General features: G+C 73.2%; 122 protein-coding genes, 1 tRNA gene and 6 pseudogenes (1 of these 129 only partly in view). 70 read left to right on the forward strand and 59 right to left on the reverse strand.

The window, feature by feature from the left end:
• The 8 genes from ACFYOU_RS24390 to ACFYOU_RS24425 form a co-directional block, all read right to left on the reverse strand.
• Nucleotides 1-272, reverse strand: partial view of a substrate-binding domain-containing protein gene (locus tag ACFYOU_RS24390; RefSeq protein ID WP_391308462.1) — the 5' portion only. 700 nt of this gene lie to the left of the window's left edge; only the first 272 of its 972 coding nucleotides appear in the window; its start codon is at nucleotides 270-272; its stop codon lies beyond the left edge, outside the window.
• A gap of 36 nt (nucleotides 273-308) precedes the next feature.
• Entirely contained in the window at nucleotides 309-1,283 is a 975-nt protein-coding gene (locus ACFYOU_RS24395; protein WP_391308464.1) for an ABC transporter permease, read from the reverse strand.
• Nucleotides 1,280-2,794: an ATP-binding cassette domain-containing protein gene (locus ACFYOU_RS24400; protein ID WP_391308465.1), complete on the reverse strand. Its 1,515-nt coding sequence runs from the start codon at nucleotides 2,792-2,794 to the stop codon at nucleotides 1,280-1,282. Before ACFYOU_RS24400 ends, ACFYOU_RS24395 begins: the two co-directional genes overlap by 4 nt.
• Before the next feature lies 1 nt (nucleotide 2,795).
• On the reverse strand, nucleotides 2,796-3,050 hold the full coding sequence (locus ACFYOU_RS24405) for a hypothetical protein (protein WP_391308468.1): 255 nt from the start codon (nucleotides 3,048-3,050) through the stop codon (nucleotides 2,796-2,798).
• Complete coding sequence (locus tag ACFYOU_RS24410) at nucleotides 3,047-3,871, reverse strand: hypothetical protein (RefSeq protein WP_391308470.1); 825 nt, start codon at nucleotides 3,869-3,871, stop codon at nucleotides 3,047-3,049. The genes ACFYOU_RS24405 and ACFYOU_RS24410 overlap by 4 nt, the downstream gene beginning before the upstream one ends.
• A complete protein-coding gene (locus tag ACFYOU_RS24415; protein WP_391308472.1) occupies nucleotides 3,871-6,084 on the reverse strand; it encodes a hydantoinase B/oxoprolinase family protein in 2,214 nt (737 codons plus the stop codon). Before ACFYOU_RS24415 ends, ACFYOU_RS24410 begins: the two co-directional genes overlap by 1 nt.
• The gene (locus tag ACFYOU_RS24420; protein ID WP_391308474.1) at nucleotides 6,081-8,174 is read right to left on the reverse strand and encodes a hydantoinase/oxoprolinase family protein; all 2,094 of its coding nucleotides are present in this window, start codon (nucleotides 8,172-8,174) and stop codon (nucleotides 6,081-6,083) included. Before ACFYOU_RS24420 ends, ACFYOU_RS24415 begins: the two co-directional genes overlap by 4 nt.
• A gap of 421 nt (nucleotides 8,175-8,595) precedes the next feature.
• Entirely contained in the window at nucleotides 8,596-9,291 is a 696-nt protein-coding gene (locus ACFYOU_RS24425) for a substrate-binding domain-containing protein (RefSeq protein ID WP_391308476.1), read from the reverse strand.
• A gap of 74 nt (nucleotides 9,292-9,365) precedes the next feature.
• On the opposite strand from ACFYOU_RS24425, the gene ACFYOU_RS24430 reads away from it, so the two are divergent.
• The 6 genes from ACFYOU_RS24430 to ACFYOU_RS24455 all read left to right on the forward strand — a co-directional run bounded on the left by ACFYOU_RS24430 (nucleotide 9,366) and on the right by ACFYOU_RS24455 (nucleotide 15,339).
• Nucleotides 9,366-10,133 carry an IclR family transcriptional regulator C-terminal domain-containing protein gene (locus tag ACFYOU_RS24430; protein ID WP_391308478.1) on the forward strand — a complete coding sequence of 256 codons (768 nt, stop codon included), beginning with the start codon at nucleotides 9,366-9,368 and terminating at the stop codon, nucleotides 10,131-10,133.
• A gap of 206 nt (nucleotides 10,134-10,339) precedes the next feature.
• Nucleotides 10,340-11,365, forward strand: a complete 1,026-nt coding sequence (locus tag ACFYOU_RS24435; protein WP_391308657.1) for an amidohydrolase family protein — start codon at nucleotides 10,340-10,342, stop codon at nucleotides 11,363-11,365.
• Between the two features lie 19 nt (nucleotides 11,366-11,384).
• Nucleotides 11,385-12,074, forward strand: a complete 690-nt coding sequence (gene ligK / locus ACFYOU_RS24440) for a 4-carboxy-4-hydroxy-2-oxoadipate aldolase/oxaloacetate decarboxylase (protein ID WP_391308480.1) — start codon at nucleotides 11,385-11,387, stop codon at nucleotides 12,072-12,074.
• 1 nt (nucleotide 12,075) lies between these two features.
• Complete coding sequence (locus tag ACFYOU_RS24445) at nucleotides 12,076-12,993, forward strand: amidohydrolase family protein (RefSeq protein WP_391308481.1); 918 nt, start codon at nucleotides 12,076-12,078, stop codon at nucleotides 12,991-12,993.
• A gap of 26 nt (nucleotides 12,994-13,019) precedes the next feature.
• Entirely contained in the window at nucleotides 13,020-14,327 is a 1,308-nt protein-coding gene (gene ligA, locus ACFYOU_RS24450; protein WP_391308483.1) for a protocatechuate 4,5-dioxygenase subunit alpha, read from the forward strand.
• A 1-nt stretch (nucleotide 14,328) separates the two neighbouring features.
• The gene (locus ACFYOU_RS24455; protein WP_391308485.1) at nucleotides 14,329-15,339 is read left to right on the forward strand and encodes a Gfo/Idh/MocA family oxidoreductase; all 1,011 of its coding nucleotides are present in this window, start codon (nucleotides 14,329-14,331) and stop codon (nucleotides 15,337-15,339) included.
• Here the strand turns inward: ACFYOU_RS24455 and ACFYOU_RS24460 are convergent.
• The 3 genes from ACFYOU_RS24460 to ACFYOU_RS24470 all read right to left on the reverse strand — a co-directional run bounded on the left by ACFYOU_RS24460 (nucleotide 15,320) and on the right by ACFYOU_RS24470 (nucleotide 19,351).
• A complete protein-coding gene (locus ACFYOU_RS24460) occupies nucleotides 15,320-16,657 on the reverse strand; it encodes an aldehyde dehydrogenase family protein (RefSeq protein WP_391308487.1) in 1,338 nt (445 codons plus the stop codon). The two genes, ACFYOU_RS24455 and ACFYOU_RS24460, sit on opposite strands and share 20 nt — an antisense overlap.
• A gap of 91 nt (nucleotides 16,658-16,748) precedes the next feature.
• A complete protein-coding gene (locus tag ACFYOU_RS24465) occupies nucleotides 16,749-17,849 on the reverse strand; it encodes an alcohol dehydrogenase catalytic domain-containing protein (RefSeq protein ID WP_391308489.1) in 1,101 nt (366 codons plus the stop codon).
• Nucleotides 17,849-19,351: an amino acid permease gene (locus tag ACFYOU_RS24470; protein WP_391308491.1), complete on the reverse strand. Its 1,503-nt coding sequence runs from the start codon at nucleotides 19,349-19,351 to the stop codon at nucleotides 17,849-17,851. Before ACFYOU_RS24470 ends, ACFYOU_RS24465 begins: the two co-directional genes overlap by 1 nt.
• Nucleotides 19,352-19,587: 236 nt before the next feature.
• Between ACFYOU_RS24470 and ACFYOU_RS24475 the strand changes: the two genes are divergently transcribed.
• On the forward strand, nucleotides 19,588-20,238 hold the full coding sequence (locus ACFYOU_RS24475; protein ID WP_391308493.1) for a TetR family transcriptional regulator C-terminal domain-containing protein: 651 nt from the start codon (nucleotides 19,588-19,590) through the stop codon (nucleotides 20,236-20,238).
• A 409-nt stretch (nucleotides 20,239-20,647) separates the two neighbouring features.
• Here the strand turns inward: ACFYOU_RS24475 and ACFYOU_RS24480 are convergent, their stop codons facing one another.
• Nucleotides 20,648-22,750 (reverse strand): SMI1/KNR4 family protein, encoded by a 2,103-nt coding sequence (locus ACFYOU_RS24480; protein WP_391308494.1) that lies wholly within the window; start codon nucleotides 22,748-22,750, stop codon nucleotides 20,648-20,650.
• Nucleotides 22,751-22,756: 6 nt separating this feature from the next.
• On the opposite strand from ACFYOU_RS24480, the pseudogene ACFYOU_RS24485 reads away from it, so the two are divergent.
• Nucleotides 22,757-22,942: pseudogene (locus ACFYOU_RS24485) on the forward strand (hypothetical protein); the annotation flags it as partial.
• Between the two features lie 414 nt (nucleotides 22,943-23,356).
• Here the strand turns inward: ACFYOU_RS24485 and ACFYOU_RS24490 are convergent.
• Entirely contained in the window at nucleotides 23,357-24,820 is a 1,464-nt protein-coding gene (locus ACFYOU_RS24490; RefSeq protein ID WP_391308496.1) for an MFS transporter, read from the reverse strand.
• The gene (locus tag ACFYOU_RS24495) at nucleotides 24,817-25,980 is read right to left on the reverse strand and encodes an FAD-dependent monooxygenase (RefSeq protein WP_391308498.1); all 1,164 of its coding nucleotides are present in this window, start codon (nucleotides 25,978-25,980) and stop codon (nucleotides 24,817-24,819) included. Before ACFYOU_RS24495 ends, ACFYOU_RS24490 begins: the two co-directional genes overlap by 4 nt.
• Nucleotides 25,981-26,137: 157 nt before the next feature.
• On the opposite strand from ACFYOU_RS24495, the gene ACFYOU_RS24500 reads away from it, so the two are divergent.
• The 7 genes from ACFYOU_RS24500 to ACFYOU_RS24530 all read left to right on the forward strand — a co-directional run bounded on the left by ACFYOU_RS24500 (nucleotide 26,138) and on the right by ACFYOU_RS24530 (nucleotide 30,363).
• Nucleotides 26,138-26,770, forward strand: a complete 633-nt coding sequence (locus ACFYOU_RS24500) for a TetR/AcrR family transcriptional regulator C-terminal ligand-binding domain-containing protein (RefSeq protein WP_391308500.1) — start codon at nucleotides 26,138-26,140, stop codon at nucleotides 26,768-26,770.
• Between the two features lie 351 nt (nucleotides 26,771-27,121).
• Nucleotides 27,122-27,343 (forward strand): DUF6479 family protein, encoded by a 222-nt coding sequence (locus ACFYOU_RS24505; protein ID WP_391308502.1) that lies wholly within the window; start codon nucleotides 27,122-27,124, stop codon nucleotides 27,341-27,343.
• A gap of 437 nt (nucleotides 27,344-27,780) precedes the next feature.
• Nucleotides 27,781-28,035 carry a DUF5133 domain-containing protein gene (locus ACFYOU_RS24510; RefSeq protein ID WP_391308504.1) on the forward strand — a complete coding sequence of 85 codons (255 nt, stop codon included), beginning with the start codon at nucleotides 27,781-27,783 and terminating at the stop codon, nucleotides 28,033-28,035.
• A gap of 146 nt (nucleotides 28,036-28,181) precedes the next feature.
• Entirely contained in the window at nucleotides 28,182-28,703 is a 522-nt protein-coding gene (locus ACFYOU_RS24515; protein ID WP_391308506.1) for a DUF6328 family protein, read from the forward strand.
• 907 nt (nucleotides 28,704-29,610) lie between these two features.
• Nucleotides 29,611-29,844 carry a hypothetical protein gene (locus ACFYOU_RS24520; RefSeq protein ID WP_391308508.1) on the forward strand — a complete coding sequence of 78 codons (234 nt, stop codon included), beginning with the start codon at nucleotides 29,611-29,613 and terminating at the stop codon, nucleotides 29,842-29,844.
• On the forward strand, nucleotides 29,841-30,083 hold the full coding sequence (locus ACFYOU_RS24525; protein WP_391308509.1) for a DUF6411 family protein: 243 nt from the start codon (nucleotides 29,841-29,843) through the stop codon (nucleotides 30,081-30,083). The genes ACFYOU_RS24520 and ACFYOU_RS24525 overlap by 4 nt, the downstream gene beginning before the upstream one ends.
• A 61-nt stretch (nucleotides 30,084-30,144) precedes the next feature.
• Nucleotides 30,145-30,363, forward strand: a complete 219-nt coding sequence (locus ACFYOU_RS24530; protein WP_391308511.1) for a hypothetical protein — start codon at nucleotides 30,145-30,147, stop codon at nucleotides 30,361-30,363.
• Nucleotides 30,364-30,713: 350 nt separating this feature from the next.
• Here ACFYOU_RS24530 and ACFYOU_RS24535 read toward each other — a convergent pair whose 3' ends face one another.
• Nucleotides 30,714-31,592: an alpha/beta fold hydrolase gene (locus ACFYOU_RS24535; RefSeq protein ID WP_391308513.1), complete on the reverse strand. Its 879-nt coding sequence runs from the start codon at nucleotides 31,590-31,592 to the stop codon at nucleotides 30,714-30,716.
• 112 nt (nucleotides 31,593-31,704) lie between these two features.
• Between ACFYOU_RS24535 and ACFYOU_RS24540 the strand changes: the two genes are divergently transcribed.
• Nucleotides 31,705-33,642: a BTAD domain-containing putative transcriptional regulator gene (locus ACFYOU_RS24540; RefSeq protein ID WP_391308515.1), complete on the forward strand. Its 1,938-nt coding sequence runs from the start codon at nucleotides 31,705-31,707 to the stop codon at nucleotides 33,640-33,642.
• Between the two features lie 216 nt (nucleotides 33,643-33,858).
• Here ACFYOU_RS24540 and ACFYOU_RS24545 read toward each other — a convergent pair.
• Nucleotides 33,859-34,326: pseudogene (locus tag ACFYOU_RS24545) on the reverse strand (transposase); the annotation flags it as partial.
• A gap of 91 nt (nucleotides 34,327-34,417) precedes the next feature.
• A pseudogene (locus ACFYOU_RS24550) lies at nucleotides 34,418-34,618 on the reverse strand (IS5/IS1182 family transposase); the annotation flags it as partial.
• 518 nt (nucleotides 34,619-35,136) lie between these two features.
• Between ACFYOU_RS24550 and ACFYOU_RS24555 the strand changes: the two are divergent.
• Nucleotides 35,137-36,390 (forward strand): helix-turn-helix domain-containing protein, encoded by a 1,254-nt coding sequence (locus ACFYOU_RS24555; RefSeq protein WP_391308517.1) that lies wholly within the window; start codon nucleotides 35,137-35,139, stop codon nucleotides 36,388-36,390.
• A gap of 2 nt (nucleotides 36,391-36,392) precedes the next feature.
• Here ACFYOU_RS24555 and ACFYOU_RS24560 read toward each other — a convergent pair whose 3' ends face one another.
• A complete protein-coding gene (locus ACFYOU_RS24560) occupies nucleotides 36,393-36,575 on the reverse strand; it encodes a hypothetical protein (protein WP_391308519.1) in 183 nt (60 codons plus the stop codon).
• A 230-nt stretch (nucleotides 36,576-36,805) separates the two neighbouring features.
• Between ACFYOU_RS24560 and ACFYOU_RS24565 the strand changes: the two genes are divergently transcribed.
• From ACFYOU_RS24565 to ACFYOU_RS24630, 14 genes are all read left to right on the forward strand, one after another.
• A complete protein-coding gene (locus ACFYOU_RS24565; protein WP_391308521.1) occupies nucleotides 36,806-37,237 on the forward strand; it encodes a VOC family protein in 432 nt (143 codons plus the stop codon).
• Nucleotides 37,234-39,339 carry a PfkB family carbohydrate kinase gene (locus ACFYOU_RS24570; protein ID WP_391308522.1) on the forward strand — a complete coding sequence of 702 codons (2,106 nt, stop codon included), beginning with the start codon at nucleotides 37,234-37,236 and terminating at the stop codon, nucleotides 39,337-39,339. The genes ACFYOU_RS24565 and ACFYOU_RS24570 overlap by 4 nt, the downstream gene beginning before the upstream one ends.
• 5 nt (nucleotides 39,340-39,344) lie before the next feature.
• On the forward strand, nucleotides 39,345-40,343 hold the full coding sequence (locus ACFYOU_RS24575; protein WP_391308525.1) for an NAD-dependent epimerase/dehydratase family protein: 999 nt from the start codon (nucleotides 39,345-39,347) through the stop codon (nucleotides 40,341-40,343).
• A gap of 2 nt (nucleotides 40,344-40,345) precedes the next feature.
• Nucleotides 40,346-40,909, forward strand: a complete 564-nt coding sequence (locus tag ACFYOU_RS24580) for a GNAT family N-acetyltransferase (RefSeq protein WP_391308658.1) — start codon at nucleotides 40,346-40,348, stop codon at nucleotides 40,907-40,909.
• A gap of 27 nt (nucleotides 40,910-40,936) precedes the next feature.
• On the forward strand, nucleotides 40,937-41,947 hold the full coding sequence (locus tag ACFYOU_RS24585) for a glycosyltransferase family 9 protein (RefSeq protein WP_391308527.1): 1,011 nt from the start codon (nucleotides 40,937-40,939) through the stop codon (nucleotides 41,945-41,947).
• On the forward strand, nucleotides 41,944-42,990 hold the full coding sequence (locus ACFYOU_RS24590; RefSeq protein ID WP_391308529.1) for a GNAT family N-acetyltransferase: 1,047 nt from the start codon (nucleotides 41,944-41,946) through the stop codon (nucleotides 42,988-42,990). Before ACFYOU_RS24585 ends, ACFYOU_RS24590 begins: the two co-directional genes overlap by 4 nt.
• Before the next feature lie 67 nt (nucleotides 42,991-43,057).
• On the forward strand, nucleotides 43,058-44,305 hold the full coding sequence (locus ACFYOU_RS24595; RefSeq protein WP_391308531.1) for a DegT/DnrJ/EryC1/StrS family aminotransferase: 1,248 nt from the start codon (nucleotides 43,058-43,060) through the stop codon (nucleotides 44,303-44,305).
• A gap of 244 nt (nucleotides 44,306-44,549) precedes the next feature.
• The gene (locus tag ACFYOU_RS24600) at nucleotides 44,550-45,398 is read left to right on the forward strand and encodes a GNAT family N-acetyltransferase (protein WP_391308533.1); all 849 of its coding nucleotides are present in this window, start codon (nucleotides 44,550-44,552) and stop codon (nucleotides 45,396-45,398) included.
• 103 nt (nucleotides 45,399-45,501) lie between these two features.
• Complete coding sequence (locus ACFYOU_RS24605) at nucleotides 45,502-46,929, forward strand: FAD-dependent oxidoreductase (RefSeq protein WP_391308661.1); 1,428 nt, start codon at nucleotides 45,502-45,504, stop codon at nucleotides 46,927-46,929.
• A gap of 38 nt (nucleotides 46,930-46,967) precedes the next feature.
• Complete coding sequence (locus ACFYOU_RS24610) at nucleotides 46,968-47,843, forward strand: TIM barrel protein (protein ID WP_391308535.1); 876 nt, start codon at nucleotides 46,968-46,970, stop codon at nucleotides 47,841-47,843.
• A 113-nt stretch (nucleotides 47,844-47,956) separates the two neighbouring features.
• A complete protein-coding gene (locus tag ACFYOU_RS24615; RefSeq protein ID WP_391308536.1) occupies nucleotides 47,957-49,201 on the forward strand; it encodes an MFS transporter in 1,245 nt (414 codons plus the stop codon).
• Nucleotides 49,198-49,827: an HAD-IIIA family hydrolase gene (locus ACFYOU_RS24620; protein ID WP_391308538.1), complete on the forward strand. Its 630-nt coding sequence runs from the start codon at nucleotides 49,198-49,200 to the stop codon at nucleotides 49,825-49,827. Before ACFYOU_RS24615 ends, ACFYOU_RS24620 begins: the two co-directional genes overlap by 4 nt.
• Nucleotides 49,814-51,388, forward strand: coding sequence for a GMC oxidoreductase (locus ACFYOU_RS24625; RefSeq protein WP_391308540.1), 1,575 nt, complete (start codon nucleotides 49,814-49,816; stop codon nucleotides 51,386-51,388). The genes ACFYOU_RS24620 and ACFYOU_RS24625 overlap by 14 nt, the downstream gene beginning before the upstream one ends.
• Complete coding sequence (locus ACFYOU_RS24630; RefSeq protein WP_391308662.1) at nucleotides 51,388-52,122, forward strand: SDR family oxidoreductase; 735 nt, start codon at nucleotides 51,388-51,390, stop codon at nucleotides 52,120-52,122. Before ACFYOU_RS24625 ends, ACFYOU_RS24630 begins: the two co-directional genes overlap by 1 nt.
• A gap of 103 nt (nucleotides 52,123-52,225) precedes the next feature.
• Here the strand turns inward: ACFYOU_RS24630 and ACFYOU_RS24635 are convergent, their stop codons facing one another.
• Nucleotides 52,226-52,741, reverse strand: a complete 516-nt coding sequence (locus ACFYOU_RS24635; protein ID WP_391308542.1) for a transposase — start codon at nucleotides 52,739-52,741, stop codon at nucleotides 52,226-52,228.
• Nucleotides 52,738-53,361 (reverse strand): IS701 family transposase, encoded by a 624-nt coding sequence (locus ACFYOU_RS24640; protein ID WP_391308544.1) that lies wholly within the window; start codon nucleotides 53,359-53,361, stop codon nucleotides 52,738-52,740. The genes ACFYOU_RS24635 and ACFYOU_RS24640 overlap by 4 nt, the downstream gene beginning before the upstream one ends.
• Before the next feature lie 193 nt (nucleotides 53,362-53,554).
• Between ACFYOU_RS24640 and ACFYOU_RS24645 the strand changes: the two are divergent.
• From ACFYOU_RS24645 to ACFYOU_RS24665, 5 genes and pseudogenes are all read left to right on the forward strand, one after another.
• Nucleotides 53,555-53,866: pseudogene (locus ACFYOU_RS24645) on the forward strand (YbaK/EbsC family protein); the annotation flags it as partial.
• 99 nt (nucleotides 53,867-53,965) lie between these two features.
• Complete coding sequence (locus ACFYOU_RS24650) at nucleotides 53,966-54,268, forward strand: hypothetical protein (RefSeq protein ID WP_385752873.1); 303 nt, start codon at nucleotides 53,966-53,968, stop codon at nucleotides 54,266-54,268.
• A complete protein-coding gene (locus ACFYOU_RS24655) occupies nucleotides 54,238-54,402 on the forward strand; it encodes a GNAT family N-acetyltransferase (protein ID WP_391308545.1) in 165 nt (54 codons plus the stop codon). Before ACFYOU_RS24650 ends, ACFYOU_RS24655 begins: the two co-directional genes overlap by 31 nt.
• A gap of 263 nt (nucleotides 54,403-54,665) precedes the next feature.
• Nucleotides 54,666-55,784, forward strand: a complete 1,119-nt coding sequence (locus ACFYOU_RS24660; RefSeq protein WP_391308547.1) for a LuxR C-terminal-related transcriptional regulator — start codon at nucleotides 54,666-54,668, stop codon at nucleotides 55,782-55,784.
• Between the two features lie 437 nt (nucleotides 55,785-56,221).
• Nucleotides 56,222-57,337 (forward strand): annotated as a pseudogene (locus ACFYOU_RS24665) (IS110 family transposase).
• 441 nt (nucleotides 57,338-57,778) lie between these two features.
• Here ACFYOU_RS24665 and ACFYOU_RS24670 read toward each other — a convergent pair.
• Entirely contained in the window at nucleotides 57,779-58,318 is a 540-nt protein-coding gene (locus ACFYOU_RS24670; protein ID WP_391308548.1) for a hypothetical protein, read from the reverse strand.
• Between the two features lie 243 nt (nucleotides 58,319-58,561).
• Here ACFYOU_RS24670 and ACFYOU_RS24675 point away from each other — a divergent pair, with 243 nt between their 5' ends.
• A complete protein-coding gene (locus ACFYOU_RS24675) occupies nucleotides 58,562-60,664 on the forward strand; it encodes a BTAD domain-containing putative transcriptional regulator (protein WP_391308550.1) in 2,103 nt (700 codons plus the stop codon).
• Nucleotides 60,665-60,711: 47 nt separating this feature from the next.
• On the opposite strand, the gene ACFYOU_RS24680 is transcribed toward ACFYOU_RS24675, so the two are convergent.
• Both ACFYOU_RS24680 and ACFYOU_RS24685 read right to left on the reverse strand, forming a co-directional pair.
• A complete protein-coding gene (locus tag ACFYOU_RS24680; protein ID WP_391308552.1) occupies nucleotides 60,712-60,879 on the reverse strand; it encodes a hypothetical protein in 168 nt (55 codons plus the stop codon).
• A gap of 197 nt (nucleotides 60,880-61,076) precedes the next feature.
• A tRNA-Pro gene (locus ACFYOU_RS24685) sits at nucleotides 61,077-61,150 on the reverse strand.
• 127 nt (nucleotides 61,151-61,277) lie between these two features.
• Between ACFYOU_RS24685 and ACFYOU_RS24690 the strand changes: the two genes are divergently transcribed.
• The 5 genes from ACFYOU_RS24690 to ACFYOU_RS24710 all read left to right on the forward strand — a co-directional run bounded on the left by ACFYOU_RS24690 (nucleotide 61,278) and on the right by ACFYOU_RS24710 (nucleotide 65,882).
• On the forward strand, nucleotides 61,278-61,796 hold the full coding sequence (locus ACFYOU_RS24690; protein WP_391308554.1) for a DUF309 domain-containing protein: 519 nt from the start codon (nucleotides 61,278-61,280) through the stop codon (nucleotides 61,794-61,796).
• 55 nt (nucleotides 61,797-61,851) lie between these two features.
• Nucleotides 61,852-62,646, forward strand: coding sequence for a precorrin-6A synthase (deacetylating) (cobF, locus tag ACFYOU_RS24695; RefSeq protein ID WP_391308556.1), 795 nt, complete (start codon nucleotides 61,852-61,854; stop codon nucleotides 62,644-62,646).
• 96 nt (nucleotides 62,647-62,742) lie between these two features.
• Nucleotides 62,743-64,812 carry a DHA2 family efflux MFS transporter permease subunit gene (locus ACFYOU_RS24700; RefSeq protein ID WP_391308557.1) on the forward strand — a complete coding sequence of 690 codons (2,070 nt, stop codon included), beginning with the start codon at nucleotides 62,743-62,745 and terminating at the stop codon, nucleotides 64,810-64,812.
• A 175-nt stretch (nucleotides 64,813-64,987) separates the two neighbouring features.
• Complete coding sequence (locus ACFYOU_RS24705) at nucleotides 64,988-65,269, forward strand: heavy-metal-associated domain-containing protein (protein WP_389771801.1); 282 nt, start codon at nucleotides 64,988-64,990, stop codon at nucleotides 65,267-65,269.
• A 136-nt stretch (nucleotides 65,270-65,405) separates the two neighbouring features.
• Nucleotides 65,406-65,882, forward strand: a complete 477-nt coding sequence (locus ACFYOU_RS24710; RefSeq protein WP_385490405.1) for an Lrp/AsnC family transcriptional regulator — start codon at nucleotides 65,406-65,408, stop codon at nucleotides 65,880-65,882.
• 36 nt (nucleotides 65,883-65,918) lie between these two features.
• Here ACFYOU_RS24710 and ACFYOU_RS24715 read toward each other — a convergent pair whose 3' ends face one another.
• A complete protein-coding gene (locus ACFYOU_RS24715) occupies nucleotides 65,919-66,404 on the reverse strand; it encodes an Lrp/AsnC family transcriptional regulator (protein ID WP_385490402.1) in 486 nt (161 codons plus the stop codon).
• A 254-nt stretch (nucleotides 66,405-66,658) separates the two neighbouring features.
• Between ACFYOU_RS24715 and ACFYOU_RS24720 the strand changes: the two genes are divergently transcribed.
• The 7 genes from ACFYOU_RS24720 (at nucleotide 66,659) to ACFYOU_RS24750 (ending at nucleotide 72,902) form a co-directional block, all read left to right on the forward strand.
• Complete coding sequence (locus ACFYOU_RS24720) at nucleotides 66,659-67,531, forward strand: ABC transporter permease subunit (RefSeq protein ID WP_391308560.1); 873 nt, start codon at nucleotides 66,659-66,661, stop codon at nucleotides 67,529-67,531.
• Complete coding sequence (locus tag ACFYOU_RS24725; RefSeq protein WP_389771806.1) at nucleotides 67,528-68,325, forward strand: ABC transporter permease; 798 nt, start codon at nucleotides 67,528-67,530, stop codon at nucleotides 68,323-68,325. Before ACFYOU_RS24720 ends, ACFYOU_RS24725 begins: the two co-directional genes overlap by 4 nt.
• Before the next feature lie 77 nt (nucleotides 68,326-68,402).
• Nucleotides 68,403-69,479, forward strand: a complete 1,077-nt coding sequence (locus ACFYOU_RS24730) for an extracellular solute-binding protein (RefSeq protein WP_391308562.1) — start codon at nucleotides 68,403-68,405, stop codon at nucleotides 69,477-69,479.
• Nucleotide 69,480: 1 nt separating this feature from the next.
• Entirely contained in the window at nucleotides 69,481-70,593 is a 1,113-nt protein-coding gene (locus ACFYOU_RS24735; RefSeq protein ID WP_389771811.1) for an ABC transporter ATP-binding protein, read from the forward strand.
• A gap of 55 nt (nucleotides 70,594-70,648) precedes the next feature.
• Complete coding sequence (locus ACFYOU_RS24740; protein WP_385490389.1) at nucleotides 70,649-71,449, forward strand: carbon-nitrogen hydrolase family protein; 801 nt, start codon at nucleotides 70,649-70,651, stop codon at nucleotides 71,447-71,449.
• An 8-nt stretch (nucleotides 71,450-71,457) separates the two neighbouring features.
• The gene (locus ACFYOU_RS24745; protein ID WP_389771813.1) at nucleotides 71,458-72,123 is read left to right on the forward strand and encodes an RraA family protein; all 666 of its coding nucleotides are present in this window, start codon (nucleotides 71,458-71,460) and stop codon (nucleotides 72,121-72,123) included.
• 59 nt (nucleotides 72,124-72,182) lie between these two features.
• On the forward strand, nucleotides 72,183-72,902 hold the full coding sequence (locus tag ACFYOU_RS24750) for a 3-keto-5-aminohexanoate cleavage protein (RefSeq protein ID WP_387010750.1): 720 nt from the start codon (nucleotides 72,183-72,185) through the stop codon (nucleotides 72,900-72,902).
• Between the two features lie 70 nt (nucleotides 72,903-72,972).
• Here ACFYOU_RS24750 and ACFYOU_RS24755 read toward each other — a convergent pair whose 3' ends face one another.
• Complete coding sequence (locus tag ACFYOU_RS24755) at nucleotides 72,973-74,463, reverse strand: S41 family peptidase (protein WP_391308565.1); 1,491 nt, start codon at nucleotides 74,461-74,463, stop codon at nucleotides 72,973-72,975.
• 321 nt (nucleotides 74,464-74,784) lie between these two features.
• Here ACFYOU_RS24755 and ACFYOU_RS24760 point away from each other — a divergent pair, with 321 nt between their 5' ends.
• Together ACFYOU_RS24760 and ACFYOU_RS24765 are read left to right on the forward strand one after the other, a co-directional pair.
• Complete coding sequence (locus ACFYOU_RS24760; protein WP_391308567.1) at nucleotides 74,785-76,182, forward strand: cellulose binding domain-containing protein; 1,398 nt, start codon at nucleotides 74,785-74,787, stop codon at nucleotides 76,180-76,182.
• A gap of 132 nt (nucleotides 76,183-76,314) precedes the next feature.
• Entirely contained in the window at nucleotides 76,315-77,685 is a 1,371-nt protein-coding gene (locus tag ACFYOU_RS24765) for a chloride channel protein (protein ID WP_391308569.1), read from the forward strand.
• 37 nt (nucleotides 77,686-77,722) lie between these two features.
• Here the strand turns inward: ACFYOU_RS24765 and ACFYOU_RS24770 are convergent, their stop codons facing one another.
• A complete protein-coding gene (locus tag ACFYOU_RS24770; RefSeq protein WP_391308663.1) occupies nucleotides 77,723-79,096 on the reverse strand; it encodes a DUF2252 family protein in 1,374 nt (457 codons plus the stop codon).
• A 491-nt stretch (nucleotides 79,097-79,587) separates the two neighbouring features.
• On the opposite strand from ACFYOU_RS24770, the gene ACFYOU_RS24775 reads away from it, so the two are divergent.
• The 3 genes from ACFYOU_RS24775 (at nucleotide 79,588) to ACFYOU_RS24785 (ending at nucleotide 81,338) form a co-directional block, all read left to right on the forward strand.
• Entirely contained in the window at nucleotides 79,588-79,824 is a 237-nt protein-coding gene (locus tag ACFYOU_RS24775) for a hypothetical protein (protein ID WP_391308570.1), read from the forward strand.
• Nucleotides 79,817-80,911: a response regulator gene (locus ACFYOU_RS24780; protein ID WP_391308572.1), complete on the forward strand. Its 1,095-nt coding sequence runs from the start codon at nucleotides 79,817-79,819 to the stop codon at nucleotides 80,909-80,911. The genes ACFYOU_RS24775 and ACFYOU_RS24780 overlap by 8 nt, the downstream gene beginning before the upstream one ends.
• A 229-nt stretch (nucleotides 80,912-81,140) precedes the next feature.
• Nucleotides 81,141-81,338, forward strand: coding sequence for a hypothetical protein (locus ACFYOU_RS24785; protein ID WP_391308574.1), 198 nt, complete (start codon nucleotides 81,141-81,143; stop codon nucleotides 81,336-81,338).
• A gap of 12 nt (nucleotides 81,339-81,350) precedes the next feature.
• On the opposite strand, the gene ACFYOU_RS24790 is transcribed toward ACFYOU_RS24785, so the two are convergent.
• From ACFYOU_RS24790 to ACFYOU_RS24810, 5 genes are all read right to left on the reverse strand, one after another.
• Nucleotides 81,351-82,844, reverse strand: coding sequence for a tRNA-dependent cyclodipeptide synthase (locus ACFYOU_RS24790; RefSeq protein ID WP_391308576.1), 1,494 nt, complete (start codon nucleotides 82,842-82,844; stop codon nucleotides 81,351-81,353).
• 39 nt (nucleotides 82,845-82,883) lie between these two features.
• Nucleotides 82,884-83,222 carry a DUF6092 family protein gene (locus ACFYOU_RS24795; RefSeq protein WP_389771834.1) on the reverse strand — a complete coding sequence of 113 codons (339 nt, stop codon included), beginning with the start codon at nucleotides 83,220-83,222 and terminating at the stop codon, nucleotides 82,884-82,886.
• Nucleotides 83,185-83,736, reverse strand: coding sequence for a nitroreductase family protein (locus ACFYOU_RS24800; protein ID WP_391308578.1), 552 nt, complete (start codon nucleotides 83,734-83,736; stop codon nucleotides 83,185-83,187). The genes ACFYOU_RS24795 and ACFYOU_RS24800 overlap by 38 nt, the downstream gene beginning before the upstream one ends.
• 254 nt (nucleotides 83,737-83,990) lie before the next feature.
• A complete protein-coding gene (locus tag ACFYOU_RS24805; RefSeq protein ID WP_389771839.1) occupies nucleotides 83,991-84,647 on the reverse strand; it encodes a response regulator in 657 nt (218 codons plus the stop codon).
• Complete coding sequence (locus tag ACFYOU_RS24810) at nucleotides 84,644-85,828, reverse strand: histidine kinase (protein WP_391308665.1); 1,185 nt, start codon at nucleotides 85,826-85,828, stop codon at nucleotides 84,644-84,646. The genes ACFYOU_RS24805 and ACFYOU_RS24810 overlap by 4 nt, the downstream gene beginning before the upstream one ends.
• A 112-nt stretch (nucleotides 85,829-85,940) precedes the next feature.
• Here ACFYOU_RS24810 and ACFYOU_RS24815 point away from each other — a divergent pair, with 112 nt between their 5' ends.
• On the forward strand, nucleotides 85,941-86,702 hold the full coding sequence (locus ACFYOU_RS24815) for an ATP-binding cassette domain-containing protein (protein ID WP_391308581.1): 762 nt from the start codon (nucleotides 85,941-85,943) through the stop codon (nucleotides 86,700-86,702).
• A complete protein-coding gene (locus ACFYOU_RS24820) occupies nucleotides 86,699-89,113 on the forward strand; it encodes an FtsX-like permease family protein (RefSeq protein ID WP_391308583.1) in 2,415 nt (804 codons plus the stop codon). Before ACFYOU_RS24815 ends, ACFYOU_RS24820 begins: the two co-directional genes overlap by 4 nt.
• Nucleotides 89,114-89,188: 75 nt before the next feature.
• Here the strand turns inward: ACFYOU_RS24820 and ACFYOU_RS24825 are convergent, their stop codons facing one another.
• Together ACFYOU_RS24825 and ACFYOU_RS24830 are read right to left on the reverse strand one after the other, a co-directional pair.
• Nucleotides 89,189-89,668 (reverse strand): HIT family protein, encoded by a 480-nt coding sequence (locus ACFYOU_RS24825; protein ID WP_391308585.1) that lies wholly within the window; start codon nucleotides 89,666-89,668, stop codon nucleotides 89,189-89,191.
• A gap of 141 nt (nucleotides 89,669-89,809) precedes the next feature.
• Nucleotides 89,810-90,082 (reverse strand): hypothetical protein, encoded by a 273-nt coding sequence (locus ACFYOU_RS24830; RefSeq protein ID WP_385490335.1) that lies wholly within the window; start codon nucleotides 90,080-90,082, stop codon nucleotides 89,810-89,812.
• 342 nt (nucleotides 90,083-90,424) lie between these two features.
• Between ACFYOU_RS24830 and ACFYOU_RS24835 the strand changes: the two genes are divergently transcribed.
• Nucleotides 90,425-90,964, forward strand: a complete 540-nt coding sequence (locus tag ACFYOU_RS24835) for a DUF1707 domain-containing protein (RefSeq protein ID WP_391308587.1) — start codon at nucleotides 90,425-90,427, stop codon at nucleotides 90,962-90,964.
• 92 nt (nucleotides 90,965-91,056) lie between these two features.
• Here the strand turns inward: ACFYOU_RS24835 and ACFYOU_RS24840 are convergent, their stop codons facing one another.
• The 6 genes from ACFYOU_RS24840 to ACFYOU_RS24865 all read right to left on the reverse strand — a co-directional run bounded on the left by ACFYOU_RS24840 (nucleotide 91,057) and on the right by ACFYOU_RS24865 (nucleotide 97,693).
• On the reverse strand, nucleotides 91,057-92,232 hold the full coding sequence (locus ACFYOU_RS24840; RefSeq protein WP_391308589.1) for an acyltransferase family protein: 1,176 nt from the start codon (nucleotides 92,230-92,232) through the stop codon (nucleotides 91,057-91,059).
• Complete coding sequence (locus ACFYOU_RS24845; RefSeq protein ID WP_391308591.1) at nucleotides 92,225-93,244, reverse strand: alpha/beta hydrolase; 1,020 nt, start codon at nucleotides 93,242-93,244, stop codon at nucleotides 92,225-92,227. Before ACFYOU_RS24845 ends, ACFYOU_RS24840 begins: the two co-directional genes overlap by 8 nt.
• 371 nt (nucleotides 93,245-93,615) lie before the next feature.
• Entirely contained in the window at nucleotides 93,616-94,683 is a 1,068-nt protein-coding gene (locus ACFYOU_RS24850) for an ABC transporter substrate-binding protein (protein WP_391308593.1), read from the reverse strand.
• Between the two features lie 73 nt (nucleotides 94,684-94,756).
• On the reverse strand, nucleotides 94,757-95,593 hold the full coding sequence (locus tag ACFYOU_RS24855) for an ATP-binding cassette domain-containing protein (protein ID WP_391308595.1): 837 nt from the start codon (nucleotides 95,591-95,593) through the stop codon (nucleotides 94,757-94,759).
• Nucleotides 95,594-95,596: 3 nt separating this feature from the next.
• Nucleotides 95,597-96,685: an iron chelate uptake ABC transporter family permease subunit gene (locus tag ACFYOU_RS24860; protein ID WP_391308597.1), complete on the reverse strand. Its 1,089-nt coding sequence runs from the start codon at nucleotides 96,683-96,685 to the stop codon at nucleotides 95,597-95,599.
• Between the two features lie 3 nt (nucleotides 96,686-96,688).
• On the reverse strand, nucleotides 96,689-97,693 hold the full coding sequence (locus ACFYOU_RS24865) for an iron chelate uptake ABC transporter family permease subunit (RefSeq protein ID WP_391308599.1): 1,005 nt from the start codon (nucleotides 97,691-97,693) through the stop codon (nucleotides 96,689-96,691).
• Between the two features lie 495 nt (nucleotides 97,694-98,188).
• Here ACFYOU_RS24865 and ACFYOU_RS24870 point away from each other — a divergent pair, with 495 nt between their 5' ends.
• Nucleotides 98,189-106,045, forward strand: coding sequence for an amino acid adenylation domain-containing protein (locus ACFYOU_RS24870; RefSeq protein ID WP_391308601.1), 7,857 nt, complete (start codon nucleotides 98,189-98,191; stop codon nucleotides 106,043-106,045).
• Nucleotides 106,042-113,127 (forward strand): amino acid adenylation domain-containing protein, encoded by a 7,086-nt coding sequence (locus ACFYOU_RS24875; protein WP_391308603.1) that lies wholly within the window; start codon nucleotides 106,042-106,044, stop codon nucleotides 113,125-113,127. The genes ACFYOU_RS24870 and ACFYOU_RS24875 overlap by 4 nt, the downstream gene beginning before the upstream one ends.
• A 36-nt stretch (nucleotides 113,128-113,163) precedes the next feature.
• Here ACFYOU_RS24875 and ACFYOU_RS24880 read toward each other — a convergent pair whose 3' ends face one another.
• Nucleotides 113,164-114,810 (reverse strand): AMP-binding protein, encoded by a 1,647-nt coding sequence (locus tag ACFYOU_RS24880; RefSeq protein ID WP_391308605.1) that lies wholly within the window; start codon nucleotides 114,808-114,810, stop codon nucleotides 113,164-113,166.
• 293 nt (nucleotides 114,811-115,103) lie between these two features.
• Here ACFYOU_RS24880 and ACFYOU_RS24885 point away from each other — a divergent pair, with 293 nt between their 5' ends.
• Together ACFYOU_RS24885 and ACFYOU_RS24890 are read left to right on the forward strand one after the other, a co-directional pair.
• A complete protein-coding gene (locus tag ACFYOU_RS24885; protein ID WP_391308607.1) occupies nucleotides 115,104-118,631 on the forward strand; it encodes an amino acid adenylation domain-containing protein in 3,528 nt (1,175 codons plus the stop codon).
• Entirely contained in the window at nucleotides 118,624-120,933 is a 2,310-nt protein-coding gene (locus ACFYOU_RS24890; protein ID WP_391308608.1) for a salicylate synthase, read from the forward strand. The genes ACFYOU_RS24885 and ACFYOU_RS24890 overlap by 8 nt, the downstream gene beginning before the upstream one ends.
• Nucleotides 120,934-121,065: 132 nt before the next feature.
• On the opposite strand, the gene ACFYOU_RS24895 is transcribed toward ACFYOU_RS24890, so the two are convergent.
• On the reverse strand, nucleotides 121,066-122,649 hold the full coding sequence (locus ACFYOU_RS24895; RefSeq protein WP_391308610.1) for an MFS transporter: 1,584 nt from the start codon (nucleotides 122,647-122,649) through the stop codon (nucleotides 121,066-121,068).
• Nucleotides 122,650-122,782: 133 nt separating this feature from the next.
• Nucleotides 122,783-123,382: an NAD(P)H-dependent oxidoreductase gene (locus ACFYOU_RS24900; protein WP_391308612.1), complete on the reverse strand. Its 600-nt coding sequence runs from the start codon at nucleotides 123,380-123,382 to the stop codon at nucleotides 122,783-122,785.
• A 151-nt stretch (nucleotides 123,383-123,533) separates the two neighbouring features.
• Here ACFYOU_RS24900 and ACFYOU_RS24905 point away from each other — a divergent pair, with 151 nt between their 5' ends.
• Together ACFYOU_RS24905 and ACFYOU_RS24910 are read left to right on the forward strand one after the other, a co-directional pair.
• Complete coding sequence (locus tag ACFYOU_RS24905) at nucleotides 123,534-126,827, forward strand: BTAD domain-containing putative transcriptional regulator (RefSeq protein WP_391308614.1); 3,294 nt, start codon at nucleotides 123,534-123,536, stop codon at nucleotides 126,825-126,827.
• A gap of 217 nt (nucleotides 126,828-127,044) precedes the next feature.
• Complete coding sequence (locus ACFYOU_RS24910; protein ID WP_391308616.1) at nucleotides 127,045-129,297, forward strand: LLM class flavin-dependent oxidoreductase; 2,253 nt, start codon at nucleotides 127,045-127,047, stop codon at nucleotides 129,295-129,297.
• 26 nt (nucleotides 129,298-129,323) lie between these two features.
• On the opposite strand, the gene ACFYOU_RS24915 is transcribed toward ACFYOU_RS24910, so the two are convergent.
• From ACFYOU_RS24915 to ACFYOU_RS24925, 3 genes are all read right to left on the reverse strand, one after another.
• Nucleotides 129,324-129,980 carry a hypothetical protein gene (locus tag ACFYOU_RS24915; RefSeq protein WP_391308617.1) on the reverse strand — a complete coding sequence of 219 codons (657 nt, stop codon included), beginning with the start codon at nucleotides 129,978-129,980 and terminating at the stop codon, nucleotides 129,324-129,326.
• Nucleotides 129,977-130,891, reverse strand: a complete 915-nt coding sequence (locus ACFYOU_RS24920; RefSeq protein ID WP_391308619.1) for an ATP-binding cassette domain-containing protein — start codon at nucleotides 130,889-130,891, stop codon at nucleotides 129,977-129,979. Before ACFYOU_RS24920 ends, ACFYOU_RS24915 begins: the two co-directional genes overlap by 4 nt.
• 140 nt (nucleotides 130,892-131,031) lie before the next feature.
• Entirely contained in the window at nucleotides 131,032-131,760 is a 729-nt protein-coding gene (locus tag ACFYOU_RS24925) for an RNase H family protein (RefSeq protein ID WP_391308621.1), read from the reverse strand.
• A gap of 95 nt (nucleotides 131,761-131,855) precedes the next feature.
• On the opposite strand from ACFYOU_RS24925, the gene ACFYOU_RS24930 reads away from it, so the two are divergent.
• Both ACFYOU_RS24930 and ACFYOU_RS24935 read left to right on the forward strand, forming a co-directional pair.
• On the forward strand, nucleotides 131,856-132,335 hold the full coding sequence (locus ACFYOU_RS24930; RefSeq protein ID WP_391308623.1) for an Rrf2 family transcriptional regulator: 480 nt from the start codon (nucleotides 131,856-131,858) through the stop codon (nucleotides 132,333-132,335).
• Between the two features lie 96 nt (nucleotides 132,336-132,431).
• Nucleotides 132,432-133,652, forward strand: a complete 1,221-nt coding sequence (locus tag ACFYOU_RS24935; RefSeq protein WP_391308625.1) for an MFS transporter — start codon at nucleotides 132,432-132,434, stop codon at nucleotides 133,650-133,652.
• 19 nt (nucleotides 133,653-133,671) lie between these two features.
• Here the strand turns inward: ACFYOU_RS24935 and ACFYOU_RS24940 are convergent, their stop codons facing one another.
• Both ACFYOU_RS24940 and ACFYOU_RS24945 read right to left on the reverse strand, forming a co-directional pair.
• On the reverse strand, nucleotides 133,672-134,358 hold the full coding sequence (locus ACFYOU_RS24940) for an HAD-IA family hydrolase (RefSeq protein WP_391308627.1): 687 nt from the start codon (nucleotides 134,356-134,358) through the stop codon (nucleotides 133,672-133,674).
• Nucleotides 134,359-134,786: 428 nt separating this feature from the next.
• Nucleotides 134,787-135,749: a zinc-binding dehydrogenase gene (locus ACFYOU_RS24945; protein WP_391308630.1), complete on the reverse strand. Its 963-nt coding sequence runs from the start codon at nucleotides 135,747-135,749 to the stop codon at nucleotides 134,787-134,789.
• Nucleotides 135,750-136,101: 352 nt separating this feature from the next.
• On the opposite strand from ACFYOU_RS24945, the gene ACFYOU_RS24950 reads away from it, so the two are divergent.
• Nucleotides 136,102-136,545: an Rrf2 family transcriptional regulator gene (locus ACFYOU_RS24950; RefSeq protein WP_391308631.1), complete on the forward strand. Its 444-nt coding sequence runs from the start codon at nucleotides 136,102-136,104 to the stop codon at nucleotides 136,543-136,545.
• A gap of 92 nt (nucleotides 136,546-136,637) precedes the next feature.
• Entirely contained in the window at nucleotides 136,638-137,837 is a 1,200-nt protein-coding gene (locus tag ACFYOU_RS24955; RefSeq protein WP_391308633.1) for a globin domain-containing protein, read from the forward strand.
• Between the two features lie 35 nt (nucleotides 137,838-137,872).
• Here ACFYOU_RS24955 and ACFYOU_RS24960 read toward each other — a convergent pair whose 3' ends face one another.
• A complete protein-coding gene (locus tag ACFYOU_RS24960; protein ID WP_391308635.1) occupies nucleotides 137,873-138,973 on the reverse strand; it encodes a hypothetical protein in 1,101 nt (366 codons plus the stop codon).
• Between the two features lie 643 nt (nucleotides 138,974-139,616).
• On the opposite strand from ACFYOU_RS24960, the gene ACFYOU_RS24965 reads away from it, so the two are divergent.
• The gene (locus ACFYOU_RS24965) at nucleotides 139,617-141,470 is read left to right on the forward strand and encodes a BTAD domain-containing putative transcriptional regulator (protein ID WP_391308637.1); all 1,854 of its coding nucleotides are present in this window, start codon (nucleotides 139,617-139,619) and stop codon (nucleotides 141,468-141,470) included.
• 81 nt (nucleotides 141,471-141,551) lie between these two features.
• Here the strand turns inward: ACFYOU_RS24965 and ACFYOU_RS24970 are convergent, their stop codons facing one another.
• Entirely contained in the window at nucleotides 141,552-143,072 is a 1,521-nt protein-coding gene (locus ACFYOU_RS24970) for an AMP-binding protein (protein WP_391308638.1), read from the reverse strand.
• 6 nt (nucleotides 143,073-143,078) lie between these two features.
• Nucleotides 143,079-144,620 carry an AMP-binding protein gene (locus ACFYOU_RS24975; RefSeq protein ID WP_391308640.1) on the reverse strand — a complete coding sequence of 514 codons (1,542 nt, stop codon included), beginning with the start codon at nucleotides 144,618-144,620 and terminating at the stop codon, nucleotides 143,079-143,081.
• 328 nt (nucleotides 144,621-144,948) lie between these two features.
• On the opposite strand from ACFYOU_RS24975, the gene hemA reads away from it, so the two are divergent.
• Together hemA and ACFYOU_RS24985 are read left to right on the forward strand one after the other, a co-directional pair.
• Entirely contained in the window at nucleotides 144,949-146,187 is a 1,239-nt protein-coding gene (hemA, locus tag ACFYOU_RS24980; protein WP_391308667.1) for a 5-aminolevulinate synthase, read from the forward strand.
• Nucleotides 146,188-146,231: 44 nt separating this feature from the next.
• Nucleotides 146,232-146,909, forward strand: coding sequence for a class I SAM-dependent methyltransferase (locus ACFYOU_RS24985; RefSeq protein WP_391308642.1), 678 nt, complete (start codon nucleotides 146,232-146,234; stop codon nucleotides 146,907-146,909).
• A gap of 56 nt (nucleotides 146,910-146,965) precedes the next feature.
• Here ACFYOU_RS24985 and ACFYOU_RS24990 read toward each other — a convergent pair whose 3' ends face one another.
• The 9 genes and pseudogenes from ACFYOU_RS24990 to ACFYOU_RS25030 form a co-directional block, all read right to left on the reverse strand.
• Complete coding sequence (locus ACFYOU_RS24990; protein WP_391308644.1) at nucleotides 146,966-148,069, reverse strand: HAD-IIIC family phosphatase; 1,104 nt, start codon at nucleotides 148,067-148,069, stop codon at nucleotides 146,966-146,968.
• Nucleotides 148,066-149,190, reverse strand: coding sequence for an acyl-CoA dehydrogenase family protein (locus tag ACFYOU_RS24995; protein WP_391308646.1), 1,125 nt, complete (start codon nucleotides 149,188-149,190; stop codon nucleotides 148,066-148,068). The genes ACFYOU_RS24990 and ACFYOU_RS24995 overlap by 4 nt, the downstream gene beginning before the upstream one ends.
• On the reverse strand, nucleotides 149,183-149,479 hold the full coding sequence (locus ACFYOU_RS25000) for an acyl carrier protein (RefSeq protein WP_386999414.1): 297 nt from the start codon (nucleotides 149,477-149,479) through the stop codon (nucleotides 149,183-149,185). Before ACFYOU_RS25000 ends, ACFYOU_RS24995 begins: the two co-directional genes overlap by 8 nt.
• Before the next feature lie 35 nt (nucleotides 149,480-149,514).
• Nucleotides 149,515-150,372: a 3-hydroxyacyl-CoA dehydrogenase NAD-binding domain-containing protein gene (locus ACFYOU_RS25005; protein ID WP_391308648.1), complete on the reverse strand. Its 858-nt coding sequence runs from the start codon at nucleotides 150,370-150,372 to the stop codon at nucleotides 149,515-149,517.
• A 61-nt stretch (nucleotides 150,373-150,433) separates the two neighbouring features.
• Nucleotides 150,434-156,616: pseudogene (locus tag ACFYOU_RS25010) on the reverse strand (type I polyketide synthase); the annotation flags it as partial.
• 34 nt (nucleotides 156,617-156,650) lie between these two features.
• On the reverse strand, nucleotides 156,651-166,796 hold the full coding sequence (locus ACFYOU_RS25015; protein WP_391308650.1) for a type I polyketide synthase: 10,146 nt from the start codon (nucleotides 166,794-166,796) through the stop codon (nucleotides 156,651-156,653).
• A 55-nt stretch (nucleotides 166,797-166,851) separates the two neighbouring features.
• Nucleotides 166,852-178,521: an SDR family NAD(P)-dependent oxidoreductase gene (locus tag ACFYOU_RS25020; RefSeq protein WP_391308652.1), complete on the reverse strand. Its 11,670-nt coding sequence runs from the start codon at nucleotides 178,519-178,521 to the stop codon at nucleotides 166,852-166,854.
• Nucleotides 178,522-178,570: 49 nt separating this feature from the next.
• On the reverse strand, nucleotides 178,571-193,369 hold the full coding sequence (locus ACFYOU_RS25025) for a type I polyketide synthase (RefSeq protein ID WP_391308654.1): 14,799 nt from the start codon (nucleotides 193,367-193,369) through the stop codon (nucleotides 178,571-178,573).
• Between the two features lie 13 nt (nucleotides 193,370-193,382).
• Nucleotides 193,383-206,589, reverse strand: a 13,207-nt coding sequence (locus tag ACFYOU_RS25030) for a type I polyketide synthase (RefSeq protein ID WP_391308655.1), incomplete at its 5' end; no start/stop codon positions are given.

Consider the following 206,589-nt stretch of genomic DNA (forward strand, 5'->3'; position numbering starts at 1 on the left):
ATGTTGGAGAGCTCCTTCGCCGGGTCCATCGCGGAGTTGGCGGTGAGCAGTTCCACCTTGTCCTCGGCGCGCGCCTGCATCGATCTGAGCAGACAGGTGTGGAACTCGATGTTGTTTCCGTTGACGAAGCCGATCGTGAGCTTCTTGCTCCGGTCGACGGGAGCGGTGTCCGTGCGCTGGCCCTTGTCCACGGAACAGGCACTGACCAGGAGTCCGAGGGCTGCGCTGAGGGCCAGTGGTGCGGTGAGGCGTCGGGTGGTGGTGCGGCTCATGACGTTTCCTTTCACCGGAGGGAGAACGCGGGGGGCTCAGGTGCGGCGACCGCGCTGGTGGTTCACGATCGCGGCGATCATCAGGACGGTGCCGACGGCGATGTCCTGGTAGACGGGGTCGATCTGGAGGAGATTGAGCGAGTTGGCGACCAGGCCGAGCAGCAGGACGCCCAGGACCGTACCGACGAGGGTTCCGCTGCCGCCGTGCAGGGAGGTGCCGCCGATGACGACGGCGGCGACCACGGTGAGTTCCAGCGGCAGGCCGCCCGTGCCGGGGCTGGCCGCGCCGAGCCGGGCGACGAGCATGACGCCGCCGAGCGCGGCGAGGAAGCCGCCGAGCGCGTACAGGAGCAGCTTGCTGCGTACGACCGGGATGCCGGAGAGCCGTGCGGCGCTCTCGTTGCCGCCGATGGCGAAGGCGTTGCGGCCGAACGCGGACCACCGCATGAGCAGCCCCACTGCCAGGCACACCAGGACGGCCAGGACGACCAGCGAGGGGATCGCGCCGAAGAGCTCACCGAAGCCGAGGACGGCGAGGTGGTCGCCGATGCTGACGCTCATGCCGTCGAGCAGCAGCAGTGCCACGCCGGTGAGGATGGTGGAGGAGGCCAGGGTCGCCACGAACGGGGCGACGGAGAACACCGTGACGACACCCCCGTTGACCAGGCCGATGGCGGTGCCCAGTGCGAGGGCGACCAGGACCGCGGCCCACTCGTTCATGCCGCCCTGGATGAGCTTGGCGACGACGGCGTGGGAGACGGCCGCGATCGCCCCGAGGGAGAAGTCGATGCCGCCCGCGGTCATCAGGAGGGTCAGCCCGGCCGCCAGTACGGCGACGACCGCGACCTGTTGCGAGACGTTGACCAGGTTGGGCGTGGTCAGGAAGACCTCGCTGTTGAGCGAGGTGAACAGCCCGATCAGCAGCAGGACGCTGAGCAGGCCGACGTGTCGGGCGACACCGGGCGGCAGGCTCGGTCCGGTCCGGTCGCGGAAGGCGGATGCGGCGGTCATGAGACGTGTCCTCCTACGGTGAGCGAGACGAGGTCGTCCCGGGACCACTCGTCCCGGTTCAGTCGGGCCACGGCGCGCCCGCCGCGGACGACGACCACGCGGTCGGCCAGTCGGCTGACCTCGTCGACGTCGGCAGAGGTCAGGAGGACGGCGGCGCCGCGGTCGGCGAGCGCGTCGACCAACTGGTGGATGTCGGCCTTGGCCGCCACGTCCACGCCGCTGGTGGGTTCCTCCAGCAGGCACACGGTCGGCTCGGTGTCGAGCCACTTCGCCAGCAGCACCTTCTGCTGGTTGCCGCCGGACAGGGAGTCGACGGCGGGGTCGGCCGACAGGGTGACGACCCCGTAGCGTCGGCGGGTGTCGGTGGCCTTGCGGTGCAGTGCCGCCCAGCGCACCAGCCAGGGCCGGCTCATGCCCCGGTCGGCCAGCGCCAGGTTCTCGTCGACGCTGAGGCCGGGGACCAGTCCGTGCAGCAGCCGGTCCCCGGTGACGCAGCGCAGCCCCGCCGACAGCGATGCGCGGACGCTCCCGGTCCGTATCCGGGTCCCGCCCACGTCGACGGTTCCTGCCGAGGGCTGCCGCACCCCGCTGAGCAGCGGGAAGAGTTCGCGCTGGGCGTCCCCGGCGGGGCCGAGCACGGCCACGATCTCGCCGGCCCGGATCGTGAGGTCGAAGTCCCGCAGCCGGTCCCCGCCGAGTTTGTCCAGTTCGAGGGCGGGCGGTCCGAAGTCCCTCTTCCGGGCGGCCGGTTCGGCGACCAGCCGGTCGCCCACCATGGCCCGGACCAGGGCGGCGAGGTCCACCTGCGCGATCGCCTCGGTCAGCGCGGTCCGGCCGTCCCGCATCACCGTGATCCGGTCGGCCAGCGCCAGGACCTCGTCCAGGTGGTGGGAGATGTAGACGACGGCCGTGCCGCGGGACCTCAGTCGACGGACCAGGTCGTGGATGCGGGCGGCGTCCGCGCCGCCGAGGGCGGCGGTCGGTTCGTCCAGGATGAGGACGTTCCCGCCGACGTGCACTTCCCGTGCGATCTCGACGAGCGTCTGCTGCGCGGGGGTGAGGTCTCCGACGGTGGCCCGCACGGGCACCTCGACGCCCAGGTCGTCCAGGGCCCCGGCCGCCTCCGCCCGTACCTCGGCCCAGTCCACCCGGCCCTTGGTGCGGGGGAGCCTGCCGAGCAGCAGGTTCTCCGCCACCGTCAGCTCGTGCACCAGGGTGCGCCGCTGGTGCACGATGCTCACGCCGAGGGCACGCGCCCGCCGGGGGGTGAGCGAAGGGCTGCTCTCGCCGCCCACCAGGATCTCGCCGCTGTCGGGGGACAGCGCCCCGCAGACGACCTCGACCAGCGTCGACTTGCCGGCGCCGTTCATGCCGGCGAGGGCGTGCACCTCGCCGGGGCGCAGGGTGAAGTCCACTTCCCGCAGGGCGTGCGCCCCGCCGAAGGACTTGCTGACCTTGCGCAGTTCGAGCGCGGGCCCGGTGGTGGCCGTTCCTTTGGGTACGGTCGTCATCTCAGGCCCCCGTCCGTTGTGCGGGGTACATCGCGTGGTGGGCGATGCCCAGGACGACCATGAGGTTGCGCAGGGCCACCGGGTTCATCCCGTGGGCGAGCAGCCAGGTGGCATCGGTGTGGCACACCGCCCGCTTCTCGTCCTCGCTCAGGTGGTAGGCGTGGAGCACCGGCTGCGGGGCTTCGCGGAACCGGTCCAACAGGCCGGGGACGTGCTCCAGTTCGCGGGCGAGCCGGTTGAGTCCGACGATGCTCACGGCGCCTCCTCGACGTCGAACGCGCAGATGCCGATGCCGACGGTCCAGGAGGGCACGGGCTCGTAGGCGAGGACCCGGGCAGCGCCGCCGGCGGCGGCCGCGGCGATCAGCCAGGTCCGGACCTCCAGGGCTCCGTTGCCCGCCTCGTCCTGGATCTGCTCGTCGCTCCAGGAGGCCGCTTCGTCCGCCCGCCCCTCGGTGAGGAGGGCGAGGAGGTCGCGGTCGAAGTCCTCGTTGATCTCGCCGAACCGGGGCAGGCCCACCCAGTGGGAGAGCCCGCCGGTGCCGAGGACACCGATCCGGGCGTCCTTGGGCAGGTCCCCGGCCGCCGCTGCGATCGCCCTCCCCAACTCCAGGCAGCGTGCCAGTGCCGGCAGCGGCTCCGTGTTGCAGTTGACGAAGAGCGGGACGACGCCGGCGGCGGCGGCCGAGGGGAGTTTGGTCAGCGGCACCATGAAGCTGTGGTCCAGGTCCATGGTGTGGGAGCGGGACACCTCGAAGCCCCGCTCGGTGAGGCCCTTGAGGAGGTACTCGGCAACCACGGGCCTGCCGGGCACCGTTCCGCCGGGGTTGCCGAACTCGGCCCAGCCCCGGTGTTCTTCGGCGAGCCCGATGCAGAACGCCGGGTAGTTCTCCAGGCCGAACGTCTCGTAGTGGTCGGTGGCGACGACGACGACCGCGTCGAGCTCCGCCTCGGCGATCTCGCGGTCGAGCCGCTGCCACGCGGCGTGCAGCACCGAGGAGCGTTCGGGGTCGGCGTCCGGGTTCTTCACGATCGCGCCGACGTGTGAGGTGGCGGCGGCCAGGACGACGCGCCCCATCAACGCTCGCCTCCCGCGGCTGCGGTGAGCCGGACGTCATCGGGGTGCGGGGCGCCTCGCCGCACGACATCGGTGGAGTGCAGCAGCCCGCAGCCGGGGCAGGCGTACTGCCGCAGCTCCAGGTCCTCGTCCAGCCGGGTGGCGTGGCTCAACGCGTGGATGTCGCTGGTGGCCCGGAACGCCGCGTACGGTCGCCAGGCCCCGTCGGCCGGGGCGAGCACCCGGGAGCAGGCGCAGGCGGTGAAGCGGCTGCCGGCGATCTCCACGACGCTCAGGACGTCGCCGAGGGGGTGCATCCGGGTGACGGGCCCGTCCGGGACCCGTGGCTGAGGACGCGTGACGGGCCAGGACGTGCGCTCCGCACGGATCCGCTCGCGCTGCCGGGCGGTCGCCTCCGGGTCCACCCGGCCGTCCTCGCCGAGCACCGCCCGGTAGATCCGCCGCGCGGCACCGGGGGTGACCGCCCCGAAGTCGAGGTCCGCCTGTATCTCCTCGGCGGGGCGGTCGAGCGGATCGCCCCAGCCGCCGCCCGCCTGGGGAACGGTGGCGAGGACGTCGTGGTCGTCCAGGTGGTAGAGGCCCTGTCGGCCGCGCATGTCGGGTCGGGTGCCGGACAGTTCGTCGACCTCGGGGATGCGGCCCGTGGCGAACCGGTCGGCCAGATCGCTGTCGTGCAGGACGGTCCGGGTGTTCTGCGCACCGGGGTATCCGCCGAAGATCCCGGTCGAGTTGGGCACCGTCCAGCCGTGTGCCGAGTTCAGCGCGGTGACGTCCCTGCCGCCGCGGACGGTGTAGACGGCTCCCATGCTCATGCCGCCGCGGCGGCGACCGGCTCCGCCGGAGTCGGCGACCAGACCGCGCCACACGTACAGCAGCGGGGAGTCCATCTCCACCGCTTCGATGTTGGAGATCCGCTGCCGTTCGATGTTGTGCTGGCCCTGGGTCCAGGCGCCGTCGCGGTGGGCGTAGGCGCCGCCGCCGGTGGCAAGACAGTCCATGATCACGTACGTCTGGCGGGCTCCGTTCTCGCCCGTTCCGGTGAGCACGAACTTGTCGGGTCCGCCGGCCGGGACGGCCTGGGCCTCGGAGAGCAGTTCGTCGGAACAGGCGGCGAGCTTGGACAGGCATTCGACGGCGGTCATCTCGACGAGCCAGCCGGCCTCCAGCGCGCCGCCGCTGACGGCGGCCGGGCGGGAGGCGTTGCAGATGAGGCCCTCGGGGCAGATGACGTCGACGGGCCTGAACAGTCCCTCGTTCCACGGTGCGTCGAACGCCAGGGTCGGCAGCAGGGCCGCGGCGATGCCGGCCATCATGCCGGAGCGGGCGCAGTTGACGTAGCCCTTGGCCTGGGGCGACGAGGCGGAGAAGTCGAACTCCAGGGTCTCGCCCCGTTTGGTGAGCACGAGGTCGACTTCGTAGACGGCGTCCTCGGTGGACCGGGCCAGGCCGCCGTCGTTGTCCAGGAAGGCGCGGGAGTGCACCCGGGCGTCCGGCAGTTTGGCCAGCCGGTTGCGCAGCCGCCGTTCGGAGAGGGTGATGAGGTTGCCCATCACCGTGCGGACGGTGTCGGCGCCGTACTTGTCGGCGAGCGCGGTCATGGCGCGGACGGCCGTGTTGTTGGCGCCGATCAGGGCCCGTAGGTCGAGGTTGACGGTGGGCGCCATGCGGGTGTGGGCGAGGATCAGGTTCCACACGTCGGTGCGCACCCGTCCGCCGTCGACCAGTTTGGTCGGCGGCATCTGGAGGCCTTCCTGGTACGAGTCGGTCGCGTCGACGCAGAAGCTGCCGGGGGTCATGCCGCCGACGTCGACCATGTGGCACATGGCGCCGGTCCAGGCGAGGAGTTCGCCGTCGTGGAAGATCGGCGCGATGAGTCCGACGTCCTGGGCGTGGACCGTGCCCTTCCAGGGGTCGTTGACGATGAACATGTCGCCGGGGTTGATGCCGGGGTCCTCGGTGCAGTCCCCGATGACGGAGCGGGTGATGGCGGCCATGGACGAGGAGTGGGAGAGGATGGTGCGGCCCATCGCCGCCACGGAGCCGTCGGGGAGGTAGAGGCCGACGTTGTAGTCGCTGGCCTCGACGACGTGCGTGGAGCCGGAGATGGCGGCGAGCGTCGCGCCCTGCTCGTCGGTGATGGCCAGCAGTCGATGGCGGATGACCTCGAAGGTGACGGGGTCGATGGGCGTGGTGGGCGTGTCGGTGGCGGTCACGCGTCCCCCTTGCAGTCGATGACGAGGTTGCTGTGGCGGTCGACGGTGAGCGACTGCGAGGGGCCGATCACCACGGTGGTGCCGGCGAACTCCAGGATCGCCGGGCCCCGCAGGGCCGCTCCCGCTCCCAGGTCCTCGCCGCGGTAGACACCGGTGGGAACGCGTCCGGCGCCGGGGAAGTGGACGTCGCGCTCGCAGATCCTGGCCGCCTCGGCGTCCGGGGTGCCGGGGTAGTCGCCCTCGGTGACCCCGGTGACGCTGACCCGGCCTTCGACGCGCAGGGTGTGGAGCTCGACACCGGCGCCCAGCAGGGCGGTTCCGGCGCCGTAGATGCGTTCGTAGACGGTCCGGAACTCGTCGATCAGGTCCCGCAGGACCTCCGTGGTGACCTCGCCCTCGGGCACCGCGACGGGCAGTTCGTGGGACTGCCGGCGGAACTTCAGGTAGGCGATGCGGCTGAGCCGGGTGCGCGGGTCCCCGTCGAGGTCCTCGCGGCAGCGGGCGGCCAGCTCGTCGAGGGTCAGGCCGATGCGTTCCGCGTCCAGGTGGACGGCGGGGTCCGGAGCACCGGGCGGGGTGCGGTGGACCTCGGTGGTCTGCACGGCTCGATAGCGGTCGGAGGTGACCGTACCGTAGGCGGAGTGGACGGTGGAGGTGGGTGGCACGACGAGCGTCGCGATGCCGGCCGCCTCGGTGTACGCGTAGGCGTGGGTCGGCCCGGCGCCGCCGTACGCGTAGACGACGAAGTCACGCGGGTCGTGTCCCTGCTCGACGGTGACCTTGCGTAGCAGGTCGGCCATCTGGTTGTCGGCGACGCGCTTGATGCCGGCCGCGGCCTCCTCCACGGTGAGGCCGAGCGGGTCGGCGACGTGCTCGCGGATGGCCTTCTCCGCCAGTGACCGGTCGAGCGGCATCCGGCCGCCGAGGAAGCGGGCGGGGTCGATGACGCCGAGGACCACATCGGCGTCGGTGACCGTGGGGCGGTCGCCGCCCCGGGCGTAGCAGGCGGGTCCCGGCACCGATCCGGCGCTCTGAGGGCCGACGACGAGGACACCGGACTCGTCGACTCCCGCGATGGAGCCGCCGCCCGCGCCGATCGCCGTCACCTTGATGCGGGGCAGGGCCAGATGGAGGTCGCCGACCTCGCTGACGCGTTCGACGATCGGCTCCCCGTCGATGATCAGGCCGACGTCGAAGCTGGTCCCGCCCATGTCGGAGGTGATCACGTGGGGGTGGCCCAGTCGGCGCGCGAGGGCGGTCGACGCCAGCACCCCGCCGGCCGGGCCGGAGGTGAGCATCGACGCGGAGCGCCGTGCGGCGTCCTCGGCGCGCATGACGCCGCCACCGGAGTCCATGATCGAGAAGTCTCCGGTGAACCCGGAACCCCGCAGCCGCTCCTCCAGATTGGCGACGTAGTCGCGGATCACCGGACCGAGGTAGCTGTTGACGACGGTGGTCGCCGAGCGTTCGTACTCCCCGATGACGGGGGCGACCTCGTGCGACAGCGTCAGATACGCCTCGGGCCACTCCTCCCGCACGATCCGGGCGACCGCTGCTTCGTGCTCCCCGTTGACGAAGGACCACAGGAGCGACACCGCGAGTGCCTCGACGCCGTCGTCGCGCAGCCGGCGCAGCGTCGCCCGGACCTCCTGCTCGTCGAGCGCGACGACCTCCGCGCCCGAGGAGTCGATGCGCTCCGTGACGGCGGCGAGACGCGACCGGGGGACGATCTGTCCGGGGTTGCGGCGGCGGCTGTAGTGGCCGGTCGCGGCCCCCATGCCCACCCACGAGGTCATCGAACGCTGGATCAGCATCGTGTCGGTGAACCCGCGTGTGGTGAGCAGGGCCGTCGGGGCGCCCTTGCGCTCGATCAGGGCGTTCGTCGCGGCCGTGGTGCCGTGGGCGAAGTAGACGATGTCCGCGCAGAAGGACGGCAGGTCCCTGCCGTAGGACTCGGCGGCCAGCCGCAGGGCGGCGATGACCCCTTCCGAGCGGTCGTGCGGAGTGGTCGGTGACTTGTAGAGCCGTGGCGCGCGGCCGTCCTGGAGGACCACGAGGTCGGTGAAGGTCCCACCGACGTCCGTGCCCACGAAGAATCCTGTCGCAGCACCCTTGTTTCTTTGCACGCTGTCCTCACAAGAAAGGGAGAAATGACGCGAGAACTACCGAAGGTCGGGCAAGCAACCGAGTCCGACATTTACGCTGCATCCCGGGATCACTGTGAGGTGATGGCCGCATCGGATCAACGCTTCGGTCCGCATGGCGAAACGCCGCAGGTAGAACCTTGATCAACATGCGGGGTGTGAGGCAGGACACGCACTATTCGGCCACTGTGCAACGCTCGCGCGACCGTTGATCACGGCATCGACGCGGGGCGCCCGCTCGTCGGAGCCGGTCCGGTCGGCCCTCGGCCCGGCGCGGGCGGCGCCGGCGGATCCGCTGCGGGGAGCACGTCCGGGCTCCGAGGAGGAGCGGGCCGAGCCGCACCCGCCGGCCGCGGGGTACGGACGGCTACGGGGTGGCCGGCCGCATGCCCCTGGCGCGGGCGGTCCTCGAAGCCGTGTCGGAGCCCAGGAGGCCGAGGACTTCTCGGGCCGGGCCGGGCCGGGCCGAGGCGGCCAGCACTCCCCCGCTGAAGGTCGAACTGATCGCGGTGTCCTCCGGCAGCGGACCGATGACGACGACGTTCGGCAGGTCCATCAGTTCGCTGTGCTGCTGGAACGCCAGATCGGCTCGACCGGACGACAGCAGGGTGCCCGCAGGCACCCCCGGCGGCGCTTGGACCAGCCGTTCACGGAGCGCTCCCGCGAGGCCCAACCGGGCGATCAGATCGACCAGGGCCGTACCGCTGGGGCCCGTGGAGTAGGCGATCCGCTCCGCTCCCAGCAGAGCGGCCCGCAGATCCGCCACCGATCCGAGTGCCGGGACCCCGGTCCCCTCGGGCACGGCGGCGACCACCTGGGAGACCCACAGCGGACGCACCGTGTGCCGGAGCAGGTGCCCCTCCGCCGCCAACTCGGCGAGCGCTCCGTCGGCGAGCACGAGCAGGTCCGCCCGGGCTCCTGCGCGCACCCGTCGCGCCGTCTCGACGCCGCCGGCGGCGTCGAAGCGGACCGGGATGCCGTGCACGCGACGGATGTGTTCGGACAGTTCCGTCACCACCGGCCGCGTCGCCATCGAGGACAGACCGGAGATCTCTCGGTTCACGTCGCCTCCTTGCCGTCGGCAGATCGTACGGCGCGTGATCGAGCGGCTCAACGCCGGTCTGCGAGACTTCCCGGGTGAGCACAGCCCGGAGCACCGCGGCCGGAAAGGTCCTCCGGGTCCTCGCCGCCTTCGATCGTGAGCGCCCGTCGCAGACGCTGTCCCAGATCGCCCAACGCACGGGCTTGGCCCTGAGCACCGCGCACCGGGTGGTCGCGGAGCTCGCGGAGTGGGGAGCCCTGGAGCGCGGGGAGGACGGATCGTGGCACATCGGGTTGAGGCTCTGGGAGGTCACCTCCGGATGTCCCCGCACCCAGATCCTGCGCGATGCGGCCCTGCCGTTCATGCAGGACCTCTACGAGGCGACTCACGAGAACGTCCAGCTCGCGGTACGCGAGGGCACTGAGCTCGTGTTCGTCGAACGGATCGCCGGACACCGGTCCGTGCAACTCCTGACGATGGTCGGCAGCCGGTTCCCCGTCGCCTCCACGGGAATGGGCCGGGTGCTGCTGGCGCACGCGCCACCGGACATCCAGGAGGACGTCCTACGGTCGCCGCTGCGGGCCTGGACCCCGCACACCGTGACCGATCCGAAGACGCTGCGCGCGCAGTTGGACCGCATCCGCCGTGAGCAGGTCTTCGTCAGCGACCGGCAGCTCTCGCCGGACACGGTCGCGGTGGCGGCCCCCGTGCGGATCGGCCGCGCCGGGCCGGTCAGCGCCGCTCTGGGAATCGTCGTCGCGGCGGGGAGCACCAGCCGTGCGGGCGGGCTGCGCGGACCGCTCCGGGAAGCCGTCCACGGGATCTCCGACGCACTGGGACGACGCGCCCGCACGACGCCCTGACCTCCGGGCGGGCTTCCGCCTGACGGAAACGCCGACGACCGGCTGCGGTCCCGGGTGCCAGCCTTCGGGGTGTTCGGAACGTTCGCATTCGCTCGGGAGACGTCATGGCCGACGCCGTCGTCGACGCCGCTTCCCCCCTTCCGGTCCCGGTCACCGGGACGGGTCCGCGGGACGGCACCCGAGCGTGGGGCATCAGGGGTGAGCACATGGTCATCGACTGTCACGGTCATTTCACCACCGCGCCGCCGCAATTGGCCCAGTGGCGGGAGAGGCAGGTGGCAGCGGCCGGTACCCCGCAGGACACGCCCGACCCCGACGAACTGGTCATCACCGACGACGAACTGCGCCGGGCCATCGAGGGCAACCAGCTCCGGCTCATGGACGAACGCGGCATCGACCTGACGGTGTTCTCCCCGCGGGCCAGCTTCATGGCCCATCACATCGGCGGCTTCGAGGTCTCCTCGACGTGGGCACGGCTCTGCAACGACCTGGTGCACCGGGTCAGCACGCTCTACCCCGACCGCTTCGCCATGGGCGCGATGCTGCCGCAGTCGCCGGGCGTCGACCCCGCGACCTGCCTGCCCGAGTTGCGCCGTACGGTCGAGGAACTCGGCGCGGTGGCGATCAACCTCAACCCCGATCCGTCGGGCGGCAGGTGGACCGCGCCCCCGCTGACGGACCGCAGTTGGTACCCGGTCTACGAGGCGATGGCCGCGTACGACGTTCCCGCCGTGATCCACGTCAGCACGTCGTGCAATCCCGTCTTCCACACCACCGGTGCCCACTACCTCAACGCCGACACCACGGCGTTCATGCAACTGCTCCAGGGCCGGTTGTTCGACGACTTCCCCACCCTGCGGATGGTGATCCCGCACGGCGGCGGCGCGGTGCCCTACCACTGGGGCCGGTTCCGCGGCCTGGCGATGGCACTGGGCAGGCCGGACCCCGAGACGCTGCTCGACAACGTCTCCTTCGACACCTGCGTCTACCACCAGCCCGGGATCGACCTGCTCACCGCCGTCGTCCCCAGCCGGTCCGTCCTGTTCGCCAGCGAGATGATCGGCGCGGTCCGCGGCGTCGACCCGCGCACCGGTCACCACTTCGACGACACCCGGCGGTACGTCGAGGCCACCCCGAACCTCTCCGACGCGGAACGCACCGCCGTCTACGGCGGCAACGCGCTGCGCGTGTTCCCCCGGCTCGCCGCCCACCCCGCGGTGACGGGCCACTGAGATCCCAGGAGGAGAACGCATGGAGCACACCCGCACGGGCGTCGTCCGCACCTCGATCCCCCGCGCCGACCCCGAGGCCGTCGCCGCGCTGTCGGCGTTCGACGTCGCGACGATCCACGAGGCCATGGGCCGGACGGGGCTGATGCGCCCCTACCTGCGCCCCGTCTACCCGAGGGCACGTCTGTGCGGCACCGCGGTGACCGTGCTGCTGCAACCCGGCGACAACTGGATGCTCCACGTCGCCGCCGAGCAGCTACGGGACGGGGACGTCGTGGTCGCGGCCTGCACCACCGAGAGCGAGGACGGCTTCTTCGGCGAACTGCTCGCCACCTCGTTCCGCGCCCGGGGGTGCACCGGCCTGATCATCGACGGCGGTGTGCGCGACACGGCCGACCTGGAGGAGATGGACTTCCCGGTCTTCGCCAGGGCGATCAACGCCAAGGGCACGGTCAAGGCGACGCTCGGCTCGGTCAACGTGCCCGTGGTCTGCGCCAACGCCCTGGTCAGACCCGGCGACGTCGTCGTGGCCGACCGGGACGGAGTCGTGGTGGTACCGCACGAGCGGGCCGCCGAAGTCGCCCAGACCTCGGCCAGGCGCACCACCGACGAGGAGGGCAAACGCGTGCGGTTCCGCGCGGGCGAACTCGGCCTGGACATGTACGGCATGCGCGGCCCCCTGGCCGAGCTCGGACTGCGGTACGAGGACTGAGATGACCGCCTTCGAGAAGTCCCCCGGCTGGCTGGACTGGTACGCCGGTCCGAGCCGGCCACGGTTCCGGATGCCCGACGGCGCCGTCGACGCGCACTGCCACGTCTTCGGCCCGGGCGCCGAGTTCCCCTTCGCCCCCGAGCGGAAGTACACCCCCTGCGACGCGTCCAAGGAGCAGCTCTTCGCGCTCCGCGACCACCTGGGCTTCGCCCGCAACGTCCTGGTCCAGGCGACCTGTCACGGAGCCGACAACCGTGCCCTGACCGACGCCCTGCGGGCCGCGGGGAACCTGGCCCGGGGCGTCGCGACGGTGCGGCCGGGGATCTCGGACGCACAACTGCGGGAGTTGCACGAGGCCGGGGTCCGCGGCGTGCGGTTCACCTTCGTCGAACGGCTCGTCGACGTGGCGCCCCGACAGGAGCTGTGGGACGTCGTCGAACGGATCGCCCCGTACGGCTGGCACGTCGTCGTCTACTTCGAAGCGGCCGACCTCGCCGACCTACGCGCCTTCCTCCTCTCGATCCCGGTGCCCCTGGTCGTCGACCACATGGGCAGACCCGACGTCACCAAGGACCCGCACGGCCCGGAGTTCGAGGCGTTCGTGGACTTCATGCGGGCGAGGCCCGACATCTGGTGCAAGGTGACCTGCCCGGAACGGCTGTCGCGGAGCGGTCCGCCGGCCCTCGACGGGGAGCGGGCGGCCTACCGCGACGTCGTTCCCTTCGCCCTCCGCATGGTCGAGGAGTTCGAGGACCGGGTGTTGTGGGGCACCGACTGGCCGCACCCGAACCTCACCGACCACATGCCGGACGACGGCCTGCTCGTCGACCTCGTCCCGCGGATCGCCCGGACCGCGGAGCTACGGCGCAAGCTGCTCGTCGACAACCCGATGCGCCTGTACTGGCCGGAAGTCGACTGACCCGACACCACGATTGGAGGCCCGCCATGGCACTGGACAAGACCTACCGGCTGGTCCCGGGGACCACCGTCTTCGACGCCGAACAGTCCGCCAAGGGCTACCACCTCAACCAGTTCTGCATGTCGCTGGTGACGGCGGAGAACCGTACCCTCTACCTCGCCGACGAGCGGGCCTACCTGAACGCGTGGCCACTGCGGGAGGAACAGAAGCGGGCGCTGCTCGACCGCGACCTCAACGCCGCGATGCGCGAGGGCGGCAACATCTACTTCCTCGCCAAGTGGGGCGCGACGCTGGGGTTGTCGTTCCAGCAGATGGCGGGCTCCATGACCGGCATGACCGAGCAGGAGTACCGCGCCATGATGGTCGGCGGCGGCAGGTCCGTCGAGGGCAACCGGATCGACCACGCCGTCCTCGACGCTGCGTACGCCGACCCGGCACCCCCGGACGTGCACGCCACCATCACCGGGGCGGTCTTCACCTCGCACGTGCCGGCGATCGGCGCGGCGATGGACCACGACAAGACCGACGAGCCCTACTGGCGTCCGGTCTTCGAGGGCTACGAGTTCTCCCGCCGGTGGCAGGAAGAGAACCTCCCCGACGTGGTCTTCCTGGTCTACAACGACCACGCCACCGCATTCGACCAGTCGCTGACCCCGACCTTCGTGCTCGGTACCGGCGCCTCCTACCCCACCGCCGACGAGGGCTACGGCCCCCGACCGGTCCCCGGTATCACGGGGGACCCCGACCTGGCCGCGCACATCGCGCACTCCCTCATCAGCGACGACTTCGACCTCACCCTCGTCAACGAGATGCCCGTCGACCACGGTCTCACCGTCCCCCTGTCGCTCATGTTCGGAGACGTCGAGGAGTGGCCGTGCAAGGTGATCCCGTTCCACGTCAACGTCGTCCAGTACCCGGTGCCCTCAGGTTCCCGGTGCTTCGCACTCGGTCGGTCCCTGCGCAGGGCGATCGAGTCCTACGTCGGGCCGCTGAAGGTCCAGGTGTGGGGCACCGGCGGCATGAGCCACCAGTTGCAGGGCCCCCGCGCCGGCCTCATCAACCGTGAGTGGGACAACGCCTTCCTCGACCGACTGGTCGAGGACCCGGTGGGCCTGTCCCGGGTGGCGCACCTGGAGTACGTCGAGGAGGCGGGCTCGGAGGGCATCGAACTCGTCATGTGGTTGATCGCCCGCGGGGCGATGAGCGACGTCGACGGCGGCGGAGAGGTCGAGGTCACGCACCGCTTCTACCACGTGCCCGCGTCCAACACCGCCGTCGGCCACCTGATCCTGGAGAACCACCCGCGGGTCGAGGGGCCCGCCGCGAAGGAGTGACATGAGCGACGACCAGACCGTCCGGATCGCCCTCGCCGGGGGCGGCGCCTTCGGCGCCAAACACGCAGCCGCACTGAACCGGATCGACGGCGTCGAGGTGACCGCCGTCGTGAGCAGCACCCTGGAGAGCGCCCGGAGGTTCGCCGCCGAGCAGGGTGTCGGCCGCGGCGTCGCGACCCTGGAGGAGGCGCTCGCGATGGACGACGTCGACGCCGTCATCCTCGCCACGCCGACGCCGCTGCACGCCGCGCAGACGCTCGCCTGCCTCGAAGCGGGCAAGCACGTCCAAGTCGAGATCCCGCTGGCAGCCTCGCTCGCGGACGCCGAGGAGTGCCTGGCGGCCCAGCAGCGCAGCGGGCTCGTCGCCATGGTGGGACACACTCGGCGCTTCAACCCCAGCCACCAGTGGGTACGGCGGCGGGTGCAGGCCGGGGAGTACCGCCTCCAGCAGTTGGACGTGCAGACCTACTTCTTCCGCCGCACGAACCTCAACGCCCTCGGTCAGCCCCGTTCCTGGACCGACCACCTGCTGTGGCACCACGCCGCGCACACCGTGGACCTGTTCGCCTACCAGGCCGGTTCTCCGATCGTGCAGGCCCACGCGGTCCAGGGCCCGATCCACCCGGCGCTCGGCATCGCGATGGACATGTCGATCCAGCTGCGTGCCGAGAACGGCGCCCTCTGCACCCTGTCGCTGTCCTTCAACAACGACGGGCCGCTCGGCACCTCCTTCCGCTACATCGGCGACACCGGCACCTATCTCGCACGGTACGACGACCTGTTCACCGGCCGGGACGAGCAGATCGACGTGCGCGGGGTCGACGTCTCGACGGACGGCATCGAACTGCAGGACCGCGAGTTCGTCGCCGCCGTCCGCGAGGGCCGCGAACCGAACGCCTCCATCGCCCAGGTGTTGCCCTGCTACCGGACACTGGCCGACCTGGAGGAGCAACTCGACGCCTTCGCCGACCCGGGAGGGGGTGTCCACCCGGTCAGTCGACGGTGCGGATGAGCTTCTTGTTGACGAACTCCTCGATCCCGGGCCGTCCGAGTTCGCGTCCGAATCCGGAGCGCTTGACGCCGCCGAAGGGGAGCTCGGCGCCCTCGGCACCGACGCCGTTGACGAAGACCATGCCGGCCTCGATCCGGTCGGCGACCCGCTCGGCCTGTGCCGGGTCGGTGGTGAAGAGGTAGGAGCCGAGACCGTAGGGGGTGTCGTTGGCGATGCGCACGGCGTCCTCCTCGTCGGCTGCGGCGAAGACCATCGCCACCGGGCCGAACAGCTCCTCCCGGGCCGCCGGGTGTTCGGTGGTGAGGCCGGTCAGGACCCCGGCCGGGAAGTGGGCGCCGCGGCGCGTGCCGGTGCTGTGCAGGGTGGCTCCCTGGGCCACCGCCGCGTCGACCTGGCGTCCCAGGTTCTCGGCCGCGGCGACCGACGACAGGGGCGCACCGGTCTCGCTGGCGAGCAGCCGGGCGGTGAACCGTTCGACGAACACGTCGTGGAGGTGGTCGAGGACCACGAACCGCTTGGCGGCGTTGCACGCCTGCCCGGTGTTGTCGAGGCGGGCGGCGACGGCGGAGTCGACGACCGCGTCGAGGTCGTCGGTGGACAGGACGATGAAGGGGTCGGAGCCGCCGAGTTCGAGGACGACCTTCTTGAGGTGCCGCCCGGCGATCTCCGCGACGGCCGAACCCGCCCGTTCGGATCCGGTGAGGGAGACTCCCTGGACCCGGGGGTCGGCGATGACGTCCGCGACCTGCTCGTTGGTGGCGTACACGTTGACGTAGGCGCCGGGCGGGAAGCCGGCCTCGGCGAACAGTCCCTCCAGCAGTGCTGCGGTGGCCGGGCACTGCGGCGCGTGCTTGAGCACGATGGTGTTGCCGAGCGCCAGGTTCGGGGCGGCGAAGCGGGCGACCTGGTAGGCCGGGAAGTTCCACGGCATGATGCCGAGGAGCACGCCCACCGGGCTGCGCCGGACGACCGCGGTACCGGGGCCGGAGATCACGTCGAGCGGTTCGTCGGCGAGGAACTCCTCGGCGTGGTCGGCGTAGTAGTGGTAGATGTCGGTGCAGAAGTCGATCTCGCCCTCCGCCTCCGCGAGCGGCTTGCCCATCTCCTGGACGATGCTCTCGGCCAGCTCGGTGCGGCGCTCGGCGTGCAGGTCGCCGAGGCGTCGCAGCAGTGCCGCGCGCTCGGCCACGGAGCTGGTGCGTCCCCAGACGGTGGCCGTGTGGGCGGCGTCGACGGCCGCTGTCACGTCGGCGTCCGTGGCGGTCGGGTAGGTAGCGGTGGTCTCACCCGTGGTCGGGTCGGTGACGGCGTACATCATGCCTCCTGGATCTCGTCGGGGACGGCTGCGGATCCCGTCGCCCCTGCGGGTGCGCAGGCGGTCGTCGGGCGGGGCCGGGCGAAGGGGGGTTTCACGGTTCGAGGATCGTTCGGACGCCGGTGTTCGACCGGAGGTCGTCGAAGGCCGCCGACGCTTCGTGGAGCGGTCGGGTGCGGCCGACGAGGTCGTCCAGGGGCAGCTGACCTGCCAGGTAGAGGCGGGCCAGCTTCGGGATGTCGATCTCCCCGATGCTGGAGCCGTAGTTGCAACCGAGGATGCGCTTGCCCTGGTCAGCCAGGTCGAAGGGGTCGAACGCGGCCGTGGCGCCGGTCGCCGCCATGCCCACCAGGACCGCGGCTCCGCCCGAGGTGAGCATGGCCGGGAGCGTGCCGATGACCCGGGGGTTGCCGATCGCCTCGAAGGCGTAGTCCACCCCGCCGAACTCCTGCTGGCACCAGGCCGCGACATCGGTCTCGGCACCGTCGAGGGTGTGGGTGGCGCCGAACCGCCTTGCCGTGGCGAGGCGTTCGGCCGAGAGGTCGACAGCGATGACCGGGTCGGCTCCGATCAGGCGCAGACCCATCACGACGGAGAGTCCGACGCCGCCCGTGCCGATGACCACCGCGGACTCGCCGGGGCGGACGCCCGCGGTGTTCACGACGGCACCGACACCGGTGGTGACGGAGCAGCCGAGGAGCGCGCCGATGCTGAAGGGCAGCTCGTCGGGAACCTTCACCGCGGCGACCTCCGGTACGACCAGCCGCTCGGTGAAGGCGCCGAGTCCGAGGTAGGGCCACACCGGCTCGCCCCGCTCGTCCGAGAACGCGGTGGTGCCGTCGGGGAGCATGTTGGACACGGCCTTGGTGCCGGTGCACAGCCACGCCGTTCCGGCGACGCACCTGCGGCAGCGGCGGCACGGCGCGAACCAGGACAGGACGATGTGGTCACCGGCCTCCAGGGAAGTGACGCCGGCGCCGACCGCGGTCACCACACCGGCCGCCTCGTGCCCGAGGACGAGTGGACGGTCACTGGGCCAGTCGCCCGTGATGACGTGCAGGTCGGAGTGGCACACGCCGGCTGCGCGTACCTCGATCTCGACCTCGCCGGGCCCGGCGGACCGGACGGACACGTCACGGGAGCGCAGCCCCTCGGCGGGATCGAAGACGATGGCGGGGGAGGATTTCGACGGCATCAGGACGCCTGCACTTCTTCCGGGGTCGGGGTGGTGGGGTGGGAGGTCGCGGTGGTGGGGAGCTTGGTGTGGGGCTTGGCGATCACGACGTAGAGCAGCCCGGCGACGAAGAGGACGGAGAAGACCAGGATCACGGCCCAGACCTGGACCCAGCTGCCGTCGGCCGGGGCGAGCTCGACGCGGGGCCAGGCGATGTTGACGGCTTCGAAGAGCAGCCACACGACGGCGAGCCCGTTGATCACCAGGCCGGCCCGTCCCAGCCTGAACCGGCCCGCGGCGGGGTTCCAGCGGCCCGTCAGTCGGGCGACGAGCGCTACGACCGCGACGGTGAGGAAGATGAAGTAGAAGCCGCCGGAGCCGAAGGCGATCAGCGTCGCGGCGGCGTTGCCGTTCAGCCCGAGGAGCAGCCCGAGGCTGGCGAGTGCGGCCGTCGCGATCAGTGAGACGTACGGGATCTGGCGCGGTCCGACGGTGGCGAGCTTCGCGGAGAAGGGCAGCTGGCGGTCCCGGGCGAAGGAGAAGACCGCCCGGCCGATGTACGTCTGGATCGAGATGGCGCAGGCGATGAACGCGATCAGGACGAGCAGGACGAAGGGCTTCTCGCTCCACCCGCCGAGCCCCTCGGTGACGGCGGTGTAGACCGGGTCCGCGAGGGCGCCGGAGACCGCGTCCTCGGGGCTGCGCAGCGCGAGGGTCACGGCGAGCCCGGTCAGCAGGACCGTGAGCGCGACGAAGAGGTAGGCGCGCAGGAGTGCCCTGGGGACGCTGCGGCGCGGCTGCTCGGTCTCCTCGGCGACCTGGGTGGTCGCGTCGAAGCCGAGGAACGCCCAGCCGGCGACCGCCAGGGCGGTCAGGAAGCCGGCCAGGGTGGAGCCGCCGGAGGCCGACTGCGCTCCGAGCGTCTCGAAGAGGATGCCGAAGCCGTTGTTGTGCACGAAGAGCAGCAGGAACACACTCACCGCGATCGAGGCGACGCCCTCGGCGATGATGCCGGCGTTGAGGAAGTGCTTCACCGGGTTGACGCCGAGGAGGTTGATCCCGAGGGCCACTGCGACGAAGACCACGCCCAGGAGGACGTGGGTGGCGGCCGAGGGCGTGCCGTCGGCGAAGAACATGTGCAGCCAGCCCGCCCCCAGGTAGGCCACGGTGGTCAGGGAGGCCACGGCGGAGGCCAGGTAGATCCAGCCGACCAGCCAGCCCAGTCGCGGCCCGCCCAGCCTGCGCACCCACTGGTAGACGCCACCCGTGATCGGGAACTGGGACGAGAGCTCGGCGTAGACCAGGGCGACCAGCAACTGGCCGAGGAAGGCGACCACGACCGCCCAGATCCAGACGGGGCCGGCGAAGACGAATCCCAGTTGGACGACGGCGTAGACCCCGACGACGGGCGAGATGGTCGCGAATCCGATCGCGAACACGGCCCATGCGGACAGGGTCCGTTTCAGCTCTTGCTGGTAACCGTACTCGGCGAGTTCGCCGGCATCGGTGCGGGTGTCGTGCACGTTGGTCTCCTGTACAGGTGCTGTGCGCCGCGCTCTGCGCGCGTGGGCCGTGCCCGTGCCGCGAGATCGAGGGTCGGCAGCGGGGCGTCCCGGGTCCCGGCGTGAGGGCGAGCGGGGTCCGCGTCCCTGACGTCGCCGGCGGGACGTGCCGTACCGAGCTGCGGTCTCCGCAGCTCCCTCGTTATTGGTCACCTGGCCAATTGCCGATTGGTCACTCACTCAATAGCATTCGCTCCATGACGTCAAGGGATTCCGGCACCCGAACCCGCAAGGCACCCACCGAGCGCCGTCAGGAGATCGTCCGCGCAGCTGCGCTGGTCGGGCTGACCGAAGGGCTGGAGTGCATCACGCTGCGGCGGATCGCCGATGAGCTGGGGGTGCAGCCCGGACTGGTCAGCCACTACTTCCGGGCCGCCGACATCCTGGTGGCGGAGGCGTTCACCAGCGCGACCGGGGCCGAACTGGACGGTCTCCTCCCCCAGACACCCGAGGGACCGGGGCACGAGACCCCGCTGAGCACGCTGCGGCGCTTCTTCGCCCTGATCGCCGGCACCGAGTTCGACAACGTCAGCAAGCTCTGGCTGAACGCCCGGCACCTGGCCCGCTACCGCCCGGTGCTCCGCGACCACGTGGTCGAACAGGAGCTGCTCTGGTGCCGCCGCCTCGAACAGCTCATCGCGGCGGGGATGGCGGCGCAGCTCTTCCGCTGTGCGGACCCGTGGGCGGCCGCCGTGCGCGTCCTCGTCGCGATCGACGGGACCAGCGCCTACGTCAACACCAGCGCCGGCTCCCGTACCGACCCGATCGCCCACCTGGCCCGCACCGTCGCGGAGACGGAACTCGGACTGCCGCCCGACGCCCTCGCCCATCCTCGCTCACCGGGCTGATTCCGCGTCAGTTCCGTTCGTGGAGCGTGCCCTGACGCGGGACACCGCGCAGGGGGGACGGTCCCGGGACCCGTGTCCCGGAGCCGGGACAACTTCGGCATCGTGACACGGCACGGCGGCGGAATCTCCTACGACGCCGAGGCCGCGCCCGAGGTCCTGCGCGCGTACGTCCGGTGGACCGAGGCCGCAGCAGATGGACTCGTCGGTCGCACTCATCCCCATGCCAGACGACGAGGAGGTGCCCGAGCCGCTGTGGGGACGGCTCGTCTACCACGGCGGATCGCCTACACCGGCAGTCAGACGGCCGGCCCGGCCCTCTTCGAGGTGTTGCGGGAGATGCCGTACGCGGAGAGCGCGTCCATCCCCATGGGCGAGGACGCCCGGCACGGGGTAGACGGAATGGGCTGGCTCACGCGTTTTCACCGGGGTTTGCTCGGCTGTGAGAGGTGAAGGAAGTGAGGGTGAGGTACGACTCGCCGGGGCCCGGCGGACGGATCCACGAACGGGTGACGAAGCTGTGCAGTGGGCCTTCTGTCAGGGCGGTGCGTGGGAGGGTCAGTCCCAGGGCCCGTTCCAGGACTCCTAGCGCGGTCCGTGTCCCCGGCAGTCCCCGGGTCGGGGTGTTCAGGTCGTGCGTGTCCTTCCCCTGGTCCTCGTCGCCCCGCCACTGTCCGGTCGTTGCCGGGAAGCCATCGAGCACCAGCCACGGCGGTGTCGTCCCGGTCCAGTGGGGCTCGATGTCTCCGGCCGTCACCGAGAACGTGCACACCTCCTCTCCGTCGACGCCGACGGAGAGGAGGAAACGAGACCGGGTCTGATCGAAGGTGTCGATGTTGTGCCAGAGGACCACCGCTCTGGTCCCCTCCGACGCGGCAGCGGCCGGGGAGACGAAGCGCTCCTGGTCGAAGCCCGTGGGGGCGCCGTCGAAGGCGAAGCTCCATCCGGGGGCGGCCTGCCCGATCCAGGCCAGGGCGCGGTCGTCGTACGACGTACTGCCGAGCGCCAGGCCCAGCCGGTGGTCGGCGTCCCACCTGCTGAGGGGTGGATACAACCCGTCCTGCCCGGGCGTCACGTCCCGCTGTTGCCGGCCGGCGGGGCCGGGGCCGCCCCCGCCGGGGTCCTTCAGACGGGCTGGTAGTCCCGCCGGATCGGGGTCCGCGACGAACACGACCCGATAGCCCTCGTGGAACTGGCCTGGCACCTCGTCCTCCAGCCAGGACAGACCCACCGGATCATCCCCCAGCACGTCCCCGACGGGCCCGGGGACTGCGTCGGGCGGTTCCCGCTCCTCTCGCGCGAACTCGCCCCGGGGCAGGGCCAGCAACAGCCGTCCGCGCTCCTGGGTGATCACCGGCCCCAGTACCGGATCCGCGAGCAGTCCCAGCGGCGCCACATGGTCGGGGCCCAGCGGTCGCCAGTGAGGCAGCGCGGCCCGCAGCAGCCGCCACGCTTCGTTCCACCGGCCCCAGCGGGCCAACGCCCGCGCCTCGTCGGCCGCCTCCCCGAGCGGCCCGTCCGCCGTGAAACGGTACGTTCCCTCCCGCGCCGCCCGCAGCGCCTTCTCAGCCCTCTCCAGCGCCTCGGGCGTCGTGCAGCGGGCCAGCAGCGCCCACCGCGGGCCGGTGTTGCCGTCGTGCCGCTCGGTGGTGGCGAAGCCCGCCGCGGCCACCGGCAGCAGATCAGCCGCGTACACCGGGTCCACCGCGAGGGCGTCGACAGAGAACGCCTGGACCCTTGCCGAGAGCAGACACTCCAACTGCCCCCGCAGCAGCCCGGCCCTCGGCCTGCCGTACGTCTCGGCACCCCGCAACAGGGTCAGGGCCTCCTCGTACTCCCCACTCAGCGCCGCCCGCCGGGCCCTCTCCACCACGACGTCCTGCGCCCGGGTGGTGTCGTTGGCGAACAGCGGCCCTTCGCCGTCCACGGCCTTGGACGCGGCCGAACGGTGGAAGCACCGGTAGCGGTACAGCATGTACTCCCGGAACGACGGAAAACGCTCGGGCGGCATGCCCCGCCAGGACGCCCACTCGTACACCGCCCACTCACCGTCCGCGTCCCGGTCCAGCGGGTCGATCAGGACCATCGTCGCGTCCGTCTCCGCGTCAAGGTGCAGCGCCCGGTGCCACATCCCGGCCTCCAACAGCTCCTGCGGCGACGCGTCCTCGTCCAGGTGCTCCCCGAAGATCTCGGCGAGCCCATAGGCATTTCGGTGCGGATGGAAGCCCTGGGTCCCGGCCAGCCGGTAGACGGGGTGGTCCGCCGGCCGCCAGCCGTCGCTGATCCGCAGGAACGTTTCGAGCGACGGCGGCAGCCGATAGCCGATCCGCTCCTCCAGGGCGGCGATGCCCGCGTCCGACGCACCCGAGTAGCCGAGCCACCGCGCCACGACCAGCTCCCGATCCGACTCGTCCCGCCCATCAGGCCGGGCGTCCGCCCACTCCGTGCTCCAGCGGGTCAGGAACTCCCTCCAGTCGAAGGGGATCACGGTCGCCGTCTCGTCCATCGGGGTCATACGGCGATGGTGGCACCCACCGCTGACAGCCGGTCCGGTCGCCCTTCTCGCTGCGGATACAGACGCACGCACGGCGTTCGACGGCCAGGCCTGTGCAGGTGGGCGTCAGAGCTCGGGACCGTACTGGGCGCGGACCAAGCGGCGCGTGTCCGCGGGGCGCTGGTGGTCTTCGCCGACCGGATCCACGCCGCGCGTCATGTCCGCACGACGCACAGCACGAGCATCGGCGCCTTCACCTCCCCGGCGTCGGCCCTATCCACGGCCTCGTCGACCTGGAAGGTGTCCCCGTGGTCGAGGTGGTGGAACGCCTGCACACGCCCATCTCCGTGGAGACCAGCACCGGTGCGTCGCCCGTGGCGGCGACCGCCTGCCAGGGCTCGGTCGGCTCCATCTGTTCGACTTTCTCCGGAGCGGGCTCGGGGGAATCCGGCTCCGGCGGGGCTGCCGCACGGACGGACCCGTTGCCTCCCCTGGCACCACTGCGAGCGCGTGCCGAGTTACCGTCGCCACGGCCAGGCGGTGTCCGTCCCGGAGGGCTGTCCCGATCCGCAGCCGCTCGGATGATCTGCTCATCCGCACCGTCCTGCCGGATCGGGCAGATGTCTGCTACACACGCGCGACGTGGTCGGGGGCCGGGCCCTCCGCTGGTCCTGAGGGCGGTTCCCCGAGCCGGGCGGGGCTTCGCAGGAGCGCGATCACCGGGACGGCGGCGAGCGCGAACAGTGCCGCGGCCATGAGGATGTAGAGGTGGACTCCGGCCGCCGTGCTCACCGGGGCGCCGTCGGCGAGGACGCCGGGGGCCCGGGTGGCCTTGAGGACTTCGCCTCCGGCGACGTTGAAGACGACCGATCCGAGGGCGAGGACGACCGATACCAGGCCGGAGACCGTGCCCTGCCGCTCGGGCGGGGTGAGACCGGTCGCCAGGTTGTAGCCGGACGCGGCGATCGCGCCGGCGGCCGTGCCGAGCGCGGTGCCGCAGCCGATCGCCGGGAGGAGGGACGAGACCCCGGCCGGCATCGCGAGGGTAGCGACCGCCCCGAGGGCGATACCACCGAGGAGGGGCGGCGCGGGGCCGAACCGCGTCGCGAGCCGGCCGGCGAGCGTGCCGCCGACGAGGATGCCGAACGAGGGGGCGGCGAGCAGGACGGCGACCGCCCCGCCGTCGCCGAGCCCGTAGCCGAGAGCGAGGTCCGGCGGCACCTGGGCGACGAGGCCCGTCAGCTGCAGCATGCTCCGGAACGAACCCGCGGCCAGCAACAGGGCCAGCAGCGTCAGCACGATCGGGCGGCTGAGGGCCCGGATGTCGACGATCGGCTCCTCGGTCCTCAGGGCGAGGGACACCCAGCCGGCCAGCGCCGCGACACCCGTCCCCAACAGGATGGCCATGCCGCCGGACAGCCACCCGGAGTCCCCGCCGAGGGTGGCGTACGCGAGGACCGCGCCGAGGCCGCCGCCGAGCAGGAGCGCCCCGCGTACGTCGATCCGCCCGCCGCCCCGGACCGGCGTCCTCGGAACGAGGGCGTGGACGCAGAGCGCGGCCACCGCGGCGAACAGGGCCCCCACGACGAACACGCTCCGGTAGCCCAGCAGATCGATGACCGGCTGTATCAGGAACGGTTCCAGCACTCCGACGAGCGCCGAGCCGGAGGTCACCAGTCCGACCGCGGCCATCGCCACGCGCGGGGCGCAGAGCCGGAGCGTGAGGGCCACCGTGATGAAGACCGTGGCCAGGGCGGCGCCCTGGAGGAAACGCCCCGCCAGGAAGATCCCGATGTTGGGCGCGGTGAGGCAGACCAGCGCGCCCGCGCAGGTCAGCAGGAGCGTGACGACGAGCATCCGGCGCTCGCCGAAGACGTCGCAGCTCTTCGCGAGCAACGGCGACCAGATGGCCCCCGCCAGCATCGCGCTCGCGTTCAGCCACGCTGCCTGGTCGGTGTCGAAGTGGTCGAGCATCTGAGGCAGGACCATGAGGGGAGAGGTGATGGCGAGGTCGGCCAGGACGGTGGCGAGGATCAGAACGGCGACCCGGAGGGCGAGCCGCCCGCTCCACCGGTGCTCCACGTCGGTCACGGCGCACTCCTCGTGACCGGGGGCCGGCTGCCCGCCGCGCGCAGCGCCGCGTCACGGGCGGCGAGATCGGCCCGGGTGGCCGGCAGCAGACGGTCGCGGCCGGCTTCGGCGCTCGTCTGGGCGAAGGCGACGTAGGGGCGCTGCCTCGCCTCGTACCGTGCGAACGCGGTGGTGTGGTCGTCGCCGTTCCTTTCGAGTTCCTCCGCGAGGAAACGGGCGCCGGTGAGCGCGAGTGACGTGCCCCGGCCGGAGAGGAAGGCCGGACAGTACCCCGCGTCCCCGACGAGCACGGCCCGACCGCGGTGCCAGGACGGTAGCCGGATCTGACTCGCGGAGTCGAAGTAGAGGGTGGGGGCGGCCCGGACCGCGTCGAGCAGCAGGGGGATCCGCCACGACGTGACGCCCGCGAAGGCGTCGAGGAGGATCCGCTTCTGGGCGTCCGGGTCGCGGTGGTCGTAGTCGAGGGGTCCAGAACGGAACTGGAAGACCGCGACGGTCCTGTCCTTGTACCGGAAGACGCCCGCGAGCCGGCCGGGAACGTTGTGGATCGTGTTGACGCCGTCGGACCAGGTGTCGCCGGGAAGGTCGACGAGGGCGAAGTAGACGCCCAGATGCCGGAGGTAATCCTTCTCGGGCCCGAACACCAGCGCGCGTACCGCGGAGTGCTGGCCGTCGGCGCCGACCACGAGGTCGTACCGTCCGGTGCGGCCGGAGTCGAAACACACGCGGACACCGTCGTGGCCGCCACCGCCGTCGCTGACGTCGTCGTCGGTGAGTGACCGGACCGCGTCGGCGAAGCGGATCGTCACGGTGTCCGGGAGTGCCTCGGCGAGGATGCGGACGAGGTCCTCGCGCAGGATCTCGACATGGGCGTCCTCGTCGGCCCCGCTCGTGGCCGCCACCGGTACCCGGCCCACCGGTTCGCCGTCCCCGTCGACGAAGTGGCTGGACTCGGACATCCGGAGCCGTTGCTCCCGGAGCCTCGCCAGCAGCCCCATCCGGTCCACGGCCCCGATCGCGTCGCCGCGGATGTCAACGGGTGTCCCTTCGAGCCGTAAGCGGTGGGCGTGTTCGACAACGGTGACGTCGTGGCCGCGGGCGCCGAGTTCGCGGGCGGCGGCGAGCCCGGCGATGCCGGCTCCGGAAATGAGGATGTGCATGGTGTGCGCGCTCCAGGTTTCAGGGTCGGGTGTCGCCGAGCACTGCGGCGATCTTAAAGAGACAGGTTGTCGCTTTAATCGGACCCTAGTCGCGATCGGGTTGCACCGCAACGGCCGACCTGACGACAATCGGCGTCCGAACCGAGAGGAAGAGGAGGTGGACGCGGGAATGGCCGACGGCATCGCGAACGGCCCGCAGGCACGTCGCCCCGGTGGCCGCAACGCCCGGGTGCGTGAACGGATCCTCGGCGCGACGGCCGAATTGGTCGCACGCGACGGCATCGCGGGCTTCCGCTACGACGAGGTCGCCGAACTGGCCGGCGTTCACCGGACCAGCGTCTACCGCAACTGGCCCGACCGTGAGGAACTGGTCGCCGAGGCCCTGATCCAGTACGCCGAGGACCTCGCGACCATCGCCGACACCGGCGACCTCCGCCATGACCTGGTCGACTATCTGATGGCCATCGCGGGGGGACTGGGCACCCCCTTCGGCCGGGCGCTCGAACTGGCCCTCCAGCCCACCCACGAGAACCCCGCGGTCCGCGAGACGGTGGCGAGGATCCTCGAACAGCGCGGAGCCGCGACGCGCCGGCGCGTGGACCTGGCCGTTGGCCGGGGCGAACTGCCGCCGGTCGACAGCGTCTTCCTCGGCGAGATGCTCTCCGGCCCGGTCCACCTCGTGGTGAACCGCGGTCTGCGCCCGTTCACGCGCGCGGATGCGGAACGCATCGTCGACGTGGTCCTCGCAGGTATCCGGGCCTCGCGACCGGCGCCGCCACCACCCGCCTGAGCGCCGGCGGACCGGCCCGCCCCGGCAGTGGCCACCACGGAGCCGGACGCCGTCTCCTGCACGGTCGCCGGTCCGCGTACGGCTCAAGTCCTGGCAGCAGCCTGCCGATTGGCCCAGGTTCAGCAGATATCGGCCCGGTTGCGGATGCTTGCCCGTCGGATGCGGGCACGGTCGGGTGTGCGATCCGCTGGAAGTCCGATGCGTGCGGACTCCGCGCGCCGCTTCCCCGGTGAGCAGGCCACGAGAAGTGGCCGGAGCCGGAGCTCTTGGGTCCGCCCGTACGGGCGGACCCGGCCGACCATTGGACGGGGCACCCGGTCTGCATGCCGGGTTCCCGGGTACCCGCGACGCATGACCACATCGCACGGACTTGTTCTGGCCGAGGGCGGCGGCGCGCTCGCCGTCGGGGCCCTGCTGCTGGTCGGCGTGGCCGTCACGGCCCTGCTGGTCCTCATCGTCCAGGGGGGCATCCGTAAACGCCGCCGCCAGCCGCCCCCGCCCCGCCCCTCCGAACAGCCCCGCCACCCGGACGAAGGGCGCCCGGGGCCCGCGCGGGCGGATGACGGTTCGTGACGGGCAGCCCGGCGTCCCCGCCACGGTACGGTCCGGCGGACTCCGCGTCCGCTCCGTCGCGGGCCGGAGGCCGAAGGGGCGAGGGGCGTCACCGGGCGGGCACGGAACCGTGCACGGCCCGCAGCGCGCTGGGCTTGCGCCCGTGGCTCGCCGGGACCGCGCTCGTCCTTTCCACGACCGGATGCGCGGTCTGCGCCGCCTGGGCCGTCACGACAGACCCCGGCCGCCCCGGCTACCCACTGATGGTGGGGGTCTCGATCGCTCTCGGTCTGCTGACCCTCTGTGCCCTCGTCGACATCGCCGTCATCACACGCCGCCACTCCCGCGTGGAACCGCTGACACAGGCCCCTGCGGAAGCGCGGGGTGTGGACGGGGGCGGTCCGGCAGACGCTCCCGGGCGGGGAATCCCCCGCAACCGATGTGACGGAGGTCCGCTCATGCTCATGGCCCATCCCGCGGTGCTGTCGAAGCTCGTCACGGAGCACGAGACCCTGCGCACCCTCGACGCCGGCCACGGCGACCCCGCCGCGCGACGCAGGCTGGACGACGTCGCCTCCACCCTGCGCGTGGCCACCGGCACCCGCGACCCGGACAGGGCCCTGGTTGCAGCCCGCCACAAGCTGCCCGGCGCCCGCCCTCACGACGACGCCCTCCTGACCGCACCCCACGCCGCCGCATCACGCGTACCGTGACGGCGGCCCCGGCCGGACCCGAGCGCCCGGTGACGGAAACCGCGCGCTCGGCACAGAAGAACCAGAACGGGCACCCGCCGCACCCGGACAGCAAGAGCCCGGTGGACGGCACGGATCCGTCCGGACACGAGACACCAGGAGGGGCCGTGGGACGAGACGGTGCGGGCAGACGGGGCCGTGAGGAGTCGCTGGAGGAACGCGCGGACCGGCAGTGGACGGAGCTCCTCCAGGAAGTGCGGGTGGCTCAGACCGGGGTGCAGATCCTCTTCGGCTTCCTGCTGACAGTGGTCTTCCAGCCCCGCTTCGCGGACCTGCCCGAGATCGACCGCGCCCTCTACCTCGCCACCGTGTTCCTCGGCGCCGCGGCGACCGGGGCGCTCATAGCACCGGTCGCGCTGCACCGGATGCTGACCGGCCGCAGGGTCAAACCCCAGACCGTGCAGTGGGCCTCCCGCCTCACCGTCACCGGCTTGGTCCTGCTGCTCTGCACGATGACCGCGGCCCTGCTGCTCATCCTCCGGGTCGTCCTCCACAACGCCCTGGCGCTCTGGCTGGTCACCCCCCTGGTGCTCTGGTTCCTCCTGTGCTGGTTCGCCCTCCCTCTGTGGGCACGACTCCGCTCCGAACCTGGCAGCACGGACAGGGACATCCGTCCGGACCAAGCATGAACCCGCGGACCGGCACCCCCTCAACCTGAGCGAACGAATCAGGATCTCAGCGTCCACTACTGGCCCCGCGCATGACACACGGGGAATCAGTTCACCTGCCCGTGGGGGCGGCCGATCGGCCGCCCCCACGGGCACGTTCCAAGGGCCCTCGCTCGCGGAGGGCCCGGACGCAGTGTGAGGTCGCGGAGCGGCCCAACGGGTTCCCGCCGGCAGAAGTCGAGGAAGCCGTCCGGGTCGGGCCCGAGGGTGAAGCGCCCCTCGGAGCGCAGGGCGAGGGTGGCGGCGGCCTGGGCGACGGAAAGCCGGCGGCGCCGAAGCCGTCCCCGTCCGCCGCGCGGGAGCCCTGCCGGGCCCACTCCTGGACACGCTCCTCGGTCGGGGCGCCGCGCACGCCCTGGACGGCGCAGCGCACCGGGACCGCAAGGCGCTCTTCCTGGCCGTGCCGTCCACGACGGGGCCGGCATGCCGCTGCGTGAGGACGCGGAGGAGGAAACGGCCCGGAACCTGCTCGCCGTGGTGGACGGCTTCGCCGCCGTCGGGCCGCGCCACCTGCGGGCTCGCTGGTCCGTGGTGCAGGCGGTAGCCGCGCACCGCGACGCTGGCGGCGAGCAGTTCCACCCGCACACCGGCGCGGTCGAGTTGCTGAACATCGTCCGGTCCACGGACGCGGTGGCCTGGTTCCTCACCTTCGCCGCGCACGCCCCGAACCGCTGGCCGCAGCACCGTGCCGCACGTGCGGTGGGTGGCGAGGGGGTGAGCCGCGTCTTCGTCCAGGAGGTCCGCCGCTTCTGGCCTCCTCCAGCGCGCCCGCCTCACCGCCCCGGAGGGGGAGAGTGGGAGGCACTCGGCCGCTCGGGCGGAACACCCGCCCCAGGGGGCGCTACCTCGCCCTCGCCGCGTTCCGCCGGTGGTCGGGGCGCAGTTCACCTCGGCGCCCTCGCTCCCGCCGGCCAGGACCACGCTCATCAAGGCCGCCGCCGCGGAGGCAGCAGGTGCCCTGCCCGCGGCGGTCTTCGTCGTCGCCTCCGCGCTGAGCGGCGGCGGGGCGCTCCAGGCGAGCCGACAGCCCGGCGGGTGGCGTACCGCCGGCGTGACGGGGAAGCCGGTCCATCACGACCGAACCGAAGGAGCCGAACCGTGATCATCGTCGCCGTCATCGCCCTGTGCCTGGTCCTGGCCGTTCTCGCCTTCCTCCTACCTCGTCTGTCACGGCACCCCGAGCGCGGCACCCTGCGCTCTCTGGGCCTCGGGGCGCGCGCCGGCGGCAAGGCACCCGGAATCCTCGGCAGGATGTTCAGCAAGCCCTTCAGCACCAGCGCCCGTGCGGTGAGCCGCAGCGGCTCGGCTGGTCGCCGGGCCCGCAACCGGCTCCCCTTCTGAGCCGCCCCGCCCGCCACAGCGGCCCCCGGGGCCCCTGCCCGCGACCTTCGAGGAGACGACCGTGCAACAGCACCGCTTCACCGGGACCGACAAGGTCCGTAGGAGTTTCACCTGGGCAGTCGTCGTCTCGGTGCCGACGGTGATCCTCCTGCTCTTCCTCGTCTTCGTCCAGAACCTCGCCGGGGCATGGGTCGGGCTGGCGATACTCGCGGCCCTGTGGCTGCTCGCCCTGTGGCGCTTCACCGGTGTGGGGACACGTGGGCTCCCTCCCCGGCACTGACCGCCCGGCACACACCGGCCGGAAGCACCGGACCCGGCCCGCACGACGGCAGCCGCGCACACCACCGCCGCTCCACACGAGAGGCCAGCCACTTCCTACCCTTCACCAGCAGTGTCTGCGTCCTCGTCTGCTGCCGCCAACTCACCTCATGCGGGGACGTCTTGGTCAGGGGAAGGTGCGAGCCAGTACTCCAGCAGGATTTGCTGTGCGAGCTGCGGAATGTCGTAATCGCGTCTGGCGCAGCCCTCCCGGTCCTGACGTGGTTGACAGGTGCCGTTCCGTCGGCGTGGCCGAAGGAGATGCCCACGCACAGTTGCCCTTCGTCGACTCGGCGAGTCGGGAGCTGGGGCTCAGCGGGCCAGCAGGCCCCGGATCGCGGCCGCGATCTCGTCGGGTGCCTCTTCGGCCATGAAGTGCCCGGCGCGGGTCAGCCGGTGGTCCAGGTCCGGCGCCCACGCCTTCCACACCCCGGCAGCGTCGTAGCCGAGCTGCGCGCCCCAGTCCTGTTGGACGACCGTCACGGGCATGGCCAGCTGCGACCCGGCGTCCAGGTCCGCTTGGTCGTGCATGACGTCGATGCCCGCCGAGGCCCGGTAGTCCGCGACGATCGACGTCACGGCCGCGGCGCTCGCGCGCAGGTACTCGGCACGTACGTCCTCGGGCATGGTGGTCGGGTCGTTGGCCCAGGCGTCGAGGAACGAGCCGAAGAACGCGTCCGCGCTGGCTGCGATCATCGTCTCCGGCAGGCCCGGCGGCTGCGCCATCAGGAAGAGGTGGTAGCCGATCGCCGCCGGGGCGCCGTGCAGGACGTTCCACATGTCGAGCGTCGGCACGATGTCGAGGATGCCCAGGTGCGTGATGGTCTCCGGGTGGTCCAACCCCGCCCGGAAGGCGACCAGGGCGCCTCGGTCGTGGCCGACGAGGGCAAAGCGCTCGTGACCGAGCGCCGCCGCCAGGGTCACGACGTCGGCGGCCATGGTGCGCTTGGCATACACATCGGGGTCGGCGGCCGCCGGCTTGTCGCTGGCGCCGTAACCCCGCAGGTCAGGACAGATCACCGTGTGCTCGTCGGCGAGCCGCTCGGCGACGTGTCGCCACATCAGGTGGGTCTGGGGAAAACCGTGCAACAGCACGACCGGGCTGCCGCTGCCGCCGACGGCTGTGGCCAGTTCCACACCGTCCGCGCCGGGCAGGCGGATGTGATCGAAGCCGGGAATGGTGAGGGTCATGAGGGACCACCCTTTCGGGTCGGGGACTTGACCGGATCAGCTTGGGCGAAGGCGATCAGCAGCCGATCAGTACGGTTGGGCGCAGCCGGCCCCTGGCACGGAGTATGGGGGCATGCGAATCGACGTGCTCGGCGTGGTTCGGGCCCTCCACGACGACGGCAGCCCTGTTGACCTGGGCGGACCCCGCCATCGTGAGGTACTCGCCCGGCTCGTCGCCGCCGAGGGGCGGATGGTCACCACCGACACCCTCGTCAATGACCTGTGGACCGATCCGCCTGCCCGCGCGGTTGGCGCTTTGCGTACGTTCGTCGCCGCGCTGCGCCGTGCCCTCGAACCCGACCGCCCGCCCCGCAGTCCGCCGCGCGTCATCGTCACCGAAGGTCCCGGCTACGCGCTTCGCTCGCCGCGCGAGGACGTGGACGTCCATCGGTTCCAGGACACGCTGGCCCGAGCCCGCCGCGACCCCGCCGCGGTGACCGACCTCGGCGCGGCACTCGCGGCCTGGCGTGGCCCCGCCTACGCCGATGTGACCGGCTCCGCATGGGCGCAGCGCGAGCGGACCCGGCTGGAGGAATTGAGGTTGGAGGGGGTGGAACTGCGCGCCCGCATCCTCCTCGACTGCGGGGAAGGGGCCGATCTCGTCGCCGAACTGGGTGCCCATGTCGCCGAACACCCGTGGCGCGAGCCGGCCTGGGAGCTGCTTGCCCGCGCGCTGTACCGCGCGGGCCGCCAGGCCGACGCGTTGGCCACCCTCCGCCGTGCCCGCGCGATGCTCGTTGACCAACTCGGGCTCGACCCCGGTTCCGACCTCCAGCGCCTGGAGACGGACATCCTCAACGGGTCCGTGCCCTCCGAAGGAGCACGTGCCGCGTGGACCGGCCCTGGTGTCCGGCTCGGCCCGCGCACCACGGTGGATCTGGCCCGCACCCTCGCGCTGGCGGGCGGCGATGCCCTCGTCCGCTCGCGGCGCGACCGCCTCGCCGCCGTCCAGGCGGCGGAACGCACGGGAGACCTCTCCCTGACCGCCCGGATCATCGGCGCCTACGACGTGCCCGCCCTCTGGAGCCGGGCCGACGACCCCGAGCAGTCCCGCGCCGTCGTCGCGGCTGCCGAGCGCACGCTCACCGGGCTGGGCCCCGACGGCCCCGCCGACCTGCGCGCCCGCCTGCTGGCCACGGTCGCCGTCGAGAGCCGCAGCGCCGATCTGTCCGGGACCGAGCTGAAGCACGCGCAGCAGGCGGCGCGTCAGGCCGAGGCACTGGCACGGGACCTGGCCGATCCCGCCCTGCTGGCCTTCGCCCTCAACGGGATGTTCCTGCAGTCCTTCGGCAGCCCCGGGCTCGCGGCGGCACGGGACAGGATCGGCGTCGAGATCCTCGATCTGGCCACTCGGCACGAGCTGCCGAACTTCGCCGTGCTCGGCCGACTCGTCCGCCTGCAATCCGCCTCGGCCCTCGGCGACCTCGACGCCGCGACCTCGCACGCCCATGCGGCCGAGCAGCTCGCCGCCACCACCGAGGCGCCCCTCGTCTCCGTGCTCACCGGGTGGTTCAGGGCCCGGGCCACGGCCGCCCGCAGCGCCGAACCCGGCGGACCGAGCGCCGCCACGGCAGCAGCGCACTACCGCGCTGCCGAGGACACCCTCCGGACGGCCGGAATGCCGGGGCTGCACCGCGGCCTGTTCCCGCTCGCCCTACTGGGACTGCGCCTGCTGCACGACCGGCCCGCGCCCACCGACCCGCACCTCGACTGGGGCCCGTACCGACTCTGGGCGCGACCCCTCGTGCTGCTCGCCCAGGACCGAGTCGAGGAGGCCCGTACCGCCCTCGCCGCGGTGCCCGAACCACCGCGTGACCACGTGCAGGAAGCCATGTGGTGCCTGACCGCCCGCGCCGCCGTACGCCTCGGCGAGCGGGGAATCGCCGGGCACGCTGCGGCTGCCCTGCGTGATGCCTGTGCAGAACACGCCGGCGCCGCCAGCGGAATGCTGACCCTGGGCCCGGTGGCGCGGTACCTGGCAGAGGCGGAGGGATGCGCCGGAGCGGGGTAGGCGACCGCAGTCCGCGAGTTCCTTCTGCCGGATCTCCTCCAGCAGGTCCCACGACCGGCGGGGGCCGCCCTGGTGGACGGTTGGCAAGTCCCGGCGGCCGGGTGCCGCGGCGCGGGCCCAGGAACCGTCCGGGTGCAGCATGCAAGCGGTCCGGTCGGCGCCCTTGAGCTGCCCGAACTTGGCGCGGATGCTCTCGGGTGCGGTGACGAGGATGTGAGTGATTTGGTTGAGGGCGGCGGTGCGGGCCTTGACGGCGGAGCGGGCGGCGTTGTGCAAAGCGCGTATGCCGGTGACGGTGTCGTCCTTGGGTGCGCTGGAGGCCCGTCCGGACAGTCCGGCGCAGGCGGCGGCGTAGGCGTCGATGGGGTCGGACTTGCCGATGCGGCGGCGTTCAGCCCGGTCGGGCCGGTTGACCTCCACGACGTCCAGGCCCGCTGAGCGGGCGGCGCGGGTGAAGCCTGCCCCGTCGGAGGCGGTGCCGTCCACGCCGATCGCCCTCACTTGGCCGTGGGCGTTCACGAAGGCCAGGGCCGCGGCGTATCCGGCGGCGGTGGTAGCGAACTCGGCGTCCGCGAGGTGGCCTCCGTTGTCGCTGATGACCGCGACGTGAATGGTGTCGGCATGGGAGTCGACCCCGCCGACCACATCCTGGTCCGTGGTGCCGTCCGCGACTGCTGATGCCATGCTGATGCCGCCTTCCAGCCCGAAGGTGGGCGCCGGCCGGGTGGCGCAGACAGGACATTTTCATGAACGAAACGCCCAGCGAGAGGGTGTCTCACGTGGTGCGTTTCGCGAGCTTCTTGTAGCAGGTCAGGGTGGCGGCGAGACCGAGGAAGGCAAGGACGTGCGAGCCCTTTCGTTCGTATCGGACCGTGAGGCGGCGGCAGCCGAAGAGCCAGGCGATCGACCGCTCGGTCTTCCAGCGGTGCCGGCCGAGGCGTTCGCCGGACTCGATTCCGGGCCGTGCGATGCGCGCGACAAGCCCGCGCTCGCGCAGCCAGGCCAGGTGTTCCGATCGGCGGTGGCGAGCCCGACCCGGGCGGCTCACTGCGAAGCAACGGAACCCCGGCTGTGTTCTGGTCGTCATCACGGGTGTCGGTCTTCTCCAGCAGCTGGGCCCGGCAGCCGCATAACAAGGAACCTCTGATGAAGCATGTACTGCCAGGTGGGCTCGATGCCTCTCGCATCGGCTTGGGTTCCCTGGCCCCGACGGGAGTCTCCACGATGAACGGGGCTTCGATGGCATCGGGTTGAACAGCTTCATTCCATATGCGCAGGCCCTCGAAGACACCGGCGAGCCATCAATTACGGGCGCGTCGGCCGATGGCTTCGTGGTGCCGAGATTCGGTCTCGTTTTGCATTCCGAATCTCGTTTCGTATCCCGGTGGCAGTTAGGCGTGTTCGAGAACTCCGAGCGCGAGCCGGGACGACCCCGAGATCCGGCCGTGTGGGGAACTCTATGTTCTATCGTAGACCCAAGAAAGGAATGTGCGCATGGCAGACACATTTGCCAGCGATGATGCGGCCGTTGACGACGGTCTTGCAAAGATCGTCACAGGCATGCTGGAGCGGGTCGACGACCTCGGCGACTCCCTGGCCGAGCTGATCGATTCGGCAGCTGGCGAGCATCGCCTTCCGTTGGAGGATCTGCACGCTTCCTGCCGCGCCGAATTGCGCAATGTGCTGCGAGCGTTAGCCGGTGAGGCTCCGCTGTACACCACCATCGGCGCCAGTACCGGGCGCAGGCTCGCCCAGAAGGACATGCCGGAGGCCGTCGTGGTGACCGGCTACCGCATGGGCTTCCGTCATATCTGGGAACTGCTGATAGCCGAGGCCGAGGCCACCGGCCTGGTGGACGACAAGGGCCTGGTCGCGGCGGCGTCCTCGATCTGGCGCTTCCAGGACATCATGATCGAGTCCGCGGTGTCCGGCTACCGCGCGGCCGCTACCGCGCGGATACGGACAGCCGCGCAGGAGCATTCGGCTTTGCTGGACGCCCTGCTGACCAATCGAAGCCTTGATCTCGGCATGTTGCAGGCGACCTTGGATGTGCTGCGCATGCCGCGGTACGGATGGTTCGCGGTACTGGTGGCGGAGCTGCCTTCGGCCGGCCCTCCCGCCCTCGCGCGGACCGAGGAGGCGCTGCGGCGGTCCGGGTTCCACTCGGTCTGGCACCTTCAGGCGGACGCCCAGGTCGGCATCATCCAGCTCGGCCGGCCCGGGCAGCTTGAGGAACTCGCCGAACTACTGGAGGGCGCCGTGACCCGCCGGGCCGGCCTCAGCCCGGTCTACGAGGACCTGTACCTCACCGGTGCTCACCGGTGGTGCGCCAGGGCCGCGATGCAGAGCAGGGGCGCGGGCGGACGTTCGGTGACCGTGTTCGACGACCACCTGGTGGCGGTCGCCGCAGCGGCGGTACCCGAGATCGGCCAGCGTCTGGCCGGCCACGTCTTCGGCCCTCTGGACGAGCTGCCGCAGGCGGAGCGCAAGGTGTTGATAGACGCGCTGGAGACCTGGATCGACTGCGGCGGCTCCGTCGAGGAAACCGCCAAACGCATGTACTGCCACCCCAATACCGTGCGCCTGCGCCTGCGCCGCATCCGCAAGCACACCGGCCGTTCCCCCGCCGATCCGAAGGACGTCGCCGAACTCTGCCTCGCGCTCTACGCACTCAGGCAGAAGCCCGCGGCGGCCGACCCCGCCCACCGGGGGACGGCGCTCGCGGCCTCCCGGCAGAGAGGTCGCTGACCTCATACCGAGATGCCGTGAGCGACCGCGGCGAGCGGCTTCCGGCGCGTCGCGGTGCGACGGGCCGAGCCCTTGAGCGCGCGGCCGTCGACGACGGTGGCGCGACCGTCGGACCCGGAGGGCGACAGCGCCCGGTCGGGTTCGGTGGCGGCACCCTGCCGGTCGGCCAAGCGGGCGCCGACCATCCGAATGCGGCGCCTGGATCGTCTTCGACGATGGACCCGGACGACGTTGTGAAAAGCACACCGGTGGCGGAGCAGGACAGTGCCTCTTCACATTGACCGAAAAGACCGCAGCGACGAACCTTGTATTCAAGTCACCGCGCACCGGATCAGCCGGCTCCCGACCTTTCCCCAAAAGCAGATGCGGCCGTACCACGTAGCGGAAACGATGTCACTTCGCAAGGAGAATCAGTTTGGGCAGCGAATCGCAGGGCCGTGTGCGCGCAGCTACCTCGGCCACTGCCTTAGACCACATCAGGCTGGATGTAGTAGACATTGACATCGCCGAACGGTTTTATGTCGACGCACTCGGGCTCACCGGCGTCGTGCGCTACGACCTGACCGACCGGGTCATTTCACAGATGGCGCCGGACGGCAGGCCAGCAGGTGTAGAACTCTGGCAGGAACGAGATCTTGCGCCGAACCCGCACCCTACTCAGCACATCGCGTTTCGCGTCGCCGATGTTCCGGTGTTGGTAGAACATATTCGCGCACTCGGATACCGGGTCATCACCGAGCCATATCGAATCCATCAAGAGACGGTGGCATTCGTGGCCGACCCCGATGGTCACACTATTGAACTCAACGACTTCCTAGGACGCCCGATAGGAGGAGAATCGGTATGACGGCCGGGGTTACGACCACTACGGATTACCTGAACCGGCTCATTTCTTCCCTGCGAGGGCTCGATGTGTCCCGGGTCTCGGACTGGGGATCACGGCTGGCCGAACTGGCCGGCAACGGTCAGCGTCTGCTGGTGGCCGGCAACGGCGGGTCCGCGGCGCAGGCCCAGCACCTGACAGCCGAGTTGGTGGGCCGGTTCCAGACGGAACGCCCGCCGATGTCCGCGTTGGCGCTGCATGCCGAGACATCCTCAGTCACCGCGATCAGCAACGACTACGGCTACGAGCAGGTCTTCGCCCGGCAAGTCCGGGCACACGCGCGGCCGGGCGACATCGTGCTGCTCATGTCCGGCTCCGGCCGCAGTGCCAACCTGCTGCGTGCCGCGGAGGCCGCACGCGAGGTCGGCGCGGTGACGTGGGCGCTGACGGGACCCGCGCCCAATCCACTGGTCACGCTGGTGGACGAAGCGGTGACCGTGACGGCGCAGGCGACATCCACGGCGCAGGAATGCCACCTCGTGGTGATCCACCTGATGTGCGCGGCCATGGACGACGCCATCGCCGCCAAGGGCTCCACCGCCGCAGACGCCGTGGGTTCCCACCCGTCCGCGCCGCTCTCTTCGTTGGCCGCCTCCTCGCCATCGGAGCCGGTCGGGGAGGGCCGACCGGCTGCGGCACCCGGAGTCCGCACGAACCTGGTGGTGGTCGGCGATGCGTTCCTCGACCGCGACCACACCGGCCGGGTGGAGCGGGTCGCCTCCGATGAACCGGCCCTGGTCGTGAGCGGTGGCACCACGCGCATGCGCCCCGGCGGTGCCGCACTGGCGGCCGTCATGAGCGCGAGACAGGGCCACGCGGTCACCCTCGTCACCGCGTTGGGAGAGGACGCGGTGGGCGACCAACTGCGCACGCTGCTGGACGAAGCGCGAGTCGAGGTGGTCGATCTCGGGCTGGACGGCCCGACTGCGGTGAAGACGCGGATACGCGCCGCCGCGCGCACCCTGATGATGCTGGACGAGCACGATGTCTGCCCGCCGATCGGGCGGGAGAGCGACACAGCGTTGCCCGCGGCACGGCGCGTACTGACGGCTGCCGACGGCGTCCTGGTGTCCGACTACGGTCGAGGCGTCACCGCGCACACCGGCCTGCGTGACCTCCTCGCTGAGGCCGCTCGGCGCTCTCCGCTGGTCTGGGATCCGCATCCGCGCGGCGCGGTTCCGGTCGCCCATACCGCCGTCGTGACGCCGAACAGCCGGGAAGCCCGAGTCATCGCCTCCCGACCGGGCAGCGGCGCGTTGTCGGACGACGTCGAGGCGGCACGCGCGGTAGGGCGCGTGTGGGGGCCGGTCCAGGTGGTGCTCACCCGGCAGGAGCACGGGGCCGTCCTGCTCTCCGACGCGGATCTGCCGCCGCTGGTCGTGCCCGCGAAGGCTGCCGCGGGAGGGAAGGCCGACGCCTGCGGTGCCGGCGACTTCTTCGCCGGTCACCTCGCCGCCATGCTGGCCTGCGGTCAGTTGCCCAGCGAGGCGGTGGCATCGGCGGTGCGGGCGGCGTCGGAGTACGTCGCGGCGGGTGGCCCCAGGTCCTTGGCCCACCGGCCCGACAACGGCTCACCGACGACCGGGCCCTCGGGGGCCGGGCGCGCGGCGGCAGTGCGCGGGGCCGTCGAGCTCGCCGAGGCGGTCCGGGCCAGGGGCGGCACCGTGGTTGCCGCGGGCGGGTGCTTCGACCTCTTGCACGTCGGGCACGTCCGGCTGCTCGAACAGGCGCGCCAACTGGGTGACTGCCTGATCGTCTGTCTGAACAGCGACGACTCGATGTCCCGGCTGAAGGGCCCGTCGCGCCCCGTCGTACCGGCGGCGCAGCGCGCTCTCGTGCTCGAAGCACTCGCTTCCGTGGACAGCGTGCTGGTGTTCGACGAGGACACGCCCGACGAGGCCATACGCGCGCTGCGACCCTCGATCTGGGTCAAGGGCGGCGACTACTCGGGGATAGGGATTCCCGAGAGCAAGCTGGTCGGTTCGCTGGGCGGACGAACCGTGGTCGTACCGTTCGTCGCCGGCTGGTCGACGTCGTCGCTGATCGAGTCGGCGCGGACCCGGTGACCGGCATGAGTCAGCGGAGCGTGCTGGTCACGGGAGCTGCCGGGTTCATCGGCCGACACGTGGCGCGGGCCTGTCTGGAAGCCGGATACCAGGTCACCGCGGTAGACCTCGCCACGCCGCCCTGCGACCTCCGCCGGGACACCACCTTCCACACCGGTTCGTTCGACGACCCCGCGATTCTTCAGGCGGTGGCCGCAGGCCAGTTCACCGCGGTGGTGCACCTCGGCGCGATCAGCAGCACCGTCGAGGAGGACTGGCAGGCGCTGGAGCGAACGAACGTCACCGGACCCGCGGCACTGGCGGAGCGCTGCGAGCGAAGCGGCACGCGGTTCGTCTACGCGTCCTCGTTCAGCGTCTACGGTGGGATCACCGGTCGGCGGGCACTGCCGGAGACCGCACTGGGCTCCCCCGCGTGCTCCGGCCCGCTGAACGCCTACGCCCAGTCGAAGACCTTGTTCGACACGCACATGACCACGCGGTCCGGCATCCGCGGAGGACCGGGATGGGCGGGCCTGCGGTTCACCAACGTCTTCGGCGCCGGGGAACTGCACAAGGAGTCGATGGCCTCCATCATCGGCCAGCTCCTCCTCGCCACCGCGCGGCAGGAACCGCTCACGGTCTTCGCGGACACGTTGGAGGCGTGCCGGGACTACGTTCCCGTCGCCACGGTCGCGCAGACGTGCGTCCTGATGGCTGATCCCGCGGCGCCCTCCGGCATCTACAACCTCGGATCGGGCCATGCGGTCAGCTTCGCCGAGTTGCTCCACTGGTGTTCGGACTTCGCGGAGACACCACTGAACGTGCGGTTGGTCCCGAACCCCCACATCGGCCGGTATCAGTACTGGACCTGCGCCGACATGTCCGCTCTGGACAGAGCGCTCCCGGCACGGCCCCGTCCGGGTCTGGACGACCTGCGCAACGCCGCCCATGAGTTGTACCTGCATTTCGAGAACACAGGAAGACACGCTGAAAGCGCGGTCGCCGCGAGCATGGAGATCAAGTGAGTATGGACACGGTCGTGGTGGGCAGGGATCAACTGGATCTACTCATCCCCCTGATCGTCGAGCATCAGCGCGCCTGCGGAAGAGAGGTCGACCTCGCCATCACCCGCGCCTTCTTCGAGGGTGTCGTCGGAAATGATGCGAGTTTCCAGATCATCGCGATCGAAGAGGGCGCCGCTGTGGGATGCGTGATGGTAGATCCCATTCCGAACCTCCAGTTCGCGGACAACGTGGCGTACGTGCACGACGTGTACGTAACCGAGCCCCTCCGTGGTTTCCGAGGCATTGGAGCGATTCTGGTGGCCGCGGCGTTCGTGGAGGCGATGCGGCGGGGCTACGAGTACGCCGAAGGCGAGACCGAACCCGATAACACTCCCGCGCGGAAACTCTACGCCCGCTTGGCGAAGAAGATGGGAGTCGGCTGCAAGGACGTGGGCTCGGTGCGCTACCTCCTGGATCTTCGCCCCGGCATCGAGCGCGCGCGGAACGAGCCCGAGTACCTGGACCGGCTCGCCAGCCCCCGGCTCCTGAGCCGCTTGAGTGCCCCGCCGGAAGCCGACGGACACTGACCAAGAAGGGCGCAAATGCCTACTGCAATGGTCTTCATCAACGAAGGCGTGGGCAACGGGATCATCACGGCGCCACTCCTGGCGGCGCTGGAGCGAAGCCACCCGGGGCAGCGCTACTTTATGGCACCGAATATCGCACTTGAGGCGGAATGGGTGCGCTCGGCGTTCGGTATGCAGGGTTCTTCCGGGACGTTCCCGGCACTGTGGCGACGGTTCTCACCGATTGATCGGGAGGAACTGTGGAATTTCATCGACCGCAATGACGTAGACCTAGTCGTCAATCTCAGGATGGAGTTCGCCGAAAAGGACGGAAACTACTTCGATTTCCGTTCCGAGGCGACGAAAAGGGGGGTCGAGTGCTGGGACCTGCATGAATTGGGCGGGCCTCAGCGGCTGCCCTTCGGTGAACAGGCCGCCCGTCTTCTGCGCGCACACGGTGTCCCCGTCGACCTGAACCGCTCGGCCTGGCTCGCCGACCGGCGGCAGGCACGTCCAGGACTGGCGGGTTGCTATGTCGGTGCCAGTGCCGCGGTCAAGCGCTGGCCGACGGAGGACTGGTCGACTCTGATCGCGCAGCTGGGCGACCAGGGGCTAGAGGTCGAGATCGCGGTCGGCCTGGCAGCGGACGAACAGGTGCTGGCACATCGGCTGTCGTCGGAGCCGGATGTCACCAAGACCGTCCATCTGCACTCGCTGGAAGCCCTCCGCGACTGGATCGCCGGGCTGGACGTGCTGGTCAGCAACGACACGCTGGCAGTGCACCTGGCGGCCGCACTGGGGTGCCCGGTGGTCACGCTGTACCTGGCGACCGACGGCGACATCTGGTCACCGGCAGCACCGCCTGACGTCTCGCGGATCGTGCAGAGCACCCTCGCGCTGTCGTGTTCCCACATGAAGCCGAACGGCACCTGCCGGCTCTACTACACCGGGTGCCCGGCCCCGTGCGCGGCCGGTGTGACCCCGGCTGACGTGCTGATCGAACTGAACCAATTGGAATGGAGCAGGCGGCGATTCAGCCGCCAGGAGGTGGTCGAATGACCCGGCGACGCGCTATCGCAGTACTCGGTGGCCGGCCCGGCAACGCGGGAGCCGATGTCCTCCTGCTCGCGGAGATGATCGGCGAAGAGCTCGCCAAGCGCGGCTACGGCGTGGTGAGCGGCGGAGAGGGCGGCGTGGCAGCCGCGACCAACAAGGGCTGCCAGGCGGTCGGCGGCGACACACTCGCGTTGCTGAAGTGGAACCGTCTGTCCGACGCCGAGGACGGGACCACCTGGGCCCTGCCCACGTCCATGGACCTGGCCCGGAGCAACATCCTCAACTGGTGCGGCGACGGCATGATCGCGTTCGAGGGCCGTTACGGCACGCTCACCGAGATTGGTCTCGCCCTGGACACGGGACGCCCGCTGCTGGTCCTGGGCGACCACCCGTTCCTCACCCCCGAGGCGTTCGAGGCGCCCACCTGTCGCGTCGTGCCGAATCCGCGCCCGGAGGACGCCGCCGAACTGGTCGACCTGCTCGAAAAGCTGATCGAGGCAAGCGAGCAGGCATCCGTGCGGCCCGGTGCCGCCGTCGTCGAGGACGACCAGCTCGACGAGAGCGGCATCGGGTTGCGACGCGCGATACCGGGAGACCTCGAACTGTTCCGCCGGACCTTCGGCGACGCCGACGTCCTGGCGTGGCGGGCGTTGGAACCGACCGACGGGGTGCTCAGCCGATTCCAGCACGAGCGCTGCCTCGTGGTGCTGGAGCGGAATCGCCCCGTCGGCTTCCTGGAGTACCGCACGGCGACCGATCCGGACGTCGAACGCATCGAAATCGAGGCGGTGGTGGTGTCCGACCCGGCCGACCGGGGCCGGTCGATCGGGACCCGGGCACTCAAGTTGTTCGCCGGATCGGTCTTCGCGGCCGGTCGGCACCGGGTCACCGCGGCGCCCAACGCCGACAACGGGGCCGCTGTGCGATGCCTGGAGAAGGCGGGTTTCCAGCAGGTCGGCCAGATGCGGTCCTACGAACGCCACCACGGTGCATGGCGGGACGCGCTGCTGATGGATCTGCTCCCGAGTGACCTGGCAGACAGGTAGTCCAGGCCCCGGGGACCGCAGTCGGGCACGCATCACAGGACAGCACCAGACGAGATTGAGGAACACCATGGCCGGACCAGGACTTTCCCGCATCGGCCCCGAAGAAGAGGCCGAGCTGTTGGACGTCGTACGCGAGCGAGAGCTCAGCCGGTACCGCTTCGACGACCACGACGGCTCCGCGCTGCCATCGAAGGTTTCGCGTTTCGAGCAGGAGTTCCGCGCCTTGACCGGCGCGCGCCACTGCCTGGGCATGAACAGCTGCACCAGCGCGCTGTACGCCGGGCTGCTCGCCGCGGGCGTCGGTCCGGGTGACGAGGTGATCGTGCCGGGCTACACCTTCATCGCCTCTATCGCCGCGGTCGTGCATACGGGAGCCGAGCCGGTACTCGCCGAGATCGACGAATCCCTGCTGCTCGATCCGGCGGACGTGGCCACGAGAATCACGTCGCGCACGAAGGCGGTGCTCGCCGTGCACATGCTCGGAGCGCCGTGCGACCTCGACGCCCTGGATGCCCTCACACGTGAGCACGGACTGCTGCTCGTGGAGGACTGCGCACAGGCCGGTGGCGGCACCTACCGCGGTCGGCACCTCGGGACGTTCGGCCGATTCGGCGCGTTCAGCCTCAATGTCTTCAAGACCTTCACAGCGGGGGACGGCGGTGTGCTGCTCACCGAGGACGACGAGCTGTACGAGACCGCGTTCGCCCTGCACGATCACGGCGCCGCGCCGCTGCGGCTGGGCGTCACCGACGGGCCGCCGCTGTTCGGTCTGAATCTCCGGATGCACGAGCTGACCGGCGCGTTCGCGCTCGCTCAGGTGCGCAAGGTGCCGGACATCCTGCGGACGCTGCGTGCCAACCGGGACAAGTTCGTGCACGCGATCGGCGACCTACCCGGGGTGACGCCCCGCCCTCTGCACGACCGGGAGGGCGATTGCGCCACGGTGCAGGCGTACACGTTCACCTCCGCGGCCCTGGCCGAGGAGGTGGCAACGCGCCTGGGCACGATCACCCTGAGCCGGTCGGGCAAACACCACTACGCCAACATGTCCCAGTTGCAGCCTGACCCACTGGTCGCGACGGCGCCCGGCACCCGCCGACCGGACCGCGCCGTCACACGGCGCTGCTATCCGCTGGGCAGCCTGCCGCGCACGGACGACCTACTCAACCGCACCATTGCGTTGAGCGTCGGGGTGGTCGACTCCTACCTCGGCAGCGGAGTGGGCATCGACGCGACCGCCGACGACGAGGCGATCGGGGCAGCGGCGCGGCTGTTCAGGTCCACCGTCGAGGACGCGGCCAAGGCAGTGTCATGAGGGGGGAACGGGAGGCTGGCGCCGCACGCGAAGCGGCCGTGACGGCCTTGCCGCCGACCTCAGCCCCGCACGCGTCGCCCTGGAAGGAAAGCACCGGGTGAGCACGGTTGGGTTCGCATACGGTGCTCAGGCGGCAACGGAGTTCCTGGACGCGCACCGGCTCTCGGCGCGTACGCCGTTCCAGACGTGCGGCTGGTGGCGAGCGTGGATACGTGAGGCGGCGGAGAGCGAAGGCGCGACCCCGGTGCTGGTACACACGATGCGTCCCGACCGGCCCACCTTGGTGGTCGGACTGCAGTTGCACCAGGACGGGAGCACCGCGCTCCTGCGCCCCTTGTCCTGGCCGTGGGCCGACTACCACGAGGTCGCGGAGGCGGGTGACACGTCGCACCTCGGCGCCGAGCCCGACATCGGGGAGGTGGCCGAGGCCATCGACCGGTGCCAGCGGGAGTTCGGTGCCCGGCTGGAACTGTGCAACCTGATCGCTGACGGACCGCTGCTGCGCGCCGTGTCCGAACTAGGCGCCGTGCTCCAGCCGTCGGACACGGTCTTCCGACTCGACCTCACCGATCCCGACGTCGTCCGACGCGTCAGCGAGCGGCGCGGCATACAGCGCAAGCGCCGCCGGATCGAGCGACTCGGCAAGCTCCGGCTGACCTGCGCGGACAGCCCGGAGCGGGTCGCCGCCCGCCTGCCGGCCTTCATCGACCTGCATGCGCGGCAGTGGCGTGATCGGCCTGACGTAGTGGCGCCGTTCGACGGCGACGTGGTCGACAGGACCTACGGAGCCGTCGCCGCCGAGCCGTCCAGCGCCGCGCGATTGCACGAGTTGTGGCTGGACGAGACCCTACTCGCCGGATGGTTCGGCTTCTGGCGCGACCGCACGTACTACACCTACCGCGCGGCCTACGACGCCGGCCACGCTCGCGACTCGCCCGGGCACCTGCTGACAGCCGCGATGGTCTCCGCGCTCGCGGCCCAAGGGGCGGACACCTTCGACCTGACGCGCGGCGACTACGCGTACAAGCGCGAACTGCCCAGCAGCCGCGCGCTCACCATGTCGGCGAGCCTGGAGCGGCCATGCAGGGTGTGACCCGTTGCGGTCGCCCCGGGCATCAGGGAACAGCCTCTCCGCCATGACGAAAACACATCAGACGACACACAACCGTGGGGTGCCAGTGGGACCGTTGGTCGACGTGGAGACACTCGTGGTCGGGGCGGGAATGGCCGGCCTCGCGACGGCGGCAGAGCTCGGCCGCCGAGGCCGGGATTCGGTGGCCGTGCTGGAGGCCGGCCCTGATCGAGGCCGCACCCATATCCAGACCGAGTATTCCTCGGCAGAAGCCCTCCGACTCTGGTTGCGCCCGGACACCGACCCCGACTTCAGCCGTCCGTATGAGACCGTCGGCGGGGCCTTCCGGGACTTGGCCGGCCTGCGTCGCCGGGTCGGTGGCCGCTCGCTCTACTGGGGTGGCGTACTGCTGCCCATCGAGGGCTGGGCCCTCTCCGAGAAGTGGCCGCAGGCGATCGCCACCGAACTGACGCAGACCTGGGACGGCGGGCCGTCGCTGTACCAGCGGGTCATCGACGACGTGGTCGATTGGGGTGCCAAGCCTCCCGGAGGACTCAGGCTGACCCTTGGTGAACTGGAGTTCGACCGCACGCCGCACGCCACCCGTGAGGAACCCGCCGGCGGGTGGAGCGCGTTCAGCCCGCTGGCATGGTGGGGGGAGGGCGACGACGGCGACCCGAGGGTGCGCCGGGTGCCGATCCTCGCCGGCCATGAGGTTCTGGGGGTCCGTGTCGAACACGGCAGGGCGATCGGCGTGCAGGTACGCACCGAGGATGGCGAGCTGCGCGACCTGCGCGCGAAGCGGGTGGTCCTGGCGGCCGGCACGGTGGTGAACAGCCGGCTGGCGATCCAGGCCCTGGCGGACTCGGGGACCGGCGCACCGCGTGAACTGCCGGGACTCGTGGACAAGATCTCACAGGGGTTCACGGTCGCCTTCACCGATGCCGAACGGCTTCCCGATACCGTCCGGGCGGCTGCTCGTGAGGGCCGCATCCACCATCGCATCGGTACCGCCAGTACCCGGGCCAACCAGTTCGTGCGATTCAGCGAGAGCGCGGACGGCACGGTCACCTTGGACAGCTGGACCATGGGCGAGCAGCGCCGCGGCCCGCACGGCCGGGTGCGGTGCGGCGGCAGCGGCGCATGGCCCTGGTCGACGACGGTGCACGCGGGACTCGACGCGGCCGACGAGGAGGTGCGCGCCAGCCAGCAGCACCTGCTCGACGAAGTGTGGGCGGAAGTGGCGAGCCCGCTCGGAGTTCCGGCCGACCCCCTTGTGTTCTCTCCGCGGCACGGTTCGCCGGACCTCGCCGACCGGCTGACAGCGATCCGTACCGCGACGCCACGTACCTACAGCTTCCCGATCGGTTCCGAGCAACACGAGGCCGGCACCTTGGCCCTCGGCGAGGTCCTCGACGAGGAACAGCAGTTCACCGCCGTACCGGGTCTGTACGCGTGCGGTCCGTCGGTGATGCCACGCACCGGAGCGGCGAACCCGTCGATGACGACGCTCGCGCTGAGCAAGCGGTTGGGAGCGGTCCTCGCCCGGTGACGGGCAGCAGCAGGCACCAAGGAGGCAGGGAGTCCCCGATGCAACGAATGTCGATCGCGGTGTCCGGCACCGAATTCACGGAAGCCGACGGCGTGGACGGCCTGATAGGAATGGCCGGGGCCGCTCAGTGCGACGCGGTGGAGTTCTGGTATCCGAAGAACGCCCTGCGGGACGGTGCCGACGCCGCGTTCCGCAAGCTGGATCGTGCCGGGCTGCGGATAGCCTGCATATCGACCCCCAGCCAGCTCTACGGTGCCGGCGAGGCGGACTCCGTCCCGCTTCTCCACGAGGCGATCACGTTGGCGGCACGGACCGGAAGCAACCGGGTGAACACCTACTTCGGTCACGCGCCGGTGGTCGATGACGAGAGGGCGATCGCGGCGTACGCCGACGCGCTGGCACCGGTCCTCGACCATGCCGCGGCCGAAGAAGTGGTCGTCGTGCTGGAGAACGAGTTCGACGCGTTCGGATGGGACCCGGCCGCCTCCGACATCAGTAGACGGCCGGCCACGTTGGCGGCGCTGTTCACCCGGGTCGACTCGCCATGTTTCGGCTTGAACTTCGATGCCGCGAATTTCCTCTGCGCGGGGGTCTCCCCGGCCCGCGACGCGCTGTCCGCGCTGCTGCCGTGGGTGCGCTACGCCCACGTGAAGGACGCACGCCCGGCGGCGGCGGAAAACCCGCCCGATGGCTGGACCCGGTACACCGACCACGGCAGGGCCTACGACACGGCGCCTCTGGGCGCCGGGGAGGTGGACTGGCCGACGATCGTCGACAGCCTGGCGACCGCGGGCTACGACGGGTACCTCGCGCTCGAACCGCACTGCGCGCGGTCGATTCTCCTGGCCGAGACGGCCAGGGCCGCCGACCACCTGCGCGACCTGATCAGGGTTCACACCCCGTCCCACCAGTGATCCGCAGGCGTCTTCGCAGGCCGTCCCGCAGGAACAGGAAGAGCCCGGGCCGACGAGGAGTACATCTCTGTGCAGTGCCATGCCCTGCCCACCCCCGACCCGACGGAGGAACCATGACCTCTACGGCTGCCGAGCCGTCGCTGTGGCGCAACCGCGACTTCGTCACGCTCTGGAGCGGCCAGGTCGTTTCCACCCTCGGCGCCCGGATCAGCTCAACAGCGATGCCGCTGCTCGTCCTGGCCACGACAGGAGAGCCCGCCGACGCGGGCTTGGTCGGAGCCGCTGGGACCCTGCCCTTCCTCATCGCCTACCTCCCGGCCGGACCGCTGGTGGACCGGTACAGCCGTCATCGGATTCTGCTGACGAGCGAGATCCTGGCCTGCCTCGCCCTGGCCACTGTTCCGGTCACCCTCTGGCTGGGACTGCTGACGATCACCCAGCTCATTGTGGTCGCGTTCGTCCAGGGGCTGTGCTTCGTGTTCTTCAGCCTGGCGGAGACGGCCGCTCTTCCCAGAATCGTCCCGGCCGTCCAACTGCCTGCGGCCGTGGCCCAGAACGAGGCCCGCAACCGCGGTGCCGCCCTGGCCGGCGGACCGATCGGCGGCCTGCTCTTCGGAATCGACCGCGCCCTGCCCTTCCTGGCCGATGCGATCTCCTACGCCGCCGCCTCCATCGCGCTGCTGTTCCTCCGCAGGGATCTACAGAACAAGACGACCGCGCCGACCGAGCCGCTGCGGCAGGCGACCATGGCAGGACTGCGCTGGATCTGGCGCCACCCGCTCATCCGCACCGCGACCCTGCTGATCACCGCCACCAACCTGGTCTTCCAGGCACTCGTCCTGACCATCGTCGTCCTCGCCCAACGCCACGGTGCCACCTCCGGCACCATCGGAACCATGCTCGGCATCTACGCCGGCGGCGGACTCGTCGGCGCACTGGTCGCTGGCCGGGCTCATCGCTCCTTCACGCCCAGAATGGTCATCATCGGAGTCAACTGGATCTGGGCCGCCCTCTTACCGCTCTTCCTTCTCACCACCAACCCCCTGCTCATCGGGGTGATAGGCGCGGCCACCGCCTTCATCAGCCCCTTGTGGAATGTCGTGATCATCAGCTACAGCGCGCTCCTGGTCCCCAACGAGCTCCTGGGCCGGGTCACCAGCGCGGCAATGACCCTCGCTTGGGGGGCCATGCCCATCGGCTCCCTCGGCGCCGGGCTGCTGCTGACCACGGCGGGCCCCACCGGTGCCGTCCTCGCCCTCACCGCCGTCATGCTCGTCACAGCGGTCTGCGCGACCATCAGCCCGTCCGTCCGCAGCGCCCCGCCGCTGACCCCGCACAAGGGGCAGGTGGCAACATGACCGCCCCCGCGCGCACCCGTGCCCTTCGGAGGCCGGCGGTGTTCCTCGACCGCGACGGCACTCTCACCGAACCCCGCCACTACCCGTCCCGCCCCGAGGACCTGATACTCCAGACGGGCATCGGGCCACCGCTACGCGTCCTCCAGCAGGCCGGTTTCGCCTTGATCGTGGTCACCAACCAGAGCGGACTGGCCCGCGGCCTGGTCGACGAGGCCGCCATCGCACCGATGCACCACCGGCTGCGGGAACTCCTGGCGCACCACCAGGTTCGGCTGGACGGGATCTACCTCTGCCCGCACCACCGAAGCGGTACCGTGCCGCGGTTCTCCCTCGCCTGCCCGTGTCGCAAGCCCGCCCCGGGAATGCTCCACCAGGCCGCCCGCGACCTCGACCGCGACCTGTCCTCCTCGTGGATGGTCGGCGACTCCGCGTGTGACATCGAGGCCGGCCGCCGCGCCGGAACCCGCACTGCTCTCGTCGGTCCGAAGCCCCTCACCGGTATCGCACCGACCCTGCACCGACCCACGACCGCCGAGGCGCTCACCGCCATCGCGGCCTGGGCAAGCTCCGCAGACCGCATACCTGACCCGACGAACTCCATGGAGAACCACCGTGCCGACAACTGACCTCTCGCCCCGCCCCGCCGCATGGCAATGGCCTGCTGCGGCTCCGGACGCCGAAGACCCGCACTTCCGGATAGTGATCGTCGGAGGGGGGCTCGCGGGGCTCGAAGTAGCCTGGCGACTGGCCGCTCTCGGTGTCGACGACGTCCTGGTCGTCGAAGGCGGACCCGCGCGGGATCTGCTGCACATCAACTCCGCGCACCGGCCCGATCAAGCGCTGCGTACCTTCCTCGACCCCGTCGTCGACCCGCACTTCCAGCGTTGCTGGACATCGGAATCCGCCCCGCACTACGCCGTTACCACCGGCCTGCGCAAGCGCCTCGGTGGACGTTCGCTGTACTGGTACGGCGCGTCGCTGCCGGTGGAGAACTGGGCGCTGGCCGACTGGCCGGAGCAGGTCGTGGCGGACCTGCGCGGCTCGTGGCTGGGCGGCGTACCGCTCTACGAGCGGGTCGCCGCGGAACTCGGCGTAGATCCGGCCCCGCTCAACTCGCAGCAACCGGCTCTGGAACTCGGAGGATTCCGTCTCGTCCGCACCCCGCAGGCCGAAACCCGGTTCGGCGACGACGGCCGCTGGTACGCCTACTCCCCGCTGGACCATTGGCGGCACCCGGTGACGGGCGCCGCGCTGGAGGCCCCGCGCGGCATCCGGTTCCTGTGCGACACCGACGTCCTCGCGGTCGACGTCAAAGACGGTCGAGCCTGCGGCGTCCTCGTCCGGGAAGCCGGCCCGAACGCCGAGGCCCGCCGGATTTCCGCGGACTCGGTGATCCTTGCCGCCGGGACCATCGAGAGCAGCAGGCTAGCCATCCAGGCGCTGTGCGCGGTCGACCCCGGCCGCCCGCCCCGGCTGGACGGGCTGACCGACCACATCGTCCAGGGCTTCTTCCTGCGCGTGCGCGATGACCGGGCATCCCGCGGGCTGCCGGACATCGCCTCCGGCTCGTATGTGACCGCGTGCGAGGACGGCCACCGGTCGAACCTGTTCATCACGGTCGTACGGCCCGAACCCGGCATCCTTCAATTCGACGTGCGGCTCACCGGGGAGCAGGTGCCCGGGAGCGGTAGCCATGTGACGTGCGAGCCGACCCCCGGGTTCCCGTGGCGCACCGCTGTGACAGCCGAGCTGGCCCCGGTCGACCGGGACGTGGTCGCCCGCCAGCGACGGGTGCTGGACGAGGTGTGGCTCCAGCTGGCCGCCGAGTTCGGCCTCACCCCCGCGCCCCTGGCCTTCGACGACTTCGACCGCCCGCTGCGCACCAACGCGTTCGTGCTGCCGGAGTCGATCGGCACGGAGGCGTCCGAAGGGCCTTTCACCTGGTCAAGCCTGTTGGGCACCGAGGACCACGAGGGTTGCACGTTGCCGCTGGGCGACGTACTCGACGACCGCCATATGTTCGCCGCCGTCCCCGGCCTCTACGCCTGCGGCCCGGCGACCTTTCCCCGCATGGGTGCTGCCAACCCCTCGCTCACCACCCTGGCTCTGGCGCGGCGGCTGGCCCACGTCCTGGCCGCCGATCACGGCCCGCAGCCGCACCGGGTGGCAGCGGAGGCGGACGCGTGATGTTCGCGGACAAGCGCATCCTGGTCACCGGAGCGTCGAAGGACATCGGCCGGGGCATCGCGCTCGATCTGGCCAGGCGCGGAGCAAGCGTCGTCGGCACATACCACACCGGCGCGGACGACGCGGAAGAACTCCGCGCCCTCGGCGTCGGGGAGATGGTCCACCTCAACCACCTCGACCGGGAGGAATCAGCGGCCACGCTCGGCCGGCTGGCCGCCACCGGTCCCTTCCACGGGCTCGTGAACAACGCCGGCGTCATCGAGTTCACGCCGTGGGCATCCAGTCTGGACTCGTGGGACAGCGTGCTGGACGTCAACCTGCGGGGCCCCCTGGCCACCGCGATCGCGCTGTCCCCGACCATGCCGCCCGGCAGTTCGATCATCAACATCTCCAGCACGGCGGGGAGCGTGGGCTCATTCGATTCACTCGCCTACGCGGCGAGCAAGGCCGCGCTCACCAACCTCACGAAGAGCCTCGCCAATGTGCTCGGGCCGTCCGGAATCCGGGTCAACGCCGTATCACCCTGCCATATCGACGGCGACGCACCCGCGGAATCAGCCGGATTGACTCCGCTGGGGCGCAATGGGTTTCCGGATGACATCGCCTCGGTCGTGGCGTTTCTGCTCACCGATGGCGCTCGCTTCGTCACCGGTACGGAAATCACCGTGGACGGTGGGTACACCGCCGCGGACGCCCTCGCAAAACGCGCGTACGAAGCGGGGCCAGGGTCATAGGTGGTGTCGTAGGGCTGCCATGGAGTGGGTTGTCGGCAGGTGGGGCAGGTGCCGGTCCAGGTGGCGATGAGGTGTTGGAGGATTGCCAGGGTCTGGTAGAGGGTCAGGCCCTGGCAGGGGCTTTTGGGTGGGTGCGTTCTTCGGTGAGGAAGAGGTGGGCGGCGGTCACGAGGGTGACGTGCCGGTGCCAGCCGGTGAACGAGCGGCCCTCGAAGTGGTCCAGCCCGAGAGCGGCTTTGAGTTCGCGGTAGTCGTGCTCGATTCGCCAGCGTGACTTCGCGAGCCGGATCAGATCCTTCGCGGGGATGGTCTCCGGCAGGTTTGAGATCCAGTACTTGACCGGCTCTGTTTCACCATCGGGCCACTGGGCGATCAGCCAGGTGAGGGGGATCGTGCCGTCGGCGGCGGGCTTGGGACGCCGTCCTGCGAGGCGGACGCGCAGGAGTACGAAGTGCGAGCTCATCGCCGCCCTGGAGCCCTTGCGCCAGGTCACCGCCCGACCCTGGTGGCGGCCTGCGGCGATGATGTGGTCGCGTAAGGAAACGGGGCGGGTGCGGTAGCGGGGCAGGGGCGGGGGGCCGAGCCCGCTGTAGACGGGCTGATACGGCTCGGCAGTCACGCCATGGGGGTCATCTCACCCTTGGCCTGCAGGACATGGGCAAGGCCGCGGGCTTCCAGGCCGTGCCGGAAGTCCGCGTTCGCGCCGTGTCCGGTGTCGGCGACGAGTACTGCCGGCCGTAGCCCGGTGGCGGCCAGTTCATCCAGCATCTCCAGCGCGAGCCGCCACTTCGGGCGGTGACCCTCACCCGCCGGGATGCGGCACACAGCCCGGCGGGCCGCAGCGTCCGGATCGTCCCACACAGCAGGCAGGAACAGCCGCCACGACAACGGACACGAGGCCGTGTCCGAGGCGGCATGAACACTGACCCCGATCTGGCAGTTGCCGACTTTCCCCAGAGTGCCCGAGTACTGCCGGGCCACCCCCGGCGAGGAGATCCCGTCTTTGGGGAAGCCGGTGTCGTCCACCACCCATACCTGCGGACGCCCCACGCGGACCGCCCTCCACGCCAGGTGGGCCCGCACGTCCTGGACAGGCCAGGGCGAGGAGGTCATGAACTGCTGCAACTGTTGATGATCAACACCAAGGCGTCCGGCCATGGGCTGCATCGACTTCCGCCGTCCGTCCAGCAGCAGACCCCGCAGATACAGCAGGCCCTTCGCCCGCTGATCCCGTCGCACCAATCGCGGGTTGAGATTCCAACCGCGGGTAGGTCCAGGTCGAGCGGCGTGGCCGACTTCCGCTCCGCTAAAGGCGATCAACTCCCTTACTCTGCACGGTAGTCTCGGCGGGGTGAATGGTCTCGCACCCATTGGTCCACCGGAGATCCTCGCTTCGCTCGGGGTGTCCTTCCGATTGCACGAGCACTCTGACGTGACCAGCCCGGTGGAGGTCTGCGCCGCGTTGGGCGTTCCGCTGGGGCGGACGGTCAAGACTTTGGCATTCGCCACTCCCGAGGACCGTCTCCTGCTGGCGGCGTTGCCCGGCCATGCACGGCTGCGGTATGGCGCCCTCGCCCGCGCAGCCGGGGTCCGCCGAGGCGACCTCTCTCCTGCCGATGCCCGGCGGCTGGCGCGGGCGGGGATGCAGCCGGGCGGGGTGTGTCCTGTGTCCGCGGACCGGGCTGCGGTGGTGGTGTTCGACGGATCGGTCAGCAGACTGGGGCGTGTGCACTGCGGCAGCGGTCGGGCCGACGCAGATAGAAATCGAGGCGGCAGAGCTCATGGCAGCCGTCCCGGGGGCCGCTACGGCGTCGAGCGCCGATCTCTCGGCAGACGAGCCAGCATGACGACCATCCGTGACGCCACGCCCTCGGACGCCGATGACATCTACCGTCTGCTGAGCGGGTTCGTGACGAGCTATCGGCCCGACCGAGTGGTCTTCGACGGCGCCACGTTCCCCCAGATCATCGAGGCCGCCTCGGATGGCAACGCTGAGTTCCTGGTCGCCGAGCAGGACTCGTGCGTGGTCGGGTACCTGCTCGCGGTGCGCATGCCCCCACCCTGTTCGCCGGCGGAACGATCCTCGAACTGCTCGAACTCACCCTGGCCCAGCCGATGCGGGGCCGTGGTACGGGTTCCGCGCTGATCCGGGCCGCACAGGCAAAGGCCCGAAAGGCGAAGGACGTCGAAGTGACCGTGCCGACCCACAGAGCGGCCGACCTCTATCGTGCTCTTGGGTTCCACGAGACCGCTGTTCATCTCAAATGGTCCAGTACATGATCGGGAATCTGTCGACCAATCGGCCAGGAAGCGATCGCCGAGCGGGCTTTCGCCGCAGCCACTCAGAGTGGAGGAGGCCGACGACCGGACGATCGGCCATGAGGTGGAGCCCGTCAGCAACTCCTTTGGGCGTAGCCAAGGGTGATGACCGATCAAGCAACTTGTGTGGCAGCCAGCGTCAGGACCGACCTTCTATGCCGGTGGCAACCGGCGACATCCCAGGAATCCGGGGGGCACGCCAACCTCAGCCCTATGGTTAGGAGATGACCTCATTCCGTGACAGGGGACGCCGGATGCTGGGAGAGATCGACGATCTGGCGGCAGCGAAGTTACCTCTGGAACAGTTCTTCCGGCAGCTCCTCACCGTCCTCAGGCCCGCTCTCGGGTGTGAAGCGGGCTGTCTGCACGGGGCCGATCCGGTCACCGGCTTCCTGACCTCCACCGTTGCCGAGGGCCTGCAGCCGACCCCCTTCGAGCACGCCATCTGGTTGGAGATGTGGTCCGAAGACACCACTCGGTTCGTCGACATCCGGGCCGCCGGCCGCATCGTGGAGACCGTCCACCGCGCCACCGGTGGCCGCCCTGAACACAGCGTGCGCTACAGGGAGTTGCTTGCCGAATACGGGCACGGCGACGAGCTGCGGATGAACTTCGATGTCGGCGGCGGGTTATGGGGAGCCGCCGCAATGATGCGCGAGGCCGGATCGGCGCCCTTCGGCGTGAACGAGCAGAGACTGGCCGAACGGGCCGCCCGGGCTGTGGCCGCCGCCCTGCGCGACTATGCGCGGCCCACCGCAGGCATCCCTCACGGGCAGAACCTCCGAGCGGACCCGCAGCACGGACCGTACTGGATGGGGGTCGCCGTCATCGGCCCCACCGGTCGGCTCACCTCCGCGGACTCCGGGGCCCGGCAACTGTTCGAGGAGCTCTCCGAGACGCAGTACCGCCCCGCCGGAGTACCGACCGCACTGGTCTACCTCTCCGAGCGAGCCCGCGCCCACGCGACCTCCGGGAAGGCGGGCTCCCACGCCTGGACCCGGCTGCGCCGCCCCAACGGTCAGTGGCTCTCCGTCCACGCCTCGCTGCTCGACGAGTGCCCGCGGGGCAGCGTCGCCCTGGTCGCCCAGCCCGCGAGCCCGGTCGAGGTCATCCCGCTGTCCCTGCTGGCACACCGGTTCTCCCCCCGCGAGCAGGAGGTGGTCCTTCAGGCAGTACGGGGTTTGAGCACCAGGGACATAGCACAGCGGCTCTTCCTAAGCCCAGCCACCGTCCAGGACCACCTGAAGTCGGCCTTCACCAAGACCGGCGTACGCAGCCGCCGCGAACTCGTCGCACTCCTCGCGGCCCCGTACAACGCCGGACTCGGCCGTCCCCCGGCCTGACGCCCCGCCCGACCATCCCGCCCCAGCTCTACCCACCCCACCCCGAGACCCGGCACGAGCCGCGACAGAACGAAAGCCCCAGGCCGTTGAACTGGGGCTGTGCCGAGGAACGGTCCGCAACAGGTTGTCTCCGTACCACAGGGAAGAGGTCGTCGAGCCCTCCCCCGTTACCTTTTTCGTGGCCCGGCAATGGGGCGCCTGGCTTCCGGGCCCGGTATGGCTGTGTGCCCCCTGTCGAAGTGGATGACCTCGGGGGTGTTGCCGCCGGGCTTCGGGGCACCGCTTGACCGCTGATGAGGAGCCTGACGACCGCCTGGCCCGGCGCAACGCCGGACCTTTTCAACGGGTGCGGATGTCTGCTTGACGTGGTTGCCGGCGTGTGGTGCCGCGGGGACGGCCAGGAGTTGAGCAGAGCGAGAGGCGAGAGGCACGCGCACATGGTCGACACCACCGCGATGGATCTCTTCATTGGCCTGGACCTGGTCAAGGAGTTCCACCACGCCCATGGCCGCACCGGGGATGGCGGAACTGTGCACGACAAACGGCTGCCGAACACCGAGCGGAAACTGCTGGGACTGTTCAACAAGCTGGTGGAGATGTTCGGCACTGTGCTGGTGGTCGTGGACCAGGTCGCCAACATCGGCGCTCTGCCGCTGACGGTGGCCCGTGCGGCGGGCTGCCGGGTCGCCTGCCTGCCTGGACTGTTGATGCGGCGGGCCGCCGACCAATACCCGGGCGAGGCCAAGACCGATGCCCGCGACGCCTTCGTGATCGCCGAGACGGCCCGCACGATGCCGCACACCCTGCGTGCGATCGACCTGGATGACGAGACGCTGGCCGCGCTGACCATGCTCACCGGCTACGACAACGACCTCGCAGGGGAGGTCAACCGCACCACCAACCGGCTGCGCGGCCTGCTCTCCCAGATCCGCCCCTCCCCGGAACGGGTTCTGGGCAAGCGCCTGGCCTACCACCCTACATCCAGGCACTCTTGACCCGGCACAGCTCGCCCGCGAAGATCAGGAGCTGGGGCGGGTCAGGGCCGAGGCCCTGCTCAGGGCGCACGGCTGGCGCAAGGCCCATCACCTCACCAGCGAGATCTTCGAGGCGCTGGACGAGCAGGAGATCGCCGCCCTGCGGAGACCCTCCCTCTCTTCCGCCTCCTGACGTCGCCGCCCGGTATGGGCGTCAGGACTTCCGCCGCCGTGATCGTGGCGATCGGAGACGGCACCACCTTCCCCACCGCCGGACACCCGGCCTCCTGCTCCGGGCTGGCTCCGGCCATCAAGTCCTCGGGCACCTCGATCCGCGGTGAGCACGCACCCCACCGGGACAACCGACTCCTCAAACGGGCCCTGTTCCAAGCCGCGTTCGCCGCGATCGGCTGCAAGAGCGACCCGTCTTCCCGGATCTACTACGACCGCCAGCGCGCCCGCGGCAAGACCCAGACCCAGGCCGTGCTCCGCCGCGACCGGCAACGGGTCAACGTCATCCACGCGATGATCCGCACCGGCAGTTGCCACGAACCCCGCGCCCTCGCCCGCGCGGCCTGACAACCCGCCCGCTCTGCCTGCTCCAGCGCACCGCACCCGACCCGCCGGGAACCCCAACGAATCCACCCCACCAGGGCTGACGAAGCAGATGGGCCCCCCGCAAACCTGGGATGTCACCGGTCGCCGCCGAATGGGAAAGTCTGTCCCGGTGCACCACCCCTGCAACGGGGTCCGCCGCCCCGCACCCATGACAGTTCCCCGGCAGAGGAGTTCCCGCCCCATGCCACGTGTCCCTCACCCCGGAGTCCCCGCCGACCGGTCAGACCCCCGCCCGGCCTCCCGCACCGCCGAGTGGCCCGGCCACCCGAGGGTGACCGGGCCACTCGTACGGGAGCCCTCGCGCCGTGCCCCAAGGGCTCCGGACCGAAACCGGAATCGACGGCGGTACGGCCGGGCGGACTACTCACTGCCCGCCCGGCCGGTCACGCTACTGTGCCGCCGTCAGTTCCAGGGGTTGGCCTGCTGGTCGTTGATGGCGGTCCAGAAGCGGGCATTGGGGGCGATGTTGCCGTATGCCCAGAAGCTCCACCCTCCGACGTTCTCCAGGTCCGCACCGTAGCGGCCGTCGTGGAACTCGGCCTGGCGCCAGCCGATACCGAAGGCCGCCGAGCAGACGCTGTTGGCCGCGGCCTGGCTGTTCAGCCGGGAGCCCTTCACCGACGGGCTGAGCGCGACGGTGCCGCCGGCCCAACCGTTGTAGAAGCCCAGGCTGATGCCCTCCGGCGCCGGGCTGCCGTCCACGTTGATGCAGAGGACCGGCAGCGAGACGGACGGAAGGGTGTCGCCGTTGTACGGGTCGCTCGACGTCAGGTGCGCCGGACCGCCGACCCGGACGGTCCCGTCGGGGCCTGTGCCCAGCGTCTGCCAGGTCATCCCCTTGTGGGTCGCCGGCCCGGCGGCCTGCGCGGTACCCACCGAGAGGGGAACCAGGGCCAGGCCAAGGGCGACGGCCAGGGCTGCGGTCCGCTTCACACGCTTCATCCGACTGCTCCTTGAGTGTGAGGAAACCGGCCCTTGCGGGGCCAGTGGAAGAAGACTCCCAAGCACCTGCACGAAGCTGACACGATTCCGTCACCGAGTGGTCACGGGGCTTCGAAAGCACTGAGTCGACTCGACGTCGGCCAACCACGAGAGGGACAGATGGAGTTCAGGATTCTGGGGCCACTGGAAGTGTGGACTGACGACGGAAGGCGGGCCCGGACGGAAGGGGCCAAGCAGGAGCGTATGCTCGCCGTCCTGCTGCTGAACGCCGGCGCCGTCGTCCCTGTGGCCCGACTGGTCGACGCGGTCTGGGACGACGAACCGCCGGCCACGGCGCACCGCCAGGTACGGAACCTGGCAGGGCTGCTGCGGCGCAAGCTCGCCACAGCCCAGGACGGGCCGCCGGCGCTGCTCACCGACGGACCCGGCTACCGGATCGCACCGGACGGTCACCAGGTGGACGCCCGGACCTTCGCCCACCGGGTGTCGGTGGCGCGCCAACTGGCCGAGCACGGTGAACCCGTCGCCGCAGTACAGGAGTTCCGCTCTGCGCTGAGCCTGTGGCGCGGCCCGGTGCTGGACGGGCTGTCCGGCAGCCTGCTGGCCGCCGGTTCGGTGGCACTGAACGAGCTTCGACTCACCGCCTGGGAGAACTGCCTCGACCTGGAGGCCGAACTGGGCCGGCACCGCCAGATCGTCCCGGAACTGACCGCACTGGTCGCCGAACACCCACTCCGGGACCGCTTCGTGTCACAGCTCGTCCGGGCCCTGCACCGGGCGGGTCGACAGGCCGACGCGCTCGCCGCATACGGCCGGTTCGCCCGACGGCTGGCCGACGAACTGGGCCTCGACCCCGGCCCTGAACTCCAGCTCCTGCAAAGGGAGTTATTGAAGGGCGACCACGTCCCGGCCGCCCCCTCGACCCGCCCCCGGCAGCAGGCCCCCAGGCCCGCCCAACTGCCGCCCGCACTGGCCACCTTCGTCGGACGGAGAGCGGAACTCGGTGCCCTCGACGGCGGCCTCGCCGGCCCGGCCGTCGCCGCCGGCATCGACGTGGTGACCGGCGGCGCCGGGACGGGCAAGACCGTCCTCGCCGTTCACTGGGCCCACCAGGTCCGCGAGCATTTCCCTGACGGCCAGCTCTACGTCAACCTGCGCGGGTACGCCTTCGGCCCGCCGCTGGCCCCGTACGAGGCGCTGGCCCGCTTCCTGCGGGCCCTCGACACCGACCCCGAGCGGATACCTGGCACCATCGACGAGAGCGCCGCCCTGTACCGGTCGCTGCTCGCCGACCGCAGGGTTCTGGTACTGCTCGACAATGCCCACAGCGCCGAGCAGGTCCGGCCACTACTGCCCGGCTCCGCGGGCTCGCTGGCCCTGGTGACCAGTCGGGACGGGCTGGCCGGGCTCACCGCCTGCGACGGCGCCCGGCGGCTGGTGCTCGATGTACTCCCCCAGCCCGATGCCGTGGAACTGCTCGCCCGGATCACCGGAGCCGACCGCACCCGCGCCGAACCCCGCGCCGCCGCCGAACTCGCCGCCGCCTGTGGCCACCTGCCGCTCGCCCTCGGCATCGCCGCGGGCCGCCTAGCGGAACGACCCCACCGCACCCTGGCGGAACACGCAGCCGAACTGCACGACTCAGAAAATCGCCTGACGGCTTTTCAGATTGACGGCGACGCCACCTCCGCCCTCCGGGTGGCCTTCGACCTCTCCTACCGCGCCCTGCAACCCGCCCCCCAGCGGCTCTTCCGACTACTCGGCCTGGCCCCCGACAGCTGCATCAGCACGACCGCGGCCGCCGCGCTCTCCGGCTCGGCCACCGCCGGGACCAGGCCGGTACTCGAACATCTCGCCGCCGCCCACCTGGTCAACCCCGCCGGACCGGACCGCTACCGCCTGCACGACCTGCTGCGCTGCTACGCCGCCGAACGTGCCACCGCCGAAACCGGCCCCGACGAACGCGCCGCCGCCCGGGAACGCCTCTGTTCCTGGTACCTGCACCACGCGGAGGCGGCGGCACGCCTGCTCACCCCGCAGCGCCAGCGCCTGCCGCTCACCGTCGTGGGCCCCTGGTACGAGCCGGCGAATTTCACCACTCCGGCCGAGGCGCGGCGGTGGTGCGAGATCGAGCACCCCAACCTGCTGGAGATCGTCCGGTACGCCGCCGAGCACGGCCTCGACGGCCACGCCGGGCAGCTGCCCGTGGTGCTCCGGAGCCACTTCCAGGCTGGCCCGTACCCGGCGGACCGAGTGGAGGCGGACCGGTCGGCGTCGCGACGGCACGACGGACCGGCGACCGCAGCGGCGAGGGCCACACCCGCAACAACCTGGCCACCACCCTGAGCGTGCAGGGCCGGTACGAACCCGCACTAGGGGTTGTCGTCAAAGTGTCAGGCCCACATCAGGAGCGATGCGAGGGTGACGGCTGCTTGGTAGGGCTGGGCGGTCTTGTCGTACCTGGTGGCTATGCCGCGCCACTGCTTGAGGCGGTTGAAGCACCGTTCAACGACGTTGCGGTGCTTGTAGGTCTCACGGTCGAAGGCCAGCGTTACCTCCACCCCGACATGTCCCAGATCACCTGCGCCGGGACAGCCCTCACCGCCCACCTCAACCCCGTCCGCGCACCCCTCGGCCTGGCCGTCCAGCCCGTCCCCGGAAGACGCCGCTGGACCGCGTGGTCCCCAACGTCCCCGAGACATACGAAAAGGCGGCACCGGATTCCTCCGATACCGCCTACGACCTGCACACGTGCAAGTCGGGACGACAGGATTTGAACCTGCGACCCCTTGACCCCCAGTCAAGTGCGCTACCAAGCTGCGCCACGTCCCGTTGCGCTCCTCGCGGTGTTCCGCGTGATCACGCAGAAAGAACTTTACCCCACCTGAGCGGGTGCCCGGTGCCAGGGCGGCCCGGTGGTGGCGGAGCGGTTCGCCGGGCCGCGCGGGACAATCGGCGGATGACTCAGGACGCGGGGCGACGGGACGATCGACGGGACCGGGACGAGGCGGGCCGGGCGCGCAGCAGTCGCCCGCGGGACGGGCTCGGGCGACCCCTGCCGTACGGGGCAGCCGGGGTCGCCCGACAGCCGGAAGGGGTGGTGCGGACGCCCGGGGAGACCGTGGCCGAGGCGCAGCGGCTGCTCGGGCGGGGGATGCCGTTCCATGCGCACGAGGTGTTCGAGGACGCGTGGAAGAGCGGCCCCGAGGAGGAGCGCGCACTGTGGCGGGGGCTCGCCCAACTGGCCGTGGGGCTGACGCACGGCGCGCGGGGGAACGCGAAGGGCGGGGCCCTGCTGCTGCGGCGCGGGGCGTCGGTGATCGAGCAGTGGTCGGCGGGGCCTGACGGGTTCCGCACGCACGGGCTCGACCTCGTGGGGTTGGCCCGCTGGGCGTACCGGCTGGCGGAGCGGCTGGAGGCGGATCCGGCTCCGGTGGACGCCGCCGCGCACGCGCCCCGGCTCACCGGTTCCGGCTGAGCGGCCGGCGGGGGCCGGCCTGTGGGGGACCGTCCCGGTGCGGCACACTCGGAGGGTGCGACACATCCACGTCATCGGCATCGGTGCGGGCGACCCCGAGCACCTCACCCTCCAGGCGGTCAAGGCGGTGCGGGGCACCGACGTGTTCTTCCTGCTGGACAAGGGCGCGACCACGGCCGACCTGTTGCGCTTGCGTCGGGACGTCCTCGACGCCCATCTGCCGGACCCCTCGGCGCACCGGGTGGTGTCGGTGCGGGACCCGGAGCGGGACCGGCGGGCGGACGGGGCCGCGTATCCGGCCGCCGTGGACGACTGGCGGGCGCGTCGGGCGGAGGTCTGTGCGGAGCTGATCCGCGGGGAGCTGGGCGAGGACGGGGTGGGCGGGTTCCTGGTGTGGGGCGACCCGGCCCTGTACGACAGCACCCTCGCGGTGCTCGACGAGGTGCTCGCGCGGGGTGCGGTGGAGTTCACGTACGACGTCGTACCCGGGGTGAGCAGCGTTTCGGCGTTGGTGGCGCGGCACCGCACGGGGTTGACCCGGGTGGGTCGGCCGGTGCAGATCACCACGGGGCGGCTGCTGGCCGGGGGGTTCCCCGAGGGGGTGGACGACGTGGTGGTGATGTTGGACGGGCAGCAGGCGTTCCGGCAGCTGTACGCCTCGGCCGAGGCGGAGGGCCTGGACGTGTACTGGGGTGCCTACCTCGGGACGCCGGACGAGGTCCTGGTGTCCGGGCCGCTCGCCCGGGTGGGCCCGGAGATCGAGCGGGTGCGGGCCGAGGCCCGGGAGCGCAAGGGCTGGATCATGGACACGTACCTGTTGCGGCGACGCCCGGGGTCGACCGGGGCGTAGCCGGTCCGGCGGGCACCGGAGCGGCCGGGTGCCGCTCGTCACCGGGACGGATGGCCCCGGGTGCGCCCGGGGACGCGGGGTGTGACGCTGCTGTGCGTGACCACCACCGACGACCCGGCCGCGCCCGTCCGGCCCGCGGCCGTGTCCGCGCCGGTCCTGGACCAGCGGAGCAGGAACGTCGTGTTCGTGACGATCCTGCTGGGGGTGCTCCTGGCGGCGCTCGACCAGACGATCGTGGGGACGGCGCTGCCGACGATCGTGTCGGAGCTCGGGGGCGCCGACCACATGTCGTGGGTGGTGACCTCGTACCTGTTGGCGGAGACCGTGGCGACGGTGCTCGTCGGCAAGTTCGGTGACCTGTTCGGGCGCAAGGTCGTCTTCCAGGTGTCGGCGGTCGTCTTCATCACGGGTTCGTTCCTGTGCGGGCTGGCGACGAACATGACGCTGCTGATCCTGTGGCGGGGGGTGCAGGGCATCGGCGCGGGCGGGCTGATGGTCACGTCGATGGCGCTGATCGCGGATGTGATCCCGTTGCGGGAGCGGGGCAAGTACCAGGGTGCGATCGGCGGCGTGTTCGGGGTGGCGACGGTCATCGGGCCGTTGATCGGGGGGTTGTTCACGGACCATCTGACGTGGCGGTGGGCGTTCTACGTCAATGTGCCGATCGCGATCGTCGTGGTGATCGCGGCGGCCCGGACGATCCCGGTGGTGCGGTCGGCGTCCCGGCCGGTGATCGACTACCTGGGGATCGCACTGGTCGCGGTCGGAGCCAGCGCGTTGATCCTGGCGACGAGTTGGGGCTGGAACGAGTACGCCTGGGGCTCCGGGGTGATCATGGGGCTCTTCGTGGGCGGGGTGGTGGCGCTCGGGGGGTTCTGCTGGGTGGAGTCGCGGGCCGCCGAGCCGATGTTGCCGATGCGGCTGTTCCGCGATCCGGTGTTCACGGTCTGTTCGGTGCTGAGTTTCATCGTGGGGTTCGCGATGCTCGGCGCGATGACGTTCCTGCCGACGTACCTCCAGTACGTGGACGGGGACTCCGCGACGGTGTCGGGGGTGCGGACGCTGCCCATGGTGATCGGGCTGCTCATCGCGTCGGTCTTCAGCGGCAACGTGGTGAGCCGGACGGGGAGTTACCGGATCTTCCCGATCGTGGGTTCGCTGGTGATGGCGGTGGGTCTGTACCTGCTGTCGCTGATGGGGAGCGGAACGAGCACGTGGCTGGCGTCGCTGTACATGTTCGTCCTCGGCACGGGGATCGGCCTGTCGATGCAGGTGCTGACGATCGCGGTGCAGAACACCGTGGACTACGCGGATCTGGGGACGGCGACCTCCGGGGTGACGTTCTTCCGTACGTTGGGCAGTGCGTTCGGCACGGCGGTCTTCGGCACGATCTACACCAACGCGCTGCGGCCGAACCTCGCGGACGGGGTGGCGGAGGCGGCCCGCACGGGCGCCGTGGACGCGGCGACGGCGGGGCGGGCCGCGCTGAGTCCGGAGGGGCTGCACCGACTGCCCGCGGACGCGTCGGCGCCGATCGTGCACGCGTACCAGGAGTCGCTGCAAACGGTGTTCCTGTGGACGGTCCCCGTGGCGCTGCTCGGCTTCCTGGTGGCGCTGTTCCTGCGTGAGGTGCCCTTGCGGGACAGTGCCCGGATGGGGTCGTCGGACCTGGGCGAGGGCTTCGCGCAGCCGTCGTCGGGGGACTCCCAGCGGCTGTTGGAGGTGGCGGTCGCGAACGTGCTGCGGACGGCGGGGCCCGATACCGCGCGGCGGATCGTCGTCGAGTCGGACACCCGGCTCGATCCGGCGGGCGCGTGGGCGGTGATGGAGGTCGAGATGCTCCACCGGCTCGTCGGGCACGCCAGCCTCGGGCTGATCGCGGCCCGTCGGCACATGCCGCCCGAGGTGTTGGTGCCGGTCTTCGAGCGGATGGTCGAGGAGGGGTTCCTGACCCGGTCCGGGTCGTTGTTCTCGCAGACGGCGGCCGGGGAGCGGGAGGCCGCGGCGATCACGCGGGCGTGGGCGCAGTGGCTCGACGAACGGTTGGAGCGGGACGGTGACCGGCCGCCGGACGCCGCGCTGCGGGCCGCGGTGGACAGCATTTCCAAGCGGCTGCTGACGGAGGACATGTCCGGGGTGCCGTTGGCGCGCGCGGCGTCGGGGTAGGCGGGCCCGCGCACCTCGGGCGCGTTCGGCCGCGGTATCGATGCACCGCTTGCCGATGGATACCGGGTGGGGGTATAAAGATCAGGACGGGAGATACCCCCTAGGGGTTTCTCGGGGGGCGTTGACCTCCTTCCGTCCGCACCCCGTCCGCACCTGCTTTCCCGGAGGAACCACCATGTCGTCCTGCTGCTCCACCGACGGCTCCTGCTCGACCGGCGAGACCATCGAGATCACCGCCGACAGCCGCACCACCGCCTACCAGGTGTCCGGCATGACCTGCGGCAGCTGCGAGTCCTCGGTCTCGAAGGCGGTCGGCGCCCTCGACGGCGTCCTGGCCGTGGCGGTCGACGTCCGGGCGGGCGTGGTCACGGTGACCACCGGCGCCGAGCCGGACGACGCCCTGGTCTCCCGCGCGGTCGAGGAGGCCGGGTACGCGGTCACCGGCCGGGCCGCCTGAAACGGGGCCGCGGGTCCCGGCCGGCGGTCGGCCGGGACCCGCACCGCCCCCGTCACCCCCGAGGAGGGTGCCGGAGCGCGGTATGACCAGCTATGGCAAGAGCTGCCTCAAGTGACGGGTATGTCATGGTGGAGGCGTGCTCGACGACATAGACCGCAGGATCGTGCAGACGCTGACCCGTGACGGCCGGACCCCCTACACCGGTCTCGCACGGGATCTCGGCGTGTCCGAGACGACGATCCGCCAGCGGGTGGCGCGGCTCCAGGAGAGCGGCGTCCTACGGATCGTGGCCCTGTGCAATCCGTTGACCCTGGGCCACCAGTCGGTGCGCCTGATGATCCGGGTCCGGGACCTCACCCCGCGCGCGGTGGCGAAGACGCTGTCCGGGATGCCGATGATCAACCGGGTGGCGCTGTGTGCGGGCAGCCAGGACATCTTCCTGGACGGCACCTGTCGCGACCAGGCCCAGCTCGTCCAACTGCTAGACGACATCCGCATGCTGCCCGGCGTGTCCCGGGTGCAGGTGTTGCTGCTGCTGGAACTGTTCAAGGACTACTCGTGGAGCGGGCTGGCCAGCGCGGTGGGGCAGGGAGTCACCGCCGACCAGGACTGAAGCGGCCACGTCCGCACGGGACGGCTGCACCCCGGGTCAGCCGGGGATGATGCGCTCCCCGGGCTGCACCGGCACCTCCCGGAAGCCGGCCCACAGGTACGAGTCCTTGATGACCTCCAGCACGGTCAGCGCCTCCGCGTGGGCGACGCCGTTCACCCGGCGCACCCGTTCGGTCAGCAGCTCCGCGAGGTGCTCCAGATCGCGACAGCGGACGTCCACGATCAGGTCGTAGGGCCCCACGCAGGACGCCACGTAGCGCACCTCCGGCATCCGTGAGAGTTCACGGGCCACCAGCGCCACCGGGATGTGGTGGACGCGCACCGCGAGGTGCACCTCCATCTCCCCCATGCGCACCGGGTCGACCATGCCGACCACCTGGAGCACGCCCTTGCGCTGGAGCCGCTGGTAGCGGGCGCGCACGGACGCCTCGGAGAGGCCGATGGTCCGTCCGACCTCGGCGAACGAGCGTCGGCCGTCCACCCTCAGCTGATCGATGATCTGCCGGTCCAGGTCATCGATCATGAGGCGCCTCCAGCCATAGGTGGTTCACGCATCAATTATCCCCCGGACGTCAAGGGTCGCCCGTCGCCGCTTCCCTCCACTACGAGATCCGCGGAAATAACCGCCACTTTCCACGGGATTCGTTCCTCCTTCATCTTTTCGGCCAGTGGCCAATCATCGACGCTGTTCTCCAACACGAACCCGCCCCGGACCTAGGAGAACCGCGACATGCACTCGACCCCTCCGCCCGACCGGACCGGCCGTCGGACGTCCCGGTGACGGCGACCGCCCCCCGGCCCGCGGGCCGGACCGCCGTGACCACCGCGCTGCTGGCCCCGGCCGGCATCACGGTGATCGGCCTGGTGCTGGTGCCGCTGTTCCTCGTGGTGCGCAACAGCTTCGCCTCGGCCGACGCGTACGGCGGGGTGACGGGCGGATTCACCCTCGCCAACTACCAGGACCTGATGGAGCCGATCTACCTCAAGGTCTTCGGCTACAGCCTCGGCATGGCGGCCCTCAACACGGCCGTCTGTCTGGTCCTCGGCTACGTGGTCTCGTACTACCTCGCCAGCCGGCCCCCGCAGCGCCAGATGCTCCTCCTGCTGCTGATCATCGTGCCGTTCTGGACCGACTTCCTGGTCCGGACGTTCGCCTGGATCAACCTGCTGAGCCCCGGCGGGCCGGTCAACAGCCTCACCGACGCCATCGGCTTCACCGACGGGCCCACCCAGTGGATACCCAGCCAGGGGGCGTCCTTCATCGGGCTGGTGTACGCGTTCCTGCCCACCGCGATCTTCCCGATCTACGCCTCGTTGCGCGGGGTCGACAACTCCCTGGGCGAGGCCGCACGGGACCTCGGCTGCGGCTGGTGGCGGGTGCACACCCGGGTCCTGCTCCCGATCGCCCGTCCCGGCATGCTCGCGGCGGCACTGCTCACCTTCATCCCGACCCTGGGCGTGTTCGTCATCCCCGTCCTGCTCGGCGGCGGACGCGACCAACTCGTCGGCAACCTGATCGTGACCCTGTACACCGAGTTCCGCAATCAGCCGATGGGCGCCGCGGCCTCCGTGGTCCTGCTGGTGCTGATGGTGGCCTCGATGGCGGTCTTCGGACTCGCCGCCCGGCGGCTGAGGAGGAAGACCGCATGAAACACGCCCTCGACACCGTGACCGCCTGGCTCGCCCGGGGCGTCATCGCCTTCCTCTACATCCCCATCGTCGTCGTGGTCGTGCTGTCGTTCAACGACTCCGAGGTCACCTACAAGTGGGCCGGGTTCTCCACCCGTTGGTACGGAACTCTCGCCGACAACACCGAACTGCTGGCCGCCCTGCGGGTCAGCGCGGAGGTCGCCCTGATCTCCGCGACCCTGGCCACGCTGTGCGGGCTGCTGTCCGCCATGGGCATGGCCCGGCTCGCGACCCGGTGGAAGGCCGTGTTCTCGGGCGGGCTGTTCCTCCCGCTGATCATTCCGGAGATCGTGCTGGGCGTGGCCCTGCTGTCCGTCTTCGGCGCGATGAGCGCGACCCTCGGGATGACGACCCTCGTCCTGGGCCACCTGGTGGTGACCCTGCCCTACGCCGCCCTGATCGTGCTCGGCGCGTACAACGCGCTCGACCCCTCCCTCAACGAGGCCGCGACCGACCTGGGCTGCGGGCCCTGGCAGGCGTTCCGGCGGGTGACCCTGCCGCTGCTGCGGCAACCGCTGCTCGCCGCCTGGCTGCTCTGCTTCACCATCTCCTTCGGCAACATCGTCATGTCGACGTTCACCAACGGCATCGGCTCCACCACCCTCCCGCTGCGCGTGTACTCGATGCTCAAGGGCGGGCTCACCCCCGAGATCAACGCGCTCGGCACCCTGCTCGTGCTCTTCACCCTCCTGATCATCCTGGGCGTGGGCCTGCGCCAGATGCGTCAGGTGCTGCTCGGCGGCAAGCGCGGCTAGGCCCCCTCCCCGGCCCGCTCGCCGTCCCCTCCCTCCTCCCCCGGCCTTCCCACACCGGCTCCGCGAAAGGCACCCTCATGCGCAAGAAGAGCGTCTCCAGAACCCTGTTGGCCGCTTCCGTCGCCACCGTCACGGCCCTCGTCGTCACCGGTTGCTCCGACTCCGGCTCCGATGCCGGTTCGGGCGGCGGAAAGAAGCTCAACATCTACGCCTGGGCCGGGGAGATCCCCGAGTCGGTGGTGAAGAAGTTCGAGCAGGAGACCGGCATCGAGGTCACCCTCGACACCTTCGACAGCAACGAGACCATGACCGCCAAGCTGAGCTCCGGTTCGGCGGGGTACGACCTGGTCGAGCCCAGCCAGTACACGGTCCAGCAGCTCGTCGGCCAGAAGCTGATCCAGCCCCTCGACCACTCCCGCGTCAAGGGCCTGGACAACCTCGCGGACAAGTTCCGGGACCCGACCTACGACCCGGGCAACAAGTACAGCATCCCGTGGATCTGGGGCACCACGGGCTTCGCCTACAACGACAAGTGCATCGACTCGGCGACCAGTTGGAAGACCCTGTTCGACAAGGAGCACCGCGGCAAGGTCTACATGCTGGACAACATGCTGGCGGCCTACATCGCCGGCCTCCAGGTGACCGGCTCGCGCGCCACCAGCACCGACGAGGGCGAGATCGCCGCCGCGACCAAGGCGCTGGAGGACCAGAAGGACATCCTCGCGGGCTACAACTCCACCAACTACCCGCAGTTGCTCTCCTCCGGCCAGGCGTGCGCCGCGCAGGCGTGGAGCGGGACCGCGATGGCGAAGGTCGTCGCGGCCAACGAGAACGTGCACTACGTCATCCCGGAGGAGGGCGGCTCGATCTGGACCGACGGCCTGTCCATCCCGAAGGGCGCCAAGAACACCGACGCGGCGTACGAGTTCATCAACTTCACCCTGCGCCCCGAGATCGCCGCGATGGCCACCGACGACGGCGGCAGCGCCAGCACCAACGCCAAGGCCCGGGACCTCATCAAGGACAAGAAGGCCCTGGACAACCCGGCGATCTACGCGTCCGACGAGTCGATCAAGAACGCGGACTTCCTGCTCGACCCGGGGACCGCGATGAAGCACTTCCAGCAGGGCTGGACCAAGGTGAAGGCGTCCTGACATGACAACGACCGCCATCGAGCCGACCGGCCGCACCGGGACCGACGTACCCGCCGTCCGCCTCACCGGGGTCGGCAAGTCCTTCGGCGGCACCCCGGCCGTCCAGGACGTCACCCTCGACATCCGGAGCAACGAGTTCTTCTCGATCCTCGGGCCGTCGGGCTGCGGCAAGACCACCCTGATGCGGATGATCACCGGGTTCGAGACGCCGACCGAAGGCACCGTGGAACTGGGCGGGGTCCCCGCCACGGGCGTCCCGCCGCACAAACGGGACCTCAACATGCTCTTCCAGAGCTACGCCCTGTTCCCGCACCTCAGCGTCCACGACAACATCGCCTTCGAGCTGAAGGTGCGCAAGTCGCGGCCCAAGGCGGAGATCGGCTCGGCCGTCCGGGAAGCCCTCGCCCTGGTCCGCCTGGAGGGGTACGGGGAGCGGTCCATCGCACAGCTCTCCGGCGGTCAGCGCCAGCGCGTCGCCATCGCGCGGGCCCTGATCGGTCGGCCCTCGCTGCTCCTGCTCGACGAGCCCCTCGGCGCCCTCGACCAGAAGCTGCGGGCCGAGATGCAGTTGGAGCTGAAGAAGATCCAACGCGAGGTCGGCGTCACCTTCGTCACGGTCACCCACGACCAGGAGGAAGCGCTCACCATGTCCGACCGCATCGCGATCATGGACGGGGGGCGGGTCCTCCAGGTGGACACTCCGGAGGCGATCTACGAGCGGCCCGCGACCCGCTTCGTGGCCGACTTCATCGGCACCTCCAACCTCCTCACCGGAACCCTGGGCGGTCAGCGGCTCGGGGTGGCGCAACTCGGCAACCTCACCGTCCCGGACGGCCACGGACTGGCCGACGGCACCGAGGCGCACCTCGCGGTCCGCCCGGAGAACGTCCGGCTCGCCCCGGCGGGCACCGCACCGGACGGCGGCGAGGTCACCGTGGACGGCGCCCTCCAGCAGGTGGTGTACCTCGGCAACGCCACCCGCTACCACCTCACGCTGGCCGACGGCTCCGACTTCGTCGCCGAGGCGCGGGGGGCGGACGCCAGCGGGCTCGCCCTCGGTGATCCGGTGACCGCCGGTTGGGCGGTCCGGCACTCCCGGGTGCTGGCCGAGTGACCCGCCGACCGCGCCCCGCAACCGCACCGTCCCCGCGCACCAAGGAGATACGGCCGTGAAGGTCGCAGCAGCCCAGTTCGCCCCGACCGCCGACGCGGCGGCCAATCTCGCGGTCATCGAGGAGATGACCCGGGAGGCCGCCGCGGCCGGTGCCCAACTCGTCGTCTTCCCCGAGGAGTCGATGGTCCCCTCGGACGCCGACGAGAACGGTGACGTCCCCTTGCGGGAGCTCGCCGAGCAGCACTGGCCCGCCTTCCTGGAAGGGATCACCCGCATCGCCGCGACGTACGGCACCGCGGTGATCGCCGCCGGCTACGAGGACAGCGGCGAAGCCCTCCCCTACAACACCATCGCCGCCGTGGACGCGAGCGGCGAAGTCCTCGGTCTCTACCGCAAGATGCACCTGTACGACGCCTTCAACTACCGCGAGTCGCAGAAGGTCCAGCGCGGTGACACCGGGCCGGTCGTCGTCCGCATCGGCGACTTCAACGTGGGCCTGGTGAACTGCTACGACGTCCGCTTCCCGGAGTTCACCCGGTCGCTGGTGGAGATGGGCGCCGACCTGCTGTCGGTCTCGGCCGCCTGGGTCAAGGGCCCGCTCAAGGAGGACCACTGGACGACGCTGCTGCGCACCCGGGCGATCGAGAACACCTGCTGGGTGATCGCGTCCTCGCTGACCACGCCCGACTGCATCGGCATGAGCATGGCCGTCGACCCGCTCGGAGTGGTCCGCGCCGCCCTCGGCGAGGAGGAACGGTCGATGCTGGTCGTGGACGCCGACAAGGACCGCATCGACCGGGCCCGCACGATCCTCCCCGTGCTCCGCAACCGCCGCATCATCATCGGACCGAGGTGACCCGTCCCATGCCGCTCGACCTTCGTGACCTGCCCGCCGCCCCCGACGCGGACCTGCTCGCCAAACTGCGCCGGGTCGACTTCCCGACCCTCGGCCACTACCTGGAGGAGGGCTTCTGCGCCCCGGAACTCCAGCGCATGGCCGGGACGGAACGGATCGTCGGCCGGGCCGTCACCGTACGGATCACCGCGACCGACTCGACGATGCTGCACCACGCGGCCGGACTGGTGGAACCCGGAGACGTGGTCGTCGTCGACTGCGGCGGTGACCGTCGGCACGCCCCGCTCGGTGAGGTGGTCGTCAACGCCCTCGCCTCCCGACGCGCGGCCGGCGCCGTGGTGGACGGACTCTGCACCGACATCGACGCCCTGCGCGCGCTCGGACTCCCCGTGTACGCGTACGGCCGCACTCCGCTGACCACCAAGCTGCACGGCATCGCCGACGGCTCGCTGTGCGCCCCCGTCACCTGCGGCGGCGTCCCCGTGCAGGCGGGTGACCTCGTCCTCGGTGATGCCAACGGGGTGATCATCGCCCCCGCGGAGCGGCTCGCCGCCGTGATCGACGAGGCGTTGGCCGATGACGCCGAGGAGCCCGAGCTGGTGGCGCAGCTGTGGGCGGGCGAGCCCCTGGGTTCGCTCACCGGAGCCACCGACACCCTTCAGCGGCTGCGCTGACCCACCGCGTTCGCGGGCCCCGCACCGCACCCACCCCCATACCCCCCGAAAGGACCATCGTGTTGCTGAAAGCCGCCGTCAACGGCGGGCGCTCCCAGGCCGAGCAGCCCACCGTCCCCGTCACCGCAGCGGAGATCGCCGCCGACACCGTCGCGGTGCTCGCGGCCGGAGCGGACGTCGTCCACTTCCACGTCCGCACCCCGGACGGGGGACAGACCATCCGCCCGGACGCCCTGGCCGAGGTCCTGTCCGCGATCCGTGGCGCCGCCCCGGACGCGGTGGTCGGGACGACGACGGGTCTGTGGACCTGCTCGGGCCCCGTGGAGCGCTACGACCTGGTCAAGGCGTGGGAGGTCCTGCCGGACTTCGCTTCCGTCGCGTTCAGCGAGGAGGGTGCGGCCGAGACGGCCCGGCTGGTCCTGGACCGGGGCATGGTCCTGGAGAGCGCGGTGTGGACGAGGGACGACGTGCCGCGGCTGCTCGACTCGCCGACCCTGCACGACAACGTGCGCATCCTGATCGAACCCGTCGAGGAGGACCCCGTGCGGGCGGTCGCCGAAGCCCGGGCCATGGCCGCGCAGGTGCGGGCGGCCGGGGTGCGCTGCCCGATCCTCTACCACGGTGACGGCCCCACGGTCTGGCCCCTGGTGCGGGCGGCGATCGAGGACGGCCACGAGACCCGGGTGGGCTTCGAGGACGGCACCGACCTGCCCGACGGGTCGCCCGCCCCCGACAACGCCGCCCTGGTGCGCGCGGCCCGCGCCCTGGCCGCTTCCTGATCTCCCGCGGTCCCGGGGCCCGGCCCGGTCCCGTTCCCCCCACGGGAACGGGACCGGGCCGGGTGCCGTCTCAGGGTCGGCCGAGGATCTCCTTGGCCCGGTCGAAGGCCGTGTCGCGGTCGGCGGCGAACTCCTCGTCGGTGAAGACCGGCGTCGTGATGTCCGCGGGGATGCCCGGGCCCTCGAAGCACCGGCCGCGCGGATCGGTGTACCGCTCGTTGGAGAGCGTGAACCGCCAGCCGTTCGGCAACTCCCGCCCCAGCGTGTCCGAGAAGACTCCCTGGGTGTTCTCGCCGATGAGGGTGGTGGGCGTGGGGCGCTCCTGGAGGGCGTGGGTGAAGGTCTCCCCCGCGCTGACCGTCGCTCCGCTGATGAGCAGCGCCACGGGCCCGTCGTAGCGGGGCGTCCCCGGGGCGGACGGCTGCACCCGCGCGGTCCGTCGACGGGTGAAGCGGGTCTCGTCCCGGGGGTCGTTGCGGGCCTGCTTGGTGAACGCAGTGTAGGAGTGGTTGGTGAGGCGGGAGGCGATGGCCAGGCCGAGGGGGTCGTACCCGCCGGCGTTGACCCGGACGTCGACGATCAAGCCGCGCCACCTCCCGGGTCCGGCGGTGCGCGCCCGGGTGACGATCCGGTCGAGCACCCGCTCCAGCTCGGCGGCGTCGTCGTCGTACCGACCGCGGTTGTCGACGTAGCCGGCGAACCGGTTGATGCGCAGGTAGCCGAGGTCGCCGGGCAGGTCGGCGTACCCGATCGCGCCTTGCGCATGGGACTCCAGGGGCCGCCCCCCGAGGTCGCGGCGCTCGATGAACTGTCTGGTCTTCGTCTCGTACGCTTCGTCCGGTCCGACGGTGCCCGGCCGGATGAGGTCGACGCCGCGCTGGAAGTCCGGGGAGTTCGCTACCAGTGCGACGTGCGCGTCGTGGAGCGGTGCGATCATCTCCGCCAGGGTGTCGAAGAGTTCCGCGGGGCGGGTGCGCGCGGTGATCCGGGGGCGGTAGGTGGCGCGTGCCCGGTTCCAGTCGACGCCGCGGCTCCCGAAGAAGGCGTACTGCTCCGCGAAGGTCTGCCAGAACACGTCGAAGTCGGCCAACGGCCCGGTGGCCCCGGGGCGTCCGCAGTTCGGGGGCAGCGCGGCGATGCGGCGCAGGTCGCGGTCGGCCGCGGTGCCGTGGGCCAGGAGGGTCGCCCGGTTCCTCGACTGCGGGCGGACGGTGAACGCCATGTCGTCGGCCTCGAAGCGGACGGCTCCGTCGGGGCCGACGGCACCCTGCTGGGGCGCGTTCAGGGCAGGTCGGCAGCTGATGGCCGTGGTGTCCCAGGTCCGCAGCACTCCGTCCTGGACACGGGCGACCATGCCGTAGCCGTCCATCCGCCACAGGCCGTCCGCCGAGTGGCCGCCGCCCGCGCCCCGCGGTCGAGGTGCGGCCACCGCGGTGGCGCCGAACGTCCCGGACAGGGCGAGGGCGGCCCCCGCCGCCATGAGCACGGACCGCCGGCCGGGCCGCGCGGTTCGGCGTCCGTCGTCCTGGCCGCCGTCGACCGGCGTCGTCACTGGTGTCACTTGGTGCACGATGTTTCCCCAATTCGTCGTCAACGCGTCGTCATCATGGCTCTCCGAGCAGGGCGTGCGCGTCATCCCCCGGACGGCTGTGGGGTCAACCGGCAGGGTGATGGGGAGGGTTGTCCGCCCCTAGGGGAGTCCCGGAGACGAGCGCCCCTTCGGGTGGGGGACAGCGGGGTGCGAATCGGGACGGGCCAGGCATGCCCATCTCGCCCTGTGTGCAGGGCAGTTGAAACGCGTCAGCGTTTCCGTACGATCACTCGGATGCCGCCCGGCCCCAGGGGCGGCCGTCCGTCTCAACCGTTCAGGAGAGGCAGCGTCATGAGAAGACCCCCACACACCCGCTTGCGTTCCGTCGCGGCCGGCGCGCTCGCCACGGCCCTGGCCGCCGTCGGGCTCGCCGCACTTCCCACCGCCGCCCAGGCCGCCACCGGCGGACTCACCGTGCAGTACCGGACCAGTTCGTCCGGCGCGAGCGCCTCGCAGACGGCGCCCTGGTTCAAGGTGCGCAACACGGGCACGGCGGCCGTGCCGCTCAGTGAGGTCAAGCTCCGGTACTACTTCAAGGCCGACTCGGCGACGACCGCCTACCGGTTCGCCTGCGACTGGGCGGTGAAGGGCTGCTCGAACGTCACCGGCTCGTTCGGCACCCTCGCCAACCCCACGGCCACCGCCGACCGTTACCTGGAGGTCGGCTTCACCGCCGGTGCCGGTTCCCTGGCCGCGGGCGCGGACACCGGTGACCTCCAGCTACGGTTCCACCGGACCGACTGGCAGCAGCTGGTCCAGAGCGACGACCACTCCTTCGGCGCCGGACAGAGCGCCTACGCCGACTGGCCGAAGGTCACCGCGCGGGTGTCCGGCACCACCGTGTGGGGCACCGAACCGGGCGGCTCCACCGAACCTCCGCCCGGTCAGGCCCTGTTCGACGACTTCGCCTACACCTCGGGCAGCGATCCCAAGCTCGGCGCCAACGGCTGGCAGTTGCGTTCCTGGGGCGGTGGACCGGGCGTGTACGGCGCGACCTGGTCCCCGAAGAACGTCACGTTCTCCCAGGAGGCCGGGTCCTCCCTGATGACCCTGAAGGCGGGCACCGCCGGCACGGCGGCCAGCACCGAGCACGCCGAGATCTCCACAACGTCGATGAAGTTCAAGAACGGCACCTACGCGGCCCGCGTCAAGTTCACTGACGCGCCGGTGCAGGGCCCGGACGGCGACCACGTCGTGCAGACGTTCTTCGCCATCAACGACCTGAAGTCCCCGATGGCCGACGACTACGCCGAGTACGACTTCGAGTACCTGCCCAACGGCGGCTGGGGCGAGACGTCGAACGCGTTCTTCGCCACCTCCTGGGAGACCTACCACCCGACCACCGGGCAGCTCGTCAACACGCACACGGTGGCCCGCAGCAGCCACGACGGCTGGCACGACCTGGTCTTCACCATCGACGGCAACGACATCCGGTACTACCTCGACGGCCGGCTGTTCGGCACCCACGGGGCCGGATTCCTGCCCGAACGGGCGATGCTGATCAGCTTCAACCAGTGGTTCACCGACCTGGCCGGACAGACGAGCACCGCACCCCGCAGCTACGAGCAGCAGGTCGACTACGTGCTGCACGTCAAGGACCAGGTGCTGACCCCGGCGCAGGTGGCGTCCAAGGTCGACGCCTACCGCGCGACGGGCACGGCCTTCTCGGACACGGTCACCGCGGGCTGACCCCTACGCCGTCACGGCCGTGCCGCGTCCGGGCGCGGCACGGTCCTCCGGTCCCCCGGTGCCGCCCGTACGGCTCTGTGGAGGTGCCGCGCGCCGGGGCGTGTCGGAGTCTGGACCGGGAGCGTGGTGCGCGTGCCCGCGCCCGAGGAGGCGAGGTCCCGGATGGCCCAGGCGGCGGAGCCAGGACCGGCGCGCCCGGTCGGCGAGGTGCTGCGGGACCCGGGGTACCTGCGGTTGCTGCTGCTCGCGACGGTGCTGGGGGTACCGCTGTCGCTGGTGGCGTTCGGTTTCCTCGCCCTGGAGCACGCCGCGCAGAACGGCCTCTGGGAGCATCTGCCGCACCACCTCGGCTACGCGGTCGCCCCCTGGTGGTGGCCGCTGCCCCTGCTGGCCGTCGGGGGGCTGCTGGTGGCGTGGGTCGTCACCCGACTGCCGGGCGCCGGTGGGCACGTGCCGGCCCGGGGGTTGAACGCCTCGGCGACGGAGCCGTCCGCCCTGCCCGGGGTGGTACTGGCCGGGCTGGCCTCCCTGGCCTTCGGCGCGGTACTGGGACCCGAGGCGCCGCTGATGGCGATCGGCAGCGGCCTGGCCCTGCTGGCCGTCCACTCGGCGCGCCGCGCCGGATCGCCGCAGTTGGTCGCCGTCCTGGGGGCGGCCGGCTCGGCGACCACCATCTCCACCGTGTTCGGCAGCCCCCTGGTCGCCGCGGTGCTGATCATCGAGGCGGCCGGGCTCGGTGGCCCCGGACTCCTCGCCCTGATCCTCCCCAGTCTGCTCGCCAGCGGGGTGGGCGCCCTGGTCCTCACCGGGTTCGGGCGGTGGACGGGACTCGACACGGGGGGACTGGCCCTGCCGTCGGTGCCGCCCGACGATCCCTTGGAGGCGGGGGACTTCCTGTGGGGGGTGCCGCTCGCGGTGGTGATCGCGGTCGTGGTGCGGGGCGCGGTCGCCCTGGGCGGTCGGGTCGCCGACTGGACGGCCAAGCACCCCGGGCCGCGGACCGCGCTGTGTGCGGTGGTGGTCGGGGCGGCGCTCGCCGCCTACGGGCTGTGCACCGGCCGCTCGCCCGAGGAGGCCGCCCTCTCGGGTCAGGCGACCCTGGCGGAGTTGGCGGCCGACCCGGGTGCCTGGCCGATCTCCGTGCTGCTCTGGCTGCTGCTGTTCAAGGGGCTGGCGTGGTCGGTCTCCCTGGGCGCGCTGCGCGGCGGCCCGATCTTCCCGGCGTTGCTCGTCGGACCGGTCCTCGCGTTGGTCTTCGCGGGCCTGCCCGGCTTCGGGGTGACGACCGCGCTGGCGGTGGGCATCGTCTCGGCCGCGGCGGCGGTGACCCGACTGCCCGTGACGGCATCGGTGCTGGCCACCCTGTTGCTCGGCCGGGACGCGCCCGAGCAGATGGCGGTCGTCCTGGTCTGTGCGGTGGTCGCCTTCGCCACCGGGGAGTTGCTGCGCTCACGCCGTCGCCACGGAACGTCGGCGGACGCGGCACCCTCGCCGCGCGGGTAGGCGCGGCGCCCGGGGTGGACTCCTCGGGCGCGTCGGATCAGGCGGCCTGGGCGGGGAGCCGTCCGGACTTCACCGCGGCGACCAGGGCGGCGTGATCGCGTTCGTTCTGGTCGGCGTACTGCTCGGCGAAGTCGGCGACGGCCCGGTCGAAGACGTCCCCGCGCCCCAGATAGGCGGCGATGGCGATCCGGTCCCCCGACCTGGCGTGGGCCCGGGCGAGGTTGGCTCCGCAGAGCTCGCCGAAGAGCGCCATGCCGCGCGGCACCATCAGCTGCGGCTCCATGATGCCCTTCCAGTCGCGCAGTTGGCGCACGTAGAAGTCCCGCAGTTCCCCGTCGGGTGCACGGACCCGCTCCCAGCCGAGGAAGATGTCACTGGCCGCCTGCATGAGGCGCTGGCCGGCGACCACCCGTTCGCCCTGGGTGTGGAACTCGCTGTCGCCGGCGTAGGGGGCGAGCACGGAACGGTCGGCCTCCTTGGCCTGGAGGAACAGGGGGTCACCGCTGTCCCGCCCGATCAGCAGGACGATCCAGCAGCGGGTGCCGACGCTGCCGACGCCGACCACCTTGCGCGCCACGTCCACCACGGTGAACTGGCTCAGCAGTCGGCGGCGGTCCGTCGGCAGGCTCTCCCCGTAGCGGGCGATGAGGTCGTCGATCATCGTGGCGAGTTCGCTGCGCTCCCGGTCCGGGAGCAGGTCGGCGGCCGGCATGACGACGGGGGGCGCGGGGACGATCCGTCGTTCGCCGTCCACCAGACGGGTGAGCTTGTCGAACGCCTGGAGGCTGTCCCGGGTGCGGGCCTTGGCCAGGGTGCGCGACAGCATCTTGCGGCCCCGTCGCTGCAACCGTCCCGAGGCCAGGAGTTCCAGTTCCTCGGCGTCGGCGATCGTGTACCAGACGGCGAGGTTCGACATCCCGGCGAACAGCCGCATCCGCTCGCGGTACGAACGCACGGTGGCGCGGACGATCGCCCGGCGCTCCGCCGTCGTGAACCCGTTCTCCCGGCCGGCGATGACGAAGCTGGCGGCGAGGCGTTTGACGTCCCACTCCCACGGGCCGGGCAGCGTCTCGTCGAAGTCATTGATGTCGAAGATGAGTTTGCGCTCCGGCGAGCCCAACAGGCGGAAGTTCAACAGGTGCGCGTCGCCGCAGAGTTGGGCGTGCAGTCCGGTGGTCGGGGTGGTGTCGAGATCGGCGGCCATGATGGCCGCGGCACCGCGGTAGAAACGGAACGGGGACTCCGCCATGCGGGCGTAGCGGATGGGCACGAGGTCGGGCACCCGGGTGGCCGACTGTGCTTCGACGACCCGCAGCGGGTCCACGGACGTGCGGGTGAACTCCGCGTGGCTGGAGCGCGGGGCCGTGGACCGCGCTGCCCTGCCCCGGGCCGCCCGCTGGTCGGGCCGCAGCCACGGTCGGTCACCGGACGCGTTCGGTCTGGTCCCCTCGTTGCCCTTCCTTCCGCTGCTGCCGCTCCTCCCCTCGCTCCTGCTGTTCCCCTGGTTACTGCTGTTCCCTCGGGTTCCGCTGTTCCCGGGCATCACAACACTCCTCACCGGACGCCCCTGGCTGGCGACGGACTCGGTACCGGGGCGTGCGGGGGTCGGTCCCGTCCCTTCCACCATCCCACTCCCCCGCCCCGCCGGCATCACCCGCGCGACGGGGCCGGGTGTTGCGGACTCCGCAACACCCCGGCAACACCCCGCAAGCGGGTCCCGCACGGCGCGGAACAGGGGCGCGCACGGTGCACGCGGGGGTGCGGGGCCGACCGGCGTTGCCGATCCGGAGGTTACCGTGCGCAACGGGCCGCACACCCTCCATGCTGTGCCTCGTCCCGCGGCTCCGTCGGGCACAACGGCTGTCGCCCCGGCGGGGGCGACGGCCCGAGGAGGAGGTCACCATGGACCGATCGCTGCTCACGGTGAGGACGGCGCTGGTCCTGCTGCTCGCCGTGCTGGCCGGTACGGCGGTGGGGGTGCTCAGCGTGCTCGCCGGGGAGGGTACGGCGCGGGCGGTGCTCAGCGCGCTGGCCGCGGCGGGACTCTCGCTGCCGCTGGCGCACCGGATGATCGCACCCGAGCCGAGCGGGGGGCGTTGCCCGGGGGAACCCGCGGGGAGGAGGGACGGGCATGGCTGAGCTGCGTCCGCTGGCCGCGGACCTCTCCCGGGAGTCCCGGGCGCTGGCCCAGGCGCTGCGGGAACTGTTCGACGGGCTGGACGTGTCGGTGCGACGGTACGCGGCCCGGCGCAAACGGGACCCGGGGACCTTCTCGCGTTATCTGAGCGGGACCCGGGTGCCGCCCTGGGAGGTGGTGACGGACCTCTTCACCGACCTGGCGGAACACCGGGGCCGGGCCGCCACCCCACGGGCGATGGAGCTCCTGCGCGCGCTGCACCGGGCCGCGGTCGCCACCGGCTCCTCGCCCCGTCACGCGGTCGAGGTGCTGGAACGGCAACTGGCGGACGCCGACCGTGACGCCCGCCGTTCCACCGCGCGGGGCGACGTCCTGGGTGATGCGCTGCTCGACCGGATGCACCAGATCGCCGATCTGGAGGTCCGGCTGAACCAGTTGGAAGCCGAGTGGGGCAACGAGCGGGAACGGGCGAACGCCCTGGAGGCGGCCTGCCCGGACGTCTCCGAATTGCTGCGGGAGCGTGACGCCCTCCAGAGCGAGGTGGCACGACTGGCCGCGGACCTGCGGGCGGCCCGGGAGCGGCACGAGGAGGCCGAGAAGCGGTGCGCCCTGCTCGAACGCCAACTGGAGGCGGTCGAACGGGTGCAGCGGGGCGCTGCGCTGTCCGCCGCGCCTCCGGGCACCCGGTGCCTGCCGAAGGTCCTCGTCGTGGACGACCAGGCGGACAACCTGCTGGCCATGACCGCGGTGCTGTCCACGCTGGACCAGGAGTTGGTGGCCGTGTCCTCCGGGCGGGAGGCCCTGAAGGCCCTGCTCAACGACGATGACTTCGCCGTCATCATCATGGACGTCCAGATGCCCGACATGGACGGGTACGAGACCGCCGCGCACATCAAGCGGCGGCCCCGGACCCGGGACGTGCCGATCATCTTCCTCACCGCCATGGGCGTCGATGCCGAGCACTCGGCCCGGGGCTACGCGGCCGGCGCCGTCGACTACCTCGGCAAGCCCTTCGACCCGTGGGCGCTGCGGGCCAAGGTGGCGGTCTTCACCGGCATCCATCTGGAACGTCGGGCCGGCGGCCGGTGAGCGCCGGCCCGGATGCGGCCCCCCTTCCGGGCGGACGCCCACCGGCCTTCGTCGACGGGCCTGCGGCCGGGGCACGCTGGCGGCGCACGGGCCGACCGGGACGCCTGGTCCGAGCCGTCCGCGAGGCGTTCGTCGCGTACGGGAGTTCCGGTGGCGGTGCGTTCTCGCTGCCGCGGGCCGGTGGTCTCGGCAGGGGCAGGAGGGCCGCCCTCGCATCGAGCGGCGTCTCGTGGTCAGCCGGGTGTGGGGGACCGGAGCGCTGTGCGCGGTGCTGTCGCCGTGCGGGCTGGTGGTCGCGGTGGCGAACTCCAGCACCGCGGCGGACCCGGCACCGGCGCTGCTGGCCTTCTTCGAGGGCGGACGGTGGCCCGGCGCCCCGTGCGCGCCGGGCGTCCGGGTGCCTCGCAGTCGCCGGGCCCGCCCCTGACGCGGCAGCCGGTCAGGCGTCTACGCGGGCCGTCCCGACCTCGCGCTCCCCCGCGTCCGGGGAACCGACCGGCACGGCGCGGGCGCTGACCAGGAGGTTGACGGGTTCCTCGATCCCCGGGGGCAGACCGTCCAGGGGCTCCCACACCACCTCGCCGAAGCCACTCGCCTGCAACGCCCACTCGATCGCCTCACAGCTCCAGTAGCGCGCGGGCAGCGTGGTGGGCGGAGTGGTGGGGATGGTCAGCGGAGACGGGTCCCCGTCGCGGGCGTTCTGCGGCCGGTGGACGACGAGACCGTTCATCTGCGCGGTGTCGGCGGGCAGCCGCGGATTGCCGACGAAGGCGACGAACCGCCCGCCGGGGACGAGGTTGGCCCGGATCCGTTCCAACATCCGGGCCAGGGTCGGCCGGCTGTCGGCGTAGTGCAGCACCGCGACTGCGACCACCGCGTCGAAGGCGCCGAGCACCGGCATGTCCACGGCGTCGTGCACCTCGTAGCGCACCCCCAGCGGATCGCGTTCTTCGAGCCGTCGCGCCACGTCCACCATCCTGGCGGACAGGTCCACCCCGAGCACCCGTTCGGCGCCCCGACGCCGCAACAAACGGCTGTAGGTGCCGGATCCGCATCCGACGTCCAGGACCGTGGCACCGTCCACCGGACCCAGCGCCCGGGTCAGTGACGGCACCTCGATGAGGCTGCGGTACGTACTGAACACGCGCTCCACGTCGGTGTAGTCGCTCGCGATCTCGTCGTACTGCTCGGTGAGTGTCAACTCGGGTCTCCTTGGAAGGAAGGACGGCGGCCGGGGACGGTCCGCGGACCGCTGCGGTGCGGGACGCACCACGAGGAACCCCTGGCGGGGGTTGCGGCTGAGGGCGCCGAGCCCTACGAACATCTCCTGGGCCACCGGCATCAACTTGTGGTAGCAGGTGACCGACGAGGGAACGTCGAGGATGGCGGGCGTGTCCAACAGGAACGGCAGTTCCGCACGCAGGTAGGCGAGGCCCGCCTGCATCTGGGCGGCCACCGGGACGGGTTCCGTGGGGCCGGGCACGTGCGACACCAGCAGATCGCGGACCTGCGCCTGCGCCGAGCCCATGAGGGAGCCCTCCACCCCGAGGTCCGGTTCGATGCGGCGCAGCACCGTCTCGTACTGCGGCAGGCCCTCGTACGCGGACAGGGGATGCACCCGGATCCGGCCGTGCTCGGCGCCCGAGGTCATCTCCAGGGCCCGCCGGATCCTCCGCCGCACGTCCTTGAGCATGCCCTTGGTCCGCCTGCGGGCCTGCGCGGGGGGCAGCCCCGTCGCCACCAGCATGGCGTCGATGTGCGTGTCGATGTACAGGACGTCCACCAGGCTGAAGTGCTGTTCCGCCCAGACCAGCAGGGCCCCCAGCCGCTCCTGGCTGAAGTAGCTGTTCCCGGTGCTGACCCCGATCAGCGCGTGGTCTCCGCGCTCCAGGACCCTCTGGCAGGTACGGGTGAGGGGCATTACCTCGAACATCGTCTTGTCGTCTCTCCTCGGCCGGCCGCCCTTTCCGCCTCAGCTGGCGACGGCGGGGGCCGTGCGCTGGATCAGATCGGAGTCCCTGAGCAGCACGGTGAACCGTCCGCACACGTCGTCGAGGAAGGCGGGCAGGTCCCTCGGAGTCATGGGCCCGCACATGAAGTCCTCCAACTGCTGCTGTACGGACGCCAGTTCCTCGTGGGCTACGCCGCGGTCCCGCAGCATCACCAGCACCCTGCGGGCCGCGTCGATGCAGCGGAAGGGGCCGTACTGCTGCGGCTCGTCCAGGAGCCCGCGTCCGCTGCTCAGCAGATAGGCCGCCAACAGGAGGAGTTCTTCATCGACGGGCCAGGGTGTGGTTTCCCCAGAACTCATAGCTGACTACCTCGACTCGGTTTCGGCGTGGTGGTGATGCGAGCGGCCTCTTCGGGTACCCGACCGGCACCATGAGGAGGGGCTCCAGGTGTTCGGGCAGCCCCAACAGGGTGCGGGCGGCGTGCCGGCGGAAGCTCGCGGCGGGGCAGCCGCCCAGGCCGAGGGCGTGTGCGGCGAGCAGCAGGTTCTGCACGGCCATGGCGACGCACAGCAGTCCCTCGTCCCAGAACTCCCCGTCGTCCTTGACCGCTCGTGACCGGTCGAAGCAGGCCACGACGACGAGGGGCGGCGGCTCGATGATCCCCGGCGAGAAGGCCCTCAACAGCCTCAGGGTGCGCGGGTCCCGGACCGCGACGAAGGCCCACGCCTGCTTGTTCCCGCCAGTGGGGGCGGCCAGTATCGCGTCCAGGAGGCGGTCCAGTGCGTCGTCGTCGACGGGCTGGGCGGTGTACTGCCGCACCGCGCTGCGGGTCCGCAGCACCTGGACGAGGTCTGATGAGTTCCGCGTGGACAACCGCTTCCTCCCTGGACTCCGCTGACCGGGCACGCGGGAACGACCCGTTCCGGGGAGCGCGCCGAGGAGTTGAGTGGGGCGCCGTGGGGGGACGGCGTCCGGAGCAAGACTGTGGCACGCACGGGGAGCTCTGTGATCGGCCGCTGGTGATGTTCACCCGGGCGGGGGGCTAAGTCCTCTTTTCCGCACGGACCGCCCGCGCGGACCGCCTGCACGGAGCGCCCCGCGCGGACCCGCTGCGGGGGTGCGGCCTCTCACCCGGTGCCGCGCACATAGGCGAGGACCGCTCTGACCCTGCGGTGGTCGTCGGGGGCGGGCGGCAGGTCGAGCTTGAGGAAGATGTTCGCGATGTGCTTCGCCACGGCCGCCTCCGTCACGACGAGCGCCCTGGCCACCGCCGCGTTGGAGCGGCCCTCAGCGATCAGTGCGAGCACTTCCCGTTCGCGCCGGGTCAACCGGCCCAGCGGGTCGCGGCGGCGGGCCAGGAGTTGCCGGACGACCTCGGGATCGACGACGGTACCGCCGGCGGCGACCCTGGTGACCGCGTCCATGAACTCCTCGACGTCACCGATCCGGTCCTTGAGCAGGTAGCCGGTACCGGCACCGGCACGGGACCCGAGGAGTTCATCGGCGAAGGTCTGTTCGACGTACTGGCTGAGCACGAGCGCGGCGAGGGAGGGGCGCAGTCGGTGCAGGGTGCGTACCGCGCGCAGGCCCTCGTCGGTGTGGTCGGGGGGCATGCGGACGTCGGCGATCACCACGTCCGGCCGGTGCTCGGTGGCGGCGGCGACCAGGGACGGCCCGTCCCCGACGGCGGCCGCCACGGTGTGCCCGAAGCGTTCGAGGAGCCCGACGAGCCCTTCGCGCAGCAGCACCGCGTCCTCGGCGATCACGATCGTCAACCGGCTCATGCGCGGGCCTCCACCGGGATCTCGACGCGGACGAGGGTCGGTCCGCCGGTCGGGCTGGACAGCAGCATGCGTCCGTCGACGGCGGCCACCCGGTCCGCCAGTCCGACCAGTCCGGTGCCGCCGTCCGGCCGCGCACCGCCCCGACCGTCGTCGGACACCTCCATCACGAGTGCGCCGCGGGTGAGGCTCCCGGTCACCCGGCAACGCTGCGCCCCGCTGTGCCGGGCGACGTTGGTGAGCGCTTCGGAGACCGCGTAGTAGGCGGCGACCTCCACCGCGGTGGGCAGCCGCTGCGCCAGGTCGACGTCGAGGTCGACGGGGACGGGCGAGCGGCCCGCCACGTCCCGTACGGCGAACGGCAGTCCGCGCTCGCCGAGCACGTGCGGATGGACCCCGCGGATCACCTCCCGCAGTTCCTCCAGCGCCTCCTTGGCCATCCGGTGCGCCGCGGCGACCTCCCCGGCCGCCCGCGAGCCGGGCGGTAGGTCGAGTCCGGCGAGGCCGAGCTGCACGGTCAGCGCCACCAGTCGTTGTTGGGCGCCGTCGTGGAGGTCCCGTTCGATGCGGCGCCGCTCCGACTCGTAGGAGTGCGCCAGTCGGGCGCGGGAGCGGCGGACCTCCTGCAACTCCCCTTCGCGGGGCGTCAGTACGGCGCGTGCGACGGCGGCCCGCGCTCCCGCCCAGACGGTGACCGGGTAGGCGGCCACCGGCAGCAGCAGCGCACCGGCGACCGGGCCGGCGACCGCGGCCCACGGCGGGGCGGTGGGCTGGAGGGGCGCGGTGAGCAGCACCCCGGGGATGCCCGCCGCCACCAGGAGCAGCGCGAGGTCGGCCCATCCCACGGCGAGCACCGACACGGCTCCGTACCCGGTGGCGCGCCAGGGGTCCCGCGCCGGCGCGCCGTCCGGCGGTCGGTGGGCGTCGACGGTGACGATCCGCAGGCGCCAGCGCTCCAGCGGCCCGGACACGGCGGCCACGAAGGCGAGGACGGCGAGGGCCCCCGTCGCCGCCGCGACCGCTCCGATCCGCGACCAGGCGGCGGCCAGGCCGCCGACCGCGGTCCACGCGGCCACCCCGAGCAGTCCGCCCGGCAGGAGGTAGCCGAGGGACCGCCAGGGCCAGGAGGTCAGGAGGAAGCGCAGGGGCTGTCGGGTCAGCGCCTCCAGCGCGGTTCGTGGCATCACCCGTCGACGGTATCCAGGGGGGACGGGCGGGCGCAGTAGTGCCAGGTGGAGTGTGCGGACTAGTCCGGCTGCCCGTGTGCTTCGACCGGTGCGCGGCTTGACTCGACGCATGCTCACCACCGTTCCTCCATCGACGACGGCGCACCCCGTCGAACTGCGCGCGCTCACCCGGCACTTCGGTAGCGGGGAGGGCGCGGTGGCCGCGCTCGACTCGGTTGACCTGGCGTTCGCCCGGGGCACCCTGACCGCGGTCATGGGGCCCTCCGGCTCCGGCAAGTCGACGCTGCTGCACTGTGCGGCGGGCCTCGAACGACCCACTTCCGGGCGGGTCGTCCTCGACGGCACCGACCTCGCCGGGCTGGACGAGACGGGTCTGACCCTGTTGCGCCGCGACCGGATCGGCTTCGTCTTCCAGTCGTTCAACCTGGTGTCCGCGCTCACCGCGGAGCAGAACGTCGCCCTGCCCCTACGGCTGGCGGGACGTCGTCCCGATCCGGCCGTGATCGCCGCGGCACTCGACGAGGTGGGTCTGGCCCGGCGCGCCCGGCACCGGCCGAGTGGACTGTCCGGGGGCCAGCAGCAGCGGGTCGCCATCGCCCGGGCGCTGATCGGTGACCCGGCGGTGGTCTTCGCCGACGAGCCCACGGGCGCCCTCGACACCAGGACCTCCTGGCACGTCCTCACCCTGCTCCGTCGGCTGGTGGAGGAACGCAGCCAGACGATCGTCATGGTCACCCACGACCCGGTGGCCGCGTCCTTCGCCGACCGGGTGGTCTTCCTGGCGGACGGCAGGATCTCCGAGGAGCTGACCGCGCGCACGAGCGCCACGGTCATCGCGACCCGGACGGCGACGCTGGAGGCGGGCGCATGACGTTCCTGCTGGCCTCGCTGCGCGAACGGTGGACCGTGTTCGTCGGGGCGTTCGTGGCGCTCTGCCTGGGCGCTGCGATCTTCACGATGAGCGCCCTGGTCCTGTTGTCGGGCGGTGCCGGGGTGCCCGAGCGGTACGCGGCGGCCCCGGTCGTCGTCCACAGCGGCGCTGCGGACCCGGCGACCTTCCTGGAGGCGGCGCCGTTCGCACCGGCGGACACCGAGCGGCTGACCCGGCGGTTGGCCGCGCTCCCCGGGGTGCGGGCCGCGGTGCCCGACCGTTCCTTCGCCGCGCAGGCGCTCGACGGTGGGCGCCCGGTCGGTGAGCAGCGCCCGGGTGACCGGCTGGGCCACGGTTGGTCGAGCGCGGCCCTCGCCCCGTACCGGCTCGTGTCGGGCCGGGCTCCGCGGCAGGCCGACGAGGTGGTGGTGGACCGGTCGCTGGGGTTCGCGACCGGGCGGCGGATCACCCTGCTGACCGCGTCGGGACCCGGTGCGTTCAGGGTGTCCGGCACGGTCGCGGGGCCCGGCTACTACGTCACCGACGCCCGCGCCGCGGAACTGGCGGGCGGGGTGCGGGTCATCGGTCTGCGACTCCACGACCCGCATCCCGACCCCAGGACGGTGGCGGCGGTGGCTTCGGCGGCCGGGCGGGCGGTCGGCGGCACGGGGCGGGTGCTCCACGGGGCGGAACGGGAGGCCCTCGCCGCCGGTGCGGACGAGGAGGTCCGTTGGATCGGTGGGCAGGTCGTCACCGCGATGACAGCGCTGTCCGCGTTTGTCACGGTCTTCGTCGTGTCCTCGGCCTTCGCCTTCACCGTCGCCCGTCGGCGGCGCGAGTTCGGTCTGCTGCGCACGGTGGGCGCTTCGCCCCGACAGGTGCGACGCGCGGTGTACGGGGAGGGCCTGGCCATCGGCGCGGTGGCCTCCGGCGCAGGTGTCCTCATCGGTGCCCTGGGGGCGCCGGGCTTCGGTGCGGTGCTGGTCGACACGGGTTTCCAGCCGCGTGGCTTCGCCGTCGAAGGGCGGCCGTGGGTGGCGGCGCTGTCCTTCGTCGTGGGGGTCGCCGTGGCGTTCGCCGGTGTGTGGGCGGCTTCGCGCAGGGCCTCCCGCATCGGGCCGATGGAGGCGCTGCGCGAGGCGGCCGTGGACGACCGGCCGTTGCCGCCGGCGCGGCGGGCGGTCGGGCTGCTGTGCGTCGCGCTCGGGGTCGGCGCGGCGATCGCCAGTGCGGCGGTGGACCCCGGGGACATGATCGCGACGGCGCTGTTGACGGCCGCGGGGCTGATCACCGGAGTGGCGCTGCTGATGCCGGCGTTGGTTCCGCCGCTCGCCCGGCTGGCCACCCGTCCGCTGGCACGCCGACGGGGCGCCACGGGGATGCTGGTGCGTGCCTGGCTCCTCACGGCGGTGCGCCGGACCGCGTCGACGGTCGCACCGGTCCTCGCGACGGTCGCGTTCACGGTGCTGATCACGGCCAACACGGAGACGACGGCGCAGGCGTACGAACGTCGGGAGGCGGCCGCGGTGCGTGCCGAGGGCACCGTCGTTCCTGACGGAACGCCGGGGCTCACCGATGCGGAGGTCCGGCGGATCGAGGGATCGGCGATCCTCCCCACGTTGCTCCACGGCGGCCCCGCGCGATCGCCACTGAAGGCGATCGGCGTCGAACCGGGGCCGTACGCCGCGGTCCACGGCCCGGTCGGGACCGTCCACGGCGACCTGGCCGCGGTGTCGCAACCCGGCACGATGGCCGTCTCCCGGTCGGGGCTCGCCGCGCTGGGGGCCCGTGCGGGCGGTGGGGTGCCGGTCACCTTCGAGGACGGGTCCACCGAGTCGCTGCGGATCGTCGCGGTGGTGGAGGACCGTCACCTGCCGTACGGTGCGCTGCTGTCGCGGGCGCTGGTACGGGAGCACGACCCGTCCGCGCTGACCTCGGCCGTGCACCGCACCGGTGCGCCGCGGGCGGTGTCCGGCGGCCGGGAGATCTCCGTCGAGGAGTACGCGGGGCTGGCGGATGCGGAGGAGGACCGGTTGATCCGGGTGTTCACGGTGTTGTTGGTCGCCGTGTCCGCGGGGTACACCGGGATCGCCGTGGCGAGCACGTCGCTGATGTCCACCGCCGACCGCGCGGGCGACCTGCGGGTGTTGCGACGGTCCGGCGCGACCTCGCGCCAACTGTGCGGCGCCCTGGCCGTGGAGAGCGTGCTGGTGGTGCTGATCGGCACGGTGACGGGGGTGTTGGCGGCCCTGCCCTCGCTCCTGGGCATCCGGGCGGGGCTGAGCGGCACCCTCGGCGTTGCGGTGCCGCTCATCGTCCCCTGGGCGCCGGTGGGCGCCGCGGTGGGGGTGACGCTGTTCCTCGCACTGGCGGCGACGCTGCTCCCGGCCCGCCGGGTGATGCGTGGCTGACGGCGCCCGGGGCGTTCCGGTGTGCGGGGCGTTCCGGGGTGCGGGGTCGCGGTCCGGTGCGGCGCGGCACGGCGGTCAGTTCGTGGCGCGCGTCCGGTCGAGTGCGCTGCTGATGGCCTCGCGCACGCGGTCGTGCCGGGCGGCGAGTTGATGGCGCGGGTCGGCCCACCGGGCGCGCGGGTAGCTCCACACGGGGACGGTCACGTGCTCCTCGGGCTCCCATGCGTACCTCGGCCAGACGTGGGCGTGGAGGAAGGGGTCCTTGTTCCCCAGGATCTCCAGGTTGACCCGGCGGAACCCGGGGTCGAGGCTGCGGCACGCCCGCTCGACGGCCTCGCCCAGTTGGTCCATCGCGGAGAGGAACGCCAGCCGTGCGGGCCGCGGTAGGTCGGACAGTCGCTCCGCTCCGGGCACTTCGGTCAGGAGGACGCAGTATCCGGGGAGGAACTGCACGTCCCCGATGACCGCGAAGCCTCCGTCGAGGCGACGGAGCACGGTCGGGTTCTCCCCTCGGAGCGCGGCACCGACCCGGTCCCCACGCCAGTCTTCGCTCATGGCCCCAACCTACCTCCGCGGTCGGGGCCGACACCCCGGGCCGGTCGGGAGGGCACCAACCTCCCACCCGGCCCGGGGGCCGGTTGGTTGATCCGCGCGGTGCGCACCGCGCGGATCAACCAACCGGTGACGGCGTACGGGTCACTTCTTGCCGAACAGGCCGCCCTGGAACGTGGCCCAGTCGTACATCTGGTGCACCGCCTGACCCAGGATCGGGATGCTGATGTGCTCGAAGACGTCCTCCACCAGGTCTATGTCACCGGTGTTGTTGATCAGCGGGGCGTTGATGTTGATCAGGCCGCCCGAGCGGGGGGCCTGCTGGTCCTGGGCGTGGGCGGTGCCGCTCGTCAGAACGAGGGAGACACCGGCCGCCACGGTCGCCACAAAAGCCGCACAGCGAACACGACGGTTCATTCGCACTCCGATCTAGGGATCTCATTACTGTGGGAGTTCAGCCCAGGTCTCAACTGCCTTATGCACAAGAGGAGTTGAGAAGGATTCACCTGTGGGGGGCTGAGGTGAACGTCAGCCTGCCACCAGGTCAAGGAGAAGTAAAGTACCTGGCAGTAACAAAAATGATCATGTTTGGCCCGCCCGTTCAGCGGGCCTCGCCGTCCCCCGCAGCGCGGACGCACGCCCACGGACCCGCCTCCCGGGCGCTTCACCGACCAAGTTCCGCACCGCATGCTCGACTTGGCCCCTTGCGGCCGGGAGTACGGCCCGGAACACGGCCGGGCACGGGACTAGAGTGAGCGGGTGACCTCATCGCCGGAAGATCCGTCGCTCCCGATCAGCGAAGACGCACGCGAATCGGCCCTGCGGCGCCTCCAGGAGGGGTACGCCCAAGGCCACGTCCCGCACGAGGAGATGGACGGACGCCTCCACCAGGTCCTCACCGCCACCACGCACGGCGAGATCGTGTCGGCGCTGGACTCGCTCCCGGCGGAGGTGAACACCACCGCCACGATCTCCGCCGCAAGCGGGCGGATCCGGCGACGCGGCGCCTGGCGGGTGCCCCGGACCCTCAAGGTCGAGTCGGCGTTCGGCACGGTGCGGCTGGACCTGTCCCGGGCGCTCATCGAGCATCCGGTGGTCGACATCGAGCTGCAACTCGGCACCGGCGGGGCCAGGATCACCGTGCCCCGTGACGCCGTCGTGGACGTCGACGACCTGCGCACCGGCTGGAAGCCACTGCGCTACGCGGCCCGACGGCAACCCCGTCCCGGCGGGCCGAAGATCCGGATCTCGGGGGCCGTGGGCTACGGACGGCTGAAGATCCGTCACGCCCGACGCTGAGGTCCGGGGTGGGCAGCAAGGCAGGGAGTACCCGGTGAAGGTCTCGGGTGGTTCACGGGGGGGGCTTCGGCGCGAGGGAGTGAGCCGTGAGGTCAGGCGCGTCGCGTCAGTCGAGTCGGGGCGGGGTCGCCGCCCCGGGTCATCGTGCGCTCCCGTCGACCGCTGCCGCGGCGCGGGCCGTGCTCGTACGTGCGGAACGCGGCCCAACAGATCCAGAGCGCGAGGGTGAACACCGGGAGCCACACCACCCGGGCGAGCACCCAACCGGTGTCATCGGGCACGGTGTGCAGACCGGGTAGCGGCACCCCGCTGAACAGCCCCAGGGTGGTCACGGTGATCATTGCCGTCTGGTGCCAGAGGAACAGGGTCATCGCCGAGAGGTTCACCAGCGCCACGACCGCCCAGACCGCGGGCCGGACGAGGAGCCGCCGCAGCGGGCCCAGCAGGAGGAGGGCGGCGCCGCACTGGGCGAGGCCGAAGGTGACCACCGCCAGGGTGGGCGGGTCCAGGTTGGAGACGGGCTGCCCGGGCACTCCCACCATCGACGCGGGGTAGCCGCCCCAGCGGACGAGCGCGGCGGTGACCGCAGCCCCGCCGAGCAGCAGTGTCCAGCCGATCGGCCGCATGTGCCGTCCGCCCTGGGCCCAGGTGGCGCCGAGGCAGTAGGGGACCAGCCACGCCGCCAGTACGTTGGTCGAGCCGAGCCACTCGGGCCCGTTCAGGCCCAAGCGGATCAGGTCGATGTGCAGCACCACCGTGAGCGGCCACAGCGGGTGCAGTCTCACCACCAGGGGCGTCGCCGCCGTCAGGGCCGCGAAGACGAGCAGGAACCAGAGGGGGGACAGCACGCGTTTGCCCAGGGTGTACAGCGTCGTCCCGTCCACGCCCGAGGCGAGCATCACGATCACGGCGAGCGTCCACACGACCAGCACCACGGCGACCGGGCGGAAGAGTCGCAGCAGCCGGATGCCGAGCCAACTCCCGTACGTCGTGCCCCTCGACCGGGCAGCGAGGTAGCTCTTGGTGCCCACCTGTCCGCCCACCAGGAAGAAGACCGCGAGTGTCTGGAACGCCCAGGAGACCGGAGTGAACCGGGGCAGGTGCCCGAGCGGGCTGTCACCGCGCAGGACCCCGCTGTCGACGACCAGCGCGGTCACCAGCCAGTGGCCGAGCACCACGCCGAGGATGGCCAGGGCCCGTAAGGCGTCCACGGCACGGTCGCGATCGGCGGGGGTGGCCGCGTCGATGCGGCGGATCAGTTCACGCACGACGGTTCCCCCCGGAACGTTCGGCCGCGCCCCTGCCCGGGCCGGCGCCCGTGTCCGTGTCCGCGCTCGTGTCCGTGTCCGTGTGCGTCGCTTCGCCGGCGACGATCCGGGCGATGTTGCGCAGGGGCAGCGAGCCGGGCTTCAAGTACTCGCTGTGTTGGCCGTGACCCGCGCTGAAGGTCCGGGCACCGAACTCCGGGGAGACGGGGTCGGCGCCGAATCCGAAGGTGACGAAGGGGAGTCTCAGGCGCCGGTGCGGGATGTCCACGGTCCAGTCGCCGCTGCTCCGGCCCGCCCATACGGTGGCTTCGGTACGGAGCGCGGCTGCGCTGTCGTAGCCGGTTCCCGGGCTGCCGTAGAGCACGATGTCCGCGATCCGCACCCGGGAGGCGGCGCCGGCACAGACCACGGTGCCGTAGGAGTGGCACACCAGGGACGTACGCGCGGCGGGCTTCACCCGCGTCAGCTCCGCTACCAGAGCGCGTAGGTCGGGCACGGCCCGCGCGGCCCGTCGGGCCGTGGCCACCGACAGGCTCACCGCCTCCGGGGTCCGGTAGCCGAGCCAGGCCACGACTGCGGACCGGTCGCCCAAGCTGCGGCGCAGCGCGCCGGCGTCGTTCCGCAGTCGCCCGTAGTGGTCGACGCTGGTGCCCGCGCCGGGCACCAGCACGGCTATCCGGTCGGCCCGGGCGAGGTCGCCCATCACCTCGACGGCCCGGCCGCCGTTGCGGCCGTCGAAGGAGAGGAGTTGTCGGGCGGGGGCCGCCAGTGTGCGCAGGGCCTCGGCTCGTTGGGTGTCGCCGTGCTCCTCGGCCGTTCGCGCGGCGGCCACCAGGTCCTTGCGGGTCCCGGCGTAGCGTTCGGCCAGGGCCTCGGGGGTCGCCGCGCGGAGCGGGCCGTGGACGGTCGGTGCGGGGGCCGGCACGTCCGCCGGGCGGGCCGCGCCGGATATCGGGACGGCCACCGACGCGGTGACCAGCGCAGCGAGCGCGACGCGGCGCAACCGGCTCAAGCTGAGGCGGCTCGTGCGAGGACCGCTCGTGCGGGAGTGAGTGGCGAGGGAGTGAGTGGCGAGGGAGTGAGTGGCGAGGGGGTGAGTGGCAAGGGGGCGGCTGGTGCGGGGGCGGCTCGTGCGGGAGCGGGAGGGCATGGCAGATGGGCTTCCTATCGAACCGGGGATCCGTGGTGCGGTGGCTCTGTGAAGCTACGGACCGCCCGTCGTCGTCCGCGTCCCGCCGGGGGGTGACCTTCCAACTAGCTCTGGAGTACTACCCGTAGGGGGTCGGCGACCGCCCCGTCCGTCGCTGGCCGTGGGCTCGGAGGAGGACAACACGAACGCCCCCGGGAGCGTCGGTTCGCTTCCGGGGGCGTTCGGCAGGGAGGTCAGACCACGTTGACGCGTGCCTCGGACACGGCGGCGGCCAGGTCGTCGAGCACCTTGGTGAAGCGCTGGTACGTGAAGGGCGTCTCGGTCTGCCAGTCGATGACCTGCCCGGCCTTCACCGCGCGGCTGGCCCGCCATGTCGGGTACGCGTCCATCTGCCGGTGGGTCAGGCCGCCTTCGGGGCGGGCGTCCTCCAGGAGGAGGTCGGCTTGGTAGCGGCCCGCCTGCTCCCAGCTGAGTGCTTCGAAGCCGGCCTCGGGCTTCTTCGGCTTGACGACGTCGAGACCGAGCTGTTGGAAGTACTTGACGTCGCCGTGGAAGGCGGGGTCGGCGACGAAGAAGTTGGCCTTGGTCCCGGACACGACCGCGACGGAGAGGCCCTTCTTCGCCTCGGCCGCCTTGGTGACCGCCGCGGCGGCGGTCTCGAACTGCGCCTTCGCCTTCTTGATCTCAGCGCTGTCGGGGTCGGCGCCCAGGGCCGCCGCCAGCTCGCCGAAGCGCTTGACCGCGTCCGGCACGGCCACGCCCATCAGTTGGATGACCGCGATCGGCGCGATCTCCTCGACCTTCTTGATGACGTCCTCGGGGATGTACCAGACCGTCGGGCCGTAGGCGATGGTGACGATCAGCTCCGGCTTGAGGGATATCAGCTTCTCCATCTGGAACTCGCCGAAGGCCGTGCCGACCGAGGTGGTCTCGGCGAGGTCCACGTTCCCGATCTGCGGGCTGGGCTTGCCGTCGGCGGCCTTCTGCGGGCCGAAGATGCCGACCGGGCGCACGCCGAAGTCCCAGAGCGCGGCGGCGGGATGGGACTGGGCGACGACGCGTTCCGGGCGCCGGGGTAGTTCGATCTTCTTGCCCCGGTCGTCCGTGAAGCTCCACGGGCCGCTCCCCTTCGCACCGTCGGAGCCGGAACCACCGCTGCTCCGGGCGTCCTTCGGGTCGTCCGCACCGCAGGCCGCCAGCAGCGGCGCGGTGGCGACCAGTGCGCTGAGGGCGAGGAACCGGCGGCGGTCCGGCCGGACGTCCGTGAACGGGGAGTGGGCACGGGAGTGGTGGCGGGGCATGGGTGTGTCCTTCCGGGCTGCGGTCACCCGCAGGGTGGTGTCTGAGGGTGCACGGGTGGTGGCGGGGCGAGGGTCAGCGGTTCGTGGCCGTCGCCCTGCGGTCGGGGGCGACGGCGTGGTGCCGGCCGAACGGGATGATGTGCGGGCCGCCGCCGGCCGGGTCCTCGATGACGGTGCAACTGAGTCCGAAGACCTCGGCGATCAGGTGTTGGCTGACCACGGCGGCGGGAGCGCCTTCCGCGACGATCCGTCCCTCCTTCAGGGCGATGACGTGATCGGCGTAGCGGCAGGCGTGGTTGAGGTCGTGCAGCACCAGGACGATGGTGCGGCCCTGGTCGCGGTTGAGGTCGACGGCCAGGTCCAGGATGTCGATCTGGTGGGCGAGGTCGAGGTGGTTGGTGGGTTCGTCGAGGAGCAGGACGGGGGTGTCCTGGGCCAGGGCCATGGCGATCCACGCGCGCTGGCGCTGCCCTCCGGACAGCTCGTCCACGCTGCGTTCCGCCTGTTCGGTGAGTCCGGTGGCGGACAGGGCCGCGTACACGGCCCGTTCGTCCTCGGGTGACCATTGGCGCCACCAGGACTGGTGCGGGCTGCGTCCGCGCTTCACCAGGTCCAGTACGGTGATGCCCTCCGGGGCGACCGGTGACTGCGGCAACATGCCGAGCCGGCGGGCGAGTTCCTTGCCGCGCAGGGAGTGGATGAGCTGACCGTCCAGGTAGACGGCGCCCCGTCGGGGTGCGAGCAGCCGGGACAGCCCCTTCAGCAACGTCGACTTGCCGCAGGCGTTCGCGCCGATCACGGCGGTGATCCGACCCGCGGGTATCGCCACGTCGAGGTCGTCGACCACGCTGCGGCCTTCGTACGCGAGGGTGAGGCCCTCCGCTGTCAGCCCCTTCGGTCGTGGGTCCACGGGTCAGCCTCCCGATCCGGTGCGGTTGGACCTGCTGAGCAGCCAGAGCAGGCAGGGGGCGCCGAGCACGCCGGTCACCACGCCCACCGGCAGTTCGGTGCCCGGCAGGATGTGTCGTCCCACCACGTCCCCGGCGAGCACCACGAGGGAGCCGACCAGGGCCGACGGGAGTAGCGAGGGGCCCGGGGGGCCCGTGAGCCGTAGCGCGATCTGGGGGGCGATCAGGGCGACGAACGCGACCGGACCGGCCGCCGCCGTGGCGAACGAGGCCAGCGCGGCTCCGACGACGAGCAGGGCGATGCGTGCGGTCTGCACCGGCAGGCCGAGGGACCGGGCGGTCTCGTCGCCGAGTTGCAGGCCGCTGAGCCAGGGCGCCAGCAGCAGGACGCAGGGCAGCAGCACCGCCAGGGCGAGGGCCAGTGGACGCACGTGCTCCCAGTCGCGGGCGTTGAGGCTGCCGGTGAGCCACATCAGGGCTTGCTGGGCCTGGTAGACGCCCGCCTTCAGCAGGAGGTAGCTGGTCGCGCTGGTGCACAGGGCGGCGACGCCGATGCCGACGAGCACGATGCGGTAGCCCGTGGTGCCGGACTTCCAGGCGAGTGCGTAGATCAGTGCCGCGGCGGCGAGGCCCCCGGTCAGCGCGAACGTCGGCAGTGCGATCCCGCTGCCGACGCCGAGCAGCATTCCGGCGGTGGCGGCCGTTCCGGCGCCCGCGGAGATCCCGATGACGTCGGGACTGGCCAGCGGGTTGCGGGTGAGGTTCTGGAAGACGGCGCCGGCGAGCCCGAAGGCGGCTCCGCACAGCAGCCCGACCAGCGCCCGGGGCAGTCGGAGCCCTTGAATCACCAGTTCGGTCGCGGGGTCGGCGTCACCGAAGAGGCTGCGCACCACGTCGGCGAGCGGCAGGTCCAGTTCGCCGAGGGCGAGGGAGACGACGAAGGCCAGGGCGACCGCAGCGACGAGCAGGAGGCTGACGAGGGTGCCGCGCGGGCGGATGATCCAGGAGGCGCGGGTCCGGGGCACCCGCAGGACCAGGCCGCCGGCGGGCCGGGCGGCCTCCTCGACGGGAGGGGCGGTGGGAGTGGTGGTCATGGTTCAGGACTCCCGCAGCCGGCGGCGGCGCACCGACAGGATGAAGAACGGGGCGCCCACGGCCGTCACCACGATGCCGACGTGGAGTTCGTCGGGGCGGGCGATGAGACGGCCCACGAGGTCGGCGGCGAGGAGCAGGGCGGGCCCGAGCAGCGCCGAGTAGGCGACGATCCAACGGTGGTCGGGGCCGGTGAGCAGACGGGCGATCTGCGGGATCACCAGGCCGACGAAGGCGATCGGTCCGCAGAGCGCGACCGCGCTGGCGGTGAGGAGCGTGATGGCGGCGGCCCCGCGGACGCGGACCAGGCCCACGTTCTGGCCGAGGGAGGTCGCGACGCCGTCGCCGAGGGCGAGCTTGTTGAGGGCGGGCGCGGTGAGGGCGGCGAGCAGGAGGCCCGCTCCGAGGAAGGGCAGCAGGTCGACGAGGAGCCCCGCGGGTTGGCCGATGAGCGAGCCGACGGCCCAGAACCGGAAGTCGCCGAGGGCAGCCGCGTCGAACAACAGCACGGCGTTGACCAGGGATTGGAGCAGCGCGGAGACGGCTGCGCCGGCGAGGGCGAGTTTGGCGGGGGTGGCACCGCCGCGGCCGGCGCCGCCGAGGGCGTAGACGAGGACCGTCGCGAGGAGGGCTCCGGCGAACGCGAACCAGAGGTAGCCGTGGACGGCCGTGATGCCGAGCAGTCCGGTGGTCACGACGACGCCGAGGGAGGCGCCGGCGGTCACTCCGAGCAGTCCGGGGTCGGCGAGCGGGTTGCGGGTGAGCCCCTGCATCAGTGCGCCCGCCGTGCCGAGGGCGGCTCCGACGACGAGGCCGAACAGGGTGCGCGGTACGCGCATGTCGTGGACGATGCCCGACTCTTCGGAGCCGTCGGGGTGGAGCAGGAGGTCGAGGACGCGGTCCGCGGCGATCCACTTGGTGCCGAGGGCGAGGGAGGCGAGGCAGAGCAGCAGCAGGAGGAGCAGGCAGAGGGGGACGGCCGCGTAGTGCGGGAGGGGCCTCAGGGTCAACCGGGACCACCGCGACGACCGGAGGGACCGGGCGGAAGGGGGCCGGAGCGAAGCCTTCTCCGGTGAGGGAACGGGCGCCGCGGTCGAACTCGGCGAATCGTGATGCACGGGAAAAGGATAGCCATACCTAAGTGCCCGCCAACAAGCTTCGGTTGGGCCCGTTGCGTCTCCGTTACCGCTCCCCCTCCGGGCATCCGACTCACCTGGACGTGCCATTAACTACCCGGAGATGGAGTGGTGTTGGGCGAACGGGGGAAGTGGGGCGACGGAGCGCCGCCGAGCGCGCCGGAGTCACTATAGCAAGATAAGGCTATCCTAAGTTAGTGTGCGGCTCACCAGTCGGACCTTGAGGGGACGTGAGCCTTCTTGTCGGGTGCGGACATCGGTGCGGACATCGGTGCGGGCGACGGATCGGCACAGCGGCGGAGGGAGTTGTTACGCCGGCAACTGGCCGCCCGCGGCCTGGCGGGGCAACGGGGCGGGACCGGTTCACCCGTGACTCCCCCGCACCGCGCCGAAGGACCGGCGCCGCTCTCCCCACCGCAACGTCGGATGTGGCTGCTGCACCAGCTCGACCCCGTGAGCACCGCCTACCACGTGTGTGTGGCGGTGCGCCTGTCCGGCAACCTCGCCGCACCCCGGTTCGCGGACGCCCTGCGCACCGCCGCCGAACGCCATCACGTGCTGCGCACGGTCTACCGGGTGGACGGCGACGGGGTGCCGTTCCAGGTGTTCCTCCCGCACAGCGTCGTGCCGGTGACCCTGACCGATCTGACGGACGTGCCCGCCGACCGGCGGGAGGCCGCGGTGGACGCCGCCGCCTCCCGGCTCGCCGACCGCCCCTTCGACCTGACGGAGGACGCCCCGGTCCGGTTCGAGCTGCTGCAACTCTCTCCTCGGGAACACGTGTTGGTGCTCGTCGCCCATCACATCGCCTGGGACGACGGCAGTTGGCAGGTCCTGCTGCATGAGCTGGCCGCCGTCCACCGGGGCGCCGAACTCTCCGGACCGACCGTCCAGTACGCCGACCTCGCGCACGCCGAGACCCGTCGGACGCCCTGGACGGACGCCGATCTGGACCACTGGCGCACCACTCTCGCCGACCCGCCCGGGCCGCTTCCGCTGCCGACCGACTTCCCCCGCTCCCCCACCCGGGCCGCCGAGGGCGGGCGGCTGGTCCGCACCCTGCCCGCCGAGCTGCGGGAGCGTCTGCACGCCGGGTGCCGGGCCGAAGGCGTCAGTCCCTTCATGGCCCTGCTCGCCGTGTTCCACACCCTGTTGCACCGGTTCAGCGGCGCACCGGACGTCCTGGTGGGCTCTCCCGCGGTACTGCGGTCCGCGCCCGGCGCCGCGGGGCTCGTCGGCAACTTCGGCAACACCCTGGTGCTCCGCTCGACGGCCGGCCCCGACACCACCTTCCGGGCGCTGCTCGGGCAGGTCCGCGAGCGGTGCCTCGGCGCGTACGCCCATCAGACCGTCCCCTTCGACACCCTGGTGGAGGAGTTGCGCCCCGAGCGCACCCCGGGGCACCACGTGCTGTTCGACGTGATGTTCTCGCTGCGCAGTGATGTGTGGGAGGGCTTCGACCTGCCCGGCGTCCGGCTCGCCGACCGGCCGGTGGCGGGCGGCGCCGCCGCCTTCGACCTCGCCGTTTCCGCGGTGCTGGACGCCGCCGGCACCCTCACCCTGGACACCACCTACCGCCGGGACCTGTACGCGCCGGACACCGTGGCCGGGCTGCTCGACCGGTTCACCCGGCTGCTGGACGCGGCGCTCGACGCGCCGGACACGCCGCTCGGTGACCTCGCGCCGATCGGCGGGGAGGAGCAGCGGCGCCTGCTCGCCGACTGGACCGGCGAGGCCCCGACGGCACCGCGCGCCACCCTGCCGGAGCTGTTCGCCCAGCGGGTCCGCGAAGCCCCCGACGCCCCGGCGCTCAGCTGGGAGGACGGTGACCCCGACGGGACGGTGCACCGACTCAGCTACGCCGAGCTGGACGCCCGGTCCGAGGCGTTGGCCGGGGAGCTGGCAGCGCTGGGCGCGGCGCCCGAACGGGTGGTCGCCGTGGCACTGCCGCGCTCGGGCGAGTTCCTGGTGGCGGCGCTCGCGGTCCTGAAGGCGGGTGCCGCGTACCTACCGGTCGATCCGGAGTACCCGGCGGACCGGATCGCCCTGATGCTGGCCGACGCCCGCCCGCACCTGGTGGTCACCGACACCCGGTCCGCGGCCCGGCTCGCCGGGGACAGCACCCCACGGCTCCTCGTCGACGACGGCGCCCGTGCCACGCTCGGCGCCCGTGCGCCGCTGCTCCCCGCGGACCCCGAACACGCCGCCTACCTCATCTACACCTCGGGATCGACGGGCCGGCCCAAGGGCGTGGTGGTCACCCACAGCGGATCGTCCGCACTGGTGTCGACCATGTCCGGGGAGTTGGGCGCCGGCCCCGGCTCCCGGGTGCTCCAGTTCGCCTCGTTCAGTTTCGACACCTCGGTGTGGGAGTGGACGATGGCCCTGCTGACCGGTGGCGCGCTCGCCGTCGTCCCCGCGGAGCAGCGGCTCGGACCGCCGCTCGCCGCGTTCTGCGACCGGCACGCGATCACCCATCTGACCCTGCCTCCGGGAGTGTTGGCCACCCTGCCCGACGAACACGCGCTCCCCGACGGCGTCACCCTGGTCGTCGCCGGTGAGGCGTGTCCCGCCGCGCTGGTGCGTCGCTGGGCGGGCACCACCCGGATGTTCAACTCGTACGGGCCGACCGAGACCACCGTCGACGCCACCCTGTGGGCCTGCCGTCCGGACCGTGACGGCGCCCTCGTACCGATCGGCGGGCCGGTGCACCACACGGCGCTGCGGTTGTTGGACGACCGCCTGCACCTGGTGCCGCCGGGCTCGCCCGGCGAGTTGTACGTGACGGGCGAGGGGCTGGCCCGCGGATACCTGGACCGCAGCGGACTCACCGCGGGGCGGTTCGTCGCCGACCCCTTCGGGCCGCCCGGCGGGCGGATGTACCGCACCGGCGATCTGGCGCGCTGGACCGCCGACGGAGTCTTCGAGTACCTGGGGCGGGTCGACCACCAGGTGAAGATCCGTGGTTTCCGCGTCGAGCCCGGCGAGGTCGAACACCTGTTACGGCGCGCCGGAGGCATCGCCCAGGCCGCCGTCATCGCACGGGAGGACACCCCGGGCGATCCACGGCTGGTGGCCTACGTGGTGCCTGCCGAGGGGGCCGCCGCGCCCGATCCCGAGCTGCTGCGCGGGGAGTTGGCGGGACGACTGCCCGACCACCTGGTGCCCGCCGCGGTCGTCGTCCTCGGGCGGCTGCCCCTGACCGGCAACGGGAAGCTGGACCGGCGGGCGTTGCCGGCCCCCGTGTACGCCCGGGCCACCGGTCGGGCACCCGCGACCGCGGCGGAGACCCGGCTGTGTGCGCTGTTCGCCGCGGTGATGGACGTTGCGGAGGTCGGGCCCGACGACGACTTCTTCCTGCTCGGTGGGCACTCCATGCTGGCGGCACGACTGCTCACCCGGATCGAGAACGCCTTCGGGGTGCGTCCGCCCCTGCGCGCGCTCTTCGATGCGCGCACCCCCGCCGGCTTGGCCCGGCTCCTCGATGCGGAGGCGGCGGCGACCGGTGCCGGTACCCGGCCCGCCCTCCGGGCCTCGGCGGGTCCGGCGGCTTCGCCTGGCTCGCGGGAGGACGCGGCCGCACCGCTGTCGTTCTCCCAGCAACGGCTGTGGCTGCTGCATCAGTTGGAGGAGCCGGGCGCGGCCTACAACATCCCGACGGCGCTGCGGATCAGTGGGCCGCTGGACCGGGAAGCCCTGGCCGCCGCCGTGGTCGACGTCGGCACCCGGCACGCCACCCTGCGCACCGTCTTCCACGGCCGGGACGGGACCGCGGCGCCGGTGGTCCTGCCGCCGGAGCAGGGGCCCCGCCTTGAGGTGCGTGCGGTGACGCCCGAGCGGACGGCGCAGGCTCTGACCGAGGCCGCCGCGCACGTGTTCGCGCTCGCGCAGGAACCGCCGCTGCGCGTCACCCTGTTCGCGACCGGGCCGGAGGAACACGTACTGCTCCTGCTGCTGCACCACATCGCGGGTGACGGGCAGTCCCTGCCGGTGCTCGTGGACGACCTCGCCCGCGCCTACCGCGCACGGCGGGTCGGCGAGGCACCGGAGTGGGAGCCGCTGCCGGTGAGCTATGCGGGCTTCGCCCGGTGGCAGCGGGAGTTGCTCGGCGAGGTGACGGACCCGAAGAGCGTGACGTCCCGTCAGGCTGACTTCTGGAGGCGGGAACTGGCGGGTGCACCTGCCGAGTTGCGGCTGCCGACGGACCGGCCCCGCCCCCCGGAGTCCTCCTATCGGGGCGGTACGGTCCGCTTCGCCGTGGACGGGGAGTTGACCCGCCGGGTCCGGAGCCTCGCCACCGACCTCGGTGTCACCCCCTTCATGGTCTACCAGGCGTCGGTGGCCGCGCTGCTCAGCCGGCTCGGCGCCGGGGAGGACGTCCCGCTCGGGACGCCGGTCGCCGGGCGTTCGGCCGAGGAGCTGGACGGCCTGGTCGGCTTCTTCGTGAACACCCTCGTACTGCGTACCGACGTCCGTGGCGACCCGTCGTTCGCGACCCTGCTGCACCGCGTCCGGGAGACCGCCGTCGCGGCGTTCGAGCACCAGGACCTCCCGTTCGAGCGGCTGGTCGAGATCGTCAACCCGCCCCGTTCCACCGCCCGGCACCCGCTGTTCCAGGTGATGGTGGTGCACCAGTCGGGCACCGCGTCCGCACTGCCCGTGCCGGGACTGCGCAGCCGGCCCGAGGTGGTGTCGGCCGGGACCACCACCTTCGATCTGAGTCTGACCTTCATCGAGGGCTTCGACCCGGACGGCGACCCGGACGCGGTCGCGGGATTCGCGCAGTACAGCGCGGACCTGTTCGACCCGGACACCGTGGAGCGGCTGACCGGCCGGCTGCTGCGGCTGCTGGCCGCCGCGGTGGACCGGCGGGACCTGCCGCTCTCCCACCACGACCTGGTGACCGGAGCGGAGCGCGCGGTGCTGCTGGCGCAGCCCGAGCCCGCGCCGGTGGTGCCGCTGTTGCACGAGGTGTTCGCCGAACGGGTCCGGTACGCCCCCGGTGCGACGGCCCTCGTCCTCGGCGGTCGGGGCGGCGCCGGCGAACGGCTCACCTACGCCCAGCTCGACGCCCGGGCGGAGCGGTTCGCGCAGTGGGCCGCAGCAGGGGGCGCCGCCCCCGGCCGCGTCGTCGCGCTCGCGCTGCCGCGCCACGCGATGGTCCCCGCGCTGTTGGGGGTGCTGCGCACGGGTGCGGCCTTCCTGCCCCTCGACCCCGGGTACCCGGCGGACCGGCTCGCGGGCATGCTGGCGGACGCGGCCCCGGTCTGCCTCCTCACCACCCGCGCCCTGGCCCCGTCGCTGCCGGTGTGCCCCGAGGTGCCCGTGGTGCCGGTGGACGCCGGAGCGCCCGAGGGTGCGCCGGGACCAGTGGTCGGGGCGGGGCCGGACGACGCCGCGTACGTGCTCTTCACCTCGGGTTCGACGGGGCGCCCCAAGGGCGTGGTGGTCACCCACGCCAACCTCGCCCACCTGTACGCCGCGCACACCTCCACCCGCTTCCCGCCCGAGGTGGACGCGGTCGGGGGGAGGCGGCTGCGGGCCGGGCACATCGCCTCCTTCGCCTTCGACGCCTCGCTCGACCCGGTGGTCCTGTTGGTGGGCGGCCACGAGCTCCACGTCCTGGACGAGGACACGTACCCGGACGCCGAAGCGGTCGCCGCGTACGTGGCCGCGGAACGCATCGACTACCTGGGGCTCACCCCCGTCCAACTCCAACAACTCGTCACCCACGGGCTGCTGGACGAGGGGCGGCACCGGCCCGCGCTGCTCGGGCCGGGCGGGGACGCCCTGCCCGAGGCCCTGTGGCGCAGGCTCGCGGCGCATCCCACGACCACCGCGTACAACCTCTACGGTCCGACGGAGTGCACCGTGGACTCGGTGGTCGCCGAGGTCACGGGGGACGGCCCGCCCCGCATCGGGCGCCCGGTCCGGGGCGCGACCGCCTACGTGCTGGACGGCCGGCTGCGCACGGTGCCGCCGGGGGTGCCCGGGGAGTTGTACCTGGCGGGCGCGGGTCTGGCCCGCGGCTACCTGGGGCGGCCCGGGTTGACGGCCGAGAGGTTCACGGCCGACCCGTACGGACGGCCCGGCACCCGGATGTACCGCACCGGGGACCTGGCGCGCTGGACCACCGACGGGGAGTTGGAGTGCCTGGGCCGCACCGACCACCAGGTGAAGATCCACGGCTTCCGCATCGAGCTCGGCGAGATCGAGGCCGTCCTCGGACGGCATGCGGGTGTCGCGGAGGTCGCCGTGGTCGCCCGGGACGACGTGCCCGGATCGCGCCGGCTGGTCGCCTACGTGGTGCCCGCGGCCGGTCGGTCGGCGGACCCGGACGGTTGGCGGGCGCACGCCGCTTCGTTGCTGCCCGATCACATGGTGCCCGTGCTGTGGGTTCCGATGGAGCGGCTGCCGCAGTCCGCGAACCTCAAGCTGGACCGGGCGGCGCTGCCCGTGCCGGTGCTGCCCGAAGGAGTCGGCCGGGCGCCCGCCAACGCGGCGGAACGCCTGTTCAGCGACCTGTTCGCCGCGCTGCTCGGCCGGCCGGAGGTGGACGCGGACGGCAACTTCTTCGCGCTGGGGGGTGACAGCATCATCGCCCTGCAACTGGTCTCCCGGGCCCGGGCCGCGGGGTGGACGGTCGGGGCCCGGGAGGTGTTCCGGCACCAGACCCCGGCCGCCCTGGCCGCGGTGGCCGTCCCCCTGGCGGACCGCGCCGAGACGCACGGGCGGGCGGACGACGGGCTCGGGCGGATCGCGGAGACGCCGATCGTCGCCCGGCTGCGGGAGCTGGCCACGGCGTCGAACGCGCCCCGGCCCGGGAGCGTCGGACCGCTGGTGGACGACTACAGCCAGGGCATGACGCTGACGACGCCGCCCGGGGTGGACCGCGCCGTGCTGGTGGCCGTGCTCCAGGCCGTGCTGGATCGTCACCCCGCGCTCCGGGCCCGTCTCGTGGTGGCGGACGACGGCAGCTGGGAGCTGGCCGTGCCCGCGCCCGGCACCCCGCGCGCGACGGACCTCCTCCGGCTCGCACGGGGTGATCACCAGCAGGAGTCGGCGGCGGCCGGTGCGCGACTGCGGCCCGCGGACGGGGTCATGGTGCAGGCGGTCTGGTGGCCGCCCACGAGCAGCGGGTCGTCCGGACAACTCGCCCTGTCCATTCACCACTTGGTGGTCGACGGGGTGTCCTGGCGCGTACTGTGCGACGATCTCGCCACCGCTTGGAGGGGCGAGGAGCTGGCCCCCGAGGGCACCTCCCTACGGGCGTGGAGCGGGGTGCTGCGCGCCTACGCCCGGCGCCCGACCACCGTCGACCGGACGGAGCAGTGGGCCGCCGCGGTCAGCGGAGCGACCCGACTGACCGAGGTGGCGCTGGACCCCGTACGGGACACGGCGGCGACGACGGCCCGCCACACGGTGACGGTGGGCCCCGAGGACACCGAAGCGCTGCTGACCCGGGTGCCGGCGGCCTTCCACGCGAACACCGAGGACGTCCTGCTCACCGCCCTGGCCCTGGCCGTCGCCGAACGGCGGCGCACCACCGGGACGACCGGAGGACGGGCGGTGAGCGTCGACCTCGAAGGACACGGCCGTGAAGCCGTCGCGGACACCGACGCCGACTTGTCCCGAACGGTGGGCTGGTTCACCACCGTGCACCCGGTGCTGCTCGACCCCGGGGTCGTGGACCTCGCCGACGCCCGGTCCGGCGGCCCGGCGGCCGGACAGGCCCTCAAGACCGTCAAGGAACAGGTGCGGTCCCCCGCCGACGGGGGCCTCGGCCACGGTGCGCTGCGCCACCTCAACCCGGACACGGCCGCCACCCTCGCGGCGCTGCCCACCCCCGACATCGCCTTCAACTACCTGGGGAGGTTCGGCGGTTCCGGCGAGCGGGCCGAACCGTGGCAGCCGGTCACCGGCGCGCACGCCCTGTTCCACCGGGTGCCCCCGACGCTCGCGCTGGGTCATGCCCTGGAGATCGACGCGCATGTCACCACGGGCCCCGAGGGGCCCCGGTTGACTGCCACCTGGTCGTACGCGGCCGAGGTCCTGGACCCGGACGGGGTGGCGGAGCTCGCGGCGGGCTGGCTCGCCCATCTGAGGGGGATCACGGCCCATGCCGCCTCCGCCGACGCAGGTGGGTGGACGCCCTCCGACCTCTCCCTCATCGCCCTCACCCAGGACGAGATCGACGACTTCGAAGCCGACTGGAGGCATGCGTGACGGCCCGATCCGAGTTGGCGGACATCCTCCCGCTGACGCCCTTGCAAGAGGGCCTGCTGTTCCGGGCGGAGTTCGACGACCACAGCCGCGGGGTGTACGTGGGCAGACTCAGTCTGACCCTGCGCGGCCCGGTGGACGAGCCGGCGCTGCGGTCGGCCGCCCAAGCGCTGCTGGACCGCTGGCCGGGGCTGCGCGCGGCGTTCCGTCGCAACCGGCGGGGCAGGGCCGCAGCGCTGATCCCGTCCCGGGTGGCCGTCGACTGGGCGTACGACGACCTGCGCCCGCTGTCGGCCCCGGAGCGGGAGCGCCAAGCGGCCCTGCTGACGGAGGCCGATGCCGCACGGGGCTTCGACCTGGGTCGGCCGCCCCTCGTGCGGTTCCGGCTGCTCACCCTGGCGGATGCGTCGCACCGGCTGGTGGTCACCAATCACCACATCGTGCTGGACGGCTGGTCGCAGCCCCTGCTGGTGCGGGAGCTGTTCGCGCTGTACGCACCGGGTGCGGGCCGGGCGCCGGCACCGGCCGCGTCCCCCCGCGCCCACCTCGACTGGCTGGCGTCCCAGGACCGGCCCGCGGCGGTCGCCGCCTGGCGGGAAGCCCTGCGCGGGGTGGAAGGCCCGACCCTGATCGCCCCCGACTCCACCGATGCGGTCGGGGTCCGTCCGGGGCGGATCGTCGTGGAACTCGGCGAGGAGCTGACCGGGTCGGTCACCGCCCTGGCCCGGTCGCGGGGACTGACCCTGGGGACCGTCGTGCAGGGCGCGTGGGGTCTGGCGCTCGCGCGGACCCTGGGGCGCACGGACGTGGTGTTCGGCGGTGTGGTGTCCGGGCGGCCCGCCGACCTGCCCGGCGTGGAGTCGATGATCGGCGTGTTCGTCAACACGGTGCCGGTGCGCACCTGTTGGGATGCGGTCGAGACCTACGCGGCGGCGCTGGCCCGGTTCCAGGAGGAGCAGTCGGCGCTGGTGGCGCACCAGCACCTGGGGCTCACCGAGATCCAGGGGGCCACGGGCGGGCGGGAGCTGTTCGACACCCTCGCCGTGGTGGAGAACTACCCCCTCGACCCCGCTTCCCTCGCCGAGCTCGCCCCGGGACTGCGCCTGCTGGAGGCGGACGGCCAGGAGGACGTGCACTATCCGCTGGCCCTGACCGCGCTGCCGGGCCGCCGGCTGCGGCTGAGCCTCGGCTACCGCGCCGACGCCGTCACCCGGACCCGGGTGCAGTCGATCGCCGAGCGGTTGCGCCGCGCGTTCGAGGCGTTCGTGACCACCCCCGACCTTCCGCTCGGCCGGATCGACCTGCTGCGACCGGACGAGGTGGCGCGGGCGACGGTCACCGGCGGCGAGCACGCGGTGCCGGACGCCACCCTGGCCGACCTCCTCACCGCCCAGGCGGCCCGTAGCCCGGAGGCCACCGCGGTGATCGCCCCGGACGGCACGCTCAGCTACGCGGAGTTGGACACCCGGGCCCGGGCGCTGGCCGCCCGGCTCGTGCGGCACGGGGCCGGACCCGGCACGGTGGTGGCGGTGGCGCTCCCCCGGTCCGCCGAACTGGTGGTCACGCTCCATGCGGTGGTGCGGGCCGGCGCCGCCTACCTGCCGTTGGACCCCGACTACCCGGCGGACCGGATCGCCTTCATGCTCGCCGACGCGCACCCGGTGGCCCTGGTCACCGACGGCTCCGGCGCGCCTCCGGCGGCGGGCGGCAGCACCCCCGTACTGGTGGCGGACGACCCTGCGGCGGACACCGCCGACGACGACTCCGACGGCCCCGCCCCGGTACGGGCGGCCGGTCCGGGCGACCCGGCGTACGTGATCTACACCTCCGGGTCCACCGGTCGCCCCAAGGGCGTGGTCGTGCCGCACTCGGCGATCGTGAACCGCCTGACGTGGGCCCAGGCGGAGTACCGGCTCACCCCCGACGACCGGGTCCTCCAGAAGACCCCGTCCAGCTTCGACGTGTCCGTGTGGGAGTTCTTCTGGCCGCTGATCACCGGGGCGGCCGTGGTGGTGGCCCGTCCGCAGGGCCATCAGGACCCGCGGTACCTGGCCCGGCTGATCCGGGAGCACGGGGTCACCACCGCGCACTTCGTGCCGTCGATGTTGCGGGCGTTCACCGCCGAAGCGGAGGCCGCCGACTGCACGGGACTGGTGCGGGTGCTGTGCAGCGGCGAGGCCCTGGCCCCGGACCTGGTCCACGGCTTCCACGAGGTGTACGGCGGCACGGTCGAACTGCACAACCTGTACGGGCCCACCGAAGCCGCCGTGGACGTCACCGCCTGGCCCTGCCCGAAGACCGGCGCCGGCCCCGCCGCGGGCGTGCCGATCGGCCGTCCGGTGTGGAACACCTCCGTCCGCGTGCTGGACGCGGCGCTGCGCCCGGTCCCGGACGGGGTCCCCGGGGAGCTGTACCTCGCCGGCCGCCAGTTGGCGTACGGGTACCTCGGCCGCACCGGGCTGACGGCGGGGCGCTTCACCGCGGACCCCTACGGGCCGCCCGGTACCCGGATGTACCGCACCGGGGACCTGGCGCGGCGGAGCCCCGACGGGGTGATCGAGTACCTGGGCCGCACGGACGACCAGGTGAAGGTGCGCGGCTTCCGGGTGGAGCCCGGGGAGGTCGAGGCGGCGTTGACCGCGCACCCCTCGGTGCGGGAGGCCGTGGTGGTGGCCCGCACCGACCTGGGCGCGGACGGAGCGGCCGTCCTCGTCGGCTACGTCACCGGAGCCCCGGGGCACGCTCCGGAGTCCGCCGTCCTGAGGCGGGCGCTGTCCGCCTCGCTGCCCGAGCACCTGGTGCCGACGGCGCTGGTGGTGCTGGACGCCCTGCCGCTGACGCCCAGCGGCAAGCTCGACCGCCGTGCCCTGCCCGCGCCGTTGCCGGGGACGGTCCCGGGTGCCGGGCGGCGGCCCCGCAACCCGACCGAGGAGATCCTGTGCGACCTGTTCGCCGAGGTCCTCGGCGTACCCGAGGTCGGCATCGACGACGACTTCTTCGACCTCGGAGGGCATTCGCTGCTCGCCACCGGGCTCGCCAGCCGGGTGCGCTCCACCCTGGGTGCGGACCTACCGCTGCGCACCGTGTTCGACGCGCCCACCGTGGCGTCGCTGGCCCCGACCCTGGGGTCCGCCAGCAGCAGGCCACCCCTGCGGGCCGCGGTGCGACCCGATCCGTTGCCGTTGTCCTTCGCCCAGGCCCGGATGTGGTTCCAGTACCGTCTGGAGGGCCCGAACCCGGCGTACAACATGGCCTTCGCGGCACGGTTCACGGGCGCTCTCGACCGGGCGGCGCTGCACGGTGCGCTCGGTGACGTGAGCGACCGGCACGAGGCGTTGCGCACCGTCCTGGCCGAGGACGCCGGGGTGCCCCACCAGGTGGTCCTGGACGCCGGGGCGGCCCGCCCCGACCTCCACGTCACCCCGACCGACCCGGCGGGGCTGGCGGCCCTGCTGTCGGCGGCCCTCGCCCGCCCGTTCCGGATCGACGCCGAAGTGCCCTTCCGCGCACAGCTGTTCGCCGTCGGGCCGGACGACCACGTGCTGCTCCTGGTGCTGCACCACGTGGCGGCCGACGGCTGGTCGGCGCTCCCGCTGCTCCAGGACCTGGCCGCGGCGTACACCGCGCGCGGCCGGGGCGACGTGCCGGACTTCGCCCCGCTGCCCGTGGGTTACGCGGACCACGCGCTGTGGCAACGGGCCGTGCTCGGGGCGGAGTCGGACCCGGAGAGCCTGTTGAGCCGGCAGTCCGACTTCTGGCGCAAGGCGCTGGAGGGGTCGCCCGAGGAACTGCCGCTGCCCACCGACCGTCCGCGGCCCGCCGCGCCGAGCCTGCGCGGTGCGACCGTGGTGGCCGAGGTCCCGGCCGCCCTGCACCGGCGGCTGCGCGCCCTGGCCCGCCGGTGTGACGCCAGCGTGTTCATGGTGCTGCACGCCGCGCTGGGCGCCTTGCTGACGCGGTTGGGCGCGGGCACCGACATCCCCCTCGGGACGCCGATCGCCGGACGCGGCGACGACGCCGTGGACCAGGTGGTGGGGTTCTTCGCCAACACCCTGGTGCTGCGCACCGATACGTCCGGCGATCCGGGCTTCCGGGAGTTGGTGGCCCGGGTGCGGGAGGTCGACCTCGCCGCGTACGCGCACCAGGACGTGCCCTTCGAACGTCTGGTGGAACTGCTCAACCCGGCCCGGTCGATGGCCCGCCATCCCCTGTTCCAGGTGATGCTCAGCCATCAGGCCCGGCCGGCCATGGACCTGACCTTCGGTGAACTGGGTGTGGTGCAGCAGCCGTTGGAGTCGGGCACCGCTAAGTTCGACCTGGCCTTCGAGGTGGTGGAGGAGTACGGCCGCGAGGGCATGCGGCTGGGCGTCGAGTACAGCACCGACCTGTTCGACGCCGGGACCGTCAACAATGTGGTCACCCGGTTCCTGCGGGTGTTGGAGGCGGTCACGGACGCCCCGGACCGTTCCCTCGGGTCCCTGGACCTGTTGTCCGTCGAGGAGCGCCGCCGGGTGCTCGTCGACTGGCAGGGCGACGTCGTCGCCGGGCCTGCGACGACCCTGGTCGCGCTCTTCGCACGTCAGGTGTCGCGCACGCCCGACGCGACGGCCCTGGTGTGCGGCGCGACCGCGTACACCTTCGCCGAGTTGGACCGGCGCACCGCGCGGCTCGCCCGACTGTTGCGGGGGCGGGGCGTCGGCCCGGAGGTCACCGTGGCCCTCCTGCTCCCCCGGACGGCCGACACCATGGTCGCCCTGCTCGCGGTGATGCGGGCGGGCGGCGCCTACGTGCCGATCGACCCCGCCTACCCGAGCGGCCGGATCGCGCACGTCCTCGCCGACGCACGCCCCCGGCTGCTGATCACCACGAGCGGGTCGAGCCGCCGGGACGCCGTGCCGACCACCGGGGAGCGCCCGGTCGAACTGCTGTTGGACGCGCCGGAGGTCCAGGAGGCCCTGGCGGACGACGGCCCGGTGCCGGACGGCGGTGCGCTCCCGCCCCCCTCGCCCGGCCACCCCGCCTACGTCATCTACACCTCGGGGTCGACGGGGGTGCCCAAGGGCGTGGTGGTGGAGCACCGCAGCATCGCCAACCTGTTCGCCAGTCACCGCGCGTTGTTGTACCGGCCGACCGTCGCCGCGGCCGGGGGGCGCTCGCTGCGCGTGGCGCACGCCTGGTCGTTCGCGTTCGACGCCTCCTGGCAGCCGCAGTTGTGGATGCTGGACGGACACGCGCTGCACCTGGTCACCGAGGAGACGGTGCGCGACCCCGAGGCGCTGGTGGAGTTCATCGCCGCGCAGGGGATCGACTTCATCGAGGTCACCCCCTCGCACGCGATGCAGTTGGTCGGGGCGGGCCTGGTGCGCGACGGGCGCTGTGCGCTGTTGGCGCTGGGCGTCGGCGGGGAGGCCGTGCCGTCGCCGCTGTGGCACGACCTCAGGTCGCTCGCCGGGACCTCGGGCTTCAACCTGTACGGGCCCACCGAGTGCACGGTCGACGCCTTGGCGGCGCGGGTGGCGGACAGCGAACGTCCCTTGGTGGGACGGCCGACCGCCAACACCGCGGCCCGGGTGCTCGACGGCCGGCTCCAGCCGGTGCCCGCCGGGGTGATCGGTGAGCTGTACCTGTCGGGGGCCGGTCTGGCCCGCGGGTACCTCGGTCGGACGGCGCTCACGGCGGAGCGGTTCGTGGCCGATCCGTTCGGCGGGCCGGGCACCCGGATGTACCGCACCGGGGACCTGGCGCGGTGGATGCCGGACGGGACGGTCGACTACCTGGGCCGCAGCGACGACCAGGTCAAGATCCGCGGCTTCCGCATCGAACTCGGAGAGGTCACCGCCGCGTTGGCCGCCGATCCGACGGTGCTCCAGGCGGCGGTGGACGTCCGGGAGGACGGCCCGCGCGGCCGTCACGTCGTCGGATACGCGGTACCGGCCGCCGGGGCGGTGTTCGATCCCGCGGCGCTGCGGACCCGGCTCCTCAAGCTGCTCCCGGACTACATGGTGCCCTCGGCGTACGTGGAGTTGCCCGCGCTCCCGCTCACGGAGCACGGCAAGGTCGACCGGCGGGCGTTGCCGGCGCCGCCATTGCCCGTACCGCGGGAGGGGCGGGGTCCGCGGGACGCGGTCGAGGCACGGGTGTGCGCGGCCTTCGCGGAGGTCCTGGAACTGCCGGAGGTGGGGATCGAGGACGACTTCTTCGACCTGGGCGGGCATTCGATGCTGCTGGTGCGGCTGCGGGACCGGCTCCAGCGGGTCACCGGGCGTCAGGTGGCCGTCGCCGACCTGTTCCGGCATCCGACGCCGATGTCCCTGGCCGGTCTGCTGCGCGGCGCGGACGGCCCCGGCGCGGGCCTGGACGTCGTGTGCACCCTGCGGGCGGCCCCCGGTGCGGAGTCCGCCGACCGTCCGGCTCCGCTGTGGTGCCCGGCGCCCGCGACCGGGCTGGGCTGGCGGTACGCCGCGCTGCTGGGACGGGTTCCGGAGGCGGTGGCGGTGCACGCGCTCCAGGCGCCCGACCTCACGGGCGGCGGGCCGACCCGGTCCCTGACGGAGTTGGTGGACGTGTACCTGGCCGCCCTGACCCGGGTGCAACCGCGCGGCCCGTACCGGCTGCTCGGTTGGTCCCTGGGCGGTGTGCTGGCCCAGGCGCTCGCCTGTCGCCTCCAACGGCGCGGGGAGCGGGTCGACCTGCTCGCGGTGCTGGACGGCTATCCCGGGGCGGACGGTCCCGCACCGGGGCCCGCCGGGGCGGACGGGCCTGCACCCGGGCCCGCCGGGTCGGCGGCCGAGGCGGTGGCCGCGGCCGTGGCGGGACTGGGGCTCCCCGAGGAGACGGTGCGGGCGATGGCCGCCAACCTCGCCGCCGCCGCGGCGCAGTCGGCGGCGTTCGCACCGGACCGGTTCCGGGGCACGCTCCTGCACTTCCGCGCCTCGTCGGGTCGCCGGGGCGAGGAGTGGGCCGTCCACACGGACGGCGCGGTCGAGGTGCACACCGTCGCCGAGGACCACGACGGGGTGCTCGATCCGGCGGCGCTGCGGAAGGTGATGGAGGTGCTGGACGCACGCACCGGGGGGTGGCGGTAGTCGGCGGGCGGGGCTCGGCGGGCCCCGCCCACCGGTTCAGCCGCGGTCGGCCGCGGCCAGCCGGGTGCGCAGGGCCCGTTTGTCGATCTTCCCGATGGCCGTCAGCGGGAGGTCCGTGACGACGTCGACGCGGTCGGGCAGTTTGTAGGCGGCCAGGCCGCGTTCCATCAGGAACGCACGCAGCCCCTGCACGGTCGGCCCTCGCGGGCCGGCCGGGACGACCACCGCGCAGATCCGTTCCCCTCCTCCGCTGGGGTCGGGGAGGCCGACCGCCGCGCAGCGCCGCACGTCGGGGTGGGCGGCCATGTGGCCCTCCACCTCCTCGGCGGACACGCTCTCGCCGTTGCGGTCGATGGTGTCCTTGACCCGGCCCTCGACGATCAGGTGCCCGGAGGGGAGTTGCCGGACCAGGTCGCCGGAGGCGTAGTAGCCGTCGTGGGTGAACGCGGTGGCGTTGACCTCGGGGGCCCGGTAGTAGCCGCGCAGGGTGTACGGGCCGCGGACGAGGAGTTCACCGACCTCGCCGGGGGCGACCGGGCGGCCCGTGGGGTCCACGATGCGCAGTTCGTCGTCCTCGCTGAGCGGCCTGCCCTGGGAGCGGGCCACCAGGTCGGGGGTGTCCGCGGAGCGGGTGTAGTTGAGCAGCCCCTCGGCCATGCCGAAGACCTGTTGCACGGCGCAGCCCAGGGCGTCGGGGACGGATCGGGCGAGGTCGGCGGAGAGTTTGGAGCCTCCGGCCTGGAGGACGCGCAGGCTGGAGAGGTCCGCGGGGTCCCATTCCGCGGCGTCGATCCACAGCGGGATCAGCGGCGGCACCAGTGCGGTGTGGGTGACCCGTTCGGACGCGATGAGGGGGAAGGCGTCCCCCGGGTCGGGGGAGGGCGCGAGCACCACACGGCCGCCGACCGCGAGGGTGCCGAGCATGCCGGGGCAGGCCAGCGGGAAGTTGTGGGCGATCGGCAGGCAGGCCAAGTACACCGTTTCGGCGTCGAGTTCGCAGGCTTCGGCGCTCGCCCGGGCGTTGTAGCCGTAGTCGTTGTGGGTGCGCGGGATCAGTTTGGGCACCCCGGTCGTGCCACCGGACACCAGGAGCAGGGCGAGGTCCGTGGGGTCCGGTTCGGGGAGTTCGCGCGGTGCGGCGTCCACCTCGGCGAGGGCGTGGAACGGGCCGGGCTCCCCGTCCACCAGGACGTACCGCAGCGCGGAGGCCTGCGCCTGGACGTCCGCGGCGAGTTGACGGTAGTCGAAACCGCCGTGTTCGTCGGCGATGACGTACGCCACGGCGCCGGACAGTCGGGCCAGCTGACCGATCTCGGTGCTGCGGTGTGCGGGCAGGGTCAGTGCGGGGACGGCACCGAGGCGTAGCAGGGCGAAGAGGAGCACCGGGAACGCGCCGCTGTTGGGCAGTTGGACCAGCACCCGGTCGCCGGGCCGGATGCCGAGTTCCGCGAGGCCCGCCGCCATCCGGTCCGCGCGTCGGTCGAGTTGACGGTACGTCAGCCGGGTGGTCCCGGCGGTGATCGCGGTGCGGTCGGCGTACCGCGTCGACCAGTCGCGCAGCAGGGCGCCGAGGGTCCGTCCGTCCCAGTGGCCGGCCGCGGTGTAGCGGGCCGCGAGTCCTTCGGGCCAGGGGGTCAGCCCCGAGGGACGGGGGGTGGGGGTCGGGGGGGTGTGTGACGTCACGTGGGCTCGACTCTCCTGGTCCGGGGGGCGGTTCACGCTCCGCTCGGGCGCCTGGTCGACAGAGCGTGCGTGCCCCGGGCGCACTGGGCGGCATCCACAAACTGGCACGGTTAGGTTAACCTAACCACCGTCGTTGCACACCTCCCGTTGCCGAGGGTCCCCGGGACGGCCGTCCGGGCCGTTTCGCGTGTCGCTCGGCTCCGGGCCCGTGGATTGGTGCACCCGAAGGCCCTTCGGCCCCCTGCCGACGCCCGCAACTCCCCTCACACGACGTGTTAGGAAGATGCCGCTCCATGCTGTCCATCGACGACCTCCGCGATGTGGTCACCGACCTGCTCGGCGGCGATGCCGAGCCGCCCGGTGACCACGACAGCCTCATTGAACTCGGCCTGGACTCACTGAAGCTGATGGGAGTGGCGAACCGACTGCGCCGCTCGGGCATCGACGTGGGATTCGCCGATCTGGCACGCCGGCCGACGCTCGCGGAGTGGAAGGTCCTGCTGGCCGGGGCGCCGGGCACGGCCCCGCCCACCGAGCCGCCGCAACCCACCGGGGGTCCGGCCCCGGGACCGGTCCCGTCCGCTGCCGGGGCGGCCGCCGGTACGGAGCCGTTCCCGCTGGCTCTGATGCAGCACGCCTACTGGGTGGGGCGGGGCGGCTCCCAGGCCCTGGGTGCGGTGGCCGCCCACCTCTACACCGAGTTCGACGGGACCGGTGTCGACCCCGACCGGCTCGGGGTCGCCGTGGCCGCCCTGATCGACCGCCACCCGATGCTGCGCGCCCGCGTCCTCGACGACGGCCGGCAGGTGATCGGACCCCGGGCGCACGACGGCCGGCTCCCGGTCCTCGACCTGAGCGGGGCCGCCCCCGAGGAGGCGCAGCAGGAGGCCGACCGGCTCCGGGACCGTCTCTCCCACCAGATGCTGGACGTCGCCGCGGGGCGGATGATCGACGTCCGGGTGACGCTGCTGCCCGGTGGCCGCACCCGGGTCCACGTGGACGTCGACATGCTCGCCGCCGACGCCCGCAGCTACCGTGTGCTGCTCGCCGATCTGGTGCACCTCTACGAGCACCCCGACGCCCCGTTGCCGGATCTGGGCTACGACTACGCCCGGTACCTCGCCGAGCGCCGCGCCGAACCGCCCCGCGAGCGGGACGTCCACTGGTGGCGTGACCGGTTGGGCACCCTGCCCGGCGCCCCCGGGTTACCCGCCCGTCCCGGGTCGGGGAGCGGGAGCGGCGGCCGGGTGACCCGCTTGCACCACTGGCTCGACCCCGACCGGCGCACGGCGCTCACCGCGCGGGCCCGGGCGCACGCGGTGACCCCCGCGGTCGCCGTCGCCACCGCCTTCGCCGAGGTGATCGGCGCCTGGAGCGGTGAGCCCCGCTTCCTGCTGAACGTCCCCCTGTTCGACCGACGGCCGCTGCACCCCGATGTGGACCTGCTCGTCGGCGACTTCACCGGCTCGGTCCTGCTCGACGTCGACCTCACCGAGCCGCGCACCTTCACCGACCGGGCCAGGGACACCCAGGAGCGGATGCACGCGGCGGCGGCCCACTCCTCGTACTCCGGCATCGAGGTCCTGCGTGACCTCTCCCGGGACCGGGGCGCGCAGGTCCTCGCCCCGGTCGTGTTCACCAGCGCCCTCGATCTCGGCGAGCTCTTCGGTGACGAGGTCGAACGCTGCCTCGGCGAGCCGGTGTGGATCGTCTCCCAGGGCCCTCAGGTGCTCCTCGACGCCCAGGTCACCGAGGTGCACGACGGTCTGCTCGTCAACTGGGACGTGCGCTCCGACGCCCTTCCCGAAGGCAGTGCCGAGGCGATGTTCACGGCTTTCACCGCCTTGGTCGACCGGATCGCGGACGGCACCGCCTGGGACGTTCCGGTGGGTCCGCTGATCGCCCCCGAGCGCCTCGCCGTCCGCGCCGAGGCCAACCGCACCGACGGCCCGCTGCCCCGACACCCCCTGCACCACGCCTTCTTCGCCCGGGCCCGGGTCACGCCCGACGCCCCGGCCGTGCTGTCCGGCGACGCCCCCGCCCTCGGCTACGGCCGACTCGCCGAGTCGGCGCTCCGGGTGGCCGGGGCGCTGCGTGAGCACGGGGTGCGCCGCGGTGACGCCGTCGCCGTCAGCCTGCCCAAGGGCCCGGACCAGGTGGTGGCGGTGCTCGGGGTCCACGCGGCGGGGGCGCACTACGTGCCGGTCGGCGTGGAGCAGCCGCCCGTCCGGGCCGCGGCGATCCGCGACGGGGCGGGCGCGGCCCTCGTCATCGCCGGCACCGGCGGCCCCGGGGCGCTGGCGCTCGACGAGGCCGCCCGGTGGCCCCGCCCGCTGCCCGAGCCGGTGTACGCGGCACCGGACGAGATCGCGTACGTGCTGTTCACCTCCGGTTCCACCGGTCGGCCGAAGGGGGTCGAGGTCTCCCACCGGGCCGCCGCCAACACCCTCGCGGACCTCGTCGAACGGCTGGGGCTCGGGCCCGCGGACCGCACGCTGGCGCTGTCCGCACTCGACTTCGACCTCTCCGTCTTCGACGTCTTCGCCCCGCTGTCGGTCGGTGGCGCCGTCGTCACCGTGGACGAACGGTCCCGCAAGGACGCCGCCCGCTGGGCCGACCTGGTGCGCGGGCACGGCGTCACCGTGCTGAACTGCGTGCCGGGGCTGCTGGACATGCTGCTGACCGCCGCCGAACGCACCCCGCTCGGCGGCTCGTTGCGGGCGGTGCTCCTCGGCGGTGACTGGGTGGGGGTGGACCTACCGGTCCGGCTGCACGACCGGGTGCCCGGCTGTCGTTTCCTCGGGCTCGGCGGCACCACCGAGACCGCCGTCCACTCGACCGTCCAGGAGGTGACCGGCGGGGAGGTGCCGGCCCACTGGACCAGCGTTCCGTACGGCAGACCGCTGCGGAACGTCCGTTGCCGGGTCGTCGACGTCCAGGGTCGGGACCGTCCCGACTGGGTGGCGGGCGAGCTGTGGATCGGCGGCGCCGGGGTCGCCGACGGCTACCGGGGCGATCCGGAGCGGACCGCGGACCGGTTCCGGGACCGGGACGGCGTGCGCTGGTACCGCACCGGTGACCGGGCCCGCTACTGGCCGGACGGGACCCTGGAGTTCCTCGGCCGGGCGGACGACCAGGTGAAGGTCCGCGGTTTCCGCATCGAACTGGGCGAGGTCGAGGCGGCGTTGGCGTCCCACCCCGCGGTGCGCCGGGTCGTCGCCCTGGTGCTGCGGGACGGTCCCGCCCCCCGGTTGTGCGCGGTCGTGGCGACCGGCACCGCAGCGACCACCGTCGCCGAACTGCGGGACATGGCCGCGCAACGGCTGCCCGCCCCCATGCTGCCGGACGTCCTCGCCGTCGTCGCCGAACTGCCGCTGACGGCGAACGGCAAGGTGGACCGGCGGGCGCTGCGGGCGCTCGTGGCCGCCGAGCGGACGGCCGGCGGCGGGGGCGAGGCCGCCAGGACCGCCCTGGAGGAGGTCATCGCCCGGGTCTGGAGCCGGGTGCTCGACACGGGGACGCCCGGGCGGGACGAGGACTTCTTCTCGCTCGGCGGCGACTCCGTCCTCGCCACCCGCGTCGTCGCGCTGCTGCGGGAGTCCCTGGACACCGAGGACGTCACGGTGCACGACGTGCTGTCCTCCCTGACCGTCGCGCGGCTCGCCGGTGCGCTGGCCGCCCGGGACACCGACGGGGGGCGGTGGGAGCTCGTCGCGGAACTCTTCCTGGAGATCGAGTCCCTGTCCGAGGAGGAGCTCGACGCCCGGTTGGCCTCGACGGCGGGGCACGACGGCGGCCCCGCGGAGTCCGATCGTGGCTGAGCGACCGAGGGGCACGTGGGCCCCGGACCCCGAGGCCTGGTTCCGTCGCTACGTCCCCCGGCCGAAGGCCGCGGCCCGAGTGGTGTGCTTCGGCCCGGCGGGCGGGGCGCCGGCGTTCTACCGGGACTGGGCCCGGGCCGCGCCGGCGGAGGTCGAAGTGCTGTCGGCGGTGCTACCGGGACGCGAGAGCCGGGTGGCGGAGCCCCCGTTGACGTCGATGACGGCGCTCGCGGACACCGCGACGGCCGCGCTCGTGCCCTGGCTGGACCGACCGACCGTCCTGTTCGGGCACAGCATGGGTGCCTCCCTCGCCTTCGAGGTGACCCGCCGGCTGGAGGCCCGCCCCGGACCCCGACCGACGGCGCTGGTGGTGTCGGCCCGGCCCAGCCCCCGCCGGCTCCGGGAGTTCCCGTCGCCGGTGGCCGACTACGACGACAAAGCCATCGTCGCGTACCTGCGCGAACGCGGCGGCACCCCCGACGAACTCCTCGACGACCCCGGTGTCCGGGAGCTGATCCTGCCGCCGTGCCGGGCCGACTTCCAGGTGCTCGGAGGGTACGCGCCCGATCTGGACCGGCCCCGGATCGACACCCCGCTCCGGGTGCTCCTCGGGGCGCTCGACCGGGGGGTGCCGGTGAGCGACGGGGCCCGATGGGAAGAGGTCGCCGCCCGGTTCCGCGGCACCCGGGTGTTCGCCGGCGGCCACTTCTACCTCCTCGACGACCCGCCGCGGGTGCTCGACCACGTCCTGCGGGCCCTGCGCAGCGAAACGGCCGCGGCCCGCGGCCCGGGGTCCGCTCCCCCGCCCGGCGCACCCCGCACAACGACCCGTCCCACCGGACCGACCGACTCCGGGAAAGGAAGTGAGGCCGTGCGGACCCAGGCCCGTGCCCACCACGAACGTCGCATCGCGCTGACCGGCGAGCCGCTGAACACCGCGGCGGCACTGTCGGCGACGTCCCACGAGGACCACGTCCTGTACGAGGACCGGGGCGCCGTCGGGTGGGCGGAAGGCGCGCACGCCCGGGTCACCGTGCACCCCGACCGGACGGTCCTCGCCCTCCCCGGCCCCGGTCGGGACGCCGGCGCCGGGGGCACGTCGAGGGTGTTCCCCACCGACGGCGGGGTGCTCCGGACGCTCGACCGGGCGTTGGCCGCCGTCCCCGTGCGCACCTGGCGGGCCTACGGTTGGGCCGCGTTCGAACTGAGCTATCCGCTGCACGGACTGCCGCCCGTCCCCGGGGACGCACCCCTGGCGCACCTGGTGGTACCGGCCCGGGAGGTACGCCTCGACGCGGGCACGGCGCTGCTGCGCTGCCTCGACCCGGACGAGCTCGACGGCCTGGAGCGGCGCGTCCGTTCGGCCGCTGCCCTCGGCGGCGCGGTGGGCGGCAGCGCACGGGTGGCGGTGGACATCGAGCAGCACGGCGCCGACGCGTACCGGGCGTCCGTGGCCGCGGCGGTGCGGGAGATCCGCGCCGGGCACCTCACCAAGGTGATCCTGTCCCGGAGCGTGCCGGTCACCGCGCCGGTCGATCTGCCCGCCACCTACGTGGAGGGGCGTCGGGGCAACGATCCGGCGCGCTCCTTCCTGCTGCGGCTCGGGGGCTGGGAGGCGGCGGGGTTCAGTCCCGAGATCGTCACCCGGGTCACGGGGGACGACCGGGTGGTCACCGCCCAGCCGCTGGCCGGGACCCGCGCCCTGGAGGGCGATCCCGCGGCGGACCACGACCGTCGGGCCGAGCTGTACCGCGATGCGAAGGAGGTGTTCGAACACGCGATGTCGGTCCGGTTGGCGGCCGAGGAGCTCCACCGGGTCTGCGACCCGCAGAGCGTCACCGTCGACGACTTCATGTCGGTGAAGGAACGGGGCAGCGTCCAGCACCTCGCCTCCCGTCTCTCCGGCACCCTGGCGCCCGGGCGCACCGCGTGGGACGCCGTGGGTGCGCTCTTCCCCTCCGTCACCGCGTCCGGCATCCCCAAGGCCGAGGGGTGCGCCCTGATCCGGCGCAGCGAGCACGGGCCCCGCGGTCTGTACAGCGGCGCGGTGCTGACGGTGGACGCCGACGGGACCATCGATGCGGCGCTGGTGCTGCGGAGCGTGTACCGCCACGAGGGGCGGACCTGGCTGCGGGCGGGGGCGGGCGTCGTCGCGGACTCCACGCCGGAGCGGGAGTTGGAGGAGACCCGGGAGAAGCTGCGGAGCGTGTCGGGGTTCCTGGTCCCGGCCGCGGACGCCCCGCCGGACGGTGCCCGCGGGGCCCGTGACCTGGACGAGCAGTCCGCGGCGCTGACCGGCTGAGCACCGGCGCCGGGCGCCCCCGTGGTGCGGGGCGCCCGGGGCGCGGACTCCTTCGACCGTGGCCGGGGCTGCCCGTGGTGGACGTCGGCGGGCGCCAGCGGTCCGTGGCGACCGCGGGCGCTCCCGACGCGGTCAGTGGTGTTGGGCCACCGGCTGCGGGGCCTCGGAGCCGTCGGCGGACGGGGGTTGCGCGGCGGCCGCTCCCGCCCGGCGCAGCACGGTCAGCGCGATTCCCGCGGTCGCCGCGGCGAGCACCGCGCACACCACGGCAACGGTGTTGAGCCCCGCCGTATACGCCTCCCCCGCGGCGGACAGCACCTGTTCGCCCAGCGCCGGGGGCAGTGTCTCGGCTGCCGCCACCGCCCCCTCGATGCTGCTGCCCACGGCCTCGGCGGCATCCTCCGGTAGACCTTCGGGGACGGTGATCCGGCCCTGGTAGACCGCCCCGCCGAGGCTGCCGAGCCCCGCCAGGCCGAAGGAGACCCCGAACTCCCCGCTCGTCTCCGACATCGAGGCGGCGGACCCCGCCCGCTCCGGCGGCGCGGAGCCGACCACGAGGTTGTTGCCCAGGGCGCCGATGGGGCCGGTGCCCATGAAGGCGATGACGAAGCCGGAGAGGAGCAGCGGGAGTCCGGTGACCGGATCGACGAAGACGAGCAGGGCGTAGCCGACGGCCGTGACGACGAGGCCGGTCCCGATGATGACTCCGATCGGGAGCCGCTTGGCGAGTGTGGGGGCGAGCATCGCGGTGACCACGGAGACCAGTGCGGAGGGCACCATCCACAGTCCGGCTTCGAACGGGGAGAGCCCTTCGACCATCTGGAGGTACCCGGTGATGAACAGGTAGCTGCCCCCCATGGTGATCATGGCCAGCATCAGGATGAGGAGCGAGGCCGTGAAGGCGCCCTGCCGGAACAGGCTCAGGTCCAACAGCGGTGCGGACAGTTTGTGTTGGCGTGCGACGAACAGGAAGCCGATGGCGACCCCGACCGCGATGGCGAGCGGCGGGAGCAGCCCCCACCCCTCGCGGGCGATCTCCTTGAGGCCGTAGATGACGGGGAGGATGGCGCCGAGCGAGAGGAGCACGCTGGGCAGGTCGATCCGACCGGCGTCGGGGTTGCGGTACTCCGGCAGCACGAACGGCGCCGTGACGAGCAGCAGCACCATCACCGGCACGCCGAGCACGAAGACGGAGCCCCACCAGAAGTACTCCAGCATGATCCCGCCGATCACGGGACCGAGCGCGGTGCCGCCCATGAAGCAGCAGGCCCAGACGGCGATGGCCCGGCCGCGCTGGAGCGGGTCGCGGAAGAGGGTGCCGATCAGGGCCAGGGTGGACGGCATCAGGGTGGCGGCGGCGATGCCGAGCAGGGCGCGGGTGACGATCAGCATTTCGGCGCTGGTGGAGAACGCGGCCAGCAGCGAGGCCACGCCGACCACGACGGCCCCGCCGGTGAGCAGTTTGCGGCGGCCGATGCGGTCGCCGAGGGTGCCCATCGTCACCAGGAACCCGGCGATCATGAACCCGTAGATGTCCATGATCCACAGCGTTTGATTGGCGCTGGGTTCCAGGGACTCCGCGAGGTGCGGGAGCGCCAGGAACAGCACGCTCTGGTCGAGGGAGATCAGCAGGGTGGGCAGCGCCAGGACGGCGAGGCCGGCCCATTGTCGTGGCCCGGCCTTCTCCGGGACCTGCGTGGGGACGGTGGAGGGCATGGTCTTCCTTTCCGGGCGCGGTCCGTCGCACGACGGCCGGCCGTCAGGGGTGTGAGGTGGTCCCGGTGCCGCCGGGAGGCGGCCGGGTGGGGCGCGCGGGCAGGCGCGGGCCGTCCCGAGGACGGCAGGTGGGTCAGCCGGGGAACGGCCGTCGCTCGCGGGCCTCCCGCAGGGCCCGGCCCCACCAGGTGAGTTGGTCCAGCAGCGCCTCGGCGGCGGCCACCGTGTCGGGGTCCCCGGGGCGCCCCTGCCCGTCGAAGCGGTCGTCCGGACCCATGAGGGCGACCGTGTCGCGGACGGTGGCGGCGTGCAGCGCGGAGAAGATCTCCCTCAGGTGCGACACGGCGCGCAGCCCGCCCGACGGCCCGCCGTAGCTGACGAAGCCGACGGGCTTGGCACGCCATTCGTCGACGTACCAGTCGATCGCGTTCTTGAGGGGCGCCGGGATGCTGCCGTTGTGTTCCGGCGTCACGACCACGAAGGCGTCCGCGCCGGCCAGCCAGGGGGCGAGGTCGCGGACCGCGGGCGGGGGCGGGGCGCCGGTCCGGTCCGGGTGGACGTCGGGGAGCCACACCTCGGCGAGGTCGATCACGTCGACCTCCAGCCCTTCGCGGGCCGCGGCCAGCGCCGCGATCCAGCGGGCGGGGGTGGGGCCGAAGCGGTGGGCGCGCACGCTGCCGATGACGACGGTCAGGCGCAGAGCGCGTTCGGTGGTGTCGGACGGGTCGGTCATGTCGGTTGCCTCGCTCTCTTCGCGTCCTGGCACCGACCGTGCCGGTCGCCCCTCTCGGTCCGCTCCCGATCCGCTCTCGGTGCCGGCCGGGCCGCTCCCGGGCCGCTCTCGGGGGCGGAGTGCGGCCCTGAGCATGGGTTAGCGTGAGGTCATGCGTTTCGGGGTGCTCGGTCCACTGGCCGTGTGGACATCGGACGGGCGACCGGTACAGGTCCCCGAACTCAAGGTCCGCGCGCTACTGGCGTGTCTGCTGACCCACCGCGACGGCCCGGTGTCCGCCGACCGGTTGATCGACGACCTGTGGGGGGACCGGCCACCGCGCCGTCCCGCGGCGGCGCTCCAGAACAAGGTGTGGCAGTTGCGTCGGGCGCTGGAGGGCGCCGAGCCCGGTGGCCGGGACCTGGTCGTCTCGCTCCCGGCCGGCTACCGACTGCACACCGGTGCGCCTTCCCCCAACGACACGAACGGCACCGACGGCACCGACAGCACCCGGTGTCCGGACCCCGTGCACACCGTGGACGCGGACCAGTTCGACGCCCTGACGGACTCCGCCCGGGCCACCGGGGACCCGGCCGCCCGGGCCGCCCTGTGGGCCGAGGCGCTCGCGCTGTGGCGGGGCCCCGCCTACGGGGACTTCGCGGACGAGGAGTTCGCCCGAGGCGCCGCCGCCCGACTCACCGAGCAGCGGCTGACCGCCCTGGAGGAACAGGCCGAGACCCGGCTCGTTCTGGGGGAACACACCCTGGTCGCAGATGAGTTGGGCGATCTGACGGAACGACATCCGCTACGGGAGCGGCTGCGCTGCGCACATGTGCGGGCGCTGTACCTGGCCGGCCGGCAGAGCGCCGCGCTCGCCAGCTACACGGAGTTGCGGGAGCGGCTGGCCGACGAGTTGGGGGTCGACCCGAGTCCTCCGCTGGTCGCGCTGCACCGGGCGATCCTCAGCCAGGACCCGTCGTTGACCGCGGCGCCCGCACCGGTCACCACCGCGGCCAGGCCACCGGCCCGGCTCCCCGGCGGACTGACCGAGCTGGTCGGTCGGGACGCGGCGGTACGGGAACTCGACGGGGTCCTCGCCGCCCACCGGTTGGTCACGCTCACCGGGCCCGGCGGGGTCGGCAAGACCCGGCTGGCCTGGGCGGCGGCGGCCCGCTCGGCCGCTGCGGACCCGGGTGGGGTGCGGCTGGCCGACCTCGCCGCCCTGCCGCCCGCGCACGGAGCGGACGACACCCGGGCACTGGAGTTGGTGGCCGATGTCGCGGGGGTCCGCGACGACGTCGCCACGCCGGGCGACCGGCCGCGGTCCCTGGCCGATCGGGTGGCCCACGCCTTGGGCGACCGGCCTTCCCTGCTGGTCCTCGACAACTGCGAGCACGTCGTCGAACCCGTCGCCGACCTGGTGGGCCGGCTGCTGACGGCGCTGCCCGGACTCCGGGTCCTGGCGACCAGCCAACTCCCTTTGGGGGTGCCCGGGGAGCGCCTCCAGGAGGTGCCGCCGCTGGCCGAGCCGGACGCGGTGGCCCTCTTCGCGGCCCGTGCGGCGGCCGTCGCCCCGTTCGTGCTCGACGCCACCACCCGGGGGGAGGTCGCCGCGATCTGTCGGCGGCTGGACGGGATACCGCTCGCCGTGGAGATGGCCGCCACCCGGGTGCGGGTGCTGGGCTTGAGCGAGCTCGCGGCCCGGCTGGACGACCGCTTCCGGCTGTTGGCCTCCGGGGTGCGCGGCGCCCCGCCGCGCCAACGGACCCTGCGGGCGGTCATCGACTGGAGCTGGGAGCTGCTCGGCGAGCGGGAGCGCACCGTCCTCACCCGCCTCGCCGTGCACGCCGACGGCTGCGACCTGTCCGCCGCGGAAGCGGTCTGCCCGGCCGGCGGCGTGGACCGTCACGATGTGCTCGACCTGCTGACCCGGTTGGTGGACGGGTCGCTGGTCGTGGTGCGCGACGGCACCGACGGGCCCCGCTACCGGCTGTTGGAGTCGGTGGCGGCGTACTGCCTCGACCGGCTCCGGACGGCGGGCGAGCTGGCCGGGCTCCAGGAGCGGCACCGCGACCACTACACCCGCCTGGCCGAGCGCGCCGCACCCCATCTGCGGGGCCACGGCCAGCGGGAGTGGCTGCGCCGCCTGGACACCGAGAACGCGAACCTGCGGGCGGCGCTGGACGGCGCGGTACGGGACGGCGACGGCGAGCGCGCGCTGCGGCTGGTGAACGCCCTGGGCTGGTACTGGTACCTGCGGGGCCGTCACCGGGAGGCCGAGCGCGCCCTGACCCGGGCCCTCGCCGTGCCCTACCCGGTCGACGGACGCCCCGACGGGCGTCCCGGGGAGCGGGCCGCGCGCATCGCCCGGGCGAGCGCGCTGCTGGGCGGGGTGCGCCTCGCGCTGGGCGGCACGGCCGACCCGGCGGCCGAGTACCGGACGGCCCTGGCGCGGTACGAGGACGTGGACGACCCCGCGGGGTTGGCGTGGTCGCGCTGGTTCCTCGGTCTGAACCTGTACGGCATCACCGACGCAACGCCGAGCGAGGACCTGATCACCGGGGCGCTGGACGAGTTCCGTGCGATGGGCGACCGGTGGGGCACGGCGGCGGCGCTCGCGAGCCAGGCGTGCCAGGCGAAGTTGCGGGGCCGCTTCGGCGTGTTGCGCGGTCTCGGCGAACAGAGCCTGCGGGTCTTCACGGAGTTGGGGGACGCCTGGGGGCAGGTGCAGTCCCTGGTCCCGCTCCAGACCCTCGCGGAGGTGACCGGCGACTACGCGAGCGCCGGCCGGTTGCACCGGGAGGCCCTGCGCCTGGCGGAGGACCTGGGGCTGTGGCGGGAGGTGTCCTTCCAGCTCTCCGGGCTCGGGCGGATCGCGCTGCTCACCGCCGACCTGCCGTTGGCGGCCGAGTACCACCGGCGGGCACGGCGGCTGGCCGTGGAGCAGTCGGACGGGATGAGCGAGCAGTACGCGGAGACGGGGCTCGCGATGGGGGCGCGCCGCGCCGGCGACCTCGACGCCGCGGAGGCGGGCTTCGACCGGGTCCTCGTCCTGCACCGACGGCTCGGCTACGAGCCCGCACGGCCCCCGCTGATCCTGGCGGAACTGGGCTTCGTCGCGGAGGCGCGGGGGGACCGGGACACGGCCCTGCGGCTCCATGCGGAGGGCCTGGCCACCGCCCGGGGCTCGGGTGATCCGCGGGCGCTGGCGCTGGGCCTGGAGGGGCTGGCCGCCGCGCGTTCGCTGTTCGGGGACGCCGAGGAGGCCGCTCGGCTGCTGGGCGCCGCCGACGCGGCCCGCTGCGCCGTGGGCGCGCCCCTGCCGGACGGCGAGCGGGGCGACGTGGACCGGGTCAGCGCCCGGGTGCGGCAGGTCCTGGGGGCGGACGGCTTCGCCGCCGCGTTCGCACGGGGCCGCTCGCTGGACCCCGACAGCGCCGTGGGCGACCTCGTACCGCTGCCCTGAGGGCACGCGGACGTCCGCCCGGGGTCGGCGTCCGGCCGTCGGCCCGGGGTCGGGCCCGTGCTCGTCCGGCCGGGGTAGGTGGTGGGGCGTGGCGGCCGGGTGGCCGGAGCGGCCGGGCATAACTCGACGACCCCATTCGTTGACCATTCAACGACATCGTTAGGGTGGACGCACCCGCCGTCGACGGCGCACCCACACCTCCAGGGGAGGCAGCACCATGGCCGACTATGGGCACGAACTGGAGTTCGGCTCGTTCCTCACCCCCGGCACCCGTGACCCCGGGGGCGTGGTGGACCTCGCCGTCCTCTCCGAGGAGGTCGGCCTCGACCTCGTCACCTTCCAGGACCACCCCTACAACCCGGGGCTGCTCGACACCTGGACGCTGCTGAGCTGGGTGGCCGCACGCACCCGGCGCATCCGGGTGGGGAGCAACGTCACCGGTGTGCCGCTGCGCAACCCCGCCGTCCTCGCCCGCACGGCGACCAGCCTGGACCTGCTCTCCGGGGGCCGGCTGGGCCTCGGGCTGGGGGCGGGCGCCTTCTGGGAGGCCATCAGCGCCATGGGCGTGCCCGCCCTGACGCCCGGACAACGCGTCACGGCGCTCGGCGAGGCGATCGACATCATCCGGGGGATCTGGGACGCCGACGAACGCGGTCCCCTGCGCGTGGCGGGAGAGTTCCACTCGGTGGACGGCGCCAAGCGCGGCCCCGCCCCGGCCCACGACATACCGATCTGGCTGGGTGCCTACAAGCCGCGGCTGCTGCGGATGGTCGGCGCCAAGGCCGACGGGTGGCTGCCCAGTCTGAGCTACCTCGGCTCGCCGACCGTGTCCGAGAGCAACGCCCTCATCGACGAGGGGGCCGAGCGCGTCGGCCGCGACCCCCGGGAGATCCGCCGGCTGCTCAACGTCACCGGTGCCTTCGGCCCCTCCACGGGACAGCTCCAGGGTCCGCCCGAGCAGTGGGTGGAGGAACTGCTGCCGTTCGTCCTGGACGACGGCTTCAGCACCTTCGTCCTCGGCTCCGACGACCCGCGCGCCCTCTCCGTCTTCGGCCGGGAGGTGGCCCCGGCCCTGCGCGAGGCGGTCGCCGCCGAACGGGCCTCCACCGGCACGGCCGTCACCGGACGGATCCGGCCGGCCGCGGCCCTGGCGCTGCGGCACGAGGGCATCGACTACGACGCGGTGCCCGATTCCCTCGCCGAACGCGCCGTGGAACCCGGGGACCGCGCCTACGAGGACGTGCGGTCGACGTACCTGTGGCGGGGTGCGCCGGGGCTCGTCCTACGGCCCTCCACCGCCGACCAGGTGGCCGACGCGGTCCGCTACGCCCGGATCCGGTCCGTACCCCTCTCCGTCCGCAGCGGCGGCCACGGCATCAGCTCGCGGTCCACCAACGACGGCGGGATCGTGATCGGTCTCGGCGCCCTCGACCAGGTGACCCTGCTGGACCGCGAACGCCGTCTGGTCCGGGTCGGAGCCGGCGCGCGCTGGGGCGAGGTCGCGGCGAAGCTCGCCCCGCACGGTCTGGCGATCAGCTCCGGCGACTCCGGTGGGGTGGGCGCGGGCGGGCTCGCCACGACCGGCGGGATCGGCTTCCTCGCCCGCTCGTACGGCCTGACCATCGACCACGTCAAGGCCGTGGAGGTGGTCCTCGCGGACGGTCGACGGGTGACCGCCGACGCCGCGCACGAGCCCGATCTGTTCTGGGCGCTGCGGGGCGCAGGGGCGAACATGGGCGTCGTCACCTCGTTCGACATCGAGGCGACGGAACTCGCCGACGTCGTGCTCGCCGTCTTCACCCATGACGCGTCCGACCTGGCGGGCTTCCTGGGTGCCTGGGGCGCACGGGTCGAGGCGAGCCCCCGGGAGCTGACCCCGTTCCTCACCGTCGTCCGGCAGCGCGGACAGGTGATCGGCCAGACGTACGCCCTGTGGGCGGGCGACGACACCGAGGCGGCGGTCGCAGCGCTGGAGCCCTTCCTCGGCATCGCTCCGGTGCTCCAGCAACAGGCCCGGCTCGTACCGTACTCGGGGGTCGTCGCCCCCGGACGCAACGTGCACCGCGGCGAGGGCGGTTACCGCATGCGCTCCGCGCTCGTCGACCACCTCGACGAAGGCGTCACCCGGACCGTGGCCGGGATGTTCGAGGACGGCGGGACGGGCTACTTCCAGATCCGCTCCGTGGGCGGCGCCGTCAACGACACGCCCGCCGACGCGACCGCCTACGCCCACCGCAGCCAGAACTTCGCCCTCTCCGCGATGCTGCGCGGATCTCCGGGCGGCCCCGCGGACGACGCCTGGGACGCGCTGGGCGCCACCGGACTGTATCTGAGCTTCGAAACCCATGAGCACGCCACCGCCCTGACCCGGGCCTACCCGCCGGCGACGCTCGACCGACTCCGGCGGATCAAGCACGCCTACGATCCGGACAACGTGTTCCACGCCAACTTCCCGGTCCTGCCGACCTGACCCCCTGCACGGGCCGACCGAGGCGCTCAGTCGCGACGCGCGGCGAGGTGGTGGGTCACCGTGCCCGCGAGCGCCAGCAGGACGGCCGCCAGTGCGAGCATGCCGCACGCCACAGGGAGGAGCGCCGCGGAGTCGGCGGAGTCGGCCATCCGTCGGAAGAGGTGGTTGACGGGAGGCAGTCCGGGGGTGAACAGCGCCGTCAGCACCAGGGTGAGGGCGGCGACGAGCCCGTACCCGGGGCGCCGGAACACCGACCGGGAACAGAGCAGTCCGATGGCGGTCCCGGTGAGCGCGCAGGCGAGTTGGGCGACCGCGCCGAGCAGCAGGTCGACCGGGCGGACCTGGTACGCGCCCACCCAGAGCGGGAAGAAGAGGCCGAGCACCAGCAGGGGGAGACAGCCGAGCAGGACGGTGGCCGTCGAACCGGCCAGCACCTTCCAGGACCGCCCGGCGCTGACCGTGACGATGGCGCGTTGGGAAGGACCGTCGAGGCCGAGCAGGGCGACCGTCAGCCAGGTCGAGGCGATGAACAGCGCACCGGCGGAGGAGGCGTACGCCGGTGGCAGCGGTCCGCTGCCGCTGACGGTGAGCACCCCGAGCAGGCCGGTGAAGAGCAGCAGCGGCGGCAGATAGCGCTGGGAGTGCAGCGCGACGGCCAGGCCGTAGCGGATCAGTGCGATCACCTGGGGCCACCTCCGGGGCCGGGTCGGGTGGGCGTCCGCGTTCCCTCATGGGCCACGGCCACCACGGACCATCCGCTGCCCAGCGCCGTGAGCAGCAGGGTGTCGCAGTGGGCGGGGTCCACGCGCAGGACGGTGTCGGGGCCGCGCGTGGTGTGGGAGAGGGCGCCGACCGCCGTCCAGTCGAGCGGTCGCGCCGGCCGTCCGCCGGTGCGGGGGGTGAGCACCACCTCGGTGGCGGGGCCCACCTGTGCGAGGGGGCCGGTCCCGACGGCGGGGCGCCCCGTGCTCGCCTCCGCAACGGTCTCCAGCGCCGTCACCCGTCCCTGCCGTACGGCGTACGTGGTGGTCGCGCCGGCCCGGTTGACGGCCTCCCGGTGGTCGGTGAACACCACGGCGCCGCCGGCCTCGGCGACCTCCGTGATGACCTCCGCGAGCACGTCGTGCGCGGCGGCGTCGAGACCGGACCACGGTTCGTCGAGGATCAGGAGTTGCGGTGGGACGAGCAGGGCTTGGGCGAGGGCGACCTTCTGCGCGTTGCCCTTGGACAGGGTCTGTAACTGCGCGCCCGCGCCGCCGACCAACGACAGCCGTTCCAGCAGCAGTCGGCCGCGTGCGGCGGCGGCGTCGGTGGACAGTCCGCGGACCCGACCGAGGTGCACCAGGTAGGCGAGCGCGGAGAGCCGTCCCGGTGGGCCGAACCGGTCGGGCACGTAGCCGACACCGAGCGGTCTCGCGGTGATCCGGCCCCGTGTCGGACGCGAGAGACCGGCCAGCAGGCGCAACAGGGTCGACTTCCCCGAACCGTTGTCGCCGGTGAAGGCCACGATCTCGGCGGCGCGGATCGTGAGGTGCACGTCCTGGAGGATCCATTCCCCGCGGCCGTGCCGCTTGCTCACGGCTTCCAGTCTCATGCCGGCCCCCTGCCGCCGGGCCGGTCGTCGGCGCGCGGTGAACTCACCGACGGACAGGTCCGGTTGGTGCCGCAACTCGCGTTGTCGAAGGAGTGCACAGGACCCACCGTACGGTGTGGCTCACCTCCCGCGGGTCCCCGTCACGCTCCCGTCGCCCGGTCCGCGGCGGTGCGTTCCGTACGGCAGTCCGGGTGGCCCCAGCCGGTGCCGACCTTGGTGATCTTGGCGCCGGCGGCGTAGGCCGTGCCGCAGGGACACCGTCCGGCGAACTTCGCGCTGATGAGCCGGGGTTGGCCGTCGGTGCGCCCCGGCCGCGCGGCGCTCTTGGGGCGACGGTCGGACGGCCGCTTGGTCCGCGTCTCGGTGGCGCGCTGGGGCGCGGGGACCGGCGGTTCGTGATGGCCGAGGGCCGTACCGGCGGGGGCCTGGGCCGTGGCCGCATCGCTGGCGGCCTGGTCGGCGATCGCGTTCAACGGGTCGCCGCCCGCCTGGTGGGCGGGGACGTGGACCAGTTCCACGTCCCGGCCGGCCAACAGCCCTTCGATGTGTTCGATGAGGTCCCGATTGGCCACCGGGCTACCGCTCGCGGTCTTCCATCCCTTGCGCTTCCACCCCGGAAGCCACTGGGTGACGGCCTTCATCGCGTACTGCGAGTCCATGCGCACTTCGAGCGGCGTGCCGGCGGGGACGGCTTCGAGGAGACGCGCCAGGGCGGTCAGCTCGGCGACGTTGTTGGTGGCGGCGCCCAGCGGCCCGGCCTCCCAGCGCTGGGGGCGCCCCTGCGGGTCCGCCGTGACCCAGGCCCAGGCGGCGGGCCCCGGGTTGCCCCTCGATGAGCCGTCACAGGCGGCGATGATGCGGTCAGACATGCCCCGATCATGCCACCCCGCTGTGCACCGGCCGACCCGACGAGCCCCGCCGGACCCGGCGGCGCGCCGAAACCCGGACGTGTATCGTCCTGGTCATGCGCATGGGCGAGGGAGTGGAGTGGGGGCTGCACTGCTGCCTCACGCTGGCCTGGCTGGAAGACGAGGCACCGGTGCCGACGGCACGGCTGGCGGCCTGGTTCGACCTGCCGCCCGCCTACCTCACCAAGCGCCTCCAGACGCTGGTGCGGTCCGGGATCCTGAACTCCACCCCCGGCGCCCGGGGCGGCTTCCGGCTGGGCCGACGGCCGGAACAGATCACGTTGATGGACGTGGTCGCCGCCATCGAAGGTCCGGACGACGCCTTCCGCTGCACCGAGATCCGTCAGCGCGGCGCCGGCCTCGACACACCGGCACAGGAGTTCCGACGCCCCTGCGGGATCGCCACCGCGATGCGTAGGGCCGAACTCGCCTGGCGTCGGGAACTCGCCGGGCAGACGGTGGCCGACCTGATGGCCGCGGCGCCCGCCACGGCCGCGGACCGCACCCGACGCCACTACGCACGCACCACCGGCTGAGCACACCCCCCAGCGGCCCGACGCCGCACCCGCCGACGCGGACACCGCACACACGGACACCGGCACCGCACGCACGAACGCAGAAGGAGAATCAGGATGTCAAACGTCTCGATTCTGATCGGACGGTCGAAGCGGACCGCCCCGGACACGACACCCCGGAGCGGGCTGCCGTCCACCCTCGTCCTCGCGCTGGGCGCCTTCGCCGTCGGGACGGACGCCTTCATCGTGGCCGGCTTCCTCCCTTCCATGGCCGAGGACCTCCGGATGTCCTCGGCGACGGCGGGTCAGTCGATCACCGTCTTCGCGGTCGCCTACGCCGTCCTGTCCCCGGTGCTGGCCACGGCCCTCGCACGGCTGCCGCGCCGGACCGTGCTGATCGGCGCGCTGTCCGTGCTCGGCGTCGCCAACCTCGGCTCGGCGCTCGCCATCGACCCGGCCACCCTGCTCGGCAGCCGCGTCCTGGCCGCAGCCGGTGCGGCCGCCTACACCCCCACCGCGGGCGCGGTCAGCGCCGCCCTCGTCCGCCCCGAACTCCGCGGTCGCGCACTGGCCGTGGTGATCGGCGGGCTGACGGCCGCCACCGCGCTCGGCGTCCCGCTCGGCAGCGCCGCCAGCCAGTGGTTCGGTTGGCGCACCGCACTCGGCCTGGTCGCCGCGCTCTGCCTGCTCGTCGCCGCGGTGCTGCGCCTGGTCATGCCGTGGCTGCCGGGCAACGCCCGGGTGCCGCTGCGCACCCGCCTCGCCGTCCTGCGACGACCCGCCGTCCTCGGCGTGCTGCCGCTCACCGTGCTCGGCATGGGAGCCAGTTACACGGCGTACGCCTACAGCGTGCCCGTGCTGGAGGCGGTCGACGTGCGCGGGGACGGCGTCCTGTGGATGCTCTTCCTGTACGGCCTGGGTGCCGTCATCGGCAATCTGGCCGCCGGTCACGCCACCGACACCCGGGGCTCCACCACGGTACTGACGGTGGGGTACGCCGTCATGGCGCTCGCCCTCGGGTCACTGGGCGGGCTCGCGGCGATGGGCGCGGACGCCACTGCCCTGGTCGGTCTGCTGGTCTTCCTCTGGGGTGCGAGCAGTTGGTGCCAGACACCCGCGCAACAGCACCGACTGATCGGGCTCGCCCCGCAGGAGGCCCCGCTGGTGGTCTCGCTCAACTCGTCCTCGATCTATCTGGGCATCGGTCTCGGCACCGCGCTCGGCGGCGCCGCCCTCGGAGCCGGCGCGGCGACGGTGTACGCCCTGGGGGCGGTCATCGCCGCGGCGGCGCTGGTCTTCCTGTGGTGCACTGCGCGGGCGGCCTCGAACGACGCCTGACCCCGGGGGCGGGCCCCGGTCAGTCGGTGGCGTCGGGGAGGGTCCCCCGCATCCAGCTGACCAGTTCCCGGGCGTCGAGGGTGTCGACCCACCAGTTGGCCGGGTGCTCCTGCCACCCCGGCTGCCTGCCGACGCCGACCACCCTCAGTCCGGCGCGGCGTGCCGCTTCGATGCCGGTGAGGGAGTCCTCGAAGGCCAGGGTGTCCCCGGGGGGCGTGCCGCAGAGGTCCGCGGCGCGCGAGTACAGGTCGGGTTCGGGTTTGGGACGCAGTTCCTCGTCCGGGACGACGAGGTGGTCGAAGTGGTCGAGGAGGCCGGCCCTGCCGAGGCTGGCCTCCACCACGGCGGCCGGGCAGTTGCTCGCGACCGCCAGGGGCAGTCGACCCGAGACCAAGCGCACCAGGTCCTCGGCACCGGGCATGGTGGTCGGGGTCGAGTCGGCGAGTTCCGTGAAGTGGGACAGCAGGGCCTGCGTCAACGCGTCGGCCAGTTCCGGGGTCCCGGTTTCCTCGGCCATGAGGCTCCCGCATTCCGTGTAGTGCACCCCGGCCGCTCTCTCGGCGAAACCGGGTGGTGCCTTCAGTCCGAATTCGGAGAAGGACCGCATGCGTGCGGCCTGCCAGTGGGATTCCGTGTCCACCAGCGTGCCGTCACAGTCGAAGACCAGTGCTGCGGGAATCGAAGGGAAGGTTCCAGGAACAGTCATGCGAATTGCCCTTTCTCGAAGAACGTACGACCGCAGGGGTCGCCGCTTCGACGGCAAACACAGGAATGCCCTGGCCAGGACCGCGAGGGCCGCCACCCGACGCCCTCGCAGCCACGAACGCTACGGTGCGGAATTGATGCGAGGCAAGGCGCTCGCACCGCCACCAGCACCCTGGAAACACAAGAGGAAATGATTCTTCTGTTAAAGAATCCAGTCACACATTCATATGATGCAACGTCAGGGGTGGTGCAACACAAGGAGGTTAGGGATTGACAAGATCACATAAGATGTCCGCTCACACCACACCGGTCACCACCGCCCCCCCTGGAACGCATTTCACCCGATGGTGGGCGCGGCGCACTCTGCCACCACGCCCACCGCCCCGGCGGGCCGCGAGTCGGACCACCAGGGCCCCGAACGGCACCGGATCACCGCACGAGGAGCACCAACTTGCCGGCCGTCCGTCCGGTCTCCCCCCGTGCGTGCGCCTCGGCGGCATCGGCCAGCGGGTACGTCCCGGCGACGGTGGCGCGCAACCGGTCGGCCCGGACGAGATCGGCGATCGCGTTCATTCCGGCGTGGTCGGACTCGACGATCATCACCTCCCCGCGCACCCCGAACCGGTCCGCCTCCGCGGCGAGTTCCCGCTTCTCGTAGGGCAGCAGGGAGACGAGCACGCCGCCCCGGCGGAGGGTCCGGAGCGAGCGGGCACGGTAGTCACCCCCGACGGCGTCCAGGACGACGTCCACCGCGCTGACGACGTCGGCGAAGTCGACCTCCCGGTAGTCGATCACCTCGTCGCAGCCCAGCCCGCGCAGGAACCCGTGTTTGTCCCCACCGGCCGTGCCGATCACGTACGCCCCCCTGGCCTTGGCGATCTGCACGGCCAGATGACCGACCCCGCCGGCCGCCGCATGGACCAGGACGCGGTGTCCCGGGCCCACCCGAGCGGTGTCGACGAGCGCCTGCCACGCCGTCAACGCGGCCAACGGCAGGGCTGCCGCCTGTACGTGGTCGATCCGGGACGGCTTGGACGCGAAGGCGCGGGCCGGCGCGGCGACGTACTCGGCGTGGGCCCCCGCACCGTAGGGGTAGGGCAACATCCCGAAGACCTCGTCCCCGGGCCCGAACAGGGTGACCCCGGTCCCGACCGTCTCGACCACCCCGGAGACGTCCCAGCCGAGGACGAACGGCGGTTCGCCGAGGAACGCCTCCCGCACCCGGTGTTTCCAGTCGGTCGGGTTGAGCCCGGCCGCGTGCACCCGGACGAGGAGTTCGTTCGGCCCCGGTTCCGGGACCTCCCGGCGCACCTCCCTCAGCACCTCGGGCCCGCCGAAGGCCTCCTGGCTGATCGCACGCATGGTCGCGACGGCGTCTGGGGCTGCACTCATGGTCGGACTACTCCTTCGACAGGGCGGAACACGGAGCCGATCGGGCCGACGCCGCCGAGGACGTGCTCCCGACCGGCCGTACGGGAGACCCGGACCGGCCGTGCCGGAGGCACCGTCGAGCCGCGGCGGCGGGGGTGCGCACCCCCGGCGCACGGCAACGATCTTCAGTCGGTTCGGGCGCGGCGAGCAGTGTCCGCCGCACCTAGGTCCGCCACCACCACGCTCCGTCGCACGGGTCGTCCGCCCGGGCGTCGACAGCGACCACCGGGGGCGGAACGCCGGCACCGCCGGGTCGGCACCGAACGACCCACCCAAATAAGACTCCAGAATGCATATTTGATACGGTCCGCGCATGCGGCTGACCAAGTTCACCGACCTGGCCCTGCGCGCCGTGATGAGCCTCGCCGCCACGAGGGACGCCGAACCGCTCACCACGCGCGAGGTCGCCCACGCCATGGACGTGCCGTACACGCACATGGCCAAGGCCATCGCACGACTGCAACACCTGGGCGTGATCGAGGCCCGACGGGGTCGGGGCGGCGGGCTCGCCCTCACGGAGGCCGGACGGCACACCTCGGTCGGCCGCTTGGTGCGCGACCTGGAGGGCGAGGAGGAGGTGGTCGCCTGCGAGGGCGACTCCCCCTGCCCGCTGCGCGGGGCCTGCCGACTCCGCGGGGCGCTGCGCACCGCCCAGGAAGCGTTCTACTCGGCACTGGATCCGCTGACCGTCAACGATCTCGCCGCCTCGCCCACCGGCCCCGTACTGGTCGGGCTGATCGGACGCCGACCCACCTGACCCGCCGCCCACCCACCTGACCCACCCACCCTTCGGGCGGGGCCTTCCCCGCTCTCTTAAATATGCAGATCATCTACCACTTAGGAGTCCCCGTGCTGTCCACACGATCCGTCCCCGTCGTTCGTGCCACCCTGCCGACCGTGGGCGCGGCCATCGAACAGATCACCGATCTGTTCTACCGACGCCTCTTCGAGGAGTGTCCCGAGCTGCTGCGGAACCTCTTCAACCGCGGCAACCAGGCGAACGGCTCCCAGCAGCAGGCCCTCGCCGGGTCGATCGCCGCCTTCGCCGGCATGCTGCTCGAACGGCCCGACGACCGACCGGACGCACTGCTCCTGCGGATCGCGCACAAACACGCCTCGCTGGGCGTCGCCCCCGACCAGTACCAGCTGGTCCACCGCCACCTACTCGCGGCGATAGCCGACGTGCTGGGCGAGGACACCGTCACCCCCGAGGTCGCCGCCGCCTGGGACGAGGTGTACTGGCTCATGGCCAACGCCCTGATCGCCGTCGAAGCCCGCCTCTACCGCGACGCCGGAGCGACCGGCCCCGACACCTGGCGGCCGATGGTGGTCGCCGAGCGCCGCACCGAGACCCCGGACACCGTCTCGCTGACCCTGCGCCCCGCTGACGGCCGCCCCCTCGCAACGTTCCGCCCCGGTCAGTACCTGAGCGTTCGGGTCCAACTACCCGACGGCGCACGGCAAATCCGCCAGTACAGCCTCTCCAGCGCGCCGGGACGTCCCCTGTGGCGCATCACCGTCAAGCGGGCGGCGGCCGACGGGACGCCGGACGGCGAGGTGTCCCACTGGCTCCATGCACACGCCCGACCCGGCGTCGTCCTCACCGTGTCCGCACCGTTCGGCGATCTGGTGCTGCCGCCGGGCGACGGGCCCCTCCTCCTGGCCTCCGCCGGAATCGGGTGTACGCCGATGCTGTCCATGCTCGACCACCTGGCCCGGACCGAGCCGTCCCGCCGGGTGACGGTCGTGCACGCCGACCGCACCCCGGCCGCCCACGCCCATCGCGACGAACTGCACGCCCTGGTCGGGCGTCTGCCCCGGGCGACGCTGCGCCTGTGGTACGAGGACCCGGGCGACGCCGAGCCGGGTGCGCTGCCCGGCCGGGTCGACGTCAGCGCACTGGACCTGCCCGCCGGGGTGACGGCGTACCTGTGCGGGCCGCTCCCCTTCCTGCGGGCCGTCCGCGACGGCCTGCTGCACCGGGGCACGCCCGCCCGGTCGATCCACTACGAGGTGTTCGGCCCGGACCTGTGGCTCGGACAGAAGTGACACCGGCCCCTACGGAACACCGGACCACCGCGCGGTCACCCGGAGCGCGCCAGCCAGGCCGCCAGGGCCTCCCGCGTCCCCGGCAGACCGTACGCGGACGTCAACCAGGGGCCCAGCTCTCCACAGGACCAGGCGAGGTCGGCACCGGGCAGCGCTCCGAGCACCGCACGCTGCCACGGGGTCAACGCCCCGGGAGCCACCGTGGCGACATCACCGAGCGCGTCGACCACCAACCCCGAGGCGACCGCGGCGAGTACGTCCGGTGCGCCGTCCGTCCCGACCAATCGGCGGGCGACGACGTCCCGGGTCGATTCCTCGCGCTCCCGCGGTAGTTGCCCCAGCGTCGCCGCGAGCAGCCCGGCGACGTGGTTGTCGTGGAAGCGGGTGCGCCAGACCCTCTCGTACCCCTCCGGATCGACGTTCGCGGCGGCCAGTTCGGCGACCATCACGGCGACGGCCGCGGGCGGTTGGTCGGGAGCGGTGGTGCGGCAGAGGGCGACGGCCGCGGCCCAGCGGTCGGGGTCGGTCCGATCGCCCAGGAGCCGTTCGAGCATCGCCGGGTCGGAGCCGGTACCCGCCGCCCCGGCGAGCGCACCGAGGGCGATGAGTGCGGTGGTGCGCTCCCGGCCCGGCAGCCGGCGGGCGCACAGCCTGCGCAGTCCGGGGAGGGAGCGCGCGGCCAACTCGGGCAACCAGGCCAGTAGTTCGGCCGCCGCGCCGGCGGTCGACGGGTCGACGGCGTCCAGGTGCGGCAGCACGGCCCGCGCCCCCGCGACGACCGCACGGCGGGCGGAGTCGTCACCCGGCGGACCGTCGGCCGGTGGGGTGGCCCCGTCCTCGGACGGTGGCTCCACCAGCCGGGTGAGGTAGCCGAGGGTGCGTTCGCGGTCGGGGGTGCCGCCCTCGGCGAGCAGCCCCAGGAGGAAGGGCACGGCGTGCGCCGCCGCCGGGTAGACGGTTCCCTGGTGGTACAGGTGGGTCCCCAGCCACTGCCAGGCCCGGTGCCGACGGTCCGTGTCGGTGGAGGTGAGCGCCCGCAGCCGGACCGGGACCTCCGTCGCCGGGCCGCCCATGCACGCCAACTCGGCCCAGGCCACCCGGTCCAGCTCCGCCAGGGAGAGAACTCCCCCGGTCATCGCCCGCCCCCCGTCGTTGCGCACCGCCGGACCCCGCACCTCGGCGGCGAACGACGGCAGAACGTACCACTTCCCGCTCCGCGCCCGCCTGGGCGCTCCCCCACCCGTAGCCACCCCGAAGGGCTCGGGGCCGGGTGCTGCCGGGGCGACGACCGCGGCCCGGCGCCCGGGTATCCGGCGCGCCGGTTGGTGCGGCCGGAGGGGAACGGGGAACTCTTCGCACAGCTACGTGTCCGCACCATGGATGAAGTCCGGCCATCTCCCAGAAGAAGAACGGAGAACGTCAAACGCGTGAAACCAATTCGAACAACTTCCGCACACCCTCCTCGAAGGGGAACCCATGGTGCCCACGCATCATCTTGGGGATCAACGGCACCTCGCCCACCACCGCGCAACCACTGGGAGCGCTAAGCTGCTCACCGGGAGTGAACACGATCGACCCACCTACCCGTTGGCCCCCTTGCAGCGCACAACGACCGCGTGCCCCAGCAATGTTCGCCACACGTTCCGATTCGCCCGAACGACGACGTCCCCACCCGTAGGCGTGCGCCACCCCGCTCGTGATTGCCAGATGCAGCCGATGCCCCGTCGGTCCACCGTTCCCGGGCACTGATCCGACATCTTGGCCGAAGAAGGAAGCGATTTGATCGATTTCAGGATTCTTGGTCCGCTTGTCGTCGAAGTCGGCCAGCGTGAGTTGACGGTTTCCGCGCCACGGCAGAGAGTCATCCTCGCCGCCCTGTTGCTGAGTGCCAAGCAGATCGTCTCGGTGGATCGCCTCCAGGACTTCGTCTGGGACGGCACACCGCCGCCGAGCGGACCGGCCGTGGTCCGCACCTACGTGATGCGGCTGCGGCAGGCACTCGGTCCGAAGGCCGGGGCACGGATCATCACCCGCACCCCGGGATACCTGATCGAGGTGGACGAGGAGGAGACCGACCTCGGCCGGTTCAACAACCGTCGGGACAAGGCCGGCGTACTCGCCGCGGCGGGGGACCTCGAAGGGGCCTCGGCGGAGCTGACGGAGGCGCTGTCGGCGTGGCGGGAACCGCTGCACGACATAGATTCGACGACCTTACGCGACATCGAGGTGCGGCACCTCGAAGAGCGGTACTTCCAGACCCTGAGCTGGCGGCTGGATCTGGACCTGCAACTGGGCCGGCACGCGAGCCTCGTCCCGGAGCTCTGGCGGTTGACCCGCGAACACCCCCTGCGGGAGGCACTGGTGGCCCGGCTGATGCTGGCGCTGTTCCGCTCCGGCCGGCAGTGCGACGCGCTGAACGTCTTCCAGCAGACCAGGGCGCTGCTGGTCGAACAGCTGGCCACCGAACCGGGCGCCGAGCTCCAGGAGATGCAGGCACGGATCCTCGCCGCGGAGGGTGCGCCCCCCTCCGATCCGGTGCCCGCCGCGGCCCGCCCGTCGGCCAGGATCACGTCGTCCCGACCGCAGCCGGCCCAGCTCCCGGCCGCCCTACCCGATTTCGTGGCGCGTCGACCGCCCGTGGACGACGGACCGGGCGGGGGCGACCCGTTCGACCCGCTGGCCGGGGACCCGACGCTCGGCCCGGCCGCGACGACGGTGATCAGTGGCGGCGGCGGGATCGGCAAGACCGCCCTCGCCGTGCACACCGCGCACGCGTACCGCGGGGAGTTCGCCCACGGCCAGCTCTACGCCTCCCTGGGCGGCAGCGGAGGGCAACCGGCCCATCCTTCGAGCGTGCTGGCCCGGTTCCTGCGGGATCTGGGGGTGCCGCACGGCGCGGTCCCCCAGGACGAAGCCGAACTGGTGGCCATGTACCGCTCCGTCGTGGCCGACCGCAAGCTGCTGATCGTGCTCGACGACGCCGCGAACACCGCCCAGGTGCGCCCCCTCATCCCCGGCGGCGCGCGCAGCAGGGTGATCATCACCAGTCGGGACCGGCTGGCCGGGCTGGAGGGTGCGCGGACCGTCGTGCTGCGCCGCATGGACAAGGAGAGCTCCCTACAGCTGCTCGGCGCGGTGGTCGGCCGGGCGCGCGTCGAGTCGGAACGCGTGGCGGCCCAGCAGATCGTCCGGATCAGCGGCGGCCTGCCGCTGGCCCTGCGGATCATCGGCATCCGGTTGCGCCAGCAGCCGTACCGGCCGCTCGCCGACATGGCCGCCCGGCTGGCGGCGCCCGAACGGCTGCTCGACGAGCTGAGCGTCGGGGACCTGGTGGTGCGCGACTGCTTCGCCCGTAGTTACGCCGCCCTCAGCACCCCGGTGGCGTGCGGGGTCGGCCCGGACCGGGTGCTGCGGACCCTGGGGACCCCCGACACGTCGACCTTCACGGCCGCCTCGGTCGCCGAGCGGCTCGACTGCTCCCGCCTCGACGCCGAGGACGCGTTGGACCGCCTCGTCGACGCCGACCTGCTGGAGCAGGACGGCTTCGGACGGTACTTCCTGTGTGACGTGGTCCGGGCCTACGCCAGGGAGATGGACCGGGCGACGTACGGGACCGCACCGCAAGCCGGGTGACACCCCCGGGCACGGTCCCCGGCCCGGGGCGGCGGGTTGCGGTCGAGCTGCCGCCCGGCCCCGGGGACCACGCCCCGGGTGTCACGGGCGGCGGGCCCCCGGGGTCGCGAAACGGGCCGTCAGCTCCCGCTTGAGGACCTTCCCGCTGGGCCCCAACGGCATCGCGTCGGTGAGCACGGCCAGCCGCGGGTACTTGTGGGCCGCCATGCGCTCACGGCACCAGGCCACGATCTGGCCGGGCAGCGCCGCGTCGGCGGTGCCCGGCCGGGGCACCACGACCGCGCAGACCTCCTCGCCGAGGGTGTCGTGCGGCACGCCGATCACGGCGACCTGCGCCACCGCGGGGTGTCGGGCCAGGGTCTCTTCGAGTTCGCGCGGGTAGACGTTGTACCCGCCGCGGATCACCAGGTCCTTCTTGCGGTCGACGATGCGCAGGTACCCGTCGGCGTCCAGGACGCCCAGGTCGGCCGAGCGGAACCAGCCGTCGACCAGGGCCTCGGCGGTGGCCTCCGGACGGTTCAGGTAGCCGGCCATCACGTTGTGGCCGCGGATGACGACCTCCCCGACCTCGCCGGCGGGGAGCAGTTCGATGCGGTCGTCGACGTCGGAGCGCGCGATCGCGACGTCGACGCCCCAGATCGGCTTGCCGACCGTGCCGGGGCGTCGCGGCCACGCCTGCTGGTTGTACGCGACCACGGGCGAGGTCTCGGTCAGGCCGTACCCCTCGTAGATCGGGCAGCCGAACCGCGCCTCGAACTCCTCCAGCACCGCGACGGGGAGCGCGGCGCCGCCGGAGTAGGCCCGGTCCAACCGGGGCGGACGGGAGGTGTGTGCGGTGGCGGCGAGCAGCGCGAGGTACATCGTCGGTACGCCCATGAGCACCGTGCAGCCGTGCGCCGCCATCAGGTCCAGTGCCCACGGACCGTCGAAGCGTTCCATCAGCACCACGGTCGCACCGGCCCGGAACGCGGTGTTCATGCCGCAGATCTGTCCGAAGGTGTGGAACAGCGGCAGGCAGCCCAACAGCACGTCGTCCGCGTCCATCGCGAACGGTGATTCCCTGCCGAGCTCGACGTTGAGGAACACGCTGAGGTGGGTGAGCATGGCGCCCTTGGGGCGGCCGGTGGTGCCGGAGGTGTAGAGGATCAGCGCGATGTCGTCGGGGGCGCGCGGGACGAGGGTGTCGACGGGGTCGGTCCCGGCGTCGAGGTCGCCGTCGGTGAGGACGGGCGTGGCCGTCCGGGCCGCGGCGGCGCCGCCGTGACCGCGGCGCGCGTCATCGGTGCAGATCAGCACGCGGGCTTCGGAGTCCGCCAGCACGTAAGCGATCTCGTCGGTGCGCAGGGTCGTCGGGATCGGGACGAGCGTCGCCCCGAGGGCGAGCGCCCCGAAGTACGCCATCGGGAAGCAGGGCGCGTTGGGGAGCAGCAGGGCCACCCGGTCGCCGGGGCCGACGCCCTGCCGGCGGAGCACGGCGGCGTGGTGTCGGGCACCGGCCCAGAGCTGGGCGTAGGTGAGGGTGGCGTCGGTCGTCACGAGGGCCGGGTGCTCGGGCCTGCGCAGGGCGGATTCGGCGAGGACGGCGGCCAGGGAGAGGGTCATGGCGGTTCAGCCACGCGTTTCCGCGGCCAGCCGTGCCTTGTCGGGCTTGCCGACCGCGGTCAACGGCAGCGTGGGGCGCAGGTGGATGCGCTCGGGGACGTGCGGGGCGGAGAGTTCCGCGCCGATCCTGGCCTTCAGCTCCTCCTCGGTGACGGGGGTGTGGGCGTCCCGGAGGGCGACCGCCGCGTGCAGGTGCTCGATCCGGTCGCCGTCCACCACCGCGAAGACCGCGGCCTGGGCGATGCCCGGGTGGGCGAGGAGGACCCGTTCCACATTGGCCGGGTAGACCTTGATGCCGCCGGTCTTCACCGTTTCGGAGCGTCGGCCGCGGATGGTGAGGTAGCCGCGGGCGTCGAGGGAGCCCAGGTCGCCGGTGTGGAGCCAGCCGTCGCGCAGGGTCCGGGCGGTGAGCTCCGGGTCGCCGACGTAACGGGTCATCGCGAACGGCGACCGGACGAGGATCTCCCCGGTCTCGCCGGTGGGCAGGTCCCGGGTGTCCTGTTCGTCGCGGATGCGCAGCTGGGTGAAGAGCGGGCGTCCGGCGGTGGTCAGCAGCGCCGGGTCGGAGTGTTCGAACGGGGTCAGCAGGGTGATGGCGGCGGCTTCGCTGGTGCCGTATATCTGCATGAGCACCGGCCCGAACCGTTTCGCCGCGCGGGCCAGGCGCTCCGGTGAGGAGGGGGCTCCGGTGTAGCTGAGGACGGTGATGCTGGACAGGTCGGCGCGGTCGACGTCGGGGTGGTCGAGCAGGAGGTACAGCTGCGGCGGCGACACCAGCAGGCGGGTGATCCGGTGGTGCGGGACGGCGGCGAGCACCTTGTCGGCGTCGAAGCCGTCGTGCAGGACCACCGTGCCGCCGGAGGCGAGCGTGTCGTCGGCGGCCTGTCCGCTGGAGTGGCTCATCGGCAGGGTGGCGAGGTAGACGGCGGGCCACGCCTGTTGGAGGCCGCCGGTGATGAATCCCCTGCGGGTGCCGAAGCTGACCACGATGCCCTTCGGTTTGCCCGTGGTGCCGCTGGTGTAGGTGACGACGGCGTCGGCGGACGGGGCGACGACCACGGCCGAGGCGTCGAACGCCGGATCGCCCGCGGTGAGGTCGGTGACGTCCGGGCCGAGGTCGCCGAGTGCCACCATGTCGACCGGGGTGAGTACGCCGTCGCGCACCTCACGGGCCCGTTCCAGGTTGTTCGCGTCGACGGCCAGCACCGTCACCCGGGTCTCCTCCACGATCCGGCGGGCCGCGTCGAGGCCGATCCGGTCGCCGGGGTCGACCGCGTTGGTGGTGTGCAGGTGCACCACCGTGGCTCCGACGAGGTTCGCGGCGTACCGCAGGATCAGGGTGGCCGGGGTGTTCGTCACGGTGAGCACGCCGACCACGAGGTCGGGTCGGCCGCCGGTACACCGGTGCAGCACCGCGGCGGCGGCCCGGACGGCGCCGGTGAACTGCCGTGCAGTGAGCGTCACATCGCGCCAGGTGAGGACGGGTTTGCCGGGTTCGGCGTCGAGGACCCCCAGGATCTCACCGACGTACGTATCGTTCGCGGGCATGGTGAATTCGTCCCCTCCCATGGCGGAATCCCGCAGAGCATACCGTGTCGACAATGTGAAGAGAATGAATCCACAAGGCTGCGACACATGTATCGCGAACAATTCAAGGAAGTCATCGAGACGCCATCGGGATGATATTCGACGCCGCGAGAATTGCCACCCGGAACGCTCCTTCCCAGCGACATGAGTACGTTTTACGTTCCCGCGCACGGGGCTGCCGCGAGCATGACGGAATTGAGCCGTGCACACACCGCACCACGCTCCGCCGCCCACGGCCGCGGAACGCTGCCGCCTCATCGTCATGAATTCCAGAGAACGGGTCGACGTCATGTCTCATTACCTCGACGCCCTGCAAAAGCTGCACACGGCCCTGGACTCCGCCGGGCCGAAACGCGATTTCCTGGAGGTCGACCGGATCGCCGGGCGTTTCCCGGCGGCCGTGAGCAGCCGCCCGCGGCAGCCCTCCGACATCAGTGTGTGGTGCAGCAATGACTACCTGGGTATGGGGCAGCACCCCGCCGTACTGACCGCGATGCGCGACACGTTGGGCGCATCGGGGGCCGGAGCGGGCGGCTCGCGGAACATCGGCGGGACGAACGGGCAACACGTCCTGTTGGAGCGGGAACTCGCGGAGCTCCACGCGAAGGACGAGGCACTGCTGTTCACCTCCGGTTACACCGCCAATGAGGGCGCGTTGTCCGTGTTGGCGGGGCAGATCGAGGGCTGTCTGGTCTTCTCCGACGAGAAGAACCACGCCTCGATCATCGACGGTCTGCGGCACAGCGGCGCCGAGAAGCGGATCTTCCGGCACAACGACGCCGCGCACCTCGAAGAGTTGGTGTCCGCGGCCGATCCGGACCGGCCCAAGATGATCGTCACGGAGTCCGTGTACTCCATGGACGGTGATGTGGCGCCACTCGCCGAGATCGCCGCCATCGCGAAGCGCCACGGTGCGATGACGTTCCTGGACGAGGTGCACGCGGTCGGCATGTACGGTCCGCAGGGTGCCGGGATAGCGGCCGGCCTCGGCCTCGCCGACCGGTTCACCGTCATCATGGGGACGCTCGCCAAGGGCTTCGGTACGACGGGCGGTTACATCGCCGGTCCTGCGGACCTCATCGACGTCGTCCGCAGGCTCTCCCGCTCCTTCATCTTCACCACGGCCCTCCCGCCCGCGGTGGTCGCGGGCAGCCTCGCCGCGGTGCGTCATCTGCGCGCCTCGGACGAGGAACGCGGCCGGTTGAGCGAGAACGCGACGCTGCTGCACCGGTTGTTGAAGCAGCGCCGCATACCGTTCCTGTCCGACGAGTCGCACATCGTCTCCGTCCTGGTCGGCGATGACGCGACCAGCCGGCGCATCTCCGACCTGCTGCTGGAGCGGCACGGCATCTACGTCCAGGCCATCAACGCGCCCAGCGTCCGCGAGGGCAGTGAGATCCTGCGCATCGCGCCCGGCGCGGTGCACTCCACCGACGAGGTCCGGGCCTTCGTCGAGGCGCTCGACGCCATCTGGCAGGAGTTGGACCAGCGGCGCTCCGGCCTGGCCGCCGTCTCCGCCGCCTCGTGACGGGCCCCGCGCCTGCGCGCGCCGATCGACAACGAAGGACCATCGTGGCTGATCAGATCGCCGTCACCCCGCGCCTCGCCGCGTACGTGCGTGAGGTCTCCGTACGTGAGGACCCGCTGCTGCGCGAGCTCCGCGAGGAGACCGCCGGTCTCCCCGGCGGGGTGGCCATGCAGGTGCCCCCCGAGGAGGGGCAGTTGCTGTCCCTGTTGGCCCGGCTGGTGAACGCCCGCTCCGTTCTGGAGATCGGGACGTTCACCGGGTACAGCACGCTCTGTCTGGCCCGGGCGCTGCCCGCCGACGGCCGGGTGGTGACCTGTGACATCACCGACCGTTGGCCCTCCATCGGGGCCCCCTACTGGGAGCGGGCCGGTGTCGCGGACCGGATCGACCTGCGCATCGGTGACGCGCGGGAGACATTGGCGAAACTACGGGCCGAGGACGGACCGGACGGACCCGGCGCCTTCGACCTCGTGTTCGTCGACGCGGACAAGACGGGGTACCCGGAGTACTACGAGCTCTGTCTGACGCTGGTGCGTCCGGGCGGGCTGATCGTCGTGGACAACACCCTCTTCTTCGGTCGGGTCGTCGATCCGTCGGCGCAGGACCCCGACACCGAGGCCGTCCGCGAGCTCAACGCCCGGCTGCACGGCGACGAGCGGGTGGACGTCAGCATGCTCGCCGTGGCCGACGGCATCACCCTGGTGCGCCGCCGGCCCGAGTGAGCCGAGCACGAGGTGGCCGCCGCACCGTTCCCGGTGCGGCGGCCTTTGACGTTCCGTCAGCGGGCGGCCGGGGCGGCGCTGTCGGCAACCAGCTCCGGGGCGTCGAGCCGGACGGTCGTCGAGCCGGCCCATGCGGTCGGCACCAGGTGCAGCCGTTGCACGGCCTCGACCGCCGGCGGGGCGAGCGCCTCGCGGCAGGCGCACTCCGTGTCGTCGAAGCCGGCGAAGCGGTACGCCACCTCCATCATCCGGTTGCGGTCGGTGGGCCGGAAGTCCGCGAGGAAGTGCACCCCCGCCCGGGCCGCCTGGCCCGCGAGCCAGGCGAGCAGGGTGGAGCCGGCGCCGAAGGAGACCACCCGGCAGGAGGTGGCGAGCAGACGCAGGTGCCACACCTGCGGATGCTTCTCCACCAGGATGACGCCGACCGCCCCGTGCGGGCCGAACCGGTCGGTGAGCGAGGCCACCAGCACCTCGTGGTCGGGGTCCGCCAGCAGCCCGCGGAGCGTCCCGTCCGCGTAGTGCACCCCGGTCGCGTTCATCTGGCTGGTGCGCAGCGTGAGTTCCTCCACGCGGGAGAGTTCGTCCTCGGTCGCCCGGTCGATCCGCATGACCAGTTCCAGCGAGCGCAGGAAGTCCTCGTCGGGCCCCGAGTAGTCGGCCCGTTCGGCGTCGCGCCGGAAGCCCGCCTGGTACATGTCCCGTCGCCGCCGGGAGTCGACCGTACTGAACGGCGGTCTGAACTCGGGCAGTTCGGTCAGCTTCAGGGCCATGTCGGCCGGATAGGTGCGCACCTGCGGGAGGTGGAACTCGACCTCGGCCCGCTCGGTGTGCTGGTCGTCGATGAACGCGACGGTGCCGGGCGCGAAGTTGAGCTGCTCGGCGATCCGGCGGATCGCGTCCGACTTGTTGCCCCACCCTATCTCCGGCAGCACGAAGTACTCCGCGACGCCCAGGGCTTCGAGCCGCGGCCAGGCCAGGTCGTGGTCGTTGCGGCTGCTGACCGACTGGAGGATGCCCCGGGCGTCCAACTCGACGATCACCGCCCGGATCTCGTCGGTGAGCCGTACCTCGCCGTCCTCCAGCAGCGTCCCCTGCCAGAGCGTGTTGTCGAGGTCCCACACCAGGCACTTGACGACGGTCGGTGTCGTCTGCTCGCTCAACGTCCCCCCTCCCGGGCTCCGGACAGCACGTGGTCGGCCAGCAGCAGCCGGCTCATCTCGTTGCTGCCCTCGATGATCTCCATGCACTTGGCGTCGCGGTAGGCGCGCGCCACGACGTGTCCGTCCCGGGTGCCGGCCGAGGCCAGCACCTGTACCGCCAGGGCCGCGCCGTGCGCCGCGTTCGTCGCGCTGGTGTGCTTGGCCAGCACGGTGGCGACGACCTGGTCCGGCGAACTCTCGTCCCAGCAGCGACTGGCGTGCTCGCAGGCCCGGCTGGCCGCCTGCTCGGCGACGAGCAGGTCGGCCAGGTGCCCGGCCACCAGTTGGTGGCCGCCGAGCGGCTGACCGAACTGTTCGCGGGTCCGGGCGTGCGAGCCGGCCGCGGCCAGACAGGCGCGCAGGATGCCGACGCAGCCCCAGGCGACGGACATCCGCCCGTACGCGAGTGCCGTGGTCACCAGCAGCGGCAGGAACTGGCCGCCGCCGCCGAGCAGGTTCTCCGCCGGCAGCCGCACCCCGGTCAGGCGCACGTCCGCGTGTCCGGCGGCGCGGCACCCCAGGGGGGCGGCGATGCGTTCCACCGTGACGCCGGGCGCATCGGTGGGCACGACGACCGCGCCCGCCCCGCCGTCGTCGAGCAGGCCGAACACCACCACGAAGTCGGCGTAGGCCGCCCCCGTCGTCCAGGTCTTGCGGCCGTCGACCACGACGGTGTCGCCGTCGCGCACGATGCGGGTGTCGATGGCCGACAGGTCGCTGCCCGCCTGCGGCTCGCTGAACGCCACCGCGGCCAGTTCCCCGCCGGTGAGCCGGCCCAGCAGGGCGGTGCGCTGAGGCGCATCGCCCAGCCGGGTGATCGTCCAGGCGGCCATGCCCTGGGAGGTCATGATGCTGCGCAGCGAGGAGCAGAGGCTGCCGACGTGCGCGGTGAACTCGCCGTCCCGGGCGCTGCTCCAGCCCAGTCCGCCGTCCTCGGCGGGCACGACCGGGCAGAGCAAGCCGCCGGCGCCGAGCTTGCGGAGCATTTCCCGGGGCAACTCCCCCGTGCGGTCCCACTCCTCGGCCTGGTCCCCGACGAGGCCGGTGACCTGGGCCCGTGCCGCGTCCAGCGCGTCACTCACCGCCGGTCCCCGCTTCCGTGCCGCGCAGGCGGTGCACCAGCGCCACCATGGTGTCGACCGTGCGGAAGTTGTCCAGGCGCAGGTCCGCGCCGCGGATCGAGATGTCGTACGTCTTCTCCAGGTGCAGGACCAGTTGCATGGCGAACAGGGAGGACAGCCCGCCCGTGGCGAACAGGTCCACGTCCGGCTCCCAGCTCCGCTTGGTCTGCGCCGTCAGGAAGCCGAGGACCTCCTTGCGCACCGCGCCGCCGTCCGTGCTCTGGTCGGGTGCGTTGTCGGTGGTGTCCATCGGGGTGTCTCCTCGCATCGGGTGGTGGTGCGTGTTCAGTGGGTGTAGGTGTAGAAGCCGCGGCCCGACTTGCGGCCGTGGTGCCCCTGGCGGACCTTCTCCAGGAGCAGGTCGCAGGGGCGGCAGCCCTCGTCGCCGGTGCGCTCGAAGAGCACCTGGAGCGAGTCGACGAGGTTGTCGATGCCGATCAGGTCGGCGGTGCGCAGCGGGCCGGTGCGGTGGCCCAGGCAGTTCTCCATGAGCGTGTCGACGGCTTCGACGCCCGCGGTCCCCTCCTGCACGATCCGCGCCGCGTCGTTGATCATCGGGTGGAGCACCCGGCTGGTGACGAAGCCCGGCGCGTCCTTGACGACGATCGGCTCCTGGCCCAGGGCCGCGAGCGCGGCCGTCAGCGCCTCCATGGTGGCCTCGGCGGTGCGCACGCCGCGGATCACCTCCACCGTCCTGATCAGGTACGGCGGGTTCATGAAGTGGGTGCCCACCACCTCGCCGGGCCGCCGGGCGACGCCCGCGAGTTCGTCGATGGGGATCGACGAGGTGTTGGAAACCAGCGGGGTGCCGGGGCGGGTCAGTGCGGACAGCTCGGCGAGGACCTTCGTCTTGACGCCGAGGTCCTCGGTGGTGGCCTCGATGACGAGGGTCGCGTCGGCGGCGCCGGCGAGGGTCGTCGCGGTGGTGAGCGGGCCGGTCGCCGTGTCGGCGGCGAGCCGACCCATCAGCTGCGCCATCCGCAGTTCACCGGCGATCTGGTCCCGGGCGCGCTCCAGCACCGGTTCGTCGACGTCGACGAGCAGCACGGGCAGGCCGCGGAGCAGGGCCAGTGTGGTGATGCCGACGCCCATGACGCCCGCGCCGACCACGGCGAGGCGGTGCTCGTCGGTTTCTGTGTCCATGAGGGGACGGGGTCCTTCCGTTGAGGAGTGCTCAGGAGAGCGGTGGTCAGGAGAGGGGTGCTCAGGAGAGGAGGGCGGCGAGCCAGTCGGAGACGGTCGCGGCGGTCGTGTCCGCGTGCTGTTCCATCATCGAGAAGTGGTCGCCGGGCACGTCGAGGGTGGTGTGGGCGCCCGGCCAGCTCGACCGCCAGTCACCGACGGTGGGCGCCGACTCGCCGAGCGGCGCGGAGGCACGCACCAGCAGGACGGGGGCGGCCACCTCCGGGGGCGTGTAGTCGTCGAGGATGCGGAAGTACTTGCCCATCGCGGTGAGTCGGGTGCCGTCCATCGGCACCGCCTGGTCCTCGCGGTCGAACATGCCGCTCAGCAGCACGTCGTTGAACTGCGTCATGGCCTTGTTGCTGGACAGGTACGTGTCGAGCAGGACCACCGCGGCCGGCTGCACCCCGCGGGCTTCGAGTTCGGCGGCGACGCCGTGGGCGACGGTGCCGCCGGAGGAGGAGCCCAGGAGGACCAGCCGGCGGTCGCGGCCGAGGCGTTCGATGATCTCCTCCGCCTGGTAGGCCAGCATCGGCGCCATGGACGACGGGAGTCGTTGGCCGGGCAGGAACCCGGGGGCGGACAGGGTGCTGGAGCCGTAGGTGCCCCGGAACCGGTTGACGAACCGGGCGTACTGGTGGCCGCCGCCGAGGGCGACGACGGAGCCGAAGCACACCAACTCGGGCGCCTCGTCGTGGGTGTTGATCCGCAGCAGTGACGGGGGTTCCTCGGTGGAGCGCAGCTCGGCGGGGGTGTGGAACTCCGGGCGCAGCGCGGAGGTGTTCTTGAGCAGGTCGATCGCCTCGTCGGACTTGCCGCGCCGGCACAGCTGCCGGAACAGAGTGCTGACGGGGTCGTCGTCGGAGCGGGCGGCGACCGGTGCCGGGGGCGGTGCGGGGGTGCCCGGCCCGGTGGCGGGCGCGGGCTGTGCGGCCGCCGCCGCGGTGGCCCATTCGGTGCGGACCAGTTCGGCGAGCTTGGCGGGGGTGCCGCTGGAGAACACCACGGTCGGCAAGAGGTTCAGGCCGGTGGCCGCGGCGAGCCGGTGGCGCAGTTCCAGCGCGGTCAGCGAGTCGAACCCGACGGAGAGGAAGGCGTCCTCGGCGTCGAGTCCGGCGCTCTCGGCGTCGGCGTGGCCGAGCACCTGGGCGGAGTGGACCCGTACCGCTTCCAGCAGGAGGTCGTACTGCTCGTCGGGGTTCGCGGCGAGCAGCCGGTCCCGCAGCTGGGGGTCCGCGGCGGGGCGTTCCGGGCCGGTGGTGCGGACCAGGGCGCGCAGCAGGTGCGGCACCGGGCCGTCGCGGAAGGCGCTGACGTCCAGGGCGACGGGTGCGAGCACCGGGTCGGGCGCGGTGAGCGCCGCGTCGAACAGGTCGGTGCCCGCCGTGGCGGACAGGGCGTGCACCCCGCTGCGGCCCATGCGGTGCAGATCGGCGTCCGACAGGTCGGCGGTGAGGCCGCTGCGCTGTTCCCACAGGCCCCAGGCGAGTGACTTGGCGGGGAGTCCGGCGCGGTGGCGCAGGGTCACGATCGCGTCGGCGGCGACGTTCGCGGCGCTGTAAGCGGCTTGTCCCGGGCCGCCGAACAGGCCGGCCACCGAGGTGTACACCACGAACGCGCGCAGCGGCAGTGCGGCGGTCGCTTCGTGCAGGTTCCAGGTGCCGTCGACCTTGGGCGCGAGGACGCCCGCGAGGCGTTCGGCCGTGAGGTCGGCGAGCAGCCCGTCGTCGATGACTCCGGCGGTGTGCACGACGGCGGTCACCGGGTGTGCCGCCGGGACCGCGGCCAGGGCCCGGTCGAGGGCGGTCCGATCGGTGACGTCGCAGGTCGCGGCGGTGACCAGGGCCCCGGACCCGGCCAGTTCGGCGATCAGTTCGTCCACGCCGGGTGCGGCCGGGCCGCGCCGGCTCAGCAGCAGCAGACGGCGTACGCCGTGCCGGGCGACGAGGTGCCGGGCCAGGATGCCGCCGAGTTCGCCGCCGCCGGTCAGCACCACGGTTCCGGTGCCGTCGAAGACGTCGGTCGCCGGGTCGCCGGCCGGGGTGCGGCGCAGCCGGGGCAGGTGCAGCCGGCCGGCCCGCAGCGCCACTTCGGGCTCGCCGCTGGCCAGCACCGCGGACAGCGCATCGGCCGTGGTGCGCGGGTCGTCGGTGTCCAGCAGCACGATCCGGCCCGGGTGTTCCTGCTGGGCGGAGCGCACCAGTCCGTGGACGGCCGCGCCGGCTACGTCGAGGGGTTCGTCCGCCAGGTCGACCGCGCCGCGGGTGAGCACCACCAGGGGCGGGCAGCCGGCCGGGGGGCGTTCCAGCCAGGTGTTCAGCTGTTCCAGGACGGTGGTGGTGGCGGTGTGCACGGCTTCGGGGCCGGCCGGTCCGTCGGGCGGGCAGAGCAGCAGCACGGCGTCGAGGCCGGTGGGGTCGTCGGTCGGACCGGTGCCGGCTCCGGTGGGCACCAGCCGCTCGTCCGGCGGGCCGAGCAGGGACCAGCGCACGATCGGGCCGGCGGCGGCGGTGGTCGACGCGGTCCACTCCACCCGGTGGAGGGCGTCGGTGACGGGGCTCAGCACGTCGAACGAGGTGGTGCGCATGGCGAGGGTGGCGATGGTCGCGACCGGGCGGCCGTCCCCGTCACTCACGTGCAGCGCGACGTCCTCGGGGCCGGTGGGGCTGAGGGTGACGCGCAGGGTCTGCCCCGCGCGGGCCCCGGACCACAGCCGCACCTGTTGCCAAGAGAACGGCAGGGGCACGCCGGTGGCGCCGGGTTGTTGTTCCGCGTCGCGGCCCACGCCGGCCTGGCGCAGGCTGACGGTCTGGAGGCAGGCGTCCAGCAGCGCCGGGTGCAGCGGGAAGTCGCCGGCGGCTCCGTCCGGCAGCGTCACCTCGGCGAAGACCTCGTCCCCGCGGGACCAGGCGGCGCGCAGGCCGCGGAAGGCGGGGCCGTACTCGATGCCCCGGTCCTGGAGGATGCGGTACAGCGCGCCGATGCGCATCTGTTCGGCGCCGGGCGGTGGCCAGGCGGCGGCGGTGGGCATCGGGGGCAGCGCCCCGGAGGGCGCCAGCAGGCCGCTGCCGTGGTTCGTCCACTCGACGGCGGTCGCGGGCCGTGAGTGGATCTCGACGGTGCGCTTGCCGGCGTGGTCGGGTGCCCCGGCGGTCAGCCGCAACTGCACGTCGGCGCCGTCGTCGGCGGACAGCACCAGCGGTGCGGACAGGGTGAGTTCTTCGATGAGGTCGCAGCCGAGCCGGCCGCCCACGTGGGCCGTCATCTCGACGTAGGCGACGCCGGGCAGCAGGGCGGCCCCGCGCACGGCGTGGTCGGCGAGCCACGGGTGGTCCGCGAGCGAGAGTCGGCCGGTGAAGACGGTGCTGCCACTGCCGGGCAGTTCCACTGCGGCGCTCAGCAGCGGGTGGCCGGGGTCGGCCTGTCCCATGGAGGCGGGGTCGCCGCCGGCGCGGGTGGCGTCCAGCCAGTACCGCTGGCGTTGGAAGGCGTAGGTGGGCAGGTCGACGCGGCGGGCTCCGGTGCCCTCGAACGCGGGTGCCCAGTCCACCGGTACCCCGGCGACGTGGGCGTGGGCGAGCGAGGTGAGCAGCCGCTCGGGGCCGGCGTCGTCGCGGCGCAGCGTCTCCACCACGGTGAAGTCGGCCAACTCCGCGTCGGCGGCGGCGTCCTGGAGGTTGAACGTCAGCACCGGGTGCGGGCTGACCTCGACGAAGGTGCGGTGCCCGGCGTCGAAGAGTCGCGTGGTCGCCTCGTGGAAGCGCACGGTGTGCCGCAGGTTGCGGAACCAGTAGTGGGTGTCGAGCGTGGTGGGCTCGGCCCATTCGGCGTCCACGGTGGACATCAGGGGGACGGTGCCGGGCCGCGGGCGCACGTGGGCGAGCCCCGTCAGCAGGTCCTGGCGCACCCGGTCCACGGCGGCGGAGTGCGGGGCGTAGTCGACGGGGGTGCGGAACACCATCAGGTCGTCGGCGCGGGCGAACTCGTCCATCGCGGTGGCCTCGCCCGCCAGCACGACCACGCGGGGGCCGTTGACCGCGGCGATCGACAGCCGACCGTCGTACCCGGCGATCATCTCCTCGGCCTCCGGGGCGGACAGCAGCACGGTGGCCATGGCGCCGCCCCGGGTCACGGCGGCGAGGGCGCGGCTGCGGTGCACGGCGATCGAGGCCGCGTCCTCCAGGGTGAGGATGCCGGCGACGCAGGCCGCGGCGACCTCGCCCTGGCTGTGTCCGACGACGGCGGCCGGGGTGACCCCGTGAGCCTGCCACACCGCGGCCAAGGACACCAGGACGGAGAAGAGCACCGGTTGCAGGGTCTCGACGTCGTCGATCGACGGGGCGCCGGGCTCCTGGCGGACCACGGCGATCGGGGACCAGTCGAGGTGGGCGGCGAGGGCGCGCTCGCAGTCGGCCATGCGGGCGGCGAACGCCGGGGAGGTGTCGAGCAGTTCGCGGGCCATGCCGGGCCACTCGGCGCCGAGGCCGGGGAAGACGAACACGGGCTTGGCCGCCTTCGCCGGGGCGGTCCCGGTGATGACGGAGGGTACGGGCTCCTCGCGGGAGAGGGCGGCGAGTCCGTCGAGCAGCGGGGTGCGGCCGGTGCCGACGACGACGGCGCGCTCGGCGAACCGGGACCGGCCGAGGGCCAGGGACAGGCCGACGTCCGTCGGGTGCGTCCCGGGCGAGGCGAGCACCCGGGCGTGCAGCCGGGCGGCCTGGGCGCGCAGGGCCGTCGGGGTGCGCGCGGACAGCGTCCAGGCGACGGGGGTGTCCTGCCGGGGCCCGGTCGGCTCCGCGGACGGCTCCTCGGGGGCCGCTTCCAGGATCAGATGGGCGTTGGTGCCGCTGGCGCCGAAGGAGGAGACCGCGGCCCGGCGGGGGCGGTCCGACGCGGGCCAGGCGGTGGCCTCGGTGAGCAGGGAGACCCGGCCCTGGCTCCAGTCGACCTGGCTCGTCGGGCGGTCGATGTGCAGGGACCGGGGCAGCAGGTCGTGGCGCAGGGCGAGCACCGTCTTGATGACGCCGCCGACGCCGGCCGCCGCCTGGGTGTGCGTGAGGTTGGACTTGAGCGAGCCCATGAGCAGGGGCCGGTCGGCGGGGCGGTCCTTCCCGTACACGTCGAGGACGGCCTGCGCCTCGATGGGGTCGCCGAGTACGGTGCCGGTGCCGTGCGCCTCCAGGGCGTCGATGTCGGCGGGGCGCAGTCCCGCGTTCTCCAGGGCCTTGCGGATGACCTTGCGCTGCGCGGGGCCGTTGGGGGCGGTGAGCCCGTTGCTCGCGCCGTCCTGGTTGACCGCGGAGCCCTTGATGACGGCGAGGACCGGGTGTCCGTGGCGGCGGGCGTCACCGAGGCGTTCCAGCAGCACCACGCCGACGCCCTCGCCGAAGGCCGCTCCGTCGGCGCTCGCGGAGAACGACTTGCAGCGGCCGTCGCCGGCGAGTCCGCCCTGGCGTCGGGAGCCGCCGAACAGGCCGGGCGCGGACATGACGGTGACGCCGCCGGCCAGGACCAGCGAGGTGTCTCCCTCGCGCAGCGCCTGGCAGGCCAGGTGGATGGCGACCAGGGAGGAGGAGCAGGCGGTGTCCAGGCTGACGGCGGGTCCCTCCAGGCCGAGGGCGTAGGCGACGCGGCCGGTCAGCACGCTCGGGATGCTCCCGGTGCCGAGGAAGCCGGCGAGGTCCTCGGGGGTGTGCCCCAGACGGGTGCTGTACTCGCTGTTGATGATGCCGGCGTAGACGGCCGTATCGCCGCCGCGCAGGCCCGTCGGGTCGATGCCGGCGCGTTCGACGGTCTCCCAGCAGACCTCCAGCAGCAGTCGCTGCTGGGGGTCCATGGCGAGCGCTTCGCGCGGGGAGATGCCGAAGAACGCGGCGTCGAAGTCCAGTGCGTCCTGGAGGAAGCCGCCTCTCAGGACGGGTGCGGCATCGGGGTCGGCCGGGTCGGCCGGGTCGGCCGGGTCAACCGGAGTCGCGGGTTCCGTCGGCAGTTCCCAGCCGCGGTCGTCGGGGACGCGGGTCACGGCGTCGCGTTCGGCGACCAGGAGGTCCCAGAGTTCTTCGGGGGTCTGCACCCCGCCGGGGAACCGGCAGCCCATGGCCACGATCGCCACGGGTTCCCGGGCGCGTTCGGTGAGCCGCTGGTTGTCCTGCCGCAGTTTGGCGTTGTCGAGCAGGGACGCGCGGAGGGCCTCGACGACCTGTTCCGCGGGCGCCGTGCCCGACGCCTCGTCGGTCCGGTCAGCCACGGTCGCCCCCCATCGCCAGGCGCACGAGGTCGTCCACGTTCATCTCCTTGATCGATGCGGTGTCGTCCGGGCCGGACGGGTGGGGTGCGGGGGGTCCGGCGTCCGTCGCCGGGTCCCCGAGATTCAGCAGGGCGTCCAACAGTCCGGCGGCCCGCAGCCGTTGCGGGGAGACCGTCGCCAGTAGTCGGCGCACGTGGTCGTCGTCGGGCGGTGCCGGCACGCCGACGGCGCCGGGCACCAGCCGTTCGGCCAGCAGGGCCGCGACGGACTCGGACGTCGGGTGGTCGAACACCAGGGTGGCGGGCAGCCTCAGTCCGGTGGCGCCGGCCAGCCGGTTGCGCAGTTCCACCGAGGTCAGCGAGTCGAAGCCGAGGTCCTTGAAGGCCCGTCGGGGGTCGACGGTGCCGGCTCCGGAGTGCTGGAGCACCTCCGCTGCGATGCCGCTGACCAGGTCCTCCAGGAGTTCCAGGCGTCCGTCCGGGTCCAGCGAGGCCAGTCGGCGGCGCAGCGCGGCGGCGGCACCGGGGTCGGCCGCCGCGGCGTGGGCGCTGCGGCGCACCACGCCCCGGACCAGGCCGCGCATCAGCGCGGGCACCTCGGCGGCGCTGGTGGGGCGGGAGCGGCCGAGGTCGAGGCGGACCGGCACCAGGGCGGCGGCGTCGGTCCGCAGCGCCGCGTCGAACAGGTCGAGCCCTTCGGCGTCGGAGAACGCCGCCACGCCCCCGGTCGTCATCCGCCGCAGGGCGCCGTCTTCGAGGCCGCCCGTCATCTCGCTGCGCCGTCCCCACAGTCCCCAGGCGAGCGCCTGGGCCGGTAGGCCCTGTGCGCGGCGGGCTGCGGCGAGGGCGTCGAGGTAGGTGTTGCCGGCCGCGTAGTTGGCCTGGCCGGCGTTGCCCACGATCCCCGCCGCCGAGGAGAACAGCACGAACGCGGCGAGCGGCAGCTCACGGGTCAGTTCGTGCAGATGGGCGGCACCGTCGATCTTGGGCCGGAGCACGGTGTCCAGGCGTTGCCGGTCCAGCGCTTCGAGCACGCCGTCGTCGAGCACGCCGGCCGCGTGCACCACGGCGGTCAGCGGGTGGGCGGCGGGCACCGTGGCGAGCAGGTCCGCCAGTGCCGCGCGGTCACCGACGTCGCAGGCGGCGAACCGGGCGGCGGTCCCCAACTCCGCCAGCAGTGCGGCCGCTTCCGGGGACGCGGCGCCGCGCCGGGAGACGAGCAGCAGGTGGCGCAGGCCGTGGTGGTCGGCGAGGTGGCGGGCGACGAGTGAGCCCAGGACCCCGCCGGCGCCGGTGATCAGCACCGTGCCGTTCGGGTCCAGCGGCGGGGTGACCGGTTCGGCGGGCGCCGGCACCCGGGCCAGCCGTGCGGCCAGCAGCTGTCCCTTGCGCACGGCCAGTTGGGGTTCCTCGGCGGCCATGCCGGTGGGCAGCAGCGTGACCAGCTCCGTCGGGTCGGCCGCGTCGACCAGCACGAAGCGGTCCGGGTGTTCCGACTGCGCCGAGCGGATCAGTCCGCGCACCGCGGCGGACGCGAGGTCGTGGACCCCTTCGCCGGGCAGCGCCTCCACCGCACCGTCGGTCACGAACACCAGCCGGGCGTCGGCGTACCGGGCGTCGGCGAGCCACCCCTGGACGAGTTCCAGGGCGGCGGCCGTGGCGGCCCGCGCTCCTTCGGGTCCGTCGTCCGGGTGGCGGCACTCGGCGAGCACCACGTCGGGCACCGGTGTCCCCGCGTCGAGCGCGGCGGTGAGGGCGGCCAGGTCCGGGTACGTCTCCGGCAGCCGGTCGGAGGTGCCGAGCCCCACCCAGCGTCCGGTCGGGGGCACCAGGGCGCCGGTGGCCAGCGGTGTCCACTCCACCCGGAACAGCGAGTCGTGCGCGGGGGCCACCGGCGCCCGCAGCGAGTCCGGCGGGACGGGGCGGACCACCAGGGCGCCGACGGAGGCGACGGGCCGCCCGTACCCGTCGGCGGCGTCGATGCGCACCCGTCCGTCGGGATCGCGGGCGAGCCGGACGCGCAGTTCGGTGGCGCCGGAGGCGTGCAGGCCGACGGCGGTCCACGAGAACGGCAGCCGGACGAGGTCCGCCGGTTCCGCGGCGTCCTCCTGCGCCACCGCAGCGGCCGGTCCGGTGTCGATCCGCAGGCCGTGCAGGGTGGCGTCGAGCAGCGCGGGGTGGATGCCGAAGGCCGGGGTCGTCGGGTCGTCGCCGGGGAGCTCGACCTCCGTGAAGATCTCGTCGCCGCGCTGCCAGGCCGCGCGGACGCCCCGGAACGACGGGCCGTAGCCGTAACCGGACGCGGCGAACCGCGGGTAGAGGTCGCCGACGGCGACCGGGGTGGCGCCCGGGGGCGGCCAGGTCTCCAACAGGGCGGCCGGGGTGCCGGCCGCCCGGGCGAGGCTGCCGGTGGCGTGCCGGGTCCACCCGGGGTCGAGGGCGTCCGCGCGGCGGGCGTGCACGTCCACGGTGCGCCCGCCCCCCTCGTCGGGTGCGCCGACGCGGACCTGGATCCGCACCTCTTCGGTGCCGGACAGCAGCAGCGGTGCCTCCAGGGTCAGTTCCTCCACGAGCGCACAGCCCGCCTCGTCGGCGGCGCGCAGGGCCAGTTCGACGAAGGCGGCGCCGGGCAGCAGGACCGTCCCGGACACCGTGTGATCGGCCAGCCAGGGGTGCGTGCGCACCGAGATGCGCCCGCTGAGCAGCAGTTCCCCGGTGTCGGCGACCTCGGTCGCCGCGCTCAGCAGCGGGTGTTCGGTGGCGTCCAGGCCGGCGGCGGTCAGGTCCTGGCCGCCGCCGGGTGCCGGCAGCGCCCAGTGGTGCCGGTGCTGGAACGCGTAGGTGGGCAGTTCGATCCGTCGGGCGCCGGTGCCGGCCAGCAGGCCGGTCCAGTCCACGGGCAGTCCGTTCGCCCAGGCGTCACCGAGGGCGAGCAGCAGGCGTCGTCGGTCGCCCTCGTCCCGGCGCAGGGTGCCCAGGGCGGTGCCCTCGTGGCCGGCGTCCTCGACGGTGTCGGCGACGGCGGTGGTCAGCACCGGGTGCGGGCTGATCTCCAGGAAGGTGGTGCGGCCCCGGGCGGCCAGGGCGCGGACGGCCGGTTCGAAGGCGACGGTGCGGCGCAGGTTCTCGTACCAGTAGTCGGCGGTCATGGTCGTGGTGTCGAGCCGGTCGCCGGTGACCGTGGAGTACAGCGGCACCGTGGCGGGTCCGGGCTCGATCGGGGCGAGGGCGGCGAGCAGTTCCGCGCGCACCGGCTCCACCCGGGCCGAGTGCGAGGCGTAGTCCACGTCGATGCGGCGGGCCCGGACGCCGTCGCGGTCGCAGTCGGCCGACAACGCGGCGAGGGCGGCGGGTTCCCCGGCGACGACCACGGCGGACGGTCCGTTGACGGCGGCCACGGACAGCCGTTCCCCGTACGGTGCGAGCAGGGTCTCCACCCGGGTGAGCGGGAGGGCGACGGACATCATGCCGCCGGTGCCGGCGAGGGCGGCGAGGGCCCGGGAGCGCAGGGCGACCACGCGGGCGCCGTCCGCGAGCGAGAGGCCGCCCGCGACCACGGCCGCGGCGATCTCCCCCTGCGAGTGGCCGATCACGGCGTCGGGGACGACCCCGTGCGCCCGCCAGAGCTCGGCGAGCGACACCATCACGGCGAACAGCACCGGCTGGACGAGGTCGACCCGGTCCAGCGGTTCCCCGGAGCGCAGCACGTCCAGCAGCGACCAGGACACGTGCGGGGCCAGGGCCGCGGCGCACTCCGCCATCCGGGCCGCGAACTCGGGTGACTCGTCGAGCAGTTCGCGGGTCATACCGGGCCACTGCGCGCCCTGGCCGGGGAAGACGAACACCGTACGGCCGTCCGGGTCGGCGGCGGGCACCTCGGCGCCGGCGGCCAGCGCCCGCAGCCCGGCGTCCAGGGCGGCGCGGTCGCCGACCAGGACCTTGCGGTACGCGAACGGGGTGCGGCCGGCGAGCGAGTACGCGATGTCGGCGGTGTCCGCTGCGCCGGGGCCGGCCTGCTCCAACCGGGCGGCGAGACGGGCCGCTTGGGCGGCGAGCGCCGTGGGGGTGCGGGCCGACAGGACCCACGGGAGCGGGCCGTGCTCGTGCCCCGCGCGGTCGGGGGCGGGGTCCGTCGCGGGGGCCTGTTCCAGGATCACATGGACGTTGGTGCCGCTGAGGCCGAAGGAGGAGACGCCCGCGCGGCGCTCCCGCCCGGTCTCGGGCCACGGCACCAGCTCACGGACCAGTTCGGCGCTGCCCCGCTCCCAGTCGACCTGGCCCGTGGGCCGGTCCACGTGCAGGGTCGGCGGGACCTGGGCGTGCTGGAGCGCGAGCACGGTCTTGAGGACGCCCGCGACACCGGAAGCGGCCTGGGTGTGACCGAGGTTGGACTTCAGCGAGCCGATCAGCAGCGGCCGGTCCGGTGCCCGGCCCTGCCCGTAGGTCGCGAGCAGGGCCTGGGCCTCGATCGGGTCGCCGAGGGTGGTGCCGGTGCCGTGCGCCTCGACCGCGTCGACGTCGACGGGCCCCAGTCCCGCATCGGCCAGCGCCGCCCGGATGACCCGCTGTTGCGCGGGCCCGTTCGGGGCGGACAGCCCGTTGCTCGCCCCGTCCTGGTTGATCGCCGAGCCGCGCAGCACCGCCAGGACGGGGTGTCCGTGGCGGCGGGCGTCGGACAGGCGCTCGGCGACGAGTACGGCGATGCCCTCGCCCATGCCCATGCCGTCCGCGGTGTCGGCGAACGCCTTGCACCGGCCGTCCGGGGCGAGGCCCCGCTGTCGGGAGAAGCTGACGAGCGCACCGGGCGTGGACATGATGGCGACGCCGCCGACCAGGGCGAGCGTGCAGTCCCCGGCGCGCAGGGCCTGGGCGGCGGTGTGCAGGGCGACCAGCGAGGACGAGCAGGCGGTGTCCACCGTGATGGCGGGCCCCTCCAGGCCGAGGGTGTACGCGACCCGGCCGGAGACGATGCTGGCGGCGCTGCCGGTCAGCAGGTGGCCGTCGCCGTGCCCGGACCGGGCCACGGCGTTGCCGTAGTCGCCGTAGTTCACGCCGACGTAGACGCCGGTGCGGGAGCCGCGCAGGGCCGCCGGGTCGAGTCCGGTGCGCTCCAGGGCCTCCCAGGCGGTCTCCAGCAGCAGTCGTTGCTGCGGGTCCATGGCGACCGCCTCGCGCGGGGAGATGCCGAAGAACTCGGCGTCGAACTCGCCCGCGTCGTGCAGGAAGCCGCCGTGGCGGGTGGTGGACGTGCCGGGGTGGTCCGGGTCGGGGTGGTACAGCTCCTCGCCCGGCCACCCCCGGTCGGTGGGCAGTTCGCTGACGGTGTCACCGCCGTCGACGAGCAGCTGCCACAGCTTCGCGGGGGTGTCGATCCCCCCGGGCAGACGGCAGCCCAGGGCGACGATCGCGACGGGGTCCCGGTCGCCCGCCGGGTCGGACGCCGTCGGGGCCGCGGCTGCCGGCTCCTCGGGCGTGGAGCCCTCGGCGAGCAGTTCGGACAGCAGATGGCCGGCGAGTGCGTGCGCCGTGGGGTAGTCGAAGACCAGCGAGGACGGCAACCGCAGTCCGGTGGCGGTGGCGAGCCGGTTGCGCAGTTCGACGGCGGTGAGCGAGGCGAAGCCCAGCTCCTGGAACGCCTTCCCGGGGAGCACGTCCCCGGCCGAGGCGTGGCCCAGCACCGCGGCGGCCTCGGTCCGTACGAGGTCGAGGACCGTACGGGTGCGGTCGGCCGCCGACAGCGGGGCCAGGGTCCGGCGCAGTCCGGTGGCCGCCGGTGAGGCGACTTCATCGGTGCCGCCGCTGCCGCCGAGGGCGCGGGCCGCGGCCGGGACGGTGCGCAGCAGGGGGCTGGGGCGGGACGAGGCGAAGACGGGGGCGAACCGCTCCCAGTCGACGTCGGCGACCGCGATGACGGTCTCGTCGTCGTCGAGGGCCTGTTGGAGGGCGTCGACCGCGGTGGCCGGGTCCATCCGGCGCAGGCCGTGTTCGTCCAGGTTGAACAGGTCGGTGCCGTCGTCGGAGCCGGGTCGGCCGTCCCCGGTGCGCCACACGCCCCAGTCGACGGTGGTGGCGCTGAGGCCGCGCCCCCGGCGGTGCTGGGCCAGTGCGTGCAGGTAGGCGTTGGCGGCGGCGTACGCGCCGTGGTCGCCGCTGCCCCACACCCCGGCGATCGAGGAGACCAGGACGAAGGCGTCCAACTCCCGGTCGAGCAGGGCGTCCAGGTGTTCGGCGCCGGCGGCCTTGGCCGCCGTGACCCCGGCGAACGCGGTCAGCGGGGTGGTGGCCAGCGGCGCCAGGGCGATGTGCGCGGCGGCGTGCACCACCGCGGTGACGGGGGTGCCCCGGCGTTCCAGGTCGGCGAGCAGCTGCGCCACGTCCTCGCGGTCGGCGAGGTTGCAGACGGGCAGGCTCAGTCGGGCCCCGTGCGCGGCCAGGTCCGCGGCCAGCTCGTCCGCGCCGGGCGCCTCGGTACCGCGGCGCCCGGGCAGGACGAGGTGGTCGGCGCCGCCCCGGGCGAGCCAGCGGGCGAGGATCGGACCGACGGCGCCGGTGCCGCCGGTGACGAGGACCGTCCCCCGGGGGCGCCAGGGGCGGGCGGGGGTGCGCGGGGGCCGCGGTGCGTGCACCAGTCGGCGTGCGTACAGCCGGCCGCAGCGCAGGGCGAGTTGGTCCTCGCCGGCGAGGTCGCCCGTGCCGGCGAGCACCGCGCCCAGCAGGTCGCGGTCCCGGTCGTCGGGGTGCGGCGGCAAGTCGACCAGTCCGCCCCAGCGCTGCGGCTGCTCCAGGGCGGCCACCAGGCCGGTGCCCCAGACCATCGCCTGTCGGGGCGCGGTCAGCGGGTCGTCGTCGCCGGTGGTCACCGCCGCGCTGGTGACGCTCCACACGGGTGCGGTGGAGTCGAGCGCGGTGAGCGCCTGCACGAGGGCGACGGTGAGCGCGGTGCCGGCGGGCAGCACCGGATGGTCGGGGTGGGCGTGTTCGGCGAGGGCCAGCAGCGACAGCACGCCCGTGGGTACGGGTCCGGCGTCGAGCACGGCGGCCAGCCGGGCGCTGTCGGCGAGTTCGTCGCCGATCACGACCGTGCGCACCTCGGCCCCGAGGTCCGCGAGGGCCCGGACGGTCCAGCGGGCGAGCGCGTGCTCCTGGTGGTCGGCGGGCACCACGAGCAGCCAACTGCCGGTGAGCGGGCCCGCGACCGGGTCGGTGAGCCGGTGCCAGGCGATGCGGTAGCGCAGGGGGTCGACGGTGTCGGCCGCGCGGCGCCGCCGGCGCCAGGTGCCGAGCGCGGGCAGCACCTCGGCCAGCGGCGAGGCGTCGACGTCGAGCGCATCGGCCAGCGGGGCGGGGTCGCCGCGCTCGACCAGCTCCCAGAACTCGCCGTCGGCGGCGGGCGGTTCGGCACCGGATCCGTCGTCGGCAGCGGGCTCCAACCAGTAGCGGCGCTCCTGGAAGGGGTACGTCGGCAGCTCCGCCGGGGGCGCCCCGTCGAAGGCGGTCTCCCAGGCGACGGGGACGCCACCGGACCAGAGGGCGGCGGCCGAGGCCACGGCCCGGCGCAGACCGCCCTCGTCGCGGCGCAGGGTGCCGGTAACCACGGCACCGGTGAGGCCGGCGTCCTCGCACACGTCCTGGACCGCCATGGCGAGGACCGGGTGCGGCGACACCTCCACGAACGCGTGGTGCCCGGCCTGCGCCAGACTCCGGACCGCGTCGTCGAACCGTACGGTGCCCCGCAAGTTGCGGTACCAGTAGTCGGCGTCCATGCCGCTCGTGTCGAGCCAGTCGCCGGTGAGGGTGGAGAACAGCGGGACCCGGGCCGCGGTGGGCGTCAGTCCGGCGAGGTCCCTCAGGATCTCCTCGCGGATCGACTCGACCTGCGCCGAGTGGGAGGCGTAGTCCACGGGCAGCCGCCGGGCCCGCACGTCCTGTGCGGCGCAGCGCGCCAGCAACTGCGTCAGTGCGTCGGGGTCGCCGGAGACCACGACCGCGGCCGGGCCGTTGACGGCCGCCACCGAGATCCGGCCCGGCCACGCCGCGATCGCCGCCTCGGCCCCGGCGAGCGGCAGGGCCAGCGACACCATGCCGCCCCGGCCGGCGAGGGCGCCGATGGCCCGGCTGCGCAGCGCCACGACCCGGGCGCCGTCGGCCAGGGACAGGGCGCCCGCGACGACCGCCGCGGCGATCTCGCCCTGGCTGTGGCCCACGACCGCGTCGGGTTCCACGCCCCAGGAGCGCCAGAGCGCGGCGAGGGACACCATCGTCGCGAACAGGGCGGGCTGCACGACGTCCACGCGGTCCAGTGACGGCGCGTCCGGGGCGCCCCTCAGCACCCCGGTCAGCGACCAGTCCACCACCGCGGACAGCGCCTGCTCGCACTCGGCGATCGCGGCGGCGAACACCGGTGATTCGGTGAGCAGGTCCCGGGCCATGCCCTCCCACTGCGCGCCCTGGCCGGGGAAGACCATCACGGTCCGGCCGGTGTCCGGTTCCGCGGTGCCGGTGGTCACCGTCGGGGCGGCGACGCCCCTGCCCAGTGCGTCCAGCCCGGCGAGGAGTTCGTCCCGGTCGGCGGCGATCACCACCGCCCGGTGTTCGAACGCGGTCCGGGTCGTGGCCAGCGACCGGCCGATGCCCGCCAGGTCCGCTCCGGGGTCCGCGGCGAGTCGGGCGGTGAGCCGCAGCGCCTGTGCGCGGCGCGCGTCCTCGGTGCGCCCGGCGAGCACGTACCCGGCGACCGGCGGCCGGGGCGGTACGGGTGCGGGGTCGACCGGTTCCGGATCGGGTGCCTGTTCCAGGATCAGATGGGCGTTGGTGCCGCTCATGCCGAAGGCGGAGACGCCGGCGAGTCGGGCGCGGCCGGTACGGGGCCACGGCCGGTTCTCCGTCAGCAGTTCCACCGCGCCGGCGGACCAGTCGGCGTGCCCGGTCGGCTCGGTGACGTGCAGGGTGCGGGGCAGCACGCCGTGGCGCAGGGCCAGCACCGTCTTGATGACCCCGGCCACACCGGCCGCCGCCTGGGTGTGCCCGATGTTGGACTTCAACGAACCCAGCAGCAGCGGGCGGTCCGCGGGGCGGTCCCGGCCGTACGTCGCGAGCAGGGCGTCCGCCTCGATGGGGTCGCCGAGGGTCGTGCCGGTGCCGTGCGCCTCGACGGCGTCCACGTCCGCGGGCCCGACCCCCGCATCGGCGAGGGCCGCCCGGATGAGCCGCTGCTGCGAGGGGCCGTTGGGGGCGGTCAGGCCGTTGCTGGCGCCGTCCTGGTTGAGGGCGGAGCCGCGGATCACGGCCAGCACGGGGTGTCCGTTGCGGCGGGCGTCGGTCAGCCGCTCCAGCAGGAGCATGCCGACCCCTTCGCCCCAGCCGGTGCCGTCGGCGGTCGCCGAGAACGCCTTGCAGCGGCCGTCGAAGGACATCGCTCCCTGGCGGCTGAACTCGGAGAAGACCAGCGGCAGCGCCATCACGGTCACCCCGCCGGCCAGGGCGAGCGTGCACTCCCCGGCGCGCAGCGCCCGGGCGGCCAGGTGCAGGGCGACCAGCGAGGACGAACACGCCGTGTCGACGGTGAGGGCCGGGCCCTCCAGTCCGAGTGCGTACGACACCCGGCCGGACAGCACGCTCATCGAGTTGCCGGTCGTGACGAAGCTGCGCACCATGCCCGGCGCGCTGCCGCTGAGCTGGGAGTAGCCCTGGTCGACTGCGGCGGCGTAGACCCCGGTGGCGCTGCCGCGCAGCGCGGCGGGGTCGATGCCGCCGCGTTCGATGGCCTCCCAGGCGGTGGTGAGCAGCAGCCGTTGCTGGGGGTCCATCGCGGTCGCCTCGTGCGGCGAGACGGCGAAGAAGCCCGGGTCGAAGTCGGCCGCCCCGTCGAGGAAGGCGCCCTGGCAGGGCACGTTGCCGGCCGAGAGCTGCGCGACGTCCCACCCCCGGTCGCCGGGGACCGGGGTCACCGCGTCGCGGCCGGCCGCCACCAGGTCCCACAGGTGCTCGGGGGTGCGGACCCCGCCCGGGAAGCGGCAGGCCATCGAGACCACGGCGATCGGTTCCTGCGCGGCGGCCCTGGCCTCGGCCAACTGCCGCTTGGTGCGCTGGAGGTCGATCGTGACGCGGTTGAGGTAATCGCGGAGCTTCTGCTCGCTCACCGTGCTCCCCTGCTGTCGTCCCGGACCGTGCGGGTCCGCGGTGCCGTCGTGGACCTCATGAGATGCCCAGTTCCTTGTCGATGAGGTCGAAGAGTTCGTCGTTGGTGGCGGACTCGACGTGCTGGCCGGGCTCCTCGGCCGCGGTCAGCGACTCGACCTTGGCCAGGGCGCGGCGCAGCCGCTGCGCCACTTCTCCGGGCAGGGCCCGGTCCGTCGCGGTGTCGGCCGTCAGGGCGTCGACCAGCGCCTCCATCCGGCTCAGCTCGGTGAGCAGCGGTGGGGTGGCCGGCGGTGGTTCCTCGGCGACCAGGGTGAGGACGTGCCGGGTCAGCGCCTGGGGCGTCGGGTGGTCGAAGATCAGGGCCGCGGGCAGCCGCACCCCGGTGCTGGCGGAGAGCCGGTTGCGCAGTTCGACGCCGGTGAGCGAGTCGAACCCGAGGTCCTTGAACGGCAGGGTGGGGTGGATCGCGTTGCTCGACTCGTGGCCGAGCACCGCCGCCACCTCGCCGCGGACCAGCTCCAGCAGTTCCCGTTCGGCCTCGGCGGGCGGCAGGTGCGCGAGTCGCCCGGCGCGGGCCGGTCCCGCCGCGTCGGCGGCGCTGCGGGCGCGGCGCAGTACGGACCGGGGTCGGGTCACCAGGCCGCTGAGCAGCGCGGGCACCGCGGCGTTCGGTGCGCCGGCCCCCGTCCGGAGTTTCGCCGCGAGCACGTACGGCTGTGCGCCCTGCCAGGCCGCGTCGAACAGGGCCAGGCCCTCGGCGGTGCCCAGGGCGTCGACCCCGCCCCGGGCCATCCGGCGGGCGTCGAGGTCGCTGAGCGCGGCGGTCAGTTCGCTGCGCTCCTCCCACAGGCCCCAGCCGATGGCGACGGCGGGCAGGCCCCGGGAGCGTCGTTCGGCGGCCAGGGCGTCGAGTGCGGCGTTGGCGGCCGCGTAGTTGGCCTGGCCCGCGCCGCCGAGCAGGGCCGCTCCGGAGGAGAACAGGACGAAGGCCGCCAGGTCGAGCCCGGCGGTCAGCTCGTGGAGGTGGAGTGCGGCGTCCACCTTGGGGCGCAGCACCCGCTCCACCTGCTCCGCGGTCATCGACTCCACGACGGCGTCGGCCAGGACCCCGGCGGCGTGCACGACGCCCGTCAGGGGGTGTGCGGCGGGGACGGCGGCCAGGAGTGCTTCGACGGCGGACCGGTCCGCCGTGTCGCAGGCGACGACATGGGCTCGGGCGCCCAGGGCAGCGAGCTCCGCGACCAGTTCCGGCGCCCCGGGGGCGTCGGGTCCGCGGCGGCCGGTCAGCAACAGGTGGCGCACCCCGTGAGCGGCGGCCAGGTGTCGGGCGACGATCCGGCCCAGGGTGCCGGTGCCGCCGGTGACCAGCACGGTGCCGGCGGGGTCGGGCGGCGCGGGCACCGTGAGCACGTTCTTGCCGATGTGCCGGGCCTGGGCGAGGTGTCGGAACGCCTCCGGGGCCCGGCGCACGTCCCAGCAGGTCAGGGGCAGGGGGGTGAGCACGCCCCGTTCAAACAGGTCCAGTACCTCGGTGAGGAGTTCCCCGAGGCGGGCGGGACCGGCCTCCACCAGGTCGAACGCCCGGTACTGGACGCCGGGCCAGCGGTGGGCGACCTCCGTGGCGTCCCGTACGTCGGTCTTGCCCATCTCGACGAACCGGCCGCCGCGGGGCAGCAGGTCGAGCGAGGCGTCCACGAACTCGCGGGCGAGGCAGTCGAGCACCACGTCGACGCCGCGTCCGTCCGAAGCGGCCCGGAACCGGTCGGCGAACTCCAGGGTGCGGGTCGAGGCGAGGTGCGAGTCGTCGATGCCGGCGCGCCGCAACAGGTGCTGTTTCGCGGGGCTCGCGGTGGCGTAGACCTCGGCGCCGAGGTGGCGGGCGAGTTGGACCGCCGCCATCCCCACGCCCCCGGTGGCGGCGTGCACCAGCACGGCTTCGCCGCGGCGCAGACCGGCGAGGTCGCCGAGTCCGTAGGCGGCGGTGAGGAAGGCGATGGGCACCGCCGCGGCCTGGGCGAACGTCCAGCCGGCGGGGATCTTCGCGAGGGTGGTGCGGTCGGCGACGGCGATCGGGCCGAAGGAGCCGCCGAAGACGCCCATCACCCGGTCGCCGGGGGCGAGTCCCCGTACGGCGGGGCCCGTCTCCAGGACGATGCCGGCGCCCTCGCTGCCCACCGTGGGCTGCTCCTGGTCGAGGCCGAGCGAGACCACCACGTCGTGGAAGTTGAGTCCGCTGGCGCGCACCGCGACCCGGACCTCGTGGTCGGCCAGCGGCGCCAGGGCGTCGGGTGCGGGCACCAGGGCCAGCCCGTCCACGGCGGACCCGCCGTCGACGGCGAGCCGCCAGGCGTCCGTGTCCGGGGCGGTGAGCAGGTCCCGGTCGGCCGCTGCCAGCCGCGGTACGCACAACGCTCCGGCGCGGGCGGCCCATTGGGTCTCCCCCGTCCGGGTGGACGGCAGGGCGGTGACGAGGGCCCGCACGGAAGCGGGGTCCTCGTCGACGTCGGCGAGCACGAACCGCCCGGGGTGTTCGGTCTGCGCGGTGCGCAGCAGGCCCCAGACGCCCGCCTGGGCCCAGTCGGCGCCCCGGTCGCCGGGGCCGGTGCGCACCGCGCCCCGGGTGACCACCACCAGCGTCGCGTCCGCGAAACGCTCGTCCGCAAGCCACTCCTGGACCAGGGTGAGGGCGTCCAGGGTGGCCGAGCGGAAGCGCTGCGCGGGGTCGTCCCCGGTGGCGGTGACCGTGGCGAGCACGTACGGGGGGAGGTCGTCGGCGGGTGCTTCGGCCCGGGTGGCCCAGACCGGTGCGGTGGGCAGGGCCGGCCGCAGTGCGTCGCCGAGCAGGGCGATCCCTGCCGCGGCCGGTGTCCCGCCGGGCTCGGCCGGCACCCAGTCCAGCCGCAGCAGCCGGTTGCCGGGGGCCGTCGCGGCCAGACCGCCGGGCGGCAGCGGGCGCAGCAGCAGCGAGTCGACGGTGAGCACGGGCCGGCCGGTCAGGTCGCGGGCCTCCAGCGCCAGTTCCTCGGCGCCGGCGGGGGTGATGCGCACCCGCAGGGCGTCGGCGCCGGCGGCGTGGGCGGTGATCCGGGACCAGGAGAAGGGCAGCCGCTGGACCGCGTCGCCGCGGGCCGGGAGGAGGGCCGACGCTTGCAGGGCGCCGTCGAGGAGCGCCGGGTGCAGCAGGTAGTCGCCGGCGTCGCGCTGGTCCGGGAGGGCGATCTCGGCGTACAGGTCGTCACCGTGCTGCCAGGCGGCGCGCACCCCGCGGAACGCCGGGCCGTAGTGGTAGCCGGCGGTCGCGAAGCGCTCGTACAGGCCCTCGGTGTCGACCGGTTCGGCGCCGGGCGGGGGCCAGGTGACGGTGAAGTCAGCCGGTTCCTGCGGGTGCGGTGCGAGGGTGCCGGTGGCGTACTCCGTCCAGTCGGCTCCGTCGCCCTCCGGCCGGCCCCGTACCGCCAGGGGGCGGTGGCCTTCGGGGTCCGCCGGGCCGATCCGCACCTGGAGTTGCACGGTGTCGGTCCCGGTCAGCGTCAACGGGGAGTGGAGGGTGAGTTCTTCGACCAGCCCGCAGTCCACCTCGCTGCCGGCGCGCAGCGCCAGTTCCAGGAACGCCGTGCCGGGCAGCAGGGTGACTCCGGTGACGGCGTGGTCGGCGAGCCAGGGCGTGGTGCTGGTCGACAGCCGCCCGGTGAGCAGCAGTTCCCCCGTGCCGGCGAGTTCGACGGTCGCGGCGAGCAGCGGGTGCCCGGTGCCCTCCAGCCCGGTGGAGGCCAGGTCGGCGGTCCGCAGGGTCGCGTCGAGCCAGTGGCGGGTGCGTTCGAACGGGTAGGTGGGCAGGTCGACGACGGTGGCCCCGGTGCCGGCGTACACGGCGGTCCAGTCCACCTCGACGCCCCCGGTGTGGGCCTCGCCCAGTGAGGTGAGGAAGCGCGCCGGGCCGCCCTCGCCACGGCGCAGCGATCCGGTGACGACGACGGCCGCGGCCAGGTCCTCGACCGTTTCGCTGATGCCGGCGGTGAGCACCGGGTGCGGGCTGACCTCGATGAACGTCGTGTGTCCCGAGCCGGCGAGGTGGTGCACGGCGGGGGCGAAGGCGACGGTGCCGCGGAGGTTGCGGAACCAGTAGTCGGCATCGAGTTCGGTGCCGGTCAGCCAGGCCGACTCCAGGGTGGAGTACATCGGCACCTCGCCGGTGCGGGGGGCCAGGTCGGACAGCGCCTCGATCAGTTCCGCGCGGATCGCGTCCACGTGCGGGGAGTGCGAGGCGTAGTCGACGTCGATCCGGCGGGCCCGGACGCCCTCGGTGTCGCAGTGGGCGAGCAGTTCCGCTGCCGCTCCGGGGTCCCCGGCGACGACGGTGGCGCGCGGACCGTTCAGGGCGGCGACCGAGAGGGCCCCGTTCCAGCGTTCCACCAGGGTGTTCACCTCGGCGGCGGGCAGCGCGACCGACGCCATGGCGCCCTGTCCGGCGATGGCGCGCAGCAGACGGCTGCGCAGGGCCACCACCTTCGCCCCGTCGTCGAGCGACAGGGCGCCGGCGACGACGGCCGCGGCGATCTCGCCCTGGGAGTGGCCGAGGACGGCGTCCGGTTCCACTCCGTAGGAGCGCCAGGTCGCCGCGAGCGACACCATGACGGCGAACAGCGCGGGCTGCACCCGGTCCACCCGTTCCAGGGCGGCCGGGTCCGCCAGGACCTGTGGCAGCGACCAGTCGCCGTGGCGGGCGAGCGCCCGTTCGCAGGCGGCCATCGAGGCGGCGAACACCGGGGTGGTGTCGAGCAGGTCCAGCGCCATGCCGGCCCACTGGGTGCCCTGGCCCGGGAAGACGAACACGGTGCGCCCGGCGGTCGCCGCGACGCCCTGCACCGCCGTGGCGGCCGGTGTGCCGGCGGCCAGCGCGTCCAGCGCCTCGGTCAGTTGCTCCGGGTCACCGGTCAGGACGGCGCGGTGTGCGTGTCGGGCGCGGGTGGTGGCCAGCGAGAGGCCGATGTCCACCGGCCGCAGCGACGGGCGGGCGGCGAGGTGCGCGGCGAGCCGTTCGGCCTGGGCGCGCAGTGCCTCGGGGGTACGGGCCGACAGCGTCCACACGGTCGGCGACCCGCCCGGCACCGAGGGGGGTTCGGTGGGGGCGGTGGTTTCGGGTGCCTGTTCCAGGACGACGTGCGCATTGGTGCCGCTCATGCCGAACGAGGAGACGCCGGCCCGGCGCGGCCCCGGGGACTCCCAGTCACGCGCCTCGGTCAGGAGCCGGACGCGGCCGGCGGCCCAGTCGACCTGGGGGGTGGGCTCGTCCACGTGCAAGGTGCGCGGCATCACGCCGTGCCGCAGCGCCTCCACCATCTTGATCACGCCGCCCACACCGGCGGCGGCCGAGGTGTGCCCGACGTTCGACTTCAACGACCCCAACCACAACGGCCGCTCCGCCGCACGGTCCTGGCCGTACGTCGCCAACAACGCCTGCGCCTCGATCGGGTCACCCAGCGTCGTCCCGGTGCCGTGGCCCTCCACCAGGTCCACGTCCCCCGCCGACAACCGCGCGTCCGCCAACGCCGCCCGGATCACCCGCTGCTGCGCCGGACCGTTCGGCGCCGTCAAACCGTTCGACGCACCGTCCTGGTTCACCGCCGAACCCCGCAGTACGGCGAGCACCGGATGCCCGTTCGCCACCGCGTCCGACAGGCGCTCCACCAGCAGCACGCCCGCGCCCTCGCCGAAGCCGGTGCCGTCGGCGGCGCCCGCGAAGGACTTGCAGCGGCCGTCGGACGCCAAGCCCCGTTGGCGGCTGAAGACGACGAACAGCTCCGGGCTGTTCATCACGGTCACGCCGCCGGCCAGGGCGAGGTCGCAGTCACCGGACCGCAGTGCGCGCACGGCGAGGTGCAGGGCGACCAGCGAGGAGGAGCAGGCGGTGTCCACCGTCACCGCGGGGCCCTCAAGTCCGTACACGTAGGCGAGTCGGCCGGAGACGACGCTGGCCGAGTTCCCCGATCCGAGGAAGCCCTCGACCTCCTCGGGCACGTTGCCGACCAGGCGGACCGCGTAGTCGTGGTGCATGACGCCGGCGAACACGCCGGTGCGGCTGCCGCGCAGGGTGCCCGGGTCGATCCCGGCACGTTCGAAGACCTCCCAGGAGGTCTCCAGCAGCAGTCGCTGCTGCGGGTCCATGGCGAGCGCCTCGCGCGGGGAGATCCCGAAGAACGCGGCGTCGAAGTCGGCGGCGTCGTGGAGGAATCCGCCTTCGTTCACGTACGAGGTGCCGGGGGTGCCCGCATCGGGGTCGGGGTCGTACAGGTCACCGAGGTTCCACCCCCGGTCCTCGGGGAACCCGCCGATGGCGTCCACGCCGCCGGCGACCACGTCCCACAGCCGCTCGGGCGAGTCGGCGCCGCCGGGGAAGCGGCAGCCCATGGCGACGATCGCGATGGGCTCGTCGGCGCCGGCCGTGGTGCGCGGGGCGGGGGTGCGCACGGGTGCGGCACCCGCGTCGCCGGTCAATTGGGCGTCGAGGAACGCGGTCAGCGCCTCCGGGCTCGGGTGGTCGAACACGAGGGTCGCGCTCAGCCGCAGTCCGGTGACGGTGGTGAGCCGGTTGCGCAGGTCCACGGCGGCGAGCGAGTCGAAGCCGAGGTCGCGGAAGGCCCGGGTGAGCTCCACCGCTTCGGCGGAGGCGTGACCGAGTACCGCGGCGACCTGGGTGCGGACCAGGAGGGAGAGTTCGCGCCGGCGTTCGGCCGCGGGCAGGGCGGCGAGCCGGTCGCCCGGGGTGTCGCCCGTGGCGCCGCCGGGCAGCGGTTGCGCGGCGGCCCGTCGCAGCGGCGGACGGACCAGGGCGTGCAGGAGGCGCGGGACGGGTTCGGTTTCGGCGCGGGCCCGCAGGGTCGGGAGGTCCAGCCGCAGGGCGACCGGGGCGGGTTCGCTGCCGAGGAGCGCCGCGTCGAAGAGGGCCAGTCCCTGCTGGTCCGTGAGGGCGGGCATCCCGGAGCGGGCGATCCGCCGGGACTCGTCGGCGTCCAGGTGGCCGGTGAGGGCGCTGCGCTGCTCCCACAGGGTCCAGGCGATCGACAGTCCGGGCAGCCCGTTCGCGCGGCGGTGCCGGGCGAGTGCGTCCAGGAACGCGTTGGCCGCGGCGTAGTTGCCCTGGCCGGGGCCGCCGAAGACGCCTGCGGCGGAGGAGAACAGCACGAACGCGCGCAGGTCGAGACCGGCGGTGAGCTCGTGCAGGTGCAGGGCGCCGTCGACCTTGGGCCGCAGCACGGCGGACAGGCGCTCGGGGGTGAGCGAGGTGAGGACCCCGTCGTCGAGGGCGCCGGCCGCGTGCACCACGGCGGTCAGCGGCCGGTCGGCAGGTATGCCGCCCAGGAGCTCCGCCAGTGCCGGCCGGTCCGCGGTGTCGCAGGCGACGACGGTGGTCTGCGCGCCCAACCGGGTGAGTTCCGCGATCAGTTCGGTCACGCCGGGGGCCTCGGCGCCGCTGCGGCTGGTGAGCAGCAGATGGCGGGCGCCGGCCTCGGCGAGGTGCCGGGCCACCCGGGAACCGAGCAGACCGGTGCCGCCGGTGATCAGCACGGTGCCCTCGGGGTCGGGGGCGGCCGGAGCGGGTTCCTCGGTGGCCGTCGGTCGGGCCAGGCGCGGGGCGTGCACCACGCCGGCGCGGACGGCGAGTTGGTCCTCGCCGGTGGTGGTCAGGGCGGTGACGACGGCGTCCAGGTCACCGATGTCGTCCACGTCGGCCAGGACGAAGCGGCCGGGGTGTTCCGACTGGGCCGAGCGCACCAGGCCCCAGACGGCGGCCCGCGGCAGGTCGGTGACGTCGGCGTCCGGGGTGGTGGCGACGGCGCCGCGGGTGAGGACGAGCAGTCGGGAGTCGGCGAACCGCTCCTGGGCCAGCCACTCCTGGAGCAGGGGCAGGGCGTCGTGCACGGCCCGGTGCGTCGCCCCGGGGGTGCCGGGCAGCGGCTCGTCCAGGCGGGCGACGACCAGGGCGGGCGCGGGTGCCTCGCAGGTCAGGAGTTCGGCGACGGTCCCGCCGAGCACCAGCGGCCGGGGTCGGGGCGTACCCGGGTCGGTGCTCCGGACGGGCGACCAGGCCAGTCGCAGCAGCGGGTCCGGGGAGCCCGCGGCGGGTGTCGGGGCGGCGGCCGGGCGCAGCAGCAGCGCGTCCACGGTGGCGACGGGCAGTCCCGAGGCGTCCCACAGCTGGAGCGACACGGCGTTGTCGCCGGCCGGCGCGATGCGGGCCCGGACCGCGGCGGCACCGCGGGAGTGCAGGGTGGCGCCGGTCCAGGCGAAGGGCATCCGGCCGGTCTCGTCGCCGGACAGACCGGTGACGTGGAGCACCGCGTCGAGCAGGGCAGGGTGCAGTCCGAACAGGTCGGCGTCCGTGCGTTGCCCGGCCGGCAGCGCCGCTTCGGCGTAGTGGTCGTCGCCGTCGCGCCAGACGGCGTCCAGCCCCTGGAAGAGCGGTCCGTACGCGAAGCCGCCCGAGGCGAACCGCTCGTACAGGCCGGTGAGGTCGACCGGTTCGGCGCCGGGCGGCGGCCAGGCGAGGGTGGCGGCGGGCTCGGGGGCGGTCTGCGGGGAGAGGGTGCCGCCGGCGTGCCGGACCCACGGGTCGTCGGGTGCGGCGTCCGCGGAGCGTGCGTGCAGGGTGATCGGGCGCCGGCCCGTGCGGTCCGGCCCGCCGACGCTGAGCTGCACGTCGACGGCGCCGGTCGCGGGCACCACGAGGGGCGCCTCCAGCGTCAGTTCCTCGACCCGGGGGCAGCCGGTCTGTTCGCCGGCGCGGACGGCGAGTTCCAGGAAGGCGGTGCCCGGTACCAGGGCGGAGCCCTGCACCACGTGCTCGGCGAGCCAGGGGTGGGTGCGTGCGGAGAGTCGGCCGGTCAGTACCAGGGCGTCGCCGTCGGCGAGGGTGACGACCGCGCCGAGCAGGGGGTGTCCGGCGGCGACCAGTCCGGCGCCGGTCACGTCGACGGCGTGTTGCGCGCCGTCGTCCAGCCAGTAGCGCTGGCGCTGGAAGGGGTACGTGGGCAGGTCGACGTGGCGGGCGGGGAGGTGCGCGTGGGCGGGCCCCCAGTCGACGTCGGCGCCGTACGCGTAGCGCTCCGCGAGGGCGGTGTGGAAGCGGGTGAGGCCGCCCTCGCCGCGGCGCAGGGTGCCGAGGGCCGGGACCTCGTGTCCGAGGGCGGCGGCGGTCTCCTCGACGGCGACGGTCAGCACCGGGTGCGGGCTGAGCTCGACGAAGGCGCGGGGCCCGTCGGCGAGGACGGCTCGGACCGCGCGTTCCAGATCCACGGTGCTGCGCAGGTTGCGGTACCAGTAGTCGGCGTCGAGCTCCCGGGTGTCCAGACGTGCGCCGGTCACCGTCGAGTAGAAGGGGACCTCCGTGTCGCGGGGGCTGATCCCGGCGAGCAGTTCCCCGAGTTCCGTGCGGATGCGTTCGACGTGGGCGCAGTGGGAGGCGTAGTCGACGTCGATGCGGCGGGCGCGCGCGCCGCTGCTCTCGGCGTGGGTGAGGAAACCCTCGACGGCCTCCACGTCACCGGCGACGACCGTGGCGGCGGGGCTGTTGACGGCGGCGACGGAGAGGCGTTCGCCCCAGGTCGCGATCTCGGCGCGGACCCGGTCGGCGCCCCACTGCACGGAGGCCATGGCGCCCTGACCGGCGAGGGCCCGCAGCGCACGACTGCGCAACGCCACCACCCGCGCCCCGTCCTCCAACGACAAACCACCCGCCACCACCGCAGCAGCGATCTCCCCCTGCGAATGCCCCACCACCGCATCCGGCACCACACCGAACGAACCCCACAACTCCGCCAACGACACCATCACCGAAAACAACACCGGCTGCACCACATCCACCCGATCCCACTCACCACCCCCACGCACCACCTCACCCAACGACCACTCCACAAACGGCCCCAAAGCCGCCTCACACTCCACCATCCGCGCCGCAAACACCGGCGACTCATCCCACAACTCCCGCGCCATACCCACCCACTGAGAACCCTGACCCGGGAACACGAACACCGTCCGCCCGGTGGTGGGTTCGCCGCCGCGGACCAGGGTGGGCGAGGGCAGGTCGTCGGCGAGGGCCGCCAGGTCGGCCAGCAGGGCGGCGCGGTCCCCGGCGAGGGTGACGGCGCGCCGGGGGAACGTGGCCCGCGTCGTCGCCAGGGCCCGTGCGGTGGCGTCGAGGTCGAGGTCCGGGTGGGCGGCGAGGTGGTCGTGCAGGTGCCCGGCCCGCTGCCGCAGGGCGTCGCGGTCGCGGCCCGACAGCAGCCACGGCACGGGGACGGTCCGCGGTCCGGGCTGCTCGTCCCCGGTCCCCTCCGCCGGTTCGGCGTCGGCGTGTTCCAGGATGACGTGCCCGTTGGTTCCGCTGATGCCGAAGGAGGAGACCGCGGCCCGCCGGGGCCGTCCGCGGTCCGGCCAGTCCTCGGGCCGGGTGACCAGCCGCACGGCGCCGCTCGTCCAATCGACCTGGCTGGTCGGGTGCGCGGCGTGCAGGGTGGGCGGCACGGTGCCGTGCTGCATCGCCATGACCATCTTGATCACGCCGCCGACGCCGGCGGCGGCCTGGGTGTGCCCGATGTTGGACTTCAACGAGCCCAGCAGCAGCGGCCGGTCCGCGTCCCGGTCGCTGCCGTAGGTCGCCAACAGGGCCTGGGCCTCGATGGGGTCGCCGAGGGCCGTCCCGGTGCCGTGCGCCTCGACCACGTCCACGTCCGTCGGGTCCAGCCGGGCATCGGCGAGGGCGCGGCGGATGACCCGTTGCTGCGCCGGGCCGTTGGGCGCGGTGAGCCGGCTGCTCGCCCCGTCCTGGTTGACGGCGCTGCCGCGCACCACCGCGAGCACGGGGTGGCCGTTGCGGCGGGCGTCGGAGAGGCGCTCCAGCAGCACCATGCCGACGCCTTCGCCCCAGCCGGTGCCGTCGGCCTCGTTCGCGAACGACTTGCAGCGGCCGTCACCGGCGAGTCCGCCCTGCCGGCTCATCTCCAGGAAGGGCGCCGGTGTCGACATGACCATCGCACCGCCGGCCAGGGCCAGGGAGCACTCCTGGCGGCGCAGCGCGTGCGCGGCCAGGTGCACGGCGATCAGCGAGGACGAGCAGGCCGTGTCCACGGTGACCGCCGGCCCTTCCAGGCCGAAGGTGTACGAGATGCGTCCCGAGGCCACGCTGTCGGACATGCCGTTGCCGATGTAGCCCTGCACGTCCTCGGGGACGCTGTTCAGGCGCAGCGCGTAGTCCTGGTACATCACTCCGGCGAACACGCCGGTGTCGCTGCCGCGCACCGTCGCCGGGTCGATGCCGGCCCGTTCGAACGCCTCCCAGGTGGTCTCCAGGAGCAGCCGCTGCTGCGGGTCCATGGCCAGGGCCTCGCGCGGGGAGATCCCGAAGAAGCCCGGGTCGAAGTCGCCGACGCCGTCGAGGAACCCGCCCTCGGCCGCGTAGGTGGTGTTCGGCCGCTCCCGGTCGGGGTCGTAGAGGGTCCCGATGTCCCAGCCGCGGTCGGTCGGGAACCCGGTGATCGCGTCGGTGCCCGTGACGACCATCCGCCACAGGTCCTCGGGGGTCCGCACCCCGCCCGGGTAGCGGCAGCCCATGCCGATGACGGCGACGGGCTCCCGGTGTCGGGACTCCACTTCGGCGAGGCGCTTGCGGGTGTGGTGCAGGTCCGTCGCGACCCGCTTGAGGTAGTCGCGGAGCTTGTCATCGTTCACGTGATCGTCTGCCTTCAGCCAGCCGGGGTGGGGACGGTTCGGTGCGCACTCACGACGTGCCGAGTTCGTTGTCGATGAAGTCGAAGAGGTCGTCGTCGCTCGTCCCGTCCAGGCGTTCTTCGAACAGGTCGCTGTCGGGTGCCGCGCCGGCGCGCAGCTTGGCGAAGAGGGCCTGGAGCCGGTCCAGGACCTCGGGCGCGGCGGGCGCGAGGGAGAGCGCCTGCTCCAGCCGGTCGATCTCGGCGAGCCCGGTGACCGCCGTCGGACCGTCGGCCGGGGCCAGTTCGCCGAGCAGGTGCCGGGCCACGGCCTGCGGGGTGGGGTAGTCGAACAGCAGGGTCGCCGGGAGCCGTAGTCCCGTCGCGGCGTTGAGGCGGTTGCGCAGTTCGACCGCGGTGAGCGAGTCGAAGCCGAGCTCCAGCAGGCCCCGTCCGGCTTCGACGGCGGCCGGGTCGGCGAAGCCGAGCACGGTGGCGGCCTGGGCGCGGACGAGGTCGAGCAGGGTGCGCTCGCGGACGGTCGGGGACTGTCCGGCGAGGCGCTGCACCAGCGTCTCGGCGCCGCCGGTGCCGGCTTCGCGGCGGGCCGGCGGGCGGACCAGGCCGCGCAGGAGGGGCGGGTAGCCGCTCTCCGCCATCGCCGTCAGGTCCAGCCGGACCGGCAGGGCCGCCGGTTGGTCGGCGGCCACGGCGAGGTCGAACAGGGCGGTGCCGTCCTGCGGGGAGAAGGCGAGGATGCCGCCGCGGGCGATGCGCCGCAGATCGGCCTCGTCCAGGGCGCCGCTCATCCCGCCGGTGGTGGCCCACAGGCCCCAGTCGAGGGTGGCCGCGGGCAGTCCCCGGGCCCGGCGGCGGTGGGCCAGGGCGTCGAGGAAGGCGTTGGCCGCCGCGTAGTTGCCCTGGCCCATGCCGCCGAGGACGCCGGCGATCGAGGAGAACAGCACGAACGCCGACAGGTCCCGGTCGCGGGTGAGTTCGTCCAGGTGCACGGCGGCGTCCACCTTCGGGCGCAGCACCCGGTGCAGGCGTTCGGGCGTCATCGCGCCGAGCACGCCGTCGTCGAGCAGTCCGGCGACGTGCACCACCCCGGTGAGCGGGTGCTGTGCGGGCAGGTCAGCCAGCAGGGCCGCCAGTTGTTCGCGCTCGGCGGCGTCACAGGCGACGACGTCGAGGTGGGCGCCGAGGCCGGCGAGTTCGGCCCGCAGTTCCGCGGCGCCCTCAGCTTCGGGGCCCCGGCGGCTGGTGAGCACCAGGCGCCGCACCCCGTGCGCGGCCACCAGGTGGCGGGCGATGTGCCGGCCGATCGCTCCGGTGCCGCCGGTGATCAGGACGGTGCCGCCGCGTTCCCAGACCGTTTCGACGGGTTCGGTGCGCGGGACCCGGGCCAGGCGGGCCCGGTGGGCCGTTCCGTCGCGCAGGGCCAGTTGGGGTTCGCCGGCCGCCAGGGCTCCCGGTAGGGCCGCCACGGAGGCGGTGCTGTCGTCCAGGTCGACGACGGCGAACCGGCCGGGGTGTTCGGTCTGGGCGGTGCGCAGCAGGCCCCACACCGCGGCGTGGGCGAGGTCCGGCACGTCCTGTTCCGGGGTGACGGCGACCGCGCCGCGGGTCACGAACAGCAGCAGGGAGCCGTTGAACCGGTCGTCGGCCAGCCACTGCTGGACGAGGCCGAGGGCGTGTTCGGTGGCCGCGCGGACGGCGGACGGTTCGTCGCGTCCGGTGGGCGCGGTGGTGGTCGGGACCTGCGCCAGCACCACGGGCGGCGGTGTCGGTGCGGAGTCGGCGAGTTCGGTGAGGTCGGCGGCGGTGCGGGTGATGCCGGCGGCGGCCCACCCCGCGCCGTCGCCGAGCACCACCCAGTCGGGGGCGGTCTCGGTCCGGGCGGGTCCGGCGGGCCATTCGACGCGGAACAGGTCGTCGTAGGTGCCCCGGGACCGTTCGGCGCCGATCTGCTCGGCGGCGACGGGCCGCAGTTCCAGCGAGCGGATCGACGCCACCGGGTTGCCGAGGGGGTCGGCGGCCAGGACCTCCACGGCGGACCGGCCGACGGGCCGCAGCCGGATGCGCAGGGAGGTGGCGCCGGCGGCGTGCAGGCGCAGGCCGTTGAAGGAGAACGGCAGCCAGCTCTCGGTCGAGCCGGCGAGCACGCCGAAGGTCAGTGCGTGCAGGGCGCTATCGAGGAGGGCCGGGTGCAGGGCGTAGCGGTGGGCGTCGGTGTGCTGGGACTGCGGCAGGGAGGCTTCGGCGTACACCTCGTCGCCGCACCGCCAGGCGGCGTGCAGCCCCTGGAATGCGGGGCCGTAGGCGAAGCCGCCCTGGGCGAAGCGCTGGTAGAGGTCGTCGACGTCCAGCGGCTCGGCGTCCGCCGGCGGCCAGGCCGTCAGGTCCTGGGCGCCTTGCGGGTCGCCGGTGGTGAGCAGGCCGCTGACGTGCCGGGTCCACGGCTGGTCGGGTACGTTCCGGGGCTGCGAGTGCACGGTGAAGGTGCGCGCCCCGTCGTCGCCGGGTGCGCCGACCGCGATCTGCACCTGCACCACGTCCTGCGGGGCGAGGGCGAGCGGTGCTTCCAGGAGCAGTTCTTCGACGCCGTCGCAGCCGGCCCGGTCGCCGGCGTGGACGGCGAGTTCGACGAACGCGGTCGCCGGGAACAGTGCGGTGCCGAGGATGGCGTGGTCGGCGAGCCAGGGGTGGGTGCGGGTCGACAGCCGGGTGGTGAACAGGAACCCTTCGCCGTCCGGGAGTTCCACGGTGGTGCCCACCAGCGGGTGCCCCGATCCGGACGGGTCGGCGCCCGCCGGGTCCGCGGGTGCGGCGCTCGCCTCCAGCCAGTAGCTCTCGCGCTGGAAGGCGTACGTCGGCAGCGCCACGTGGCCGCCGGCGGCGGGGAAGAAGTCCGCCCAGCGGACGTCGACGCCGAGGGTGTGCAGTTGGGCCAGGGCCGTGGCCACCGAGGTGGTCTCGTCGCGGTCCTTGCGCAGCAGCGGCACCAGGGCGCCCGGTTCGAGCTCGGCGTCGTCCAGGCAGTCGCGGCCCATCGCGGTCAGCGACTGGTCGGGGCCCAGTTCGACGAAGCGGGTGGCGCCTTCTTCCGCCAGGGTGCGCATGCCGTCGTGGAAGCGGACCGCCTCGCGCACCTGGGCGACCCAGTGGCCGGGGTCGGTCAGTTCTTCGGCGGTCGCGACCCGCCCGGTCAGGTTCGAGACGACCGGGATCCGCGGGGCGTGGTGGTCGATGCCCTCCGCGACCCGGCGGAACTCGTCGAGCAGGCCGTCCATGTGCGGGGAGTGGAACGCGTGGCTGACGGTGAGCCGGCGGGTCTTGCCGCCGAGGTCCCGCCAGCGGGCGGCGACGTCGAGCACGGCCGCCTCGTCGCCCGACACCACGGTGGACGCCGGCCCGTTGACGGCCGCGACGGCGACCCGTCCCGGCACCCCGTCCAGCAGGGACCGGGTCTGTTCCGGGGAGGCGTTCAGGGCGACCATCGCCCCGCCCTGCGGCGCGTTCTGCATCAGGCGGCCGCGGGCGGCCACCAGTCGGGCCGCGTCGGGCAGCGTGAACACGCCGGCGACGTGCGCGGCGGTGAGCTCGCCGACGGAGTGGCCGAGGAGCAGCCCGGGGGTGACCCCCCAGTGTTCCAGCAGCCGGAACAGCGCCACTTCGAGGGCGAACAGCGCCGGTTGGGTGTACTCGGTGGTGTCGAGCAGCGCGGCGGCGGGGGAACCCTCGGCGGCGAACACCACCGCGTGGACGGGGTGGTCGAGCAGGACGTCGAGGTGCGCGCAGACGGTGTCGAACGCGTCGGCGAAGACGGGGTGGGCGTCGTAGAGTTCACGGCCCATGCCCAGCCGCTGGCTGCCCTGCCCGGCGAAGAGGAAGGCCGTCCTGCCCTGCGTCGGGCGGCCCTGGACGACGCCCGGTGCGGTGCCGCCGGTGGCGATCGCCCGGAGCCCCGCGACCAGCGCGTCCCGGTCCTCGGGGTGCGGGGGCACCACGGCCGCCCGGTACTCGAAGGCGCTGCGGGTCGTCGCGAGGGCCCGTCCGGTGTCGGTGAGGGCCGGGGCGGGTTCCCGGGTGACGTGGTCGACCAGTTGCTCGGCCTGGGCGCGCAGGGCCCGGTCGCTGCGCGCGGAGATCAGCCACGGGGCCGTCCGGTGCGCGCCCCGGTCCGGGGTCGGCGTCTCGTCGGGGACGTGCTCGATGACGGTGTGGGCGTTGGTGCCGCTGACGCCGAAGGAGGACACGGCGGCGCGACGGGGCCGGCCGGTCTCGGGCCAGGCGGTGTTCTCGGTCACCAGTTCCAGGGAGCCGGACGACCAGTCGACCAGCGGGGTGGGCCGGTCCACGTGCAGGGTGCGGGGCAGCGTGCCGTGGCGCATGGCCTCGACCATCTTGATGACGCCGCCGATGCCGGCGGCGGCCTGGGCGTGGCCGATGTTGGACTTCAGCGAGCCCAGCAGCAGCGGTCGGTCCGCGGGCCGGTCCGGCCCGTACACCGCGAGCAGTGCCTGTGCTTCGATCGGGTCGCCGAGCCGGGTGCCCGTGCCGTGCGCTTCGACGGCGTCGATGTCCGCCGGGGCGAGTCCGGCGTTGGTGAGCGCCTGGCCGATGACGCGCTGCTGTGAGGGGCCGTTGGGGGCGGTGAGTCCGTTGCTGGCGCCGTCCTGGTTGACCGCGGAGCCGCGGACCAGGGCGAGCACGGGGTGGCCGTGCCGCCGGGCGTCCGACAGCCGTTCGAGCACCACCACGCCGGCTCCCTCGGCCCAGGCGGTGCCGTCCGCGGCGGCGGCGAACGGCTTGCACCGGCCGTCGGTGCTCAGCCCGCGTTGGCGGCTGAACTCGACGAACGAGCCGGGGGTGGACATCACGGCGACCCCGCCGGCGACCGCGATGGTGCACTCGCCGCCGCGCAGCGCCTGCGCCGCGAGGTGGATGGCGACCAGCGACGAGGAGCACGCGGTGTCCACGGTGATCGCCGGGCCCTCCATCCCCAGCGTGTACGCGATCCGGCCGGAAGCGACGCTGCCGGCGCTGCCGAGGCCGAGGTAGCCCTCCAGTTCCTCGGAGGGCTGCTGCACCCTGGCTCCGTAGTCGTGGTAGCTGGAGCCGACGAAGACGCCGCCCCGGCCGCCCTTGAGGGACAGCGGGTCGATCCCGGCCCGCTCGAACGCCTCCCAGGTGATTTCCAGCAGCAGCCGCTGTTGCGGGTCGATCGCCAGTGCCTCGCGCGGGGCGATGCCGAAGAACGCCGGGTCGAACTCGTCGGCGCGGTGCAGGAAGCCGCCCTCACGGGTGTACGAGGTGCCCAGTTGTTCCGGGTCGGCGGAGTACAGCAGGTCGAGGTCCCAGCCGCGGCCCCCGGGGAACGGCGAGATGGCGTCGGTGCCGTCGGCGACCAGTCGCCACAGGTCCTCGGGCGACTCCACGTCCCCGGGGTAGCGGCAGCTCATGGCGACGATGGCGATCGGGTCGTCCACCGGGGCGGTCGGGGCGGGGGTCGGCCGCGCCGCTTCGGTGCCCGCGGGGGCCGTGCCCAGCAGCTCGTTGAGGTGTCCGACCAGGGCGGTGACGGTGGGGTGGTCGAACGCCAGGGTCACCGACAGCCGCAGCCCGGTGGCGGAGGCGATCCGGTTGCGCAGGTCGACGGCGGTCAGCGAATCGAAGCCGAGGCTCTGGAACGCGCGCCCGGGTTCGACGGCGGCCGGGTCGTCGTGGCCCAGCGTCTGGGCGACCTGGGTGCGCACCAGGGCGTGCAGTTCCTCGTCGCGTTCCGCGGCGGAGAGCCCGGTGAGGCGCCCGACGAACGAGGCGCCCCCGTCGCCGTCGCCGAGCCCGGAGTTCAGGAACGGCACGGCCTCGGGCAGGTCCCGCAGGGTGGTGTTGGGCCGCAGGGTGACGGAGGCCCGGGTGAACTGCTCCCAGTCGAAGCCGGAGACGACGAGCCGGGTCTCCCCCGCGGTGAGGGCGTCCTGGAGGGCGGTGAGCGCCAGTTCGGGTTCCATGGGCCGCAGGCCCGCGCCGACCAGTCGGTCCCGGGAGGAGGCGGCGGCGCTGTCGCCGGCCCACAGGCCCCAGGCGACGGAGGTGGCGGGCAGACCGCGCGCGCGCCGCTGCTCGGCCAGGGCGTCCAGGTAGGCGTTGGCCGCGGCGTAGCTGCCCTGACCGGTGCCCGGCAGGGTCGCGGCGAGGGAGGAGAACAGGACGAACGCACTCAGGTCGGCGTCGCGGGTCAGGGCGTCGAGGTGGGCGGCGGCCCGGGCCTTCGGGTCGAGGACCCGTACGGCCCGTTCGGGGGTGAGGTTGTCGAGGACTCCGTCGTCGAGCACACCGGCGGCGTGCACCACGGCCCGCAGCGGGCGGTCGGCGGGCACGGCGTCGAGCAGTTCGGCCAGCGACGACCGGTCGGTGACGTCGCAGGCGACGGCCACCGCCTCGGTGCCCAGCGCCGTCAGCTCGGCGATCAGGTCGGCCACGCCAGGGGCGTCCGGGCCCTTGCGGCTGGCGAGCACGATCCGGGGGGCGCCGGCCCGGGCGAGCCAGCGGGCGACGTGCGCGCCGAGCGCGCCGGTGCCGCCGGTGATCAGGGTGGTGCCCTCCGGGGTCCAGCCCGACGCGGCGTCCGGGGCGGCGTCCGGGGCGGTCTGCGGGGCGGCGTGCACCAGACGGCGGGCGAAGACGCCGCTGGAGCGGACCGCCACCTGGTCCTCCCCGTCGAGGCCGGCGAGCACGCCCACCAGCCGGGTCAGGGCCCGGTCGTCGGGGTGCGCGGGCAGGTCCACGAGACCGGCCCAGCGCTGCGGGTACTCCATGCCCGCGACCGCGCCGAGTCCCCAGACCATCGCCTGTTCGGCGCCGGTCACCAGGTCACCGCGGTGCACGGCCACCGCTTCGGTGGTGAGCGCCCACATCGGGGCGGTGACGCCGGCGTCACCGAGTGCCTGCACCAGGGCGGTGGTCAGGGCCAGGGACACGGGCAGGGCGGAGTCCGCGGAGTGCGGCGTGGCGGGGGCGAGCAGGGACAGCACCCCGTCGGGGGCGCCCGCGGCGGCATGTGCGGACAGTACGGCGGCGAGGGCCGCCCGGTCGTTGTTGCCGTCGGCGTCGGCGTCGACAGGGACGGTGACGGTGCGGGCGCCATGCCGGGTCAGGGCGGCGGCGCAGGCGGTGACGAACGGTTCGGCGGCGGCAGCGGCAGGGACGACCAGCCACCAGGTGCCGGACAGCTCCGGGGGGCCGGCGGGGGCCTGGACCGGCGCCCAGGTGACCCGGTAGCGCCAGGTGTCGACGGTGCCCCGGTCACGGCGGTCGCGGTGCCACGAGGAGAGCGCCGGCAGGACGGCCTCCAACGATTGCCGGGCCTGCTCGTCGGCGAGTTGCAGGGTGGTGGCGACGGTGGCGAGGTCCCCGCCCTCGACCGCCGTCCAGAAGCCGTGGTCCGCGGTGCCGATGTCGGACGGGCCGGCCCCGGTCTCGGCGGCCGGCGGCTGGATCCAGTAGCGGCCGTGTTCGAACGCGTACGTGGGCAGTTCGGTGCGTCGGCCCCCCGTGCCGGCGAGGGCGGCGTTCCAGTCCACCGGTACACCGTGCGCGTGCAGGGTGCCCAGCGAGGTGAGCATCCGGGCGAGGCCGCCGTCCCCGCTGCGCAGGGTGCCGGTGACGCAGCCTTCGACGTCGGCGGCTTCCAGGGCCTGTTGGAGCCAGACGCCGAGGGCCTGATCGGGGCTGATCTCGACGAACACGGTGTGCCCGGTGTCGAGCAGCGAGGTGAGGGCCGCGCCGAAGGCCACCGGTTCGCGCAGGTTGCGGTACCAGTACGCGGCGTCGAGGGTGGTGGTGTCGACGGGGGCGCCGGCGACGGTGGAGCAGAACGTGACGTCCGCCGGGCGCGGCACGACCTCGGCGAACGCGGCGCGCAGTTCGTCCCGGAGGGCGTCGACCTGCGGCGAGTGGCCGGCGAAGTCGACGCCGGGCAGCGGCCAGCACATGATGCCCTCGTCCGCGAGGCGGTCACCGAGCTCCCGCAGCGCGGCCGGGTCGCCGGAGACGCTGACGGAGCCGGGGGCGTTGACCGCGGCGACGGAGAGCCGGTCGGCCCAGGGTGCGAGGTGTGCGCTGACCCGGTCGACGGACGCGGCGGCGAACAGCATCCCGCCGTGGCCGACCAGGGGCAGCAGGGCCTTGCTGCGCAGGGCGATGAGGCGTGCGCCGTCCTGGAGGGACAGCGCGCCGGCGACGACCGCCGCCGCCACCTCGCCCTGGGAGTGTCCGATGACGGCGTCCGGGCGCACGCCGTAGGACTGCCACAGGGCGGCCAGTGACACCATCACCGAGAACAGCACGGGTTGGATCACGTCGACGCGGTCCCACTCGGCGCCCGCGCGCACCTCGTCCAGCAGCGACCAGTCGACGTGCGGGGACAGTGCCGCCTCGCACTGGGCCATCCGCTCCGCGAACACCGGTGACTCGTCCAGCAGTTCGCGGGCCATTCCGGCCCACTGCGGGCCCTGCCCGGGGAAGACGAACACGGTCCGGCCGGGCACGCCGACGAGGCCCTGGGCGAGGTGGTCGGCGGCCCGGTCCTGGGCGAGCGCGGTCAGACCGGCGAGCAGGGAGGCGCGGTCGTGGCCGGCGACGACGGCACGGTGTTCGAACGTGGTCCGGTCGTGCAGCAGGGAGTGGGCGACGTCCGCCGGGCGCAGCTCGGGGTGGTGCGTCAGGTGCGCGGCGAGCCTGTGGGCCTGGCCGCGCAGGGCCCCCGCGGTCCGCGCCGACAGCGGCCAGGCCACGGCCCGCTCGGGTCCGGCGGCCGGCTCCGGGGCCGGGTCCGGGTCCGGCTCGTCGGCCGCGGGTGCCTGTTCGATGATGACGTGGGCGTTGGTGCCGCTGAGGCCGAAGGAGGAGGCGCCCGCGCGGCGGGGGCGGTCCTCGGCCGTCCACGGCCGGGCCTCGGTCAGCAGGGCGACCGCGCCGGAGGACCAGTCGACGTCCGGGGTCGGCTCCGCGCAGTGCAGGCTCTGCGGCAGCAGGTCGTGCCGGAGGGCCTGGACGAGCTTGATGATCCCGGCGACGCCGGAGGCGGCCTGGGTGTGCCCGATGTTCGACTTCACGGAGCCCAGGAGCAGCGGCCCGTCCGCGGGCCGGTCCTGCCCGTACGTGGCCAGCAGCGCCTGCACCTCGATCGGGTCGCCGAGTCGGGTGCCGGTGCCGTGCGCCTCCACCACGTCGACCTCGGCCGCGGCGAGGCCGGCGGCGGCGAGGGCGCTGCGGATGACCCGTTGCTGGGCGAGGCCGTTGGGGGCGGTGAGGCCGTTGCTGGCGCCGTCCTGGTTGACCGCGGAGCCCCGGATGACCGCCAGTACGGGGTGGCCGTGGCGGCGGGCGTCGGAGAGGCGTTCCAGGACCAGCACGCCGGCGCCCTCGGCGATGCCGAAGCCGTCGGCTTCGGCGCCGAAGGACTTGCAGCGGCCGTCGCGGGCCAGTCCGCGCTGGCGGCTGAAGCCGGTCAGCGACAGCGGCGCGCCGAGCACGGTGACGCCGCCGGCCAGGGCCAGGTCGCATTCGCCGCTGCGCAGCGACTGGGCGGCCAGGTGCAGGGCGACCAGGGAGGAGGAGCAGGCCGTGTCGACGGTGACGGCGGGCCCTTCCAGGCCGAGGCTGTAGGCGACCCGGCCGGACAGGACGCTGGTGGACACCCCGGCGATCAGGTGGCCCTCGATCTCCTCGGGCACCGCATGGCCGCCGTACCCCTGGTAGGCGCCGCCGGCGAAGACTCCGGTGCGGGTGCCGCGGAGCGCCGCGGGGCTGATCCCGGCGCGCTCGACCGCCTCCCAGGAGATCTCCAGGAGCAGCCGCTGCTGGGGGTCCATGGCGAGCGCTTCGCGCGGGGAGATGCCGAAGAACGCGGCGTCGAACGCGGCGGCGTCGTGCAGGAAGCCGCCCTCCACGGTGTACGTGGTGCCGGGCCGGTCCGGGTCGGCGTCGTAGGCGAGGTCCCAGCCGCGGTCGGCGGGCAGTGCGGTGACGGCGTCGCCGCCCGCGACGAGCAGGTCCCACAGTTCGTCCGGGCTGGTGACGCCACCGGGGTAGCGGCAGGCCATGGCGACGAGCACGACCGGGTCGTCGTCGGTCGCGACGGTGACGGGCACCGGTGCGGCGGCGCTGGTGGAGCCCAGCAGCAGTTCGCCGACGTGGCGTCCGAGTGCGGTCGCCGAGGGGTAGTCGAAGATGACCGTGACCGGTAGCCGCAGTCCGGTCGCGGAATTGAGCCGGTTGCGCATGTCGACGGCGGTCAACGAGTCGAAGCCGAGGTCGCGGAAGGCCCGGTCGGGGTCGACCGCGGCGGCCGAGTCATGGCTGAGGACGTCCGCGGCGTGAGAGCGGACGAGGTCGGTCAGCAGCCGGTCGCGGTCGGCCGGCGGGGCGTCGAGCAGACGGTGGCGCAAGGCCGCGCCGGTGCCCTGTTCGTCGGCGTCGTTCGTCTCCTGGGCGGCGTCCAGGACCCGGCGCACCTCGGGCAGGTCACCGATGAGGGGGCTGGGCCGCACCGAGGTGAAGACCGGGGCGAAGCGCGCCCAGTCGACGGCGGCGACGGCGGTGACGGTCTCGTCGTGGTCGAGCACGCCCTGGAACGCGGTGAGCGCCACGGCGGGCGACATGAACGGGACGCCGCGGCTGCGCAGTTGTTCCTCGGCGAGGTTCTCCGCCATGCCGCCGCCGTCGGCGGGGTCCCAGATGCCCCACACGACGGAGGTGGCGGGCAGACCGCGGCTGCGGCGCTGCTCGGCCAGGCCGTCCAGGTACGCGTTGGCCGCCGCGTAGGCGCCGTGTTCGCCGCTGCCCCAGATCGCCGAGATGGAGGAGAACAGGACGAAGGCGTCCGGTGCCTGCTCGGTGAAGACGGCGTCGAGGTTGTCGGCGCCGGTGACCTTGGCGTGCAGGGTTTCGGCGAAGTGGTCGGGGTTCGTCTGCGCCAGCGGCAGCAGTACGCCGGTGCCCGCGGCGTGGATGACGGTACGGATGTCGGCGCCGTCGCGGCGCACCCCGGCGACCAGTGCGGCGAGGGCTTCGCGGTCGGTGACGTCGCAGGGGGCGAGGTCGACCCGGGTGCCGCGCTCGGCGAGCTCGGTGACCAACTCGGCGGCTCCGGCGGCGGTGTCGGCGCGCCGGCTGACCAGGACGAGGTGACGGGCGCCGCGCTCGGCGAGCCAGCGGGCGACCTGGAGGCCCACGCCGCCGGTGCCGCCGGTGACGAGGGTGGTGCCGTCGGGGCTCCAGGGGCGGGCGTCGGAGCCGTCGCCGTGCTCGGACCGCACCAGCCGGCGGCCGTGGGTGCCGGTGCTGCGGACGGCGACCTGGTCCTCGTCGTCGAGTCCGGCGAGGACCTGCCGCAGGCGGTCGGCGGTGCGTTCGTCGAGCGTGGCGGGCAGGTCGACGAGCCCGCCCCAGCGCTCGGGGTGTTCCAGTGCGGCGACCCGGCCGAGACCCCAGATCAGGCTCTGGGCGGGGCTGGTGAGCGGGTCGGTGCCGGCGTCGACGGCCCCGGAGGTGGCCCACCACAGGCGGGCGGTGCACCCGGCGTCGCCGAGGGCTTGCAGCAGCACCAGGCTGAGCGCGGTGCCGTCGGTCATCTGCGCGGCCCGCCGGTGCGGCGTCTCGTCCAGGGCGAGCAGCGACAGCACTCCGGTCACGGGTGCGGGTTGCTCGGCGAGCAGGGCGCCGAGGCGTGCGGTGAGCGTCGCCCGGTCGTCGTCGGTCGCGGCGAGCGGCACCGGGACGACGGTGACGCCGGCGGCGGTCAGCAGGTCCGCGCAGGCCGCGGGCAGCGGGTCGCCCTCGGTGGCCGCGGAGGTCACGAGCAGCCAGGTGCCGGTGGGGGCCGCACCGGGGCGTCCGGTGAGCGGCGTCCAGTCGGTGCGGTAGCGCCAGGAGTCGGCGGTGGCCCGTGCCTCGTGCTGGCGGCGCCAGGCGGCGAGCGCGGGCAGGACGGCGTTGACGGTGTCATCGGCGTCCAGGCCGAGGGCGGCGGTGAAGGCGGGCAGGTCCTTGTCGCCGACGATCTGCCAGAACGCGGCGTCGGCGGGGTGCTCGGCGGGGGCGTCGGCGAGCACCCCGGCCGGGCGCTGGAGCCAGAACCAGCGGCGTTGGAAGGCGTAGGTGGGCAGTGCGGGCGCCCCGGTGGCCGCGTCGGGGAACAGGGCCCGCCAGTCGGGGGCCAGTCCGCGGGCGTACGCCTCGCCGAAGGAGGTCAGGAAGGTGGCGAGGCCGCCGCGGTCCCGGCGGAGCGTGCCGACGGCGGCGGCGTCGATCCCGGCCCCGTCGGCGGTCTCCGCGATGCCGTAGGTGAGCACCGGGTGGGGGCTGGTCTCGACGAAGAACCCGTAGCCCTCGTCGAGCAGTGCGCGGGTGGCCTCGGCGAAGCGGACGGTGCTGCGCAGGTTGCGGTACCAGTAGTCGGCGTCCAGTTCCGCGGTGTCCGTGAAGGACACGTCCACGGTGGAGAAGAACGGCACCTCGCCGCTGCGCGGACGGATGTCGGCGAGCACCTCCAGCAGTTCGGCCCGGATCTGCTCCACGTGCGCGCAGTGGGAGGCGTAGTCGACGTCGATGCGGCGGACGCGGACGTCCTCGGCCTCGTAGTGGGCGATCAGTGCGTCGAGGGCGGCGACGTCCCCGGCCACGACCGTGGCGGCGGCGCCGTTGACGGCGGCGACCGACAGCTGTCCCGGGCGGTCGGCGAGCGTCTGCTCGACCTGTTCACGGGGCAGTGCCACGGAGGCCATGCCGCCTTGGCCGGCGAGGGCCCGCAGCGCACGACTGCGCAACGCCACCACCCGCGCCCCGTCCTCCAACGACAAACCACCCGCCACCACCGCAGCAGCGATCTCCCCCTGCGAATGCCCCACCACCGCATCCGGCACCACACCGAACGAACCCCACAACTCCGCCAACGACACCATCACCGAAAACAACACCGGCTGCACCACATCCACCCGATCCCACTCACCACCCCCACGCACCACCTCACCCAACGACCACTCCACAAACGGCCCCAAAGCCGCCTCACACTCCACCATCCGCGCCGCAAACACCGGCGACTCATCCCACAACTCCCGCGCCATACCCACCCACTGAGAACCCTGACCCGGGAACACGAACACCGTCCGCCCGGTGGCGACCGCGGTGCCGCGCACCAGGTGGGCGGCCTGTTGGTCGGCGGCGAGGGCACGCAGCCCTTCCATGAGTCCGCCGGGTCCGTCACGGTCGTCGGCCACCACGACGGCGCGGTGTTCGAAGGCGGTGCGGGTGGTGGCCAGGGCCCGGGCCACCGTGGCGGGGTCCTGGCCCGGGGTGCGGTCCAGATGGGCGAGCAGGGCGCGCGCCTGGGCGCCCAGGGCTTCCTCGGTGCGCGCGGAGACGACGTACGGCAGGGCTCCCGACACCGGTGCGGCCGCTTCCCCGGTCGGGGCTCCGGGCTCGGGCGCCTGTTCCAGGACGACGTGCGCATTGGTGCCGCTGACGCCGAACGCGGAGACCGCCGCCCGGCGCGCCCGGTTCACCGGTGTCCAGTCGCGCTGTTCGGTCAGGACCCGTACCGCGCCGGAGGTCCAGTCGACCTGGGGGGTGGGTTCGTCCACGTGCAGCGTGGCCGGCATGACTCCGTGCCGCAGCGCCTCCACCATCTTGATCACGCCGCCCACACCGGCGGCGGCCGAGGTGTGCCCGACGTTCGACTTCAACGACCCCAACCACAACGGCCGCTCCGCCGCACGGTCCTGGCCGTACGTCGCCAACAACGCCTGCGCCTCGATCGGGTCGCCCAACGAGGTGCCGGTGCCGTGGCCCTCCACCAGGTCCACGTCCGCCGTCGACAACCGCGCGTCCGCCAACGCCGCCCGGATCACCCGCTGCTGCGCCGGACCGTTCGGCGCCGTCAAACCGTTCGACGCACCGTCCTGGTTCACCGCCGAACCACGGATCACGGCCAGCACCTGATGGCCGTTGGCCTCCGCGTCGGAGAGCCGTTCGAGGAGGATCATGCCGACGCCCTCGGACCAGATGGTGCCGTCGGCGGCGCCCGCGTACGCCTTGCAGCGCCCGTCGGGGGCGAGGGCCCGCTGTCGACTGAACGACACGTACGCATCGGGGTCCGCGGTGATGGTGGCACCGCCGGTCAGCGCGAGGGAGCACTCCCCCGCCCGCAGCGACCGGACGGCCAGGTGCAGGGCGACCAGCGAGGACGAGCAGGCGGTGTCCACGGTCAGCGCCGGCCCGGACAGGCCGAGCACGTAGGACAGCCGGCCGGAGATGACACTGCTGGTGGTGCCGGTGTGGAGCAGGCCCTCCACCTCGGGGACCCGGGCGCAGCCGGCGCCGTAGCCGCTCATCATCGAGCCGACGAAGACACCGGTGGCGCTGCCCCGCAGGGCGGCCGGGACGATGCCGGCGCGTTCCAGCGTCTCCCACGCGGTCTCCAGGACCAGCCGCTGTTGCGGGTCCATGGCGAGCGCTTCGCGCGGCGAGATGCCGAAGAACGCCGGGTCGAACTCGCCCGCGTCGTCGAGGAATCCACCGCCCCGGGTGTACGAGGTCCCCGGGTGGTCCGGGTCGGGGTGGTAGAGCCCGTCGACGTCCCAGCCGCGGTTGCGCGGCCATTCGGTGATCGCGTCGATGCCGTCGTGCACCAGGTCCCAGAGCCGCTCGGGCGAGTCGGCCCCGCCGGGGAAGCGGCAGCTCATCGCCACCACGGCGATGGGCTCGTGGCGGGTGTCCTGCTCCTCGCGCAGCCGGCGGCGGGCCTGGCCGAGGTCCGCGGTCGCACGGCGCAGGTACTCAAGGAGCTTGTCCTCGTTCGGCATCTGTCGTTGCTCCTCAGGCCATGCCGTAGTTGTTGTCGAGAAGGTCGAAGAGCTCGTCCGCGGTGGCGCCGTCGATCCGCTCGCCGTCGTCGGCGGGGTCGCTCGGTGCGGTGAAGCGGCGGACGAGGTTCGTCAGGCGCACGCCGATCTCCCGGCCGCCCGGCAGGTCCGGGTCGAGCCCTTCGAGGAGGGCTTCCAGTCGTTGGAGCTCGGCCAGTGCCTGGGCGCTCGCGGCAGTGCCGGAGAACAGTTCGTCGTGCAGGACGTCCACCAGTGCCTCGGGGGTGGGGTGGTCGAAGACGACCGTGGCGCTGAGCGGGACGCCGGTGCTGGTCCGCAGTTGGTTGCGGAACTGGACGGCGAACATCGAGTCGAAGCCGCTGTCCGAGAAGGCCCGGTCGGGACGCACGGCCTTGCGGTCGCTGTGTCCGAGGACCGCGGCGGCGTGACCGAGGACCAGGTCCAGCAGTTCCCGGCGGCGCGCCGGCTCGTCGAGCGGGGCGAGCCGGGCGGCCAGTTCCGCGGCGGGGGCGCCGTCGTCGGCCGGGGTCTCGCGCAGGGCCCGGGCGATCTCCGGGAGTTCCCGCATCAGGCCGAGGGCCCGGGTGCTGGGGATGGACGCGATGATGCGGGTCAGGTCGACGTCCGCGATCACCTCGCCGGTCGCCCCGTGGTCCAGCAGGTGGTGGAGCCGCGCGGTGACGGTGTCCGGGGCGAGCGGCCGGTCGGCGGCGGCCGCCCCCGGTTCCTGTCCGCCGACGGCGACCACGAGGGTGGGCAGTCCGCGGGCGCGGCGCTGTCCGGCGAGGGCGTCGAGGGTGGTGAGGGCGGCGGAGGCCGCGCCCCGGCGGGCCGCGCCCCACACCGCGTGCAGCGGGGTGAGGACCACCAGGGTGGCGTCCGGGGCGGCCAGCGAGTCCAGGTGGTGGACCGGGGCCACCGTGGTGCGGACGGCGGCGTCGAGTTCGTCCGCGGTCAGCGCGGCCAGGGCGGCGCCCGGTTCCCCCGCGGCGACCAGGTGCACGAGGGTCCCGGGGGCCTGCCCGTCCAGGGCGTCGAGCACGGCGGGGTCGGTGGCGTCGCGGTCGGTGACGGTGAGGTGGGCCCCCAGGTCGGCCAGTTCCCGGCGCAGTTCCCGGACCTCGGTGTCGTCGCTGCCGGCCGCGTCCGTGAGCAGGACGCGGGTGGCGCCGCCGCCGGCCAGCCACCGGGCGAGCCCCGCGGTGAGGGGGGTGAGCCCGCCCGTCACCAGGGCGGGTCGGCCCGCGGGCGTCCAGGTCTGCGGCGCCGGGGCCACCGGCCCGTCGGCGCGCACCAGGCGGCGGACGAACCGGCCCCCGTCCCGGAGGGCGATCTGGTCCTCGTCGTGTCCGCCGGCGAGCAGCGAGGCGATCCGCCGGGCGAGGTCGTCGCCGGGTGCGGCGGGCAGGTCGAGCAGACCGCCGAAGCGGGCCTCCTGTTCCAGCAGCAGGACCTGGCCGAGGCCCCACAGGCCGGCTTGGCCGGGGTGGGACGGGGGTTCGTCGCCGACGGCCACCGCCGAGGTGGTGACGCACCACAGCGGTGCGGTGCTGCCGACGGAGTCCAGTGCGCGCACCAGTTCCACGGTGGACACCAGTGCGGCGGGGGCCGTGGTGGGCTCCGTACCGGTGGTGTCCCCGGCCAGGGCGAGCAGTGACACGATCCCGGTCGACCGCCCCGCCCCGGCGAGGAGTTCGGCTCCGGCCCGGCCCGTCCAGTCGAGGACGGTCGGCTGCGCACCGCCGAGCGACAGCGCCCGTTCGCAGGCCGTGACCGCCGGGTGGTCCCGGGGCACGCCGTCGGGGACGAGGAGCAGCCAGTTCCCGTCGAGCGGTGCTCCGGTGGTCTCCGGGGCCGGCTGCCAGCGGGTGCGGTAGGCGAGCCCGGGGCCGTCGGTGGACGCGGCCGGATCGCGCCGGCCCGGTGTGGGCAGCCAGTGGCGTTCGTGTTGGAAGGCGTAGGTCGGCAGCGGCACGGCCGTTCCGGGGGCGGCGACGGTGGGCACCCGCTCCCAGGCGACGGCGGCGCCGTCGGCCCAGGCGTCGCCGAGGGCCGTCAGCAGCCGGGGCCAGCCGCCGTCGTCGCGGCGCAGCGTGCCGAGGGCGGTCACCGGGCGGCCCTGTTCCTCGGCGCACCCGTCGACGCCCGCGGTGAGCACGGGGTGCGGGCTCACTTCGATGAAGCGGGTGAAGCCGTCGTCCAGCAGTCGTGCGGTGCTGCGGGCGAACTCGACCGTCTCGCGCAGGTTGCGGTACCAGTAGGCGGCGTCGAGCGTCTCGCCGTCGACGTACTCTCCGGTGACCGTTGAGTGGAGGGGGACCTCCGCGGGTCGGGGTCGCAGGTCGGCGAGTTCGGTCAGCAGTTCTTCGCGCACGGCGGCCACGTGGGGCGAGTGGGACGCGTAGTCGACGGGGAGCCGCCGGGTGCGCACGCCTTCGCGGGCGGCGGCGTCCGCCAGGGCCGTCAGCGACTCGGGGTCGCCGGCGACGGTCACCGCCGCCGGGCCGTTGACCGCGGCCACGCACACCCGCTCGCCGTACGGGGCGAGCAGCTCCTCGACGCGGTCCCGAGGGGCGGCCAGCGACAGCATGGAGCCGGTGCCGTGCAGGGTGCGCAGCGCCCGGCTGCGCAGGGCCACGGTCGCCGCCGCGTCGTCGAGGGACAGGGCTCCGGCGACGCAGGCCGCGGCGATCTCGCCCTGGCTGTGGCCGATGACGGCGTCGGGTTCCACGCCGAGGGCGCGCCACTGGGCGGCCAGCGCCACCATCACGGCGAACAGGGCCGGTTGCACGACGTCGACCCGGTCCAGCGAGGCGGCGCCCGGCGCGCTGCGCAGCACGTCGGTGAGCGACCAGTCGACGTGCGGGGCGAGGGCCCGCTCGCAGTCGGCGATGCGCGCGGCGAACTCCGGTGCGGTGTCCAGCAGGTCGGCGGCCATCTTGGGCCATTGCGAGCCCTGGCCGGGGAAGACGAAGACGGTGCGGCCGGGTGAGGCGTTGCCGCGGGTGACTCCGGCGGCCAGTTGCCCGTCGGCGACGGCGGTGAGCGCCGCCCGGAGTTCGTCGTCCGCGGCGCCCACCAGGGCGGCGCGCACGGGGAACGCGGTCCGGGTGCCGGCCAGGTCCCGGGCCACGACACCGGCCGTGAGTTCGGGGTGCAGCGCCAGGTGGGTGCGCAGCCGGGCGGCCTGGGCCCGTAGCGCGGGTTCGGTGCGCGCCGACAGCACCCACGGCACGGCGCCCGCGGGCGGTGCCCCGGTGGTGGTGGACGTCTCGGCGGTCGCTGCCTCTTCGAGGATGACGTGGGCGTTGGTGCCGCTCATGCCGAAGGCGGAGACCGCGGCGCGACGCGGTCGGCCCTCGGTGGTCCAGGGCAGGGCCTCGGCGAGGAGGGCGACCTCGCCGGCGGACCAGTCGACGCGGCTGCTGGGCTCGTCCGCGTGCAGGGTGCGGGGCAGCACGCCGTGCCGCAGGGCCTGGACGGTCTTGATGATGCCGGCGACACCGGCCGCGGCCTGGGTGTGCCCGATGTTGGACTTCAACGAGCCGAGCCGCAGCGGTCGGCCTTCGGGACGGTCCTGTCCGTACGTCGCCAACAGGGCCTGGGCCTCGATCGGGTCGCCCAGGACGGTGCCCGTTCCGTGGGCCTCGACCAGGTCCACTTCGGCGGCTTCGACGCCCGCGTTGGCCAGCGCCTGCCGGATCACCCGTTGCTGCGCCGGGCCGTTGGGTGCGGTGAGGCCGTTCGACGCGCCGTCCTGGTTGACGGCCGAGCCGCGGACCACGGCGAGCACCGGGTGTCCGTGGCGGCGGGCCTCGGACAGTCGCTCGACGACGAGCATCCCGACGCCCTCGCCCCAGCCGGTGCCGTCGGCGGCGTCGCCGAAGGCGCGGCAGCGGCCGTCGGGGGACAGTCCCCGCTGCCGGCTGAACTCGACGAAGACGTCCGGGCCGGCCATCACGGCGGCGCCGCCGACCAGGGCGAAGGAGCACTCCCCGCTGCGCAGTGCCTGTCCGGCGAGGTGCAGGGCGACCAGTGAGGAGGAGCAGGCGGTGTCCAGGGTGACGGCGGGTCCTTCGATCCCGAGGTGGTAGGCGATCCGTCCGGAGGCGACGCTGGAGACGTTGCCGGTGAGGAGGTGTCCCTCGACGTCGGTGCCCGCGGGGCCGGAGCCGTAGCCCTGTCCGGCGACGCCGACGAACACGCCGCCCGCGGTGCCCTTGACCCGGGTCGGGTCGATGCCGGCGCCTTCGAGTGCTTCCCAGGCGGCCTCCAGCAGCAACCGGTGCTGGGGGTCCATGGCCAGGGCCTCGCGCGGGGAGATGCCGAAGAACTCCGCGTCGAAGTCGCCGGCCGTGTCGAGGAAACCGCCGCCGGTGGTGGAGAAGGTGCCGGGGTGCTCGGGGTCGGGGTCGTAGAGCGCGGCGAGGTCCCAGCCGCGGTCGGCCGGCATCGGGGCGATCGCGTCGGTCCCGTCGGTGACGAGTCGCCAGAGGTCGTCGGGTGAGCGGACCCCGCCCGGGAAGCGGCAGGCCATGGCGACGACGGCCAGGGGTTCCGCGCTGTCGCCGACGTGCGCGACCGGTGCGTCGGGGGTCTCGTCCGCGCCGGTGAGCTGGGTGTGCAGGTACCGGGCGAGGGCGTCGGCGGTGGGGTGGTCGAAGACCAGGGTGGCGGGCAGCGACAGGCCGGTGGCCGCGACCAGCCGGTTGCGCAGGTCCACCGTGGTCAGCGAGTCGAAGCCGAGTTCGCGCAGCGGCCGGTCGGGGTCGATGGGGTGGCCGCCGTCGTGGCCGAGGGCGCGGGCGGCTTCGGCGACCACCGTGGAGTGCAGCAGGTCGAGCCGCGCGGTCCGCGGCAGTGCGGTGAAGCGGCGCCGCCACCCGGTGGTGGTGTCGTTCGCGGCGGGGGCGTCGGGGGTGGTCGCCTCCGGTATGCCGCGCAGCAGGGCGCTGGGGCGGGCCGCGGTGAACGGCGGTGCGAAGCGTTCCCAGGTGACGTCGGCGAGCACCACGCAGGTGCCGCCGCGGTCGACGGTGCGGCGCAGTGCGTCGAGGGCGGCGGCGGGTTCGAGTCCGTCCAGGCCGTGGGCCCGCAGGCTGGTCCCGGCGTCGCCGTCGGCCATGCCGGTGCCCGCCCAGGGCCCCCAGGCGACGGAGGTGGCGGGCAGGCCCCGGGCGCGGCGCCGGGCGGCGAGCGCGTCGAGGTGGGCGTTGGCGGCTGCGTAGCCGCTCTGCCCGCCGCTGCCCCAGACGCCGGCGATCGACGAGAACAGCACGAACGCGTCGAGCGGTTCGTCGGCGAACAGGGCGTCGAGGTGGGAGGCGCCGACCGCCTTCGCGGCGAGTTCGTCGTGCCACTGCTGCGGGGTGCAGTGTTCGATGCGGGTGGCGGTGACGGTGCCGGCGGCGTGGAACACGGCCCGCGGCAGGTCGTCGGCCGCGCGCAACCGGTCCAGCAACGAGCCGAGCGCGGCCCGGTCGGCGACGTCGCACGCTTCGACGGTGACCCGGGCTCCGAGCCGCCCGAGCTCCGCGACGAGGTCCCCGGCGCCGGGGGCGTCGGGCCCGCGACGGCTGGTGAGGACGAGGTGTTCGGCGCCGTCCGCGGCCAGGGCCCGGGCCAGGTGCACGCCGATGCCGCCGGTGCCGCCGGTGATCAGGACGGTGCCCTTGGTGGCCCACCGGCTCGGGGACGGCTCCGGGGTGGGGACGTCGCGGACCAGGCGGCGGCCGTGGGCGCCGTCGGGGCGCAGCGCGATCTGGTCCTCGGTGCCGAAGGTGCCGGCCAGCGCGGCGGCGAGCTGCCGGGCGAGACCGTCATGGGCGGTGCCCGGGACGTCGACCAACCCGCCCCACCGCTCGGGCAGTTCCAGGGCCGCCACCCGGCCGAAGCCCCACACCTGCGCCTGCTCCGGGACGGGCGGGCCGTCCTGGGCGACGCCCGCGGTCAGACACCACAGGGGGGCGGTGATCCGGGCCCGGCCGGTCTCCTGGACGAGCCGCAGGGTGGCGGTGAGCGGATCGTCGCCCAGGGCGAGCAGCGACAGCACGCCGGCCACCGCCGCGGCCCCGCCGAGTTCGTCGAGACGGTCGGCGAGCGTCGTGGACCGCGCGCAACCGCTGCTCACCACGGTGACCTCGGCGCCGTACGCGGTCAGCGCCTCCCGGGCGGTCTCGGCGAGGGCGTCGGCGCCCGTGTCGGGGACGACGAGCAGCCACGGTCCGCCGAGCCGGGGCCGCAGCGCGGCGGTGAGGGGCTCCCAGGTGACGCGGTAGCGCCAGGCGTCGGCGGGATCGGTCGCGGTGCCGGGGGCCGCCGTCAGTTCGCGCGGCCAGAACCGCCGGTGCTCGAACGGGTACGTGGGCAGGTCGACGGGATGCCCGGTGGAGTGCCAGGCGACGGGTGCGCCGCGGACCCACAGTGCGGCCAGCGCGGCGGTGACGGCGTGCGGCTCCGGTGTGTCCTGCGGGCCGAGCAGCGGCACGGCCGCGGGGGCGTCGGCCAGTGCGCCGGCGAGCAGGGTCGACAGCACCCGGCCCGGCCCCACCTCCACGAAGGTGGTGGCGCCCGCGGCGTGCAGGCTCCGGGCGCCGTCGAGGAACCGTACGGTGCCGCTGACGTGGCGCACCCAGTAGTCGGCGGTCCGCAGGTCGTCGCCGGTGGCGGGTTCACCGGTCAGGTTGCTGACGACGGGCAGCCGGGGCGCGGCGTAGGTGACGGAGGCCGCGACCCTGCGGAAGGCGTCCAGCATCGGTGCCATCCGCGTGGAGTGGAACGCGTGGCTGACCTCCAGGCGCCGCACGCGGCGTCCCCGCCCGCGCAGTTGCCCGGCGACCGCCTCGACCGCCTCGGCCTCGCCGCTGAGCACCACGGCAGTGGGCCCGTTGACCGCGGCGACGGAGACGGTGTCCTCGGTGAGCAGGGCGCGGACCTCGTCCTCGCCGGCCTCCACCGCCACCATGACGCCGCCGTCGGGCAGTTCGTCCATCAGCCGGCCGCGCGCCGCGACCAGGGTGCAGGCGTCGGCGAGGGAGAGCACCCCGGCGAGGTGCGCGGCGGTCAACTCGCCGACGGAGTGGCCGATGAGCAGGTCCGGCCGGACCCCGTGGTGGGCGAGGAGCCGGTGCAGGGCGACCCCGAGGGCGAACAGGGCGGGCTGGGTGTAGCGGGTGCGGTGCAGCAGCCCGGCGTACGGGCCGTCCCCGGTCGCGAACATGACGTCCCGCAGCGGCACGTCGAAGTGCGGGGCGAAGTGGGCGAGCACCTCGTCGAGGGCGTCGGCGAACACGGGGTGGCACCGGTGGAGTTCGGCGCCCGCCGAGGCGATCTGGCTGCCCTGGCCGGGGAAGAGGAAGGCGGTTGCGCCCGTGGCGGCGGTCGTGCCGGTGATCAGGTGGTCGTCGGTTCCGGCGGCGGCGAGCGCGGCGAGGGCCCGGCGCATCGCCTCGTCCCCGGGCCGTAGGACCGCGGCCCGGTGCCGGAGTCCGGCGCGGGCGGTGGCCAGGGTGCGGGCCACGTCCACCGCGGCCGTGGCGGGGTGCTCCTGTACGTGGGCGTCGAGCCGGGCGGCCTGGGCCGCCAGGGCGGGCCCGGTGGCGGCGGACAGGAGCAGCGGCGTCGGCAGCACCTCGTCGGCGGGCGGCTCGTCGCGGGTGGCGGGGGCCTCTTGGAGGACCACATGGGCGTTGGTGCCGCTGATCCCGAACGAGGACACCGCCGACCGGCGCGGACGTCCGGTCCCGGGCCACTCCCGGGCCCCGGTCGACAGTCGCGTGCCGCCCGCGGACCAGTCCACGTGCGGGGAGGGCTCGTCGGCGTGCAGGGTCCGGGGCAGCACGCCGTGCTGCATCGCGAGGACGAGCTTGATGACCCCGGCGACGCCCGCCGCGGCCTGGGTGTGTCCGATGTTGGACTTGACCGAGCCGAACCACAGGGGGTGCTCGGGGTGCCGCCCGGAGCCGTAGACGGCCTGGAGCGCCTGCGCTTCGATGGGGTCGCCGAGGCTGGTGCCGGTGCCGTGGGCCTCCACGGCGTCGATGTCGGCGGGGGTGAGCGCGGCATCGGCGAGCGCGGCGCGGATCACCTGTTGTTGGGCGGTTCCGTTCGGGGCGGTCAGCCCGTTGCTGGCGCCGTCCTGGTTGACGGCCGTGCCGCCGACCAGGGCGAGCACGCGGTGTCCCAGGCGACGGGCTTCGGAGAGGCGCTCCAGCAGCAGCACACCGGCGCCCTCGCCCCAGACGGTGCCGTCGGCGCCCGCCCCGAACGCCTTGCAACGCCCGTCGGGCGCGAGGCCGTTCTGTCGGCTGAACTCCACGAACAGGGTGGGGGTGCTCATGATGGTGACGCCGCCGGCGAGCGCCTGTGCGCACTCGCCGCGGCGCAGCGACTGGACCGCGAGGTGCAGGCTCACCAGGGAGGCCGAGCAGGCGGTGTCGACGGTCAGCGCGGGGCCCTCGACGCCGAGGGTGTAGGAGACGCGGCCGGACAGCACGCTGGCGGTGTTGCCGGTCAGGAAGTGTCCTTCGGTCTCCTCGGTCACCCCGGCGAGGCGGGCGGTGTAGTCCTGGCCGTTGGTGCCGACGAACACGCCGACCGAACTGCCGCGCAGCGAGGCGGGGTCGATGCCGGCGTGTTCGACCGCCTCCCAGGTGGTCTCCAGGAGCAGCCGCTGTTGCGGGTCCATGGCCAGCGCCTCGCGCGGGGAGATGCCGAAGAAGGCGGCGTCGAACCCGGCGACGTCGCGCAGGAATCCACCGCGGCGGCTGTACGTCGTCCCGGGGCGCTGCCGGGCGGGGTCGTGGAGCCGGGCGGTGTCCCAGCCGCGGTCCTCGGGCCAGTCGGTCACCGCGTCGCGACCCTCGCTGAGCAGCCGCCAGAGCGCGTCGGGCCCGTGGGCGCCGCCGGGGAAGCGGCAGCCGATGCCGACGATCGCGATCGGGTCGTCCGCGGCACCGGACGCCGTCAGGGGCGTCGGGGCCACGGGTTCCGCCGTCGGGGGGTCGGCGTCGACGAGCAGGGTGACCAGGTGGGCGGCCAACGCCTGCGGGGTGGCGTGGTCGAAGAGCAGGGTGGTGGGCAGCCGTAGACCGGTGGCCGTGCCGATCCGGTTGCGCAGTTGAACGGCGTTGAGCGAGTCGAATCCCAGCTCGGTGAACGCACGGGTCTCCCGCACCTCGCTGTCCGGGGCGTGACCCAGGACCCGACGGGCCAGGTCGCCCACCAAGGCGGTGAGGGACCGGAGCCGTTCGGGCGGGGACAGCGGGGCCAGCCGGCTCCGCAGGGAGGTGCTGTCCTGCGCGGGGTCACCGGGGGCGTCGACCCCGGGCAGCGCGCTCAGCAGCGCGGTGCTGCGCACCCCGCTGACCTCGGCGAAGCGCGGCCAGTCCACATCGGCGACGACGGCGTCCGCGGGGGCGCCGGCCAGGACCCGCCCCAGGGCGCGCAGCGCGGCTTCGGGAGCCATGGCGCGCACCCCGATGTCACCGAGGCGGTCCGCGTCGCGGCGGCTGGCCATGCCGTCGCCGGCCCAGACGCCCCAGGCGACGGAGGTCGCCGGCAGCCCCGCGGCGCGGCGTCGCCCGGCGAGCGCGTCGAGCGCGGCGTTGGCGGCGGCGTAGTTGGCCTGGCCGGCGGCGCCGAGGGTGCCGGTGAGCGAGGAGAAGAGGACGAACGCGGTGAGGTCGTGACCGAGCGTCGCCTCGTGCAGGGCGTGCGCGGCGGTGTGCTTGACCCTGTACACGGAGGCCAGGCGGTCCGGGGTCAGCGCGTCGACGGTGCCGTCGTCGAGGACGCCCGCCGCGTGGAAGACCGCGGTGAGCGGCTGCTCGGCCGGGACGGTGGCGAGCAGGGCGGCGATCTGGTCGGGGTCGCCGACGTCGCAGCGGGCCAGGGTGACCGCGGCGCCGGTGGCGGTGAGTTCCGCGTGCAGTGCGGTGGCGCCGGGGGCGTCGGGGCCGCGGCGGCTGACGAGCAGCAGATGGGGCACGCCCTCGGCGGCGAGGCGACGGGCGAGGTGCGCGCCGAGACCGCCGGTGCCCCCGGTGATCAGGGCCGTGCCGGTGGTGGGCCACTGCTCCCGTCGGGCGTCCGGCGGCGCGATCCGCAGCCGCCGCCCGTAGGTGCCGGTGGGGCGCACGGCGACGTGGTCCTCGTCGCGGACCGTGGCCAGCACCGTTCGGACCCGTGCGGCGGCCCGGTCGTCCCACTCGGCGGGCAGGTCGAGCAGGCCGCCCCAGCGGTCGGGGTGCTCCAGCGCGACGGTGCGGCAGAGTCCGGCGACCGCGGCGTGCACGGCCGGGCCGGGCTGCTCGCCGTAGCCGACCGTGGCGACCTCGCGGGTGACGCACCACAGCGGCGCGGTGATCGCGGCGTCGCCGAGGGCCTGGACGAGGGCGAGCGTCAGGGGCAGGGCGGCGGGCAGGCCGGGGTGCGCGGGGTGCTCGCGCTGCTCTTCGGCGAGGAACGAGATCACTCCGGCGACGGCACGCTCTCCCACCGCCCGGCGCAGCAGGTCGGCGAGGGCCGCCCGGTCGTGGCCGGGATCGGTGACGTGGACGCGGATCAGGTCGAGGCCCACCGCGGTCAGCGGCCCGGCGATCGCGTCGCCGGTGCCTTCGGGCGTCACCAGCAGCCAGGCGCCGGCCGCCGGTGCCTTCGGCTCCGGAGTCAGCGGCGCCCAGGTGATCTCGTGGCGCCAGGTCGCGGAGCGGTCGCTGCGCCAGGACGCCAGCGCCGGCAGCACCCGGCCGAGCACCTCGGCGTCGACGTCGAGCAGTGCGGCGAGTTCGGGGAGCGGGCGGACCTCCAGTTCGCGCCACAGGTCGTCCGCGGCGGGTTCCGGGAGCTCGGCGGGCTCGGGCCAGTAGCGGCGGCGTTGGAACGGATAGGTCGGCAGGGCGACGTGACGCGGTGCGGGCCCGGCGGTCAGGGCGGTCCGGTCGACGGGCAGGCCGTGGGCCCATGCCTCGCCGAGTGCGTGCAGCAGCCGGCGCAGACCGCCGTCGTCACGGCGCAGGGTGCCGAGGACGGTGGCCTCGACGTCCGCGGCCCGGACGGTGTCCTCGGTGCTCGCGGTGAGCACGGGATGCGGGCTGATCTCGATGAACGCGGTGTGCCCGGCTTCGGCGAGGGCGCGCACGGCCGGGGCGAAGGCGACGGTGCCGCGCAGGTTGCGGTACCAGTAGTCGGCGTCGAGGCCCGCGGTGTCGGTGAACGCCCCGTCCACCGTGGAGAAGAACGGCACCGCACCGCTGCGGGGGGTGATCCGGGCCAGCAGGTCCAGGAGTTCGGTCCGGATGCGCTCCACGTGCACCGAGTGCGAGGCGTAGTCCACCGGCACCGTCCGGGTGCGGACGCCCTCGGCGACGAGGTCCGCCACGAACGCGTCCAGGGCTTCCCGGTCGCCGGCCACCACGGTCGTTCCCGGGCCGTTGACGGCCGCCACGGACAGTCGTCCCGACCGGTCGCCGAGGAGTGCTTCGACCCGGTCCGCCGGCAGGGCGACCGAGGCCATGCCGCCCTCGCCGGCGAGCGCCCGCAGCGCCCGGCTGCGCAGCGCGACCACCTGCGCACCGTCCTGGAGGGACAGGCCGCCCGCGACGACCGCGGCGGCGATCTCCCCCTGGGAGTGGCCGACCACCGCGGCCGGTTCGACGCCGCAGGAGCGCCACACCGCGGCCAGGGACACCATCACCGAGAAGAGGGCGGGCTGCACCACGTCGACGCGTTCCCAGTCGTCGCCCCGGCGCACCAGCTCCACCAACGACCAGTCCACGAACGGTGCCAGCGCCGCTTCGCACTCGGCCATCCGCTCCGCGAACACCGTTGACTCCGCGAGCAGTTCACGGGCCATGCCCACCCACTGGGAGCCCTGGCCGGGGAAGACGAAGACGGCCGGGCCGGTGCGGGCGACGCCTTCGGCGGTCTCCGGTCCTTCGGTGCCGCTGGCGAACGCGGTGAGGGCGGCCTCCAGTTCCTCGCCGGTACCGGTGACGACGGCACGGTGCTCCAGGGCGGCGCGGGTGGTGGCCAGTGCCCGGGCGAGGTCGTGGTGGGCGACCGACCCGTCCCGCAGCAGGGGCAGCAGTTGACGGGCTTGGTCGCGCAGGGCCTGCGGGGTGTGCGCGGACAGCAGCAGGGGCAGCGGCCCGTCCTGCGCCGGGGGGTACTCGACGGGTGCCGCGGCCGCGGGTTCCTCGATGATGACGTGGGCGTTGGTGCCGCTGATCCCGAACGACGAGATGCCGGCCCGCCGGGGGCGTTCGCCGCGCGGCCAGTGGACCCGTTCGGTCGCCAGCGCCACCGCTCCGGAGTCCCAGTCCACGAACGACGAGGGCTCGTCCACGTGCAGCGTCTTCGGCACCGTGCCGTGCCGCATCGCCTCGACGAGCTTGATGATGCTGGCCGCCCCCGCGGCGCCCTGGGTGTGACCGAGGTTCGACTTCACCGAGCCGAGCCACAGCGGCCGGCCCTCCGGACGGTCCTGCCCGTACGTCGCCAACAGGGCCTGCGCCTCGATCGGGTCACCCAGCTTCGTCCCCGTGCCGTGCCCCTCCACCACATCGACATCAGCACCCGACAGCCCGGCGTCCGCCAACGCCGCCCGGATCACCCGCTGCTGCGCCGGACCGTTCGGCGCCGTCAAACCGTTCGACGCACCGTCCTGGTTCACCGCCGAACCCCGCAGCACGGCCAGCACCGGATGCCCGTTCGCCACCGCGTCCGACAGCTTCTCCACCACCAGCAGGCCGATGCCCTCCGACCAGCCGGTGCCGTCGGCTCCCGAGGCGTACGCCTTGCAGCGGCCGTCGGGGGCCAGTCCGCGCTGACGGCTGAAGCCCACGAACGAGACGGGGTTGGACATCACCGTGACGCCACCGGCGAGCGCGAGGCTGCACTCGCCCTTGCGCAGGGCCTGGGCGGCGAGGTGCAACGCCACCAACGACGAGGAGCAGGCGGTGTCCAGGGTGACCGCGGGACCCTCCAGACCGAGGGTGAACGCGACCCGGCCGGACAGGACGCTGGCGGCCCCTCCGACGAGGCGCTGGCCGTCGATCCCGGCGAGGTCACCGGGGTGTTCGGGGCCCTGGTCATGGAACATGGTGCCCGCGTAGACGCCGGTGCGTGACCCCCGCAACGCATGCGGATCGATCCCCGCCCGCTCGACCGCCTCCCACGCCACCTCCAACATCAACCGC

Origin of the sequence: Streptomyces sp. NPDC005955 (assembly GCF_042871255.1) — a bacterium.
Lineage (GTDB): Bacteria > Actinomycetota > Actinomycetes > Streptomycetales > Streptomycetaceae > Streptomyces.

What these genes read in the sequence shown, in the direction of transcription:
- ACFYOU_RS24395 (WP_391308464.1), bottom strand. Translation starts at nt 1,283, where the DNA reads ATGACCGCCGCATCCGCCTTCCGCGACCGGACCGGACCGAGCCTGCCG.
- ACFYOU_RS24400 (WP_391308465.1), bottom strand. Translation starts at nt 2,794, where the DNA reads ATGACGACCGTACCCAAAGGAACGGCCACCACCGGGCCCGCGCTCGAA.
- ACFYOU_RS24410 (WP_391308470.1), bottom strand. Translation starts at nt 3,871, where the DNA reads ATGGGGCGCGTCGTCCTGGCCGCCGCCACCTCACACGTCGGCGCGATC.
- ACFYOU_RS24435 (WP_391308657.1), top strand. Translation starts at nt 10,340, where the DNA reads ATGGTCATCGACTGTCACGGTCATTTCACCACCGCGCCGCCGCAATTG.
- ligK (WP_391308480.1), top strand. Translation starts at nt 11,385, where the DNA reads ATGGAGCACACCCGCACGGGCGTCGTCCGCACCTCGATCCCCCGCGCC.
- ACFYOU_RS24445 (WP_391308481.1), top strand. Translation starts at nt 12,076, where the DNA reads ATGACCGCCTTCGAGAAGTCCCCCGGCTGGCTGGACTGGTACGCCGGT.
- ligA (WP_391308483.1), top strand. Translation starts at nt 13,020, where the DNA reads ATGGCACTGGACAAGACCTACCGGCTGGTCCCGGGGACCACCGTCTTC.
- ACFYOU_RS24455 (WP_391308485.1), top strand. Translation starts at nt 14,329, where the DNA reads ATGAGCGACGACCAGACCGTCCGGATCGCCCTCGCCGGGGGCGGCGCC.
- ACFYOU_RS24460 (WP_391308487.1), bottom strand. Translation starts at nt 16,657, where the DNA reads ATGATGTACGCCGTCACCGACCCGACCACGGGTGAGACCACCGCTACC.
- ACFYOU_RS24465 (WP_391308489.1), bottom strand. Translation starts at nt 17,849, where the DNA reads ATGCCGTCGAAATCCTCCCCCGCCATCGTCTTCGATCCCGCCGAGGGG.
- ACFYOU_RS24475 (WP_391308493.1), top strand. Translation starts at nt 19,588, where the DNA reads ATGACGTCAAGGGATTCCGGCACCCGAACCCGCAAGGCACCCACCGAG.
- ACFYOU_RS24480 (WP_391308494.1), bottom strand. Translation starts at nt 22,750, where the DNA reads ATGACCCCGATGGACGAGACGGCGACCGTGATCCCCTTCGACTGGAGG.
- ACFYOU_RS24495 (WP_391308498.1), bottom strand. Translation starts at nt 25,980, where the DNA reads ATGCACATCCTCATTTCCGGAGCCGGCATCGCCGGGCTCGCCGCCGCC.
- ACFYOU_RS24505 (WP_391308502.1), top strand. Translation starts at nt 27,122, where the DNA reads ATGACCACATCGCACGGACTTGTTCTGGCCGAGGGCGGCGGCGCGCTC.
- ACFYOU_RS24510 (WP_391308504.1), top strand. Translation starts at nt 27,781, where the DNA reads ATGCTCATGGCCCATCCCGCGGTGCTGTCGAAGCTCGTCACGGAGCAC.
- ACFYOU_RS24535 (WP_391308513.1), bottom strand. Translation starts at nt 31,592, where the DNA reads ATGACCCTCACCATTCCCGGCTTCGATCACATCCGCCTGCCCGGCGCG.
- ACFYOU_RS24540 (WP_391308515.1), top strand. Translation starts at nt 31,705, where the DNA reads ATGCGAATCGACGTGCTCGGCGTGGTTCGGGCCCTCCACGACGACGGC.
- ACFYOU_RS24555 (WP_391308517.1), top strand. Translation starts at nt 35,137, where the DNA reads ATGGCAGACACATTTGCCAGCGATGATGCGGCCGTTGACGACGGTCTT.
- ACFYOU_RS24560 (WP_391308519.1), bottom strand. Translation starts at nt 36,575, where the DNA reads ATGGTCGGCGCCCGCTTGGCCGACCGGCAGGGTGCCGCCACCGAACCC.
- ACFYOU_RS24570 (WP_391308522.1), top strand. Translation starts at nt 37,234, where the DNA reads ATGACGGCCGGGGTTACGACCACTACGGATTACCTGAACCGGCTCATT.
- ACFYOU_RS24575 (WP_391308525.1), top strand. Translation starts at nt 39,345, where the DNA reads ATGAGTCAGCGGAGCGTGCTGGTCACGGGAGCTGCCGGGTTCATCGGC.
- ACFYOU_RS24580 (WP_391308658.1), top strand. Translation starts at nt 40,346, where the DNA reads ATGGACACGGTCGTGGTGGGCAGGGATCAACTGGATCTACTCATCCCC.
- ACFYOU_RS24585 (WP_391308527.1), top strand. Translation starts at nt 40,937, where the DNA reads ATGGTCTTCATCAACGAAGGCGTGGGCAACGGGATCATCACGGCGCCA.
- ACFYOU_RS24590 (WP_391308529.1), top strand. Translation starts at nt 41,944, where the DNA reads ATGACCCGGCGACGCGCTATCGCAGTACTCGGTGGCCGGCCCGGCAAC.
- ACFYOU_RS24595 (WP_391308531.1), top strand. Translation starts at nt 43,058, where the DNA reads ATGGCCGGACCAGGACTTTCCCGCATCGGCCCCGAAGAAGAGGCCGAG.
- ACFYOU_RS24610 (WP_391308535.1), top strand. Translation starts at nt 46,968, where the DNA reads ATGCAACGAATGTCGATCGCGGTGTCCGGCACCGAATTCACGGAAGCC.
- ACFYOU_RS24615 (WP_391308536.1), top strand. Translation starts at nt 47,957, where the DNA reads ATGACCTCTACGGCTGCCGAGCCGTCGCTGTGGCGCAACCGCGACTTC.
- ACFYOU_RS24620 (WP_391308538.1), top strand. Translation starts at nt 49,198, where the DNA reads ATGACCGCCCCCGCGCGCACCCGTGCCCTTCGGAGGCCGGCGGTGTTC.
- ACFYOU_RS24630 (WP_391308662.1), top strand. Translation starts at nt 51,388, where the DNA reads ATGTTCGCGGACAAGCGCATCCTGGTCACCGGAGCGTCGAAGGACATC.
- ACFYOU_RS24650 (WP_385752873.1), top strand. Translation starts at nt 53,966, where the DNA reads ATGACGACCATCCGTGACGCCACGCCCTCGGACGCCGATGACATCTAC.
- ACFYOU_RS24655 (WP_391308545.1), top strand. Translation starts at nt 54,238, where the DNA reads ATGCGGGGCCGTGGTACGGGTTCCGCGCTGATCCGGGCCGCACAGGCA.
- ACFYOU_RS24660 (WP_391308547.1), top strand. Translation starts at nt 54,666, where the DNA reads ATGACCTCATTCCGTGACAGGGGACGCCGGATGCTGGGAGAGATCGAC.
- ACFYOU_RS24670 (WP_391308548.1), bottom strand. Translation starts at nt 58,318, where the DNA reads ATGAAGCGTGTGAAGCGGACCGCAGCCCTGGCCGTCGCCCTTGGCCTG.
- ACFYOU_RS24675 (WP_391308550.1), top strand. Translation starts at nt 58,562, where the DNA reads ATGCTCGCCGTCCTGCTGCTGAACGCCGGCGCCGTCGTCCCTGTGGCC.
- ACFYOU_RS24690 (WP_391308554.1), top strand. Translation starts at nt 61,278, where the DNA reads ATGACTCAGGACGCGGGGCGACGGGACGATCGACGGGACCGGGACGAG.
- ACFYOU_RS24705 (WP_389771801.1), top strand. Translation starts at nt 64,988, where the DNA reads ATGTCGTCCTGCTGCTCCACCGACGGCTCCTGCTCGACCGGCGAGACC.
- ACFYOU_RS24715 (WP_385490402.1), bottom strand. Translation starts at nt 66,404, where the DNA reads ATGATCGATGACCTGGACCGGCAGATCATCGATCAGCTGAGGGTGGAC.
- ACFYOU_RS24725 (WP_389771806.1), top strand. Translation starts at nt 67,528, where the DNA reads ATGAAACACGCCCTCGACACCGTGACCGCCTGGCTCGCCCGGGGCGTC.
- ACFYOU_RS24730 (WP_391308562.1), top strand. Translation starts at nt 68,403, where the DNA reads ATGCGCAAGAAGAGCGTCTCCAGAACCCTGTTGGCCGCTTCCGTCGCC.
- ACFYOU_RS24735 (WP_389771811.1), top strand. Translation starts at nt 69,481, where the DNA reads ATGACAACGACCGCCATCGAGCCGACCGGCCGCACCGGGACCGACGTA.
- ACFYOU_RS24745 (WP_389771813.1), top strand. Translation starts at nt 71,458, where the DNA reads ATGCCGCTCGACCTTCGTGACCTGCCCGCCGCCCCCGACGCGGACCTG.
- ACFYOU_RS24760 (WP_391308567.1), top strand. Translation starts at nt 74,785, where the DNA reads ATGAGAAGACCCCCACACACCCGCTTGCGTTCCGTCGCGGCCGGCGCG.
- ACFYOU_RS24775 (WP_391308570.1), top strand. Translation starts at nt 79,588, where the DNA reads ATGGACCGATCGCTGCTCACGGTGAGGACGGCGCTGGTCCTGCTGCTC.
- ACFYOU_RS24780 (WP_391308572.1), top strand. Translation starts at nt 79,817, where the DNA reads ATGGCTGAGCTGCGTCCGCTGGCCGCGGACCTCTCCCGGGAGTCCCGG.
- ACFYOU_RS24790 (WP_391308576.1), bottom strand. Translation starts at nt 82,844, where the DNA reads ATGTTCGAGGTAATGCCCCTCACCCGTACCTGCCAGAGGGTCCTGGAG.
- ACFYOU_RS24795 (WP_389771834.1), bottom strand. Translation starts at nt 83,222, where the DNA reads ATGAGTTCTGGGGAAACCACACCCTGGCCCGTCGATGAAGAACTCCTC.
- ACFYOU_RS24805 (WP_389771839.1), bottom strand. Translation starts at nt 84,647, where the DNA reads ATGAGCCGGTTGACGATCGTGATCGCCGAGGACGCGGTGCTGCTGCGC.
- ACFYOU_RS24810 (WP_391308665.1), bottom strand. Translation starts at nt 85,828, where the DNA reads ATGCCACGAACCGCGCTGGAGGCGCTGACCCGACAGCCCCTGCGCTTC.
- ACFYOU_RS24815 (WP_391308581.1), top strand. Translation starts at nt 85,941, where the DNA reads ATGCTCACCACCGTTCCTCCATCGACGACGGCGCACCCCGTCGAACTG.
- ACFYOU_RS24820 (WP_391308583.1), top strand. Translation starts at nt 86,699, where the DNA reads ATGACGTTCCTGCTGGCCTCGCTGCGCGAACGGTGGACCGTGTTCGTC.
- ACFYOU_RS24825 (WP_391308585.1), bottom strand. Translation starts at nt 89,668, where the DNA reads ATGAGCGAAGACTGGCGTGGGGACCGGGTCGGTGCCGCGCTCCGAGGG.
- ACFYOU_RS24830 (WP_385490335.1), bottom strand. Translation starts at nt 90,082, where the DNA reads ATGAACCGTCGTGTTCGCTGTGCGGCTTTTGTGGCGACCGTGGCGGCC.
- ACFYOU_RS24850 (WP_391308593.1), bottom strand. Translation starts at nt 94,683, where the DNA reads ATGCCCCGCCACCACTCCCGTGCCCACTCCCCGTTCACGGACGTCCGG.
- ACFYOU_RS24860 (WP_391308597.1), bottom strand. Translation starts at nt 96,685, where the DNA reads ATGACCACCACTCCCACCGCCCCTCCCGTCGAGGAGGCCGCCCGGCCC.
- ACFYOU_RS24885 (WP_391308607.1), top strand. Translation starts at nt 115,104, where the DNA reads ATGCTGTCCATCGACGACCTCCGCGATGTGGTCACCGACCTGCTCGGC.
- ACFYOU_RS24895 (WP_391308610.1), bottom strand. Translation starts at nt 122,649, where the DNA reads ATGCCCTCCACCGTCCCCACGCAGGTCCCGGAGAAGGCCGGGCCACGA.
- ACFYOU_RS24900 (WP_391308612.1), bottom strand. Translation starts at nt 123,382, where the DNA reads ATGACCGACCCGTCCGACACCACCGAACGCGCTCTGCGCCTGACCGTC.
- ACFYOU_RS24905 (WP_391308614.1), top strand. Translation starts at nt 123,534, where the DNA reads ATGCGTTTCGGGGTGCTCGGTCCACTGGCCGTGTGGACATCGGACGGG.
- ACFYOU_RS24910 (WP_391308616.1), top strand. Translation starts at nt 127,045, where the DNA reads ATGGCCGACTATGGGCACGAACTGGAGTTCGGCTCGTTCCTCACCCCC.
- ACFYOU_RS24920 (WP_391308619.1), bottom strand. Translation starts at nt 130,891, where the DNA reads ATGAGACTGGAAGCCGTGAGCAAGCGGCACGGCCGCGGGGAATGGATC.
- ACFYOU_RS24925 (WP_391308621.1), bottom strand. Translation starts at nt 131,760, where the DNA reads ATGTCTGACCGCATCATCGCCGCCTGTGACGGCTCATCGAGGGGCAAC.
- ACFYOU_RS24930 (WP_391308623.1), top strand. Translation starts at nt 131,856, where the DNA reads ATGCGCATGGGCGAGGGAGTGGAGTGGGGGCTGCACTGCTGCCTCACG.
- ACFYOU_RS24935 (WP_391308625.1), top strand. Translation starts at nt 132,432, where the DNA reads ATGTCAAACGTCTCGATTCTGATCGGACGGTCGAAGCGGACCGCCCCG.
- ACFYOU_RS24940 (WP_391308627.1), bottom strand. Translation starts at nt 134,358, where the DNA reads ATGACTGTTCCTGGAACCTTCCCTTCGATTCCCGCAGCACTGGTCTTC.
- ACFYOU_RS24945 (WP_391308630.1), bottom strand. Translation starts at nt 135,749, where the DNA reads ATGAGTGCAGCCCCAGACGCCGTCGCGACCATGCGTGCGATCAGCCAG.
- ACFYOU_RS24950 (WP_391308631.1), top strand. Translation starts at nt 136,102, where the DNA reads ATGCGGCTGACCAAGTTCACCGACCTGGCCCTGCGCGCCGTGATGAGC.
- ACFYOU_RS24960 (WP_391308635.1), bottom strand. Translation starts at nt 138,973, where the DNA reads ATGACCGGGGGAGTTCTCTCCCTGGCGGAGCTGGACCGGGTGGCCTGG.
- ACFYOU_RS24970 (WP_391308638.1), bottom strand. Translation starts at nt 143,072, where the DNA reads ATGACCCTCTCCCTGGCCGCCGTCCTCGCCGAATCCGCCCTGCGCAGG.
- ACFYOU_RS24975 (WP_391308640.1), bottom strand. Translation starts at nt 144,620, where the DNA reads ATGCCCGCGAACGATACGTACGTCGGTGAGATCCTGGGGGTCCTCGAC.
- hemA (WP_391308667.1), top strand. Translation starts at nt 144,949, where the DNA reads ATGTCTCATTACCTCGACGCCCTGCAAAAGCTGCACACGGCCCTGGAC.
- ACFYOU_RS25000 (WP_386999414.1), bottom strand. Translation starts at nt 149,479, where the DNA reads ATGGACACCACCGACAACGCACCCGACCAGAGCACGGACGGCGGCGCG.
- ACFYOU_RS25005 (WP_391308648.1), bottom strand. Translation starts at nt 150,372, where the DNA reads ATGGACACAGAAACCGACGAGCACCGCCTCGCCGTGGTCGGCGCGGGC.
- ACFYOU_RS25025 (WP_391308654.1), bottom strand. Translation starts at nt 193,369, where the DNA reads ATGCCGAACGAGGACAAGCTCCTTGAGTACCTGCGCCGTGCGACCGCG.